The sequence below is a fragment of the Streptomyces misionensis genome, assembly GCF_900104815.1.
Classification (GTDB): Bacteria; Actinomycetota; Actinomycetes; order Streptomycetales; family Streptomycetaceae; genus Streptomyces; species Streptomyces misionensis.
The window spans coordinates 1,576,783-1,807,468 of the sequence record NZ_FNTD01000004.1 but is presented as its reverse complement, the minus strand read 5'-3'; the positions used below and the strand labels follow the sequence as shown (position 1 = coordinate 1,807,468).

The window sequence follows — 230,686 nt, the reverse complement described above, 5'->3', positions numbered from 1 at the left end:
AAGGACCTCGGGTTCGAACACGGCAGCGCCGGCAACTCCATCGACGGCACGGCCTCCCGGGACTTCGTCGCGGAGTTCGCCTTCATCACCGCGATGATCGGCGTGAACCTCTCCCGGATCGCCGAGGAGATCATCATCTGGAACACGAAGGAGTTCTCCTTCGTGACCCTGCACGACGCGTTCTCCACCGGCTCGTCGATCATGCCGCAGAAGAAGAACCCGGACATCGCGGAGCTGGCCCGGGGCAAGTCCGGCCGCCTCATCGGCAACCTGACCGGGCTCCTCGCCACCCTCAAGGCCCTGCCCCTCGCCTACAACCGCGACCTCCAGGAGGACAAGGAGCCGGTCTTCGACTCCTGCGACCAGCTGGAGGTGCTGCTGCCCGCCTTCACCGGCATGATGGCCACCCTCACGGTCCACCGCGAGCGGATGGCGGAACTGGCCCCGGCCGGCTTCTCCCTCGCCACCGACATCGCCGAGTGGCTGGTCCGCCAGGGCGTCCCCTTCCGGGTGGCGCACGAGGTCGCGGGAGAGTGCGTCAAGGCCGCCGAGGCCGAGGGCAAGGAGCTGGACGAGCTGACGGACGAGCAGTTCGCCAAGATCTCCGCCCACCTCACCCCCGAGGTCCGCACCGTCCTCAACGTCCCCGGCGCCCTCGCCTCCCGCAACGGCCGCGGCGGCACCGCCCCGAGCGCGGTGGCCGTCCAGCTGGCCGAGGTCAAGGCGGACGTGGCGGTCCAGCACGAGTGGGCGCGGGCGAAGACGGCCCGCTAGGTCCGTCCGACGGCACCGGGGCGTGCGTGGGCCGCTCGCCCCGGCACGCCCCGTGACCGCCGGCTGCCCGACCGGCGCGCCCCGCGGAGATCAGCCCGCGGCGAGGAACTCCAGGGTGTCGATCACGCGGTTCGAGAAGCCCCACTCGTTGTCGTACCACGCGACCACCTTGACGTGGCGGCCGTCGACGCGGGTGAGGGCCGAGTCGAAGATCGACGAGGCGGGATTGCCGGTGATGTCGGACGACACGAGCGGGTCGTCCGAGTACTCGAGGACGCCGGCGAGCGGCCCCTCCGCCGCGGCGTGGTACGCCGCCAGCACCTCGTCGCGTGTCACGTCGCGCGCGACGGTCGTGTTGAGTTCGACGATCGAGCCCACCGGCACCGGCACGCGGATCGAGTCACCCGACAGCTTGCCGTCGAGGTTCGGCAGCACCAGGCCGATCGCCTTGGCGGCGCCGGTCGTGGTCGGCACGATGTTCACGCCGGCGGCACGGGCGCGGCGGGCGTCGCGGTGCGGGCCGTCCTGGAGGTTCTGCTCCTGCGTGTAGGCGTGCACCGTCGTCATGAACCCGTGCTCGATACCGGCGAGTTCGTCGAGTACCGCGGCCAGCGGCGCGAGCGCGTTGGTGGTGCAGGAGGCGTTCGAGACGATCGTGTGCGCGGCCGGGTCGTAGGCGTCGGTGTTGACCCCGTAGGCGAGCGTGACGTCCGCGCCGTCCGACGGCGCGCTGACGAGCACCTTCTTCGCGCCCGCGGCGAGGTGGGCACGGGCGGCCGCGGCCGAGGTGAAGCGGCCGGTGGCCTCCAGGACGATGTCGACGCCGAGTTCGCCCCAGGGCAGCCGCGCCGGTTCCCGCTCGGCCAGCACCGTGATCCGGCGGCCGTCGACCACGAGGGCGTCCCCCTCGACGGTCACCGGGCGCCCGAGCCGGCCGGCCGTGCTGTCGTAGGCGAGCAGCCGGGCGAGCGTGGCGGGCTCCGTCAGGTCGTTGACGGCGACGATCTCCAGGGCGCTGTCGCGCTCCAGCAGCGCGCGCAGCACATTGCGTCCGATGCGGCCGAAACCGTTGATGGCGATGCGAGTCATGAGGAATGTCCCTTCCGTTCGCCACCAGGCTCGCCCGCGGCGCATGCCGCTGACAGTGGCGGGACCGCCATGGTTCACAAGGATCCCGCCACGGGCGCCGGGCGCCTCACTCGCCCCGGGTGAAGGTGCGCCGGTACTCGCTCGGCGTGGTGCCGAGGATGCGCTGGAAGTGCAGCCGCAGATTCGCGCCGGTGCCGAGCCCGACGTCGGCGGCGATCTGCTCGACGCTGCGCTGCGAGCGTTCGAGCAGTTCCCGGGCCAGGTCGACGCGCGCACGCATCACCCACTGCATCGGCGTGTAGCCGGTCTCCTCGACGAAGCGCCGGGAGAACGTGCGCGCCGAGACCCCGGCCTGCCGGGCCAGTACGCCGAGGGTGAGGGGCTCGTCGAGCCGGTGCAGCGCCCACTCGCGGGTGGCGGCGAACCGCTCGCCGAGCGGCTCGGGGACGCTGCGCGGCACGTACTGGGCCTGGCCGCCGCTGCGGTAGGGGGCGGCGACCAGACGCCGGGCCGCGTGGTTGGACGCGGCCACTCCGAGGTCGCCGCGCAGGATGTGCAGGCACAGGTCGATGCCGGAGGCCGCGCCGGCCGAGGTGAGCAGGCTGCCCTCGTCCACGAACAGCACGTTCTCGTCGACCTGGACGAGCGGATGCCTGGCCCGCAGGGCCCGCGTGTAGTGCCAGTGAGTGGTGGCCCGCCTGCCGTCGAGCAGGCCCGTGGCGGCGAGCGCGAAGGCACCCGTCGAGATGGCGGCGAGCCGGGCCCCCCGGGCGTGGGCGGCGATCAGCGCGTCGACGACGGCCCGCGGCGGGTCGTCGCGGTCCGGGAACCGGTAGCCGGGGACGAAGACGATGTCGGCCCACTCCAGCGCGTCGAGGCCGTGGGCGACGTCGTACGCGAGGCCGTCGCCGCCGGTCACGAGACCGGGTGCGGCCCCGCACACCCGCACCTCGTACGGCATGCTCGCGCGGGTCGTGAACACCTGCGCGGGGATGCCGACGTCGAGCGGTTTCGCGCCTTCGAGCACGAGGACGGCGACGCGATGCAGACGGGGGGCTGGCACGGGAAGAGGCTACGCCGGGCGGGCCACGGGGCAGGTGCCCGCCCCGGCGGGTCCACCCACGCGCCGGGCTCCGGGGCGGAGCCGGTCGCGGGTTACGTTGGTCGCAGCCGAACCGGAGCCGACCCAACGGAGCCCGCGATGCCCTTCGCCCGTCTCGCGACCGCCACCACCGCCACCTGTCACATCGGCCTGGGGCTGGCCGCCGTCGGCCGCCCGGGCTACATCAACCTGGGCCGGGACGAGGACCTCGGCGCGGACCGGAGCGTGGCGGCCCTGCGCGCCCGCACCCATGAACTCCTCGACGCCGCCTACGCCCAGGGCGTGCGCTACTTCGACGCGGCCCGCTCCTACGGCCGTTCGGAGGAGTTCCTCGCCGACTGGCTGAAGGCCCGCCCCGACGTCCGGGACGTCGTCGTCGGCAGCAAATGGGGCTACACCTACACCGCCGGCTGGTCCACCGACGCCGCGCGGCACGAGGTGAAGGACCACGGACTGGCGACGTACGAGCGCCAGCGCGCCGAGACCGACGCCCTGCTCGGCGACCGGCTCGACCTCTACCAGATCCACTCGCTCACCCCGGACAGCCCGGCCCTCACCGACAAGGAACTCCACGCCAGGCTCGCGGAGGCCGCCGCCGGCGGCCTGACCGTCGGCTTCTCCACCAGCGGCCCCGCCCAGGCCGACGCGATCCGCGCCGCCCTCGCGGTGACGGTCGACGGCGAGCCCCTCTTCCGTACCGTCCAGTCCACGTACAACGTCCTGGAGCACTCGGCGGGCTCCGCCCTCGCCGAGGCCCACGACGCCGGACTGACCGTGATCGTCAAGGAGGGCATGGCCAACGGCCGGCTCGCCGGCCCGAACGCGCCGGAGGCGCTGCGGGCGGTCGCCGCCGAGACGGGACTCGGCTGCGACGCCGTCGCCCTCGCCTGGATCCTGCGCCGGCCCTGGGTGGGCGTGGTCCTCTCCGGCGCCGCGACGGTCACCCAGCTCGCCTCCAATCTGCACGCCCCCGCCGTCGACCTGGACGCGGAGCAGATGACCCGCCTCGCCACGCTCACCGAGGACCCCGGCGCCTACTGGCAGCGGCGCGGGGAACTGCCCTGGCACTGACGCCCGCGCGCGTGCCGGGGCGCACCCGCGTCCCCCGGCAGCGGCGCGCCCGCGTGCGCAGGCCCTGAGCCACACCCGCGCCGACCAGCGATGATGAGTCACACATGCCCGGCATGAGACACGAATGTCTCACCTGGGCTATCCTTGTCTCATGGACCGTGACCATGTGCTGCGCAGCGCCGCCGCCCTGCTGACCCGCAAGTCCACCGCGACCATGGACGAGGTCGCCAAGGCCGCCGGGATCAGCCGGGCCACGCTGCACCGCCACTTCGCCGGGCGCGACGCGCTCGTACGGGCGCTGGAGGCGCTCGGCATCGCGGAGTGCGAGGCGGCGCTGGACCGGGCCCGTCCGGAGGACGGGGCCGCGGCCGACGCCGTGCGCAGACTGGTCCGCGAGATCCAGCCGGCCGCGGGACTGCTCGCCTTCCTGTACGGCGAGAGCCAGCTGTGGGAGGGCGACCGGCAGAACGACGGCTGGCAGCGGCTCGACGGCCGGATCGCCGCCCTGTTCCAGCGCGGGCAGCACAGCGGCGAGTTCCGCATCGACCTCACGCCCGCCTGGCTCACCGAGGCGCTGTACGGGCTGACCGCCTCCTGCGCCTGGGCCAGCCTGGACGGCCGTGTGGCCGCCCGCGACTTCCCGACCATGGTCGCCGAACTGCTGCTCGGCGGCGCCCTGCGAAGAGAGGAACCATGACCAGCACCCTGCGGCCGGCCGACGTGGCGCGGGCGGAGCGGCGACCGGGCCGGTGGCTCGCGCTCTGCGTCCTCGTCCTGGCCGTGCTGCTGGTGGCCGTCGACGCCACCGTCCTCGGCCTGGCCACCCCCTACATCAGCGAGGACCTCCATCCCTCCGGCACCCAGCTGCTGTGGATCGGTGACGTCTACTCCTTCGTCATCGCCGGTCTGCTGGTCTCCATGGGCAGCCTCGGCGACCGCATCGGCCGCAAGCGGATCCTGCTCTGCGGCGCCACCGCGTTCGGCGCGATCTCCGTGCTCAACGCCTATGCCACGACACCCGAGTCGATGATCGTGGCGCGGGCCCTGCTCGGTGTCGCGGGCGCGACCCTGATGCCGGCCACCCTCGCCCTGATCCGCAACCTCTTCCACGACCCGCGCGAGCGCAGCCTCGCCGTCGGCATCTGGGGCGCGACCGCCTCCGCCGGTACGGCCGTCGGCCCGATCGTGGGCGGTTTCCTGCTGGAGCACTTCTGGTGGGGCTCGGTCTTCCTGATCAACCTGCCGGTGATGGCCGTCCTCGTGCTGGTCGGTCTGCGCACCCTGCCCGAGTCCCGCAACCCGCACCCGGGCCCCTTTGACCTGCCCAGTGTCCTGCTGTCGCTCGTCGGCATGATCGGCGTCGTCTACGCCGTCAAGGAGGCCGCGACGCACGGCTTCTCCTGGCCGGCCCTCGGCATCGGCCTGCTGGGCGCGGGCGCCCTCGGCGGCTTCGTCCGCCGTCAGCTGACCATGCCGGTCCCGCTGCTGGACATGCGGCTGTTCCGGCACCGCGGCTTCAGCGGCGCGGTACTCGCCGACCTGCTGACCGTGCTCGGCATGTCCGGGCTGGTGTTCTTCCTCTCCCAGTACCTGCAACTCGTCCAGGGCAGGCACCCGTTCGAGGCGGGCCTCGCCGAACTTCCCGCCGCCGTCGGCGCGGTGGCGGCCGGACTGGTCGCGGGCAGCGCGGCCCGGCGCTTCTCGGTCCGCTCGGTGGTCTCGGGCGGTCTCGCCGCGGTCGGCCTGGCCCTGGCCGCTCTGACCTGCCTCGGCCAGTCCACCGGCTACCCGGTCCTCGGCGCCGCCCTGCTGGTCGTCGGCATCGGCGCGGGCCTGTCCTTCACGGTCACCGCCGACGTCATCCTCTCCAGCGTCCCCAAGGAGCAGGCCGGCGCCGCCTCGGCGGTCTCCGAAACCGCCTACGAACTGGGCGCCGCCCTCGGCATCGCCCTCCTCGGCTCCATCGTGACCGCCGTCTACAGCGGCTTCACGGGCCCGGCCGGCACCCCGTCCGGCGCCCATGAGTCGCTGGGCGCGGCGGTCGAGGCCGCGGCCCGCATGCCCGCCGGTGCGGCCGGTTCCCTCCTGGACGCGGCCCGCGACGCCTTCGTGCACGGCCTCCACCTGGCGTCCGGCGCCGGCGCGGCGGTCCTGCTGGGCACGGCGGCGGTGGCGTGGTTCCTGCTGAAGGGGCAGCGGCTGGAGAACACGGAGCAGACCGGGTACCCGCAGTACGCGGAGTAGGGAGTCCCGGCCGGGGTCCGCGCCCCGGCCGGCCGCTCAGCGCTTGTAGCCCAGCACCGTCATCATCCCGCTCTCCGAGTGGTACTGGTTGTGGCAGTGCAGCATCCACAGCCCCGGGTTGTCCGCGTCGAACTCCACCACCAGCTTGCGGTGCGGCAGCACCAGCGCGGTGTCCTTGCGCGCCCCCACCGCGTCCAGCCCGGTCATCGCGAACGTGTGCCCGTGCAGATGCATCGGGTGCCACATGTCCGTCGCGTTGATGAGGGTGAGCCGCACCCGCTCCCCGGCATGGATCTCGTGCCGCTGCCGCACGTCGTACGGCTTGTGGTCGAAGCCCCAGTCGAAGTTGTGCATGTTGCCGGTGATCCTGATGCGCATCTGGCGGTCGGGGTGCCGCTCCGGCAGGGCCACCGACTCGGCCGGCTCCAGCCGCCGCGCCGGCACGCACTCGCCGTCCAGCTCGTCCGGCCTGACATTCGGTGCGGGAAGGTTTTTCCCCTTGTCGGTGCGGAGCACGGCGAGCCCGCTGCCCTTCTTGCCCTCGGCGAGCGCGACCAGCGGGAAGCAGCCGTCCTTGGCGGTCACCAGCACGTCGTACCGCTCGGACATGCCGATGAGCAGCGCGTCGGTCTCCCTGTGCCGCACGGGGTAGCCGTCGGTGTGGGTGACGGTCATGGCATGGCCGCCGAGGCAGACCCGGAAGGCCGTCTCCGAGCCCGCGTTGACGAAGCGGATGCGGATGCGGTCGCCGGGGCGGCAGCGGAACACCGAGGGGTTGTGCGGCAGCCGCCCGTTGGCGAGGTAGTACGGGTAGTCGACGCTGCCGCCGTCGCCGTCGAGCATGCGGCTGTGGGAGTCGTGCAGCACCCGGTTGGGGCCCGTGGACCTGGCGGGCGGCGCCGCCTTCTTCCCGGCCGACTTGCTCGGGTGGGGGCTCGGGCTGCCGCTCGCGTGCGGGTGCTCGGGGCCCATGCCCATGCCGCCCATCGCGGAGCCGCCCGGCTTGAGCTGTTCGAGCACCCCGTCCGGGGTGGAGCCGTCCACCCCGTCCAGCCAGTCGTCCAGGACGACGATCCACTCCTTGTCGTAGGCGAGCGTCTCCTTGGGGTCGTCCACGACGAGCGGCGCGTACAGGGCGCGGTCGGGCTGCATCCCGACATGGGAGTGGAGCAGATAGGTGCCCGGGTGCTTCACGGTGAACCGGTAGCGGAAGTCGCGCCCCGAGGGGATGGCACGCTGCGTCAGGTCCGGTACGCCGTCCATGTCGCAGCGCAGCCGCACGCCGTGCGAGTGCAGGGTGGTGCTGACGGGCAGCCGGTTGGCGAGCGTCAGATCGAGCACGTCGCCGGCGCTGACCCGGACCAGCGGGCCCGGCACCGTGTCGTTGTAGGCCCAGGTCCGCACGGACCGCCCGCCCAGGTCGAGTTCCGCCTCGGCCGCCGTGAACCGGAGACTGTGCACACGGCCCGCCCCGCGCTTGCGCTCGGTGGCGAGGACCTCCGGGTCCGACGGGTTGACGTACCCCTTGGGTCCCGCCGGTACGAAGTTCCCCTCCATGCCCGCCCCGAGGGGGCCGGTGTCCGCGCGGTGGGGGCCGGAGCGGGTCTCGGAGCCGGAGCCGCAGGACGCCAGGAGGCTCGCACCGACGGCTGCGATCGGGACACGGAGGAGGGTTCGCCGCGAAGGTGTATCCATGCCTGAATCAGACATGTTCTCCGGGGGGTACGCGCGGGAGCGTAGGCCGAATGCCCCTGCGCCCGGGGAGATTCACACCGGCAGACGGACGAACGCCCGCCGCGTCCGCCCGTCCGGAGGTCTCAGGCGGCCTTCGCCTTGGTGGCGTACATGTCCACGTACTCCTGCCCGGACAGCCGCATGACCTCGGCCATCACGGAGTCCGTCACGGCGCGCAGCACATAGCGGTCGCGGTCCATGCCGTCGTAGCGGGAGAACTCCATCGGCGCGCCGAAGCGCACGGTCACCTTGCCGGGGCGCGGGATGCCGTTGCCGCCCGGCTGGAGCTTGTCGGTGCCGATCATGGCGAACGGCACCACGGGGGCGCCGGTCATCAGGGTCAGGCGGGCGATGCCCGTGCGGCCCCGGTAGAGGCGGCCGTCGGGGGAGCGGGTGCCCTCGGGGTAGATGCCGAAGATCTTCCCCTCCTCCAGGATCCGCCGTCCGGTCATCAGCGCGGCCACACCGCCGTTCGCGCCGTCGCGGTCCACCGGGATCATGCCGACGCCGGTGAAGAACCACGCCATCAGCCGGCCCTTGACGCCCTTGCCGGTGACGTACTCGTCCTTGCCGATGAAGAACACCTGACGCTTGGTGACCAGCGGCAGCACGATCGAGTCGATGAAGGTGAGGTGATTTCCGGCCAGAATCACCGGGCCGTCCCCCGGAATGTGCTCCACGCCCTCCACCTGGGGGCGGAACATCAGGCGCATGATCGGTCCGAGCACTGCCTTGATGAGGCGGAAGCGGGACAACGGGTCCTCCGATGCCGAGGGAGCGATATGAGTCTGTGCAGGTGAGGACATTACTCGCGGGTCCGGCGCGAACGCACATCGGGTACCGCCGGTTCACCGAGGTCTTACGAAGAGTTGACGTGGGTTTACCTGCGGTGACGCGTGGCAGACGGCGGGTAACGCCCTTGTGCCGATGTGACGGACGTCGCTCGGCCGGACGCGCCGCGCGACGGTCCGTCACCCCGGGACGCCCACGGTCCACTCGCCGGCGTCCCCGTGTTCGACCCGAAGCCGCCCTCCTGTCATGTTCCCGCCCCTACGATCGCTCGAACCGACGAGCGACACGACAGCGGGCGCAGCAGGCGCAGCAGACGGCAGGAGGCCGCCGATGGGGATCGACCGGACGAACGAGCAGCCGCGGCACGAGGGCACGGGACGGCGGGCGCTGCTCGGCGCCGCGGTGCTGGGCGCGAGCGGGGCGGTCCTCGGACTGCCCGGGGCCGCGCGGGCGGCCGAGGCGCGGGCGGCGAAGCCCGCCGGCCGCGGACTGAAGGGCCTGCCGGTGCCGACGATCATCGGGCACCGGGGCGCCAGCGGCTACCGCCCCGAGCACACCTTCGGCTCCTACGAACTCGCCCTCGACTTCGGCGCCGACATCGTGGAGGCCGGCGACCTGTGTCCCACCAAGGACGGCCACCTCGTCTGCCGGCACGAGCCGGAGATCGGCGGTACCACCGATGTCGCGGACCATCCCGAGTTCGCCGGCCGCAAGACCACCAAGGTGCTCGACGGCGTGCCCACCACCGGCTGGTTCACCGAGGACTTCACCCTCGCCGAGCTGAAGACGCTCCGCGCGGTCGAGCGCATCCCGGCCAACCGGCCGCACAACACCCTCTACAACGGGCGCTGGGAGATCCCCACCTTCGAGGAGGTCCTCGCCTGGCAGGACGAGCAGACCCGCAAGCGCGGCAAGCAGGTGTGGATCTACCCCGAGACCAAGCACCCCACCTACTTCCGCAAGCTGGGCCTCGGCCTGGAGGAGCGGGTGGCCAAGCTGCTGCGCAAGCACGGCAAGGACGGCCGCAACTCCCCGGTGGTCCTCCAGTCGTTCGAGCCCACCAGCATCGAGCGGCTCAACCGGCTGGTCGACAACCCGCTCGTGGTGCTGCTGTCCACGGCCGACAGCCGCCCCTGGGACTTCGTGGAGACGGGCGACCCGCGCACCGTCGCCGACCTGATCACCCCCAAGGGCCTGCGGGAGATCGCCGGTTACGCCCAGGGCATCGGCCCCACCCTCGACCTGGTGATCCCGAGGAAGGCGGACGGCACCCTCGCCGAGCCCTCCGGCCTGGTCGCCGACGCCCACCGCGTCGGGCTGATCCTGCACCCCTACACCATGCGCAACGAGAATCCCTTCCTGCCGGCCGAGTTCCGCAAGGGCGGCGCGGCCGACGGCTACGGCGACGCCTTCGGCGCCTTCAAGGCGTACTTCGAGACCGGCATCGACGGCGTCTTCACCGACAACGCCGACACCGGGATCCTCGCCCGCGCCGACTTCCTGAGCTGACCGGACACCGGCTCCCCCGCCGCCGACGGCGGGGGAGTCGGCTATCTCACAGGGCGACCGCGCACGACGGAGATTGCCTCGCGCCGAGGGCGGGGATAGGAGTGTGGGGGACGACAGGTGATCAGGTGAGCGGGAGGCATGCGCACATGGGCATGAGCGTGACCATCTCGGTGGCGACCGAACAGGACGCGGAGCAGATCTTCCGCCTCCAGTACCTCTGCTTCCAGAGCGAAGCGGCGCTCTACGGCAACTACCGCATCGACCCGCTCGTCGAGACCCTCGACGCCGTCCGCGAGGAGATCGCCTCGGACTGCGTCTTCGTCGCCCGGCTCGGCGACGAGGTGATCGGCGCCGTACGCGGCAAGGTGACCGAGGACGGCGCCGCCGCCATCGCCCGGCTCTGCGTCCACCCCCGCCTCCAGGGGCACGGCATCGGCGCCCGGCTGCTGCGCGCCGCCGAGGCCGCCCTCGCCGGGGAACGCGGCGCCACCCTCTTCCGGCTCCAGACCGGCCACCGCAGCGAGGGCAACCTCCGCCTCTACCGCCGGGTCGGCTACGAGGCGGTGGGCCGCGCCAAGGGCACGGACGGAGTGGACCTGATCATCCTGGAGAAGCCCGCGGCCGCCTACGCGACCACGGCGTGAACCGGCCTGAGCCGCGCTCCGGCGCGGCTCAGGCGGTGGCCCCGGGCCGCGCCTTGCGCAGCCAGTACATCGCGGACAGCGGAAGCAGCACGGGGATGAAGACGTAGCCCATCCCGTAGTCGGACCAGACCGTGGCGTCGGGGAACGCCGAGCCGTCGACCACGGTCCACGTGCCCACCAGGAGCACGCCCGCCAGTTCCACGCCGCAGCACACCAGCGCCGCCCGCCGGGCGACCTCCCCGCCGCGCACCAGCGTGTACGTGATGAACGCGTACACCAGCCCGGCCACCGCGGACAACGAGTACGCCAGCGGCGCCCGTTGGAAGTCCGTCGAGATCTGGTAGGCGGAACGCGACAGCGCGCCGACCACCATCACGCCGTAGAACCACACGAGCAGCATCCCCGGCCCGCTGATCAGCCGGGCCGGCTTCTCCTCGACGGTCGTCATCTCAGCTTCCCCAGATGTCATAGAGGCGGACCTGCAGTACGGCGAGCACCACACCGCCCGCCGCGGCCGTCACCGAACCCCAGCGGGTCCGCTCGGCCAGCGACATGAACCCCGCGGCCGGGACGCACGCGAACGCGCCCAGCAGATACGCCACGAAGATCGCGGTGCCCTGCTCCGGCTTCTCGCCCCGCGCCAGCTGCACGATCCCGATCACCAGCTGCACCGCGGCCAGCACCGACACCGCGGCCATGCCGATGAGGTGCCAGTCCTTGGTGGGCTGGTCACGGTAGGCGGCCCAGCCGCACCAGGCGGCGAGCAGCAGCGCGGCGACCCCGGTCACCAGCGTCAGGACAGTGAGCATGCGGTGACCTTATTACGGCGGAAACGGGCGATCGCCGCCGACCCCGCCGTACACCGTAGGGTCGAGCGCATGACGATCCACGCACACGCCCTCCTGTTCGACAACGACGGCACCCTCGTCTCCTCGTACGACTCCGTCGTGCGCTGCTGGACCAGGTGGGCCGGCGAGTACGGGGTCACCGCCGAGCGGCTGCGGGGCGTGGAGCTGCACGGCCGTACCGCCGCGGAGATCATCGCCGACCTGCTCCCGGCCGACCTGGTGCCCGGGGCCGTCGCCCGGGTCGAGCAGCTGGAGGTGGAGGACGTGGCCGGGGTGCGGCCGCTGCCCGGCACCCTGGAGTTCCTGGACTCCCTGCCCGCCGACCGCTGGGCCGTCGTCACCTCCGCCACCCGCCGGCTCGCCGAGGCCCGGCTCCAGGCCGCGGGCATCACGCCGAAGTCGCTGGTCAGTGCCGAGGACGTCACCCACGGCAAGCCCGATCCCGAGCCCTATCTGCTGGCCGCGCGGCAGCTCGGCGTGGACCCCGCCCACTGCGTCGTCTTCGAGGACGCCCCCGCCGGGCTGCGCGCGGCCCGCGCGGCCGGCATGGCCACCGTGGCGTTGGCCACAACCCACCGGGCCGGGGAACTCGACGCCGACCTGGTGGTGGACGACCTCGCGGCCTTGTCCGCACTGGTCCGCGACGCCCGGGTGGAGATATCCGTACGCGGCTGAGCCCGCCCCGGGCTGTCCGCCGCTGTCCAGCATCCGGACAGCGGCGGCCGGCCGACGGCCCACGTCTGCTTTACTGGGCCGCATGACCACGACGAACAGCCGCATCCCTGCGACCGAGGCGACCATGACGCCCGGTGCTGTTTGTACGTGTCCGTGTCGAATGTGCGCCTTCTAGAGGGCCCCCGCACCATCCGAGCCTCGCGCCCCGAAGCGAGAGCCGCGGCCCGTCCCGCGCCCGCACCCGGGCACGTGTGACCCGAGGCCGCCCGCGCACACGGCGTTCTCCACCGCCACCCGAGAACCGTGCCGCGTCCCCGACCGAACGCACGCAACGCACCCGTGCCCGGGCACACCCGCGCCCGCGCACTCGACAGTGACGGAAATCCAGTGATCACCACATCGGGCCTGACCAAGGTCTACCGCTCCCGCGGCCGCGAGGTCACCGCCCTCGACGGCGTCGATCTCCACGTCCGCGAAGGCGAGGTCTACGGCGTCATCGGGCAGTCCGGCGCCGGCAAGTCCTCCCTCATCCGCTGCGTCAACCTGCTGGAGCGCCCCACCTCCGGCACCGTGACCGTCGCCGGGCAGGACCTCACCGCCCTGGCCGGCCGCGGACCGCGCGCCGGCAAGGAGCTGCGCCAGGCGCGCAGCCGGATCGGCATGGTCTTCCAGCACTTCAACCTGCTGTCCTCGCGGACCGTGCAGGACAACGTCGAGCTGCCGCTGGAGATCCTGGGCAAGTCCGGGAAGGAACGTTCCGCCAAGGCGCTCGAACTGCTCGACCTGGTGGGCCTCGCCGACAAGGCCAAGGCCTACCCCGCCCAGCTCTCCGGCGGCCAGAAGCAGCGCGTCGGCATCGCCCGCGCCCTGGCCGGCGACCCCAAGGTGCTGCTGTCCGACGAGGCCACCAGCGCCCTCGACCCGGAGACCACCCGCTCCATCCTCCAGCTGCTGCGCGACCTCAACCGGCAGCTCGGCCTCACCGTCCTGCTCATCACCCACGAGATGGACGTGGTCAAGGCCGTCTGCGACTCCGCCGCCCTGATGGAGAAGGGCCGGATCGTGGAGTCCGGCACGGTCAGCGAGCTGCTGGCCACCCCCGGATCCGAACTGGCCGCCGCGCTGTTCCCGGTCAGCGGCGAGCGCACCGGCGCCGACCGCACGGTCCTCGACGTCACCTTCCACGGCGAGGCCGCCACCCAGCCGGTCATCTCCCAGCTGTCGCGCACCTACAACATCGACATCTCGATCCTCGGCGCCGCCATCGACACCGTCGGCGGCCTCCAGATCGGCCGGATGCGCCTCGAACTGCCCGGTCGCTACGAGGACAACGTGGTGCCCATCGGGTTCCTGCGCGAACAGGGACTGCAGATCGACGTCGTGGGCCAGGAGGCCGTACTGGTGAAGGAAGGTGCCAAGTGACCTGGTCCGAGATGCAGCCCCTGCTGTCGCAGGCCTGTTCCGAGACGTTCGACATGGTGCTCTGGTCCACCCTGATCGCCGTCGTCGCCGGCCTCCCGCTCGGCCTGCTGCTCGTCCTCACGGACCGCGGGGGCCTGCTGCAGAACATCGTCGCCAACAAGGTGATCGGCCAGATCGTGAACATCGGCCGCTCGCTGCCGTTCATCATCCTGATGGTCGCCCTGATGAGCTTCACCCGCTGGGTCACCGGCACCACGATCGGCACGGCCGCCGCGGTCGTACCGCTCGCCATCGGCGGCATCCCGTTCTTCGCCCGCCTGGTCGAGACGGCCGTCCGCGAGGTCGACCAGGGGCTCGTGGAGGCCGTGCAGTCCATGGGCGGCAACACCTGGACCATCGTCCGCAAGGTGCTCGTCCCCGAGTCCCTGCCCTCCCTGATCGCCAGCACCACCACCACGGTCATCGCCCTCATCGGCTACTCCGCGATGGCCGGCACGGTCGGCGGCGGCGGCCTCGGCGACCTCGCCGTCCGCTACGGCTACCAGCGGTTCGAGACCGAGCTGATGTGGATCACCGTCGCGATCCTCGCCGTCGCCATCTCCGTCATCCAGTTCGCCGGCGACTTCGCCGCCCGCGCCCTGCACAGCCGCGGCGGCCGCTCGGGCCCCGCGCCCAAGCTGCGGCTGCTGAAGGCCAAGGAGCCGGACGCGGCCGGGGTCGGCAAGGCCGCGTAGGCCCGCCCCGCCGCGCCGCACACAGACTCCCCGTCACCCTCACGGGGTCGCACCACCATAAGGAAAGGCACTTTTCGTGCGTAACACCGCCAAGTTCACCACCGCCGTCCTCGCCGCCGGAGCCCTCACGCTGGGGCTGACCGCCTGCGGCTCGGGCAAGTCCTCCGCCTCCCACGACTACAGCGGCCCGCTGGTCGTCGCCGCCACCCCGGTCCCGCACGCCGAAGTCCTTGACTTCGTCGAGAAGAACCTGGCGAAGAAGGCCGGACTCGACCTCCAGGTCAAGGAGTTCACCGACTACATCACGCCGAACACGGCGACCCAGGACGGCTCGGTGGGTGCCAACTACTTCCAGACCAAGCCGTACCTGGACGACTTCAACAAGAAGCGCGGCACCGACCTCGTGTCCGTCGCCGGCGTGCACCTGGAACCGCTCGGCCTCTACTCCCACAAGGCCAAGAAGGCGGCCGACCTCAAGAACGGCGCGACCGTCGCCGTCCCCAACGACGCCGACAACGAGTCCCGCGCCCTGAAGCTGCTCGCCACCGGCGGGCTCATCACCCTCAAGTCCGGCGTCTCCCAGGCCACCCCCCAGGACATCGCCGACAACCCCAAGCACCTCCAGTTCAAGGAGGTCGAGGCGGCCCAGACCCCGCGCTCCCTGGACGACGTGGACGCGGCGGTCGTCAACGGCAACTACGCCATCTCCGCGGGCCTCAAGCCCGCCAAGGACGCCATCATCCTGGAGTCCGCGAAGAACAACCCGTACGTCAACCTCCTCGTCGTGAAGAAGGGCAACGAGAACGACCCGCGGGTCAAGAAGCTCGCCAAGCTCCTCACCTCGCCCGAGGTCAAGAAGTTCATCGAGGACAAGTACCAGGGCTCGGTCATCCCGTCCTTCTGATCCGGCCCGGCAGGACGCACACCGCTTCGCGACCCACGGGGTCCACTCCCTCACCGGGTGTGGACCCCGTCGTGCGGTTCAGTGGTTTCATGCTGCATGCTGGGCAGTTCAGCAGGCCCGTGTGACGGCCCTGATGGTCTTACGAGTTTCCGAAGGTTACGGAGCGGCGCATGACGAGCACCTTCCCCAACATCTCCATCAGCACGGAGCGGTTGGTGCTGCGCCCCTTCGAGGAGACCGACGCCGAGGCCTTCGCCGAGATGATGAACGACGAACTGGTCACCGCCTGGACCTCCGTGCCCCAGCCCTACACCGCGGCCGACGCGCACGCCTGGATCACCCGGCGCGCCCCGGCCGAACGCGCCGAGGGCCGCGGCATCGTCTTCGCCGTCGACGAGTTCCTCACCCAGCGCCTGGTCGGCACCGTCCGGCTCAGCCACACCGACTGGCGGGTGCGCTCCGCCGAGATGTCGTACATCGTCGCCCCCTGGGCCCGCGGCGAGGGCTACGCCTCGGAGGCCGCCCTCGCCACCGCCCAGTGGTTCTTCCGCGACCAGGACTTCGAACGCCTGGAGCTGCGCACCGCCGCCGACAACACCGCCTCCCAGCAGGTCGCCCAGAAGATCGGCTGCATCAGCGAGGGAGTGCTGCGCGGCGCCTGGATAGCCCGCGCCCGCGACGACCGGGGCGAGTGGCGGGACGTGCGCACCGACCTCATCGTCTGGAGCCTGCTGCCCGAGGACCTCGACGGCGTGGGCGAGCAACTCGCCGACACCGGCGGCTTCACCGCCTTCCCCGACTGGAACTGAACCGCACGCGCTCTCGCGCCACGGTTTCACCGGGTACCCTCACGGAGCCCGCCCATGGGCCCTGTACCCCTGACGACCTGCGAAAACCTGGAGATGGACGACGATGGCCGACCGGGTCACGGTGATCGGCTGGGACGGCTCGCCGCTGACCGAGGCGGCACGTTCCGCCCTCGGCGCCGCCACCCTCGTGGCGGGCGCGGCCCACCACCTGGCACTGCCCGAGATCCCGCCCGCCGCCGAACGCATCCGCCTCGGCAGCGTCGCGCTCGCCGCCCGCCGCATCGCCGCCCACCGCGGCACCGCCGTCGTGCTCGCCGACGGCGACCCCGGCTTCTTCGGCGTGGTGCGCACCCTGCGCGCCCCCGAGTTCGGCCTGGAGGTGGAGGTCGTCCCCGCCGTCTCCTCCGTCGCCGCCGCCTTCGCCCGGGCCGGCATGCCCTGGGACGACGCCCAGGTGGTCGTCGCCCACCCGCGCACCCTGCGCCGGGCCGTGAACGTCTGCCGCGCGCACACCAAGGTGGCCGTCCTCACCTCGCCGGGCGCCGGCCCCGCCGAACTCGGCCTCCTCCTGGAGGGCGTCCACCGCACCTTCGTCATCTGCGAGGAACTGGGCACCGAACGCGAACAGGTCTCCGTCGTCACCTCCGACAAGGCCGCCGACCACACCTGGCGCGACCCCAACGTGGTCATCGTCATCGGTGGTCCGGTGGGCGCCGCGGAGGGCGGCGGCTGGATCGCCGGCCGCGACCCGGGCACCGGCCCGCGCGGCTGGGTCCAGCCCGACGAGGCGTACGGCGACGGCACACCGCTCGGCGAGGGCGAGACCGAACTGCTGCGCGCCGCCCAACTCGCCCGCCTCGGGCCCCGCGTCGGCGACCTCGTCTGGGACATCGGCTGCGGCTCCGGCGCGTTCGCCACCGAGGCCGCGCGGGCCGGCGCCGCCGTCATCGCCGTCGACCACGACCCGGCCGCCTGCGCCCGCACGGCCGACGCCGCGCGCCGCTACGGCGTCCAGCTCCAGGTGGTGCCGGGCAGCGCGCCCCACATCCTGGAGAACCTGCCGGAACCGGACGTCGTCCGGATCGGCGGCGGGGGAGCGGCCGTGGTCTCCGCGGTCGCCGACCGGCGCCCGCAGCGCATCGTCACCCACGCGGCCACCCGCGACGCCGCCGAACTCGTCGGCCGCGACCTCACCGAGCACGGCTACCGCGTCGAGTGCGCCCTGCTCCAGTCCGTCGAACTCGACACGCGGGCCTGGCGGGAGACCGAGCGGAACGTGGTCTTCCTGCTCACCGGCGCACTGCCGTCGCGCGAAGCGCCTCGTTGAGGGGCGGCGGCCGGGCCTGCCCGACCGCAACCCGTGATCGGGTTGTCGTACCGCGCGCGGTAGGCTGGCCGATCGTTGTACCGCACCGGCGCCCCGGAACTTCGTTCCCCAATGTCCGGAACGCACGCCCGTTTTGGGGTGGGTGTGGTATGGCGAACCCGTGGACGCGCAACGTGGCGCAGTCCACAGCGGCCTGTCGCGGATCATGCTGTCGCGACGGCGTCACGACCGGGACAATGCCACTGAATGGCTTTGTCGCCTTTTCCGGCGGGTCGTTCGTGCCGCTGGGCACGGACGCTCGTTCTTCACTACGGGGCGGTCGGTGTGCCGTTCCGGGTGAGCTGGTCGTAGGAGCACTAACCGATTGGGCGAGGGGTACGCATGACCGACACCGGCCAGGTCCCGGGCGAGGGACAGCCGGAGAGCGCAGGCATGGTGGAGCAGCCGGGCGTCACCGCGCACGGCGCGTACACCTATCTCTCCGAGGCACCCGCCGAGGACGAAGACCTGCTGCTGCCGGGAGCCCAGGGCGCGTGGGGCAACGAAGTGCCGCCGCCCGCCCCGGAGCCGGTGGTCGAGGCCCTCCACGAGCCGGACCCGCACGAGGCCGCCGGCCGCGACACCGGTTCCGTGGACCTCGGCGGCGTCCGCCTGCCCTCGGCCCAGGACGCCTCGGCGCCCCGCCGCCCGCTGCACCTCGGCCCGCCCATCCCCAACAACTCCGCCGGACCGGTCCGCTCCCTGGCCGACCGGGGCCCGGAGTACCTCGACGCCCAGCCCCTGCGCGAGATGGGCCCGCAGAGCGCGGCGCCCTGGGGCGCCGGGACCGGCCAGATGCCGGGCGCCCAGACGGCCGGCCAGGCACCGGCCGCGGCGGCTCCCGGCCCCGTGGCGGCCGCTGCGGGCACCGCCGCGGAGGCGGTCGTCGCTGCCGGGGCGCCGGGTGCCGAGGACACCGCGGTGGCCGCGCCGGGTGCGGCCGAGGCCGCGCCGGTCGCCGAGGCCCCCGGTGCGCCGGTCGCCGGTGCCGAAACGGTTGACCCGGCGGCCGTGCCGGCGCAGGGCGAGCCCGCCGCCCAGGTGGTGCAGGGCCACGACGGTCCGCAGCCCGCCGACGGCCACGACGGTGTGTACGTGGCACCGGCTCCTCAGGCCGGAGAGGCCCCGCTCACGGAGCCGACCGCGCAGGACCTGTCCGCGCCCGCCGGGGCCGCGCACGAGCCGGAGGCCCAGGCCCCCGAGGCGGCCGTCGCGGCTCCCGTCGACGGCACCCCCGGCCCGGCCGACGCGCAGGCCCCCGCAGCCGTGGCGGCCCAGCCCGTCGCCGCGCCGTCGGAGACGGCGCCCGCCACCGAGACCGCGCAGCCTGCCGCCGGTGAGCCCGTCGCCACCGAGGCCGCGCAGCCCATCGCCGCCGAGACCGTGCAGCCCGTTGCCGACGAGGCCGCCGCCCAGCCCGTCGCCGTGGAGCCCGTTGCCGCCGAGGCCGTGGAGCCTGCCGAGCCCGTCGCCCCCGTGGTCGAGCAGGCCGCCCCGCAGGCCCCCGCAGCGGTGGCCGCCCAGCCTGGCGCCGTTCCGGCCGCCACCGTGCCCGCCGCCGAGGTCGCCCAGCCCGCGCAGGCCGTCGTCGAGCCTGGTCCGGCCCCCGTCGAGGCCGCCCAGGCGCCGGAGGTCGTCGCCGAGTCCGCTCCCGCCGAGCCCGTGCAGGCCCCCGCCGAGGCGGCCCGGCCGGTGGAAGCCGCCGCCGAGCCGGTCCCCGCCGAGGCCCTGGCCACGGAGCCCGTTCAGGCACCGGCGGAGGCCGCCGCTCAGCCCGCCGAGCTCCCTGCTCCCCTGGCCGAGCAGGCCGCCCCGCAGGCCCCCGCCGCGGCGACCCCCGAGGCCCCCGCCGCCGCGGCCCCCGAGGCGATCGCCGTCGCCGAGGTCGCCGAGCCCGTCGCCCCCGTGGCCGAGCAGGCCGTCCCGCAGGCCCCCACTGCCGCGACCCCCGAGGCCGTCGCCGCCGCCCAGCCGGTTGCCGCCGAGGCCGCCGCCCAGCCTGCCGAGGCCGTGGCCGCCGAGCCCGCGGCCGTCCAGGCTCCCGCGCCCGTCGCCGAGGTGCCGGGAGAAGCCCAGTCGGCCGAGCAGCCCGCCGCGGCGACCGCGCCGGACCCGCACCAGGTGCAGGGCCCGCAGACGGTCGCACCCGTGGCCGGGCCCGCCGAGACCGAGGCGCACCCCCAGCCGGTACCGCCGCAGCCCCAGCCGACCGCCCAGGACACCGTCGGCCAGGCCGCTCACGCCGCCGAGCCCGCCCGGGCGGGCAACCCGGCCGCGGCCGCCCCCGGCGCCGGGACCCCGGTCGAGGCCCCGGCACCGGTCGCCGCCGGGGACCCGCAGACCCCCGTGGCCGCGGACCCGCAGACCGCCGAAGTCACCGAGCCTCAGGCCACTGAACCCCAGGCCGCCGCACCCGAGGACGCCCCGGCGCCCGCCCCGCAGCAGGACGCCGTACCCGCGGACCTCCCCGAGCAGCCCGCTCCCGCCGAGGGCGGGACGCCCGGCGACGTGCCCCCGCACCCCGAGCCGCCGCTCGGGCGGTTCGTGCCCGTGGACGGCCAGGTGCCCAGCGCCCCGCACCTCGCGCCGACCCCGCCCGCCCCCCTCGTCGTACCCGCCCAGGGTGCTCCCGCGCCGCAGGCCACCGTGCCCGCGCCCCGCGAGGCCGAGGCCGTGCCGCAGGAGGGCCCGGAGACCGGCGCCGCCGACCCGGCACCGGCGCCCCGGTCCACCGGTCCGGCCGCCCCCGGCTACGACGACGCCGAGCGCGAGGCCGTCCTGAAGGTGATGCGCGAACGCCGCGACATCCGCAACGGCTTCCGCGACGACCCCATCCCGCACGAGGTGCTGCTGCGCGTCTTGGAGGCCGCCCACACGGCGCCCTCCGTGGGCCACTCCCAGCCCTGGGACTTCGTCGTCATCCGGTCCGCCGAGACCCGCCGCACCATGCACGAACTGGCCATGCGCCAGCGCGAGGCGTACGCCAAGTCGCTGCCCAAGGGCCGGGCCAAGCAGTTCAAGGAACTGAAGATCGAGGCCATCCTCGACACCCCGGTGAACATCGTCGTCACCGCCGACCCGACCCGCGGCGGCCGGCACACGCTCGGCCGTCACACCCAGCCCCAGATGGCGCCGTACTCCGCCGCACTCGCCGTCGAGAACCTCTGGCTGGCCGCCCGCGCCGAAGGTCTCGGCGTCGGCTGGGTCAGCTTCTTCGACGAGCGCGAGATGGTGCGCGCCCTCGGCCTGCCCGAGCACCTGGAGGTCATCGCCTACCTGTGCGTCGGGTACGTCGACGAATTCCCGGACGAGCCCGAGCTGATGCAGGCCGGCTGGTCCAAGCGACGCCCCCTGTCCTGGGTGGTGCACGAAGAGACATACGGCCGCCGCGCCCTCCCCGGAGAGGAACCCCACGACCTGCTTGCCGAGACCGTCGCACAGATCCGCCCGCTCGACGCCAAGGCGCTGGGCGAGGCATGGGAGCGCCAGAAGCGCATGACCAAGCCGGCCGGCGCGCTCGGCATGCTGGAGATCATCTCCGCGCAGCTGTCGGGGCTGTCCCGGCAGTGCCCGCCGCCGATCCCGGAGCCCGCCGCCGTCGCCATCTTCGCGGGCGACCACGGTGTCCACGCCCAGGGCGTCACCCCCTGGCCCCAGGAGGTCACCGGCCAGATGGTGGCCAACTTCCTGGGCGGGGGAGCCGTCTGCAACGCCTTCGCCGCCCAGGTCGGCGCCGAGGTGTGTGTCGTGGACGTCGGCGTCGCCGCCGACCTGCCCGCCACCCCCGGCCTGCTGCCCCGCAAGATCCGCGGCGGCACCTCCGACATGACCGCCGGGCCCGCCATGACCCGCGAGGAGGCCAAGGCCGCCATCGAGGTCGGCATCGAGACCGCCCGCGACCTGGTCGCGGCCGGCAACAAGGGCCTCCTCACCGGCGAGATGGGCATCGCCAACACCACCGCGTCCGCCGCGCTGATCTCCGTCTTCACCGGCGCCGACCCGGCCGAGGTCACCGGCCGCGGCACCGGCATCAACGACGAGACGCTGGCCCGCAAGACCGAGGTGGTCCGCCGCGCCCTGGAACTCCACCAGCCCGACCCGGCCGACCCGATCGGCGTCCTCGCGGCCGTCGGCGGCTTCGAGCACGCGGCGATGGTGGGCCTGCTGCTCGGCGGCGCGTCCCTGCGGACGCCGGTCATCCTGGACGGCGTCAGCGCGGGCGCCGCGGCCCTGGTGGCCCGCGCCATCGCCCCGGAGGTCCTCGCGGCCTGCATCGCCGGCCACCGCAGCGCCGAACCCGGCCACGTGGCCGCCCTCAACAAGCTCGGCCTGCGCCCCCTGGTGGACCTCGACCTCCGCCTCGGCGAGGGCACGGGCGCCCTGCTCGCCCTCCCGCTGGTACAGAGCGCGGCCAGGGCGATGCACGAGGTGGCCACGTTCGACTCGGCGGGCGTCACGGAGAAGTAGCCGACGAGGGGGCCCGGCTCCCCGGCCACGGGTGCGGTGCCGGCACCGCACCCGTGGCCGTTCCGTCCCAGTCCCCGGGCACCCGCTCCGTCCCCCGCCGACGCCACCGTAAAATCCGCACGTCAGGGCCACTACAACGCCCCCGGAGGAGCCCGCCATGGCCGAACACCCCGCCTACCCCGTAGGCCTCCGCCTCTCCGGCCGCCGCGTGGTCGTCCTCGGCGGCGGCCAGGTCGCCCAGCGCCGCCTGCCCGCCCTGCTCGCGGCCGGCGCGGACATCGTCCTCGTGTCCCCCGAGGCCACCCCCTCGGTCGAGGCGATGGCGGACGCGGGCGAGATCACCTGGCGCCGGCGCCGGTACGAGGACGGCGACCTCGCCGACGTCTGGTACGCCCTCATCGCCACCGGCGACCACGAGGCCAACGCCGCCGCCTCCGCCGAGGCGGAACGCCGGCGCGTGTGGTGCGTCCGCTCCGACGACGCCGACCAGGCCACCGCCTGGACCCCCGCCACCGGCACCAGCGCCGGCGTCACGGTCGCCGTCCTCACCACGGACGCCCGCGGCCGCGACCCCCGGCACACCGCCGCCATCCGGGACGCGGTCGTCGAGGGCCTGCGCGACGGCACCCTCGTCGCCCCCCACCACCGCACCCGCACCGCCGGCGTCGCCCTGGTCGGCGGCGGCCCCGGCGACCCCGACCTGATCACGGTCCGCGGCCGCCGGCTGCTCGCCGAGGCCGACGTCGTCATCGCCGACCGGCTCGGCCCGCGCGATCTGCTCGCCGAACTCCCGCCGCACGTCGAGGTGATCGACGCGGCGAAGATCCCGTACGGCCGCTACATGGCCCAGGAGGCCATCAACAACGCGCTGATCGAGCACGCCAAGCAGGGCAAGTCCGTGGTACGGCTCAAGGGCGGCGACCCGTTCGTCTTCGGCCGGGGCATGGAGGAGGTCCAGGCGCTCGCCGAGGCGGGCATCCCCTGCACCGTCGTGCCCGGCATCTCCAGCTCCATCTCCGTGCCGGGCGCGGCCGGCATCCCGGTCACCCACCGGGGCGTCGCCCACGAGTTCACGGTCGTCAGCGGCCATGTCGCCCCCGACGACGAGCGATCCCTGGTCGACTGGCCCTCGCTCGCCCGGCTCACCGGCACCCTGGTGGTCCTCATGGGCGTCGACAAGATCGGGAAGATCGCCGAGACGCTGATCGCGCACGGCAGGCCGCCACAGACCCCGGTCGCCCTGGTGCAGGAGGGCACGACCGCCGCGCAGCGCCGCGTCGACGCCACCCTCGCCACGGTCGCCGAGGCCGTGCGCACCGAGGACGTGAAGCCCCCGGCGGTCATCGTCATCGGCGAGGTCGTCACGGTCGGTCCGGAGCCCACCCCCTGACCGAAACCCGCCCGATCGCGGGTTACCTCGGGTAATGCACCCGTATCCAGCCGTTGGCACCACTCCAGGACAAGGCAGTACCACCCTGTGGCCGATCTCATCACCATCGAGGATCCCGACGACCCGCGCCTGTCGGACTACACGGGCCTGACCGACGTCGAGCTGCGCCGCAGGCGCGAGCCCGCCGAGGGCCTGTTCATCGCCGAGGGCGAGAAGGTCATCCGCAGGGCCAAGGAGGCCGGCTACGAGATGCGCTCCATGCTGCTCTCGGCCAAGTGGATCGACGTCATGCGCGACGTCATCGACGAACTCCCGGCCCCCGTCTACGCGGTGAGCCCCGAACTCGCCGAGCGGGTCACCGGCTACCACGTGCACCGCGGCGCCCTCGCCTCCATGCAGCGCAAGCCGCTGCCGACGGCCGCCGAACTGCTGCGCACCGCCCGCCGCGTGGCGGTCATGGAGTCGGTCAACGACCACACCAACATCGGCGCCATCTTCCGCTCGGCCGCCGCCCTCGGCATGGACGCGGTCCTGCTCTCGCCCGACTGCGCCGACCCGCTGTACCGGCGCAGCGTCAAGGTCTCGATGGGCGCGGTGTTCTCGGTGCCGTACGCCCGTCTCGACCACTGGCCGAAGGGCCTGGAGCAGGTCCGCGAGTCCGGCTTCACCCTGCTCGCCCTCACCCCGGACGAGAAGGCCCGCAGCCTGGACGAGGCCGCCCCGCACCGGATGGACAGGGTGGCGCTGATGCTGGGCGCCGAGGGCGACGGACTGTCCGCCCGGGCGCTGGCCGCCGCCGACGAACGGGTCCGCATCCCGATGTCGCACGGCGTCGACTCGCTCAACGTGGGCGCGGCGGCCGCGGTCGCCTTCTACGCCGTGGCGACGGGCCGTCCGCAGTCCTGAAACCCCTCGGCCGAGGGCCGGTCACCCGGCGGCGCCGGGTCCCGCCACGTGGCCGTGCCCGGATGCCGGCGCCTCCCCGGCTGCCCGCGGCGGCTCGACGCGCGCGTGCCGTACCGGCTCCCCGCCCAGCGCGCCCCCGAACCCGCCGCCCAGGCCGCGGGCCGGTCCCTGGCAGCCCTGCGCCAGCGCGATGCCCAGCGCCACCAGCAGGGTCACCACCACGAACACGAACAGCCGCTGACGCAGCAGCCGCGGGTTGGCGGGCCGCAGCCTGGTCTTCGTGGTACGCGGGGCCGGCCGGCGCGCGCCGTTGCGGGTGCCGGGACGGCTCCCCCCGCCCGAGCGCGGGCCGCCGCGCTGTTCCGGGGCGGGCCGCGCCCCACCCGGGCGCGAGGGCACGGCCCCGCCGCGCGGGCCGCTCCCGCCCCGCGAGGGCACGCCGCCCCGGGGCGCGGCACCGCGCGGCGGCGGAGTGCCGGGAGCGGCACGGCGCTGGGCGCGCTGCGGGTCGGGATAGGTGTCGACGAGCCGCCCGGTGGGCCGGTCCGCCTCCGCCGCGCGCGGGGAGGGCGGCCGCACCTCGCCCAGCCCCTGCGCCTCGCGGGCCGCGATCTCCTTGAGCCGCAGCGACAGTTGCAGGGTGCTGGGCCGGTCCTCCGGGTCCTTCGCGAGGCAGGCCCGGATCAGCGGGGCGAGCGCGTCCGGCACGCCGTGCAGCTGCGGTTCCTCGTGCACCACCCGGTACAGCATCACCTCGGAACTGCCGTGCCCGAAGGGCGAGTCGCCGGTCGAGGAGTAGGCGAGGGTGGCGCCCAGCGAGAAGACGTCCGTGGCCGGGGTGACCGCGGCGCCGCGCACCTGCTCGGGCGCGAGGAAGCCGGGGGAGCCCACGGCGGTGCCCACATGGGTGAGCGTGGAGGCGCCGGTGGACCAGGCGATGCCGAAGTCGATGATCCGCGGCCCCTTGGGGGACAGCAGGATGTTGGAGGGCTTCAGGTCCCGGTGGACGACCCCCGCCTCGTGCACCGCGACCAGCCCCTCGGACAGGGCCGCGCCGATCGCCGCCGCGTCGGCCGCGCTGAGCGGGCCCTCGTCGGCGACCTTGTCGTGCAGCGAGGGGCCGGGCACGTACTGGGTGGCGAACCAGGGCCGCTCGGCCTCCAGGTCGGCGGCCACCAGACGGGCCGTGCAACCGCCCCGGATGCGACGGGCCGCCGAGACCTCGCGCGCGAAACGCGAGCGGAACTCCTGGTCCTCGGCGAGATCGGGCCGGATCACCTTCAGGGCGACCCGCTGCCCCTTCTTGTCGGAGCCGAGGTAGACCACGCCCATCCCGCCCGCGCCGAGCCGTCGGTGAAGCCTGAACGAGCCGACGACGCGCGGGTCCTCGCGCCTCAGGCGCATCATCGCCATGTTCATCCCCGCTGCCCGGTCCCTCTGACGTGGCACAGCTTACGTTTCCCGGGCCGCCCGCGCGCAGAGGCCGCGCCCTCTCGCCCCGACGGATTGTGCGCGCCGCCCGGACCAGGTGAGACACGGTCAGGAAGCCGTGCTGGGCGGGCACTTTGGGCCGACGGCACCGTCAACCCGATTGCCCCGCAGGGGGGTTGACCCCGCCGCGACCAGGCGTCCCCGTGCTCGGACGCCGCCGCCGGACCCGCCGCGCACCCCCCGCCGCAGCCGTCGCCGACGGGTTCCCGAAGCGCACCCGGCGCCCGCGCCGACACCGGTCCGAGTGATCGAACTCACTCATTCCGGGCCGCCGGACGCGTCCGACATGCCCGACACGGTGGACGACCCCTCAGGGAAGACCCCGAGACCCGGGACCTGCTCTCCACCCACGGGAGTACGCCCCGGCCGGGGCCTCATCCTCCCGGAGGCCCGGCAATCGGTACGAGGGCATGACGCCCGCCGCGTCCCCCGCGCCTAGATTTGAGGTCAAGCGGCGGGTGCAGCGCTCGTCCCCCGAGGTCGGACACCCGCCGCTGTTCGGACGATCGAGACGGTCAGGAGAGGGACCATGGCCCACACGGCACCGCGGCGCGCCACGTACGCGGCCCGCCGCACGGGCCGTCGCCACCCGCTGGTGGCGACGCTCATGGCCCTTCCCCTGGCGGCCCTGCTCCTGCTGGTCTTCGACGGCTGGGAGACGGTGGCCACACAGGCGTCGTCCGTGGGTGCGATGCTGGGGCGCTGAGCGGCGACCCCAGGCCCGGAAGAGCGGTCCGGGCGGGGACATCCATCCATGAAACCCCGTGGGGACGGGGGTGCGGCGGACGGCACACATGCCGGCGCAGCTGGGGAGCTGCGCCGGCATCGCCGTTTCCGGGCCCGGCGGCCCGGCACCGGGGAGCGCCGTGGCCCGCCCGGCCCCCGCCGCCGTCGTACCGTCACCCCACCCGAGCAGCGAGGTTCCGTGAACATCCTGTCCGCGCTCACGGCGCACGTCCGCGCCGACGGCACCCCCGTCACCCTCGCCGACCGCCCCGACGCCACCGTCGTCCGGGTGGCCGGCACCGTCGCCAAGGCCCACGCCCCGGGCACCGACCCCGGCCACCTCGCCCGGCGCCTGGAGACGGCGGCGCGGCTCCCCGGCATCCTGCTGCCCCCGCTCACCCCCGCCCCCGCCCGTCTGCACGACCGCCTCGTCACCCGCTGGCCCTACGGCACCCCCGTGGACCCGGACGATCCCGGCGCCGCCCCCTGGGAGGCCACCGCCACCCTCCTCGCCCGCCTGCACGGCACCGCCCCGCCCCCGCTCCCGCCGATGCGCGGTCCCGCCAAGGCCGCCCGCGCCGTCGCCCGGCTGCGCGCCGCCCTGCGCACCGGGTCCCACGACGCCGCCCGCCCCGTCCTCGACGCCTGGGGCACCCTCCCCGCGTGGGCCCGCGACGAGGCCCCGATGCCCGGCCCGCCCGCCCTGTGCCACGGCGATCTCCATCTCGGCCAACTGGTCCGGCACCCCGCCCCCGACGGACCGTGGCGGCTGATCGACGTGGACGACCTGGGGCTCGGCGTCCCCGCCTGGGACCTGGCCCGCCCCGCCGCCTGGTACGCCTGCGGGCTCCTGCCGCCCGACGCCTGGACCCGCTTCCTGGCCGCCTACCGGGCGGCCCGCGGCCCGGCCGTGCCCGCCGACGGCGACCCCTGGCCCGCCCTGGAGGTCCCCGCCCGCGCCCTCACCGTGCAGACGGCCGCCCTGGCGATCACCAAGGCGCTGGTGGCAGACCGCCCGCTGGACGAGGCCGAACGGGCCCTCGTCGACGCTTGCGCGCGCATGACGGCCGTGCCGTACACCACTTGACCCGCGGACTTCGGCACAGGTGCAACCACGCGCCGGGAAACGGAGTCTGTCCTGGGGAAACACCAAGCAGGACCGACCGGCGAGGAGTTGAGCCGACGATGCATTGTCCGAAGTGCCACGCGCCCATGCAGACGTACAACCGCAGCGGCGTCCAGATCGAGCAGTGCAGCGGGTGCCGCGGCATCTTCCTCGACTACGGCGAGCTGGAGGCCCTGACCCAGCTGGAGTCCCAGTGGTCCAAGCCGATGCCGCCGGCCCCGCCCGCCGCCCAGCCGTACCCGGCCCCGTCCGCCCCCGCCTGGGGCGCCCCGTACGGCGGCCACCACCACGAGCACGGGCACCACGGGCACCACGATCACCACCGCCGGAGCTTCACCCACATGCTGTTCTCCAGCTAGGGCGTCATGCGGAAGCCCCCGGCCACGAGGTGACCGGGGGCTTCTTGACGTGTGGACGATACTGGGATTGAACCAGTGACCTCTTCCGTGTCAGGGAAGCGCTCTCCCGCTGAGCTAATCGTCCGCGGACTGTGATCCGGGGATCACCGTCAGTGCGCGATACTGGGATTGAACCAGTGACCTCTTCCGTGTCAGGGAAGCGCTCTCCCGCTGAGCTAATCGCGCGGGGTCCGGACCCATCGGGTCCGCGGATCTTCGAACGAGTCGAAGATCCAGTGGACGATACTGGGATTGAACCAGTGACCTCTTCCGTGTCAGGGAAGCGCTCTCCCGCTGAGCTAATCGTCCTTGGAGGTGGAGACGGGATTTGAACCCGTGTAGACGGCTTTGCAGGCCGTTGCCTCGCCTCTCGGCCACTCCACCAGGAGTGTAGGGGGTCGGGAAGACCCCTACTTCCTTCGAGCGGACGACGAGGCTCGAACTCGCGACCTCAACCTTGGCAAGGTTGCGCTCTACCAACTGAGCTACGTCCGCCTGTCGTTTCGGTCCGCTTCCGCGTCCCGGCGACGTGTTGAACTCTAGCGGATTCCCGGGCCAGTACAAAAACGCGTTTGCGCAGCGTGCTGCGGTGCACCCGGCGGAGGCGGTGGTCGGGGCCCCCTCCGGGACATCCCCGGGTCACCCGTCGGACACCCGACCTAGACTCGGCCACGTGCTCCACCACCCTTCCGGACTGCCCCCGCTGGCCCGCTTCGGCGACCGCCTCGCCACCGGCCTCCTCGACGTCACCAGTGATCCCGCCGCCCTGGACTCCAGCGGTTTCTGGGCCGTGTGCGCGGACTTCGAGGGCCGTCTGACCTGCGCACGCTTCGCGGACGTGCGCCGGGCGCCGGTGCCCGCCCCGGTGCCCGGCGGCTGGCGGGGGCCCGCGGTGGGGGACTGGGTCTCCTCCCTGGACCGCGCCGCGTACACCGCGGGCGTGCGCACCATCCGCGCGTACATAGCGGCCGGCGAGGTGTACCAGGCCAACCTCTGCCGGGTGCTCAGCGCGCCCGTCCCCCCGGACGCCGACGTGGACGCCCTGACCGCCCTGCTGGCCCGCGGCAACCCGGCGCCGTACGCCGGCACCATCCGGCTGCCCGGGCACGGCGTGGAGATCGCCACCGCCTCCCCCGAGCTGTTCCTGCGCCGGGACGGGCGGACCGTGGAGTCCGGCCCCATCAAGGGCACCGGCCGCACCGAGGCGGACCTCCTGGAGAAGGACTACGCCGAGAACGTGATGATCGTGGACCTGGTCCGCAACGACATCGGGCGCGTCTGCGCCACCGGCAGCGTCACCGTCCCCGACCTGTGCGCGGTGGAGAAGCACCCCGGACTCGTCCACCTCGTCTCCACCGTCCGCGGCGAGCTGCGCCCCGGCGCCGGCTGGCCCGAGCTGTTCGCCGCCGCCTTCCCGCCCGGTTCCGTGACCGGTGCGCCCAAGTCCAGCGCGCTGCGGATCATCGAGGAACTGGAACCGGTCCCGCGCGGCCCCTACTGCGGCGGCATCGGCTGGGTGGACGCCGACCGGGGCACCGGCGAGCTGGCCGTCGGCATCCGCACTTTCTGGCTCGACCGGGCCGAGGGCGTGCTGCGCTTCGGCGCCGGCGCCGGCATCACCTGGGGGTCGGACCCCGAGGGGGAGTGGCGGGAGACCGAGCTGAAGGCGTCCCGGCTGCTCACGGTAGCGTCGGGGGCGTACGAGGAGAGTGGAGAGGCGTGCGCATGAAGATCTGGCTGGACGGCGGGCTGCGGGACACGGAATCCGCCCGGGTCTCCGTCTTCGACCACGGGCTGACGGTCGGCGACGGCATCTTCGAGACCGTGAAGGCGGCCCACGGCCGGACGTTCGCCCTCACCCGGCACCTGGACCGGCTGACCCGCTCGGCCCGGGGCCTCGGCCTGCCCGACCCCGACCACGACGAGATCCGCGAGGCCTGCGCCGCCGTCCTGGCCGCCAACCCGATGCCGCTCGGCCGGCTGCGGATCACCTACACCGGCGGCCACGGCCCGCTCGGCTCCGACCGCGGCGAACACGGCCCGACCCTCGTGGTGGCCCTCGGCGAGACCAGCCGCCGCCCCGACACCACCGCCGTGATCACCGTCCCCTGGACCCGCAACGAGCGCGGCGCGCTCACCGGCCTGAAGACCACCTCGTACGCCGAGAACGTCGTCGCCCTCGCCCGCGCCCACGAACACGGCGCCTCCGAGGCCCTGTTCGGCAACACCGTGGGCATGCTCTGCGAGGGCACCGGGTCCAACGTCTTCGTCGTCCTCGACGGCGAGATCCACACCCCGCCGATCGCCTCCGGCTGCCTGCCCGGCATCACGCGCGCCCTGGCCGTCGAGTGGACCGGCGCCAAGGAGACCGACCTCCCGCTGGACGTCCTGACCCGCGCCGACGAGATCTTCCTGACCTCGACCCTGCGCGACATCCAGGCCGTGCACCGCGTCGACGACCGCGAACTCCCGGGCGCTCCGGGCCCGGTGACCGCCAAGGCGATGCGCGTCTTCGACGAGCGGTCCGGGGACGACCTCGACCCGTGAGCCCCGCGATCCTTCGGTAGGGCTGACTCGGCCGTCCGCCGTGGGTAGAACACCTGTGATGACCACGACCCTGCGGCCGGCCGAGCCGCTCCAGCAGCACCCCGACGGCACCCGCTCACGCCGCTACCAGGTGTGCGTGAACAGCCGCCCCATCGGCGAGATCCGTCTCGGCACCTCGCCCTCCCTCGGGGCCTCGACGGCCCGCATCAAGGACCTGACGATCGCCGAGCCCGACCGGCGCCGCGGCCGGGGCACGGTCGCCGCGCTCGCCGCGGAGGAGGTGGCGCGCGGCTGGGGCTGCCGGCAGATCGAGACCGTCGTCCCGGCACCGGGGGACATCGCGCTGCGCCTGTTCGCCGCCCTCGGCTACACGCTGCGCAACCGCGGCATGGAGAAACGCCTGGGCGCCCCGCCCGCGCTGCCGCCGGGCAGTCGCCCGCGGCCCATGACCGAGGCCGAGTTCGCGTCCTGGCGGGCCCGCGAGAGCGAGCGCCACATCCGTATGTGGACCGAGCGGGGCGTCCCCGAGGAGACCGCCCGCGCCAAGGCCCGCGACGACCACGCCCGGCTGCTGCCGCACGGACTCGCGACCGAGGGCATGCTCTTCAGCGTCCTGGAGCACGAGGGCACCAGGGCCGGCACCCTGTGGCTCGCCCTGGGGGAGGCCAGGGCGTGCGTGTACGACGTCGAGGCCGACGCCGCCCTGCGGGGCCGGGGGCACGGCCGCACCCTCATGCTCCTCGCGGAGCGCCAGGCCCTGGAGTCCGGCCACCGGCTGCTCGGCCTCGACGTCTTCGCGGGCAACACTCCGGCCGAGCGGCTGTACGAGTCCCTCGGCTACGAGACGACCAGCCACTCCCTGTCGAAGCCGCTGGTGTAGCCCGGCCGTACCCGGCGGGGCCCGGTGCCCGGCCGGGCCCAGACGTTGCGGGCCCTGCCGGGACTCAGGCGTCCTCTCCGGCGAGGAGGCCGTCCGCGATCTCCTCGATCCGTTCGCGCAGCCCCTCCTGGCTCTTGCCGCCGTCCAGCCGGTGACCGCCGATGACGTAGGTGGGGGTGCCGGTGACGCCGATCGCCTTGCCCTCGGCCTGGTCGGCGTCCACGATCAGGATGTGCCGGCCGTCGATCAGCGCGGTGTCCAACTCCTCGGCGTCCAGACCGAGTTCACGGGCCACCTGGACCAGGAAGGGCTCTCCCTCGCGGTCCAGCTTCTCGACCCCCTCCAGGACGGCCTCCACATACGGCCAGCCCTTGCCCTGTGCCTGCGCCTCCTCGGCGGCCTGGGCGGCCGCGAAGGCGTGCTTGTGCCGCTCCAGCGGGAAGTGCCGCAGGCGCACGTCGAGCCGGTCGCCGTAGCGGGCGCGCAGGGCGCGCACGTCGTCCAGGGCGGTGCGGCAGTCCGGGCACTGGAGTTCGCACCAGACGTCGAGGACGACGGGACCGGTGCGCACGGGGGAGGAGTCGCTCATGCGCCCAGTCTCCCAGGCCGCGCGCGACCGCCCCAATCCGACCATGGGACCGCAGGAGGAGACGACCCGGAGATCTCCCTGATCTCCGGCCGGAGCATGGCCCCGCGCGGGCCGGGCGGTGCAGGATGGAAGGGACGAAGCGCCGCACCTCGGTCGGACCGGGGCGCCCCGCGCGTGCCTTTTCCCTCGACCGAGCCCGCCAGGAGGACCGGATGATTGCCGAGACCGTCTGCTCCGCCGTGTCCGCGGCCGGCCTGGGCATAGCGGTGGTCACCGCGTACCGCAGGCGCTTCCTGTCGGCGGCCCGTATCGCGGCCTACTCGCTGGTGCCGGTCGGCCTGGTGATGACGGGCGTCGTCGGCTGGCTCGCCGACACCGCCTTCAGCCCCACCGCGTGGGCGGGCTTCGGGGTGCTGGGCGCGGCCTGGCTGCTGTTCACCGGCACCCGCGCGGTGGAGCGCCGCAGGACCGGCGCCACCGGCGGGGAGCGCCGGGCGGCACCCGAGGCCCGGCCGGGCGCGGTGGCGCCCACGTCCTCCGCACCGGCCCTGCGCGGCGACCGGCGCCCGGCCGCCGCCCCGCGCTCCTCGTCCGCCGGTGACGACTTCAGCGACATCGAGGCCATCCTCAAGAAGCACGGCATATGACAGTCACATGACTGGCCGGTGCGACACAGTGGATCCCCGGACGTGCGGAAACGTTCACCAGCCGAAGCGAGCCGGACGAGAGATCACGGTATTCGGCGAACTCCCGCAAGATCGCGAGTGTTGATCGCCGAGGGGCTCCCCGGTGCGCCATCATCGGCCGCGAGATGGTGGACACGACACAGAGCGAGGCCGCGCCGCCGAAGGACGAGCCGCGCGGGTGCCTCTTCGCCCTTTCCCAGCCACCGCTGATGATCTTCCTAGCGGTGATCGGGTGTCTGATCCTCATGGCTGCGCTGCACGACCTGCTGTTGCTGTGAGCCGTACACGTCCGTCCCGGCGCCACCCGCCGGGACCGACGTCGCCCGCCCCGGCCTCCCGGCAGGCAGACCGACACCTCCGGGACGCGTCACGGCACACCGGTGAATCGCATCGGCCGCCCTGCCCGCATACCGGCTGCTCCTCCTCGCCGGACCGGGCCGGCTCCCGGCGACCCGAGCCACCCGTGGACGCCTCGTCCCGGGCCCTCGCACGACCATCGCGGCTCGCTCCGCCGCCGGCCCCCGCCGCAACGCCCTGCGCCGCCCAGCGACCCCTCAGCGCTCGCGGGAGGCGGCATATGTCCGTCCTCCCCGTACCGCCCCGGCCGCCACTCCCGCCGTGATCGCCGACGGGCGGACGACTCGCGCGGCGCCCCGGCGCCGTCGCGGTTCAGCCCGTCGCTTCCGTCGCCTCCTTCCGGCGGGCCCGGTACGCGGCCACATGGAGGCGGTTGCCGCAGGTGCGGCTGTCGCAGTAGCGGCGGGAGCGGTTGCGGGAGAGGTCGACGAAGGCACGCCGGCAGTCCGGGGCCTCGCAGCGCCGCAGCCGCTCCTCCTCCCCGGCGACCACGAAGAAGGCCAGCGCCATCCCGCAGTCGGCGGCGAGGTGGTCGGCCACGGAGGCACCCGGGGCGAAGTAGTGCACATGCCAGTCGTAGCCGTCGTGGTCGGTCAGTCGCGGGGTGGTGCCCGCCGCCGCCACCAGCTCGTTGATCAGCCCGGCGGCCGACCGCGCGTCCGCCGCCTCGAAGATCGCCGCGAACCGCGCCCGGATCTCCCGCACGCCCGACAGATCGGCCTGCGACAGCACCCCGACGTCGCTGATCTCGTGCTTCCGGATGAAGTCCGCGAGGGCCGGCACATCCGGCAGCGCGTCCGCCGCCGTCTCGTCCTCCGGCGCGGTGTTCACCAGGTCCACCACGGTGTCGAGCGCGCACCGGGTGTCATGGGTGATCAGCACGTTTCGCTCCCTGGCCTGGGGGTCGGGCGGGCGCCCGCCGATGCTGGCCGATGGTAGCGACAGCGCGCCCGGCGCACCGGCGCTGTCCGGCCCCGACGCCCCGTAAGAACGGCTTCGGGGGCCGCTGGGTTCCCGGACCGGGGTGAGCGCCTGCGACACGCGCCGGCGGACCGACGCCGCTTCCGTGAGCGCTCACGGTGACGGCGCCGGCCCGTGCCGTATGCGGTTGTGTGGCCCGAGCCGTCTCCCCGAGTGGACGGCGCCGGGCTGCTCGGAAGGGCCGCGGGCTAGCTTTCCGCCAGGATGTGCGAGAGCTCCTGATCCAGATCGAAGTGCCGGTGCTCCGTGCCGGGCGGCACGGCGGCGTCGGTCCGCTTCAGGAAGGACTCCAGGGCCCGCGCCGGGGCCTCCAGCAGCGCCTCCCCCTCCGGGGAGCTCAGGGCGATGCAGACAACGCCCTGGCCATGGCTGCGGGACGGCCAGACGCGGACGTCGCCGGTACCGGTGGGCCGGTGCAGCCCTTCGGCGAGGAGGTCGCGGGCGAACACCCACTCGACGGTTTCCTCGGCTCCGGTGTGGAAGGTGGCGTGCACGGCGTAGGGGTCGGCCGTGTCGTACCGCAGGCCTGCGGGGACAGGCAGGGAGGACTCGCTCGACACAACGAGGCGCAGGTGCAGCTCGCAGCTGACCGTGGTGTTCATAAGCGCCAGGGCCTTTCGCTCAGTGTGCGCTCGGGGATTCGCACGTCGGCGAAATCGACATGCCACCTACGGTGCCGTTGTAAACCCCTCTGAGGGTTTTGCGTGTGTTTACGACACTCTTCCGGCCGAGAACTCGTACCGGATCTACGCCCATTCCGGTGATCTGAATCACTCGGGTAGCTTTGTCTGCATGAATACGGGGAGTGACGAGTCGGGGCTGGGCTCCCGTGCGCCGGAATTCGTGCGGTCCCGCCGGCTCCTGCACCGCGGCTGGCAGGTGGGCGTCTTCGTCGTCGGCCTCGCCGTGGTGGCCGCCGGTGTGCTCATGCTGGCCCTGCCCGGACCCGGCTGGGTGGTGATCTTCGCGGGCATGGCGATCTGGGCCACCGAGTTCGTCTGGGCCCAGCTCGTGCTGCGCTGGACCAAACGCAAGGTCACCGAGGCGGCCCAGCGTGCCCTGCAGCCCGAGGTGCGCCGCCGCAACATCACGCTGACCGTGATCGCCGTGGTGATCGCCGGGGTGCTGGGCGCGATCTACCTGTGGCGGTACGGCCCCGTCCTGCCCTGGAAGATCGAGCGCCGGTGAGCCGCGCCTCCCGCCCGTCCGCGTACCGCCGCGGACCGTGGTCGGGGGCACCCCCTGACATGGGGTAATGTTCTTCCTGCGCCCGGGCGATTAGCTCAGTGGGAGAGCGCTTCGTTCACACCGAAGAGGTCACTGGTTCGAACCCAGTATCGCCCACCCGGACCGACGGCCCATCCGCGAACAGCGGATGGGCCGTCGGCGTATCGAAGGGCAACCGGCGGAAAACGCACGGGTTTTCCGGAAAAACCGCCCGGCTTTCCCGTCCGGCGCGGCGGGCCCGGAGAATTTCCCGGCCCGCAACCGCCCGCATTCGAACAGAAACTGAGCCGGAATCAGCACCCTGGTCGCGGGTGCGGGCAGACTCCGCACATGGACTGGAACCACTACCGCTTTCACAGCCTGTGGCCCCTGCCCGCGCCGCCGGCCGCCGTCTACGCCGCACTGGAGCGGCCCGAGGACTACCCCCGCTGGTGGCCCCAGGTGCGCTCGGTGACCCGGCTCGACGACTCCACCGGCATCCTCACCATCCGCTCGGCACTGCCGTACGCCATGACCTTCACCGCCCGCGCGACCCGGCGCGACCCGGCCGCCGGGATCCTGGAGATCGCCATGAGCGGCGACATCGAGGGCTGGGCGCGCTGGACCGTCACCGCCGCGGGCCCCGGCACGCTCGCCCGCTACGACCAGGAGGTCGACGTGCGCAAGCCCCTGCTGCGGCGGCTCGCCGTGCCCGGCCGCGCCGTCTTCCGCGTCAACCACCGTCTGATGATGCGGGCCGGACACCGCGGCCTGCTGCGCCGTCTGCGGGCGGTTTGAAGGATCGGCGTCCGGGCCTGTATTGTTCAGTGCGTTCCCGGGCGATTAGCTCAGTGGGAGAGCGCTTCGTTCACACCGAAGAGGTCACTGGTTCGAACCCAGTATCGCCCACCGGGAGAGAGCCGGTCCGCAGCAGCGGACCGGCTCTTCCGCTGTCCGGACGCCCCGGGGCGCCCCGGGGCGAGCGGCCTAGGCGGCCGCGGGCAGCCCCGGCCGTACCGGCCACTCCGTGCTGACCGTCTCCTCCGAGCCGCTGCGGGCGAACCAGGCCTGAAGGCCCCGGGCCTGCGCCGCGTGCCAGTCGGCCTGGAGAGCGTGCAGCTCGGCGGGGGAGAGGCGTTCGAGCCGGGTCGCGAAACGGCGGCCCAGCGCCCGGACGACCTCCAGCGCCGCCAGCGCGTCCGCCGCCGCGTCGTGCGCGCCCTCCAGCGTCACGCCGTAGTGCTCGCACAGATCGGTCAGCGTGCGCCGCCCCTTGCGGTAGCGGTCCAGGTGCTTGTCCAGCACGCGCGGGTCCAGCACCCGCAGCGGCACCGACGGGAACCACTGCTCCAGCGAGGACGCCCGGTGCCGGCGCAACTCCCGGTCCAGCAGCGTCAGATCGAACGGCGCGTTCATCACCACCAGCGGGCGGCCCCGCGCCGCGTGCTCCGCCAGCAGCTCGGCTATCTCCAGCATCACCGGGGCCGGCCAGCGGCCGTTGCGCTGGAGGTGCTCCTGCGTCAGCCCGTGCACCGCCGTCGCCTCGGCCGGCACCGGCACCCCCGGATCGACCAGCCAGCGCGACACCCGCGGCACCGTCCCCGGGGCGTCCTGGACCAGGACGGCGGCCGACACGATCCGGTCGGTCTCGACGTCCACGCCCGTTGTCTCCGTGTCGAAGGCGGCCAGCGGCCCCTCGTACCAGTACGTCATACCAGCCCAACTCCTCGTCCAGCCGCGGCAGCTGACCTCCCGTCTTCTGCCCATTTGGTGATACCCGGGCCGTTTGCGCCGTACGCCGCGAGGAGACAACAGGAGTACGGGTCTTTGCAGTTCAGCGGCCCGCACCGGGAAAAGTCCTGGCTTGGAAGGCTGTTGGTACATGGCCACTCTGCAGCCCGAGCGGGGCGGGCTGCTGCCCGAACGCACGCACCCCCTCCGCGGCACGCTCGCCACCACCGCCTGCATGGAGACACTGCAGGTCGGCTATCTGCACGCGGTCGCCGCCGCGGCCGGCTGCTCGCTGTCCCAGCCCTTCCCGGACAACGGCATCGACTGGCACGTCAGCCACAGCGCGCCCGGCCACACCGTCGACGACGAGGTCACCATCAAGGTGCAGCTGAAGGCGACGTACCAGATCGCCCCCCACCCGCCGGGCCGCACCTTCTCCTTCACCCTCGACAACGACCACCTGCGCAAGCTCGCCCGCACCCCCGTCTCGGTGCACAAGATCCTCGTCGTGATGCTGGTCCCGCGCTCCCAGGACGACTGGCTGCGTGCCGGCCACGACCGGCTCGACCTCAGGCACTGCTGCTACTGGGTCAACCTGGCCGGCCACCCCATCACCGGCCGGCACCGGACCACCGTGCGCATACCGACCACACGCATCTTCGACGACCGGGCGCTGTGCGAGATCATGACCCGTGTCGGGACGGGAGGCAGACCATGAGGAACCGTCCCCCCGAGGAACCGGTGCCGCTGCGACCGCACCCCGACGCCTGCCCCGGCGACGGCCCGCCGCGCCCCGCCGACGTCGACCCGGCGGTGCTCGGCGCCCTCCTGCGCCGGCACGGCTGGCAGCGGCGCGGCGGGGCCGCCGGACGCTACGGCCGCTGGACCCCGCCCGGCCCGGGCGCCGCCACCAGCCTCCTGGTCCCCGAGAGCCGCGCCTTCCCCGACAGCGACGACCTGCTCGGCGAGGCCCTGGACGCCCTCGCCCGCAGCGACACCCCCGCCGCCCGCGAGGTGCTGATCTCCCTCGCCCGGCCCAGCGACGAGATCCGCTGGTGGCGCGACGTACCGAACGGACCGGCCGGCGCCGCGCCCTGGGGCCGCGACGAGCAACTGCGCGGCGCCGCACGGCAGATGCTGCTCGCCGCCGCGCTCGCCACCCGCGCCCGGGCCGGGTACCACGGCGCCCGGCACCGCCGCGCGGCCGCGGAACTCCTCCAGGACGTCCTCGTCGGCCCCGCCGCCGAGGGCCGCCCGCTGACCGCCTTCGTGCCGGTGCCCGCGGGCCGTCCCCTCGCCGTCCGCCTCCACCAGGCCCTGTACGCCGCCCGCGAGGCCATCGACTACCGCCGCGCCACCGGCGGCATGGACGCCTTCGACGGCGCCGTCGAGGCCGGCGTCAGCCGCGAGCTGACCGAGGCGCTCACCGCGCTGGTGCGCGGCACCGAGGGGGCCAGGATCGCCGTCGCCTGGGCGCCCGCCGCCGGCGTCCCCGAGGGCTGCGCCCCGGCCGCCGAACCCGTCGAGTTCTCGCCCGGCGACCTGCCCGTCCTGCGCGAGGCCGCCGCCCGCTATCTGCGCGAGGAAGCCTCCGTGCCCGTGCGGATCACCGGCGCCGTCGTGCGCATGCGCCGCTCGGGCCCCGGCGGCGAGGGCACCGTACGGCTGCGCGTCCTCGCCGGCGCCGAGGTGACGCATGTGCGGGTCACCCTCGACGAGGAGGACTACCGCATCGCCGGCCATGCCCATCTCGTCGGCCTCCCGGTGCGGGTGCACGGCCGGCTGGAGCGGCGCGGCGGCTTCCGCAGGCTCACCGGCGTCTCCGGCGTCGTCCCCGTCCAGGTGGACGAGGCCGAACGCGACCGGCTGCTGAAATCCCTCCAGGAGAACCTGGACTTCTTCGAGGAGGCCTGCGGGGAGGCGTGAGCGGACGGCGACCGAAGGTGACCGTTTCGCGGTCGGTGCCCTCGGGTCGGTACGATCGCCTGTGCGCGCGCTCCTGGTATGGCGCCGCACCCACCTTCAGTCAGGAGAGACCGGTGTCAGACGTCCGTGTGATCATCCAACGCGATTCCGAGCGGGAAGAACGCGTGGTGACGACGGGCACTACGGCCGCCGACCTCTTCGCGGGCGAGCGCTCGATCATCGCCGCGCGCGTGGGCGGCGAGCTGAAGGACCTCGCGTACGCACTCGTCGACGGCGACGAGGTCGAGGGCGTGGAGATCACGTCCGAGGACGGCCTCAACATCCTGCGCCACTCCACCGCGCACGTCATGGCGCAGGCCGTGCAGGAGCTGTTCCCGGAGGCCAAGCTGGGCATCGGCCCGCCGGTCAAGGACGGCTTCTACTACGACTTCGACGTCGAGAAGCCGTTCACGCCCGAGGATCTCAAGGCCATCGAGAAGAAGATGCAGGAGATCCAGAAGCGCGGGCAGAAGTTCGCCCGCCGCGTGGTCACCGACGAGGCCGCCCGCGAGGAACTGGCCGACGAGCCGTACAAGCTGGAGCTGATCGGCCTCAAGGGCTCCGCGTCGCACGACGACGGCGCGGACGTCGAGGTCGGCGCCGGCGAGCTGACGATCTACGACAACCTGGACGCCAAGACCGGCGAGCTGTGCTGGAAGGACCTCTGCCGCGGTCCCCACCTGCCCTCCACCCGGCTCATCCCGGCGTTCAAGCTGATGCGCAACGCGGCCGCCTACTGGCGCGGCAGCGAGAAGAACCCGATGCTCCAGCGCATCTACGGCACCGCCTGGCCGTCCAAGGACGAGCTGAAGGCGTACCTGGAGTTCCTCGCCGAGGCCGAGAAGCGCGACCACCGCAAGCTCGGTGCCGAGCTGGACCTCTTCTCCATCCCCGAGCAGATCGGCTCCGGCCTCGCCGTCTTCCACCCCAAGGGCGGCATCATCCGCCGGGTCATGGAGGACTACTCGCGCCGCCGCCACGAGGAGGAGGGCTACGAGTTCGTCTACACCCCGCACGCGACGAAGGGGAAGCTCTTCGAGACCTCGGGCCACCTGGACTGGTACGCCGACGGCATGTACCCGCCCATGCAGCTCGACGAGGGCGTGGACTACTACCTCAAGCCCATGAACTGCCCGATGCACAACCTGATCTTCGACGCGCGCGGCCGCTCGTACCGCGAACTGCCGCTGCGTCTGTTCGAGTTCGGGACCGTGTACCGGTACGAGAAGTCGGGCGTCGTGCACGGCCTGACCCGTGCCCGCGGCTTCACGCAGGACGACGCGCACATCTACTGCACCCGTGAGCAGATGTCCGAGGAGCTGGACAAGACGCTCACCTTCGTCCTGGGCCTGCTGCGGGACTACGGCCTGACCGACTTCTACCTGGAGCTGTCCACCAAGGACCCGGAGAAGTTCGTCGGCTCCGACGAGGTCTGGGAGGAGGCGACCGAGACCCTGCGCCAGGTCGCCGAGAAGCAGGGGCTGCCCCTCGTCCCCGACCCGGGCGGCGCGGCCTTCTACGGCCCGAAGATCTCGGTGCAGGCCAAGGACGCCATCGGCCGTACCTGGCAGATGTCGACCATCCAGCTCGACTTCAACCTGCCCGAGCGGTTCAACCTGGAGTTCACCGGCCCCGACGGCTCCAAGCAGCGCCCGGTCATGATCCACCGCGCGCTGTTCGGCTCCATCGAGCGCTTCTTCGCGGTCCTCCTGGAGCACTACGCGGGCGCCTTCCCGGCGTGGCTGGCGCCGGTGCAGGCGCTCGGCATCCCGATCGGCGACGCCCACGTCGAGTACCTGGAGAAGTTCGCCGCGGCCGCCCGCAAGCAGGGGCTGCGCGTCGAGGTGGACGCCTCCTCGGACCGCATGCAGAAGAAGATCAGGAACGCGCAGAAGCAGAAGGTGCCGTTCATGGTCATCGCGGGCGACGAGGACATGTCGAACGGCTCGGTGTCCTTCCGCTACCGCGACGGCTCGCAGGAGAACGGCATCCCGGTCGACGAGGCCATCGCCAAGATCGCCAAGGTCGTGGCGGAGCGCGCCCAGGTCTGATCCCCGGCCGGCACGGGCCCCCGGCGGACTTCGGTCGCCGGGGGCCCTGGCCTGTACCGGGGCCGCACGCCATATGCTGCCTAGCATGACGAGTGAGCCGGAGCAGCAGATCGGGGTCGGCACGCAGGACGCGTTCCAGCGTCTGTGGACGCCCCATCGGATGGCGTACATCCAGGGTGAGAACAAGCCGAGCGGCTCGGGGGCCGACGACGGCTGTCCCTTCTGCTCGATACCGGCGAAGTCGGACGAGGACGGGCTGATCGTCCGCCGCGGCGAACACGTCTACGCGGTCCTCAACCTCTACCCGTACAACGGCGGCCATCTGATGACCGTGCCCTACCGGCACGTGGCCGACTACACGGAGCTGACCGGGCCGGAGACCGCCGAGCTGGCCGAGCTGACCAAGCAGGCGATGACCGCGCTGCGCACCGCCTCCGGCGCGCACGGCTTCAACATCGGTATGAACCAGGGCACGGTGGCGGGCGCCGGCATCGCCGCCCACCTGCACCAGCACATCGTGCCCCGCTGGGGCGGCGACACCAACTTCATGCCGGTGGTCGGGCACACCAAGGTGCTCCCGCAGCTGCTGGCCGACACCCGCGCGATGCTGGCGCGGGCCTGGCCGTCGGCGTAGACCGGGCCGCGTGCCGATGCGCCGAGGGCGCCCCCTCGCCGAAGGGGGCGCCCTCGCCGTGTCCGGGGGTGTGCGTCACGCGTCGTACAGGTCCGCCTTCTTCGGCGTGGGGTCCTGGATCGCGCCGCTGAGCGCCGACGACCGGCTGCCGAACTTCTCCGTGTCCACGCCGTGCTCCGCGAGGACCTTGATCGCGGCCGAGTGCACCACCCGCAGCACCGGGGTGGCCGCGCGCAGCGCGTCGTCGGCCATGAAGCGGTGCCGCCACGGCTGGTCGGCCCACGCGTGCCGCAGACCGAACGGCTCCGGCAGGCCCAGGGAGCCGCCCAGCCAGTTGAGCAGCGGCGGGTACCAGGTCAGCGGGGCGCGCACGGCGAGACGTACGACCTCGTCGGTGGTCATCAGCGGCAGGCTGACCTTGCGGGTCTCCCACGGCTTGAAGGTCTTGCTGACCTCCTTGGTGGGCGCCTCCGGCTTGCTCCAGAACAGTCCGTTCACCGGGCCGAGCGCATGTCCGGTGACCTCGATGCGCAGCGTCTCGTGCAGCACGGTCACCGTGATCATCATGGTGATCACCAGCTGGCCGTCCCAGAGCGTCCACTGCACGCCCAGGTAGTGCCGGTCGCCCTTGCCGAACTGCTGCTTGTTGCAGATCTCCTGTATCGCGTGCGGCTTGACCTGGAAGGCCTCCACGTCGGTGCCCTCGGGCCGCGACACCGCCCCGGCCTTCTCGGCGATCGGGGTGACGATCCAGTGCTTGACCGACGGCTTGGGGAAGCCTCCGGTGTTCAGCGGACCGCGCTCCAGCAGGGTCAGCTGGTCGTGGATCGCGCGGATCACGTCCCAGCTGCGGAAGGGGTGGATCTCGCGGCCGGGGTCGGCGGGCACCAGGTCCTCGGCGAGCTGCCAGGAGCCCCAGCGGGTGCCCATGCCGAGTATGCCCTTGGGGCCGGCGTAGAAGACCGAGTTGGACTGCTGCTCGGCGGTGAGCCGGGCCAGGGACTCGCGCAGGGCGTCGGCCGCGGTCTGGTTCGGGCCGCGCGGCACGGCCTCGGGGACCTTGATGCCGACGCTGCTGCCCGACAGCAGGCCGTCCCAGCGGGCCCGCAGGTCCTTGGCGGTGCGCTCGCAGATCTGCTTGGCCACGTACCAGCCGATCACCGGGAGCACCACGGCCGCCCGCGCGTACCACGCCCAGAAGCCGCTGAACGGCGTCCGGATCAGGAACAGCACGGCCAGCACGGCCACGCCGAGCAGCAGCACGGTGGCCAGGGTGCCGGCCCGCTTGTCGTCCCGCTTGGCGACGAACGCCCGCAGCTGGAAGACGAGCAGCCAGGCGATCAGCCCCGGCAGGAAGAGCAGGCCGCACAGCACCGTCACGGCGGTCAGCCGGTTGTCGCGCTCACGGCGGATGTTGTTGGCCGCCAGGCAGTGTTCCACCACGAACTGGGGCTCGGACCCGAAGGACTGGATGAGCGGCTTACGGCCCGGACCGAGCATGCGGTCCACGACGGCCCGCGAGAACGCCTCGCCCAGATTCGGTTCGAACAGCCGTATCCTGCCCGGCTTCACGGTGGACTGGTGCCACTCGTTGTCCGCTTCCTTGATCTTCACGACCTTGTCGTCCCGGTAGGCCGCGGAGGCCAGGGCGGCCGTCGCCGCCTGCTGGCCGTCGCCCGAGACGGGCACCTGGGGCCCGTCCCACTCCGTTCCAAACGACATTCCCGCCCCCATCGCCGCCGGTGTCGCTCTGCGGCCTTCCCGACTTCCCTGCCCCGCACACCTGTTGGGCCCGCACACGCGCCGAAAACCGGTCGGCCCGCGCACGAGGTGCCCAGGTGGCCAGGGTATCCGCCACCACCGACGAGCGAAGGGCGGACGGTCGAAGCCGCCCGCCCGGAAAAGGGACCTAACCCTCGTCCCCGCCCTGCTCGCGAATACGTTCGGCGATCTGCGGCGGCATCGGCTCGTGCCGCGCGTACGCCCGGTCGAAGCGGGCCGTGCCGTGCGAGAGCGAGCGCAGGTCGACGGCGTACCGGCCGATCTCGAACTCGGGGACCTCGGCGCGGATCAGGGTGCGTCCGGAACCCACCTGCTCGGTGCCGAGGAGCCGGCCGCGCCGGCCCGACAGATCGCTCATCACGGCGCCCACGTAGTCGTCGCCGACCAGCACGCTCACCTCGGCGACCGGCTCCAGCAGGTGGATTTTCGCGTCGGCGGCGGCCTCGCGCAGGGCGAGCGCGCCCGCCGTCTGGAACGCGGCGTCGGAGGAGTCCACCGAGTGCGCCTTGCCGTCGAGCAGCGTGACCCGCACGTCCACGAGCGGATGCCCGGCGACGACGCCCTTGGCGGCCTGGGCCCGCACGCCCTTCTCCACGGACGGGATGAACTGGCGCGGCACCGCGCCGCCGACCACCTTGTCCACGAACTCGATGCCCGAGCCGCCCGGCAGCGGCTCCACCTCGATCTCGCAGATGGCGTACTGACCGTGCCCACCGGACTGCTTGACGTGCCGGCCGCGCCCGGCCGCCTTGGTCGCGAACGTCTCCCGCAGCGAGACCTTGTGCGGGACGACGTCGACCTGGACGCCGTAGCGGCTGCGCAGCCGTTCCAGCGCGACGTCCGCGTGCGCCTCGCCCAGGCACCACAGCACCACCTGGTGGGTGTCCTGGTTCTGCTCCAGGCGCATCGTGGGGTCCTCGGCGACCAGCCGGGACAGGCCCTGCGACAGTTTGTCCTCGTCGGCCTTGCTGTGCGCCCGGATGGCGACCGGGAGCAGCGGGTCGGGCATCTGCCAGGGCTCCATCAGGAGCGGGTCGTCCTTCGCGGAGAGCGTGTCGCCGGTCTCGGCGCGGGTCAGCTTGGCCACGCACACCAGGTCGCCGGCGACCGCGTGGGTGACCGGCCGCTGCTGTTTGCCGAAGGCCATGGACAGCGCGCCGATCTTCTCGTCCACGTCGTGGTCCTCGTGGCCCCGGTCGGTCAGACCGTGCCCCGAGACGTGCACCGTCTGGTCGGGGCGCAGCGTGCCGGAGAACACGCGGACCAGGGAGATACGGCCGACGTAGGGGTCGGAGGCGGTCTTGACGACCTCGGCGGCCAGCGGTCCCTCCGTGTCGCAGGGCACGAGTTCGCGCGGGGCGCCGTCGGGGGTGGTCACGCCGGGCACCGGGTGCTCGAAGGGGGTGGGGAAGCCGCCGGTGATCAGGTCCAGCAGTTCCACCGTGCCCAGGCCCTGGCGGGCGCCCTCGGCGGCGGGGGCGGCGGCCAGCACCGGGAAGAAGCTGCCGCGCGCCACGGCCCGTTCCAGGTCCTGGATCAGGGTCTTGACCTCGACCTGCTCGCCGCCGAGGTAGCGGTCCATCAGGGTCTCGTCCTCGCTCTCGGCGATGATCCCCTCGATGAGCCGGTTGCGGGCCTCGTCCAGGTCCGGCAGCTGGTCCGGGCCGGGCTCGGACTCCTTGCGCTCGCCGGACGAGTAGTCGAACAGCTTGCGGGTGAGCAGCCCCACCAGCCCGGTCACCGGGGCGTGCCCGTCGGGGCCCGCGGGGCCGCGCAGCGGCAGGTACAGCGGCAGCACGGCGTCGGGGTCGTCGCCGCCGAAGGACTCCGCGCAGATCCGGGTCATCTCCTCGAAGTCGGCGCGGGCCGCCTCCAGGTGCGTGACCACGATGGCGCGGGGCATGCCGACGGCCGCGCACTCCTCCCACACCATGCGGGTCGAGCCGTCCACCCCGTCCGAGGCCGAGACGACGAAGAGGGCCGCGTCCGCGGCGCGCAGACCGGCCCGCAGCTCCCCGACGAAGTCCGCGTAGCCGGGGGTGTCGATGAGGTTGATCTTGATGCCGTCCCATTCGACCGGCACCAGGGACAGCTGCACCGAGCGCTGCTGCCGGTGCTCTATCTCGTCGTAGTCGGAGACGGTGCCGCCGTCCTCCACGCGGCCCGCCCGGTTCACCGCCCCCGCGGTCAGCGCGAGGGCCTCCACCAGCGTGGTCTTGCCCGCTCCGGAGTGGCCGACCAGCACCACATTCCGCACGGACGCGGGTTGGTCGGCCGTCAGAGCCCTGCCGGCGGCCCCGGGGTGTGTCTGAGTCTTGTCGCCCATGATCCTGCCTCCCGTACACGGTGAGGTCATCGGGGCGCGGACACGCGAACCGCGTGCTGTGGCGGCTTCGGCGACGCCCGCGGTTATTCGAGCTTTCCACTCCCGTCACCTCGCGTCCATACGACGGACCCGATCCCGCCGCGGGCGGCCGCGCGCACCGCTCGCGCGCACGGGCTGCGGGTGCCCGCCCGCCACCCGCACGCGCGCGTGGCTACGATGGGCCAGCCGGCGGCCATCACGGGCCGCGGCGCGACACCGACCGTCGGGAAGGCCATGCTGAACAAGTACGCGCGTGCATTCTTCACGCGTGTCCTCACACCGTTCGCCGCGTTTCTCATCCGGCGGGGGGTAAGCCCCGACACGGTCACGCTGATCGGCACCGCGGGTGTGGTGGCGGGCGCGCTGGTCTTCTACCCCCGGGGCGAGTTCTTCTGGGGCACGGTCGTGATCACCCTGTTCGTCTTCTCCGACCTGGTCGACGGCAACATGGCCCGGCAGCTGGGACGCTCCAGCCGCTGGGGGGCCTTCCTCGACTCCACCCTGGACCGGGTCGCCGACGGCGCGATCTTCGGCGGCTTCGCGCTCTGGTACGCGGGCCAGGGCGACAATGACGCGCTGTGCGCCGTGGCGATCTTCTGCCTGGCCAGCGGCCAGGTGGTGTCGTACACCAAGGCGCGCGGCGAGTCGATCGGACTCCCCGTCGCCGTCAACGGTCTGGTCGAGCGGGCCGAGCGCCTGGTGATCTCCCTGGTGGCGGCCGGTTTCGCGGGCCTGCACAAGTTCGGCGTGCCGGGCATCCAGTGGCTGCTGCCGATCGCCCTGTGGATCGTCGCCGCGGGCAGTCTGGTCACCCTGGTCCAGCGCGTCGTCACCGTGCGCCGCGAGTCCGCCGAGGCGGAGGCGGCGGCCCGGCAGGACAGCGGGGCGGCCCAGTGAGCACCGCGGACCGGCTGACGGACGCGCTGTACGGCGCGGGCTGGAGCACGGTCAAGAAGCTCCCGGAGCCGGTCGCGGCCCGCCTCGGGCGGACCATCGCCGACATCGCCTGGAAGCGGCGCGGCAAGGGCGTGGAGCGGCTGGAGGCGAACTACGCGCGGGTGGTGCCCGGCGCCGGTCCCGAGCGGCTGGCCGAGCTGTCCCGCGCCGGCATGCGCTCCTACCTGCGCTACTGGATGGAGTCCTTCCGGCTGCCCGCCTGGAGCGCCGAGCGGATCCGGACGGGCTTCGACCCCAAGGACGTCCACCACCTGACCGAGGGCCTCGACGCCGGCAAGGGCGTGATCCTCGCCCTGCCGCACCTGGCCAACTGGGACCTGGCCGGCGCCTGGGTCACCACGGCGCTGCGCACCCCGTTCACCACGGTCGCCGAGCGCCTCAAGCCCGAGACGCTCTACGACCGCTTCGTCGCCTACCGCGAGGGCCTCGGCATGGAGGTGCTGCCGCACAGCGGCGGCTCCGCCTTCGGCACCCTGGCCCGGCGGCTGCGCGACGGCGGCCTGGTCTGCCTGGTCGCCGACCGCGACCTGTCCGCCTCCGGCGTGGAGGTCGGCTTCTTCGGCGAGCGGGCCCGGATGCCCGCGGGCCCCGCGCTGCTCGCCCAGCACACCGGCGCCCTGCTGCTGCCGGTGACCCTCTGGTACGACGACTCGCCCGTCATGCGCGGGCGGGTGCATCCGGCGATCGAGGTGCCGGAGTCAGGCACCCGGGCCGAGAAGACGTCTGTCATGACACAGGCCCTGGCCGACGCCTTCGCCACCGGGATCGCCGAGCACCCGGAGGACTGGCACATGCTCCAACGGCTGTGGCTCGCCGACCTCGACCCCGCGAAGGGACCCTTGTGAGAATCGGGATCGTCTGCCCGTACTCCTGGGACGTGCCCGGAGGCGTCCAGTTCCACGTCCGCGACCTCGCCGAGTACTTCCTCCGCCTCGGCCACGAGGTCTCCGTGCTCGCCCCGGCCGACGACGACACCCCGCTGCCGCCGTACGTCGTCTCCGCCGGGCGGGCCGTCCCCGTGCCGTACAACGGCTCGGTGGCCCGGCTGAACTTCGGCTTCCTGTCGGCCGCGCGAGTGCGGCGCTGGCTGCACGAGGGCGCCTTCGACGTGGTCCACATCCACGAGCCGACCTCGCCCTCGCTGGGCCTGCTCACCTGCTGGGCCGCGCAGGGCCCGATCGTGGCCACGTTCCACACCTCCAACCCGCGCTCCCGGGCGATGATCGCCGCCTACTCGATCCTCCAGGCCGCGCTGGAGAAGATCAGCGCGCGGATCGCGGTCAGCGAGTACGCCCGCCGCACCCTGGTCGAGCACCTGGGCGGGGACGCGGTGGTCATCCCCAACGGCGTCGACGTCGACTTCTTCGCCAAGGCCGAGCCCAAGCCGCAGTGGCAGGGGGAGACGATCGGCTTCATCGGCCGCATCGACGAGCCCCGCAAGGGCCTGCCCGTCCTGATGAAGGCCCTGCCGAAGATCCTCGCCGCCCGGCCCGGCGCACGGCTGCTGGTCGCGGGCCGGGGCGACGAGGAGGCCGCCGTCGAGGGCCTGCCGCCCGAACTCCGCTCCCACGTGGAGTTCCTCGGCATGATCAGCGACGAGGACAAGGCCCGTCTGCTGCGCAGCGTCGACCTGTACCTCGCGCCCAACACCGGCGGCGAGAGCTTCGGCATCATCCTGGTCGAGGCCATGTCCGCGGGCGCCCCCGTGCTCGCCTCGGACCTCGACGCCTTCGTGCAGGTCCTCGACCAGGGCCGGGCGGGCGAGGTGTTCGCCAACGAGGACGCGGACGCGCTCGCCGACGCCGCCGTCCGGCTGCTGGCCGACCCGGACCGCCGGGCCGCGCTGCGCGCCCGCGGCAGCGCGCACGTGCGCCGCTTCGACTGGTCCACGGTCGGCGCGGACATCCTGTCCGTCTACGAGACGGTCACCGACGGCACGACCGCGGTCGCCGCGGACGAACGCACGACGGGCCTGCGAGCCCGCTTCGGCCTCGCCCGCGACTGACCCGGCGCCCGGCCGCGGGGACGGCTCCCGGCGGGGGCCGGGGCCGTCCGCGGGGACCGGCACGGCACATGCCGCCGGAGCCCGGTCGGCGGGCGGGGCGGCCGGGGACACGACGGCCTGCGGGGCCCGGCGCCGGGACCGATAGCCTTCCGGCGTGACCGCAACCCTCATCTGGATCCTCGTCGCCCTGCTCGCGATCGGCGTCTACCTGAGCTGGACCGCCGGACGGCTGGACCGGCTGCACGTACGGATGGACGCCGCCCGGGCCGCGCTCGACGCCCAGCTGCTGCGCCGGGCCTCGGTGGCCCAGGAACTCGCCACCTCGGGCGTGCTGGACCCGGCCGCCTCGATCGTGCTGTACGAGGCCGCGCACGCCGCCCGGCAGGCCGAGGAGGAGCAGCGGGAGGTCGCCGAGAGCGAGCTGAGCCAGGCCCTGCGCGCGGTCTTCGCGGAGCCGGCCCAGGTGGAGGCGGTGCGCGAGGCTCCCGGCGGCGAGGAGACCGCCCGTGAGCTGGCCGAGGCCGTGCGCCGGGTGCCGATGGCCCGCCGCTTCCACAACGACGCGGTGGGCGCCGCCCGCCGGCTGCGCGAACACCGCAAGGTCCGCTGGTTCCGGCTGGCCGGCCACGCGCCCTTCCCACTGGCCTTCGAAATGGACGACGAACCCCCCGCGGCCCTGGTGGAAAGGGTCGCCTGACGGCCGTATACCTGTCATTCACAGCGAAAAGGAGCCACCGGCTTTTCATTGGCCCTTGCTGTGGCCTGGTCCCCTCGCGTTTCCTCGGGTCAGCAGAAACCCTCTTCACATCAGCGAGGTCACCCGTGTCCACCACCGAGAACCAGGCTCCCGAGACCGGCACCGCCCGCGTGAAGCGCGGCATGGCCGAGCAGCTCAAGGGGGGCGTCATCATGGACGTCGTCACCCCGGAGCAGGCGAAGATCGCCGAGGACGCGGGCGCCGTCGCCGTCATGGCCCTGGAGCGGGTCCCCGCCGACATCCGCAAGGACGGCGGCGTGGCGCGCATGTCCGACCCGGACATGATCGAGGGCATCATCGACGCCGTCTCGATCCCGGTCATGGCCAAGTCCCGCATCGGCCACTTCGTCGAGGCCCAGGTCCTCCAGTCCCTCGGCGTGGACTACATCGACGAGTCCGAGGTGCTCACCCCGGCCGACGAGGTCAACCACTCCGACAAGTGGGCCTTCACCACCCCGTTCGTGTGCGGCGCCACCAACCTGGGCGAGGCCCTGCGCCGCATCGCCGAGGGCGCCGCGATGATCCGCTCCAAGGGCGAGGCCGGCACCGGCAACGTCGTGGAGGCCGTGCGCCACCTGCGCCAGATCAAGGGCGAGATCGCCAAGCTGCGCGGCTGCGACAACAACGAGCTGTACGCCGCCGCCAAGGAGCTGCGCGCCCCCTACGAGCTGGTCAAGGAGGTCGCCGAGCTGGGCAAGCTCCCCGTGGTGCTGTTCTCCGCCGGCGGCGTGGCCACCCCGGCCGACGCCGCGCTGATGCGCCAGCTCGGTGCCGAGGGCGTGTTCGTCGGCTCCGGCATCTTCAAGTCCGGCGACCCGGCCAAGCGCGCCGCCGCCATCGTCAAGGCGACCACCTTCTACGACGACCCGAAGATCATCGCGGACGCGTCCCGCAACCTCGGCGAGGCCATGGTCGGCATCAACTGCGACACCCTCCCCGAGACCGAGCGCTACGCGAACCGCGGCTGGTGAGCCCGGCCCTCAGGCACTGGTACAGGTACGACACCCCATGAACACTCCTGTCATTGGCGTCCTGGCCCTCCAGGGCGACGTACGGGAGCACCTCATCGCCCTGGCCGCGGCGGACGCCGTGGCCAGGCCGGTGCGGCGCCCCGAGGAACTCGCCGAGGTCGACGGCTTGGTGCTGCCCGGCGGCGAGTCCACCACCATCTCCAAGCTGGCCGTCCTCTTCGGTGTGATGGAGCCGCTGCGCGCCCGGGTGCGCGACGGCATGCCCGTCTACGGCACCTGCGCCGGCATGATCATGCTGGCCGACAAGATCCTCGACCCGCGCTCGGGCCAGGAGACCGTCGGCGGCATCGACATGATCGTGCGCCGCAACGCCTTCGGGCGGCAGAACGAGTCCTTCGAGGCCGCGGTCGACGTGCGGGGCGTCGCGGGCGATCCTGTGGAGGGCGTCTTCATCCGCGCCCCCTGGGTGGAGTCCGTGGGTGCCGACGCCGAGGTGCTCGCCGAGCACGACGGCCACATCGTCGCCGTCCGCCAGGGCAACGCGCTCGCCACGTCGTTCCACCCGGAACTGACCGGTGACCACCGGGTGCACGCCCTGTTCGTGGACATGGTGCGCGCCAATGCCGCCCCGGAGTCCTTGTAGGATCTCTGGCGTTCGTTCATAGATGGGTAACGCGAAGGAGACAGGCAGATGTCCGGCCACTCTAAATGGGCTACGACGAAGCACAAGAAGGCCGTGATCGACGCCAAGCGCGGCAAGCTCTTCGCGAAGCTGATCAAGAACATCGAGGTCGCGGCGCGGATGGGCGGCGTCGACCTCGACGGCAACCCGACGCTCTACGACGCCGTCCAGAAGGCCAAGAAGCAGTCGGTCCCGAACAAGAACATCGACTCCGCGATCAAGCGCGGCGGCGGTCTCGAGGCCGGCGGCGCCGACTACGAGACGATCATGTACGAGGGCTACGGCCCCAACGGTGTCGCGGTGCTCATCGAGTGCCTCACCGACAACCGCAACCGCGCCGCCTCCGACGTGCGTGTCGCCATGACCCGCAACGGCGGCTCCATGGCCGACCCCGGTTCGGTGTCGTACCTGTTCAACCGCAAGGGCGTCGTGATCGTCCCCAAGGGCGAGCTGACCGAGGACGACGTGCTCGGTGCCGTCCTGGACGCCGGTGCCGAGGAGGTCAACGACCTCGGCGAGTCCTTCGAGGTGCTCAGCGAGGCCACCGACCTGGTCGCGGTCCGCACCGCCCTCCAGGAGGCCGGCATCGACTACGACTCCGCCGAGGCCAACTTCGTCCCGACCATGCAGGTCGAGCTGGACGAGGAGGGCGCCAAGAAGATCTTCAAGCTGATCGACGCCCTGGAGGACAGCGACGACGTGCAGAACGTCTTCGCCAACTTCGACGTGAGCGACGAGATCATGGAGAAGGTCGACGCGTAAGGCGCGCGGCTGTCCGACCGGGCCGACGGGACACCCCGTCGGCCCGTCGCGTTGCCGGGCGTCGGTGCGCGGCGTTGTCAGTGCCACCCGATAGCCTGCACAAACAGGTGATCGAGCGGTCGGAGGGAGGCGCCCCGTGCGGGTGCTGGGGGTGGACCCGGGGCTGACCCGGTGCGGTGTCGGCGTGGTCGAGGGGGTCGCGGGCCGCCCGCTGACGATGGTCGGCGTCGGCGTCGTACGCACTCCGGCGGACGCCGAGCTGAGCCACCGGCTGCTCGCCGTCGAGCAGGGCATCGAGCAGTGGCTGGACGAACACCGGCCCGAGTTCGTCGCCGTGGAGCGCGTCTTCAGCCAGCACAACGTGCGCACCGTGATGGGCACCGCCCAGGCCAGCGCCGTCGCCATGCTGTGCGCCGCCCGCCGCGGCATCCCCGTCGCGCTGCACACCCCCAGCGAGGTCAAGGCCGCCGTCACCGGCTCGGGACGCGCCGACAAGGCGCAGGTCGGCGCCATGGTCACCCGGCTGCTGCGGCTCGCCGCGCCCCCCAAGCCGGCCGACGCCGCCGACGCCCTCGCCCTCGCCATCTGCCACATCTGGCGCGCCCCCGCCCAGAACCGGCTCCAGCGGGCCGTCGCCCTGCACACCGCCCACCCGACGAAAGGCCGTACGGCATGATCGCCTTCCTCAGCGGCACGGTCGCCGCGCTCGCCCCCGACTCCGCGGTGGTGGAGGTCGGCGGCGTCGGCATGGCCGTCCAGTGCACCCCGGACACACTGGCCGCGCTCCGCGTGGGACAGCCCGCCAAGCTGCACACCTCCCTGGTGGTGCGCGAGGATTCGCTGACCCTGTACGGCTTCGCCGATGACGACGCCCGCCAGGTCTTCGAACTGCTCCAGACCGCCAGCGGCGTCGGCCCCCGCCTCGCCCAGGCGATGCTCGCCGTGCACACCCCGGACGCGCTGCGCCGCGCCGTCGCCACCGGTGACGAGAAGGCCCTCACCGCGGTCCCCGGCATCGGCAAGAAGGGCGCCCAGAAGCTGCTCCTGGAGCTCAAGGACCGCCTCGGCGCGCCCGTCGGCACCGCCCCGGCCGTCGGTGCCCCCGTCACCCAGGGCTGGCGCGACCAGCTGCACGCGGCCCTCATCGGCCTCGGCTACGCCACCCGCGAGGCCGACGAGGCCGTGGCCGCCGTGGCACCCCAGGCCGAGGCGGAGGGCGGCACCCCGCAGGTCGGCCGGCTGCTGAAGGCCGCCCTGCAGACCCTGAACCGCGCCCGCTGACCCCCACCCCTTTGAGGCACACCACATGAACTGGGACGACACGGCCGACACTCCCGCCGAGCGGCTGGTGGACTCCGCCGCCGACCGCGAGGACCAGGCCGTCGAGGCCGCCCTGCGCCCCAAGGACCTCGGCGAGTTCATCGGCCAGGAGAAGGTCCGCGAACAGCTCGACCTGGTGCTGCGGGCGGCCCGCGCGCGCGGCGCCACCGCCGACCACGTACTGCTCTCCGGCGCCCCCGGCCTCGGCAAGACCACCCTGTCGATGATCATCGCGGCCGAGATGGGCGCCCCCATCCGCATCACCTCCGGCCCCGCCATCCAGCACGCCGGCGACCTCGCCGCGATCCTCTCCTCCCTCCAGGAGGGCGAGGTGCTCTTCCTGGACGAGATCCACCGCATGTCCCGGCCCGCCGAGGAGATGCTGTACATGGCGATGGAGGACTTCCGCGTCGACGTCATCGTCGGCAAGGGCCCCGGCGCCACCGCCATTCCCCTGGAGCTGCCCCCGTTCACGCTGGTCGGCGCCACCACCCGGGCCGGTCTGCTGCCGCCCCCGCTGCGCGACCGCTTCGGCTTCACCGCGCACATGGAGTTCTACGAGCCCCGCGAACTGGAGCGGGTCGTGCACCGCTCGGCACAGCTGCTGGACGTCGGCATAGAGCCCGACGGCGCCGCCGAGATCGCCGGCCGCTCCCGCGGCACGCCCCGCATCGCCAACCGCCTGCTGCGCCGCGTCCGCGACTACGCGCAGGTCAAGGCGGACGGTGTGATCACCCGTGAGATCGCCGCGGCCGCGCTCGCCGTCTACGAGGTCGACGGGCGCGGCCTGGACCGGCTGGACCGCGCCGTCCTGGAGGCCCTGCTGAAGCTGTTCGGCGGCGGCCCGGTGGGCCTGTCCACGCTCGCCGTCGCGGTGGGGGAGGAACGTGAGACCGTGGAAGAGGTGGCCGAACCGTTCCTGGTCCGCGAGGGCCTGCTGGCCCGCACCCCGCGCGGCCGGGTGGCCACCCCCGCCGCCTGGACGCACCTCGGGCTCACCCCGCCCCGTTCGGCCACGCCGGGAAACGGACAAGGGGACCTGTTCGGGGCGTGACGCCTCCGGCAGCGGACCCCCGGCGGGCCGGGCATTGGCACGGGCAGGAACCCAGGTGCCATGCTGAGCGTTGTTCCATGTGCGCGGACTCGCTTAGACTCCGCCGATGCCGCCTGTACGGGTGGCGCCGACCACACCCCCATCCCGATAAAAGGCCGCTCTCCGTCGCGGTCGCGCGAAGGAAATCCGTCCCGTGAATCCGTATACCCTTCTCCCGTTCATCGTGCTCATCGCGGCCATGTTCCTGATGACGCGCTCTGCCAAGAAGAAGCAGCAGCAGGCCGCGCAGATGCGCAACGAATTGCAGCCCGGCTCCGGTGTCCGCACGATCGGGGGAATGTACGCGACGGTCAAGGAGATCAACGAGGACACCGTCCTCCTCGACGCCGGCCCCGGTGTCGACCTCCTCTTCGCGAAGAACGCGATCGGCGCCGTCCTCAGCGACGACGAGTACAACCGCATCGTGCACGGCATCGAGCACGACCTGAAGTCCGACGCCGACATCGTCCCGGACGACGCCTCCTCCCTCACCGAGACCGACGAGACCGACGGATCTGCCGCCGCTGCCGCCGCCTCCGACGACAAGATCGACCTCGGTAAGAAGGACGCCGACGAGGGCGCCGCCGACGCGTCCGAGGCCGCCGAGGCCCGGACGGATGACCAGCCGAAGAAGACCGACGGCGACTCCGACGTGAAGTAGTCACGCCCCGGTGGTGCGCGAGGGTGCATAATCACGCCCCGCGCACCACCGGGCGCGTCTGTTTCCCGTACGGGGAGCCCGACACCATGTCATGGCCGCCGAGCGCCGACCGGACGCCGAGCGGCTCGAGAGGGAGTACGAGAAGGTGGCAGCACCTAAGAAGGGCCGGAGCGCGAGCGCCCAGAGCAAACCAGGGCGCTCGCTGGCCCTCATCCTGATCGCCATCGTGGCGCTCACCGGAGGGATGTTCGCCTCCGGGCACACCACTCCGCGTCTCGGCATCGACCTCGCCGGCGGTACGAGCATCACGCTCAAGGCGAAGGCCGACCAGGGGTCCGCGATCAACAAGGCCAACATGGACACCGCGGTCGACATCATGAACCGCCGTGTCAACGGTCTCGGCGTCTCCGAGGCGGAGGTGCAGACCCAGGGAAACGACAACATCATCGTCAATATCCCGCGGGGCACCAACTCCAAGGAGGCCCAGCAGCAGGTCGGCACCACCGCCAAGCTCTACTTCCGCCCCGTCCTGGCGAGTGAGCCCAGCGGTGCCGCGGCCAGCCCCTCGCCGAGCGGCTCCCCGACCGGCTCCCCGACCACGGGCTCCTCGCCCAAGCCGGGCTCCAGCCCCTCCGCGAGCGCCTCCTCCTCGCAGAAGGCCTCTTCCTCGTCGTCCTCGCCGTCGAGCACGTCCCCGACCTCCTCCGCGACCACGCAGGGCCGTGCGGTCACCGACGCGCTCAAGGCCGGCCCAAGCCCCTCGCCGAGCGCGACGCCCACCGGTGGTTCCTCCCCGAAGCCGACCCCCTCGGCCTCCGGCGGCACGGACATCGCCAAGCTCCAGGCCGCGTACACTGCCCTGGACTGCTCCAAGCCCGATCAGCGCGCCAAGGCTGGCAAGGACGCCAAGCCCGGCGAGTCCACCATTGCCTGCGGCACTGTTGGCAAGAACCCGTACAAATACCTGCTCGGCCCGGCCGGCGTGGACGGCACCGAGGTGAAGAAGGCCCAGGCCGTCTTCGACACCCAGGGCGCCTCCGGTTGGCAGGTCCAGATGACCTTCAACTCCACGGGCGCCAAGAAGTTCGCCGACATCACCGGCCAGCTGGCCAAGAACCAGGCCCCGCAGAACGAGTTCGGCATCGTCCTGGATGGCGAGGTCGTCTCCAGCCCGTACGTCAGTCTGGCCATCACCGGCGGTAGCGCATACATCTCCGGCCATTTCACGCAGCAGGAGGCGCAGAGCCTCGCCAACATGCTGTCGTACGGCGCGCTGCCACTCTCCTTCCAGGAGCAGTCCGTCACCACCGTGACCGCCGCGCTCGGCGGCCAGCAGCTGCACGCCGGTCTGCTCGCCGGCGCCATCGGCCTCGCGCTGGTCGTGCTCTACCTGGTGGTCTACTACCGCGGTCTGTCGCTGGTCGCCATGGCGTCCCTGGTGGTCTCCGCGATCCTCACCTACGTGATCATGTCGCTGCTCGGCCCGACCATCGGCTTCGCGCTGAACCTGCCGGCCGTCTGCGGTGCCATCGTCGCCATCGGCATCACCGCCGACTCGTTCATCGTGTACTTCGAACGCATCCGGGACGAGATCCGCGAGGGCCGCTCGCTGCGCCCCGCCGTCGAGCGGGCCTGGCCGCGCGCCCGGCGCACCGTCCTGGTCTCCGACTTCGTGTCGTTCCTCGCCGCCGCCGTCCTGTTCATCGTGACCGTCGGCAAGGTCCAGGGCTTCGCGTTCACGCTGGGTCTGACCACCCTGCTCGACGTGGTCGTGGTCTTCCTGTTCACCAAGCCGCTGATGACGCTGCTCGCCCGCCGCCCGTTCTTCGCGAACGGCCACAAGTGGTCCGGCCTCGACCCGAAGAGCCTCGGCGTCAAGCCGCCGCTGCGCCGCACCCGCCGTACCGCCGGTCCCGCCGCCGGCCCTGTCGACCCGAAGGAGGCGTGAGCGATGTCGAAACTCGGCAACATCGGCGCCAAGCTGCACCGCGGCGAGATCAGCTACGACTTCATCGGCAAGCGCAAGATCTGGTACGGCGTCTCCATCCTGATCACCATCACGGCCATCCTCGGCCTGGCGGTGCGCGGGCTGAACATGAGCATCGACTTCCAGGGCGGCGCGGTCTTCACCACGCCGACCAGCATGAGCACGACGGTGGCCCAAGCGGAGGAGTACGCCAAGGACGCCTCCGGCCACGAGGCCGTCGTACAGAAGCTCGGCAACGGCAGCCTGCGCATCCAGGTCGCCGGCCTCGACACGGCCAAGTCGGACGAGGTCAAGCAGACCCTGGCCAAGGACCTGAAGATCAACCCCGAGAAGCTCGCCGCCGACCTGGTCGGCCCGAGCTGGGGCCAGGAGATCGCCAACAAGGCCTGGGAGGGCCTGGCGATCTTCATGGTGCTCGTCGTGATCTACCTGGCCATCGCCTTCGAATGGCGCATGGCCGTCGCGGCCCTGGTCGCGCTGATCCACGACATCACCATCACGACCGGTATCTACGCCCTGGTCGGCTTCGAGGTCTCGCCCGGCACGATCATCGGTCTGCTGACCATCCTCGGTTACTCGCTCTACGACACGGTCGTCGTCTTCGACAGCCTCAAGGAGCAGACCAAGGACATCACCAAGCAGACCCGCTTCACCTACAGCGAGATCGCCAACCGGTCGATCAACGGCACCCTGGTCCGTTCCATCAACACCACGGTCGTCGCCCTGCTGCCGGTCGCCGGTCTGCTCTTCATCGGCGGCGGCTTCCTCGGCGCCGGCGACCTCAACGACATCTCGCTGTCGCTGTTCGTCGGCCTGGCGGCCGGTGCGTACTCCTCGATCTTCATCGCGACCCCGCTGGTCGCCGACCTCAAGGAGCGCGAGCCCGCGCTGCGGACGCTCACCAAGCGGGTCATGGCCAAGCGGGCCCAGGCCGCCGCGGAGGAGGGGCTCGCGGGTACCGCGGACGCCGACCCCGAGGACGCCGCGCCCGCCGTGGTCGGCCCGCGCAACCAGCCCACCCGCGGCCGCGGCCGTGGCCGACAGGCGGGGAAGCGCCGATGACCGACATCCAGGAGCTGCTGCTCAGCCGCATCCGCGACGTGGCCGACTACCCGGAGCCGGGCGTGATGTTCAAGGACATCACCCCGCTCCTGGCGGACCCGGCCGCCTTCACCGCCCTCACCGACGCGCTCGCCGGCGTCGCCGAGAGCACCGGCGCCACCAAGGTCGTCGGACTGGAGGCCCGGGGCTTCATCCTCGGCGCCCCCGTCTCGCTGCGCGCGGGCCTGGGCTTCATCCCGGTCCGCAAGGCCGGCAAGCTGCCCGGCGCCACCTTGCGCCAGGCGTACGACCTGGAGTACGGCTCCGCCGAGATCGAGGTGCACGCCGAGGACCTGACCTCCGGCGACCGCGTCCTGATCGTGGACGACGTGCTGGCCACCGGCGGCACCGCCGAGGCGGCGATCCACCTCATCCAGCGCGCCGGGGCCGAGGTCTGCGGCCTCGCCGTCCTGATGGAGCTGGGCTTCCTCGGCGCCCGCGCCCGCCTGGAGCCGACCCTCGCCGGAGCCCCGCTGGAGGCGCTCCTCACCGTGTGAGAGAAGCCGCCTGCTGAGAGGCAGGGGCCGAACACAAGAAGGAGGGCGCCCGAAGCACCCTGGGGCGCCCTCCTTGGTTTTCAGCAGAGCCCATCAATTAGCTCAGATGTTCATCAAATTCACGTTCGGCAAGGCGTCGCAGTGATGGGATCTTCCCGGTGCCACTGACCAGGGCACCGCAGAGGAGGATTCGATGAACATGTCACGCAAGATGACCACGGGGGTCGTCTCGCTTCTCTCCGTAGCCGCCCTCGGCGCCGGGGCGACGACTGCCGGCGCCGCTCCGGCCCACCCGCAGGCCAAGTCCCCCAGCTCTGCGGCGGCCAGCTGCAGCGATTGGAACAGGGCGGTTGCCGTGCCGTGGAAGTGGCAGACCCTTAAGGATGGGTGCGGTCACTTCGGGCGTCCGGGCCTGCGGATGGGCTATTCCTGGGCCGTCTTCAAGGGCACCAAGGTCTGCGTCAAGGCCAAGGGATTCGTCAACGGGAAGAAGAAGTGGTACGACCTGGGCTGTCGCAAGTCCGGCTCCTTCACCGTGCCGTGGGGGAACGTGCTCGCCGAGAAGGAGATCCAGGTGAAGGGCACGGCAACCTTCAACTGGAGGTGAAGCCGGGTCGGCGCGCTGCTGTGCGGGCTGGACAAGCAGGTTAAGTGAGGTCAGGGGCGCGAGCCGGGCTCGGGCCCCTGATCAGTAAGCAGGCTCCTCGGCACTCAGTCCTCAGGCTCGATACCATAGGTGTCCGGGCCTGACCAGCGGACCCGGAACGTGCACGAGGAGCCCTCTTGCCAGACGAGGCCCAGCCACTGACCGCCGCCAAGCCCGAGCCCGCCTCGGCGGCCGCGGCGAAACCCGCGCCCAACGTGTCGACCGCCAAGAACGACACCCGCGGGGCGGTCGAGCACGCCCCGTCCGCCCCCGTCGAGAAGTCCGCCGAGGCCGTGCGCCCCAAACCGGCTCCCACCGAGCGTCCGGCCCAGCCCCCCGTGGTGCGCCCGCCCTCCGTGCAGCCCGGCCGCACCGGCTCGTCCAACCGCGTCCGCGCCCGGCTGGCCCGCCTCGGCGTGCAGCGCGCCAACCCGTACAACCCGGTCCTGGAGCCGCTGCTGCGGATAGTGCGCAGCAACGATCCCAAGATCGAGAACTCCACCCTCCGCCAGATCGAGCGCGCCTACCAGGTCGCCGAGCGCTGGCACCGCGGCCAGAAGCGCAAGAGCGGCGACCCGTACATCACCCACCCGCTCGCGGTCACCACCATCCTCGCCGAGCTGGGCATGGACCCGGCCACGCTGATGGCCGGACTGCTGCACGACACCGTCGAGGACACCGAGTACGGCCTGGAGGACCTGCGCCGCGACTTCGGCGACGTGGTCGCCCTGCTCGTCGACGGCGTCACCAAGCTGGACAAGGTCAAGTTCGGCGAGGCCGCGCAGGCCGAGACGGTGCGCAAGATGGTCGTCGCCATGGCCAAGGACCCCCGCGTCCTGGTCATCAAGCTCGCCGACCGCCTGCACAACATGCGCACCATGCGCTACCTCAAGCGGGAGAAGCAGGAGAAGAAGGCGCGCGAGACCCTGGAGATCTACGCGCCGCTCGCCCACCGCCTGGGCATGAACACCATCAAGTGGGAGCTGGAGGACCTCGCCTTCGCGATCCTCTACCCCAAGATGTACGACGAGATCGTCCGGCTGGTGGCCGAACGGGCGCCCAAGCGCGACGAGTACCTGGCCATAGTGACCGATGAGGTCCAGTCCGACCTGCGCGCCGCCCGCATCAAGGCGACCGTCACCGGCCGCCCGAAGCACTACTACAGCGTCTACCAGAAGATGATCGTCCGCGGCCGTGACTTCGCGGAGATCTACGACCTGGTGGGCATCCGCGTCCTGGTCGACACCGTCCGCGACTGCTACGCCGCCCTCGGCACGGTGCACGCGCGATGGAACCCAGTCCCCGGCCGGTTCAAGGACTACATCGCGATGCCCAAGTTCAACATGTACCAGTCGCTGCACACCACGGTGATCGGTCCCAACGGCAAGCCCGTCGAACTCCAGATCCGCACCTTCGACATGCACCGCCGGGCCGAGTACGGCATCGCCGCGCACTGGAAGTACAAGCAGGAGGCCGTCGCCGGCGCCTCCAAGGTCCGCACCGACGCGCCCAAGACGTCCGCGAAGGACAAGGACGCCATCAACGACATGGCGTGGCTGCGGCAGTTGCTCGACTGGCAGAAGGAGACCGAGGACCCGGGCGAGTTCCTGGAGTCCCTGCGCTTCGACCTGTCCCGCAACGAGGTCTTCGTCTTCACGCCCAAGGGCGACGTCATAGCGCTCCCGGCCGGCGCCACCCCCGTCGACTTCGCCTACGCCGTGCACACCGAGGTCGGCCACCGCACCATAGGAGCGCGGGTCAACGGCAGGCTCGTACCGCTCGAATCCACCCTGGACAACGGCGACCTGGTGGAAGTGTTCACCTCCAAGGCGGCCGGCGCCGGACCCTCGCGCGACTGGCTCGGCTTCGTCAAGTCGCCGCGCGCCCGCAACAAGATCCGCGCCTGGTTCTCCAAGGAGCGCCGGGACGAGGCGATCGAGCAGGGCAAGGACGCCATCGTGCGGGCCATGCGCAAGCAGAACCTGCCGATCCAGCGCATCCTCAACGGCGACTCCCTGATCACCCTCGCCCACGAGATGCGCTACTCGGACATCTCCGCGCTCTACGCGGCGATAGGCGAGGGCCATGTCTCCGCGCAGAACATCGTGCAGAAGCTGGTGCAGGCCCTCGGCGGCGAGGAGGCGGCCACCGAGGAGATCGACGAGTCGGTCCCGCCGTCCCGCGGCCGCGGCCGCAAGCGCCGCTCCAGCGCCGATCCCGGCGTCGTGGTCAAGGGCGTCGAGGACGTGTGGGTGAAGCTGGCCCGCTGCTGCACGCCCGTACCCGGCGACCCGGTCATCGGCTTCGTCACCCGCGGCAGCGGCGTCTCCGTGCACCGCAACGACTGCGTCAACGTGGACTCGCTGTCCCGGGAGCCGGAGCGCATCCTCGACGTCGAGTGGGCGCCCACCCAGTCCTCGGTCTTCCTGGTCGCCATCCAGGTCGAGGCGCTGGACCGCTCCCGGCTGCTGTCGGACGTCACCCGCGTCCTGTCCGACCAGCACGTCAACATCCTGTCGGCCGCCGTGCAGACCTCCCGCGACCGGGTGGCCACCTCGCGCTTCACCTTCGAGATGGGCGACCCCAAGCACCTCGGCCACGTCCTGAAGGCCGTCCGGGGCGTGGAGGGCGTGTACGACGTCTACCGCGTGACCTCGGGCCGCAGCCGCTCGTAACCACCGCCCCCGGACAGGGAAAAGGGCCCCGTACGCGCGTACGGGGCCCTTTCACACCGGCAACGAGGGAACTCAGCCGCCGAACTCCTGGAGGCCCTTCAGAGCCTGGTCCAGCAGTGCCTGGCGGCCCTCCAGCTCCCTCTCCAGCTTGTCGGCCTTGGCGTTGTTGCCCTGGGCGCGGGCCTGCTCGATCTGCGCCCGCAGCTTGTCCACGGCGGCCTGGAGCTGACCGGTCAGACCCTCGGCGCGCGCCCGCGCCTCCGGGTTGGTCCGGCGCCACTCGGCCTCCTCGGCCTCCTGGAGCGCCCGCTCGACCGCGTGCATCCGGCCCTCGACCTTCGGCCGCGCGTCACGCGGGACGTGGCCGATGGCCTCCCAGCGCTCGTTGATCGAACGGAAGGCGGCCCGGGCGGCCTTGAGGTCGCCGATCGGCAGGAGCTTCTCGGCCTCCTCGGCCAGCTCCTCCTTCAGCTTGAGGTTCTCCGCCTGCTCCGCGTCCCGCTCGGCGAACACCGAGCTGCGCGCGGCGAAGAAGACGTCCTGCGCGCCGCGGAAGCGGTTCCACAGGTCGTCCTCGTGCTCGCGCTGGGCGCGGCCCGCGGCCTTCCACTCCGCCATCAGCTCGCGGTAACGGGCCGCCGTCGGACCCCAGTCCGTGGAACCGGACAGCGCCTCGGCCTCGGCGACCAGCCGCTCCTTGACCCGGCGGGCCTCCTCGCGCTGCGCGTCCAGCTGGGCGAAGTGCGCCTTGCGCCGCTTGGAGAACGCCGACCGGGCGTGCGAGAAGCGGTGCCACAGCTCGTCGTCGGACTTGCGGTCCAGCCGCGGCAGCCCCTTCCAGGTGTCCACCAGCGCCCGCAGCCGCTCACCCGCGGCCCGCCACTGGTCGGACTGCGCCAGCTGCTCGGCCTCGGCGACCAGGTCCTCCTTGGCCTTGCGGGCCTCGTCGGACTGCTTGGCCCGCTGGGCCTTGCGCTCCTCCCGGCGGGCCTCGACCGTCTCCACGAGCTTGTCCAGCCGGCGGCGCAGCGCCTCCAGGTCGCCGACCGCGTGGTGCGCGTCCACCTGCTCGCGCAGATGACCGATGGCGGCCTGGGCGTCCTTCGCCGACAGGTCGGTGGTGCGCACTCGCTTCTCGAGGAGGCCGATCTCGACAACCAGGCCCTCGTACTTGCGCTCGAAGTAGGCCAGCGCCTCCTCAGGGGAGCCGGCCGCCCAGGATCCGACGACCTGCTCGCCGTCGGCCGTACGCACGTACACGGTCCCCGTCTCGTCGACGCGGCCCCACGGGTCGCTGCTCACAGCGCCTCCTCCACATGATGCCTGCGGGGTGCCTCAGCGCCCCCGGGCATCGACCACAGTTTCGTCACGGCCAACATAGGCGACCAGCGGGTTCCCTGTCCGCATCCAGCGCGACCGAAATTCCGCCGGGAGCCCACGCCGTCCTCAGGACTTGGTGACGGTCGCCTTGTCGATCACCACGGTCGCGTTCGGGGCACCGTCGCCCTGGCCGGTGCTCTCGCCCGCGCCGGCGATCTTGTTCAGCACCTTCATGCCGGCCGCGTCGATCGTGCCGAACGGCGTGTACTGGGGCGGCAGCGGGCTGTCCTTGTACACCAGGAAGAACTGGCTGCCGCCGGTGTGCTTCTGACCGGTGTTGGCCATCGCCACCGTGCCCGCCGGGTACGTGTTCTTCTTCAGGCTGGCGTCCTTCAGGTTCTCGTCCGGCAGCGTGTAGCCGGGACCGCCCATGCCGGTGCCCTGCGGATCGCCGCACTGGAGCACGTAGATGCCCTGCGTGGTCAGCCGGTGGCACTTGGTGTGGTCGAAGTAGCCCTTGCCGGCGAGGAAGTCGAAGGAGTTGACCGTGTGCGGGGCCGCCGACGCCTTCAGCGCGATCGGGATGTCACCGCACGTCGTCGCCAGGTCCAGCGTGTACTTCGCCGACGTGTCGATCGACATCGCCGGCTCCTTCTTCCAGCTGAGCTTCTTCACCGAGCCGGCCGCCGGCTTGTGGCACGGGTCCGGCGCCTTGCTGGGCGAGGCGGACGCGCTCGGCGTGGTCTTGGCGCTCGCGTCGGTCTTCTTGTCGCCGTCCCCCAGCACATGGGTCGTGTACAGCGCCACGGCGCCGATCACGATCACGCCCAGTACCGACGCGATCGCGGAGTTGCGCACGCGGGCCTTGCGCCGCGCCTCGGTGCGCCGCTGCTGCTGCCGCAAGAACTTCTCCCGGGCGAGCTGACGCCGCCGCTGCTCCTGGCTGACCACCGGGTTCTCTCCTCATGCGTGTCGTGTGTCGAGCGGTACGCGTGCGTCCTCGTGGGCCGACCACTGCGTGTAGCCCCGTACCGTATATGGGTTCGCTGAGGAAACGGCAGCGCCGGTAGGCTCTGAGTGCGGCCGAAGCCGCCCAGTCGCCGACTGTCACCGACACAACGAAGGACGATCGTGCTCATTGCCGGGTTCCCCGCCGGGGCCTGGGGGACGAACTGCTACCTCGTCGCCCCCGCCGCCGGTGAGGAGTGCGTGATCATCGACCCGGGCCACCAGGCCACCGAAGGAGTCGAGGACGCGCTGAAGAAGCATCGGCTCAAGCCCGTCGCCGTCGTCCTCACCCATGGCCACATCGACCACGTGGCCTCGGTCGTCCCGGTGTGCGGCGCCCATGACGTGCCCGCCTGGATCCACCCCTCGGACCGGTACATGATGAGCGACCCCGAGAAGGCGCTCGGCCGCTCCATCGGGATGCCGCTGATGGGGGAGCTGACCGTGGGCGAGCCGGACGACGTCAGGGAGCTGGCCGACGGCGCGAAACTGGAGCTGGCCGGGCTGGAGTTCTCCGTCGCGCACGCGCCGGGCCATACCAAGGGGTCGGTGACCTTCCGGATGCCCGAGAGCGCCGACGTGCCGTCGGTGTTCTTCTCCGGGGATCTGCTGTTCGCCGGCTCCATCGGACGCACCGACCTGCCGGGCGGGTCCATGACGGACATGCTGGAGTCGCTGGGGCGTGTGTGCCTGCCGCTCGACGACTCCACCGTGGTCCTGTCCGGCCACGGCCCCCAGACGACCATCGGCCGCGAGCGCGCCACCAACCCCTATCTGCGGGAAGTGGCCGCCGGCCAGGGAGCCTCCCCGGCTCCCCGACGAGGAATGTGACGAGAGAGCTTCCGTGAGCACGTTCAAGGCCCCCAAGGGCACCTACGACCTGATCCCCCCGGACTCGGCCACGTACCTGGCGGTCCGCGAGGCGATCGCCGCCCCGCTGCGCAACTCCGGCTACGGCTACGTCGAGACCCCCGGTTTCGAGAGCGTCGAACTGTTCGCGCGCGGCGTCGGCGAGTCCACCGACATCGTGACCAAGGAGATGTACGCCTTCGAGACCAAGGGCGGCGACAAGCTCGCCCTGCGCCCCGAGGGCACGGCCTCCGTGCTGCGCGCGGCCCTGGAGGCCAACCTGCACAAGTCGGGCAACCTGCCCGTGAAGCTCTGGTATTCGGGCTCGTACTACCGCTACGAGCGCCCGCAGAAGGGCCGTTACCGCCACTTCTCCCAGGTCGGCGCCGAGGCGATCGGCGCGGAGGACCCGGCGCTCGACGCCGAGCTGATCATCCTGGCCGACCAGGCGTACCGCTCGCTGGGGCTGCGCGACTTCCGCATCCTGCTCAACAGCCTGGGCGACAAGGAGTGCCGGCCCGTGTACCGGGCCGCGCTCCAGGACTTCCTGCGCGGCCTGGACCTGGACGAGGACACGCGCCGGCGTGCCGAGATCAACCCGCTGCGCGTCCTGGACGACAAGCGCGAGTCGGTCCAGGTCCAGCTGACCGGCGCGCCGCTGCTGCGCGACTACCTGTGCGACGCCTGCAAGGCGTACCACGAGGAGGTGCGCGACCTGATCACGGCGGCGGGCGTCGCCTTCGAGGACGACCCGAAGCTGGTGCGCGGCCTGGACTACTACACCCGTACCACCTTCGAGTTCGTGCACGACGGCCTCGGCTCGCAGTCCGCGGTGGGCGGCGGCGGCCGGTACGACGGCCTGTCCGAGATGATCGGCGGCCCCGCGCTGCCCTCGGTCGGCTGGGCCCTCGGCGTGGACCGCACGGTCCTCGCGCTGGAGGCGGAGGGCATCCGGCTGGACCTGCCCGCCACCACCTCCGTCTACGCCGTCCCGCTCGGCGAGGAGGCCCGCCGCGTCCTGTTCGCCAAGATCACCGAGCTGCGCAAGGTCGGCATCGCGGCGGACCTCTCGTACGGCGGCAAGGGCCTCAAGGGCGCGATGAAGAACGCGAACCGCTCCGGCGCGCGGTACGCGCTGGTCGCCGGTGAGCGCGACCTCGCCGAGGGTGTCGTCCAGCTCAAGGACATGGAGTCCGGCGAGCAGACCGCGATCGGCGTCAACGAGATCGTCGCCGAACTGGAGTCCCGGCTCGGCTAGCAGGCGAAGCGGAGAAGGGCGCCGGGGAGTCGGAGTCCCCGGTGCCCTTCTAGTGCTGTGGCCGGGAAGGTTCGCCGGAAAGCTCGCGGCGTCCGGTGCGGTGCATCGCAAGGCGGAGCGTCGCCCGCGTACTGGATGTACTCGGGTGACGCGACAACGCGGCGAGGTGCCGTGCCGGGCGTCGCGAGCCGGTGAACCTTTCCGGTCACAGCACTAGCGGCTTCGGGCTCGCGGTGCGGCCCGCTCGCTGATGAACGGAACCGGCCAGATGCGTCAACCCGGCGGGTGCCGATTCGTCCTGTCAGGCGTTTCCGGTACGGGGGTCTTCGTGTGCCGTTGCCCGTCGCCGGGCCCGCGCCGGGGGCCGTGGCCCCACCGCCGTCGGCAGGCGTGGCCCGCGGGAGCCGTGCCGCAGTCCGCACGCCCGCGCCATCGGGTCCGAGCAGGCCGGACGCGCACCGCGCCGGATGCCGGGACCGGGGCCGCCGGCCCGGGTCGCGTCCCCGCGCGTACGGTGCGGACTTCCCCGGCGTGTGCCGGGCCGGCCCCGGACCCGCGGCCAGAACCGAACGGTCCGTGATCTCCGGGCGGAGCCGCATGTCCCCGTCGACCGGTGGACACACAGCGGGGTGCGGCACAATGGCCGGTGCCCGAAGATGGTCCAACTCTCAAGTGACGGAATCGGCGTGATGAGCAAGACGACAGTCAACGACGTCTCCGCGGTGTCCGGTCCCGACCGCCCCGCCGACGCGCCCCGCACGGTGGGCGGCAGCCGGGCCTTCGCCCTGCTGCTGGTGATCACCGGCGCGGCCGGGCTGCTGGCCGCCTGGGTGATCACGCTCGACAAGTTCAAGATCCTCGAAGCCAAGGTCGCGGGCAAGACGTTCACCCCCGGGTGCAGCGTCAACCCGGTGGTCTCCTGCGGCAGCGTGATGGAGAGCAAGCAGGCCGCCGCCTTCGGCTTCCCGAACCCGATGCTGGGCCTCGTCTGCTACGGCATCGTGATCTGCGTCGGCATGAGCCTGCTGACCCGGGTCCGCTTCCCGCGCTGGTACTGGCTGACGTTCAACTTCGGCACCCTCTTCGGCGTCTGCTTCGTCACCTGGCTCCAGTTCGAGTCCCTGTACCGGATCAACGCCCTGTGCCTGTGGTGCTCCCTGGCCTGGGTCGCCACGATCACCATGTTCTGGTACGTCACCTCGTCCAACGTCCGCAACGGGTTCCTGCCCGCCCCGCGCTGGCTGCGCTCCTTCCTCGGCGAGTTCACCTGGGTGCTGCCGGTCACCCACTGCGGCATCATCGCCATGCTGATCCTCACCCGCTGGGGCAGCCAGCTCTGGGCCTGAGCCCCCGTAACCGCCTGCCCGCCGCCCGCCCCGGACCGGGGCCGGGCGGCATTGTCGGTGGCGTGTCTTAGGGTTTCAGGGTGGAACCCGACCTCTTCACCGCCGCAGCAGAAGAACGCCAGGAGAAGGATCCGTCGGCCAGTCCCCTGGCGGTGCGCATGCGCCCGCGCACGCTCGACGAGGTCGTGGGCCAGCAGCACCTGCTCAAGCCCGGCTCGCCCCTGCGCCGCCTGGTCGGCGAGGGCTCCGGCGGCCCCGCCGGAGCCTCCTCGGTGATCCTGTGGGGCCCACCCGGCACCGGCAAGACCACCCTCGCCTACGTCGTCTCCAAGGCCACCAACAAGCGCTTCGTGGAACTGTCCGCGATCACCGCGGGCGTCAAGGAGGTGCGCGCGGTCATCGACGGCGCCCGCCGCGCCGCCGGCGGCTTCGGCACCGAGACCGTCCTGTTCCTGGACGAGATCCACCGCTTCAGCAAGGCCCAGCAGGACTCCCTGCTGCCCGCGGTCGAGAACCGCTGGGTGACCCTGATCGCGGCCACCACCGAGAACCCCTACTTCTCGGTGATCTCCCCGCTGCTGTCCCGCTCCCTGCTGCTCACCCTCGAACCCCTCACCGACGACGACATCCGCGGCCTGCTGCGCCGCGCCCTCGACGACGAACGCGGCCTCAAGGGCGCGGTCGCCCTCCCCGAGGACACCGAGGAACACCTGCTGCGCATCGCCGGGGGCGACGCCCGCCGCGCCCTGACCGCCCTGGAGGCCGCCGCCGGCGCCGCCCTCGACCAGGGCGAGGGCGAGATCTCCCTGGCGACCCTGGAGCAGACCGTCGACCGGGCGGCGGTGAAGTACGACCGCGACGGCGACCAGCACTACGACGTCGCCAGCGCCCTGATCAAGTCCATCCGCGGCTCCGACGTCGACGCCGCCCTGCACTACCTGGCCCGCATGATCGAGGCCGGCGAGGACCCCCGCTTCATCGCCCGCCGGCTGATGATCTCCGCCAGCGAGGACATCGGCCTGGCCGATCCCAACGCGCTGCCCATCGCGGTCGCCGCCGCCCAGGCCGTCGCCATGATCGGCTTCCCCGAGGCGGCCCTGACCCTCAGCCACGCCACCATCGCGCTCGCCCTCGCCCCCAAGTCCAACTCCGCGACGACGGCGATAGGCGCCGCCCTGGAGGACGTGCGCAAGGGCCTGGCGGGAGCGGTGCCGCCGCATCTGCGCGACGGCCACTACAAGGGCGCCGCCAAGCTGGGCCACGCCCAGGGGTACGTGTACCCGCACGACCTGCCCGAGGGCATCGCCCGGCAGCAGTACGCGCCGGACGCCCTGAAGGACCGCGAGTACTACACACCGGGCAGGCACGGCGCCGAGGCGCGGTACGCCGACGCAGTCGAGTGGACCCGCAAGCACCTCGGTCGCAGGCGGAGCTGAGCAGCCTGTAGACTGCTGCGGAGCGCCTAGTCCCGTGCCGTCAGAGCGGGACAGCAGGCCGGAGATCCCGTCCTTCGCGGACGGGCTCCAGGAGCGTCGCGCACCGTCGATCGGTGTCGCGGGCAGCCCACCACCACCCGGGGCCCGGGACGGTCGGTGGGCCACTCGCGTGCTGCACGTATGTGCCCAGACCAGGGAAGCGGCTGCCCGGCAGGTCCCTCGTGGACCGGCGGGTTTTCCCGGCTGCGGATGCGACCTCCCGAAACCCTGGCAAGCCGAACACTACGAAACGAGATAGAGACAGTGGCGAACCAGTCCCGCCCCAAGGTCAAGAAGTCGCGTGCCCTCGGCATCGCGCTGACCCCGAAGGCCGTCAAGTACTTCGAGGCCCGCCCCTACCCGCCGGGTGAGCACGGCCGCGGCCGCAAGCAGAACTCGGACTACAAGGTCCGTCTGCTGGAGAAGCAGCGCCTGCGCGCTCAGTACGACATCTCCGAGCGCCAGCTGGTGCGCGCCTACGAGCGTGCCTCCAAGGTCCAGGGCAAGACCGGTGAGGCCCTGATCGTGGAGCTGGAGCGCCGCCTCGACGCGCTGGTCCTGCGCTCGGGTCTCGCCCGCACGATCTACCAGGCCCGCCAGATGGTCGTCCACGGCCACATCCAGGTCAACGGCCAGAAGGTCGACAAGCCGTCCTTCCGTGTCCGTCCGGACGACGTCGTGCAGGTCCGCGACCGCTCCAAGGACAAGACGCTCTTCCAGATCGCCCGTGAGGGTGGCTTCGCCGCGGACGGCGAGACCCCGCGCTACCTCCAGGTGAACCTCAAGGCCCTGGCGTTCCGCCTGGACCGCGAGCCGAACCGCAAGGAGATCCCGGTGATCTGCGACGAGCAGCTCGTCGTCGAGTACTACGCCCGCTGATCCCGGCGCGCGCGTAGCACCACACCCGGACCCGCCGTCTCTCCGCCCCTTGGGGCGGGCGAGCCGGCGGGTCTCGCGTTTTCCGAGCCGGTCGCCCGCGCCCTACCGGCCGCCCTCCCGGCGTCTCGCGCCGACCGCGCTCCGCTCCGGCGCACGCCCCCCGTCCGTGCCCGCCCCGCCCCGCCCGCCCGCGCCGCGCGGCGGCGGCAGCGCGGCCGACGGCGCCGCGCCGCGGTGGCCGAGGGCCCGGGCCACGGCCGTCGCGCGGTCCAGACCGGCCCCGCGGCGCGCGCACTCCTCGTAACGGGTGTCGCCCAGCGCCCGGCGGGCGCTCTTCTCGCACTGGGCGTGCGGGGCGTTGTAGTGGTCCGAGCCGAAGAGCGGCAGGCCCACCGAGGGCCAGAGCCCGCTCGCCGCGCCCTGGAGGAGCGCTGCCTCGGCGGCGTCGCCCTCGGTCACCGTCACCAGCGCGAGGAGCTCGATCGCGAGGACCGTGCCGAGCAGGTCGTCGAAGGCATGGGCGTGGCGCAGGCACTCGGTCAGCAGCTCGCGGGCACGCTGCGGGGCGCCGTCCCGGCAGGCCGCGTACGCCAGCACGTACAGCGCGTACGACCGTGCCCAGCGCTCCCCGTGCTCCTCGCAGACCCGGCGTACCTCCTCGCACAGCCGCACCGCGTCCGGCAGATCGCCCTGGAAGGCGCGTGCCATCGCCAGCTCGACGTGGCCCATGAGCACGTTGCTGTTGAGTTCGCCGATCTCGCGGTAGCGGGTGAGCGCCGACCGCAGCAGCGTTTCTGCACGCGGCAGATCGTCCGTGACCAGCGCCAGACAGCCGGTGCGGTGCTCCGCGTACGCCACCGCCGCGAGATCGCCCGTCCGCTCGGCCCGCTCCCGGCAGGCGCCCAGCGCCTCCAGCGCCGCCGCGGCGTCGCCCTGGAGCACCGCCACGTAGCCGAGCACCCACAGCGCCTTCAGCAGCGAGCGCTCGTAGCCCGACTCCAGCGCCACGCTCCGCTCCAGCCAGCGCCGCCCCTCCGCCAGCCGCCCGCAGCCCACCCAGCAGAACCAGAGGGATCCCGCCAGGCACTGGCCCAGATGCGCCTCCGACGGCTCGGTCAGGCAGAACTCCAGCGCGGTGCGCAGATTGGGCAGCTCCACCGCGACCCGCGCGGCCACCTCACCCTGCCGGGGCGAGAACCACTCCAGCTCGCACCAGGCGGCCAGGCCCAGGTACCAGTCCCGGTGGCGCCGCCGCAGCCGGGCCGCGTCCCCGGCCGCCTCCAGCCAGCCCGCGCCGTAGGCGCGAACGCTGTCCAGCATCCGGTAGCGCGGGCCCGCCGGACCGTCCTCGCGGGCGATCACCGACTGGGCCAGCAGCTCCGACAGCACGTCCAGGACGTCGTCGGCGGCCAGTCCGTCCCCGCTGCACACGTATTCGACCGCCTCCAGGTCGAAGGTCCCCGCGAACGCCGAGAGCCGCGCCCACAGCAGCCGCTCGGCGGGCGTGCACAGCTCGTGGCTCCAGCCGATCGCCGTGCGCAGCGCCTGGTGCCGGGGCAGCGCGTCCCGGCCGCCGCCGGTCAGCAGCCTGAACCGGTCGCCGAGGCGCTCCAGCAGCTGTGCCGGGGACAGCGCCCGCAGCCGGCCGGCCGCCAGCTCCAGTGCCAGCGGGATGCCGTCCAGCCGCCGGCACAGCTCCCGCACCTCGGGGCCGTCGGCCACCGTGAGCCCCTGCTCCCGGGCCCGCCGCGTGAACAGCTCCACCGCCTCGTCCGGAGCGAGCGGCGCCAGCGGGAACAGCCGCTCGCCCGCCAGCCCCAGCGGACGCCGGCCCACCGCGAGCACCCGCAGCCCGGGCAGCCTGCGCAGCAGCTCCGCCACCAGCTCGGCCGTGGCCCCGGCCAAGTGCTCGAACCCGTCGACGACCAGCAGCGGCGGCAGCGCGGCCGAGTGCTCCAGCAGCGCCTCGCGGGGCGACCTGGTGGTGTGGTCGGTCAGTCCCAGTGCCTCCGCCACCGCGTACTCCACGAACTGCGCGTCGCGCACCGGCGCCAGCTCCACCCACCCGTGCGCGCCCTCGTGGTCCGCCACGAGCCGGGCGGCCAGCCGGGACTTGCCCACCCCGCCGGTACCGGTCACCGTCACCAGGCGGGCCGAGCGCAGCGCCGCGGCCAGGGAGTCCAGCTCCGCCGCCCGTCCGACGAATGCGGTCAGTTCGAGGGGTGGCTCGCCATCGGCGAAAGGTTCTGGGCACTGAGGACCTCGCATGGGACACGGAGGGTACTGAACCGTGTTCGTTCCGTACAATCGCTTCCCGTAACTCCACCGTTCCCGCCGGTAATCCGGTACGGAGCCGCCGCCCCGGCGCGATAGGCTCGGTGCACGACTTTTCCGATGCTCAGGCACGTTTCAGGGAGCGGGTGCGCACAGTGTCCGGTGGCGAGGTGGCCGGGATCCTGGTGGCCGTCTTCTGGGCGATCCTGGTCTCCTTCCTCGCGGTGGCCCTCGCGAGGCTGGCCCAGACGCTCAAGGCGACCACCAAGCTCGTGGCGGACGTGACCGACCAGGCCGTCCCGCTGCTCGCGGACGCCTCCCAGGCGGTGCGCTCCGCGCAGACCCAGATCGACCGGGTCGACGCGATCGCCTCGGACGTCCAGGAGGTCACCTCGAACGCGTCCGCGCTGTCCACCACCGTCGCCTCCACCTTCGGCGGCCCGCTGGTCAAGGTCGCGGCCTTCGGCTACGGCGTCCGCAGGGCGCTCGGCGGCCGCAAGGGGGACGTGCCCGAGAAGTCGCCCCGGCGTACCGTGATCGTGGGCCGCACGGTCCCTGCCGCACGACGCAAGCGCAACCCCCGCGGGAAGAGGGACTGACCGAGCGATGTTCCGTCGTACGTTCTGGTTCACGACCGGCGTCGCCGCCGGCGTCTGGGCCACCACCAAGGTCAACCGCAGGATCCGGCAGCTGACCCCGGAGAGCCTGGCCGCCACCGCGGCCAACAAGGCCCTGGAGACCGGGCAGCGCCTGAAGGACCGCGCGGTCGGCTTCGCCACCGACGTCCGCGACAACATGGCCCAGCGGGAGGCGGAGCTCCAGGAGGCCCTCGGCATCGAGGAAGCCCCCGGGCTCCCCGCGCCCCGGCGGCTCGCCGCCATCGAGAACAACCGCAGCAACCCGAAGTACATCGAAGCCCCGATGTACTCGTACAACCGGAATGAGGACCACTGATGGAGTCGGCCGAGATTCGCCGCCGCTGGCTGAGCTTCTTCGAGGAGCGCGGGCACACCGTCGTCCCTTCGGCGTCGCTCATCGCGGACGACCCGACTCTGCTCCTCGTCCCCGCCGGCATGGTGCCCTTCAAGCCCTACTTCCTGGGTGAGGTCAAGCCGCCGTTCGACCGCGCCACCAGCGTGCAGAAGTGCGTGCGCACGCCCGACATCGAAGAGGTCGGCAAGACCACGCGCCACGGCACGTTCTTCCAGATGTGCGGCAACTTCTCCTTCGGCGACTACTTCAAGGAAGGCGCCATCAAGTACGCCTGGGAGCTGCTCACCAGCTCCCTGGACAAGGGCGGTTACGGCCTCGACCCCGAGCGCCTGTGGATCACCGTCTACCAGGACGACGACGAGGCCGAGCAGATCTGGCACGAGGTCGTCGGCGTGCCCAAGGAGCGCATCCAGCGCCTGGGCAAGAAGGACAACTTCTGGTCCATGGGCGTCCCCGGCCCCTGCGGCCCCTGCTCCGAGATCAACTACGACCGCGGCCCTGAGTTCGGCGTCGAGGGCGGCCCGGCCGTCAACGACGAGCGGTACGTGGAGATCTGGAACCTCGTCTTCATGCAGTACGAGCGGGGCGAGGGCACCGGCAAGGACGACTTCGAGATCCTCGGCGACCTGCCCAGCAAGAACATCGACACCGGCCTCGGCCTGGAGCGCCTCGCCATGATTCTGCAGGGCGTGCAGAACATGTACGAGATCGACACCTCCATGGCCGTCATCAACAAGGCCACCGAGCTGACCGGCGTCCGCTACGGCGACTCCCACGACTCGGACGTCTCCCTGCGCGTGGTCACCGACCACATGCGCACCTCCGTCATGCTCATCGGCGACGGCGTCACCCCGGGCAACGAGGGCCGCGGCTACGTGCTGCGCCGCATCATGCGCCGCGCCATCCGCAACATGCGGCTGCTGGGTGCCACCGGTCCGGTCGTCAAGGACCTGATCGACACCGTGATCGGCATGATGGGCCAGCAGTACCCGGAGCTGATCACCGACCGCGAGCGCATCGAGAAGGTCGCCCTCGCCGAGGAGAACGCCTTCCTGAAGACGCTGAAGGCCGGCACCAACATCCTGGACACCGCCGTCACCGAGACCAAGCAGTCCGGCGGCACCGTCCTCTCCGGTGAGAAGGCCTTCCTGCTCCACGACACCTGGGGCTTCCCGATCGACCTCACCCTGGAGATGGCCGCCGAGCAGGGCCTCGCCGTGGACGAGGACGGCTTCCGGCGGCTGATGAAGGAGCAGCGCGAGCGCGCCAAGGCCGACGCCCAGGCCAAGAAGACCGGCCACGCCGACCTCGGTGCCTACCGCGAGATCGCCGACAGCGCCGGCGCCACCGACTTCATCGGCTACTCCGACACCGAGGGCGAGTCCACCGTCGTCGGCCTGCTGGTCGACGGCGTCTCCTCGCCGGCCGCCACCGAGGGCGACGAGGTCGAGGTCGTCCTCGACCGCACCCCCTTCTACGCCGAGGGCGGCGGTCAGATCGGCGACACCGGCCGGATCAAGGTCGACTCCGGTGCGGTGATCGAGATCCGCGACTGCCAGAAGCCGGTGCCGGGCGTCTACGTCCACAAGGGCGTGGTCCAGGTCGGCGAGGTCACCGTCGGCGCCAAGGCCCACGCCTCCATCGACGTGCGCCGCCGCAAGGCCATCGCCCGCGCCCACTCGGCCACCCACCTCACCCACCAGGCCCTGCGCGACGCCCTCGGCCCGACGGCCGCCCAGGCCGGTTCCGAGAACCAGCCCGGCCGCTTCCGCTTCGACTTCGGTTCGCCGTCCGCCGTGCCGACGGCCGTGATGACCGACGTCGAGCAGAAGATCAACGAGGTGCTGGCCCGCGACCTCGACGTGCACGCCGAGGTCATGGGCATCGACGAGGCCAAGAAGCAGGGCGCCATCGCCGAGTTCGGCGAGAAGTACGGCGAGCGGGTCCGCGTGGTGACCATCGGCGACTTCTCCAAGGAGCTGTGCGGCGGCACCCATGTGCACAACACCGCCCAGCTGGGCCTGGTCAAGCTGCTCGGCGAGTCCTCCATCGGCTCGGGTGTGCGCCGTATCGAGGCTCTGGTCGGCGTGGACGCCTACAACTTCCTCGCCCGCGAGCACACGGTCGTCAACCAGCTGACCGAGCTGCTCAAGGGCCGCTCCGAGGAGCTGCCGGAGAAGGTCGCCGCCATGCTCGGCAAGCTGAAGGACGCCGAGAAGGAGATCGAGAAGTTCCGCGCCGAGAAGGTGCTCCAGGCCGCCGGCGGGCTCGCCGACTCGGCCAAGGACGTGCGGGGCGTCGCCCTGGTCACGGGGCAGGTGCCGGACGGCACCACGCCGGACGACCTGCGCAAGCTGGTCCTCGACGTGCGCGGCCGCATCCAGGGCGGCCGGGCCGCCGTGGTCGCCCTGTTCACGGTCAACAACGGCAAGCCGCTGACCGTGATCGCCACCAACGAGGCCGCCCGCGAGCGCGGTCTGAAGGCCGGCGACCTGGTGCGCACCGCCGCCAAGACCCTCGGCGGCGGCGGTGGCGGCAAGCCGGACGTCGCCCAGGGCGGCGGCCAGAACCCGGCCGCCGTCGGCGAGGCCGCCGAGGCCGTCGAGCGTCTCGTGGCCGAGACCGCCAAGTGATAGCCCAGTAAGGAAACGGTCGGAAATGCGCAGAGGACGTCGGCTTTCGATCGACGTCGGGGACGCCCGGATCGGGGTCGCCTCGTGCGACCCCGACGGGATCCTCGCCACCCCGGTGGAGACGGTCCCCGGCCGTGACATCCCCGCCGCCCACCGCCGGTTGCGTCAACTGGTGGCGGAGTATGAGCCGATCGAGGTCGTCGTCGGTCTCCCTCGCTCCCTGAAGGGGGGCGAGGGCCCGGCCGCCGTCAAGGTCCGCGCCTTCGCCCAGGAGCTGGCCAAGGGCATCGAGCCGGTGCCGGTGCGCCTGGTGGACGAGCGGATGACGACGGTGACGGCCAGCCAGGGGCTGCGGGCGTCGGGCGTGAAGTCCAAGAAGGGCCGCGCCTTCATCGACCAGGCCGCCGCCGTGGTCATCCTCCAGCAGGCCCTGGAATCCGAACGGGTGTCAGGTAAAGCACCCGGTGAGGGCGTCGAAGTGGTCATCTGATCGCGATACGGTAACGTTCCGCGCGATGCGGCGGTGTTCGAACAGCCGCCGCACAGCAAGAGGCGGAGCGGAAGCCGGTCCACTGGCCGCGTGACCGCCGGCCTCGCGGCTCTAGGGGATCGATGACTGAGTATGGCCGGGGCCCAGGCTCCGAACCGTGGCATCCGCAGGACCCGTTGTACGGGGACGGCGGATGGGAAGGGCAGCAGGCGTACGCCGGTCATCAGGCTGCCTACGGAGGCCGGTCGCAGCAGCAGTACCCGCAGCAGCCGCAGCACGGCGACTGGCAGCAGATGCCCCAGCCCGGTTATGACGGTCAGCAGTACCCGTACTACGCCGACCAGGGCCAGACCCCGTACGACCCCCAGTACCCCGGCCAGCACCCCCAGCCCGGCCAGCACCCCCAGCCCGGCCACCAGGGCGGCTGGGACGCGACCGGCACCCACGGCCAGGTGCCCTACGCGGCCGACCCAGGCGACCCCTACGGGCAGCAGCCGGTGGCCTACGGCGCCGAGCAGCCCGACTTCTACGCCGCCGAGGACGCCTACCCGCCGCCGGAGCCGCCCGGCCGCAGGCGCCCCGAGGTCGAACCCGAGCCGGACCCCGCCGTGGACGGCGAGGAGGAGCACGCCTTCTTCGCGGGCGGCGACGACGAGGACGACGAGCCGCACGAGCGGGCCGGCCGCGCCGAGCGGCGCGCCGGCAAGGGCAGAAAGCCCGTCAAGAGCAAGAAGCGCCGCACCGGCTGCGCCTGCATGGTCGTCGTCCTGGTCTTCGGCGGCGGCCTCGGCGGGGTCGGCTACTACGGCTACAAGTTCTACCAGAACCGTTTCGCTCCGGCCCCGGACTACGCGGGCGACGGCACCGGCGAGACGGTGACCGTGGAGATCCCCAAGGGCGCCGGAGGCTGGGACATCGGGCGGCGCCTCAAGGAGGCCGGGGTCGTCAAGAGCGCCGAGGCCTTCGTGCACGCGCAGGGGACCACACCGGGCGGCGACTCGATCCAGGCCGGCGCCTATCTCCTGAAAAAGGAGATGTCCGCCGCCAGCGCCGTGCGGATGATGCTCGACCCGAAGAGCCAGAACAATGTGATGGTGCGGCCGGGCGAGCGAAATGCCGGTGTGTACCAGGACATCGACAAGAAACTCCAATTGGCCGCCGGAACGACCCAGAAGATCGCCGCGAAGGAGTACCGGACCTTCGGTCTGCCGTCCTGGGTCTCCAGCGACAGCAATATCAAGGACCCGCTGGAGGGCTTCCTCTTCCCGGGCAGCTACGCGGCCGCCAAGGGCATGAAACCCGATGCGATCCTCAAGCAGATGGTGGCCCAGGCCAAGGAGAGGTACGCCGCCTACGGCCTGGACGCCAAGGCGAGGTCGCTGGGCCTGCACAACGCGTTCGAGCTGGTCACGGTCGCGAGCCTGGTCCAGGCGGAGGGCAAGACCCACGACGACTTCCGCAAGATGGCGGAAGTGGTCTACAACCGCCTGAAGCCCACCAACACCGAGACGAACCAGCTGCTCCAGTTCGACTCGACGTACAACTACCTCAAGGGCACCAGCAACATCCACATCTCCGAGAAGGACATCAACAGCAACCAGAGCCCGTACAACACGTACACCCACAAGGGCCTGCCGCCCGGTCCCATCGGAAACCCCGGCGAGGACGCGCTCAAGGCGACGCTGAACCCGACTCACGACGGCTGGATCTATTTCGTGGCGACCGACGGTACGACCAATACCGAATTCGCCAAGACCTACGAAGAATTCAAGCAGCTCAAGGACAAGTTCAATGCCACCTCGGGCAACTGACGCCCGCCGGGCCGCCGTGCTCGGACAGCCCATCGCCCACTCGCTCTCCCCGGTGCTGCACCGGGCGGCCTACGCCGAGCTGGGGCTCACCGGCTGGTCGTACGACCGCTTCGAGGTCGACGAGGCCGCGCTGCCCGGCTTCCTCGAGAAGCTCGGGCCCGAGTGGGCGGGGCTGTCGCTGACCATGCCGCTGAAGCGGGCGGTCATCCCGCTGCTCGACGAGATCAGCGAGACGGCCGCCTCGGTGGACGCCGTCAACACGGTCGTGTTCACCGAGGACGGCCGCGCCCGCGGCGACAACACCGACATCCCGGGGATGGTGGCCGCGCTGCGCGAGCACGGCGTCGAGCAGGTGGACTCCGCCGCGATCCTCGGCGCGGGCGCCACCGCCTCCTCCGCGCTCGCCGCCCTGTCCCGGATCTGCACCGGCGAGGTCGTCGCCTATGTGCGCAGCGAGGCCCGGGCCGCCGAGATGCGCGAGTGGGGCCGCCGCCTCGACGTGGACGTGCGCACGGCGGACTGGTCGCAGGCGGCGCGGGCGCTGCGCGCCCCGCTGGTGATCGCCACCACCCCGGCCGGCACCACCGACGCCCTCGCCGCCGCGGTGCCCGAACGCCCCGCCACCCTCTTCGACGTGCTCTACGAGCCCTGGCCCACCGAGCTGGCGGCCCGCTGGTCCATGTACGGCGGCGCCGTGGTCGGCGGCCTGGACCTGCTGGTCCACCAGGCCGTCCTCCAGGTCGAGCGGATGACCGGCCGTGCCCCGGCCCCGCTGGAGGCCATGCGCCGGGCCGGGGAACAGGCGCTCGCCGCCCGCTGACCGGGCCGGAGTCGTCCGCCTGCTGGACCGGAAGCCGGACAGCCGTCCCGGACGTGGGAGGATCGGTGGTGGCGGACCGGCGTCGCGCATCCGGTCACGCCGTCACCGCACGCGAGGACACGCGTACGCAGGGCAGTACCGGGCGCGAACACTGAGGAGCACCGTTGAGCAGGCTGCGTTGGCTGACCGCGGGGGAGTCCCACGGTCCCGCACTTGTCGCGACGCTGGAGGGCCTTCCCGCCGGCGTGCCGATCACCACGGAGATGGTGGCGGACCACTTGGCGCGGCGGCGGCTCGGCTATGGCCGCGGTGCGCGGATGAAGTTCGAGCGGGACGAGGTCACCTTCCTGGGTGGCGTCCGGCACGGGCTGACCCTCGGCTCGCCGGTCGCGATCATGGTGGGCAACACCGAGTGGCCGAAGTGGGAGCAGGTCATGTCGGCCGACCCGGTGGACGCCGAGGTCCTCGACGGACTCGCCCGCAACGCGCCGCTGACCCGGCCCCGGCCCGGTCACGCCGACCTGGCGGGCATGCAGAAGTACGGCTTCGACGAGGCCCGGCCGATCCTGGAGCGCGCCTCGGCCCGGGAGACCGCGGCCCGGGTCGCGCTCGGCGCGGTCGCCCGCTCCTACCTGAAGGAGACGGCCGGCATCGAGATCGTCTCCCACGTGGTCGAGCTGTGCTCCGTGAAGGCCCCGCAGGGGGTGTACCCGACGCCGGCCGACGTGGCGAAGCTGGACGCGGACCCGCTGCGCTGCCTGGACGCGGACGCGTCCAAGGCGATGGTCGCGGAGGTCGACCAGGCCCACAAGGACGGCGACACCCTCGGTGGCGTGGTCGAGGTGCTGGCCTACGGCGTTCCGGTGGGCCTCGGCTCCCACGTGCACTGGGACCGCAAGCTGGACGCGCGGCTGGCCGGTGCCCTGATGGGCATCCAGGCGATCAAGGGCGTGGAGATCGGCGACGGCTTCGAGCTGGCGCGGGTGCCCGGTTCGAAGGCGCACGACGAGATCGTCGCCACCCCCGAGGGCATCCGGCGCGTCTCCGGCCGCGCGGGCGGCACCGAGGGCGGCCTGTCCACCGGTGAGCTGCTGCGGGTGCGGGCGGCGATGAAGCCGATCGCGACGGTGCCGCGCGCCCTGCGGACCGTGGACGTGGCCACCGGCGAGGCCGCCCAGGCCCACCACCAGCGCTCCGACGTCTCCGCCGTGCCGGCCGCGGGCATCGTCGCGGAGGCCATGGTGGCCCTCGTGCTCGCGGACGCGGTCGCCGAGAAGTTCGGCGGTGACTCGGTGGCCGAGACCCGGCGCAACGTCCGCTCGTACCTCGACAACCTCGCGATCCGATGACCGCCCCGCAGGTCGTCCTGGTCGGCCCGATGGGCGTGGGCAAGTCCACCGTCGGCCGGTTGCTCGCCGAGCGGCTGGGCAGCGGTTACCGGGACACCGACGACGACATCGTGGCCGCCGAGGGCCGGACCATCTCCGAGATCTTCGTGGACGAGGGCGAGGAGTTCTTCCGGGCGCTGGAGAAGGCGGCCGTGGCCGCCGCGCTCGCCGGGCACGAGGGCGTCCTCGCGCTCGGCGGCGGCGCGGTCCTGGACGCCGACACGCGCGCGCTGCTGGCCGGGCAGCGGGTGGTCTACCTCTCCATGGGGGTGGAGGAGGCGGTGCGGCGCACCGGCCTGAACGTGGCCCGTCCGCTGCTCGCGGTCAATCCGCGCAAGCAGTGGCGGGAGCTGATGGAGGCCCGGCGCCATCTGTACGAGGAGGTCGCCACCGCCGTCGTGGAGACGGACGGGCGCACCCCCGAAGAGGTCGCGCAAGCGGCGCTGGACGCACTGGAGTTGAAGAAGGCATGAGCGAGGCAGTCACCCGGATCCAGATCGCGGGCACCGCGGGCACCGACCCCTACGAGGTGCTGGTCGGCCGCCGGCTCCTGGGCGAACTGGCCGGGCTGATCGGTCCCAAGGCCAAGCGGGTCGCCGTGATCCACCCCGAGGCGCTGGCCGAGACCGGCGACGCGCTCCGCGCCGACCTGGCCGAGCAGGGTTACGAGGCCATCGCCATCCAGGTGCCCAACGCCGAGGAGGCCAAGACCGCCGAGGTGTCCGCCTACTGCTGGAAGGCGCTCGGCCAGTCCAACTTCACCCGCACCGACGTCATCGTCGGCGTGGGCGGCGGCGCCACCACGGACCTCGCCGGTTTCGTGGCCGCGACCTGGCTGCGCGGGGTGCGCTGGATCGCCGTACCGACCACCGTGCTCGCCATGGTGGACGCGGCGGTCGGCGGCAAGACCGGCATCAACACCGCCGAGGGCAAGAACCTGGTGGGCGCCTTCCACCCGCCGGCCGGTGTGCTGTGCGACCTGGCGGCGCTGGACTCCCTCCCGGTCAACGACTACGTCTCCGGGCTCGCCGAGATCATCAAGGCCGGCTTCATCGCCGACCCGGTGATCCTCGACCTGATCGAGGCCGACCCCGAGGCCGCCCGCACCCCGGCCGGCCCGCACACGGCCGAGCTGATCGAGCGTTCGATCCGGGTGAAGGCCGAGGTCGTCTCCTCGGACCTGAAGGAGTCCGGGCGCCGGGAGATCCTCAACTACGGCCACACCCTCGGCCACGCCATCGAGAAGAACGAGCGCTACAAGTGGCGGCACGGCGCCGCGGTCGCGGTCGGCATGCACTTCGCCGCCGAACTCGGCCGTCTCGCGGGCCGGTTGGACGACGCGACCGCCGACCGCCACCGCGCGATCCTGGAGTCCGTCGGTCTCCCGCTGCACTACCGCTACGACCAGTGGCCCAAGCTGGTGGAGAACATGAAGGTCGACAAGAAGTCCCGCGGCGACCTGTTGCGCTTCATCGTCCTGGACGGCCTGGCCAAGCCGACCGTCCTGGAGGGCCCCGACCCGGCCGTGCTGCTGGCCGCCTACGGAGAAGTGGGCGAGTAGCCCCCGACGCGGCCGGCCCCTGGTGTGACCGGCCCCCGCGCGGCCCGCTCCCGGCGGGCCGCGCCGCTTTCCGTGCCCCGTAGGGCACTTCGGGCCCTTCCCGGCCGTTTCACCGAACGACGGCCGGGGACGGTACCGTTCGGGAAGGAGCGGGGCCTCGCCCCCGCAGCCAACTGCCTGTACGAGACGGAGTGGCAACGGATGCAGCACGCAGTGGGTTCTCCGCTGCCGCCGCCCCACCAGCCGGGGCACCGGCCGCACACCAGCTGGCCGCCGGCCGCACACCATCCCGGCCCGCCCCAGGGACCGTCGTCCCCACCCCCGCCGCCCCCGGGCTTCCCCGGCCCGTCCGTGCCGCCCCCGCCGGGGCAGCCGCGCCCGCAGGCCCCCTCCGGCCCGTTCCCGCCCCCGGGACAGCCGCGGCCGCCCGCGCCCGCCGGTCCGCCGCCCGCCCCGGCCCGCTCGGGCCCGATGCCACCCGCGCCCCCGCGACAGGTGCCCGCGCCCCCGGCCCCCTCCGACGTCACCGGCCATGTGCATCTGCCGCCCGGCGGACCGGTCGGCGTGCCCACGGCGGCCCCGACCGCCACCGCGGTGCCCGATCCGACGACCACCACCCTGGCCGTCCTGCTGATCGGCCCGGCCGGCGCGGGCAAGACCAGCGTGGCCCGCTACTGGGCGGACCGCCGTCGCGTCCCCACGGCCCACATCAGCCTGGACGACGTCCGCGAATGGGTGCGCTCCGGCTTCGCCGACCCCCAGTCCGGCTGGAACGACCACTCCGAGGCCCAGTACCGGCTGGCCCGCCGCACCTGCGGCTTCGCCGCGCGCAACTTCCTGGCCAACGGCATCTCCTGCATCCTGGACGACGCCGTCTTCCCGGACCGCCCGGTCGTCGGCCTCGGCGGCTGGAAGCGCCATGTGGGTCCCGGCCTGCTGCCGGTCGTCCTGCTGCCCGGCCTGGACGTGGTCCTGGAGCGCAACGCCGAACGCACCGGCAACCGCCGCCTCACCGACGAGGAGGTGGCCCGCATCCACGGCCGCATGGCCGGCTGGTACGGCTCGGGCCTGCCGATCATCGACAACTCGCAGCTGGACGTCCCGGGAACGGCACGCGTCCTGGACGAGGTCCTGGCGAGGGCGATAGCCAGCCCCCCGAGCTGGTGACCACCGGGCCGCCCGCCCCGGCCCGCGGTGCACCGTCCCCGAGCCCCACTCGGCCCCCAAAAACGGCACAAACCGCATAAAACTCCTACGCTCATCTCATGTCAGAGGTGTACGCGAACCGCCGATCCCGACTGCGGGACCACTTCAACGCGGCCGGCACCGCGGCAGCGCTCGTCACCCGCCCCGCCAACGTGCGCTACCTCGCGGCCGCCGCCCCGCACGGCGCCGTCCTGCTCCTCGGCAGCCAAGAGGACCTCCTGGTCTGCTCGGGACCGCCCGAGGACCGCCCCTTCGAGGGCCGCCCCGACGACGCCCTGCGGGTGCACGTGCTGCCCGCGCACGGCGGCGCCGACCCCGCCGTGACCGCCGCGGGCCTCGCCCAGGGCCAGGGCGCCGACTCGCTCGCCGTCGAGGAGCACCATCTGACGGTCAGCAGGCACAGGGAAATCGCCGCCGTCGCCCCCGCCCTGCGCCTCGGCGACGTGGGCGGCGCCGTGGAACAGCTGCGGATCGTCAAGGACGAGGAGGAGATCTCCTGCCTGCGGATCGGCGCCGAGATCGCGGACCAGGCCCTCGGCGAGCTGCTGGAGTCCATCCTGGTGGGCCGCACCGAACGGCATCTCGCGCTGGAGCTGGAGCGCCGCCTGGTCGACCACGGCGCCGACGGGCCGGCCTTCCCCACCTCCGTGGCCACCGGCCCGCACTCCGGCCGCCGCGGCCACCGGCCCACCGACCGGCGGGTGGAGGAGGGCGACTTCCTCTCCGTCTGCCTGGGCGCGACCTACCGGGGCTACCGCTGCGAGATCGGCCGTACCTTCGTCATCGGCACCTCCCCGGCGGACTGGCAGATCCAGCTGTACGACCTGGTCTTCTCCGCCCAGCGGGCCGGCCGCGAGGCCCTCGCGCCCGGCGCCGCCTACCGTGATGTGGACCGCGCGGCACGCCATGTGCTGGACTCCGCGGGCTATGCGGAGGCCCTGCCACCGTTGACCGGTCACGGTGTCGGACTCGAAATCGACGAGGACCCGCAGTTGGCGCCCGCGGCCATGGGTAAACTGGACGCTTGCGTGCCGGTCACCGTCGAACCGGGGGTCCACCTCCCGGGCCGGGGCGGTGTCCGGATCGATGACACGCTCGTCGTACGCCCCGAGGCGGACGGCGGACCCGAGCTACTCACCATCACGACCAAGGAGCTGCTCGCGCTGTAGCGCGTGACCCGGGGTCGTACGTCAGTCCAGGAGATTCCGCAACCGTGGCTTCCACGAACGACCTCAAGAACGGCATGGTGCTCAAGCTCGAAGGCGGCCAGCTCTGGTCCGTCGTCGAGTTCCAGCACGTCAAGCCCGGCAAGGGCCCGGCCTTCGTGCGCACCAAGCTCAAGAACGTGCTGTCCGGCAAGGTCGTCGACAAGACCTTCAACGCCGGCGTCAAGGTCGAGACGGCCACTGTCGACAAGCGCGACATGCAGTTCTCGTACATGGACGGCGACTACTTCGTCTTCATGGACATGGAGACCTACGACCAGCTGATGGTCGACCGCAAGGCCGTCGGCGACGCCGCCAACTTCCTGATCGAGGGCTTCACCGCCACCGTGGCGCAGCACGAGGGCGAGGTGCTCTTCGTGGAGCTGCCGGCCGCCGTCGAGCTGACCGTCCAGGAGACCGAGCCGGGTGTCCAGGGCGACCGCTCCACCGGTGGCACCAAGCCCGCCACCCTGGAGACCGGCCACCAGATCCAGGTCCCGCTCTTCATCACCACCGGTGAGAAGATCAAGGTCGACACCCGTACGAGCGACTACCTCGGCCGGGTGAACAGCTAACCGTGGCTGCCCGCAACACGGCCCGCAAGCGCGCCTTCCAGATCCTCTTCGAGGGCGACCAGCGCGGCGCCGACGTCCTGACGGTCCTCGCCGACTGGGTCCGGCTGTCCCGGTCCGACACCCGGCAGCCGCCGGTCAGCGAGTACACGATGCAGCTGGTCGAGGGCTACGCCGAGCACGCGCGGCGCATCGACGAGCTGATCGCCCAGTACGCGGTCGGGTGGACGCTCGACCGGATGCCGGTCGTGGACCGCAACATCCTGCGGCTGGGCGCGTACGAGCTGATCTGGGTCGACGAGACACCGGACGCCGTCGTCCTGGACGAGATGGTGCAGCTGGCGAAGGAGTTCTCGACCGACGAGTCGCCCTCGTTCGTCAACGGTCTGCTGGGCCGGCTCAAGGAGCTGAAGCCTTCGCTGCGCCGGGCCTAGCCACCGGCTGCGCCCGCTCGGCCGAAGAGGCCACGACAGGGGCGTGGGCGACCGTGAGACGACGCCGCGGGTTCTCCGCGGCCTGTCGAGCGGTCGTCCGCGCCCCTGAGCCGTTCACGTGCCCGAGGGGCCGGGAGACGGCCGGAACCGTCGTGAAAAAAAGCCGCCGGGGTGGCCGGAACCATAGAGTTCCGGCCACCCCGGCGACACGTTTCTGCTGGCTGGTCTACGCCGTCACGCCTCTTCGTGCGTGGCGACCGCGCGGCGGGCGTCCGCGTCCAGCACGCCCCAGCTGATCAGCTGCTCGGTGAGGACCGAGGGGGACTGGTCGTAGATGACGGCGAGTGTGCGCAAGTCGTCCTGGCGGATGGAGAGGACCTTGCCGTTGTAGTCGCCGCGCTGGGACTGGATCGTCGCCGCGTAGCGCTGGAGGGGCCCCGCCTTCTCGGCCGGCACCGTGGCCAGCCGCTCCAGGTCGAGGACCAGCTTCGGCGGCGGCTCGGCGGCGCCGCCCGGCGTGGTGCCCGGCAGGAGCTCCTGCACCGGAACGCCATAGAAATCGGCCAGCTCGGCGAGGCGCTGCACGGTCACGGCACGGTCGCCGCGCTCGTACGAGCCCACCACCACGGCCTTCCAGCGACCCTGGGACTTCTCCTCGACACCGTGGAGGGAAAGGCCCTGCTGGGTGCGGATGGCCCGGAGCTTGGCCCCGAGCTGTTTGGCGTATTCGCTGGACATATAGCTCCCCGGACACTGTGTCGACGCGGCCGGCTGTCTTCCCGCCGCGCGTTTGGTAACTCACTGTGAGGTTACGCAGCGTGACTCTTCTGCGTCAAGCCGAATGGGCCACCCCGACGCTTCCGTGGTAGTGATGTCCGATTAGGCCAAGAGGGTGACAAGACCCCGGTCGATGACCTGGTACCGTGGATGGCGCAATTCCGACGTCCTTTAAGGTCCGTCCCGTGAGGCGGAGAAGGAGGTCCGTTTTTTATGGACACGCACGCCCATGAGCATGCGACCGATGCCCGGCCCGTCCTCGAGGGTCCGGACATCGCGCGGGTCATGACCCGCATCGCCCACGAGATCGTGGAGCGCGCCAAGGGCGCCGACGACGTGGTGCTCCTCGGCATTCCCACCCGCGGCGTCTTCCTCGCCCAGCGGCTGGCCGCCAAGCTCGCGCAGATCACCGACCGCACGATCCCGGTCGGCTCCCTCGACATCACCATGTACCGCGACGACCTGCGCATGCACCCGCCGCGTGCGCTGGCCCGCACCGAGATCCCCGGTGACGGCATCGACGGCAAGCTGGTCGTCCTCGTCGACGACGTGCTCTTCTCCGGCCGCACCATCCGCGCCGCCCTCGACGCCCTGAACGACATCGGGCGCCCGCGCGCGGTGCAGCTCGCGGTCCTGGTCGACCGCGGCCACCGGGAACTGCCGATCCGCGCCGACTACGTCGGCAAGAACCTCCCCACGTCGCTGCGGGAGACGGTCAAGGTCCAGCTCGCCGAGGAGGACGGTCGCGACACCGTGCTGCTCGGTGTGAAGCCGGCCGACCAGTAGCAAGTCGGGCGCACAAGGGTCGCTTCGGCGTACCCGCGGACGCCCCGGTTTGCCCCAATCCTCCTGAACTGCCTTACGGAGCCTGACAGATGCAGCGTCATCTCATCTCGGCCGCCGACCTCACCCGCGACGACGCCGTCCTGATCCTCGACACCGCCGAGGAGATGGCCCGGGTCGCCGACCGGCCGATCAAGAAGCTGCCGACCCTGCGCGGCCGCACCGTCGTCAACCTCTTCTTCGAGGACTCCACGCGCACCCGGATCTCCTTCGAGGCCGCCGAGAAGCGCCTGTCCGCGGACGTCATCAACTTCTCCGCCAAGGGGTCGAGCGTGTCCAAGGGCGAGTCCCTGAAGGACACCGCCCAGACCCTGGAGGCGATGGGCGTCGACGCCGTCGTCATCCGGCACGGCGCCTCCGGCGCGCCCTACCGCCTCGCCACCTCCGGCTGGATCGACGCCGCCGTGATCAACGCGGGCGACGGCACCCACCAGCACCCCACCCAGGCCCTGCTGGACGCCTTCACCATGCGCCGCCGCCTGGTCGGCCGGGACACCGGGCTCGGCCAGGACCTGGCCGGCAAGCGCGTCACCCTCGTCGGCGACGTCCTGCACAGCCGGGTCGCCCGCTCCAACGTCGACCTGCTGCACACCCTCGGCGCCGAGGTAACCCTGGTCGCCCCGCCCACCCTGCTCCCGGTCGGCGTCGAGTCCTGGCCCTGCGCGGTCTCCTACGACCTCGACAGCACGCTGCCCAAGAGCGACGCGGTGATGATGCTCCGGGTCCAGCGCGAGCGGATGAACGCCGCGTTCTTCCCCACCGAGCGCGAGTACTCCCGGCGCTACGGCCTCGACGGCGACCGCATGGCCAAGCTGCCCGAGCACGCCATCGTGATGCACCCCGGCCCGATGGTGCGCGGCATGGAGATCACCGCCGAGGTCGCCGACTCCGACCGCTGCACCGCCGTGGAGCAGGTCGCCAACGGCGTCTCCATCCGGATGGCCGTCCTGTACCTGCTGCTCGGCGGCAACGAGCCCGCCGCCGCCAACCGCACTGAGGAGAAGTAAGAACATGAGCAAGACCCTGATCCGCGGTGCGAAGGTGCTCGGCGGCGAGCCGCAGGACGTGCTGATCGACGGCGAGACCATCGCGGAGACCGGCACCGGCCTCGAAGCCGAGGGCGCCGAGGTGATCGAGGCCGGCGGCAAGGTGCTGCTGCCGGGCCTGGTCGACCTGCACACCCATCTGCGCGAGCCCGGCCGCGAGGACTCCGAGACCGTGCTCACCGGCACCCGCGCGGCCGCGAGCGGCGGCTACACCGCCGTGTTCGCCATGGCCAACACCTTCCCCGTCGCCGACACCGCCGGCGTGGTCGAGCAGGTGTGGCGGCTCGGCAAGGAGCACGGCTACTGCGACGTCCGGCCCATCGGCGCCGTCACCGTCGGCCTGGAGGGCAAGAAGCTCGCCGAGCTGGGCGCCATGCACGAGTCGGCCGCCGGGGTGACCGTCTTCTCCGACGACGGCAAGTGCGTGGACGACGCGGTCATCATGCGCCGCGCCCTGGAGTACGTGAAGGCGTTCGACGGCGTCGTCGCCCAGCACGCCCAGGAGCCGCGGCTGACCGAGGGCGCCCAGATGAACGAGGGCGTCGTCTCCGCCGAACTGGGCCTCGGCGGGTGGCCGGCCGTCGCCGAGGAGTCGATCATCGCCCGCGACGTCCTGCTCGCCGAGCACGTCGGCTCCCGCGTCCACATCTGCCACCTGTCGACCGCCGGCTCCGTCGAGATCGTCCGCTGGGCCAAGTCCCGCGGCATCCAGGTCACCGCCGAGGTCACCCCGCACCACCTGCTGCTCACCGACGAACTGGTGCGCACCTACAACCCCGTCTACAAGGTCAACCCGCCGCTGCGCACCGAGCGCGACGTGCTGGCCCTGCGCGAGGCGCTCGCCGACGGCACGATCGACATCGTCGCCACCGACCACGCCCCGCACCCGCACGAGGACAAGGACTGCGAGTGGGCCGCCGCCGCCATGGGCATGGTCGGCCTGGAGACCGCGCTGTCGGTGGTCCAGGAGACCATGGTCGACACGGGCCTGCTGGACTGGGCCGGCGTCGCCGACCGGATGTCCTTCCAGCCCGCGCGCATCGGACGGGCCCTCGGGCACGGCCGTCCCGTCTCGGCCGGTGAGCCTGCCAACCTCACCCTGGTCGACACCGCATACCGTGGCCGGGTGGACCCCGCGGGCTTCGCCTCGCGCAGCCGCAACACCCCCTACCAGGGACGCGAGCTGCCGGGCCGTGTGACGCACACGTGGCTGCGGGGCAAGGCCACGCTCGTCGACGGGAAGCTCACGTGACACCTGTAAACCTCCTGGCCGAGGCCCAGAGATCCGCCTCGGTCACCGACTGGCCGGCCCGCATCGGCTGGCTCGTCGGGCTCCTGCTCTTCATCGCGCTCGTCTACTGGCTGATGCGCGAGGGCTGGAAATGGCGCGGCACCCTCCAGAGCGACATCCCGGAGCTGCCCGCCGTGCCCGAGGAGTCCGGCCCGGTGAAACTGAGCATGAGCGGCCGCTACCACGGCTCCACCACCGCCGGGCAGTGGCTGGACCGCATCGTGGCCCACGGCCTGGGCACCCGCAGCCTGGCCCGGCTCACCCTCACCGACGCGGGCCTGGAGGTCGAGCGCCCCGGCGCGAACGACTTCTTCATCCCCGCCGCGGCCCTGCGCGAGGCCCGGCTCGACAAGGGCATCGCCGGCAAGGTCCTCACCGAGGGCGGACTGCTGGTGGTGACCTGGGCGCACGGCGGCAAACTGATCGACTCCGGCTTCCGCTCCGACCACGCGGCCGAGCACCCCGAATGGGTCGACACCTTGAACCACATGATCAACGACACGGAAGGCGCACGATGACGACCTCCACCAGGGGAGCCGCGAAGACTCCCGCCGTACTCGTCCTGGAGGACGGCCGCACGTTCCGCGGCCGCGCCTACGGGGCCGTGGGGGAGACCTTCGGCGAGGCCGTGTTCTCCACCGGCATGACCGGCTACCAGGAGACGCTGACCGACCCGTCGTACGACCGCCAGATCGTCGTCGCCACCGCCCCGCAGATCGGCAACACCGGCTGGAACGACGAGGACGACGAGTCGGCCCGCATCTGGGTCTCCGGCTACGTGGTCCGCGACCCCGCGCGCGTCCCGTCCAACTGGCGCTCCCGGCGTTCCCTGGACGACGAGTTGGAGCGCCAGGGCGTGGTCGGCATCTCCGGCATCGACACCCGCGCCCTCACCCGCCACCTGCGCGAACGCGGCTCCATGCGGGCCGGCATCTTCTCCGGCGAGTCGATCGCCGCCGACGCCGAGCTGCTGGCGCGGGTGCAGGCCCAGCCCCAGATGAAGGGCGCGAGCCTCTACGAGGAGGTCGCCACCAAGGAGGCGTACGTCGTCCCCGCGGTCGGCGACAAGAAGTTCACCGTCGCCGCGATCGACCTCGGCATCAAGGGCATGACCCCGCAGCGCATGGCCGAGCGCGGCATCGAGGTGCACGTGCTGCCCGCCACCGCCACCGCCGACGAGGTCTACGCCGTCGACCCGGACGGCGTGTTCTTCTCCAACGGCCCCGGCGACCCCGCCACCGCCGACGGCCCGGTCGCCCTGATGACCGCCGTCCTGGAGCGCGGGACCCCGCTGTTCGGCATCTGCTTCGGCAACCAGATCCTCGGCCGCGCCCTCGGCTTCGGCACCTACAAGCTGAAGTACGGCCACCGGGGCATCAACCAGCCGGTCCAGGACCGCACCACCGGCAAGGTCGAGGTCACCGCGCACAACCACGGCTTCGCCGTCGACGCGCCCCTCGACAAGGTCAGCGAGACCAAGTTCGGCCGGGCCGAGGTCTCGCACGTCTGCCTGAACGACAACGTCGTGGAGGGGCTCCAGCTGCTCGACCAGCCCGCCTTCTCCGTCCAGTACCACCCCGAAGCGGCGGCCGGTCCGCACGACGCCGCCTACCTGTTCGACCGCTTCGTTTCCCTGATGGAGGGCCAGCGTGCCTAAGCGCACCGATATCCAGTCCGTCCTGGTCATCGGCTCCGGCCCGATCGTCATCGGCCAGGCCGCCGAGTTCGACTACTCCGGCACCCAGGCGTGCCGCGTGCTCAAGGCCGAGGGCCTGCGCGTCATCCTCGTCAACTCCAACCCGGCGACGATCATGACCGACCCGGAGATCGCCGACGCCACCTACGTCGAGCCGATCACCCCGGAGTTCGTCGAGAAGATCATCGCCAAGGAGCGCCCCGACGCCCTGCTGCCCACCCTGGGCGGCCAGACGGCCCTGAACACCGCCATCTCGCTGCACGAGAACGGCGTTCTGGCCAAGTACGGCGTCGAGCTGATCGGCGCCAAGCCCGAGGCCATCCACAAGGGCGAGGACCGCGACTTGTTCAAGGAGGTCGTGGAGGAGGTCCGGCGCAAGATCGGGTACGGCGAGTCCGCCCGCTCGGTGATCTGCCACTCCATGGACGACGTCATGAAGGGCGTGGAGACGCTCGGCGGCTACCCGGTCGTCGTGCGCCCCTCCTTCACCATGGGCGGCGCAGGCTCCGGCTTCGCCCACAACGAGGAGGAACTGCGCCGCATCGCCGGGCAGGGCCTCACCCTCTCGCCGACCACCGAGGTGCTCCTGGAGGAGTCCATCCTCGGCTGGAAGGAGTACGAGCTGGAGCTGATGCGCGACAAGAACGACAACGTCGTGGTCGTCTGCTCCATCGAGAACTTCGACCCCATGGGCGTGCACACCGGTGACTCCATCACCGTGGCGCCCGCGATGACGCTCACCGACCGCGAGTACCAGATCCTGCGCGACATCGGCATCGCCGTGATCCGCGAGGTCGGCGTCGACACGGGCGGCTGCAACATCCAGTTCGCGGTCGACCCCGCGGACGGCCGGGTGATCGTCATCGAGATGAACCCGCGCGTGTCGCGTTCCTCGGCGCTCGCCTCCAAGGCGACCGGCTTCCCGATCGCGAAGATCGCCGCCAAGCTGGCCGTCGGCTACACCCTGGACGAGATCCCGAACGACATCACGCAGGAGACCCCGGCCTCCTTCGAGCCCACGCTCGACTACGTGGTCGTCAAGGCGCCGCGCTTCGCCTTCGAGAAGTTCCCGCAGGCCGACTCCACGCTGACCACCACCATGAAGTCGGTCGGCGAGGCCATGGCCATCGGCCGCAACTTCCCCGAGGCCTTCCAGAAGGCGCTGCGCTCGCTGGAGAAGAAGGGCAGCCAGTTCACCTTCGTCGGCGACCCCGGCGACAAGGAGACCCTGCTGCGCGAGGCCGTACGGCCCACCGACGGCCGGATCAACACCGTCATGCAGGCCATCCGGGCCGGCGCCACCCCGGAGGAGGTCTTCGAGTACACGAAGATCGACCCCTGGTTCGTGGACCAGCTCTTCCTCATCAAGGAGATCGCGGACGAGCTGGCCGAGGCCGCCGAACTGACCGGCGACCTGCTCGGCGAGGCCAAGCGGCACGGCTTCTCCGACCAGCAGATCGCCGAGATCCGCGGCCTGCGCGAGGACGTCGTCCGCGAGGTCCGGCACGCCTTCGGCATCCGCCCGGTCTACAAGACGGTCGACACCTGCGCCGCCGAGTTCGCCGCGAAGACGCCGTACTTCTACTCCGCCTACGACGAGGAGTCGGAGGTCGCCCCGCGCGAGAAGCCGGCCGTCATCATCCTGGGCTCCGGCCCCAACCGCATCGGCCAGGGCATCGAGTTCGACTACTCCTGCGTCCACGCCTCCTTCGCGCTGTCCGACGCCGGGTACGAGACCGTGATGGTCAACTGCAACCCGGAGACCGTCTCCACCGACTACGACACCTCCGACCGGCTGTACTTCGAGCCGCTCACCCTGGAGGACGTGCTGGAGGTCGTCCACGCCGAGCAGCAGGCCGGCCCGGTGGCGGGCGTGGTCGTCCAGCTCGGCGGCCAGACCCCGCTCGGCCTCGCGCAGGCCCTGAAGGACAACGGCGTGCCGGTCGTCGGCACCTCCCCGGAGGCCATCCACGCCGCCGAGGACCGCGGCGCCTTCGGCCGGGTCCTCGCCGAGGCGGGGCTGCCGGCCCCGAAGCACGGCACCGCCACCACCTTCGAGGGCGCCAAGGCCATCGCCGACGAGATCGGCTACCCGGTCCTGGTCCGGCCGTCGTACGTGCTCGGCGGGCGCGGCATGGAGATCGTCTACGACGAGACCCGCCTCGCCGCCTACATCGCCGAGTCCACCGAGATCAGCCCGTCCCGGCCGGTCCTGGTCGACCGTTTCCTCGACGACGCCATCGAGATCGACGTCGACGCGCTCTACGACGGCGAGGAGCTGTACCTCGGCGGCGTCATGGAGCACATCGAGGAGGCCGGCATCCACTCCGGCGACTCGGCGTGCGCGCTGCCCCCGATCACCCTCGGCGGCTTCGACATCAAGCGGCTGCGCGCCTCCACCGAGGCCATCGCCAAGGGCGTCGGCGTGCGCGGCCTGATCAACATCCAGTTCGCGATGGCCGGCGACATCCTCTACGTCCTGGAGGCCAACCCCCGCGCCTCCCGTACGGTCCCCTTCACCTCGAAGGCGACCGCGGTGCCGCTCGCCAAGGCCGCCGCCCGGATCTCGCTGGGCGCGACCATCGCCGAGCTGCGCGCCGAGGGGCTGCTGCCGAAGCGGGGCGACGGCGGCGAGATGCCGCTGGACGCGCCGATCTCCGTCAAGGAGGCCGTGATGCCGTGGTCGCGCTTCCGCGACATCCAGGGCCGCGGCGTGGACACCGTCCTCGGCCCGGAGATGCGCTCCACCGGCGAGGTCATGGGCATCGACTCCGTCTTCGGCACGGCGTACGCCAAGTCGCAGGCGGGCGCCTACGGCCCGCTGCCCACCAAGGGCCGCGCGTTCATCTCGGTCGCCAACCGCGACAAGCGCTCGATGATCTTCCCGGCCCGGGAGCTGGTCGCCCACGGCTTCGAGCTGCTGGCCACCTCCGGCACCGCCGAGGTCCTCAAGCGCAACGGCATCAACGCCACCGTGGTGCGCAAGCAGTCCGAGGGCACCGGCCCGAACGGCGAGCGGACGATCGTCCAGCTGATCCACGACGGCGAGGTCGACCTCATCGTCAACACCCCGTACGGCACCGGCGGCCGCCTCGACGGCTACGACATCCGCACGGCTGCCGTCGCCCGCTCCGTGCCGTGCCTGACGACCGTCCAGGCGCTCGCCGCGGCCGTCCAGGGCATCGACGCCCTCAACCACGGCGACGTGGGCGTCCGCTCGCTCCAGGAACACGCGGAACACCTGACCGCGGCCCGCGACTAGCAGCCCCGAGGGGGACACCGGAAACGGTGTCCCCCTCTTCATGAGGACCCCCGGTCCGCATGAGAACCCAGAGGACTCTCCCAGATGTACAACCTGTTCTTCCGTCTGGTCTTCACACGGATGGACCCCGAGAAGGCCCACCACCTCGCCTTCCGCTGGATCCGACTCGCCGCGCGCGTCCCGGTGCTGCGCACGTTCGTCGCGGCGGCCCTCGCGCCGCGCCACAAGGAGCTGCGCACCGAGGCCCTCGGCCTGCGGATGCACGGCCCCTTCGGACTCGCGGCCGGCTTCGACAAGAACGCCGTCGCGATCGACGGGATGGCGATGCTGGGCTTCGACCACGTCGAGATCGGCACGGTCACCGGCGAGCCGCAGCCCGGCAACCCCAGGAAGCGGCTGTTCCGGCTCGTGCAGGACCGCGCGCTGATCAACCGCATGGGCTTCAACAACGACGGCTCGCTGGCCGTGGCGGCCCGCCTGGCCACCCGCGAGCCGGTCTTCCGGACGGTCGTCGGCGTCAACATCGGCAAGACCAAGGTCGTCCCGGAGGCGGAGGCCGTCGCCGACTACGTGAAGTCCGCCGAGCGCCTGGCGCCGTACGCCGACTACCTGGTCGTCAACGTGTCCTCGCCGAACACCCCCGGCCTGCGCGACCTCCAGGCCGTCGACCACCTGCGCCCGCTGCTCACCGCGGTGCGCGAGGCCGCCGACCGCGCGGTCCCCGGCCGCCGCGTCCCGCTCCTGGTGAAGATCGCCCCGGACCTCGCCGACGAGGACGTCGACGCGGTCGCCGACCTGGCCGTGGAGCTGGGCCTGGACGGCATCATCGCCACCAACACCACCATCGCCCGCGAGGGCCTCGGCCTGACCTCCCCGGCCGCCCTGGTCAAGGAGACCGGCGGGCTGTCCGGCGCGCCGCTCAAGGCCCGCTCCCTGGAGGTCCTGCGCCGTCTGTACGCCCGTGTGGGCGACCGGATCACCCTGGTGGGCGTCGGCGGCATCGAGACCGCCGAGGACGCCTGGCAGCGCATCCTGGCCGGCGCCACGCTGGTCCAGGGCTACAGCGCCTTCATCTACCAGGGCCCCTTCTGGTGCCGCGCGATCCACAAGGGCCTCGCCGCCCGCCTGCGCACCAGCCCGTACGCCACCCTCGCCGACGCGGTCGGCGCCGACGTGAGGAAGTCCGCATGACCGCTCCGGAGCCCTTCGGCACCCGTCTGCGCCGCGCCATGGACGAGCGCGGCCCGCTGTGCGTCGGCATCGACCCGCACGCCTCCCTGCTCGCCGAGTGGGGCCTCGCCGACGACGTGGCCGGACTGGAGCGGTTCAGCCGCACGGTCGTGGAGGCCATGGCCGACCGGGTGGCCGTGCTGAAGCCGCAGAGCGCGTTCTTCGAGCGGTTCGGCTCGCGGGGGCTGGCCGTCCTGGAGAAGTCGGTCCAGGAGGCGCGCGCGGCCGGCGCCCTGGTGGTGATGGACGCCAAGCGCGGCGACATCGGCTCGACCATGGCCGCCTACGCCGAGGCCTTCCTGCACCCGGACGCCCCGCTGTTCTCCGACGCGCTGACCGTCTCGCCGTACCTGGGCTACGGCTCGCTGGACCCGGCCGTGGCGCTGGCCCGCGAGAGCGGCGCCGGGCTGTTCGTGCTGGCGCTGACCTCGAACCCGGAGGGCGGCGAGGTGCAGCACGCGCTGCGCGCGGACGGCCGCAGCGTCGCGGCGACCGTGCTGGCCCACCTGGCGGCCGACAACGCGGGCCAGGAGCCGCTGGGCTCCTTCGGCGCGGTGGTCGGTGCCACGCTCGGCGACCTCTCCGGGTACGACCTGGACATCAACGGCCCGCTGCTCGCGCCCGGCATCGGCGCCCAGGGCGCGACCCCGGCCGACCTCCCGGCGGTCTTCGGGACGGCGGTGCGCAACGTCGTGCCGAACGTCAGCCGGGGTGTGCTGCGTCACGGTCCCGACGTCGGGGCGCTGCGCGCGGCGGCCGGACGCTTCGCGGAGGAGATCCGGGCGGCCGTCGCCGGCGGCTGACACCCTCCGACAGGTGCTCGGGTGAGCGGACCAGCGGCGACTTGAGTGTGAAGACATCCTCAAAACGAGGGCAATATGTCTGAAATGTCCGGCCTGACGGAGGCTGACCAGGACTTTTCCGCTGTTCTCGCTGACTCTGGCGGACTTGCCCGCTAGTCTCCGAGCAGTGGGGGCACCTCCCACGCCCCTCATGGCAGTGGGGGGAGAGCGGGCAAGCGTGTTGCTCGTGGCTCCCCAGGTGTGGGGCGACTAGGTTCCTCACCGGTCCGTATCCGACAGTTCGACATCCGAGGTGACGTAGGCGTGGCTCTTCCGCCCCTTACCCCTGAACAGCGCGCAGCCGCGCTCGAAAAGGCCGCCGCGGCTCGCCGGGAGCGGGCCGAGGTCAAGAATCGACTCAAGCACTCCGGCGCCTCCCTGCACGAGGTCATCAAGCAGGGCCAGGAGAACGACGTCATCGGCAAGATGAAGGTCTCCGCGCTGCTCGAGTCCATGCCGGGCGTGGGCAAGGTCCGCGCCAAGCAGATCATGGAGCGTCTGGGCATCTCCGAGAGCCGCCGTGTGCGGGGTCTCGGTTCCAACCAGATCGCTTCCCTGGAGCGTGAGTTCGGCAGCACCGGCGCCTGAGTCCGGGCCCGCGCCGGACCAGGAGTCCCGGGCACCCCGGGATTGCTGGAATAATCGCTGCATGAGTGAACGTCCGCGGCTGACCGTGCTCTCCGGCCCCTCGGGGGTCGGCAAGAGCACGGTCGTCGCCCATATGCGCAAGGAACACCCCGAGGTCTGGCTCTCGGTGTCGGCGACCACCCGCACGCCGCGCCCCGGTGAGCAGCACGGAGTCCACTACTTCTTCGTCACCGACGACGAGATGGACAAGCTGATCGCCAACGGCGAGCTGCTGGAGTGGGCCGAGTTCGCCGGCAACCGCTACGGCACGCCCCGCGCGGCGGTGCTGGAGCGGCTGGAGAAGGGCGAGCCCGTGCTGCTGGAGATCGACCTCCAGGGCGCCCGCCAGGTCCGTGCGTCCATGTCGGAGGCCCGGCTGGTGTTCCTGGCTCCGCCCTCCTGGGAGGAGCTGGTGCGCAGGCTCACCGGCCGGGGCACCGAGCCGCCCGAGGTCATCGAACGCCGTCTCGAAGCGGCCAGGACCGAGCTGGCGGCCGAACCGGAGTTCGACGAGACCCTGGTCAACACCTCCGTCGAGGACGTGGCGCGTGAGCTGCTAGCCTTGATGGACGTTGTGTAATCGTGACGCTGATCACGATCTTTGATTCTTACCCATCCATCGGAAGGTAGAGCGTGTCCTCTTCCATCACCGCGCCCGAGGGCATCATCAACCCGCCGATCGACGAGCTTCTTGAGGCCACCGACTCGAAGTACAGCCTCGTGATCTACGCGGCCAAGCGTGCCCGCCAGATCAACGCGTACTACTCGCAGCTCGGCGAGGGTCTCCTTGAGTACGTCGGTCCGCTCGTCGACACCCACGTCCACGAGAAGCCGCTCTCGATCGCCCTGCGCGAGATCAACGCCGGTCTGCTGACCTCCGAGGCCATCGAGGGCCCCGCGCAGTAGTACGTTCAGACCGCGGATGCTTTGTCCACAGGCCCGGCAGTCATGCTGCCGGGCCTGTGGTGTGTCATGGGTGTTGCAGGTTTTCCGGACCGAGGAGACATGGTGGACAAGCCGAGGGTGGTACTGGGCGTCAGCGGTGGCATCGCCGCCTACAAGGCCTGTGAGCTGCTGAGGAGGTTCACGGAGTCGGGCCACGACGTGCGCGTCGTACCCACCGCCTCCGCGCTGCGCTTCGTCGGCGCCGCCACCTTCTCCGCCCTGTCCGGCAACCCGGTCGCCACCGAGGTCTGGGACGACGTGCACCAGGTCCCGCACGTGCGCATCGGCCAGCACGCCGACCTGGTCGTGGTCGCCCCCGCCACCGCCGACATGCTCGCCAAGGCCGCCCACGGCCTGGCCGACGACCTGCTGACCAACACCCTGCTGACGGCCCGCTGCCCCGTCGTCTTCGCGCCCGCGATGCACACCGAGATGTGGGAGCACCCCGCCACCCAGGAGAACGTGGCCACGCTGCGCCGCCGCGGCGCCGTCGTCATCGAGCCCGCCGTCGGCCGCCTCACCGGCGTCGACACCGGCAAGGGCCGGCTGCCCGACCCGGGGGAGATCTTCGAGGTCTGCCGCCGGGTGCTCGCCCGCGGCGTCCAGGAGCCCGACCTGCGCGGCCGCCATCTGGTGGTCTCCGCGGGCGGCACCCGCGAGCCGCTGGACCCGGTGCGCTTCCTCGGCAACCGCTCCTCCGGCAAGCAGGGCTACGCCCTCGCCCGCACCGCCGCCGCCCGCGGCGCCCGGGTGACCCTGGTCGCGGCCAACACCGGCCTGCCCGACCCGGCGGGCGTGGACGTCGTCCGGGTCGGCACCGCCGTCCAGCTGCGCGAGGCCGTGCTCAAGGCGGCGGCCGACGCGGACGCCGTCGTCATGGCCGCGGCCGTCGCCGACTTCCGCCCCGCGGCCTACGCCACCGGCAAGATCAAGAAAAAGGACGACAAGGAGCCGGACCCCGTCGTCCTGGTCCGCAACCCCGACGTCCTCGCCGAGGTCTCCGCCGAACGGGCCAGGGCCGGACAGGTGATCGTGGGCTTCGCCGCCGAGACCGACGACGTCCTCGCCAACGGCCGCGCCAAGCTCGCCCGCAAGGGCTGTGACCTGCTGGTCGTCAACGAGGTGGGGGAGCGCAAGACCTTCGGCTCCGAGGAGAACGAGGCCGTCGTCCTGGGCGCCGACGGCAGCGAGACGCCCGTGCCGTACGGCCCCAAGGAGGCCCTCGCCGACACCGTCTGGGACCTGGTCGTGGCCCGCCTGGACTGACGGCGGCGCGGCCGGCCGGGCGAATCCACCGGCGAATTCAGGTCATGCTCAAGTCGGGGACGGTTACCCTGGCCAAGGTCGCCGGGCATTGTGCAGAATGCCCGTGCCGCAGGTCACAGCGCTCCCGAGAGGCGAGACGGTGGCCCATAGGCCGAGCGCGACCGATAAACTGTTCAAGGTCGGAGCCGGGCGCAGCCCCGCGTCGACTGCAAATGATCAGCCAGCAGCCGCTGCAACCACAGGGAGCGTTGTGTCCCGTCGCCTGTTCACCTCGGAGTCCGTGACCGAGGGTCACCCCGACAAGATCGCTGACCAGATCAGCGACACCATTCTCGACGCGCTTCTGCGCGAGGACCCGTCCTCCCGGGTCGCCGTCGAGACGCTCATCACCACCGGCCTGGTGCACGTGGCCGGCGAGGTGACCACCAAGGCCTACGCGGACATCGCGACCCTGGTGCGCGGCAAGATCCTGGAGATCGGCTACGACTCCTCGAAGAAGGGCTTCGACGGCGCCTCCTGCGGCGTGTCGGTGTCCATCGGCGCGCAGTCCCCGGACATCGCGCAGGGCGTCGACACCGCGTACGAGTCGCGCGTCGAGGGTGACGAGGACGAGCTGGACAAGCAGGGCGCGGGCGACCAGGGCCTGATGTTCGGCTACGCCTCCGACGAGACGCCGACCCTGATGCCGCTGCCCGTCTTCCTGGCGCACCGCCTGTCCAAGCGCCTGTCGGACGTGCGCAAGAACGGCACCATCCCCTACCTGCGCCCCGACGGCAAGACGCAGGTCACCATCGAGTACGACGGCGACAAGGCCGTCCGTCTCGACACCGTGGTCGTCTCCTCGCAGCACGCCTCCGACATCGACCTGGAGTCGCTGCTGGCCCCCGACATCCGCGAGTTCGTCGTGGAGCCGGAGCTGAAGGCGCTCCTGGAGGACGGCATCAAGCTGGACACCGAGAACTACCGCCTCCTGGTCAACCCCACCGGCCGCTTCGAGATCGGCGGGCCGATGGGCGACGCCGGCCTGACCGGCCGCAAGATCATCATCGACACCTACGGCGGCATGGCCCGTCACGGTGGCGGCGCCTTCTCGGGCAAGGACCCGTCCAAGGTGGACCGCTCGGCCGCCTACGCCATGCGCTGGGTCGCGAAGAACGTCGTGGCGGCGGGCCTGGCCTCCCGCTGCGAGGTCCAGGTCGCCTACGCGATCGGCAAGGCCGAGCCCGTCGGTCTGTTCGTGGAGACCTTCGGCACCAACAAGGTCGAGACCGAGAAGATCGAGAAGGCCATCGACGAGGTCTTCGACCTCCGCCCGGCCGCGATCATCCGCGACCTCGACCTGCTCCGCCCGATCTACGCCCAGACGGCGGCCTACGGCCACTTCGGCCGGGAGCTGCCCGACTTCACCTGGGAGCGCACCGACCGCGTGGACGCCCTGCGCAAGGCCGCGGGAATCTGATCCGTTCCGTGCCACGAGGCCCGGCTTCCCCACGGGGGCCGGGCCTCGGCGCGTTCCGGCTCAGCCCGCGAGCCCCAGCCGGACCCGGCGCCGCGCACGGTCGACCTCCAGCACCCGGACCCGCAGCTCCTGCCCCTCCTCGAGGGTCCGGCCGGCGAGGAGATCGGCGTGCACGAGACCTTCCGCGAACTCGTCGACGCGGACGAAGACCCCGATGGGAACGATCTTGGTCACCGGGCCGGTCAGGACGTCGCCGACGCCCACGCCCAGCGTGTCCCAGGGGTCGTCCTGGAGGGCCTTGAGGGACAGCGCGACCTGGCCCCGGCGGGTCTCCGAGGCCAGTACCTGCGCGCGGATGCGCTGCCCCGGCGTCACCACGTCCGCCGGGTCGTCGAACCGGGCCCAGGTCAGCTGCGGGACGTTGATGAAGCCGGTTCCCTCGTGGACGGGATGCGCGGGCTCCCCGTCGATCCGCGCGAAGACCCCGAAGCGGTGCACCGAGGACACCGTCCCCGTGACGACGTCCCCGCGCGCCAGGCCCAGCAGGAAGCGGTACAGCGCCTCGTCCTCGCAGGCCCGCGCGGACAGCAGGACCTCGCCGCCGCGCCTGCCGCGCATCGTCACCTCCGCCCGGATCGGCTGTCCCACCGCGACCAGCTCCGCCGGGTGCCCGATCCGGCGCCAGGTCAGCTCGCCGCCGGGGACGCGCCCCGACGGGCGCCCCGGATCGCCGTCCAGCAGCACGAGCACGTCGTCCCCGTCGAACCCGGCCACGGTGCCGGTCACCACCTCCCCGGGGGCGGCGAGACGTTCTCTCAGGCAGTCCAACGGGTCCGGCGTCGCATCGGTCATGGCGGCGAGCCTAGAGGCGACAAGCCCCGGGACGACCCCGCCGGACGGTGATCGGCCGGGGCCTTGTCGGTCGGGTTTGGTAAGAATGCAAGCGTGAGCAGCGAGAACGGGGAGCCCCGCAAGAGCGGGGGAGGCGGGCCCGAGGGGGCGCCGCCGGAGCAGCTCGCGCTCATCCGGGAGAGCGTGCGCAAGGCCAAGGCGCCCCGGGCCAAGCCGCGGACCTGGCGGGGCGCCGCGCTCGCCGAGCGGCTGCCGGTGGCGCGGGTGCTGGTCGACAAGGGTGTGCTGCACCTCGACCGGTACTTCGACTACGCGGTCCCCGCCGAGCTGGACGACGAGGCGCAGCCCGGCGTCCGGGTCCGGGTGCGGTTCGGGGCCGGACGGCACCGGGTGCGCGAGGGCCGCCGGGAGGGCGGCGGCCTCATCGACGGCTTCCTCGTCGAACGGCGGGCCGAGTCCGACTACTCCGGGCCCCTCGCCGCGCTCGCCCAGGTGGTCTCCCCCGAGCCCGTCCTCGGCGAGGAGCTGCTCGGCCTCGCCCGCGCCGTCGCCGACCGGTACGCGGGCAGCCTCGCCGACGTGCTCCAGCTGGCCGTACCGCCGCGCAACGCCCGCGCCGAGCAGCGCCCCTCGCCCGACCCCCTGCCACCCCCCGGGGCCCCGGACACCGGCTCCTGGGCGCGGTACGAGCACGGGAGCGCCTTCCTCCAGGCCCTGGCCGCCGGCGGCGCCCCCCGCGCGGTGTGGCACGCGCTGCCCGGGCCCCTGTGGAGCGAGGAGCTGGCCCGGGCCGTCGCCGCCACGCTCGCCTCGGGCCGCGGCGCCCTCGTCGTCGTACCCGACGGCCGTGCCGCCGCCCGCGTCGACGCCGCGCTGACCACACTGCTCGGGCCGGGAAGGCACGCCCTGCTCACCGCCGACGCCGGGCCCGAGAAGCGGTACGCGCAGTGGCTCGCGGTACGGCGCGGGTCCGTACGGGCCGTCGTCGGAACCCGGGCGGCCATGTTCGCGCCCGTGCGCGACCTCGGGCTCGTCGCGATCTGGGACGACGGCGACGACAGCCACAGCGAGCCGCACGCCCCGCAGCCGCACGCCCGCGACGTCCTGCTGCTGCGCGCCACCCTCGACAAGTGCGCCTTCCTGCTCGGCGGCTTCTCCACCACGGTGGAGGCGGCCCAGCTGGTCGAGAGCGGCTGGGCGCGGCCCCTGGTCGCCGGGCGGGAGCAGGTACGGCGGTCCGCGCCGCTGGTGCGCACCGTCGGGGACGAGGACCTCGCCCGCGACGAGGCCGCCCGCGCCGCCCGGCTGCCCACCCTCGCCTGGCAGGCCGCCCGGGAGGGGCTGCGGCACGGGCCCGTTCTGGTCCAGGTGCCCCGCCGCGGGTACGCGCCGCGGATGGCCTGTGCCCAGTGCCGGGCCCCGGCCCGCTGCCGGTACTGCTCCGGACCGCTCCAGGGCCAGGACGCGGGCGTGCTGCGCTGCGGCTGGTGCGGCCGGGAGGAGGGCGCCTGGCACTGTCCCGAGTGCGGCGGCTTCCGGCTGCGCGCCCAGGTGGTGGGCGCCCGGCGCACCGCCGAGGAACTGGGCCGGGCCTTTCCCGCCGTGCCGGTGCGCACCTCGGGGCGGGAACACGTGCTGGACACCGTGCCGGGCACGCCCGCGCTGGTGGTGAGCACTCCGGGCGCCGAGCCGGTGGCCGAGGGCGGTTACGCGGCGGCGCTGCTGCTCGACGGCTGGGCCATGCTCGTACGACCCGATCTGCGGGCCGGCGAGGACGCGCTGCGCCGGTGGATCGCGGCGGGGGCGCTGGTCCGGCCGCAGGGCGAGGGCGGCACCGTGGTCGTGGTGGCGGAGCCGACCTTGCGGCCCGTGCAGGCGCTGGTGCGCTGGGACCCTGTGGGGCACGCGCTGCGGGAGCTGGCCGAGCGGGCCGAACTCGGTTTCCCGCCGGTGTCCCGGATGGCGGCCGTGTCCGGCCCGCCCGAGGCGGTCGCGGAGTTCCTGGCGGCGGTCGAACTGCCGCCCGACGCCGAGGTGTTGGGGCCGGTTCCGGTGCCGCCCACGCCGCCCGGCGGTGCGCGCAGGCCCGGCGCGGTGCCTCCCGGCGAACACTGGGAGCGGGCTCTGGTGCGCGTGCCCCCGGGCAGTGGCGCGGCGCTGGCCTCCGCCCTGAAGACCGCGCAGGCGGCGCGGATGGCCCGGGGGAGCGGGGAGACGGCGCGGGTGCGGGTGCGGATCGATCCGCCGGACATCGGGTGAGGGGCGCGGGCGCGCGGGCCGCTGCCCGCCGTGGGCCCTCCGCCCTCCGGGGCGTCCCTCCGGCCCTCCCAAAGGACCCGTGAGTCTCCTGGGAGGGCGACGCCGGGCGGGTCAGCCGTTGCGCGGACCGGGGAAGGCCGTCGGGCGGGCGTCCTCACGCAGGGTCGGGCTGCCCGCCGTCGGCTGGGTGGGCATGGAACGGGCGGCCGGCACCGTCGGCACCGTGGGCAGGCCGGCGTTCACGTTGAGCGTGCGGGTGCCGGACGGCTCCGGCGTCCGCTCGGTCTCGGTGGCCGTCTGCGCGGCGGCGCGGCGGGCGCCGTAACGGCGGTGCACCGCCTGCTTGGTGACGCCGAGCGCCGAGCCCACCGCGTCCCAGGAGAAGCCGAGCGAGCGGTCGAAGTCCACGGCGGCCGTGACCAGCGTCTCGACGCTGTCCCGCAGTTCCTGGGCGAGACGGACCGTGGGGGCGGGGGCGCGTCCGTAGACGACGAAGCCCGTGGACGGGCCGGTGCGGCGCGGGCGGTAGACGTTGCCCAACTGGGCGGTGAGCGTGCGCAGCGCGTCCACCTGCCGGCGGACCCGCTCGATGTCCCGCACCAGCAGGTGCAGGCTGGCCCGGGCCTGGGCGTCGTGGGTTGCGTGGTCGGCCATGAACAAGCCTCTCGAACCGGCGTTGAAAGGAATCGGGCGGCGAAGCGGCCCTATGTGGTCAACTCTTTCTTGACCAACGCCTGTGTGCTCCGCTGGTCACGGGGTGGGGGCGTGCAGGCATATGCGTACGCCGTTCGTCCGCCCGCGCGCCGCCCGGCGCTCAGCCGGCCCGGCAGCCGGGCGAGTTGCGCGCCGCCGTGCTCCGCGGAGTGCCGGTTCCCGGGCGGTCATAGACTGGTGCGCTGCCCGTACGATCCCCGCCCGAGAGGCCCGATCCCGCCCATGAAGCTCGTCTTCGCCGGTACCCCCGAGGTCGCCGTTCCCGCCCTGGACGCCCTGCTCGCCTCCGGGCGGCACGAGGTGGCCGCCGTCGTCACCAGGCCCGACGCACCCGCGGGGCGGGGCCGCAGGCTGGTCGCGTCGCCCGTGGCCGAGCGGGCGGAGGAGGCCGGCATCGAGGTGCTGAAGCCGGCCAGGCCGCGGGACCCCGAGTTCCTCGCCCGGCTGACGGAGATCGCCCCGGACTGCTGCCCGGTCGTCGCCTACGGCGCGCTGCTGCCCCGCGTCGCCCTGGACATCCCCGCGCACGGCTGGGTCAACCTGCACTTCTCGCTGCTGCCCGCCTGGCGCGGGGCCGCGCCCGTGCAGCACTCGATCATGGCGGGCGACGAGATCACCGGTGCGTCCACCTTCCTCATCGAGGAGGGCCTGGACTCCGGGCCGGTGTACGGCACGGTGACGGAGGAGATCCGGCCCACCGACACGAGCGGCGATCTGCTCACCCGGCTGGCCTTCGCCGGGGCCGGGCTGCTCGCGGCCACCATGGACGGCATCGAGGACGGCACCGTGAAGGCCGTGCCGCAGCCGGCCGACGGCATCACCCTCGCGCCGAAGATCACCGTCGAGGACGCCCAGGTGGACTGGGCGACGCCGGCGCTGCGCGTGGACCGGGTGGTGCGCGGCTGCACCCCGGCGCCCGGCGCCTGGACCACCTTCCGCGGCGAGCGGCTCAAGCTCGTCCAGGTCACGCCGGTGCCCGCCCGGACCGACCTCGCGCCCGGACGGCTCGCGGCCGGCAAGAACAGCGTGCACGTGGGCACCGGCTCCCACGCCGTCGAGCTGCTGTGGGTCCAGGCCCAGGGCAAGAAGCCGATGCGCGCGGCCGACTGGGCCCGTGGGGCGCGGATCACGGAGGGCGAGACCCTGGGCGGCTGACCGGGGCTGCGGCGGCGGGGCACGCGCCCGCCGCCTTCCACGGCGGCACCCGGGCCCTCGACGCGGCCACGGGGCCCTCGACGCGGGCCCGGGCCCTCGACGCGGGGCCCTCGACGCGGGCCCGGGCCCGAGCGCCCCGGCACCCGCGCACCCCCGCTCACCTCCGCCGACGTAGGCTGGGCGGCACACCCCCTTTCACCTCCGGAGCACCTTTTTCGTGAGCGAGCAGTCGCGGCGGGGCCGTAAGCCCGCCAAGCCCTATCGGCGTCCCAAGAAGGACCCCGTCCGCATCCTGGCCTTCGACGCGCTGCGGGCGGTGGACGAGCGGGACGCCTATGCCAACCTCGTGCTGCCGCCGTTGCTGCGGAAGGCGCGGGAGAAGGGCGACTTCGACGCGCGGGACGCCGCGCTCGCCACCGAGCTGGTGTACGGGACGCTGCGCCGGCAGGGCACGTACGACGCGGTGATCGCCGCGTGCGTGGACCGGCCGCTGCGCGAGGTGGACCCACCGGTGCTCGACGTGCTCAGCCTGGGCGCGCACCAGCTGCTGGGGACGCGGATCCCGAGCCACGCCGCCGTGTCCGCCACCGTGGAACTCGCCCGGGTCGTGCTCGGCGACGGGCGGGCCAAGTTCGTCAACGCGGTGCTGCGCAAGGTGGCGCAGGACGACCTCGACGGATGGATCGGGAAGGTCGCGCCGCCGTACGACGAGGACCCCGAGGACCACCTCGCCGTCGTGCACTCGCACCCCCGCTGGGTCGTCTCCGCGCTGTGGGACTCGCTGGGCGGCGGGCGCGCCGGCATCGAGGAGCTGCTCGCGGCCGACAACGAGCGGCCGCGGGTGACGCTCGTGGCGCGGCCGGGCCGGGCCGCCACCGAGGAACTGCTGCGCGAGGAGGCCGCCGAGCCCGGGCGCTGGTCGCCGTACGCCGTGCGGCTGGCCGAGGGCGGTGAGCCGGGCGCGGTCGAGGCGGTGCGCGAGGGGCGCGCCGGGGTGCAGGACGAGGGCAGCCAGCTGGTGGCGCTCGCGCTGGCCAACGCGCCCCTGGAAGGGCCGGACGCCAGGTGGCTCGACGGCTGTGCCGGACCCGGCGGGAAGGCCGCGCTGCTGGGGGCGCTCGCCGCCGAACGCGGTGCCGTGCTGCTCGCCTCGGAGAAGCAGCCGCACCGGGCCGGGCTGGTCGCCAAGGCGCTGGCCGGCAACCCGGGGCCGTACCAGGTGATCGCCGCGGACGGCACCCGGCCGCCGTGGCGGCCGGGCAGCTTCGACCGGGTGCTGGTGGACGTGCCGTGCACCGGGCTGGGCGCGCTGCGGCGGCGGCCCGAGGCCCGCTGGCGCAGGCGCCCCGAGGACCTGGACAATTTTGCTCCCCTCCAGCGGGCGCTGCTGCGCACCGCGCTCGACTCGGTGCGCGTCGGCGGCGTGGTCGGCTATGCCACCTGCTCCCCGCACCTCGCCGAGACCCGGGCGGTCGTCGCCGACGTGCTCAAGCAGTACCCGGACGCCGAACTGATCGACGCCCGGCCGCTGCTGCCGGGTGTCCCCGCGCTCGGCGAGGGCCCCGACATCCAGTTGTGGCCGCATCTGCACGGCACCGACGCGATGTATCTGGCACTGATCCGCAAGACGGCCGGCTGACGGTCCGCAGGCGGTCGCGCGGGCACCATTTCACCGCGTGCGCCGGGTTCGTCGCCCTCGGTTATCCACAGGGACGTCCGGAACATCAGACAAACGGCAGATCAGTGTGATGAACGGTCTCACCTGTGGACCGGCGCGAACATCAGTGCCCCGGACATGGCAGTCTTGGGGCATGGCCGTGCAGATCAACCCCAGCATCCTGTCCGCCGACTTCGCCCGCCTGGCGGAGGAGGCCAAGGCTGTCCAGGGCGCCGACTGGCTCCACGTCGACGTCATGGACAACCACTTCGTCCCCAACCTCACGCTCGGCGTGCCGGTGGTGGAGTCCCTGGCCCGTGCGACGGACACCCCGCTGGACTGCCACCTGATGATCGAGGACCCGGACCGCTGGGCCCCCCAGTACGTGGAGGCGGGCGCCTCGTCCGTCACCTTCCATGTGGAGGCGGCCGCCGCTCCGGTGCGTCTCGCCCGCGAGATCCGCGCCAAGGGCGCGCGCGCCTCCATGGCGCTCAAGCCCGCGACGCCCATCGAGCCGTACGAGGACCTGCTGCCGGAACTCGACATGCTGCTCATCATGACCGTCGAGCCGGGCTTCGGCGGCCAGGCCTTCCTCGACATCATGCTGCCGAAGATCCGTCGCACCCGTGAGCTGATCGGCAAGCACGGCCTCCAGCTCTGGTTGCAGGTCGACGGCGGTGTCTCGGCCACCACGATCGAGCGGTGCGCGGAGGCGGGCGCGGACGTGTTCGTCGCCGGCTCGGCGGTCTACGGGGCGAAGGACCCGGCGGACGCGGTGCGTGCCCTGCGCGCCCAGGCGGAGACGGCCACCGCCGGGGCGTCCTGGGCATGCGACCACTGAGCCACGGCTACGTGAACGGTTGAGAGAACGCCGCCCATCAGGGCGGATCAGTTGCGCCGAATCTGCAAGGATGAACGGCGAATCCAGAGTGTGAACAGCAGTGAGGAGATCGCCGTGTCGGGTATGTCGGCGGGCCGGTCAGCCATGCGGATGGGACCCGCTGAGCTGGTCCAGGCGGCGGCCATGGCCCGCCGCTTCTACCTCGAGGGCAAGTCCAAGATCCAGATCGCGGAGGAGTTCGGCGTCAGCCGCTTCAAGGTGGCCCGGGTCCTGGAGACCGCTCTCGAACGGGATCTCGTACGCATCGAGATCCGTGTGCCGGCCGAACTGGACGCCGAGCGCTCCGACGCGCTCCGCGCCCGCTACGGCCTGAGGCACGCCGTCGTGGTCGAGTCCCCGGCGGAGGCCGAGGAGACCCCCGACCCGGAGAACCTCGGCGAGGTCGCGGCCGACCTGCTCGGCGAGCTGGTCGACGAGGGGGACGTACTGGGGCTGGCCTGGGGCCGGTCCACCATCCACATGGCGGCCGCCCTCGACCGGCTGCCGCCGTGCACGGTGGTGCAGCTGACGGGTGTGTACGACGCCGGCACCTCGGAGCGCGGCTCGGTCGAGGCCGTGCGCCGTGCCGCCCAGGTCTCGGGCGGCGACGCCCACCCGATCTACGCGCCGATGCTGCTGCCGGACGCGGCCACCGCGGCGGCCCTGCGCAACCAGACCGGGATCGCCCGCGCCTACGAGTACTTCGACAAGGTCACGGTCGCCTGCGTCTCCATCGGTTCCTGGGAACCGGGCATCTCGACGGTGCACGACATGCTCAGCGACGAGGAGCGGGCGCACTACGCCTCGCTCGGCGTCGCGGCCGAGATGGCCGCGCACCTCTTCGACGCCGAGGGGCGCCGGATCGGGCGGGACCTGGGGGAGCGGTGCATCACCGTCAAGGCCGACCAGCTGCGCCGCATCCCGGAGGTCGTGGCGATCGCCGGCGGTCAGCGCAAGGCGGCGGCGATCGACGCGGTGCTGCGCTCCGGGCTGGTCACCAGCCTGGTCACGGACACCTCGGCCGCGGACTACCTGATGACCGCGGGCCCGACGCCGAAGGCCGCGCTCACCCGGCAGGACCCCGACGGGCAGTGAGCGGCGGTGAGCGAGGACGGAGGCGGACGAGACGGCCGCCGGCCGCCCTCGCCTCCGCCGCCTTCCGCGGGGCACGGGTCGTCCGGACCGGCCCGCCGTGAAAGCATCGTCCGCATGTCGTCGCGGTACGTTCCCCTGAAGTTCCGATGGTCCCGGGCGCCCGGCCGGGCCCCGTCCCGTGTGCTCGCGGGGCTGCTGGTCGTGCTCGCCGTGCTGCTCGCCGGATGTGCCGGAGGTACGGGCTCGGGCACGGGCAGCGGTACGGGGACGGGCGGGGGCCCGTCGTCCGCCGCCGTGGCCACTCCCGGGTGGGCCAGAGGCATGGCCACCGTGCCGGAGTCCCGGCTGCCCGCCGAGGCCCGGCGGACCCTGGCCCTGATCGACCGGGGCGGCCCCTATCCGTACTCCCGCGACGGGATCGTCTTCGGCAATTATGAGAGACACCTGCCGAAGCACCAGCGCGGCTACTACCACGAGTACACGGTGCCGACGCCCGGCTCGCACGACCGCGGGGCGCGCCGCATCATCACCGGACAGGGCGGGGAGTTCTACTACACCGGTGATCACTACAACTCGTTCCGGGCGGTGCTGAGATGACCCGGCAACTCACGGACCGCGCGGTCGTCGCCCTGGACCTCTCCCGGGTCACGGACAAGGCCGCCCTGATGGACGCGGTGGCGGCGGCCCTCGCCCTGCCCGACTGGTTCGGCCGCAACTGGGACGCGCTCCTGGACAGCCTATGCGACCCCTCCGTCTGGCCGACCGCGGCGGCCGACCGCGGACTGCTCCTCGTCGTCACGGGCTGGACACCGTACGCGGACGCCCGCCCCGACGAGTGGCGGGTGGCCCACGAGATCTTCACCGAGGCGAGCGAGGGCCCGGAGCAGGTGACGGTGGCGCTGGCGTTGGGGTGAGGGGGCGCGGGGGCCTGGCCCAACGGAACGTCAACTCTCAGCCGGGGGAACCCGGTCGCGTCACACCGCTGTGGCCGCCTCCGCCGCCGTGGCCCGGGCCGTCCGGACCTCCACCGTGCGGTGGCCCACCGCGCACACCAGTCGCAGGTCCGTGCGCTCCTCGCCGTCGAGGAGCGCGGCGTGCACCGCCGACAGGACGGGCACCGGGTCGACCACCGAGGACCGTCCCTCCGCTCCCTGCGGCGCGATGCGCAGGGACAGCAGGGGGCCCGATCGCGGGCGCAGCAGGCAGTGGGTGGCGGAGACGACGACCGCGGCGCTGCGCCGGCCGCCGGGGTGGTCCGCCAGGATCCGCAGGGTCCACTCGTCCGCCGGTTCCGTCGGCGCGCCGGGGTGGCCGCCCGCGCGGCGGTGCAGCAGACCGGCGCTCTGGGTGAACCGCCGGTGCGCGGCGCCCACTTCGGCGGCCAGATGGTGAGCGGGCGCGGGCGGCACGAGAGGGGCGGGATGGCGCAGCACCCGGAGCGTCCCGCCGCCGTCGGCTTCGACACGGACCGCGAAGGCGGCGGGCGCGAGCGGCGCGGGGGTCGGGTCGGGCAGCAGCCGGGGCAGGACGGGATGGGCGGGCGGGGCGAGGTCCAGCAGGCCGTACACGGTCTCCCGTAGCCGGTCGAGCGCCCGACCCTGCTCGGCGAACGCCGGTTCCGCGAGGGCACGGCTGCTGCCGGGGCGGTGATCGCGCAGTGCCGTCGCCACCAGGCTCGCCGCCTCCGCGCCGGGAAGGTGCGGGGCGAGGCGGGGGACGCCCGCGAGGAGGCCGGCCATCGGGCTGCCGGGCAGCAGTTCCCTGCCGCCGTCGTAGGCGCCGAGCAGAGGACGGTCCAGCGCCGCCGGGTACAGGGCCGCCGAGCCGTGGTCGGTGATCAGCACGTCCGCCGCGACGGCGACCGACGCCCACTCCTCGTGCGCCGCGGGCAGGACCAGCCCGGCCCGGCGGGCGGGTTCCAGGTACTCGGCCAGGTCGAGCGTGCCGCGGCGGGCACGTTCGTTGGGGTGGAGCACCAGGGCGAGCTGGTACTCGTCGTGGGGGAGCGCGGCGGCCAGTTCGGCGGGCAGCCCGGGGCGGCGGTTGATCAGGGACTCCGGGCCCCAGGTCGAGAACAGCACGACGAGGGTGCGGTCGCCCGTGCCGAGCGCGGCGCGGTAGCGGTCGCGGCGCTCCCGCGACTCCAGGAACCGTTCCAGGAGCGGATCGCCGACGACCGTCGCCCGGGCCGTCACCGCGGGGCCGGCCGGTGCCAGCCGTGCGATCTGCCCGGGGTGGGAGAACAGATAGCGGGCGGCGAGCGGGGCGCCGTCGGGCAGCAGCAGATGGGCGGGGTCGAGTCCGGATGCGGAGTCCTCGGTGCCCTCGCCGGGCACCGACTTGTTGAAGCCGGCGCCGTGCGGGAGCAGGACGCGCGGGCCGTGCAGGGCCTGGAGATCGCCTTTGGGACTGGCGGCGAGGATCAGCGCGAAGGTCCGGCCGACCGCCTCGGCCCAGGGCAGGACGCGCCCGCCCGCCCGCTCCAGGGCGCGCAGGGCGTCCGCGGAGAACTCGGAGCCGGGAACCAGGGTGAAACAGCGGCGGACACGGTCGTCACCCGCGAAGACGGGGAGCGTGTCGAGCAGCCGGTGCAACGCGTTCCGCGATCGCGCGGCGAACAGCACGGCGCGCCTGTCGTCGCCCATCGGCCCGCCCCCCGACTCTCCCCCTTTTGCCTGCCACGCCCTCGCCGCGCGCACGGACCGTGGAGCAGGTCCGCCGAGACTCGCCAGAACGGTCGGATGATCGTACCGGTCCGGTTTCGGTGGATCCTCCGAAGGTCCGTGGGGGAGCCTGGAGGTTTTGACCGGGGGTGATCGGGGGGACGGCATGGGAGAATGAAGTACGTGCTCTTTTCCCCTCGGCGCACCCGTCGGGGGGTCGCCTCTGAACGACTGGGATGTGCAGCACGTGCGTTTCCTCAATGACATCCGGCCCACGTACGACCTGACGTACGACGACGTGTTCATGGTGCCGAGCCGCTCCGCGGTGGGTTCGCGGCAGGGTGTGGACCTCAGCTCGCCGGACGGCACGGGAACCACCATCCCGCTCGTCGTCGCCAACATGACCGCCATCGCCGGGCGGCGCATGGCCGAGACGGTGGCCCGCCGCGGTGGCCTGGTGGTCATCCCGCAGGACATCCCGATCGACGTGGTCACCGAGGTCGTCTCCTGGGTCAAGGGCCGTCACCTGGTGCTGGACACCCCGATCGTGCTGGCCCCGCACCAGACCGTCGCGGACGCCCTCGCGCTGCTGCCCAAGCGGGCGCACAACGCCGGTGTGGTCGTGGACGAGAACCAGCGCCCCATCGGCGTCGTCACCGACGAGGACCTCTCCGGTGTGGACCGCTTCACCCAGCTCGAAGTGGTCATGTCCAAGGACCTGCTCCTGCTGGACGCGGACATCGACCCGCGCGAGGCCTTCACCACCCTCGACACGCACAACCGGCGCTACGCCCCGGCCGTCGACAAGGACGGCAGGCTGGCCGGCATCCTCACCCGCAAGGGCGCCCTGCGCGCCACGCTGTACACCCCGGCCGTGGACGCGAACGGCAGGCTGCGCATCGCCGCCGCCGTCGGCATCAACGGCGACGTGGCGGGCAAGGCCAAGCAACTGCTCGACGCGGGCGTGGACACCCTCGTCATCGACACCGCGCACGGCCACCAGGAGTCGATGATCAGCGCGATCAAGGTGGTGCGGGCCCTCGACCCGCAGGTGCCCATCGCCGCGGGCAACATCGTCTCCGCCGAGGGCGTCAGGGACCTGATCGAGGCGGGCGCGGACATCGTCAAGGTCGGTGTGGGCCCCGGCGCCATGTGCACCACCCGCATGATGACCGGCGTGGGCCGCCCGCAGTTCTCCGCGGTGCTGGAGTGCGCCGCCGAGGCGCGCAAGTACGGCAAGCACGTGTGGGCCGACGGCGGCGTCCGGCACCCGCGCGACGTGGCCATGGCCCTGGCCGCCGGTGCCTCCAACGTGATGGTGGGCTCCTGGTTCGCCGGTACCTACGAGTCCCCGGGCGACCTCCAGCACGACGCGAACGGCCGCCCCTACAAGGAGTCGTTCGGCATGGCCTCGGCACGCGCGGTGCGCAACCGCACGTCGGAGGAGTCGTCGTACGACCGCGCCCGCAAGGCGCTCTTCGAGGAGGGCATCTCCACCTCCCGGATGTTCCTCGACCCGGCCCGCCCGGGCGTCGAGGACCTGATCGACTCGATCATCGCGGGCGTCCGTTCCTCCTGCACCTACGCGGGCGCGGGCTCCCTGGAGGAGTTCGCCGAGCGGGCCGTCGTCGGCATCCAGAGCGCGGCCGGCTACGCCGAGGGCAAGCCGCTGCACGCCAGCTGGAGCTGATCCCCTCCGCACCCGGCGGCCCCCGTCGTTCCCCCTGGTGGGAGCGGCGGGGGCCGTCGGCATATCCCCTCTCGCCGCTCCTGTCCGACCCGGCCCGATGTGCGGCGGTTGCGCAACGTTTGGCATCCGGAGCGCAACGTTCCGCCGTGACGTACGGTGGAACGCAACGATCGTGCGGGTGTGCGCAAGGTTGCTGCATTACCTCCGCGAAGGCCCGCCTCGTAGTGTGCTGCGCTGTACCCGGCGTCAGCAGCTGTCTTCGGCGCCACCACGGCATCGGCGGCGGCTAGCGCGTCGACCGCATCGAACGAGGAGCCAGCGCGTGCTCGATCACGGCGCCCCGCCGCAGAACCAGACATCGGCAGCCCCCGCCGCCCCGGGCCTCGGCGCCCGCCTGATGCGCCGCAAGCCCGTGGAACTCCTGGTCGCCGAGGGTGGCAAGGGTGAGGGCGGGTCGTTGCGGCGCTCCCTCGGGCTGTGGCAGCTGACCATGATCAGCATCGGTGCCACGCTCGGCACCGGCATCTTCGTGGTCCTCGGCGAGGCCGTCCCGAAGGCCGGACCGGCCGTCACCCTGTCCTTCGTGATCGCCGGCCTCACCGCCCTGTTCTCGGCCCTGTCCTACGCCGAGCTGGCCGGCACCATCCCGGTCTCCGGCTCCTCCTACTCGTACGCATACGCAACGATGGGCGAGCTGATCGCCTGGGTCTGCGGCTGGTGCCTGCTCCTGGAGTACGGCGTCTCGGTCGCCGCCGTGGCCGTCGGCTGGGGCCAGTACCTGAACGAGCTGCTGCACGGCACCATCGGTGTCACCGTGCCGGCCGCCCTGTCCGCCCCGCCCGGCCACGGCGGCGTCTTCAACCTGCCCGCGCTGATCGTCGTCCTGCTCGCCATGGTCTTCCTGCTCGGCGGCGCCAAGGAGTCCGCGCGGGCCAACACCGTCATGGTGTGCGTGAAGATCGCCGCGCTGGTCCTCTTCTGCGCCATCGGCTTCATGGGCTTCAAGGCGCACAACTACACGCCCTTCATGCCGCTCGGGATGACGGGCGTCAGCATGGCCGGGGCCACGCTGTTCTTCTCGTACATCGGCTTCGACGCCGCCTCCACCGCCGGCGAGGAGGCGAAGAACGCCCAGCGCGACCTGCCCCGCGCGATCATGCTGTCGCTGGTCATCGTGACGGGCCTGTACGTGCTGGTCGCCGCCGTCGCGGTCGGCGCGCGGCCCTGGCGGTCGTTCAACGACTCCGAGGCCGCGCTCGCGCAGATCATGAAGGACGTCACCGGGCAGAGCTTCTGGGCCACCCTGCTGGCCTTCTGCGCCGTCATCGCCATCGCCAGCGTGGTGCTGACCGTGCTCTACGGCCAGACGCGCATCCTGTTCGCCATGTCCCGCGACGGTCTGATGCCCAAGGTCTTCGCCCGGGTCCACCCGAAGAGCGGCGCCCCCCGGGCGAACACCGTCATCGTCTCCCTGTTCTGCGGCATCCTGGCGGCCGCGATCCCGTTGGGACAGCTGGCCGACGCCACCAGCATCGGCACGCTGTTCGCCTTCGCCCTGGTCAACGTGGCGGTCGTGGTGCTGCGCTTCAGCCGGCCGAACATGCGGCGCGGCTTCCGGGTGCCGCTGTCGCCGCTGCTGCCCGCGCTGGGCTTCGTCTTCTGCGTGTGGATGATGGGCAGCCTGTCCGCCGTGACCTGGACGGTGTTCGGTGTCTGGCTGGTGGTCGGGCTCGTGTTCTACTTCGTATACGGCTTCCGCCGTTCCCGCCTCGCGACCGGTGCGGACCTCGCGGTGGCGGCAGAGAAGTGAACCCACCGAAGAAGTAAGTGAACCACCCCCTGTGCTGAACGATCTCGACGAACGCATCGTGCACGCCCTCGCCGAGGACGCCCGCCGCTCCTACGCGGACATCGGGCAACTGGTCGGACTCTCCGCGCCCGCGGTCAAACGCCGAGTGGACCGGCTGCGGGCCACCGGAGCCATCACCGGATTCACCGTACGGGTGGATCCGGCGGCGCTCGGCTGGGAGACCGAGGGATACATCGAGATCTACTGCCGGCGGAACACCTCGCCGGAGACGATCCAGCGGGGGCTGGAGCGGTACCAGGAGGTGGTGGCCGCGTCGACGGTCACCGGGGACGCGGACGCCATCGCCCAGGTGTTCGCGTCGGACATGCGGCACTTCGAGCGGGTGCTGGAGCGGATCGCCGGGGAGCCGTTCGTGGAGCGGACCAAGTCCGTGCTGGTGCTGTCGCCGCTGCTGCGCCGGTTCTCCTCCGGGGCGCCCGGCTAGAATCCGGGGCGGGCTATTCGGCCGTCTTCCGGGACAGCGCGTTGTTCCCGATGGAGTTGTGCACGCTGAACGTCACCGCGTCCGGCCGGTACCGGTCGTCCGACCATTCCACCGGGCGCCCCTCGCGGGTCGTCGTCACGCGGCGGACCCGCAGGAGGGGGCTGGTGCGGCGGACGCCCAGCAGCTCGGCGTCGCGCGCGCCGCAGGCGACCGCGTCGATGAGGTGCTCGCCGTGGGCGAAGACGAGGCCCGTGTCGTCGTACAGGCGCTGGGTGACCGATGGGCAGTCGGGCTCGATGGACTCGACCGCGGGGGAGATCCAGTCGGCGTACACCGTGCGTTCGAGCAGCACCGGTTCGCCGTCCAGACCGCGCACGCGCAGGACGTGCAACACGGGTGTTCCCAGAGGGAGTTGGAGGCGTACGGAGTCCTCGTGGGCGGCCGGGCGGTAGCCCTGGGAGACCACCCGGCCGGTGGCCTCGCGGCCCATCGCGCGGGCCCACTGGGCGAAGCTGCGCAGCTCCTCGAAGCTCTGACTGCGCCGGCTGGCGAGGACCACGCGCCGGGCGCCCTGGCGGGAGCCGATCAGGCCCTCGGCGGTGAGGGCGGCGACGGCCTGCCGGACGGTGCCGCGCGAGACGCCGTAGTGCGCGGCCAGCTCCGACTCCGAGGGCAGCCGGCTGCCGACCGTGTACTCCTCGCGGCCGATCGCGCGCCGCAGTTCGTCGGCGATCTCCTCGTGTCGCGCCGTCATGCTTCCCCTCCGCGTCGGCGGCTGTGCACAGCGTGACAGCCTAATCGACGTTCCAGCGTGCTCCGGGGGAGCTGCGACTGTGGAGGGAATCAGCGGCCGATGTTCCTCGCGCGTTCACCACCGGGACATCGAAGACGGGCGCACCGAGGCCGACTTGTTCGGACAAGTTCCCGCGCCGGGGTCGTTTCCTCCGAGCTGACCTGGGCCGACGGGGGGTCGCCATTGCGGTTCGGGGTGACCGTCCCGTAGGTTGTGCGGGCTCTCTACTGACTGGTAATACCGGTAGGTCTCCATGCGCTGGCCCCTCGGCCGTCCCACCACCGTCCGCACCCGGATCGTGGCGCTCGCGCTCGCCCCGGCCGTCGCCCTGATGGCCCTGTGGGGCTTCGCCATGGTGTCCGTCACCGCCGAACTGCGCGCCCTGATCCGGGTCCAGGGGGTCTACGACGACTTCGGCACCCCCGTCGACACGGCGGTCGGACAGATCCAGATCGAACGCCGGATGTCCGCCGCCTACCTGGGCGGCGGCACCGGCGCCACCAGCGCGGGCGAGCTGCTCGGCCAGCAGCGCCGCACCGACCGCGTGGTGGACGCCATGCGGCTGGCCGTCCGCGACGGCGACCGGGGCCGGCTGACCGCGCGCCAGCGGCAGGCGCTGGACGCCATGGTCACCGCCACCGGCAGGCTGGACGGGCTGCGCCGGCGCGTGCTCACCAGGCGGATCGGCTGGGACCAGGCCGTCGAGCAGTACAGCGCGCTCGTGACACCCGCCTTCGACGTGCAGTCCACGCTCACCGCGCTCCAGGCCGGACAGCTCGCCCGCGAGACCCAGACCGTCTTCGAGCTGGTCCGGGTGCGCGAGTTCGTCTCCCGGGAGGACGCGCTGGTCACCGGGGCGCGGGCGGCGGGCACCACCCTGACCGCCCGGCAGTACGGCGCGCTGACCCAGGCCGTGGAGGACCGGCGCGTCTTCCAGGAGACCTATGTGCCCGACCTGCCGTCCGACTCCCGGGCCCTGTTCGAGGACTTCCAGCGCGGAGACCTGTACCGCTCGCTGACCCGGGGCGAGGACGCGCTGCTGCGGGCCGGGGCCGGCGGGGCGTCCCGGGCGGTCGCGGCCGGTGACTGGCGCTCCACCATCGACCGGATCGTCAAGCGGTACCGGGACCTGTGCACCGAGGCGGGCGACAACTCCGCGGCACGCGGCCGGGCGTTCGCCTACCACGAGCTGACCAAGGCGGCCGTCGCCGGCGGCGCCGGACTGATCGCCGTGGCGCTTTCCCTGGGGCTCGCGGTGCGCGGCGCCCGGCGGATCTCGCGCCGCCTGGAGGCCCTGCGCGACGCCGCCGACGTCCTGACCACCCGCCAACTGCCGGACGTCATGCGCAGGCTGGGGGCCGGCGAAGAGGTCGACGCGGTCGCCGAGGCGCCGCCGCTCCCCGCCGGCGCCGTCCGCGACGACGAGATCGGGCAGGTCGGCTGGTCCTTCAACACCGCGCGGCTGGCCGCCGTCGAGGCCGCGGTGAAGCAGGCCACCCTGCGCCGGGGGCTGTTCGCGGTGCTGCTCAACATCGCGCGCCGCAACCAGGCCCTGGTGCACCGGCAGTTGAAGCTCGTGGACACGCTGGAGCGGCGCACCGAGGACCCCGACATCCTGCGCGAGCTGTTCCGCATCGACCACCTGACCACCCGCATGCGGCGGCACGCGGAGAGCCTGATCATCCTCTCCGGCGCCGCGCCCGGCCGCCGCTGGCGCCGGCCCGTGCCCGTCGCGCAGGTCGTCGCCTCCGCCGTCGGCGAGATCGAGGACTACACACGGGTGGTCGTGCCGCCGATGCCCAAGGCCGCGATCGCGGCCGACGCGGTCGCCGACGTCGTCCACCTGATCGCCGAACTCCTGGAGAACGCGACGGTGTTCTCGCCGCCGCACACCCAGGTCACGCTGCGCACCGGGCGCGCCGGGGGCGGCTTCGTGCTGGAGATCGACGACCGCGGACTCGGCCTCGACGCCGACGCGCTTGCCGAGGCGCGGCGCACCCTCACCGACCCCGACGCCTTCGACCCCACCCGCCACGACCGCCTCGGCCTCTACGTCGTCGGCCGTCTCGCCGCCCGCCACGGCATCGACGTCAGCCTCCGCGACTCGCCGTACGGCGGGACGACCGCGGTGGTGCTGCTGCCGGAGCAGGTCCTGGCGGACGCCGAACCGCCGGCGCGGGCGGAGCGGCACGAGCGGCGGCGCGACACCGTACCGGCCCCGCACTCGCCGGAGGAGACCACCGGAACACGGCCGCTGCCGACCAGGAAACGGACCGCGCCCGCACCGGACGACACCCCGCCCCCACTCCCCGCACGGGTGCGCGGCACCCGCCCGGCCGCTCCCGGCGCCCCCGCCCCCGCGCTGCCCACCCGCACCCGCCAGACCTCGATCGCCCCGCGGTTGCGCGACGAGCCGCGGCCCCCGGGGGACACGCCGCGGCGGGAGATCGACGCCGACGAGATGCGGGCGATCTTCGGGGCCTTCCAGCGCGGGCTCGACCAGGGCCGCAAGGGGCTGCCCACGCGGCCCGACGCGCCGGACGCACCCGTGACGACCACCCACGCCGACGAAGGGACGGACACCGACGATGCACGGTGACGACCAGACCCCCCGACAGTCCGCCGTGTCCGCCGGGACGCCCGGCACGGACCTCGGCTGGCTGCTGGACGACCTCGTGGCCCGCACCGACCACGTACGGCAGGCCGTGCTGCTCACCGCCGACGGCCTCCCGCTGAGCAGCTCGGCGGGCATGCCACCGCAGGACATCCAGCACCTGGCCGCCGTCTGCTCCGGCTTCCACGGCCTGGCGCGGTCGGCGGGGGAGCGGTTCGCGGCCGGCCAGGTGCGGCAGACCATGGTCATGCTCGACGACGCCTATCTGTTCATCACCCCGGCCGGCAGCGGCAGCCGGCTCGCCGTGCTCAGCGAGGCCGGCACCGACGTCGGCCAGCTCGCCCACGAGATGGCCCTGCTGGTCCGCCGTCTCGGCAGTCACCTGGACGCGGCCGCCCGTGCCACCCCATGATCCCGCCGTGAGCGACGAGCACTGGTACGAGGACGAGACCGGGTCGATGGTGCGCCCCTACACGGTGACCCGGGGCCGCACCCGGCCCTCGGACCGGCACGCCATCGACCTGATGTCCCGGGTCACCGCCCTGGACACGGACGCCGCCGAGGCCGGCGTCGACCACGCGGGCGCCGCCCTGCTGGAACTGGTCCGGCGCGGCCCGCGCCCGGTCGCGGAGCTGGCCGCGGACGCCGATCTGCCCCTGACCGTGGTCAGGGTGCTGCTCGGCGACCTCGCCGAGGCGGGCCTCGTCCGCATCGAAGCGCCCCACCGCGCCCCGGCCGGCGGTGCGGCGGCCGACCCCGTGCTGCTGCGGGAGATCGTGGACCGGCTGCGCGAACTCTAGTGTTTGTAACAGCCGTGTAGGGGACCGGTGAGGACCGGAACCCGGCACCGGTCGCGCGTGTCTCAAGGAGCAGCACGTCGCCCGTACCGCTTAAGGGGAATCATGCGCGTCCAGAAGTTCACGTTGCTCGCCGTCGCCGTCGCCGCCGGCCTGTCCCTCACCGCGTGCGGCGGCAGCGACAGCGGCTCCTCGGGCGGCGGCGACTCCTCCGCGTCGAGCGCCGCCTCGGGCGCCTCCGACACCCAGGGCTCCGGGACGCAGGGCTCCCCCTCCCAGGGTTCGGACGGCAACGGCGGCTCCACCGGCACCGGCCAGAACGGCGGCCGCACGAGCGGCGGCCAGACGGGCGGCGGCCACGCCGCCACGGGCACCGGCCGCGCGTCCGGCGCCGGCTGCACCACCGCCCACCTGGCGTTCAGCACCTCCGGCGCGATGGCCGAGGGAGAACTGATCGTCAACATGAAGAACACCGGCTCGGCCAACTGCACCCTGCACGGCTTCCCGGGCGTCGACCTGAAGGGCAAGGACGGCACCGTCAGCGCCTCCCGCAGCAAGCTCACCGCCCCGGTGGTCACCCTTCAGCCGGGCGCGGAGACCCGCTTCACCCTGCACTACCCGCCGAACAACTCCGGCGGCTCCGGCGTGACCTTCACCCAGCTCGTCGTCACCCCGCCGAACGAGACCCACTCCACCGTCCTCAAGGCCGGCGTCAACGTGCCCGTCACCGAGGGCGGCCCCGGCATCACCGTCGACCCGGTCGGCACCGGCAAGTAGCGCCGGTCCGCCCGCGCACGGGGCGCCAGCCGACGCCCCGGGCGGCCCACCGGCGGCCCGCGGATGTCCGATCCGTCCCCCGACCGGCCGCCGGTCCGCCGGGGCGCGCAACGAATCGCCGCCCCACCCTCCCCGCACGCAACGAACCGCGCACCCGCGCGCAACGGCTGCTCCTTGTCCGGCCGAGCGCGCCGACCGTACCGTCTACCTGACCCCGAACCCCCTCCGTGACCGGTGAGGTAGACGCATGCGCACCGCCCTGCTCCAGAGCTCCGGCCGCCCCGGCTCCGTCGCCGGGAACCTCGCGGTCCTGGACGAGGCCGCGGGCCGGGCCGCCGCCTCGCGCGCCGCGCTGCTGACCACCCCGGAGATGTTCCTCACCGGCTACGCGATCGGCGACGCCATCGGGCGTCTCGCCGAGGGCGCCGACGGCGAGTCCGCCGACGCCGTCGCGGAGATCGCCGCGCGGCACGGTGTCGCGATCGCCTACGGCTACCCGGAGCGCGCCGGCGACGCCGTCCACAACTCCGTCCAGCTGATCTCCGCCGACGGCTCCCGGCTCGCCAACTACCGCAAGACGCACCTGTTCGGCTGCTTCGAGCGCGAACACTTCACCCCGGGCGAGCGGCAGCTCGTCCAGGCCGAGCTGAACGGCCTCACCGTCGGCCTGCTGATCTGCTACGACGTCGAGTTCCCGGAGAACGTCCGCGCGCACGCGCTGGCCGGCACCGACCTGCTGCTGGTGCCGACCGCGCAGATGCACCCCTACCAGTTCGTCGCCGAGTCGATGATCCCGGTGCGCGCCTTCGAGAACCAGATGTACGTCGCGTACGTCAACCGGGTCGGCCTGGAAGGGGAGTTCGAGTTCGTCGGGCTGTCCGTCCTCGCCGGGCCCGACGGCGTCGCCCGCACCCGCGCGGGGCGAGCCGAGCAGCTGGTGTGCGCCGACGCCGACCCCGCCTTCCTGGCCGCCTCCCGCGCGGCCAACCCCTATCTGACGGACCGCCGCCCCGGCCTGTACGGGTCCCTCGTCTGACGTCCGCCAACCCCCCTCGGCTTTCCCAGAGTTCTTCGTGCAAGGAGTCCGTACCCCATGACGTCCACGGTGCCCAACGCGGTCGAGCACACCGACGCGCAGCAGCCGCCGATCACCATGTTCGGCCCGGACTTCCCCTACGCCTACGACGACTTCCTCGCCCACCCGGCGGGCCTCGGGCAGGTCCCCGCGACCGAGCACGGCACCGAGGTCGCGATCATCGGCGGCGGCCTGTCCGGCATCGTCGCCGCCTACGAGCTGATGAAGATGGGCCTCAGGCCCGTCGTCTACGAGGCCGACCAGCTCGGCGGCCGGCTGCGCACGGTGGGCTTCGACGGCTGCGACGCGGACCTCAACTGCGAGCTGGGCGCGATGCGGTTCCCGCCGTCCTCCACGGCCCTTCAGCACTACATCGACCTGGTCGGCCTGACGACCAGGCCGTTCCCCAACCCGCTGGCCGAGGCGACCCCGTCGACCGTCGTGGACCTCAAGGGCGAGACGCACTACGCCAGGACCATCGACGACCTGCCCCAGGTGTACCGGGACGTCGCCGACGCCTGGAACAAGTGCCTGGACGAGGGCGCCGACTTCTCCGACATGAACCGCGCCATGCGCGAGCGGGACGTCCCGCGCATCCGCGAGATCTGGGCGAAGCTGGTCGAGAAGCTGGACAACCAGACCTTCTACGGCTTCCTCTGCGACTCGGAGGCGTTCAGGTCCTTCCGGCACCGCGAGATCTTCGGCCAGGTCGGCTTCGGCACCGGCGGCTGGGACACCGACTTCCCCAACTCCATCCTGGAGATCCTGCGCGTCGTCTACACCGAGGCCGACGACCACCACCGGGGCATCGTCGGCGGCTCCCAGCAGCTGCCGCTGCGGCTGTGGGAGCGCGAGCCGGAGAAGATCGTCCACTGGCCGTACGGCACCTCGCTGCGGTCCCTGCACGCCGACGGCGAGCCGCGTCCGGCCGTGACCCGGCTGCACCGCACCGCGGGCAACCGGATCACCGTGACCGACGCGGGCGGTGACATCCGCACTTACCGGGCGGCGATCTTCACCGCGCAGTCCTGGATGCTGCTGTCCAAGATCGACTGTGACGACTCGCTGTTCCCGATCGACCACTGGACCGCGATCGAACGCACCCACTACATGGAGTCCAGCAAGCTCTTCGTCCCGGTCGACCGGCCGTTCTGGCTGGACAAGGACGAGGAGACGGGCCGGGACGTCATGTCGATGACGCTCACCGACCGCATGACACGCGGGACGTACCTGCTCGACGACGGTCCCGACAAGCCCGCCGTGATCTGCCTGTCGTACACCTGGTGCGACGACAGTCTGAAGTGGCTGCCGCTGTCCGCGAACGAGCGGATGGAGGTCATGCTGAAGTCGCTCGGCGAGATCTACCCGAACGTCGACATCAGGAAGCACATCATCGGCAACCCGGTGACCGTCTCCTGGGAGAACGAGCCCTACTTCATGGGCGCGTTCAAGGCCAATCTGCCGGGCCACTACCGCTACCAGCGGCGCCTGTTCACGCACTTCATGCAGGACCGGCTGCCCGCGGACAAGCGGGGCATCTTCCTGGCCGGCGACGACATCTCCTGGACGGCCGGCTGGGCCGAGGGGGCCGTGCAGACCGCGCTGAACGCGGTCTGGGGCGTCATGCACCACCTCGGCGGCGCGACCGACGCGACCAACCCCGGCCCGGGCGACGTCTACGACGAGATCGCCCCGGTCGAACTCCCGGAGGACTGACCGGGAGACACGGCCGAGGCGCGGGCGGCCGGCCTCAGACTCCGGCCGCCCGCGCCTTCTCGAAGACCTCGGCGGCGACGTCCGTCAGCTCCGCCGCGTCCCGCGCGGTGCCCTGGAGATCGATCAGGATCTCGTCCAGGCCGATCGCCGCGTGCTCCACCAGGTCCTGCACGATCTGGTCGACGCTGCCCTGGAACGGCCGCCGGTCGGCGCCCTCGTAGGGCTTCGGCAGGCGCGTGGTGTTCACCCGCAGCACCGTGCGGATCGGCTCCGTACGTCCCCGCTCCTCGGCCAGCTCCCGCAGCCGCCGCCAGTCCGCCGCGACCCGCTCGGCCCCGGTGCTCACCGGCAGCCAGCCGTCGGCCCGGTCCACCAGCCGCCGCCGGGCCCGCCCGCTGCCCGCGGCCAGCAGGATCGGGATCGGCCGGGCAGGCTTGGGCCCCACCACGGCCGGGGCGATCTTCGCCAGGGGGCCGTCGTGGGCCACCGGGTCCGGGCCCCACACCGCGCGGCACACGTCGATGATCTCGTCCAGCACCGCGCCGCGCTCCTCGAACGGCCGTACGCCCGCAGCGGCGTACTCGTCCAGGGACCAGCCGGTGCCGAGTCCCGCCAGCACCCGGCCGCCGCTCGCCGCGTCCAGCGAGGCCAGCGCCTTCGCCAGCTGGAAGGGCAGGTGCAGCGGCGCGATCAGCACACTGGTGCCCAGTTCGGCCCGCCGGGTGGCCGCCGCGGCCAGGGTGAGGGTGACCAGCGGCTCCGCCACCGAGCGGTACTGGTCGGGCCAGGGCAGGCCGTCGATGCCGTACAGCCCCTGGGTGGCGGGCTCGGGGAACAGGGCCCGTTCGAAGACCCACAGGCTGTCGTAGTCGAGGTCCTCGGCGGCGCGCGCCACCTCGGGGACGTCCTTGCCGATCGAGTACTGCCGCATCTGGGGAAGACCGAGTCCGAGCCGGGTCGCCATGCCGTTGCTCCTCCGCGTTCGGGTACGTCGCGGCCAACGTGCCATGGCACCGAGGGTGTTCCGGGGAGGGCGCGCCAGGGACGATTTCGGGCCACCGCGGCGGACGGGCGGGGGAGGGGGACCGGCGGGGGCCGTGGTGTGCGCCGGGCGCGGGTCAGCGGGGCCGCGGTGTGCGGTGGCCGAGCGGGGTCAGCAGCATCCGGCCGGCGAGCCCGACCACCGCGTCCAGCCGTTCGGTGAACTCCCCGGCGATGTCCGGGCGGTGGCGCAGCGCCCACAGCGCGCGGGCCGCCGCCCAGGCGGCCTCCCGGGCCCGTTCCAGGCTCCAGGACCCCACGAGATGGGTGAGCGGATCGGCGAGCTGGAGCAGATCGGGGCCCGGCATCAGCTCTTCGCGGACCCGTTCCTCCAGCACCACCAGGATCTCGCCCACGTGCTCGAACTCGTCCTCCAGATCGGCCGGTTCGCAGCCGACGGCCCGGCAGGCGTCCACCACGGCGAGGGGGAGGTCGTGCCCGACGTGTGCGTTGACACCGGCCAGCGCGAACTGGAGCGGCCGTACCCCGGGATGGCGGCGCAGCTGGAACAGCGGCCGCCAGCAGGCGGGCGGCCTCAGGTCCGCCGCGTCGGCGTCCACCGCGGTCAGGTACCGCTCGGCGAACCGCACGTCCAGCGCGGTGGCCGCGCGGGGATCGGGGAACTCCCCGCCGCGCAGGCGCCGGCCGATCTCCTCGGTGACGGTGAGGTAGACGCGGTTGAACACGGCGACCCCGTCCCGCTCGGGCAGGACGGCGTCGAGGGCACGCATCCGGGCGACGACCGCGTCGACGGTCGTGCCGGCCCGTGCCGCGGGGAAGGTGACCTGTTCCGGCTGCGTCATGGACGCAGCCTCCCAGCTCCGGCGCGCGGGCCGGGCCGACCGGCCCGCGCGGTCGCCGGAACGAGGGAACGCGGCCCGCTACGACTCGGTGCGCGGGGTCCCCGGGTCGTAGGTGGACGTGCCCTCGTCCAGGAGGGGTTCCTGCTTCTTCAGATGGGCCGGGGCGAAGGCGCGCAGGGCGTGGTAGCCGGTGATGACGACCACGGTGCCGAGGGCGATGCCGCTGAGCGAGAAGTTGCTCGTGAACTTCATGCTGACGTTGCCGACGCCGATGATGATGCCCGCGGCGGCCGGCACCAGGTTCAGCGGGTTGCGCAGGTCCACCTTGGCGTTGAGCCAGATCTGCGCGCCGAGCAGGCCGATCATGCCGTAGAGGATGACGGTGATGCCGCCGAGGACACCGCCCGGGATGGCGGCCACGATGGCGCCGAACTTCGGGCAGAGGCCGAACAGCAGGGCGAAACCGGCGGCGGCCCAGTAGGCGGCGGTGGAGTAGACGCGGGTCGCGGCCATCACGCCGATGTTCTCGGAGTACGTGGTGTTCGGCGGGCCGCCGACCGCCGTGGACAGCATGGAGGCGACGCCGTCGGCCGAGATCGCCGTCCCCAGCTTGTCGTCCAGCGGGTCGCCGGTCATCTCGCCGACCGCCTTGACGTGGCCCGCGTTCTCCGCGACCAGCGCGATCACCACCGGCAGCGCGACCAGGATCGCCGACCACTGGAAGGACGGCCCGTGGAAGTGCGGCAGCCCGATCCAGTCCGCCTTGGACACGCCCGAGAGGTCCAGGCGCCAGTGGTCGGTGAGCTTGCCGCCGCCGTCCACGGAGTGGATCTTGCCGAAGACCCGGTCGAAGACCCAGGAGATGCCGTAGCCGAAGATCAGGCCGAGGAAGATCGCGATCCGGGACCAGAAGCCGCGCAGGCACACCACGGCGAGTCCGGTGAAGAGCATCACGAGGATCGCCGTCCACTGGTCCTGCGGCCAGTAGGTGGACGCGGTCACCGGCGCCAGGTTGAAGCCGATCAGCATGACGACGGCGCCGGTGACGATCGGCGGCATGGCGGCGTGGATGATCCGGGCCCCGAACCGCTGCACCGCGAGCCCCACCAGGAACAGCACGACGCCGACGGCGAGGGTGGCGCCGGTCACCGTCGCGCTCGTACCGCCCTGCGCGCGGATGACGGCGGCCACCCCGACGAACGACAGGGAGCAGCCGAGGTAGCTGGGCACCCGGCCCCGGGTGGCCAGCAGGAAGATCACCGTGGCGATGCCGGACATCATGATCGCCAGGTTGGGGTCCAGGCCCATCAGCACGGGCGCCACGAAGGAGGCGCCGAACATCGCGACCACGTGCTGGGCGCCGAGGCCGACCGTCCGCGGCCAGGACAGCCGTTCGTCGGGCCGTACCACCGCTCCGGGCGCGGGCGTGCGCCCGTCACCGTGCAGTTTCCAGCGCACGCCGAGGTCCATGGTGGGGTTTCGCTTTCTTGCCGGGGGGAGTGTGTGACCGGGGGTAGCCGCAGGGCTATCCGCACCATTGTCGCTGGTCGCCGACCCACCCCGAGCACACGCCCGCCGTCCGGGCCCCGGCGAGGGCTTGCTGAGCGGTCGCTTAGTATGTCCGCCGTGCCCAGGGGTGCCACCCCGTTCGCCTCGCTCAGGAGCTCCACCCGTGACCGTCGAAGCCGCCCCCGCCCCCGCCGTCTCCTACGGCCGGCTGGTCCCCGTCACCGTCCATTTCGACGACCTCGACGCGCTCGGACTGCTGCACAACGCCCGCTACCCGCTGCTGGTCGAGCGCGCCTGGACCGAGCTGTGGCACGAGCACGGCATCCATTTCGACGGCGACTGGGTGGCGGCCGGGGACGCCTGCAACGCGGTGCGCGAGCTGCGCATCGGTTATGAGGCGCCGGTCACACGCCCCGGCCGCTACGCCGTGCACCTGTGGCTGGACCGGCTCGGCACCACCGGGCTGACCTACGGCTTCCGCTTCTGCTCGGCCGACGGCGCCGAGACCTACGCCCGGGGCGCCCGGGTGCTGGTCCGGCTGGACGCGGCGACCCTGCGCCCGGCGCCGTGGAGCGAGGGCTTCAGGGCCGTTGCCCGGGAGCTGCTGCGGCCCGCGGACTGACCTCCCGCGCGGGCCCGCGCTCGGCGCTGCGCAGCACTCCCGCGCACACCGCGAGCCCGCACGCCAGCGCCGTCACCACGCCGAACGAGACCACCAGGCTGGTCGCCTGGGCCACCCCGCCGATCAGGCTGGGCGCGACGAGCCCCGAGGTGTAGGTGATGGTCGCCACACCCGCGATGGCCTGGCTGGGGTTGGGTCCCGCGTGTCCGGCGGCGGCGAAGCACAGCGGCACGACCACCGCGATGCCGAGCCCCATCAGGGCGAAGCCGCCCATCGCCACCGCCGGCTGCCCGGCGACCACCACCAGCAGTCCGCCGAGCACCGCGAGGACGCCGCCGGCGCGGACCGTCCGCACCGCGCCGAACCGGTTCACCACCGCGTCTCCGGCGATCCTGGCCACGGCCATCGTGAGCATGAACCCGGTGGTGGACGCCGCCGCCAGCGCGGCCGAGCTGTCCAGCCGGTCGCGCAGGAACACCGCCGACCAGTCCAGGCTCGCCCCCTCCGCGAACACCGCGCAGAAGCCGATCATGCCGATCAGCAGCGCGGAGCGGGGCGGCAGCGCGAACCGCGGCGGCGGCTCCTCGTCCTCGGTGGGCTGTAGGTCCAGCACCCAGGAGCAGGCGAGCAGGCCGAGCACCGTGAGGACGGCCGAGGCCAGCAGGAAGTGGGTGCGCGCGTCCGCACCGAGGTGGGCGGCGAGCGTGCCGGCCGCCGAGCCGGTGAGCGCGCCCGCGCTCCACATGCCGTGCAGCCCCGACATGATCGATTTGCCGAGCCGCCGTTCGACCTCGACCCCGAGCGCGTTCATCGCCACGTCGGACATGCCCGCGCAGGCGCCGTAGGTGAACATCGCCAGGCACAGGGTGGGCAGGTTCGGCGCCAGGGACGGCAGGATCAGCGAGAGCGTCCACAGCGCGAGCAGCCCGCGCAGGGCCGTACGGCTGCCGAAGCGGTGGCTGATCCGGCCCGCCACCGGCATCGCGCACGAGGCGCCGAGCGCGGTGAAGGCCAGCGCGAAGCCCAGCCGGCCCGCGCTGAGCGAGGCGTGGTCCTGGACCCAGGGCACGCGGGTCGCGAAGGAGCCGGTCACGGCACCGTGTACGGCGAACACGGCCGCCACGGCGTACCGGGCGCGCCGCACCTCGCCCTTGTCACTCATGTCTGTGCTCCTCCCCGGAAGTCGTCGGGCGTAAATTATCAGGGACCCTGCCTGATAGATAGTTCTTATCGCGTCGCGCCTTGGCGTCCGGCCCGTGGAACCGATCTGGAACCGATCTGGGAGGATTCCCGCCATGCCCGCATCACCCAGCACCGCGAGGGCCATCAACGACCGGCTGGCCCTGGGGCTCTTGCAGGAGCGAGGCCCGCTGACGGCGGGGCAGCTGAAACAGCTGACGGGGCTGTCCCGGCCGACGGTCGCGGACCTCGTCGAGCGGCTCACCGCCGCCGGACTGATCAGGGTCGTCGGCGAGTCCGGCGCGGCCCGCCGGGGGCCCAACGCCCGGCTCTACGGCATCGTCGCCGACGGCGCCTTCCTGGCCGCGCTCGACGTGCGCACCGACGGGGTCGTCGTGCTGGTCGCCGACCTGGTGGGGCGGGTGCTCGCGGAGGCGTCCGTGCCGGTCGACCGGGGCGCGGGGACCGGGCCCGCCGTGGAGCGGGTGGTGGCCGCGGTGGAGCGGGCGGCCAAGGAGGCGGGGGCGGAGCGGCTGCACACCGTCGGCATCGGCGCGCCGGGCCTCATCGACCCGGCCACCGGCGACCTCCGCGACTCCGCGGGCCTGCCGGCCTGGCACCGCAGCCTGGCCGCCGCCCTCCAGGAACGGCTGCCCGGGGCCCGGATCACGGTGGAGAACGAGACCAACCTCGCCGCGCTGGCCGAGCAGCGCGAGGGCGCCGCCCGCGACCGGGACACCTTCGTCCTGCTCTGGCTCGGACACGGCACCGGCGCGGCGGTCGTCCTCGACGGCGTCCTGCGTCGCGGTGCCTCCGGGGGCACCGGCGAGATCGGCTTCCTGCCGGTCCCCGGCACGTCCGGCCTTCCCTCCGCCACCGACTGCGCGGGCGGCTTCCACGCCCTGGCGGGCGCCGCGGCCGTCCTGTCCCTGGCGGCCGCCCACGGCCTGCCGACACCGGCCGTGGTCGACGGCCCGGGCGCGGCGTGGGTGGTGCGCGGGGCGGTGGAGAGCGCGTCGGCCACGGGAGCGCCGGCCGCGGACGAGGAGGCCGCGCAGGGATGGCCGGGGGAGGCGTCGGCGGGGCGGATGGCGCAGGCGGGGGCGCGGACGGGGCGAGGGGCGCCGGTTCCCGCCGGGGGCCCGGTGCCGGGGCCGGGGACGGACTCCTCGGCGGCGGGGGGCGGGCCCGTGCCGGGGGAGGGCGTGGCCGGTCGGGCCTCCGGCGGAACGAAGCCGGAGGGTGCCCCGCCGGCCGGGACGGGTGGTGCCGGCGCGCGCTTTCTGGCCGCCCTGGCCGACGGCGTCGCCGTCGGTGCCGCCTCCGTCGTCGCCGTGCTGGATCCCGGGTGCGTGGTGCTCGGCGGGGAGGTCGGGCGGGCCGGGGGCGAGGTGCTCGCCGCTCTCGTGGCCGAGCGGCTCGGCCGGTTGTCGCCCCTGCCCACCGAGGTCCGCGCCGGCGGGCTCGGCGGCTCCGCCGTACTGCGCGGCGCGCTGCTGACGGCCCGCGACCGGGCCCAGGACGAACTGTGGAGCGGGGCGCCGTCCCGCCCGTGACGGCGCCCTCACCCGGACCGTCGCGCCAGGTACTCCTCGAACGTCCCCCTGCCCACGGCCCGTTCCGGCACCAGATGACCCCCCGCGCGAAAGGCCCGGTACGTCCTGCCGGCCAGCGGCACGTTCACCACCCCGCGGCGCCGGCCGGTCGCGCGGAGGAAGGAGCGGGCCAGGGAGTCCAGCGGGCGGACCTCGGGGCCGCCCAGGTCCGCGACCCTGCCCGCCGGCGCCGCGAGCGCCAACTCGGCCAGCCGGTCCGCCACTTCGGCCACCTCCACCGGCTGGTCGGCGACCCCGGCCGGCAGCGGCAGCACCGGTGACGTGGCCAGGGACGTGAAGAGCGACGCGAGCAGGTCGTGGAACCGGGTCGTGCGCAGGATGGTGAAGCCGAGCCCCGAGCGCTCGATCCGCCGCTCCACCGCGAACTTGGTCCGGTAGTAGCCGAACGGCACCTGGTCCACGCCGACGATGGAGATGTACACCAGGTGGCCGACCCCCGCCCGCCGCGCCGCCGCGATCAGCTGCTCGGCCGCCTCCTCGTCACCGCCCCGAGGGCTGCTCGCGCAGTGCACCACCGTCGGGACGCCCGTGAGCGCGGCGTCCAGCGCGGGTCCGCCCCGGCGCAGATCGACGTCGTACGGCCGGGCGTGCCGGCTGAGCGCCCGCACCTCGTGCCCGTCCGACCGCAGCCGCTCGGTGACGTGCCGTCCGAGCGTGCCGGTGCCCCCCGTGACCAGGATCGTGGTCATCCCCGTTCGTCCCTCCCGACCGGGCGCCCCCGGTCGGGGCGCCGTGTACCGGGGGAGACGGGACGCGGACGGGAAATGTGACACGCTCCGCGCCCTGACGTGACGGCCCGGCGGCGGGCAAGGGCCGTCGTCACCGCCGCCGGGCCCGCCCGCACCCTAAAAGGACTAGACCATTACGGTCAATGGGGAAGACACCACCAACCCGAGCCGCGAGCAGGGGACTTGAGGGGCCGCGCCGTCCCGCGCAAGCCCGGGAGCACGCACTGTGAGCGAGCCCACACGCTCCCCCTGTCGGGGCGGGCGCCGGGCGTGGCACACTGGCCGTGTACCAGAAGCAGCGCACTCCGGGGTCGGTGAAAGTCCGAACCGGCGGTTACAGTCCGCGACCCGGTCGCCTCCAGCGACCGGTTGACCAGGTGAAATTCCTGGACCGACGGTTAAAGTCCGGATGGGAGGCAGTGCGCGGCGGGCGGGCACGCGTCACGTGTGCGCGCCGCCGTCTCGGGTCTCGTCCGCATGCGGACGGGTCTTTTTCGGCGACGCCCCCGATGTGTGCTCATCCGTAGATTCTGTCGTCTTCGACAGGCCCCGGAGTCCGTGCCACGAGGCAGGAGGACCCGGGAAGTGTTCACCGGAATCGTCGAAGAGCTGGGTGAAGTCACCGCCGTCGAGAATCTCGGCGACGCCTCCCGTTTCCGGCTCCGCGGCCCCATCGTCACCGAGGGCGCCCGGCACGGCGACTCCATCGCCGTGAACGGAGTCTGCCTCACCGTCGTCGACCACGAGGGCGACGAGTTCACCGCCGACGTCATGGCCGAGACGCTGAACCGCTCCAGCCTGGGCGCGCTCGCCGTCGGCTCCCGCGTCAACCTCGAACGCCCCACCGCCGTCGGCGCCCGCCTCGGCGGCCACATCGTCCAGGGCCATGTCGACGGCACCGGGGAGGTGCTGGAGCGCAAGGTCTCCGAGAACTGGGAGATCGTCAAGATCTCGCTCCCCGCGGACCTCGCCCGCTACGTGGTCGAGAAGGGCTCCATCACCGTCGACGGCATCAGCCTCACCGTGGTGGACGCGGGCCCCGACCACTTCACCGTCAGCCTCATCCCCACCACCCTCGCTCTGACCACCCTCGGTGTGAAGCAGCCCGGCGACCCGGTCAACCTCGAGGTGGACGTCATCGCCAAGTACGTCGAGCGGCTGCTCGCGGCCGGACGGGAGGACGGCCGGTGAACTCGCTCAACTCCGAGGCGTTCACCCTGTTCGGACAGCACATCCTGTGGTCCGACATGATCGGCAACATCCTCGGCCTGATCGGCCTCGTCTTCGGCTGGCGCCGCTCCCTGTGGAGCTGGCCGGTGCAGTTCGTCTCCGGCCTCGTCCTCTTCGCCGCCTTCTACGGCCACCTGACCGGCAGCGCCGGCAAGCAGGCCGTCGTCATGGCGGTCGCCCTCTACGGCTTCTGGCAGTGGAACCGCGGCCGGGGCGGGGCCGGCGACGGCCACATCTCCCCCCGGTTCGCCACCTGGCGCGAGCGGGCCGCCCTCGTCGGCGCCGCCGCCGTCGGCACCGTCGCCGTCGCCCTGCTGTTCACCGCGTTCCCGAAGCTCTCCTGGGACCCCTGGCCGGACGCCTACATCTTCGTCGGCACCGTCGTCGCGATGTACGCCCAGGCCAAGGGCATGGTCGAGTTCTGGTTCGCCTGGCTGCTCGTCGACCTCGTCGGCGTCCCCCTCAACTTCGCCAACGGCTACGCCTTCTCCGGCTTCGTCTACGTCATCTACGGCGCGCTCGTCCTGTGGGGCATGCGCGACTGGTGGCTGCGCTCGCGCAAGAGCACGCGGCCCGTTCTGGAAGGAGCACCGGCATGAGCCCGGCCACCCCCCTGTACGACCCCTTCCCGGTGGAGGACTTCGCGCTCGACCCGGTCGAACAGGCCATCGCCGACATCGCCGCCGGCCGGCCCGTGGTCGTCGTAGACGACGAGGACCGGGAGAACGAGGGCGACCTCGTCGTCGCCGCCGAGAAGGTGACCCCCGAGATCGTCGCCTTCATGATGAGCGAGTGCCGGGGGCTGATCTGCGCCCCCATGGAGAGCGCCGAACTCGACCGGCTGCGGCTGCCGCAGATGGTCGAGGACAACACCGAGTCGATGAGGACCGCCTTCACCGTCTCCGTGGACGCCTCCGCCGCGCACGGCGTGACCACCGGCATCTCCGCCGCCGACCGCGCCACCACGCTGAGGCTGCTCGCGGGCGGCACCGCCGAGCCCGTCGACTTCGTCCGTCCCGGCCACGTCTTCCCGCTGCGCGCCCGCTCCGGCGGGGTCCTGGAGCGCAACGGCCACACCGAGGCCGCCGTCGACCTCGCCCGGCTCGCCGGGCTGCGCCCGGCCGGCGCCATCGTGGAGATCGCGGGCGAGGACGGCCGGATGCTGCGGCTGCCCGAGCTGCTCCCGTTCGCCCGCAAGCACGGCCTGACGATCATCTCCATCGAGGACCTGATCGCTCACCGCCGGGGCACCGAACCCACGGTCCGCCACGAGGCCGAGACCCTGCTGCCCACCCGGCACGGCACCTTCACGGCCCACGGCTACCGCTCCACCCTCGACGGCGTCGAACACGTCGCCCTCGTCCACGGCGACATCGGCACCGGCGAGGACGTCCTCGTCCGCGTCCACTCCGAATGCCTCACCGGGGACGTCTTCGGCTCCCTGCGCTGCGACTGCGGCCCCCAGCTGGACGCCTCCCTCGCGCGCATCCAGGAGGAGGGCCGCGGCGTGGTCGTCTACCTGCGCGGACACGAGGGCCGCGGCATCGGCCTGCTGTCCAAGCTGCGCGCCTACGAACTCCAGGAACAGGGCCGCGACACCCTCGACGCCAACCTGGAACTCGGCCTGCCCGCCGACGCCCGCGACTACGGCGCGGGCGCCCGGATCCTCGCCGACCTCGGCGTGCGCAGCGTCCGGCTGATGACCAACAACCCCGACAAGACCGAGGCGCTGGAGCGCCACGGCCTGAAGGTCACCGGCCGCGAGCCGATGCCCGTCCAGGCGGGCGAGCACAACCTGCGCTACCTGCGCACCAAGCGCGACCGCATGGGCCACGACCTGCCCTGGCTGGACGCCCCGGCCGTGCCGGCGCCCGCCCAGGCCGCCCCCGCGGCCACCTGCCCCAACCAGTAACAGGCCGGCGAGCCGGCGAGCAAGAACGCAACGAGGAGAGACGTGAGCGGCAAGGGTGCACCGGAGCTGTCCGTACGCAACGTGAGCGACCTCAGGGTCGCCGTCATCGCGGCGCAGTGGCACGAGAAGGTGATGGACGGCCTGGTGAACGGCGCCCTGCGCGCCCTGGGCGACCTGGGGATCGACGAGCCGACCCTGATCCGGGTGCCCGGCAGCTTCGAGCTGCCGGTCGCCGCCAAGGTGCTCGCCGGGCGGGGCTACGACGCGGTGGTCGCCCTCGGCGTCGTCATCCGCGGCGGCACCCCTCACTTCGACTACGTGTGCCAGGGCGTCACCGCGGGCCTCACCCAGGTCTCCGTCGAGACCGGCGTCCCCGTCGGCTTCGGCGTGCTCACCTGTGACACCGAGGAGCAGGCCCTGGACCGGGCCGGCATCGAGGGGTCCACCGAGGACAAGGGCCACGAGGCCGTGATCGCGGCGGTGTCCACCGCGGCCACGCTGCGTTCGGTATCCGAACCCTGGCACTGAGGCACCGGCCGGAGCGCGTAGGGTAAGGACCACCATGTCCAAGAAGACGTTCGAGGAGCTCTTCGCCGAGCTCCAGCACAAGGCCGCCCAGGGCGATCCCGCCACCTCCCGCACCGCAGAGCTGGTCGGCAAGGGGGTCCATGCCATCGGCAAGAAGGTCGTCGAAGAGGCCGCCGAGGTCTGGATGGCCGCCGAGTACGAGGGCAAGGAGGCGGCCGCCGAGGAGATCTCGCAGCTGCTGTACCACGTCCAGGTGATGATGGTCGCCCGCGGGATCTCCCTGGACGACGTCTACGCCCACCTCTGACCGACCCGCCGTACCCCGCCGCGGAGCCCCGCGGCGCCCCCCGGAAACCCCTTCACGCAAAGGAAGCCGACCTCATGCTGCGCATCGCCGTCCCCAACAAGGGTTCCCTGTCCGGCCCTGCGGCGGACATGCTGCATGAGGCCGGCTACCGGCAGCGCCGCGAGTCCAAGGAACTGCGGATCGTCGACCCGGGCAACGAGGTCGAGTTCTTCTACCTCCGCCCCCGCGACATCGCGATCTACGTCTCCTCCGGCCGCCTGGACATCGGCATCACCGGCCGTGACCTGCTGGTCGACTCCGGCGCCGACGCCGAGGAGATCCTGCCGCTGGGCTTCGCCCGCTCCACCTTCCGCTTCGCCGGCAAGCCCGGCACCGCGAGCGGCGTCGAGGACCTCAAGGGCCGCACCGTCGCCACCTCCTACGAGGGGATCGTCGCCCGGCACCTCGCCGACAGCGGCGTCGACGCCTCCGTGGTGCACCTCGACGGCGCCGTGGAGACCGCGATCGAGCTGGGCGTCGCCGAGGTCATCGCCGACGTCGTGGAGACCGGCACCAGCCTGCGCAACGCGGGCCTGGAGGTCTTCGGCGAGCCGATCATGAAGTCCGAGGCGATCGTGATCCGCCGTACCGGCGCGGACACCGAGGAACCCAAGGTGCAGCAGTTCCTGCGCCGCCTCCAGGGCGTCCTCGTGGCCCGCACGTACGTGATGATGGACTACGACTGCCGGGTCGAGCAGCTGGAGAAGGCCGTCGCCCTCACCCCCGGCCTGGAGTCCCCGACCGTCTCCCCGCTGCACAACGAGGGCTGGGTCGCGGTCCGCGCCATGGTCCCCGCCAAGGACGCGCAGCGGATCATGGACGACCTCTACGCCATCGGCGCCCGCGCCATCCTGACCACGGCCATCCACGCCTGCCGCCTTTGATGAGCACGCCGATGTCCGAGCTGCCCACCCTCCCTGTCACCTTCCGGCCGGGCCACACCCGGGCCATCCTGCTCACCGCCGGCGTGGTGATCTTCCTGACCATATCGGGGATCGCCGTGCTGCTGGAGGGGCTCGGCCCGGGGGAGCGGCTGAGCTTCGTGGTCACCGGGGCGCTGATCTTCTGGGTGCTGGCCAAGCTGGCCCGGGTGAAGGTCGTCGCCGACGAGCAGGGCGTCACCGTCGTCAACATCGCCGGCACGCGTCGTCTGGACTGGGCGGAGATCCTTCAGGTGAACCTCCGTCCGGGCGATCCCTGGGTGTTCCTCAACCTCAGCGACGGCACCAGCCTGCCCGCGCTCGGCATCCAGCCGGGCCTCGCCAAGCAGCGCGCGATCGCCGACGCCAGGGCGCTCCGGGCGCTCGCCGAGGCCCGCTCGGCCGCCCGCCTCGGGGAAGATCAGGGCTGACTCGGGGCCGCCCACCCTGCCCGCCCGGCCCCTGTCTTGATTAATCTGGTGGGCGGAGGCCGCGCCGAAGCGCCTCCGCCCCTGTGCGCCGCCCGGTGCCGGGGGTTCCTGCTACCCGAGGAGTGAATCCCTCCGGCGATGGACGGATCGTCCTGTAGTACCTGCGCCGCCCCCACCCGACATACCGGGAAGGCGGCGGCATCGTGACCACCCCCCTGCTGCTCCTCGCAGCCGCGTTCCTGCTCATTCTCGCCAACGGATTCTTCGTGGCGGCCGAGTTCGGCCTGGTGACCGTCGAACGCCCCGAGGCCGAGAAGGCCGCGGCCGACGGCGACAAGCGCGCGCGTACCGTCGTGGAGTCGCTGAAGCACCTGTCCTTCCAGCTCTCCGGCACCCAGCTCGGCATCACCATCACCTCCCTGGTCGTCGGCATGCTCGCCGAACCGGCCCTGGGACGGCTGCTGCGCGGCCCGTTCGCCGCCCTCGGCCTGCCCGGCGGCGCCGCCTCCGGCACCGCCGTGGTCGTCGGCATGCTGCTGGCCTCCGCGATCCAGATGGTGATCGGCGAACTCGTGCCCAAGAACTGGGCGGTGTCCCGCCCGCTCCAGGTCGCCCGCTTCGTCGCGGGTCCCCAGCACCACTTCTCCCGGTTGTTCCGGCCGGTGATCGCCGCGCTCAACACGGTCGCCAACCGGCTGGTCCGCGCCCTCGGCGTCGAACCCGCCGAGGAGCTGGCCTCCGCGCGCACCCCGGGCGAACTGGTCTCGCTCGCCCGGCACTCCGCACAGGCCGGCGCCCTGGAGCAGGACACGGCCGACCTGTTCGTGCGCACCCTGTCGCTGGGCGAGCTGACCGCACAGCACGTGATGACCCCCCGGGTGAAGGTCAGCGCGCTCCAGGACTCGGCCACCGCCGAGGACGTGGTCAACCTCACCCGGGCCACCGGACTGTCCCGCTTCCCCGTCTACCGGGAGAAGATCGACGAGGTCGTCGGCATGGCCCACCTCAAGGACGCGCTCGCCGTCCCGGCGCACGACCGGCTGCGCACCCCCGTCGGCCGGATCGCCCGTCCGGCGCTGCTGGTCCCCGAGACCCTGCCGGTGCAGCCCCTGCTGGCCCGGCTGCGCAGCGAGCAGCCCATCGCGGTCGTGGTGGACGAGTACGGCGGCACCGCCGGCGTGGTCACCCTGGAGGACATCGTCGAGGAACTGGTCGGCGAGGTCCGCGACGAGCACGACGCCAAGGACGTGCCCGAACTGGCCGTAGCCCCGCCCGAGGACGGCAGGCCCGCCTGGGACGTGGCCGGCAGCTGCCGGGTCGACATCCTCAAGCGGATAGGCCTGGACGTGCCCGAGGGGCCCTACGAGACCGTCGCCGGGCTGGTCGCCGACCTGCTCGGCCGGATCCCGGCCCCCGGCGACCGGGCCGAGCTGCCCGGCTGGCGGCTCGCGGTCCGCCAGGTCGGCCACTACCGCGCCGAGCGGGTCCGCCTGGTCAGGACGGCCCCGGCGGCGAACATCGCGGAGGCCGTCCGATGAGCGTGTTGCAGTTGTTCTTCGCCGCGCTGCTCGTGCTCGCCAACGGCTTCTTCGTCGGCGCCGAGTTCGCGCTCGTCTCCGTGCGCCGCAGCCAGATCGAACCGCTCGGCACCGCGCGGGCCCGCCAGGTGCTGTACGGCCTCCAGCGGCTGCCCCAGATGATGGCCGCCGCGCAGTTCGGCATCACCGTCTGCTCGCTGACCCTCGGCGCGGTCGCCGAGCCGACCGTGGCGCACCTGCTGGAGCCGCTCTTCGAGGCGGTCCACCTCCCCGACGGCGTGATCCATCCGCTCGGCTACGTCATCGCCCTGGCCGGGGTGGTCTTCTTCCACCTGGTCATCGGCGAGATGGTGCCGAAGAACCTGGCCATGGCGGCGCCCGAGAAGGCGGCGCTGTGGCTCAGCCCCGGACTGGTCTGGTTCGCCCGCGTGTGCAAGCCGATCACCGTGTCCCTGGGCGCCGTCGCCCAGGCCGTGCTGCGGCTGTTCCGGGTGGAGCCCAAGGACGAGGTCGAGGCGGTCGTCACCAGTGAGCAGCTCAACCGGCTCCTGGAGGACTCCGGCGAGGCGGGCCTCCTCGACCCGGAGGAGCGCGAACGCCTGGAGGACGCGCTGGAGCTGGGCTCCCGCCCGGTGACGGACGTCCTGCTGCCCCGCGAGTCCCTGGTCACGGTGACCCCGGCGGTCACCCCCGGAGAGATCGTCCGGCTGACCGCGCGCACCGGCTACTCCCGCTTCCCGGTCGCGGCGACCGAGAAGGGCGCGTTCATGGGGTACGTCCATGTGAAGGACGTCCTCGACCTGGAGGACTCCGAGCGCGCGGTGCCCCAGAACGTCTGGATCCCCATGACCACCCTGCGGGCCGAACTCCCCCTGGACGACGCCCTCACGGTCATGCGCCGCGCCGCCACGCACCTGGCCCAGGTGGCCGACGCGTCCGGCAAGGTCCTCGGTCTGGTGGCCCTGGAGGACGTCCTGGAGATGCTGGTGGGCGAGGTCCGCGACCCGGCCCACCGGGAGATCGCCGACATGCGGCTGACCGAGCCGCGGGTGAGCGGGGAGCCGGAACAGGCGCTCGCGACCTAGCGGCGGCGGTGCGGGGAGCCGGGCGGTCCGCCCGGCTCCCCGTGTCCCACCGGGCCGTACCTACCCCGCCGACGGATCCTGCGGCCCCCGGCCCGACAGCACCTCCCCGTACGCCTGCATCAGATCGGCCAGCCGCAGTGTCGCGAGGTCCTCCCGCGACAGCGCCCCCGGGTACGTCGACAACCGCAGATCCCGGTACGCGCAGCTCTTCTCGTACAGGGTGCGCAGGAACCGCCCGTTCCCCAGCTCGTCGATCCACCCCTGCTCCACCACGTGCCCGGCGATCGACCGCAGCTCCTCCAGCGCCTCCTCGTCCCACAGGTCACCGTTCTCCCCGGCCAGCACCTTCCCGATCTCGGTGAGTTCCGCCGGCCGGTAGGAGGGGAAGTCGACACGGGTGGTGAACCGGGACGACAACCCCGGGTTCGCGGCGAGCAGCCGGTCCATGCCCTCGGGGTACCCGGCGAGGATCACCACCAGGTGGTCCCGGTTGTCCTCCGCCCGCTTCAGCAGCACTTGCAGGGCCTCGTCCCCGTACGCGTCCCCCTTGCCGTACCCGGAGTTGGAGAGCGAGTACGCCTCGTCCACGAACAGCACCCCGCCGATCGCGGAGTCGATCAGCTCGTTGGCCTTCACGGCGGTCTGCCCGAGGTACTCGCCGACCAGATCGGCCCGCTGCGCCTCCACCAGGTGGTCCCCGCCGAGCAGGCCGAGGGCGTAGAAGACCCGGCCGAGGATGCGCGCCACCGTGGTCTTGCCGGTCCCGGACGGACCGGAGAAGACGAAGTGCCGTTTCGGCGGCTGCACCGGCAGTCCCTGCCCGGCCCGCAGCCGCGCCATGTTCAACTGCGCGGACAGTGCCTTCACCTGGCGCTTGACCGGTTCGAGCCCCACCATCCGCTCCAGCTCGGCGAGCGCCTGTTCGAGCAGGGCGGGATCGGTCGGTCCGGTGGGTATCGGCGAGCCGGTGCCCCCCGTCCGGTCGCGGACCGCGGGGGCGGCCACCGACGGCAGCGGCCCGGTCGGCAGCTCCGGCTCGGGCAGCCGCAGATCCCGCCCCTCGGCGCCGAACAGCGGGTCGAAGCCGTCCGGCCCGTCCACGGTGTCCGTGCCGGTCAGCGTGATCGCGGCGAGGTCGGCCGCGTCGTCGTACCCGTCCCCCTCGGCGATCGCCGCGAGCCGGGCGGAGGTGTCCATGAAGGCGGGGTCGACCCGGTGCACCGCGCGGTACAGGGGGAGCGCGGCGGCGGAGCGGCCGGTGCCCTCGTGCGCCCGCGCCAGCCAGTAGCGCAGCTCCTTGCGCTGCGGCTGTTCGCTGCGGCAGCGCATCAGCGCCGCCGACAGCAGCGGCTCGGCCTGGCCGTACATCTCCAGCCGGACCCGGGCCATGCCGCCGAACAGCCCGGCCTCGATGCCGAGCAGCGCGTCGTCCAGCAGCGGATCGGTGTGGCGGACCAGCTGGTCCCAGTCCTTGACCAGATAGGCGCGGCAGGCGTGCAGGAAGCGGACCTGCGGGTCGGTGTCGACCGGGGGCAGCCCGGCCAGCGCCCGGTCCAGCTCGGGCACGTGCCGGCCGTCCAGCCAGTGCGAGGCGTGGGCGAGCAGCAGATCACGCGGGTTCTCCAGCACCGGCTGCACCCACCAGCCCAGCCAGTACCAGGAGTTGAGCGATCTGCGGTGGCGGGCGCGCTGTTCCCCGAAGCGCTCGCGGTGCCGGAACATCCGCAGCAGCGCGGTGGTGGTGTCGACCCGGAGCGCGTGCAGCCCGAGCCAGCCGTCCGCCATGCCCGGGTCCATCCGCACCGCGGCCCGGAACTCCTCCTCCGCCTGCGGATAGGCACCCATCGTGTAGGCGTCGACCCCGCGCAGCCAGGCGAGGTCGGCCGGGGCCTCGGGGCCCTGCGTGCCGAAGTCCATCACGTCCCCCACAGACCGTGCCCCCGTGGTTCACCGCCGGACGGTCGCCCGGCGGCCGCCGCGGCCGAACCGCTGTGCCGCGGACCGGAGTTGCAGGTGCGCGAGGCAGCCGCCGAGGTCGCACCAAGGGCATCGTACCCGCGGTGTGTCCGCGGGCCGTAGGGTGCCGCAGGGGCCGTTCGGCGAGGTGGGAGCGGACGGGGCGGGGCAAGGCGGTGACCGAGGGTGACGGAATCGGTGCGCGAGGGCCCCGGAAATCGGTCCGCGGGCAGAACGAAGCCCCCGATCACGGGGGAACAACCGGGGGCTTCGCGTCTTCGGGCGGCTCCGAAAGGCCGCACATTGAGAACGTAAGTCCTGTACGGGCCCCGGGTCAAGCGAAGTTGGGGCACTTGGGCAAGTTGGCCGACAAGACTCTTCACAGCTTCACCACACAGCCGACGGCCCATCACTGAGGGTCACATCCTGGCCTGACCCCGGCCGTCGCCCGGGCCCCGGCGACACCTCGTACCCCTCGGCCGTCTGCCGCACCAGAAGACCGGCGTGGGGGCGCGAGGGGTCCGCGGCGAAGTGCGCGCGCTCCGCCGCGACCCAGCCGTCCCAGAACTCGCGCTGCTCCGCCCCGTCCCGCCGCCGCCCGCGCGCCCAGGACTCCTCGCGGGGCAGCTCCATCCACAGCAGTTCGGCCAGGTACGGCCGCAGCGCGCGGCGACCGGCGCCGACGCCCTCCAGCAGGACCACCGGCGCGGGCGGCAACGGGCGCGGCGGACCGAAGGCGCGCGCACGCCAGTCGTAGGGGGTGTAGGCGGCGGGTTCGCCCTGGGAGAGCGGGCGGATCACCTGGGTCAGCAGCCGGTCGGTCCACCCGAAGAGCTGCTCGTGGCTGGCGATGTCGTCGAGGTGGAGCACCGGGGCACCGCCCAGCGCGGCGGCCAGCCGCCCGGCGAAGGTCGACTTGCCGGAGCCGGCGTGCCCGTCGACGCCGACCAGCCGGACCGGTCCGAGGGACGGGGGGAGCCCGCGCAGCCGGGCGGCGAGGAGCTGAATGACGATTCCCGAGGTGTGGTGCGGTGTGGGGGGTTTTCCGGAAAGAGTGTAGTAGCGGCGCATGGCGACGGGTCCCGCGAGACCGCCGGAGCCAAAGAAGGTTACGGTTTGAACCATCGCTCGGGAGTCCTCACGGTCTTCGATAAACATTCTCGAATCCCCTGACCGATATGTCGAATTCGGCGTTCCGGGGGTCCCCCGCGCTGAGTAAGGTGCCTCCTGCGCAACCGCGAGAAGCGGTCAACGCGGACAGGGCAAGGGGACAAGGCAGGGGACATGGCCGCGGAGTTATTCGAAGGGCAGTATGTATGGCACCCGGCGGCCGACGACCGAGTCCTCGCCGGGGTTTGCGTCGATGTCCGCGCCGGGCGTTATCGGCATGCGTACGAGGCGCTCGCCGAGACCCGTTCCGACTTCGCCCTGCGTGCCCACCGCTCGCTGGTCCTCGCCTCCGAGGCGGCCGGCACCGACCTGGTGGAACGCTGGCTGGACGAGGAACCCTCGCCCGAGGCGGCCCTGATGTGGGCCCGCGTCGCCGTCCAGCGCGCCCTGCGCGCGGCCGACGCCCACGACGACCGCGCCGAGGCGCTGGAGCGCATAGCGCTCACCGCCTGCGACCGTGCCGCCGCCCTGGACCCGAACGACCCCACGCCCTGGGTGGCCAAGCTGGCCATGGCCCGGCTGCACCGGTTGCGCGACCCCGCCCCGCAGGGCCTGCTCACCGCGCCGCCCGGCCCCTGGCGGCTGTTCGCGCACGTCCTCTCCCTGGACCCCTGGCACCGCGAGGCCCACCACCGCTTCCTCTCCTTCTTCTTCACCCGCCACGGCGGCTCGGTCAACGCCGCCTGGGACGTGGCCGCCTTCCTCAGTCAGCGGGCACCCGCCGACTCCGCGCTGCGGCTGCTGCCCCTCGTCGCCCTGGTGGAGAGCTACAACCCGACCCAGCTGCTCGCCGACCGCGTCTGGGAGCAGCCCCAGTGGCGCGCCACCGCGCTCGCGATCTACCACAACTGGCTGCCCGCGGCGACCGGTTACCGCTTCACCCCGGTGCTCGACCTGGCCTACCTCGCACACGCGCTGGTCATGGGCCAGCGCGAGTTCGAGGCCCGGGCGGTCTTCACGGCGATGGGCCCGTACGCCTCGCGCATGCCCTGGAGTGCCTTCGGCGACCCCGCCGAGCAGCTCTCCCGGGCGCGCCGCGCCTGCGGTCTGCCCGTCCCGGGTCCCGCCTGACCTTTGCTCGTCCCCGTCCCCCCTCGTCGAGCGCCCGTCCGCGGTGGTCGAGAGGCATCGAGAGAAAGGCCGATCTGTGTCGGAACGGATGTCGACCCCGCGGGCCGCGGCCCGCGCGGGAAAGGACGCGGTCGTACTCGACGACGACGCGACCCTGCACGCGATGGGCTATCCGCGGAAACTCACGCGCCGGTTCAAGGCGTTCGACAATTTCGCGATCTCCTTCACCATCATCAATATCCTTTCGGGTATCTTCTCGTCCTTCGGATTCGGTATGAACGCGGGCGGGCCCCGCATTCTCGTATTCGGCTGGATCGGTGTCTCGCTCATGGTGCTGCTCATCGGCGCGGCCATGGGCGAGGTCGCCTCGGCCTATCCGACGAGCGGCGCCCTCTATTTCTCCGCCGGTAAACTCGCCAAGCGGCACAAAGGTGCCTGGTCCTGGTACACGGGCTGGCTGAATTTCGTGGGGCAGATCGGTGGCACGGCCGCGACCGGTTATGCGGCGGCCACCTTCATCCAGGCCTTCGTGCAGTTGCAGTGGCCCTCCTACCAGCCGACCGTCCACCAGACGGTGCTGATCACGGCCGTGATCATCGTGGTGCAGGGGCTCGCCAACACCTTCACGGTCCAGCTCGTCGCCGTCCTCAACCGCATTTCCGTGTGGTGGCTGCTGATCGGACTCGTCGTGATCGTGGGCGCACTCATAGTGATACCGGATCACCATCAGTCGGCGTCCTTCGTGACGCATTTCGAGAACAACACCGGCTTCACGAGCGGGCTTTACGGCGGCATGCTGGGCCTGCTGGTCACCAGCTGGACCTTCACCGGGTTCGACGGCAGCTTCCACATGTCCGAGGAAACGGTGCAAGCCACGGTCAACGCGCCCAAGGGGATCACCCGCGCCATCGGCTATTCGGCGATCACCGGCCTGGTCCTGATGCTGGCATTGGTCTACAGCATTAAGGACTACGCCAAGGAGGCCGCGACGGACGCGCCGCCCGTCCAGATCCTCATCGACGGCCTCGGCCTCGGCACCGCCAAGGCCATGCTGCTCATCGTCATCGGCGCCATGCTCTTCTGCGGCCTGGCCAACCTCACCAGCAACACCCGGCAGATCTTCGCCTTCTCCCGGGACGGCGCCATGCCCGGCTCCCGCTGGTGGCACTCGGTCTCGACGCGCACCCGCACGCCCGTCAAGGCCGTCTGGCTCGCGGTGGGCTGCTCGCTGGCCCTCGTGGTGCCCGGCTGGTGGTCGCACACCGCCTTCACCGCGATCGTCAGCGTCAACGTGGTCGGCCTCTTCCTCGCCTACGCCGTGCCGATCTTCCTGCGGCTGCGCCTGGGCGACGCCTTCCAGCCCGGCCCGTGGCACCTGGGTCGCTGGGGCAAGCCGATCGGCTGGCTGGCCGTGGTCTGGATCGCGCTCAGCAGCGTCCTGTTCATGCTGCCCCAGGCCTCGCCGATCACCGCCTCCTCCTTCAACTACGCGCCGATCGCGCTCGCGGTCGTCCTGCTCGTGGCCACCGTCTGGTGGTTCGCGACCGCCCGCCGCCGCTTCCAGGGGCCCATCAGCTACGGCCGCCCCGACGAGATCGCGGCCATGGACCTCATCTGAACCACCGCCACGAGGCCCCGGCCCCCGCACCGCCACGGTGCCCGGGGCCGGGGCCTCGGTGCTCCCATCACCGGTCCAGACCAATAATCATGGCGCGGCATCCGCCCAAGTGCTGGCAGGGGCCCTGCGGCTGTTCCATAGTTGGCGCACGACGTGCACATGATCCAGTCAGCACTCCGGACACCTGGGGGTAGTCGCGCCCATGAGCAGAGCCCAACAGCCGTCCCGCAGAACCGTTCTCGCCGCCGCGGTCGCCGCGGCGGTGGCCGGTGGCACCGCGCCCGCCGCGGCGGCCGGCCGGCCCGACCCGGCCGCCGACGCCGACGACCCCGGCCGGACGGGGGTCCGCCCGATCGACTACCACGCCTGGACCACGTACAGCGAGTGGCGCGGCGGCACCTCCCAGGGCACCCGGGCGGTCTCCGGACGCCGCCCCGGCGTGGTGCTCGCCGCCCCCGCGGGCAGCACCGACTACACCGACCCGCACACCGGCACCACCGCCACGTGGGAGTACGCCACCTGGACCTCGCCCCGCCACCGCCTCGCGGTGCCGGCCACCGAGGTCGTCTCCTCCTGGAACGCGCACACCCCCGAGGGCACCTGGATCCAGGTCGAGCTGTGCGGCACCTACTCGGACGGCTCCGACACCCCCTGGTACGTGATGGGCCGTTGGGCGGCCGGCGACCAGGACATCAAGCGGACCTCGGTGGACGGGCAGAGCGACGGCAAGAGCAGCATCTGGACCGACACGTTCGCCATCGACGACGCCTCGACCGGTCTGCGCCTGGACTCCTACCGGCTGCGCCTGACGCTGTACCGCAGGCCGGGCACCCGGCTCACCCCGACCGTCTGGCGGCTCGGCGCGATGGGCTCCGACATCCCCGACCGCTTCACGGTCCCGGCCTCCACGCCCGGCCTCGCCCAGGAACTGGTCGTACCGCGCTACTCGCAGGAGATCCACAAGGGGCAGTACCCGCAGTACGACAACGGCGGCGAGGCCTGGTGCAGCCCCACCTCGTCACAGATGATCGTCGAGTACTGGGGCGGCCGGCTCGCCCCCGAGCAGCTGTCCTGGGTCGACCCGTCCTACGCCGACCCGCAGGTGGACGCGGCCGCCCGCTACACGTACGACTACCAGTACCAGGGCTGCGGCAACTGGCCGTTCAACGCCGCCTACGCGGCCACCTTCGCGGACCTCCAGGGCGTGATCACCCGGCTCGCCTCGCTCACCGACCTGGAGACGCTGGTCGCGGCCGGCATCCCGGCCATAACGTCCCAGTCGTTCCTGAAGACCGAGCTGACCGGGGCGGGTTACGGCACCTCCGGCCACCTGATGACCGTGATCGGCTTCACCGCGGACGGCGACGTGATCGCCAACGACCCGGCCTCGCCGAGCGACGACGCCGTACGACGGGTCTACAAGCGGCGGGAATTCGAGAACATCTGGCTGAGGACCAAGCGGTACAACGCCTCCGGCGCCGTGGCGTCCGGCACCGGAGGCGTCTGCTACCTCTACTTCCCGGCCCATCCGAGCGCCCACCAGCGCAAGGCCCTGGCCGCGGTGGGTGTGCGCTGACCGTGTGACCAAGCTCATCGCCGCGAACGCCGTCGCGGGTGGCAAGGTGGACAAAAGGGTGGGGGGACCGCTCTGTACGTCCGACCTCTGTGAGTACCAGCATGACCGCACACTCGGCCACCGCCACCCGCGCCCGCACCGGCGGCCCCCAGGACCACGGCCCGAAGATCGTCGAGCATCTGACGGGCTGGGTCCTCGCCATGGTGATCGCGATGCTCGTGACCCAGCTGCACCTGCTCTGAACCCGGTACCGGTGCTCTGAACCCGGGTACTAGCTGATCGACTTGATCAGCTCGCCGTTCGCCGTGTCACCGCTGAGTTCCCAGAAGAAGGTTCCGCCCAGGCCCTGCTGGTTCTTGTAGGCCATCTTCGTGGCGATGGTCGCCGGGGTGTCGTAACTCCACCAGTCGCTGCCGCACTTGGCGTAGGCGGTGCCGCCCACGGTGCCGTTCGCCGGGCACTTGGTCTTGAGCACCTTGTAGTCCTCGATGCCCTGCTCGTACGTCCCCGCCGCCGGTCCGGTCGCCGTGCCGCCGGGCGCCGCCTGGGTGACGCCGGTCCAGCCGCGGCCGTAGAAGCCGATGCCCAGCAGCAGCTTCGAGGCCGGGACGCCGAGGCCCTTCAGCTTGGCGATGGTGGCCGAGGTGTCGAAGTCCGCCTTCGGGATGCCGCTGTAGGAGTTCAGCGGGGAGTGCGGAGCGGTCGGGCCCTTGGCGTCCCAGGCGCCGAAGTAGTCGTAGGTCATCGGGTTGTACCAGTCGACGTACTGCGCCGCGCCCGCGTAGTCGGCGGCGTCGATCTTGCCGCCGCTGGTGGCGTCCGCGCTGATGGCCGCGGTGACCAGCTTGCCGCCGAACTTGGCGCGCAGCGCCGCCATGACGTCCCGGAACGCCTCCCGTCCGCTGCTGTCACAGGTGTTGCCGCAGGCGTTCGGGTACTCCCAGTCGATGTCGATGCCGTCGAACAGGCCCGCCCACTTGGAGTTCTCCACCAGGTCGTAACAGGACTGGGCGAAGGCGGCCGGGTTCTTCGCGGCCTCCCCGAAGCCGCCGGACCAGGTCCAGCCGCCGAAGGACCACAGGATCTTCAGGTTCGGGTGCTTCTTCTTCAGCTTCAGCAGCTGGTTGAAGTTGCCGCGCAGCGGCTGGTCCCAGGTGTCGGCGGTGCCGTCCACGGACTCGCCCGCGGTGTAGGCCCGGTCGGTGGCCGCGTAGGAGTCGCCCATGGCGCACTTGCCGCCGGTGACGTTGCCGAAGGCGTAGTTGATGTGGGTGAGCTTGGCCGCCGAGCCGGACGTCTCGACGTTCTTGACGAAGTACTTGCGGTCGTAGGTGCCCCACTCGGTGAAGTAGCCGACGACCTTGGAGCCGGCCGTGGCCCGGGGGCTGGTGGGGGAGACCGCGGTGGCGGTGCCGGCGCCGGCCAGCAGCCCGGCGGTGAGGGCGGCGGCAGCGGCGGCCGAGAGGAACGTCCGGGGACGGAAACCGTGGGGGATGTGCATCGGGTGCCTCCTCGTGGGGGTGAGGGAACGCGCGCCGATTGGCATGAACGCGGTAAAGCGTTGGTCAGGAACAGTAGGAGGACTAGACCAGTGCGGTCAATGGTGCGAACCAATTCCGGGCCCCGGATTCCTTGACCTACCGGCCCTCGCGGGCCCCGGGACACCGGCCCGGAACGGCCCCGGCTGGAATCTTCGAGTGAGCGGTCGTTAACTGGTGACGGGAGTCCGCCGATCGGGCATACTCAGCGCACACGCCGCTGGTCAGCAGCTCCCGAGACCCGGGAGCCGTCACCCGTGGCCGCACCGGAACGACCAGGCGGAGCCGCCCCCACCCGCGGGCCGTGCCGCCGGTTCCCGACCAGGGAGGAGACCGACGCCATGTCCGACCGCGAACTACCGCAGCCGGTGGAGCGTCAGCTGCCGACGGACGAGGCGAGGGACCTGCTCGCACTCGTCCGCGAGATAGCCCGGCGCGAGATCGCGCCGAAGGCCGCCGAGGAGGAGGACGCCGGCCGCTTCCCGCGCGAGGTCTTCACCCTGCTCTCGGAATCGGGCCTGCTCGGCCTGCCGTACGACGCCGAGTACGGCGGAGGCGACCAGCCCTACGAGGTCTACCTCCAGGTCCTGGAGGAACTGGCCGCCGCCCGCCTCACCGTGGGCCTCGGCCTCAGCGTGCACACCCTCGCCTCCTACGCCCTGGCCACCTACGGCACCAAGCAGCAGCAGGTCGAGCACCTGCCCGCGATGCTCGGCGGCGGACTCCTCGGCGCGTACTGCCTGTCCGAACCCTCCTCGGGCTCCGACGCCGCCTCGCTGCGCACCAAGGCGGTCCGCGAGGGCGACGACTGGGTGATCGACGGCACCAAGGCCTGGATCACCCACGGCGGCGTCGCCGACTTCTACACCGTGATGGCCCGCACCGGCGAGGACGGCCCGCGCGGCATCACCGCCTTCCTGGTGCCCGGTGACGCGCCCGGTCTGAGCGCCGCCGCCCCCGAGAAGAAGATGGGCATGAAGGGCTCGCCCACCGCACAGGTCCACTTCGACGGCGTCCGCGTCGGCGACGAACGGCGCATCGGCGAGGAGGGCCAGGGCTTCACCATCGCCCTGGCCGCGCTCGACTCCGGGCGGCTCGGCATCGCCGCCTGCGCCGTCGGCGTCGCCCAGGCCGCGCTGGACGAGGCGGTCGCCTACGCCACCGAGCGCCGGCAGTTCGGCCGGCCCATCGCCGACTTCCAGGGCCTGCGCTTCATGATCGCCGACATGGCCACCCAGATCGAGGCCGGGCGCGCCCTGTACCTCGCGGCGGCCCGGCTGCGCGACGCCGGCAAGCCGTTCGCCAAGCAGGCCGCCATGGCCAAGCTGCACTGCACCGACACCGCCATGAAGGTCACTACGGACGCCGTGCAGATCCTCGGCGGGTACGGCTACACGGCCGACTTCCCGGCCGAGCGGCTGATGCGCGAGGCGAAGGTGCTCCAGATCGTCGAGGGCACCAACCAGATCCAGCGGATGGTCATCGCCCGCCATGTGGCGGGACCCGAGGCCCGCTGAACCGGCTCTCGCGCCCCGCCGGGCCGCCGGTCCGTACCGTTGCGGGCCCCGGCGGTCCGGTGGGGTGCGGCCCCGGCCGGTCCCGGCGCGCGGCGGCGCGCCATGGGCGTGGAGCGGTGCGGCGGAGGGCGCCCGGCGGCACCGCCGGGCGCGGGAGGAAGAGGTGGCGCGGACGCCCGGTGACCGGGTGGGGTGTCACAGCGGTGGTACGTGCCGACGGGCACACGGGTCACCGCCCGACTCGGGCGTCGGTCCGGGAAGGTCGGGGTGCGCGGGGCTCAGGCGGCCCGGCGGCGCATCTCCGGGACCCGCATTGGACGCGAGCCCGGGCCCCCGACGTGCGAGAAGGGCTGCGTCCGCCAGTCCAGCCCCTGGGGGAGCGTCAGCAGCAGGGCGGTGTCCTGCTCCTGCGGCGTGACGGACTCGTCCGCGGGGCGGGCGTCGGCGGCCGAACGGCCCGTGCCCGCACACACCGTGAGCCCGAACGGGTTCCACGGCGAGGCGCACAGCGCGTGCTCCGGCAGGACCTCCTCGTCCGCCAGCAGCGCGATCGGCTGCGCGCAGTCCGGGCAGATCACCCGGAACATCTCCAAGGTGTCGTAGGCGTCCAGCTCCTCGTCGAAGGCGTCGGGTTCGACGCCCTCCGGCTCGGGCTCGACCACCGGCTGCTGCCGCTTGGACGCGGATCGACCAGGGCGCTTGACACTCTGCATGGGATTCTCCCCCTAAGGCTGGGCCGTGAAAGGCGCGGCGGCCTCGACCACAGCAAGCACTTCCCGTCCGGTCTCGGCGGTAATCACGAGAACATCACGGAGCCTGTTCGAACCATGTGTCCTTCGTCACATGCCGCCCGCGAATGCCCACGGGGGCCCGTCGGCTGTCCGTGGAGATCGGCCGCCCTGTAGGTTTTGGCGCCATGGAGGAGCTGGACCGTCAGATCGTGCAGCTGCTCGTCAAGGACGGGCGGATGAGCTACACAGACCTGGGCAAGGCCACGGGCCTGTCCACGTCGGCCGTGCACCAGCGGGTGCGCCGGCTCGAACAGCGTGGCGTCATCCGCGGCTACGCCGCGGTGGTCGACCCGGAAGCGGTCGGGCTGTCGCTCACCGCGTTCATCTCGGTGAAACCGTTCGACCCCAGCGCCCCCGACGACATCGCGGACCGCCTGGCCGGCGTCCCCGAGATCGAGGCCTGCCACAGCGTCGCCGGCGACGAGAACTACATCCTGAAGGTCCGGGTGGCGACCCCGCACGAACTGGAGGAACTGCTGGCCCGCGTGCGGAGCCTGGCGGGGGTGTCGACGCGTACGACGGTGGTCCTCTCGACACCGTACGAGGCACGCCCGCCGCAGCTCTGAGCACGGCGTCCGGCCACCCGCCGGCACCGCCGCGCCGGACGCGCCCCGAACGGGCCCCAGGTGCGACGGCGCCCGGCGCAGGAGGGAAACTGTCGCTTATGAGTGACCGTACCCTCCTCCTCCGCCGCGGCGAGGTGCACAGTCCCGCCGACCCCTTCGCGACCGCCATGGTCGTGGAGGCGGGCCACGTCGCCTGGGTCGGCTCCGAGGGCGCCGCGGACGCCTTCGCCGACGGCGTGGACGAGGTCATCGACCTCGACGGCGCCCTGGTCACCCCGGCCTTCACCGACGCCCATGTGCACACCACCGCCACCGGCCTCGCGCTGACCGGCCTGGACCTGAGCGCCGCCCCCTCGCTGGACGCCGCGCTCGCCCTGGTCCGCGAGTTCGCCGCCGCCCGCCCCGCCGACCGTGTGCTGCTCGGCCACGGCTGGGACGCCGCCCGCTGGCCCGGCGGCCGCCCGCCGACCCGCGCGGAGCTGGACGAGGCCACCGGCGGCCGCCCCCTGTACCTCTCCCGCATCGACGTGCACTCGGCCGTCGTCACCACCGCCCTGCTCGACCTGGTCGGCGGCGAGCTGCCCCGGGAGGACGCCCCGCTCACCCGGGACGCCCACCACGCCGTACGCAAGGCCGCCTTCGCCGCCATCACCCCCGCCCAGCGGGCGGAGGCCCAGCGCACCGCCCTGGCGCACGCCGCCTCCCTCGGCATCGGCTCGGTGCACGAGTGCGGCGGCCCGCACATCTCCTCCGAGGACGACTTCACCGGCCTGCTGGGGCTCGCCCGCGAGCTGCCCGGGCCCCGGGTCATCGGCTACTGGGCCGAGCAGGACGTGGACAAGGCCCGCGAGCTGGGTGCGATCGGCGCCGCGGGCGACCTCTTCGCCGACGGCGCCCTGGGCTCGCACACCGCCTGCCTGCACGAGCCGTACGCCGACGCCGGGCACAGCGGCACCGCCTACCTGGACGCCGACGCCATCGCCGCCCATGTGGTCGCCTGCACCGAGGCGGGCCTCCAGGCGGGCTTCCACGCCATCGGCGACGCCGCCGTCTCGTCCGTGGTCGAGGGCGTGCGCGCCGCCGCCGAGAAGGTCGGCCTGGCCCGCGTCAGGGCCGCCCGGCACCGCGTCGAGCACGCCGAGATGCTCACCCCCGAGACCGTGGCCGGCTTCGCCGAGCTGGGCCTGATCGCCTCCGTGCAGCCCGCCTTCGACGCGCTCTGGGGCGGCGAGGACGGCATGTACGCCCGCCGGCTCGGCGCGGAGCGGGCCCGCACCCTGAACCCGTACGCCGCCCTGCTGCGCTCCGGCGTCCCGCTGGCGTTCGGCTCCGACAGCCCCGTCACCCCGCTCGACCCGTGGGGCACGGTCCGGGCCGCCGCCTTCCACCACACCCCCGAGCACCGGGTCTCCGTGCGCGCCGCCTTCACCGCGCACACCCGCGGCGGCTGGCGGGCGATCGGCCGCGACGACGCGGGCACGTTGGTCCCGGGCGCGCCCGCCGACTTCGCCGTCTGGCGCACCGGGGAACTGGTCGTACAGGCCCCCGACGACCGGGTGGCCCGCTGGTCGACCGACCCGCGCTCCGGCACCCCCGGCCTGCCCGACCTCACCCCCGGCGGTGAACTGCCGCGCTGCCTGCGCACCGTGGTGGGCGGCCGGACGGTCTTCGTACGGCCGGGCGAGTGATCTCCGGGAGCGGCGCGGCGGCCCCCGGCCGCCGCCGCTTCCGGGCGCGACCTGCGCATCCTCCGCACCGCTCCCGGACGCCTCGGCGTCAGCGCAGCTCAGCGGGCTGTTGACAGTCGGCAGCGAGGGGCCGGTAGGTTCGTCCGAGTCCACCACCGGACGCCCGACCGGGGAGCGTTCGCGCAACTCCTCGCCGCGCCGCTGGGTCAGGGACGGCGCCCCGCACCGGGGCACCGCCACTGGCAGCCAGGCTCAGCGCCCGCGCCGGCAGGAAGCGTTCCAACCGGTCGGCCAGGTGTGACCCGGGTGGGGCCCGGGCTCAGTAGACAACGGCTCTCGGTCGATCCGCAGCCAGCGGGTCCCAGGTCGGCCCGAAGGGCGCCGGGCCCCCACCCGCAGCACGACAGAGGGAACCCGTCCGCGTCAGGAACCATCCGAACAATCGGAACAGGAAAAGAACGTGGCCAGAACCCGGCGCGAAGATGCCGAAAAGCGCGTTCTTACCCCACTCTTGTGCAATCGACACCACCATAAGTACGAGCTGACACGTCTTCCCAGGCGGCGGCCACTATGGTGGACGCCTGCGTACGACCAGAAGGGGCAGCAGTGAACGACGGCGACGGGACCCTCGAGGCCAAGGCCCAGGGGAGGCAGTTCGGTCCGCTCGGCACGGCCTTGGTGATCATCCCGACCTACAACGAGGCGGAGAACATCAAGAAGATCGTCGGCCGGGTGCGGAAGGCCGTTCCCGAGGCGCACGTGCTGATCGCGGACGACAACAGCCCGGACGGCACCGGAAAGCTCGCCGACGAGCTGGCCGCCGAGGACGAGAACGTCCAGGTGATGCACCGCAAGGGCAAGGAGGGCCTGGGCGCCGCCTACCTCGCGGGCTTCCGCTGGGGCCTGGAGCACGGCTACGGCGTCCTGGTCGAGATGGACGCCGACGGCTCCCACCAGCCCGAGGAGCTGCCCCGGCTGCTCACCGCCCTGAAGAGCGCCGACCTGGTGCTCGGCTCCCGCTGGGTGCCCGGCGGCCGGGTGGTCAACTGGCCCAAGTCCCGCGAGTTCATCTCCCGCGGCGGCAGCCTCTACTCGCGCCTCGCCCTCGATCTGCCGCTGCGCGACATCACCGGCGGCTACCGCGCCTTCCGCGCCGAGACCCTCAAGGGCCTGGGCCTGGAGGAGGTCGCCTCGCAGGGCTACTGCTTCCAGGTCGACCTCGCCCGGCGCGCGGTCAAGGCCGGCTACCACGTGATCGAGGTGCCGATCACCTTCGTGGAGCGCGAGCTGGGCGACTCCAAGATGAGCAAGGACATCCTGGTCGAGGCGCTGTGGCGGGTCACCGCCTGGGGTGCCGGGGACCGGGTCGCCAAGCTCAAGGGCAAGGACAAGTAGCCTCCCGCCCCGCTCCCGCCGATCAGCCCCTTATCCGGCGCTGAGCCGCGTCCAGGCACACTGGGAGTATGACGACAGGCGCTCCGACCTCCCCGTACACCGCCCGGCCCCGGCGCTCCCGGCTGCGCAGGTATCTGCCCCTGGCGATCGCCGCGTGGCTGGTGCTGGAGATCTGGCTGCTGACCCTGGTCGCGGACGCGGCGGGCGGTCTGGCCGTGTTCCTGCTGCTGGTCGCGGGTGTCGTGGGCGGCTCCGTGGTGATCAAACGGGCGGGCCGCCGCGCCTTCCGGAACCTCAACGAGGCGCTGCAGCGCGGTGGCTCGCCCCAGCGCGGCGGTGGCAACGGGCTGACCATGCTCGCCGGCCTGCTGCTGATCATCCCGGGTCTGGTCTCCGACGTGGCCGGTCTGCTCCTGCTGCTCCCGCCGGTCCAGAAGGCCGTGAGCCGCTTCACGGAGAACACCCTGGAGAAGCGGCTGCGCGCCGCCGCCCCGGGCAGCCTGGGCGACGTCTTCCAGCAGGCCCGCATGCACCGGCCCGACGGCAAGGTGGTGCCGGGCGAGGTCATCCGCCAGGACGAGAACCGCGGGCCGGACGAGCAGCGCCCCCCGCTGACCCGGTAGGCGCTTGTCCTGCCCCCTGGAGGCCGGGCCCCGCTCCGGCGAGCCGACAGTGACACGGGAGAGCCGCGATGAAGGACGAGGAGCTGGCCCATCTGCGCCGTTGCGTGGAGCTGGCCGCTCAGGCGCTCGAAGCCGGTGACGAGCCGTTCGGCTCCGTGCTGGTCGGGGCGGACGGCACCGCCCTGTTCGAGGACCGCAACCGGGTCGGCGGCGGCGATCACACACGCCACCCCGAGTTCACCATCGCCCGGTGGGCCACCGAGCACCTGTCGCCCAGTCAGCGCGCGGCGGCCACCGTGTACACCTCGGGCGAGCACTGCCCGATGTGCTCGGCCGCCCACGGCTGGGTCGGCCTGGGCCGGATCGTCTTCGTCTGCTCCACGCGACAGCTGCAGGAATGGCTCACGGAACTGGGCGTTCCGCCCGCGCCGGTGCGCCTCCTGCCGATCCGTGACGTCCTCCCCGACGCGCAGGTCGAAGGACCGGTGCCCGAGCTGGTCGACGAGGTGCGCGCACTGCACCGGCGCTTCCGCGCGGGCACGCACGACCGGCGGTGACGTCCGCCCGCGCCGGTTCGCCCCGCGAATGCCCGGAGCGCCCCGGCCCGGGGCCCGGACACAGCAGACAGCGGGCGCCGTACGAGAACGTACGGCGCCCGCTGTCGCGTAGTGCGCTTACGGCTTGCCCGCTATGCCGACTTGCGGCTGTCCCGGGGGTGCACGGCGATGTTCATCGCCCCCGAACGCAGCACGGCCAGACGCTCCTCGAGGACCTCTTCGAGCTCCTCACGGGTGCGCCGCTCCATCAGCATGTCCCAATGGGTGCGCGCGGGCTTGGCCTTCTTCTCCTCCGGGCCGTCGCCGTCCACCAGAAGTGCCTGGGCCCCGCAGACCTTGCACTCCCACTCCGGCGGGATCTCCGCCTCGACCGAGAAGGGCATCTCGAAGCGGTGCCCCTTCTCACATGCGTACTCCACGGCCTGGCGCGGGGCCAGGTCGATGCCGCGGTCCGTCTCGTAGCTGGTCACCACGAGGCGCGTACCGCGAAGAGCTCGCTCACTCATGAATCGTGCCTCCCGGGCTTGTCGCCCACAGGACAGGTGTCGCTGTCGTCGTCATCCGTTCAACGTCCGGTCGGCGGTAAAGATTCCCGTTCCGGGTCATGCGTCGCCGTCGTAGCCGCCCCTTGTTCTACCCACAGGCGCCCGGTTTGTCACATCTGCTAGCAGATGTCACCCAGCGTTTCGGCATCTTTGACGCGCAGTAACGGTACGCCTGGCAGGCCAAACGCGTACACTACCGCCCTTTCGTGCCGAGCGCTAAATCAGCGCTAGATCCTCTCCGGCACCGGGTTGCCGGCCGCGGCGATCGCCCGCCGTACCGGGACCCGGGCCAGCAGCACGAAACCGATGACGAAGAACGCCACCAGGGAGATGATCGCCGAGCGGTAGCTGCCGGTGAGCTGGTAGGTCACACCGAACAGCAGCGGACCCAGCCAGCTCATTCCCCGGTCGCTCAGCTCGTACGCCGAGAAGTACTCGGCCTCCTTGCCCGGTGGCACCAGATGGGAGAACAGCGACCGGGACAGCGCCTGGCTGCCGCCCAGCACCAGACCGATCCCGGCGGCCAGCACGAAGAAGAAGACCGGTGCCCTCGCGGGCAGGAAGTAACCGGCGGCCAGTGTGACGGTCCACGCCACCAGCGAGCCGAGGATCGTGCGCTGGGCGCCGTACGTCCGTGCCAGCCGGCCCATCGTCAGCGCCCCCGCCACCGCCAGCACCTGGACCAGCAGCACCGCCACGATCAGCGTGGACTGCCCGAGCCCCAGCTCCTGGGAGCCGTAGACCGACGCCTGGGAGATCACCGTCTGGATGCCGTCGTTGTAGACCAGGTACGCCAGCAGGAAGGACAGCGTCAGCGGGTGCCGGCGCATGTCCCGCACCGTCGAGGCGAGCTGCCGCAGCCCCGTCGAGGGCGCGCCCGCCGCCCCCGCGCGCCGGTCGCGCAGCCTGCGCAGCGGGACCAGGGTGAAGGCGCCCCACCACAGGCCCGCCGAGGCCAGGCAGATGCGCACCGCCTGGGTCTGGGTCAGGCCGAAGGAGTCGTGCGCCGAGTACAGCACCAGGTTGGCGACGAGGACCGTGGAGCCCGCGCCGTAGCCGAAGGCCCAGCCCCGGGAGGAGACCGCGTCGCGCTCCTCGGGCGCGGCGATCTGCGGCAGATAGGAGTTGTAGAGCATCGCGCCGACGGCCGCCGCCGCGTTGGCCACGACCAGCAGCACCCCGCCCAGCAGGTACCGGTCGCCGTCCAGGAAGAACATCCCCGTGGTGGCCGCCGCCCCGGTGTACGCCGCCGCCGCGAGCAGCGGCTTCTTGCGGCCCGTGCGGTCCGCCGCGCCGCCCACCAGCGGCATCGCCACCACGGCCAGGATCACCGACAGGGACACCGAGTAGGCGAAGAACGACCCCGCCCGCACCGGTATGCCCAGCGGGTGCACATAGCCGTCGGCGTCCGCGGCGTGCTCGGCGACCGACGTCAGATAGGGGCCGATGAAAACGGTCAGGACGCTCGTCGAATAGACCGAGCACGCCCAGTCGTAGAAGTACCACCCTCGTTGCTGGCGCCGGAGGTCGGCGGTCTCGTCCGCCACCTCCGCGCGCACGGTGTCCGTGCCCACCCGTGCCCTCGCTTCCGCGCTCCCCTGCGAAGGCTCGGCCGGCCGCGTCCGGTCGGTCAGACCCAGACGCCGCGCTCTTCCATGACCTTGCGCAACGTGTCGATGTGATCGGTCATGATGCCATCCACACCCAGGTCCAGCAGCCGGTGCATGGATTCCGGATCGTTGATCGTCCAGACGTGGACCTGCAGGCCGAGCGCATGGGCGGTGCGCAGGAAGCGGTGGTCGACCACCGGGACGCCCGACTGGGCCACGGGCACCTGCGCGGCCACGGCGGAGCGGCGCACCGCGGCCGGCAGCCCCCAGGAGCGCAGCCGCAGGTTCAGCACCCCGCGGGTGCCGAAGGAGGTCGCCAGACGCGGCCCGGCCAGCCGCTGGGCGCGCATCACCCGCGCCTCCGAGAAGGAGCCCACGCAGACCCGGTCCCAGGCGTTCGTCCGCTCGATCAGCTCCAGCAGCGGCCGCAGCGCGGGCTCCGCCTTGACGTCGACGTTCCAGCGGGCCTCGGGGAAGGCGTCCAGCAACTCCTCGAAGAGCGGCACAGGTTCACGGCCGCCCACGCGCGCCTGCCGCACCCGCGCCCACGGCAGGTCGGCGATCCGGCCCGCGCCGTCGGTGACCCGGTCCAGGGTCGTGTCGTGGAAGGCGACGAGCCGGCCGTCCGCCGTGGCGTGCACATCGGTCTCGAGGTACCGGTAGCCCGACTCCACCGCGCGGCGGAACTGTGCCTCGGTGTTCTCCGCCCCGTCGGCGGCCCCGCCGCGGTGGGCGAAGGCGAGGGGGCCGGGGTGGTCGAGGTAGGGGTGGCGTATCGCGGTGGTCACGGACGCAGTATCGCTCGTTCGGGTGTACTCGCGGCAACGACCGTGCTGCCGCCCGCCGCCACCGGCAGGGCGAACAGCCGCAGGAACAGCTGGGCCAGCGGGCCGATGGAGACGGCGTACAGCACGGTGCCCACGCCGATGGTGCCGCCGAGCACGAACCCGGTGGCCACCACCGTCACTTCGACGGCCGTGCGCATCAGCCGGATCGAGCGTCCGGTGCGCTGGTGCAGCCCCGTCATCAGTCCGTCGCGCGGTCCCGCGCCGAAGCGGGCCGCGATGTAGAGGCCGGTCGCCGCGCCGTTGAGCACGATGCCGGCGAGCAGGAACAGGCCGCGCACCACGAGGGAGCGGGGGTCCGGCAGCAGCGCGAGGGTGCCGTCCAGGGCGAGGCCGACGGCGAAGACGTTGGAGACCGTGCCGAGGCCGGGGCGCTGGCGCAGCGGGATCCACAGCAGCAGCACGGCCGCCCCCACGGCGATCGAGATCTCGCCGATGCTCAGCCCGGTCAGCTTGGCGAGCCCCTGGTGCAGCACGTTCCAGGGTTCCAGGCCGAGGCCGGAGGCGACGAGCAGCGCGGAACTCGCGCCGTAGAGCGCGAGCCCCGCGTAGAGCTGGAGCAAGCGACGGCCTATATGCCCGTGAGCGGACACGACGTACCCCCCTGGATGGTGGCGGTGGACTGATGCATGTCACTCTGTGGCTTGAGGGGAAACGCCATCCATGGCCAATTCGGGGAAGGTGGACTGATCTTTATGGCGCAGTGGACCTCGGCGGTGGGTGCCGCGCAGCTCGCCCGGCTGCTCAACTCCCAGCAGGAGCGGCCGGCCGGCCCCGGCACGCGCCGCCCGCCCGCCTACCGGGCACTGGCCGACGGCATCCGGCTGCTGGTGCTCGAAGGCCGGGTCCCGGTCGCCGCCCGGCTGCCCGCCGAGCGTGAACTGGCCCTCGCCCTCTCCGTCAGCCGCACCACGGTCGCCGCCGCCTACGAGGCGCTGCGCGGCGAGGGCTTCCTGGAGTCCCGGCGCGGCGCGGGCAGCTGGACCGCCGTACCGGCGGGCAACCCGGTGCCCGCGCGCGGCCTGGAGCCGCTGCCCCCGGAGGCCCTGGGCTCGATGATCGACCTGGGCTGCGCCTCCCTGCCCGCGCCCGAACCCTGGCTCACCCGCGCGGTGCAGGGCGCCCTGGAGGAACTGCCGCCGTACGCGCACACGCACGGCGACTATCCGGCCGGGCTGCCCGCCCTGCGCGCGATGATCGCCGAGCGCTACACCGCGCGCGGCATCCCCACGATGCCGGAGCAGATCATGGTGACGACCGGCGCGATGGGCGCCATCGACGCGATCTGCCATCTCTTCGGGGGCCGCGGCGAGCGCATCGCCGTGGAGTCGCCCTCCTACGCCAACATCCTCCAGCTGATGCGGGAGGCGGGCGCCCGGCTGGTGCCGGTGGCGATGGGGGAGGGGCTGTCCGGCTGGGACATGGACCGCTGGCGGCAGGTGCTGCGGGAGGCCGCGCCGCGGCTCGCCTATGTGGTCGCCGACTTCCACAACCCCACCGGGGCGCTGGCCGACGAGGACCAGCGGCGCCGGCTGGTGGACGCGGCGCGCGCGGCGGGCACGGTGCTGGTCGCCGACGAGACGATGAGCGAGCTGTGGCTGGAGGAGGAACTGGGGGACGGGCGGATGCCGCGCCGGGTGTGCGCGTTCGACCCGGCCGGCTCCACGGTGATCACGGTCGGTTCGGCCAGCAAGGCGTTCTGGGCGGGGATGCGCATCGGGTGGGTGCGGGCGGCGCCGGACATCGTCCGCAGCCTGGTCGCCGCGCGGGCGTACGCCGACCTCGGGACCCCGGTGCTGGAGCAGCTGGCCGTCAACTGGCTCTTCAGCACCGGAGGTTGGGAGCAGGCGGTCGCCCTGCGGCGGGCGCAGGCCCGGGAGAACCGGGACGCGCTGGTGGCCGCGCTCCGGCGTGAGCTGCCGGACTGGGAGTTCTCCGTCCCGCGGGGCGGCCTGACCCTCTGGGTCCGCGCCGGCGGCCTCTCCGGCTCCCGCATCGCCGAGGCGGGCGAACGCACCGGGGTCCGGGTGCCCTCCGGCCCCCGCTTCGGCGTCGACGGCGCGTTCGAGGGCTATGTGCGGCTGCCGTTCACCGTCGGGGGAGCGGTGGCGCAGGAGGCGGCGGTACGGCTCGCCGCGGCGGCCCGTGTGGTGCAGACGGGGGGCGGCGGGGGCGCGGAGGCGCCGCGGACGTTCGTGGCGTAGCGCTGCCGGGCCGGGCGGTTCCCCGGGCGTGCGGGGGACCGGCCGGCCCGCGGCTCACTCCGCCGCCACCGGCTGCTCCGCCGTCGCCGGTTTCGTCAGGTCGATCGGCTCGCAGGCCCGTACGGCTTCCCGGCGGGGCGGGAGGAGGTCCAGTACGGCTCCCCGGTCCGCGTCGCTCGTCGCGTCGTCGTACGGGTCCGGCGTCCGCGGGACCTGGAGCCGGTGGACGGGGCCCTGCCCCAGCCGGGCGTATCCGCGCCCCGGCGGCACCTGGGCCGGTGGCGTCGTCGGGGGCGCGGCGCCGAGGACCGACTCCACCTGCCGCGCCGCCGCCGGTCCGAGGACGACCCGGGCCCGCGTGTGCTGCCGTACCGCGTCGCTCAGCGCGTCGGCGCCGTCGAAGTGCTCGGCGACCACGACGGTCACGTTCGCCGCGCGCCCGTGCCGCAGCGGCACCCGGAGCAGGGCCTGCGGGTCCTCGCGGCCGTCCACCTCCGCGAGGTGCGCGAAGACGCTCGGCCGGTCCAGCAGCACCCACAGCGGACGCCGGGTGTCGGCCGGCGGCGGGTCGCCCGCCTGCCGGGCCAGGTTGATCGCGACGAGCCGCCGCTCGGTCTCCTGCGCGGCCCACTCCAGGCTCGCCAGCGCCCCGGGCAGCGCGCACTCCACGGCCAGCACCCCGTCCCGGCCGGTCAGGCACGCGTACTCGCCGGTGCCGCCGCCGTCCACGATCAGGACGTCGCCGCAGCGCAGGGCCTGGAGGGCCAGGGAGCGCAGCAGGGTGGAGGTGCCGCTGCCGGGCTGGCCGACCGCCAGCAGATGCGGCTCGGTGGAGCGGGTGCCGGTGCGCCAGACGACCGGCGGCACGTCGAGCTGTTCCTCCCCGTAGGAGAGGGGCAGGGTGCGCTGCACCTCGCTCGGGTCGGTGAAGCCGAGCACCGTCTCGCCCGGCGCGGTCACGAAGCGCTGGGCCACGATGTCGGGCGGCAGCGGGGCGAGCGCGGTGACGGTCAGCTGGTTGCCCTCCTCGTCCCACCCGAAGCGGTACTCGCGCCCGCGCCCCGCCTTCGCGGTGAGCACCCGCTCGATCCGCGCGCGGGCCTCGGGCTCGCCGTCCGGGAAGCAGGCGGGGTAGCGCAGCACCAGGTGCGCGACGCGTCCGGCGTCGTCGAACTCGTGCGTGGGGACGGCCTTGTGCCACTCGCCGCCGTGCGCGTACAGCGGTGCGGGGTCCTCGGGGACGGAGAAGTAGGGGACCAGGGCCTCGTAGAGCGCCCGGAGCCGTTCGGTCTGGGACTCGTCGGGCCCCTCGGGGACGCGCGGGGTGCGGTCGCGGCCCTGCCAGCCCGCCGCCGCCATCACCGTGATGACGGCCAGCAGCGGCCCGTAGGGGGCCAGCACCACGACCAGGACCAGGCAGGCCACCAGGAACAGCAGGGGTCCGCGCCGGTCCTTCGGGGTGTCGGCCCATCTGCGCCGGCCGGCCGAGGCCAGCCGGCGCAGTCCGCGCGAGAGGGTGATCAGCGGATGGAGGACGTCGGTGGCGCTGTCGGCCGCCGTCCGGGCCAGCTCCCGGCTCCGGGCGAGCTGCGTCCGGGCGAGTTGCGCGCCGTCTTTGCTCAGAATGCGGGGGAGAGGGCGCCGGGCCACTGCTGTCTCCTGGTGGTGGGGGAGGGGGCTTCGGGTGCGGGGGTCAGAACTTGATGCCGCCCAGGAGGCCGGCCAGGCTCTCCCCGCCGGCCTTGATGCTGGGCGCGATGGCGGTGCTCGACAGGTAGAAGCCGAAGAGGGCGGAGACACACGCGTGCGAGCCCTTGAGGCCGTCCTTGCGGAAGAAGAGGAACACGATGGTGCCGAGCAGGACGACGCCTGACATGGAGAGGATCATTGGGGGCCTCCTGGTGTCGAGGGGGACAGTCACCATCAGTACTTCCAGGATCACAGCATGTATCTATACGATAAAGGGCGCAACCGGGTGAATATCGTGACTATTCGCCCGACCGGTCGAACCGGGAAGAGGCCGGTTGAGCAGGGCGCTTGCGTCCGGGCTCACCGGTAGTGATCTTTACTTCGGTCACAACGGGTCGTGCGAGGCACGAGCCAGTACCCTTGCGGTTCACCTGAACGGTTGTAATGAGAGGCGGTCCGGCGATGAGTGAAGCCCCCGACCCCGAGGTCGTGGAGCTGGCGACCAAGATCTTCGATCTGGCCCGGCAGGGGCGGACCGAGGCGCTCGTGGCGTACGTCGACGCGGGTGTTCCGGCCAACCTCACCAACGACCGCGGTGACTCCCTGGTCATGCTCGCCGCCTACCACGGCCACGCCGACGCGGTCCGCGCGCTGCTGGCCCGTGGCGCGGAGGCGAACCGGGTCAACGACCGGGGCCAGACCCCGCTCGCGGGCGCGGTCTTCAAGGGTGAGACGGAGGTCGTCAAGGCGCTGCTGGAAGGCGGAGCCGACCCTTCCGCGGGCACCCCCTCGGCGGTCGACACCGCCCGCATGTTCCACCGGGCGGACGTCCTCGAACTCTTCGGCGTCAACTGACGCCGGGCTTCTGACCAGCTACGACACGGAAAACGGGGGAGGCGGTACAGGGCCGCCGGAAATACGGTCGCGGCAGCACACACCGCGGGTCATCATGACGTCGTGATTCACGGACGCGATGGCTGGGCAGGTGTTGCCGCACCGCGCGGACCGTGATGCGGTCCGCATGGGCCACCGACGAGAGGCAGAGAGAAATGGTCTACAGCAAGCAAGAGACGGCGGGCGCTCCGACGTTGTGTCACGCGGCCAGGTAATGCATGCTCCCCGGTTGCGTCGACGCTTGATGTGAGGCTGTTTCCCATGTTCGATCCGGTCATAGCGCCCAGCGGCACGCTGCTCGGCCTGCTCCAGCGGGGCCGCGGCGACGGCACGCTGCACGCGCTCACCGCCCCCCGGGCGGAGGCGCTCACGGCCCTGAACCACTGTGTCCTGCGCGATCCCCGCCACGACTGGCAGGTGGAGAACCGCTCCCTCTACTACGCCCGGCTCTTCCTCGACCTCAACGGCGAACTGGACGCCGTCGAGGCACACCTCTTCGACCCCGAGGACCACCTGGACACCGAGGAGTCCCGCACCGGCCTCGCGCTGGCCGTGCTCGGACACCTCGCCTCCTACGGCCGCCGGGACGCGCTCGACCTGCTGCGCCGCTACGCAGCCCAGGGCGCCAACTGGGCCTGGGCACTGGACGAGCTGGCGCTGCGCGACGACGACGCGGGCCTGCGCGCCCTCGCCGCCCCCGTGCTCGCCCGCTTCCCCGCCGGCCCCGAGGGCGAGGCCGAGCTGGCCACCGCCGTGCGCGACGCCTTCGAGCCCCGGCCCTGGCGGCTGTGGGCGGAGGACTCGCGCGACTGGATCGGCGCGCGGGTGCGGGCCGCCCACGAGGCCGGCTGCTTCGACCGCTGGCAGCGGCAGATGCGGCCGACCGGGCCCCGCCCCGGCTGGAGCGTGCGCGCCGTCTTCGAGTGGGCCCAGCAGGGCCTGGAGCGCGGCGCCGCCCTCCATGTGCCCGCCGCCCGCTGTCTGACCGCGGTGGCCGGCCCCGAGGACCGGCCGGAGATCGTCGAGGCGGCCCGTACCGGCACCGACGGCGCCCGCTGCACCGCCCTGCGCTATCTCGCCGACGGCAACGATCCCGAGGTGCTCGGCCTGATCGAGGGCGCGGTCGCCGACGGGACCGCGGTCGTCGTGGAAGCCGCCGTCGACGCCTTCGAACGGATGCGCGGCGTCGCCGCCGTGGACCGGGCACGCGGCTGGGTCCAGCGGCCCGACGCGCTCGGCGCCGCCGCCGGACGCGTGCTCGCCTGCCGGGGCGGCGTCCAGGACGGCCCGCTCGTCCTCGACGCCCTGCGCGAGGCCGTGCGGGGCGAGGGCCCCGACGCGCCCACCCTGTGGACCCTGGTCGACGGCGCCGGACGCCTCGGCATCGCCTGCGCGGCACCGGTGCTGCGCCACGTCTACCGCGAGACCGCCTCCTCCCATCTGCGGGGCCGGGCCGCCCGCGCGCTCGCCGCCACCGACCCCTCCTTCGCCACCGGCTTCGCCGTCGAATGCCTCTGGGACTGCGAGGAGACCACCCGCGAGCTCGCCGCCCGGCACGCCGAGACCGGCGACAACCGGGTCGTGGAGCGCCTGCGCCGCCTCGCCGCCGACCCGGCCGAGGAGGACGAGGTGCAGACGGCGGTGCGCAGCCGCTTCGGGCCCGACCTCGCCGCGGGCTGAGGGGCACCCGCCGGGGCGGGGCGCCGACGCGCCGGACGAGTCCCCCGTGACCGGCCGGCCGGTCACCGGAGCGCCCGCCGTGTGAACGCCGGACGACCCGCGGGCCAGGCGGTCATGGACGCCGTCTGGCCCGTGCGGGCGCGGAGCACAACGCTCACGGGACGTTCCCCGCGCGGAAAGATCGACGTTGACGTGGCCACGTCCGGCGCGGCGACAACACCCGTATGCGTGTCGTCATCGTGACCGAATCCTTTCCCCCCGATGTGAACGGCGTGGCCCACTGCGCGCTCCAGACCGCCCGGCACCTCGTAGATCGCGGTCACCACCCGCTCGTCGTCGCCCCCGCCCCCGCCCCGGGCAGCGGCCCCGACACGGACGCCCCGTGTCCCGTCGTCCGGATCCCCTCCCTCCCGCTCCCCGGCTACCCCCAGGTGCGCGTCGCCCTGCCCAGCCGGCGCCTGGCCGCGGCCCTCGTCACCCACCGCCCCGACGTGGTCCACCTCGCCAGCCCCTTCGTCCTCGGCGTGCGGGGCATGGCCGCCGCCGCCCGGCTCGGCCTGCCCGCCGTCGCCGTCTACCAGACCGACCTCGCCGGTTACGCCCGCACCTACATGGGCGCCGGAGAGGCCGCCGCCTGGCGCCGCATCCGCTCCGTGCACGCCGCCGCCGACCGCACCCTGGCCCCCTCCAGCGCCGCTCTGCGCGACCTGGCGGAGCACGGCGTGCCCCGGGTGCGGCTGTGGCCGCGGGGCGTGGACACCGTACGTTTTCGGCCAGATCGCCGGGACGAGGCGCTGCGCCGTGAACTCGCCCCGAACGGCGAGCTGCTCGTCGGCTACGTCGGCCGGCTCGCCCCCGAGAAGCACGTCGAACTGCTCGCCGGCGTCTGCGGCCTGGACGGCGTCCGGCTCGTCGTCGTCGGCGACGGACCCAGCCACGACCAGCTGGCCGAGGCCCTGCCCGGCGCCGTCTTCCTCGGCAGGCGCACCGGTGACGACCTCGCCCGGATCTTCGCCTCGCTGGACCTGTTCGCGCACACCGGGCCCTTCGAGACCTTCTGCCAGACCGTGCAGGAGGCCATGGCCAGCGGCGTCCCGGTGGTCGCGCCGGCCACCGGCGGCCCCCTCGACCTGGTCGACCACGGCCGGACCGGACTGCTCGTGCCGCCCCGCGACGCCGACGCCGTCCGAGGCGCCGTCCGCGCCCTGGCCGCCGACCCCGCGCGCCGCGCCGCGTTCGGCGCCGCCGCCCGCGCCCTGGTCGAGGGCCGCACCTGGGCCGCCGTCGGGGACCGGCTGATCGGCCACTACGGCGACGTCCTCGCCGCGCGCCGGACGGCGGTGGCCGCATGACCGCCCGGCCGCTGCGCATCGTCCGGCTCGCCAACTTCGTCGCGCCCGCCTCCGGGGGCCTGCGCACCGCCCTGCGCGAGCTCGGCAAGGGCTTCCGGGCGGCGGGCCACGAACCGGTGCTGATCGTGCCCGGCGCCCGGCACACCGACACCGACACCGAACAGGGCCGGGTCATCACCCTGCCCGGCCCGCTGCTCCCCGGCACCGGCGGCTACCGCGTGCTGACCGACCGGCGGCGGGTGGCCGCCCTCCTGGAGGACCTGGCGCCGGACCGCCTGGAGGTCTCCGACCGGACCACCCTGCGCTGGACCGGCCGCTGGGCCCGCCGGGCGCGGGTGCCCGCCGTGATGGTCTCCCACGAGACCACCGACGGGGTGCTGCGCACCTGGGGCCTGTCCGAGAACCTCTCCCGGCGGGCCGCCGACGCCCTCAACACCCGTACCGCGCACGTCTATTCGCGGGTGGTGTGCACCACCGAGTACGCCGAGCGCGAGTTCGTCCGCATCGGCGCGCGCAACGTCGTACGCGCCCCCCTGGGCGTCGACCTGGTGGAACGCCACCCCGCGCTGCGCGACCCCGGACTGCGCACCCGGCACGCGCGCGACGGCGAGGCACTGCTGGTGCTGTGCTCCCGGCTGTCGGTGGAGAAGCGCCCCGGCACCGCCCTGGACGCCCTGGAGACGCTGGTACGGCGCGGCCGCCCGGCGGTGCTGGTGGTCGCGGGGGACGGGCCGCTGCGGCCCCGGCTGGAGCAGCGCGCCCGGGAACGGGGGCTGCCGGTGACCTTCCTCGGGCACCTCTTCGACCGGTCCGCGCTCGGCGCCCTCCAGGCCACCGCCGACCTCGCCCTCGCGCCGGGGCCCGCCGAGACCTTCGGGCTCGCCGCCCTGGAGGCCATGGCCTGCGGCACGCCCGTGGTGGCCAGCACCTCCTCCGCGCTGCCCGAGGTCATCGGGTCGGCCGGGGCGAGCGCCGCCGACCGCGGCGAGGCGTTCGCCGACGCCGTCGAGCTGCTCCTGGAGCGCCCCGAGCCCGAGCGGCGCGAGGCGGCCCGGGCGCGGGCGGAGTGCTTCGGCTGGGACACGGCCGTGCGGGCGTTCCTCGCCGCCCATGACGCGCGGCCGCCGCACCCGGCGGGCCCCCGGCGCGCGGTGCCGGAGGGCGTGGCATGAGGCCCGTCCGCTTCGTCGCCCTCGGGGACTCGCTCACCGAGGGCGTGGGCGACCCCGTCGGCGCGGGCCGGCGGGGCTGGGCCGCGCTGCTCGCGGCCTCGCTCGGCCCGGACACCGAGTTCACCAACCTCGCGACCGGCGGGGCGCAGACCCGGGACGTGCTGGAAGGACAGACCCCGACCGCCCTCGCCCTGCGCCCGGACCTGGTCGCGGTGGTCGTCGGCGTCAACGACACCCTGCGCCACACCTTCGACATCCACGCGGTGACCGCCCGCCTCGACCGGGTCTACGCGGCCTGCGCCGGCCAGGGCGCCACCCTGCTCACCGCGTGCCTGCCCGACCCCGGCGCGATGCTCGGCCTGCCCGGTGCCCTGGCCCGTCCGCTGGCCCGCCGGCAGCGCGCGGTCAACGCGGTCGTGCACGCCCTGTCCGAGCGGTACGGCGCCGTCCATCTGCACGCGGCGGACCACGCCTGGATCGCCGACCGGGCCCTGTGGAGCGCCGACCGGCTGCACCCCGGGGAGCGCGGGCACCGGCAGCTCGCCGTCCGCTTCCACGCCCTGCTCACCGAGGCGGGCCGGGCGACCGGCCGACCCCCTTCGCCCGAACCGGAGTTCCCCGCGCCGACCCGGGGCGCGAGCCTGCGCTGGCTCGCCACCGCGGGCACCGCCTGGGTGGCCCGGCGCTGCCGCGACCTGCTGCCCCAGCTGCTGCGCCTGGCCGCCGGGGAACTGCGTCACCGCGCCCGGGGCACCACGGCCCGCCTCGACCTGGAGTCGGCGGCCGCGGTGTCCGCGGCGCTGGCGGCCTTGCCGGAACGGGAGCGGGGGGCGGCCCGGGCGGGGGCGGGTGCGGGGTGAGCGGAGCGGGGGTTCCGGGCGGGGGCGGGTCGAGGGAAGCGGGGCCGTCGCTCGGAGGCGGGCTCCGGCCGGCGTGCGGGCGGGGCCGGCTGATCGCTCACCACCGTCGCACCGGCACGAACCGCACCGGCGTCCCCGGCACCGCCTGGGCCGCTGCCGCGAGGTCGGTCGGCCGGACCACCGCGATCACCGGGTAGCCACCGGTGGTCGGATGGTCGGCCAGGAAGACCACCGGGCGGCCGTCCGGCGGTACCTGCACGGCGCCCAGCACCATGCCCTCGCTGGGGAGTTCGGCGTCCCGGGCCCGCTCCAGGGCCGGGCCCTCGGTGCGCAGGCCGATGCGGTTGCTCGCCGGGGACACCCGGTAGGCGCGCGTGGCCAGATCGCGCAGCGCCCGCGCGGTGAACCAGTCCGCGCGCGGCCCCGGCGTCACCCGCAGCACCAGCTCGGCGGGCGGGCCCGGCTGCGGCGCCCCGTCCACGCGCGCGGGCGGCCCGGCCGGCCGGCCCAGCGGCAGCACCGTGCCCTCGGCGAGCGGGGCCGGGCCCAGACCCGACAGCAGATCGGTGGCGCGGCTGCCGAGCACCGGCTCCACGGCGATGCCGCCGCGCACGGCGACGTAGCAGCGCACCCCGGCCACCGCCGCGCCCACCTCCAGGAGCGCACCGGCCGGGACCACGACGGGCGCGCCCCAGGGCGCCGGCCGGCCGCCCACCGTCACCGGGCAGGGCGCCCCGCCGACCGCCACGGTCACCGTGGAACGGGCGCGCAGGGCACAGCCGTCGACCGTCGTCTCCAGCACGGCCGCGTCCGGCGGGTTCCCGGTCAGCCGGTTGACGAGCGCCGCCGCCCCGGGGTCCAGCGCCCCGGAGCGGGGCACCCCGAGGTGCGCGTACCCCGGCCGCCCGAGGTCCTGCACGGTGGTGAGCGCCCCGGGTCGTACGACGACGAGAGCACGGTCGGTCATGACTCCTCCACCAATCCGGCGTCCGGCCCGCCGCTCACCGGTCCGCCACCGGGACGAACCGCACGCGTGTGCCCGGGGAGAGCAGCGCGGCGGGGTCGCGGGTGTGGTCCCACAGGAGGGCGTCGGTGGTGCCGATCAGTTGCCAGCCGCCGGGCGAGGTGCGCGGGTACACCCCGGTGTACGGTCCCGCGAGCGCGACCGCGCCGGCCGGGACCGCCGTGCGCGGTGTGGCCCGGCGCGGGACGTCGTAGCGGGCCGGGAGCCCGGTGAGGTAGCCGAAGCCGGGTGCGAATCCGCAGAAGGCGACCGTGAACTCGGTGCCCGCGTGGATGCGGGCCACCTCCCGCTCGGACACCTGCCAGTGCGCGGCGACGGCCGCGAGGTCGGGGCCGTCGTAGCGGACCGGGAGTTCCACCGGCGGCAGCGCCCGCTCCGGGGGCGGCGCCTCGGTGGGCGAGGTCAGTTCGGACACCCAGCGCTCCGGGTCGGGCAGCCCGTCGAGCAGGACCGTGCGCGCGGCCGGCACGATCTCCCGGACGGCCAGCGTGCCCGCCGCGCGGCGCCGCAGCAGCGCCGCGTGCAGCGACCGCACCTCCTCGGCCGAGCCCACCTCCAGCAGCAGCGCGTCCTCCCCGACGGGCAGCGCCCTCATGCGAAGGCCTCCACCCGCACGCCCGCCGCCACCAGGCGCGCCCGCACCCGCCGGGCCAGCTCGACCGCGCCGGGCGTGTCGCCGTGCAGGCACAGCGAGCGGGCGTGCACCTGGATGCGCGCGCCGGAGTGCGAGGTGACCACGCCGGAGCGCGCGAGCCCGACCGAGCGCTCGACGACCGCCTCCGGGTCGCTCACCACCGCGCCGTCCCGGCCGCGCGGCACCAGCGTGCCCTCGTCGGTGTACGCGCGGTCCGCGAACGCCTCCGGCACCGCCGCGAGGCCCGCCTTCCGGGCCAGTTCCAGCAGCCGGGAGCCGGGCAGGCCGAGCACCGGCAGCGTGGCGTCCGCGAGCAGCACGCCGTCGATCACCGCGCCGGCCTGCTCCTCGTCGTGCACCACCCGGTTGTAGAGCGCGCCGTGCGGCTTGACGTACGCCACCCGGGCCCCGGCCGCCCGGGCGAACACCTCCAACGCCCCTATCTGGTAGGCAACTTCGGCCGCCAGTTCGGCGGGCGGCACCTCCATCGCGCGCCGTCCGAACCCGGCGAGGTCCCGGTAGGAGACCTGGGCGCCGATCGTCACCCCGCGTTCGGCGGCCAGGTCGCAGACGCGGCGCATGGTGGCCGCGTCCCCGGCGTGGAAGCCGCAGGCCACGTTGGCGCTGGTGACGACGGACAGCAGCTGTTCGTCCTCGGTGAGCCGCCAGCGGCCGAAGCCCTCGCCGAGGTCGGCGTTCAGATCGATCGCGGTCATGGTCGTTCCCGTGTCCTTCGGTTCGTCGGGTCGTTTTCGGCGCGGCGCGGTCAGTCGATGCCGACCAGCCGGTACTGCTCGTCGCGCGCGTCGGTCAGGAACATCTGGCCCGGCGCGTGCGTGATGGCGAACGGCGGCCGGGAGGCCATCACGGCCGCCTGGGGGGTCACCCCGCAGGCCCAGAACACCGGGATCTCGTCCTCCTCGACGGTCACCGGGTCGCCGAAGTCCGGCCGGCCGAGGTCGGCGATGCCGAGGCCCGCCGGGTCCCCGCAGTGCACCGGTCCGCCGTGCACGGCCGGCAGCAGGCTGCTCTCCTTGATCGCCGCGCCCAGCCGGCCCGGCGGCACCGGGCGCATGGACACCACCATCGGCCCGCTCAGCCGGCCCGCCGGGCGGCACGGCCGGTCGGTGATGTACATCGGCACGTTGCGGCCCTGCTCGACATGGCGGATCGGCACGCCCGCCCGGACCAGTCCCCACTCGAAGGTGAAGCTGCACCCGATCAGGAACGCCACCAGGTCGTCCCGCCAGTACGCGCGCACGTCGGTGGGCTCGTCGACCAGTTCGCCGTCCTGCCACACCCGGTAGCGCGGCAGATCGGTGCGCAGGTCCGCGCCCTCGGCGAGCACCGTCACCGGGGAACCGGCGTCGGTGACGTCCAGCACCGGACAGGGCTTGGGGTTGCGCTGGCAGAACAGCAGCATGTCGTAGGCCCAGTCGGCGGGCACCGCGATCAGGTTGGCCTGGGTGTGGCCGGCCGCGACCCCGGCCGTGGGGCCGGCGAGGCCCGCGCGGAACCGGGCGCGCGCGGTGCGCGGGCTCCAGTCGGGCGACCGTCGTTCGGCCGTGGTGACGGGACGGTCCTCGGTGCTCTGCATTCCTGTCATGCCAGTTCCTTCCCGCGCGTCTCGGGCAGTCCGAGCAGCGCCAGTGCCGCGAGCCCGTAGCCGACCGCGCCGAAGACCAGCGCACCGCCCACGCCCCAGCCGTCGGCCAGGAAGCCCACCAGGGTCGGGAAGACCGCGCCCACCGCGCGGCCCGTGTTGTACGTGAAGCCCTGTCCGGTGCCGCGCACCGCCGTCGGGTACAGCTCGCTCAGGTAGGAGCCGAAGCCGCTGAAGATCGCCGACATGCAGAAGCCGAGCGGGAAACCGAGCACCAGGAGCAGCGTGCCGGCGCCCTGCGGGATGTGCGCGTACGCCAGCACGCACACCGCCGACAGCAGCGCGAACAGCCAGATGGTGGCGCGCCGGCCGAGCCGGTCGGTGAGGTGACCACCGGTCAGGTAGCCGAGGAACGCGCCGGAGATCAGCAGGGCGAGGTAGCCGCCGGTGCCGACCACGGACAGGCCGCGTTCCGTCTTGAGGTACGTCGGCACCCAGGTGGCCAGCGTGTAGTAGCCGCCCTGGACGCCCGTGGACAGCAGGCAGGCCAGGAGCGTGGTGCGCAGCAGGCCCGGGGCGCCGTTGCGGCCCGGCCGGAAGATCGCGGTGAACGAGCCGCGCCGCGGGTCCTGTTCGCGGGCCGCCAGCGCCACCGGGGCGTCGTGCACGCTGCGCCGCAGCCACAGCACCAGCAGCGCGGGCAGCGCGCCGGTCCAGAACATGACCCGCCAGGCCAGGTCGTCGCCCGCGAGGGAGAAGACCAGCGTGTAGGCGACGGCGGCCAGCGCCCAGCCGACGGCCCAGGAGCTCTGGACCGCGCCGAGCGTACGGCCCCGGTGGCGGGCGGAGGCGTACTCGGCCACCAGGATGGCCCCGACCGCCCATTCGCCGCCGAAGCCGAGGCCCTGGAGCGCCCGGAAGACCAGCAGCGTCTCGTAGCTGGGCGCGAAGCCGCAGGCCACCGTGAACACGGCGTAGGTGAGCACCGTGAGCACCAGGGCCCGGACCCGGCCCACCCGGTCGGCGAGCACGCCCGCCAAGGCGCCGCCGACGGCCGAGACCACCAGGGTGACGGTGGTGAACAGACCGGTCTGGCCGCTGTCCAGGCCGAAGTACGCGGAGAGCGCCACCATGCTCAGCGGCAGCGTGAAGTAGTCGTAGGAGTCCAGGGCATAGCCGCCGAACGCGCCGGCGAACGCGCGTCGCCCGTGCGGGCCGAGGTCGCGGAACCAGCCGAACGCGTCGTCCTGCTCGGTGTGTTGGGCCGGAGGAGCGGTGGCCGGCGGCGGTGGGGTCGTGCTCATGGGCACCTCGCAGAAGGGGACGGAGGGTGCGGAAAGCGAGCCGTGCCGAGCACCGTAGGGGATCGTTCAACGATCCTTCAATACCTATGTTGTCTCGTTCCGTCGGCTGCGGTTGAATTCCGGGCATGGCAGAGCAGCTTGCGGGACTGGCCGACGACCGTGCCCTCCTGGGCCGCACCAGCACGGCGGAGAGGGTTTCGGACATCCTCAGGAGCCGTGTCGCGGACGGGTACTTCCCGCCCGGCACCCGGCTGTCCGAGGACAGCATCGGCGGGGCGCTCGGCGTCTCCCGCAACACCCTGCGCGAGGCGTTCCGGCTGCTCACCCACGAACGCCTGCTGGTGCACGAGCTCAACCGGGGCGTGTTCGTGCGGGTGCTGACCGTCGAGGACGTCGAGGACATCTACCGCACCCGCTCCCTCGTGGAGTGCGCCGTGGTGCGCGGCCTCGGCGAGCCGCCGTACCCCGTGCGGGGGATGGCCGACGCGGTCGCCGAGGGCGAGACGGCGGCCGCCGAGGATGACTGGAAAACGGTGGGTACGGCCAACATCCACTTCCACCAGGAACTGGTCGCCCTCGCCCGCAGCGAACGCACCGCCGAGCTGATGCGCAGCGTCTTCGCCGAGCTGCGCCTCGCCTTCCACCTGGTGGACGAGCCGCGGCGGCTGCACGAGCCCTACCTGTCCCGGAACCGCCAGATCCTGCGCGCGCTCCAGGCCGGGGACCGGCGCGCGGCGGAGACCCTGCTGGAGACGTACCTGGCCGACTCCCTGGAGCGGGTGGTGGAGGTCTACCGCCGCCGGGTCGGCGAGGAAGGCGCCCCCTGAGGAACGCCGGGCACACCTCGGCCGGCGGCTCGGCGGGCTCCCGTTTCGGTGGATGTCAGACAGAGGACCTAGTCTGTGCACCGTGACTTCCCCCGCACCGACGGAACCCGCTCCGCCCCAGCTCAGCGCCGCCCCGCGCCCCGCGCCGGGCCCGGCCGCCGACGAGGGGCTGGCGCGTCGGCTGCGCGCACTCGCCTGCACCGCGCCGCTGCACGACCTCGACGCGCGCAAGGGCAGCCTCGCCGGCGAGTACTCGGTGTACGGCATGGCCGAGGTGGCGCTCGCCGCCATCGACCTGGTCACGCTCAACATGGACTTCGACACCGGCGCCGACCACGAGCAGATCGTCGCCCGGCTGATCCCGCGCATCGCCGCCCAGGCCCCCCGGCGGCCCGCCGCCGAGCACGAGCGGGTGGCCCGCTGGGTGCTGGAGAACCTGATCAACGTCGGCAGCGTGGACCGCGGCTTCCGCGCCGTCTACGGCACCTTCGCCGCGGACGGCACCTACGTCCGCCGCGACTACGACTTCAAGCTGATCGAGGAGGTGCCCGGCCCCGGCGGCACGGTGTACCTGCGCACCACCGACGAGGCGGTCAACGTCCTGGTCGGCGCCCTCGACACCGACGTCACCAGCGCCCAGATCGCGGCCGAGGTCAAGCTGGAGGTGCTGATCAACCGGGGCAGGCTCGCCGACGCCCAGCTCGCCGCCGAGCAGGCCCGCTACCGCACGGTGCAGTACTCCGAGACCCTGCGCCGAGCCCTGGAGGCCACCCGGCGCAACGTCCGCGCGGTCGACTGGCTCAACGCCGTCCCCGACATGATCGCCGAGGCCCTGGACCACGTGGCCGACCGCTACCGCCACGAGAACGCGATCCTCACCAACATCCGCAAGGCCCGCGACGAGACCGAGGAGCCCGAGCACAAGCGGCGCGCCGCCGAACTGGTCGACATCGTCAAGGACTGCATCCGCCGGCACACCCAGCTCCAGTCGCGCCTGCTGGAGGCGGGCCCGCTGTTCCGCGCCGAGCAGGACCGGCAGGCCTTCGCCACCCCCGCGACCACCTCCGGGATCGACCTGTACGGCCACCTCGTCGCCCCCGTGCTGCCGCTGCCCGTCGCGGAGGCGACCCGGGTCACGGACGCCTTCTTCGCGCACGGCACCGGCCTGCGCACCCCGGTGGCGGTGCGCGTCGCCGACCTCGTGGACATACTCCTGACGCCGCCCGTGGAGCGCGAGCACCTGGGCGCGGAGATGCCCGAGCCCGACCTGATCGCGACCCCGGACGACAGCCGGTTCAGCGAGGAGCAGCTGGCCGCCGCCATGGAGCTGCTGGACCTGCCCGCCGACGCCCCGCGCCGGCTGTCCGGACTGCTGGCCGAGGCCCGGCGATCCGGGGACCCCGATCTGGCCTACCTGGTCGCCCTGCTGGCGGTCCACGCGGCCAGCCCCGCCGTCGGCACCGCCTACCGGCAGGGCGAGGAGAAATTGCTGTTCGCCGTGGACGACGGCACCGAACTGGACGACCCGGAGTTCGGCGGCGCCGACCTGATCGTCGGCATGGCGCTGCTGGACGCGGCGGGCATGGCGGCGGACCGGGCAGCATGAGCAAGTCAGAAAGCGACAAGGAGTCAAAGCCGTGAGCGAGCACGTCGAGTGGAGTGACACCGAGGCCCCGGCCCCGCCGGCCACCTCCGCCGTCACCCCCGCCGACGCCGCCGACGCGGCGCGGCTCGTGGCCTACGGGCTCCAGCCCAAGCTGCAGCCCGCCCGCGACCAGGACTACACCGAGCTGCTGCGCCGCTACCGCGAGGACCCGGCGTTCGCCCGGCTCGCCGACGCCGTCGCCACCGGCCTGGGCCTGGTCGTCCTGGAGGTGTCCCCGCGCGCGGGCATGGCCGTGACCGCCGCCGAGGACTCCGTGTTCGCCGTCCGCATGGGCGACTACGCGCGTCGCACCACCGCCGACTCCGGCGACCGCTTCCTGCACGGACTCGCCCATCTCGCCGTCGCCGCCCTCGCCTTCCCGCGCCCCGAGGACCTCGCCGACGACGGCTACATCGGCCGGGTCACGGTCAACGGCGTGGACGCGTTCGTCCGCCAGGCCTGCCGCCGCATCGAGGAGCGCGCCGAGGAACAGGGCGAGAACACCGACCCCGCGACCGACGCGCCCGGCCTGGAGGCCGCCTGGCGGATCTGGGCCAGGCGCAGCGCCACCGGCGCCACCAAGGACGCCCGCCGGCCCGCCTCCTCCACCACCGGCATCGTCGCCAAGGCCCTCGCCTTCCTCACCGACTCCGGCTTCCTCCAGCGCACCGGCGACGACAGCGGCGGCACCTACCGCACCACCGCCCGCTACCAGCTCCAGGTCCGCGACATGGCCGGCACCGCCGCCATGGCCGAACTGCTGGACCTGGGCGTGGTCCCGGTGACCGACGGCAGCGCCAGCCTGCTGCCCGCCGAGGACACCGACGACCTGGAACTGGTGGCCGACGCGGGCCTGCCCTTCCACTCCTGACGCGCGAAGCGCCCTCGAACGACCGCACCTGAACCAGACTTACGAGAGTCCGCCATGTACGAGCTGTCCCGGGTCCGCCTCTATTCCATCGGACCCGCCGGTGCGCGCTACGCCGACACCGTGCTTGACCTGCGGGGCGTCGGCGAGCCCGTGCCCGATCCGGCGCCCACCCAGGCGGAGTTCTTCGAGGAGGAGCCGTCCGGGCCGCCGCGCCGGCCCGCGCCCGCGGGCGTGCTCTTCCTGGAGAACGGCGGCGGCAAGTCCGTGCTGCTCAAGCTGATCTTCTCGGTGATGCTGCCCGGCCACCGCAACACCCTCGGCGGCGCCAGTTCCGGCGTACTGCGCAAGTTCCTGCTCGCCGACGACTGCGGCCACGTGGCCCTGGAGTGGCAGCACGTGCTGACCGGCGAGTGCGTCGTGGTCGGCAAGGTCAGCGAGTGGCGCGGCCGCCAGGTCTCCAACGACCCGCGCAAGTTCGCCGAGGCCTGGTACTCCTTCCGGCCCGGTCCCGGACTCAGCCTGGACAACCTCCCGGTCGCCGAGTCCACCGCCGTACGGCCGCCCGTGGAGGGCGCCTCGGGCGCCCAGGGCCGCCGCCGCACCATGAAGGGTTTCCGCGACGCCCTGATGGAGGCGGGCAAGGCCTACCCGCACCTGGAGGTGCACTGGGAGGAGATCCACGAGCGCTGGACCGACCACCTCGGCGAACTCGGTCTCGACCCCGAACTCTTCCGCTACCAGCGGGAGATGAACGCCGACGAGGGCGAGGCGGCCGGTCTCTTCGCGGTCAAGAAGGACTCCGACTTCACCGACCTGCTGCTGCGCGCGGTCACCGACACCCGGGACACCGACGGCCTCGCCGACCTCGTCAGCGGCTTCGGCAACAAGCTCGGCCGGCGCGCCGAACTGATCGCCGAACGGGACTTCACGGCCGGCTCCGTCGACCTGCTCGGCCGGATCGTGGACGCCGCCGACGCCCGCGCCCGCGCCCGCGACATCCACGCCGGAGCAGAGCGCCGCACCCGCACCCTCGCCCGGCGGCTGTCCGCGCGCGCCGTCCAGGAACGGATCCGGGCCACCGACCTCGCCCAGCGGGTCACCGCCGCCGCGTACGCCGTCACCCACTCCGAGGGCGCCCGCGAGCGCAGCTCCCTGATCGCCGCCGAACTCGCCTACCGGCACGCCTCGTTGGCCCTCGCCGCCGCCGAGAAGGCCGCCGCCGCGCAGAAGCGCGAGCTGGCCGACGCGCGCACCCTGCACTCCGCCTGGCAGGCCGCCGAGGCCGTGCTGCGCCACCGCGCCGCCGCCGACCGCGTCGCCCGCGTCTCCGCCGCCATCCAGGAGGCCGAACGGGACGCGGCCCCCGCCCTGGCCGCCCGCGCCAAGGCCGCCGTGGACCTCGTACGCGCCCTGCACGCGGCCGCCGAGAACGCCGAGAACCTGGCCAACGAGGGCGAGGAGCGCTCCGCCGCCCTCCAGGAGGCCGGCGACTCGGCCTACCGCGACTCCACCGCCGCCGCCACCGAGGCCCAGCGCGCCCGCAGCGAGGCCGGGCACCTGCGCCAGCGGCTCGCCGAGGTCGAGCAGGAGACCGCCGAGGCGGTCCGGGCCGGCTGGCTGGACGACAGCGCCCCGGACGCCGACCCGGCCCGCGCCGCGCTCGCCGCCGCCGACGCCGAGAAGAGCGCCGTCGCCGCCTGGGACACCGCCCGCGAGGCCGCCCGCAAGGCCGCCGAGCAGGCCCGTGAGGCCGCCGCCGCGGAATCCCGCGCCGAGCTGACCGCGGCCCGCGCCGCCGACGCCGCGACCGCCGCCGAGCGCGCCCACGAGGCCGAGCGGCGCCTCGCCGAATCCCTGGCCGCGGAGGAACGCCTCGCCGAACTGCTGGGCCTGCCCGGCACGGCGGCCCGCGCCGGTCTGCCCGCCCAGCGCACCGAGGAGGCCGACGCCGGCCCCCGCGCGGACCGGGACGACGCCCCCGGCGGCCCGCTGACCGCCGCCGAACTCGACCGCTACGCCGACGAGTTGAGCGAACTGCTGACCGACGCCGTCGGCACCGCCGAACGCCAGCTCTTCGAGCTGCGCACGGCCGCCGCCGACGACGCCCGCATCCTCGGCGCCCTGGGCGACGGCGGACTGCTGCCGCCCGGACCCGATGTGCTGGCCACCGTCGAGTTCCTCGGCGAGCACGGCATCCCCGCACTGCCCGGCTGGCGCTATCTCGCGCAGGCCGTGGACCCCGCCGACCACGCGCGGGTGCTCGCCGCCCGCCCGGAACTGGTCGACGGCGTGATCATCACCGACCCCGACACCCACGCCCGGGCCCGCGAGGCACTGAGCGACGCCGCCCTGCTGCCCCGCTCCGCCGTGGCCGTCGGCACCGCCGCCGCGCTGCTCGCCCCGACCCCCGCCGAGGGCACCGAGCCCACCGGCGTGTTCCTGGTGCCGCCGAACCCGGCCATGCACGACGAGCACGCCGCCGACGAGGAACGCCAGGCCCTGCGCGCCCGCGCCACCGCGCGCGACGAGGAGATCCGGGTGCTCGCCGCCCGGCTCGGCAAGGACCGCGAACTCGCCGCCCGGCTCGCCTCCTGGCGCACCGGCTGCCCCGCGGGCCGCCTCGCCGAACTGGCCCGCGCCGCCGAGGAGGCCCGCGCCTTCGCCGAGGAGTCCGAGGCCGAGCTGGCCGAGGCCCGCACCGCGCGCGCCGAGGCCGAGGAGGCCGCCGCCGAGGCCGCCCGGCTCCGCGACGAACGGCAGGAGGCCGCCCAGAAGGCCCGCCGTGCCGCGGACGCCCTCGCCGGACTCGCCTTCCGGCTGCGCGAACGCGCCGGCTGGCAGGCCCGGCTGCGCGAACTCGCCGACGAGGCCGCCGAGTCCGAGGCCCGCGCCCAGACCTGTCTGGAACGCGCCCGCGCCGCCGACGAGGACCGGCGCGCCGCCCAGCGCGCCGCCGACGACGCCCGCCGCACCGCCCGCGCCCTGCGCGCCGAACGCTCCGAGATCGCCGGCGCCCCCGACGACGTACCGGCCCTGGACGAGGACGCCCCCAAGGCGTCCCTGCCCGCCCTGCGCGAGGCCTACCGCGCCGCCTCCCAGGTGTACGAGAAGGTCGGTGTCGGCGCCGACCTGCGCGCCGAGCAGGCCCGCGCGGAGAGCGACGAGAGTGCCGCCCGCGCCGAACTGGACCGGCTCAGCAACAAGGTCCGCACCCGTGCCGAGCAGCTGCTCGAATCGCCCGACGGCTCCGACGGGCCGTCCCGGCAGGCCGCCGCCGCCCGCGCCGAGGAGTTGGTGCAGCTCCTGGAGACCCGCATGTCCACGGCGAGCGAGCAGCTCGGCCGGCTGCGCGGCGAGGCCGAGCGGCACGCACCCGAGGACGGCGAGGCGCACACCCGGCTGCCCGAGGACCAGGAGCCGCGCGACGCCGAGCACGCCCAGGCGCTGCTGCGCACCGCCACCGGTGAACTGGCCGCCCGCACCGCCGCGTTGGCCGAGGCGCGGGACGCCCACGCCGAACTGCTGGCGGCCCACCGCGCCGCCGAGGACGCGGCCGGCGGCTTCGACGAGATCGCCGCGATGCTCCGCGACCTGCTGCGCGAGCAGGCCGGCGACGAGGAGCAGGAGGCCCCCGAGCCGTACCCGGGCAGCCTGGAGGAGGCCCGGCAGTCCGCCGCCGAGGCCCGCCGCTCGCTGCGCGGCTGCGCCGCCGACCTGTCCGCCGCCGAGGCCGCCGTGCGCGAGGCGAGCGACGTCCTGGTCCGGCACGCCAACTCCACCCGCTACGAGCAGGTCCGCACCCCCGCCCGGCAGCAGATCCGCGAGCTGCCCGCCGCCGCGCTGCCCGAGCACGCGCAGAAGTGGGCGGACGCCTTCGCGCCCCGGCTGCGCGTGCTCACCGACGAACTGGCCCAGCTGGAACGCAACCGCGACTCGATCGTGGACCGGCTGCGCGGCCTCGTGGAGTCGGCGCTGGCCACCCTGCGCTCCGCCCAGCGCCTGTCCCGGCTGCCCGAGGGCCTCGGCGAGTGGTCGGGTCAGGAGTTCCTGCGCATCCGCTTCGAGGAGCCCGACCAGGCCACGCTGACCGAGCGGCTCGGCGAGGTCATCGACGACGCCACCCGCGCGGCCGTCAAGAAGAACTCCGATCTGCGCCGCGACGGCATGTCCCTGCTGCTGCGCGGTGTCGCGGCTGCGCTCCAGCCCAAGGGCGTGGCCGTCGAGATCCTCAAGCCGGACGCGGTGCTGCGCGCCGAGCGGGTCCCCGTCGGCCAGATGGGCGACGTCTTCTCCGGCGGCCAGCTGCTCACCGCGGCCATCGCCCTCTACTGCACGATGGCCGCGCTGCGCTCCAACGACCGGGGCCGCGACAAGCACCGGCACGCGGGCACGCTGTTCCTGGACAACCCGATCGGCCGCGCCAACGCGACCTACCTGCTGGAACTCCAGCGCGCCGTCTCCGACGCCCTCGGTGTCCAGCTCCTGTACACCACGGGCCTGTTCGACACCACGGCGCTCGCCGAGTTCCCCCTGGTGATCCGGCTGCGCAATGACGCGGACCTCAGGGCGGGCCTGAAGTACATCAGCGTGGAGGAGCACCTGCGCCCCGGCCTGCCGCAGCAGCCGCAGGCGGGCGAGGCGGTGCACAGCGAGATCACGGCGACCCGGATGTACAAGAAGCCGGCGTGAGCACCGGGCGCCCGGGAGAACGGCCCGGGCGCCCGCTGTCGCGCGGGGCACGAGGGGCTGTGCGAACGCACCGGCCCACGATGCGCGGACCCGTCAGAAGCCGTACCCCATACGGCGGGACAGCTCGGTGCCCGCCGCCACGGTCCGCTCGGCCACCTCGGTCAGCCGGTCAGGCCCGAGCCGGTACACCGGTCCCGAGACGCTGATCGCCGCGATCACCTCGCCGTCGTGCGAGCGGACCGGCGCGGCCACCGCGGCCAGGCCCAGCTCCAGCTCCTCCAGCGTCACCCCGTAGCCCTGCTCCACCACGGCCTGCAACTCCGCCCGCAGCGCCGAGGCACCGGTGACGGTGCGCTCGGTGAACCGGTGCAACGGCCGCGCCAGCAGGCCCTCGCGCAGGGTGGGCGGCATGTGCGCGAGCAGCACCTTGCCGCTGGAGGTGGCGTGCAGCGGGGTGCGCCGGCCCAGCCAGTTCTGCGCGGTCACCGCCGCGGTGCCGCGGGCCTGCATGATGTTGACGGCCGCGTCGTCGTCCAGCACCGCGATGTTCACCGTCTCGCCCAGTTCGTCGGCGACCTCGCGGCAGACCGGGACGCCCTCCTGGGAGATGTCCAGCCGCACCGCCGCCGCCCCCGCGAGACGCAGGACGCCGGCTCCCAGGTAGTACTTGCCGCGGTCCTTCGCCTGCGCCACCAGGCCACGGTTCTCCAGGACGCCCAGCAGCCGGAAGGCCGTGGACTTGTGCACGTCCAGCTCCTCGGCGATCTCGGTGACCCCCGCCTCGCCGTGCCGGGCGAGGATCTCCAGGACGCTCACGGCGCGGTCCACCGACTGCACCGCGCCGGCCGCTCCCCGGCCGCCCGTCCTCTCCGGGGTCCCCGAGCGCGCCGTGCTCTGGTCGCCGGGGCCGGACTCGTTGCGTGTACGGGGCATGGCCGAGCTGTCACCACCTGCCGGCCCGCTTCGGGCCGCATCTGCGGGAAGCCCTGACGCGACGGTCGTGCCGCCCGGATTCTGTTGCGCATGGCGCTCATGGATGCGTCATACGAAACGTCATGCTACCGAAGCGTGCCTCCCGCGGTCTGGCCGCACTCACCGAGTCCGTGCGGGGACGGCTCAGGGATGCGACAGCCGCTCCCTGCCACCCCGTCGCCGTATCCGCTCCTGCTCCCGCAGCGCCGCCCGCTCCTGACGCCGGCGGGCACGCCGCTCCCGGCGCAGTGCCCGGGCGGTGCTGCTCGGCTCGGAGATCACGCCGTACCGCTGGTTCCACACCTGGCGGGTCACCCACACGTCGACCACGGCCCAGGTGGCCACCACGGTGCTCGCCACGCTGCTGATCACCATGGGGAACGCCAGCCAGGACCCGGCCATGGTGCTCAGGAAGGCCACCATCGCCTGTATCAGCGTCAGCGAGATGACGAGCAGCGCCCGCACCGCCGCCGTACGCACCGGGTCGGGCAGCGGATGCCGCCGTGCGGGCTCCTCCACCCACAACGGCCGGTACTCCCGCTGCGCCTCGCGCCGCTCCGCAGTGCCCTTCACGCTGTCACTCCCCACCGCCGGCAGACCGCTCGCCCCGAAGTCCGAAGACCCGACTCCCCACTAGCTGCCCGGCTTGCGCTGATTTACGCCGCACGAGGTACGGGACAGGGCCTTCCCGGCCCATTCCGCCCCCAACTCCCGTAGAGAAGGACGAACACGACCGACCGAAGATTCCCGTCTGGGAAAAATTCCAGCCAACGCCTTTCCCCGCCCTGGTGCCCGGCCCCGGCGCACCCGGCCGGATCGAGGTGGCAATCTCCCGCAATGCCCGGACAACTCGCCCTCCGCCGCCGCGACGACGGAAGTTCACCTTCCAGACAAGCCTTCGAGCCGGCTGTGCGTCGGTAGTAGGCTCGCGCCGTTTGTTGACGCACATGCGCACCCCCGGCCGGGGGTCGAGCTGGGGGAGGCCATGCGCTTTCGCGGGAAGTCGATCCGCCGGAAGATCGTGGCGCTGCTTCTCGTGCCGCTGCTGTCCCTGACCGCCATCTGGGGCTTCGCCACCGTGGTCACGGGCCGGGACGTGGCCCAGCTCTTCCGGTGCTCCGATGTCATGCAGAACATCGGCTACCCCACCGAGGACACCGTCCGCGTCCTGCAGCAGGAACGCCGGCAGACCCTCGTCTACCTCGCCGACCCGCGAGCCTCCGACTCCCTGTCGGCGCTCCAGCGCACCCGCACCGCCACCGACGGCGCGATCGCGAAGATCCGCCAGAACGCGCGGAAACGGTACCTCCGCCACGGCCTCGGCACCCAGGGCAGCGAACACCTCACCGCCGTACTGGACGCCTTCACCGGGCTGGACTCGCTGCGGCACAGCGTCGAGGACGGCACCACCAGCCGCGCCCAGGCCTACGAGCTGTACAACCGGCTGATCGACCCCTGCTACGCGCTGCTCGGCGGCCTCGACGGCATCGACGACGTCGAGATGGACAAACAGGCGCACGCCCTGGTCAACGTCACCCGAGCCCGCGAACTGCTCTCCCGGGAGGACGCCCTGCTCGGCTCCTCCCTCGTCGTCGGCCGCCTCACTCGCGAGGAGACCCGCGAGATCTCCGACCTCGTCGCCCAGCGCACCCTGCTGTACGACATCAGCCTGCCGCTGCTGCCCGCCGCCGAACGCGAGCGCTACGAACAGTTCTGGACGAACGCCGGCACCGCCCCGCTGCGGGTGGCCGAACAGACCGTCATCGACAACGGCTCCGGCACCCCCGGCGAGGTCACAGCCCAGAGCTGGGACGCCGCCGCGGGCAGTGTCCTGGACGACCTCGGCAGCCTGGACGACCAGGCGGGCGACCGCTTCCAGGACCGTGCGCACCCCGTCGCGATGCGGGTCATCGCCCAGGCCGCGATCGCGGGCCTGCTCGGCCTGCTCGCCCTCCTGTTCTCCCTCTTCCTGTCCGTGCGGATCGGCCGCGGCCTCATCCGGGACCTGCGCCGGCTGCGCCTGGAGGCGCACGAGGCGTCCGGCGTCCGGCTGCCCGGCGTGATGCGCCGCCTGTCGGCGGGCGAACGGATCGACGTCGAGACCGAGGTGCCGCGCCTGGAGTACGATAAGAACGAGATAGGCGAGGTCGGCCAGGCCCTCAACACCCTCCAGCGCGCCGCCGTCGAGGCCGCCGTCAAGCAGTCCGAACTGCGCGCCGGCGTCTCCGAGGTCTTCGTCAACCTCGCCCGCCGCAGCCAGGTGCTGCTGCACAAGCAGCTCACCCTCCTCGACACCATGGAGCGCCGGACCGAGGACACCGACGAACTCGCCGACCTCTTCCGCCTCGACCACCTCACCACCCGTATGCGCCGGCACGCCGAGGGCCTGGTGATCCTCTCCGGTGCCGCGCCCTCCCGGCAGTGGCGCCGCCCCGTGCAGCTGATGGACGTGGTCCGCGCCGCCGTCGCCGAGGTCGAGGACTACGAGCGCGTCGAGGTCCGCCGGCTGCCCAGGGTCGCCGTGACCGGCCCGGCCGTCGCCGACCTCACCCACCTCGTGGCCGAACTGCTGGAGAACGCCACGGTGTTCTCGCCCCCGCACACCGCCGTCCAGGTCATCGGCGAACGGGTCGCCAACGGCTTCACCCTGGAGATCCACGACCGGGGACTCGGCATGACGGCCGAGGCACTGCTCGACGCCAACCTCCGCCTCGCCGAGACCCCCGAGTTCGAACTCTCCGACACCGACCGGCTCGGCCTGTTCGTGGTCAGCCGGCTCGCCCAGCGGCAGAACGTCCGCGTCTCGCTGCAACCCTCGCCCTACGGCGGCACCACCGCCATCGTCTTCATCCCCGACGCACTGCTCAGCGACGAGGTACCGGACACCAACGGCATCGGCTTCCGCCTCGACCGGGCCACGAAGAACTCCGGGCGCCCGACCGGGAGTTCCCGGGCCGCGGCACAACTGCCCGGCCTGCCCACCACGGTGCTCGACGGCCCCGTGGAACTGGAGTCGCCCGTCGACCTCGACGACCTGGACGACTTCCCCGGCGCCCTGCCCGACGAGGACAGCGAGCGCGGCGGACTGTTCCGCCCCCGCCGCGCCATCGGCCGGGGCGACGACCCGGCCGAGGACCCGTCGGCCGACCGGCCGGCGGGGGAGGGGGACGGCGCGCCCGGACCGCGCCCGCTGCCCCGGCGCCAGCCGCCCAAGCTGGTCAGCTCGCACGGCAAGCCGGTCGTCGGCCAGCGCCCCCGCCGCCCCGAGCCGGGCCGCCGGGGCCCCGCGGACCCGGAGCGGGACGCCCCGGACCCGGACCACACGGACGAGAACGCGCCCCGGCCCGAGCGCGGCGGGCCCGCGCCGCTGCCCCGCCGCACCACGGCCGCCCGGCGCCGGACCGAACCCGACAACCTCCCGGGCGCCGGGGAGGCCGCCCCGACCAGCGGCTCCACCGAGGCCCCGGGCGCCCCGGCGCTGCCCCGGCGGACCGGGACCGCCGCCGGCGGACCGGCCCGCGCCGCCCTCCCCGGTGGTACGGACGCGGGCGAGGGAGCACTGCCCCGGCGCGTCCGGCAGGCCAGCCTCGCCCACCAGCTCAGGCAGGACCCCGAACGGCGCTCCGAGCGCGCACAGGCGCCCGCCGACCGCGACGCCGACGAGGTCCGCAGCCGTATGGCCTCGCTCCAGCGCGGCTGGCAGCGCGGCCGCGAGGAGAACGCCACGGGCGACACCGCCCGCGATGGCACAGCACAAGGAACCACTAAGGGGGACGGTCGATGACCGCACCGAAGGCGACCGACCACACGGCGACGGGCAACAGGGAGCTGAACTGGCTCCTGGACGACCTCGTCGACCGCGTCGCCAGCATCCGCAAGGCCGTCATCCTCTCCGGGGACGGACTGCCCACCGGCGTGTCCAAGGACCTGACCAGGGAGGACGGCGAGCACCTGGCCGCCGTCGCATCCGGCTTCCACAGCCTCGCCAAGGGCGTGGGCCGCCACTTCGACGCGGGCGGCGTCCGGCAGACCGTGGTCGAACTGGACGACGCCTTCCTGTTCGTCACCGCCGCCGGGGACGGCAGCTGCCTCGCGGTCCTGTCCGACGCCGACTCCGACGTCGGACAGGTCGCCTACGAGATGACGCTACTGGTCAAGCGGGTCGGCGATCATCTGGGCACCGCCCCGCGCACGGACCTGCCCGCGGGCGGGTAGTGGGATGACATGAGCGGAGACGGTCAGGTGACAAGCCACTGGTTCGACGACGAAGCCGGACCGGTCGTCCGTCCGTACGCCATGACGCGCGGCCGCACCACCAGTGCGGCCCAGCACCGCCTCGACCTGATCGCGGTGGTCGTCACGGAGCCCGACGCGGGGGACGCGGACAAGGACCCGACGCTCTCTCCCGAGCACGTGGACATCGTGGAGCTGTGCCGCACCGCCCCGCAGTCGGTCGCCGAGCTGGCCGCGGAACTCGACCTGCCCATCGGCGTGGTCCGGGTCCTCGTCGGCGACCTCGTGCACGCGGAACTCGTCCATGTCACCCGGCCGGTGCCCCCGGCCGAGCTGCCGGACGAGAGTATCCTGCGCGACGTGATCAACGGCCTGCGGGCGCTGTGACCGGCACGGAAGCGGAGTACTGACGTGACAGGCTGGCAGTTCTGGGTCGACCGAGGCGGCACCTTCACCGACATCGTCGCGCGTCGCCCGGACGGCCGGCTGCTCACCCACAAGGTGCTCTCCGACCACTCCGGCCGCCCGCACACCGGGCCCGGCCCGGGCGGCGGCCACCCCGCCACCGACGCGGCCGTCGCCGGCATCCGCGCCCTCCTCGGCGACTCCCGGGAACCCGTCGAGGCCGTCCGGATGGGCACCACGGTCGCCACCAACGCCCTCCTGGAACGCACCGGCGAACCCACCCTCCTGGTCATCACCCGGGGCTTCGGCGACGCCCTGCGCATCGCCTACCAGAACCGGCCGGCCATCTTCGCCCGCCGCATCGACCTGCCCGAACTGCTCTACGAACGGGTGATCGAGGCCGACGAACGCATCGCCGCCGACGGCACGGTGCTGCGCGCCCCCGACCTGGACGCGCTCGCCCCGCGACTGCGCGCGGCCTACGACGACGGCATCCGCGCCGTCGCCGTCGTCTGCCTGCACAGCCACCTCCACCCCGCCCACGAACGCGCCATCGGCGAACTCGCCGCCCGCACCGGCTTCCCGCAGATCTCGCTGTCCAGCGAGGTCAGCCCGCTGATGAAGCTCGTCCCACGCGGCGACACCGCGGTGGCCGACGCCTACCTCTCGCCCGTGCTGCACCGCTACGTCCGCCACGTGGCCGACGAACTCCACGGGGTGCGGCTGATGTTCATGCAGTCCAACGGCGGGCTCACCGAGGCGGGACAGTTCCGCGGCAAGGACGCGGTGCTGTCCGGGCCGGCCGGCGGCATCGTCGGCATGGCCCGGATGTCGCAGCGGGCGGGCTTCGACCGGGTCATCGGCTTCGACATGGGCGGCACCTCCACCGACGTCTCGCACTTCGCCGGCGCCTACGAACGGGTCTTCGACACCCGCGTCGCGGGCGTCCGGCTGCGCGCCCCCATGCTCGACATCCACACCGTGGCCGCGGGCGGCGGCTCCGTGCTCCACTTCGACGGCTCCCGCTACCGCGTCGGCCCCGACTCGGCCGGCGCCGACCCCGGCCCCGCCTGCTACCGGGCGGGGGGCCCGCTCACCGTCACCGACGCCAACGTGATGCTCGGACGCATCCAACCCGCCCATTTCCCGGCCGTGTTCGGGCCCGGCGGCGACCAGCCGCTGGACGTGGCACTCGTCCGCGACCGGTTCACCGCGCTCGCCCACGAGATCCACGAGGCCACCGGCGACCGGCGGACCCCGGAACAGGTGGCGGAGGGCTATCTGCGGATCGCCGTCGCCGACATCGCCAACGCCGTCAAGCGGATCTCCGTCCAGAAGGGCCACGACATCACCCGGTACGCCCTGACCACCTTCGGGGGCGCGGGCGGCCAGCACGCGTGCCGGGTCGCCGAGTCGCTCGGCATCCGCACCGTCCTCGTACCCCCCATGGCCGGGGTCCTCTCCGCGCTCGGCATCGGCCTCGCCGACACCACCGCCATGCGCGAACAGTCCGTCGAGGCCCCGCTGGAGCCCGCCGCCATGCCCGGCATCCGCGCGACCGCCGCCGACCTGGAGGCGGCCGCCCGCGCCGAACTCGTCGCCGAGGACGTCCCCGAGGACCGCGTCCGGGTCACCCACCGCGCCCAGCTCCGCTACGACGGCACCGACACCACCCTCACCGTCGAACTGGCCGAGCCCGACGCCATGCGGCACGCCTTCGAGGACCGGCATCGCGCCACCTACTCCTTCACCCTCGACCGCCCGATCGTCGTGGAAGCCCTCTCCGTCGAGGCCACCGGCATCACCGCGCCCCCCGATCTGTCCGCCCTCGCCCCGTACGAGGGACGGCCCGCCGCACCCGGGACCGTCCGCCTGCACACCGGCGGCTCCTGGCGCGACGTACCCCTGCACCGCCGCGCGGCCCTTCCCCCCGGCGAGCAGCTCACCGGCCCGGCGGTCGTCACCGAGGCCGGCGCGACGACCGTCGTGGACGACGGCTGGCGGGCCGTGGTGCGCGACGACGGGCATCTGGTCCTGGAACGCACGGCGGTCACGCACAGTTCCCACGCCGGCACGGAAGCCGACCCGGTGCTCCTGGAGGTCTTCAACAACCTCTTCATGTCGATCGCCGAACAGATGGGCGCCCGCCTGGAGTCCACCGCCCAGTCCGTCAACATCAAGGAACGGCTGGACTTCTCCTGCGCCCTGTTCGACCCGGACGGCAACCTGGTGGCCAACGCCCCGCACATCCCGGTGCACCTGGGCTCCATGGGCACCAGCGTCAAGGAGGTCATCCGCCGTCGCGGCACCGCGATGCGACCGGGCGACACCTACGCCGTCAACGACCCGTACCACGGCGGCACACACCTGCCGGACGTCACCGTGATCACCCCGGTCTTCGACACCGGCACCCCCCGGGGCCCGGAGCACCGGCCCCGCCTCCTCTTCCACGTCGCCTCGCGCGGCCACCACGCGGAGATCGGCGGCATCGCCCCCGGCTCCATGCCCGCCCACAGCCGCACCATCGAGGAGGAGGGCGTCCTCTTCGACAACTGGCTGCTCGCCGAGGGCGGCCGCTTCCGCGAGGAGGAGACCCGCCGCCTGCTCACCGAGGCCCCCCACCCCTCCCGCAACCCCCGCACCAACCTCGCCGACCTGCGGGCGCAGATCGCCGCCAACCAGAAGGGCGTCGACGAGGTCCGCCGCATGATCGGCGAGTTCGGCCTCGACGTCGTCCAGGCCTATATGCGGCACGTCCAGGACAACGCCGAGGAGGCCGTCCGCCGCGTCATCGACGCCCTGGACGACGGGGCGTACGCCTATGAGACCGACTCCGGCGCCGTCATCCGCGTCCGGGTGCGCGTCGACCGGGCCGAGCGCCGCGCCACCATCGACTTCACCGGCACCTCGGCACAGCTCGCCACCAACTTCAACGCCCCCTTCGCCGTCGTCAACGCGGCCGTCCTGTACGTGTTCCGCACCCTGGTCGCCGACGACATCCCGCTCAACGACGGCTGTCTGCGCCCCCTGGACATCATCGTGCCGCCCGGCTGCCTGCTCGCGCCCGAGCCGCCGGCGGCCGTGGTCGCCGGGAACGTGGAGACCTCACAGGCCATCACGGGCGCCCTGTACGCCGCGCTCGGCGTCCAGGCCGAGGGCTCCGGCACGATGAACAACGTCACCTTCGGCAACGAACACCACCAGTACTACGAGACCGTCGCCTCCGGCTCGGGCGCGGGCGACGGCTTCCCCGGCGCCGACGTCGTCCAGACCCACATGACCAACTCCCGGCTCACCGACCCCGAGATCCTGGAGTGGCGGCTGCCCGTCCGCCTCGAAGAGTTCGCCGTCCGGCACGGCAGCGGCGGCGCCGGAACCTGGCGCGGCGGGGACGGCGCCGTACGCCGCATCCGGTTCCTCGAGCCCATGACCGTCTCCACCCTCTCCCAGCACCGTCGCGTGCCTCCGTACGGCATGGCGGGCGGCGCACCCGGGGCGCTCGGCGCCAACCGGGTGGAGCGGGCCGACGGCACGGTCACCGACCTCGGCGGCAGCGGCTCCACGGACGTCCGCCCCGGCGACGTACTCGTCATCGAAACCCCCGGTGGCGGCGGCTACGGCCGGCCGTCGCCCGATCCCCAGCAAGCAGGAGAAGCGAACGATGGTGTTCGGCCGTTCTGAGCACGGCAAGCCCCCGGTGGAGCCGGTCACGCTCAAGATCCTCGTGGCCGGCGGCTTCGGCGTCGGCAAGACCACCCTGGTCGGCGCGATCAGCGAGATCAGGCCGCTGCGCACCGAGGAGACGCTCACCGAGGCCGGGCGCCCGGTCGACGACGTCAGCGGGGTGGAGGGCAAGCACACCACCACCGTCGCCATGGACTTCGGCCGCATCACCCTGCGCGAGGGCCTGGTGCTCTACCTCTTCGGCACGCCCGGGCAGGAGCGGTTCTGGTTCATGTGGGACGAGCTGTCCGAGGGCGCGCTGGGCGCCGTCGTCCTCGCCGACACCCGCCGGCTGGAGGACTGCTTCGCCGCCGTCGACTACTTCGAACGGCGCTCCATCCCCTTCCTGGTCGCCGTCAACTGCTTCGACGGCGCCGCCCGTTACCCCGCCGACGCGGTCCGCCAGGCACTCGACCTGGACCCCCAGGTGCCGGTGCTGCTCTGCGACGCCCGCGAGCGGGAGTCGGCCAAGGACGTCATCATCGGCCTCGTCGAACACGCCATGCGCCGCCCCTCCGCCCCCCAACTGACCACGTGACGACCCGGCCACCCGTTCATGAGGGCGACCCGGGCGGGACGGCCCGCCGGCAGGCCGACGGGCGGGTGCGACTGGGCGGCCGGAGGGCCGTCCGGGGTCGACCGGGGCGGGCGGGGCACCGGGCTCACGGCGCGCTCGGCCGTGCCCCGGGTGATCTCGGCGGGGCGGTCTCCGACGGCTGAGCCCCCGGCCGGCCGTGGCGGCTCCGGCGGTGCGGTTCACCACGGGGGCCGGACGGCCGTGCCGTGCGACCGCGGGCTCGCCCCGCCGGGCGGCTCCGCCCGGGGCGTCCGGCCCCCGGCCGGCGTCCTGGCCACCACCCACGCGCGGCCCGTGCGCGCCCTGCCCGTCAGCCCGCCAACCGACCGCCGCGCCGCCCCCGTTCACCACCGCTGCTCGACCGCCGTCCGCTCGCCCGGCGTCGGAGTCGTCGGCCCGCCGCCCCGACGGACCTCGTGGCCCGGTGTCTCCGCGCGCCCCAGCACCCAGCTCGCCCCGTCCAGCGCCTTGGCCGCCTGCTTCAGCGGTGCCAGCCGTGCCGCGGCCTCGCGGTGGTCGCGCACGCCGCCCGGCCCGCAGACCACGGTCGCCAGCGACAGCGTGACCGGCCGCCCGCCCGCGGACCAGGGCGCGTCCAGCACGGCCGCGGCCAGCGGGGCGAGCGCCTCCTCGTCCGCCAGCACCAGGAAGTCGTCCCCGCCGATGTGACCCACCCGCGCCTGCCCGGCGACGGCCTGCGTCAGCGCCCGCCCCACCGACCGGATCAGCTCGTCGCCCGCGGCGAACCCGGCGCCGTCGTTGACCCGCTTGAAGTGGTCGATGTCCAGCCAGCTCAGCGCGAACGGCCGCCCCTGTGCGATGCGCCGGTCCACCTCGCCCGTGATCGCGTCCGAACCGGGCAGCCGGGTCAGCGGATTGAGCCCAGCCGCCTCCTCCACCCGGCTCTCCGCCAGCGCCCGCACCAGGTCCGCGAGCCGTACGACGCCCACGCACCGCTCGTGCGCGTCGACCACCGCCACATCGTCGCTGGTCCGGTCCCGGCCGCCGATCGCCACCACGTCCAGCACCTCCCAGGCGGTGGCGTCCGCCCCCACCGTGCGCGGCACGTCCGCCAGCCGGGCGGCCGGCCGGTCGGCGTACAGGGCGTGCCCGTAACGCCCGGACATCGACAGCAGGAAGCGCGAGCGGTGCAGCGAGCGGACGGGCCTGCCCGCCTGGTCCACCAGCAGCACCCCGGAGACGTCCGGGGAACCGGTGAGCAGGGCCCGCACCTGCCCGGCCGACGCCGTCACCGGCAGCACGGCGGCCGGGCGCACGAACTCCCGTACCGACGGCCCGGTCCGGGGCACGGCCGGGGCGCCGGGGGAGCGGGGCGGCACGTACACGTCCGCCGCGGGGATCCGGGCCGGCGGCGCGAACAGCTCGCCCTGCGCCAGCTGGGCCCCCGCCGACACCGCCGCCGCGTACTGCGCCTCGGTCTCCACCCCCTCCACGGCGACCAGCGCGCCCAGTTCCTCGCACAGGGTCCGCATCGCCCGCACCGCGGCCGGCCGGGCCAGCAGCGAGGCGTCGAGCTTGACCAGGTCGGGGTCGAGGTCGGTGAGCAGCCGCAGCGGCACATCACCGTCCCCGACGCCGTCCGCGCTGATCCGGAAGCCCTGCTCCCGCAGCGCGCCCACCGCCTCCAGCAACGCCCGCTGCGGCACGTGCGTGTACGGCGGTACGACGTCCAGCGTCACCTCCCAGGGCAGCCGCCCGGCCGCCCGCACGGCGTCGTGCAGCGGGGTGAGGCCGCCGAGGTCGGCGAGCGTGGCCGCGAACACATTGACGTGCAGCGGCAGCAACGTCTCCCTGCGCAGGGCCGCGCGGAGCGCCAACACCGCGAGGGAGCCGTCCAGTTCGGGGTCGCGGCGGGCCTCGGCCAGGACGTCGCCGGTCTCCGGGCGGGCGAGCGTCTCCAGTGCGGCGACCGCGCCCGTCCTCAGGTTGACCACCGGCTGGAAGGCGAAGCGGAGAGTGTCCGTCCAGGAGTGCACGGGAGCATGATGGCGCCGCCCGTGCATGCCCAGGGGGAGTTCATCGGACGTTCACACAGGATTTCCGGGCGGTCACACAGCGTGGCGACCCCGGGCCGACCGGAAAAGGGCAGGACCGCACCGCACAGCTTCCGGAAGACGTCCCTCCCGTGATCGGATACAGTCCGCGCGTGTCCGAAAACAAGCAACCAACTGTCAACTCCGCGCCTGGCTCGCACTGTTCGGCCTGCGGAGTGCCCTATGGAGAGGGCGTCACCGGCTGGCCGCGCACCTGCCCGTCCTGCGGCACCGTCGCCTACCGCAACCCGCTGCCCGTGGCCATCGCGCTCCAGCCCGTCTACGACACCCAGGGCACCGCCCTGGTCGTCATCACCCGCGCCATCGCCCCGGCCCGCGGCGGCCTGGCCCTGCCCGGTGGCTACGTCGACGACCGCGAGGACTGGAAACAGGCCGTCGTCCGCGAGCTCAAGGAGGAGACCGGCATCGACGCGGCCGCCCGTGACGTGCGGCTCGTGGACGCCATGAGCTCGCCCGACGGGCATCTGCTGCTGTTCGGCCTGCTGCCCGAGCGCCCGGCCGACGTCCTGCCGCCCTCCGCCCCCACCGCCGAGACGGCGGACCGGCAACTGCTGCGCAGGCCCGAGGAACTGGCCTTCCCCCTGCACAGCGCCGCGGTGCGAGCCTTCTTCGAGGGCCGCTACATCTGACACCCACGGCCCGGCCGGCGCCCGCCCGGCCCGGCGAGGCTCGGGCACCCGTCGGGCCCGGTCGGTCGGTGCCGGTGCCCGGGCAGGCCGAGCCTCGGCGCCTGCTTGGCCTGGGCGGGCTCGCCCCGGCTCCGCGCCCCGCCGACCCCGCCTGCTTCCTCGCGCCCGCCCGGCTGCGCGAGGCCCCGTCCGAGACACCCGCGTTCGTTCGGCTCGGCCGGACTCCGCGCCCACAGGCCCGTTCAGCCGACGTCCGCCGCCGACCGAGCCGAGTCCGCATACCCGTCCCGGTCGGCCGGGCTCACCCGAGCCCCCGCCTCACCGAACTCCCGGCCCCGCCCAGCTCACCCGAGCCCCCGCACCCGCACCGGCCAGGACGGAGTGCTCGACCCGTCCTCTCCCTCCCGTGTGACCAGCACGCGCCCGCCCTGCCTGCGGGCGACGTACCGTTCGAGGTCCGGCTCCTCCCAGCCGTCGCCCGCGTCCGGCACCACCAGTCCGCCCCCGGTGCGGCCGGGTGCCGGTGCCCACGCCTCCAGCTCCGGGCCCTCGTCACCGCGCACGGGCAGCACCGCGCCCGCCCGCGCGAACACCGGTATCCGCCCCGGCGGCGCCGCCACGATCACCTGTGCCGGACCCTCGTAGGCCCGCTCCGTCGCCGTGTCGTACCAGCGACCCCGCGGCAACCGCACCGTCCGCCGGTCGGCGCCGGGTTCGAGAACGGGTGCCACCAGCAGGCCGTCGCCCAGCAGGAAGGCGTCCTCGCAGTCCCGCAGCGCCCGGTCCTCCGGCGCCCCCCACCACACCGGCCGCACATAGGGCGCGCCGGTCCGCCGGGCCAGATGGGCCAGCGTCACGAAGTACGGCAGCAGCCGCCGGCGCTCCCGCAGCGCCGCCCGCGCGTGCTCCAGCACCTCGGGCCCGAACTCCCACGGCTCCCGGCGCCCCGCGCGCAGCCCGGCGTGGGTGCGGAACAGCGGCAGGTACGCGCCGAGCTGGAACCAGCGCAGATACAGCTCCGGCGAGGGGCTGCCGTCGAACCCGCCGATGGCGGGACCCGAGTACGGCACCCCGCACAGACCGAGCCCCAGCACCAGCGACAGCGACGCCCGCAGCCCCGGCCAGCCCGTCGCCACAGCACCGGACCACGTGCCGCCGTAACGCTGCATCCCCGCCCAGCCGGACCGCGAGAACAGGAACGGCCGTTCCTCGGGCGCCAGTTCGCGCAGTCCCTCGTAGCCCGCCCGCGCCATGCACAGCCCGTACACGTTGTGCGCCTCGCGGTGGTCACCGCCGCGCCCCTCCAGCGCGTGCCGGGCCGAACGCGGCAGCGTCGGCTCACCGAAGGCGTGGAAGGACACCGGCTCGTTCATGTCGTGCCAGAACCCGGCGAACCCCTGAGCCAGCCGCTCCTCGTACAGCCCGCCCCACCACGCGCGCACCCGCGGGTCCGTGAAGTCCGGGTACACCGACTCGCCGGCCCACACCACGCCCCGCACCGGCCGCCCCGACGCGTCCCGCACGAACGCGTCCACCGCGGCCCCGCTGTCGTGCACCGCGTTCCCCGCGACCGCCTTCACCGCCGGGTCGACGACCGACACCAGCCGGATCCCGTCCCGGCGCAGTTCCTCGGCGAGCACCGGCAGCTTCGGGAACCGCTCCCGGTCGACGGTGAACACCTGGTGGTCGTCGTAGTGGTCGATGTCCAGATGGACGGCGTCCAACGGCAGCTCCCGCTCCTGGTAGCCCGCCACGATCCGGCGCAACTCCTGCTCGCTGCCGAACCCCCACCGCGCGTGGTGGTGGCCGAGCGCCCAGGACGGCGGCAGCGCGGGCGCCCCCGTCAGCGCGGCCCAGGTGTGCAGCACGCGCGACGGCGCCCCCACCATCACCCAGCAGCGCAGCGGACCGCCGTCCATCCGCAGCTCGCAGTGGCCCGCCCGGTCGTGCCCGGACCCCGCGCCCTCCTCGCCCTCGCGCAGCACCACCGTGCCGTCCCAGGTGGTGTCGTGGAAGACCAGGTGCGTCCCCGCGTCCGCCACCACCAGCTGCACCGGCATCGTCAGGTGCAACGGATCGTCGCCGGGGCCGAACGCGTCGCCGGGATCGGTGTTCCACAGCCGGTACGAGCCGTCCCGCAGCCGCGGTCCCGACGCGCGCCCGCCGAGCCCGAAGAACCGGGCGTCCGCCGCCACCTCCGACCGCTGCAGCCACCGCCCGGGGCCCCCGCCGACCGGCTCCCACCAGCGCGGCGGCAGTTCCCGCCGCAGCACCACCCCGCCCGGCGTGCACACGTCCACCGCGCCGTGCCGGGAGACCACGACGGTCACCCGCTCGGCCACCACCCGCCAGCCGCCGTCCGTGTCCGGTTCCAGCACCGCCCGCGGATCCGGCTCGGGACAACTCCCCGCCAGCGCGTACGAGGGCTGCGGTTCCGCCCCGTCCCAGCCCCAGAACACCGCCCCGTTCACCGCCACCGTGATCCGCAGCTCCGAGCGGCTGAACCGGATCACCCCGCCACCGGGGCCCGGCCGCGCACCCTCCACCCGCCCCGGGACCCGCGCTCGCTCCGCCCCCCGCCGGGGCAGCCCGGCGGCGTCGATCCGCCGTCTGCGCCACGCCGCCCGCACCCCCCGCGCCGCCCGCCCCGAACCGATCACACGCACCGAACGCACCAGGTCACGACCGTCCATGCTGCTCACCCTGCCACCGAGCGCCCCGGCCGCGCGTGCCGTTCAATTTCCGTTCACCTCAGCCGGGGTGCCTTTCACCACTCGGATGATATGAAGCACCCCTGGTGCGGAAGTCGATCACATGGCATCGTCCCTGTCAGCCGCGTCACGCGCACACCCCAGCCGTGCGCGGACCGACGCACACGACGCGCACAGTCCGGGAGCCGCCCCAATGTCGACCGCGAACCCCCAGCCGCTCTGGCAGCCCGATCCCGAGCGGATCGCCGAGGCACGGATCACCACCTTCCAGTCCTGGGCCGCGGCCCGGCACGGGGCGCCGGCCGACGGCGGCTACGCCGCCCTGCACCGCTGGTCCGTGGACCACCTGGGCACCTTCTGGAAAGCCGTCACCGACTTCTTCGACGTGCGCTTCTCGACCCCGTACACGCAGGTCCTCGGCGACCGCGCCATGCCCGGCGCCCAGTGGTTCCCCGGCGCCACCCTCAACTACGCCGAACACGCCCTGCGCGCCGCCGCCGACCGCGCCGACCAGCCCGCCCTGGTGCACGTGGACGAGACCCACGAACCACGGCCCGTCACCTGGTCCGAACTGCGCCGCCAGGTCGGCTCCCTCGCCGCCGAACTGCGCGCCCTCGGCGTGCGCCCCGGCGACCGGGTCAGCGGCTACCTCCCCAACATCCCCCAGGCCGTCGTCGCCCTCCTCGCGACCGCCGCCGTCGGCGCCGTCTGGACCTCCTGCGCCCCCGACTTCGGCGCGCGCAGCGTCCTCGACCGTTTCCAGCAGGTCGAACCCGTCGTCCTGTTCACCGTCGACGGCTACCGCTACGGCGGCAAGGAGCACGACCGCCGCGAGACCGTCGCCGAACTCCGCCGCGAACTGCCCACCCTGCGGGCCGTCGTGCACATCCCGCTGCTCGGCACCGAGGCCCCCGACGGCACCCTCGAATGGTCCGTCCTGACCGCGGGCGACACCGAACCCGTCTTCGAGCAGGTTCCCTTCGACCACCCGCTGTGGGTGCTCTACTCCTCCGGCACGACCGGACTGCCCAAGGCCATCGTCCAGTCCCAGGGCGGCATCCTGGTCGAACACCTCAAGCAGCTGGGCCTGCACTGCGACCTCGGCCCGGAGGACCGCTTCTTCTGGTACACCTCGACCGGCTGGATGATGTGGAACTTCCTCGTCTCCGGCCTGCTCACCGGAACGACGATCGTCCTGTACGACGGCAGCCCCGGCTACCCCGACACCGGCGCCCAGTGGAAGGTCGCCGAACGCACCGGCGCCACCCTCTACGGCACCTCCGCCGCCTACGTCATGGCCTGCCGCAAGGCCGGCGTCCACCCGGCCCGCGACTACGACCTCTCCCGCGTCAAGTGCGTCGCCACCACCGGCTCCCCGCTCCCGCCGGACGGCTTCCGCTGGCTGCACGACGAGGTCCGCGACGACCTCTGGATCGCCTCCGTCAGCGGCGGCACCGACGTCTGCTCCTGCTTCGCGGGCGCCGTACCGACGCTGCCCGTGTACACCGGCGAACTCCAGGCCCCCGGCCTCGGCACCGACCTCCAGGCCTGGGACCCCAGCGGCCACCCCGTCGTGGACGAGGTGGGCGAACTCGTCGTCACCCAGCCCATGCCCTCCATGCCGGTCCGCTTCTGGAACGACCCCGACGGCAGCCGCTACCACGACAGCTACTTCGACACCTACCCCGGCGTCTGGCGCCACGGCGACTGGATCACCCTCACCTCACGCGGCACCGTGATCATCCACGGCCGCTCCGACTCCACCCTCAACCGGCAGGGCGTCCGCATGGGCTCCGCCGACATCTACGAGGTCGTCGAGCGCCTGCCCGAGATCAAGGAATCCCTCGTCATCGGCATCGAACAGCCCGACGGCGGCTACTGGATGCCCCTGTTCGTCCACCTCGCCCCGGGCGCCGCCCTGGACGACGCCCTCGTCGACCGGATCAAGCGGGCCATCCGCGAACACCTCTCGCCCCGCCACATCCCCGACGAGATCATCGAGGTACCCGGCGTCCCGCACACCCTCACCGGCAAGCGCATCGAGGTCCCCGTCAAGCGCCTCCTCCAGGGCACCCCGCTGGAGAAGGCGGTCAACCCCGGCTCCATCGACGACCTCGCCCTGCTCGCCTTCTACGAGGAACTGGCCCGCAAGCGCGCCTGACCCCGTCGCCCCTCGTGCGCGCGGCAGCGTCCGCGCCGCGCGCACGACCAGGAAAACAGCAGGTCAGCGTCGCGCACCCTCCATTGTCAGTGCCGCCGATTACGGTGAGTGAGCACTGATACGACCGCGCGCAATGGGGGAAACATGGCGCACACCGACCACGAGAGCACGCGCAGCGTCCTGCGCCGCGAGATCGCCGGCACCATCGGCCTGCTCGCCGACGAACACGACTTCCGCGCCATGCGGCGCTACCGCAGCTTCACCTTCGACGACCACGCGACCTACCTCCGGCAGGTCGAAGCCGTCCTCCGGGACCGCGCCGCGGACGGCGGCCACACCACACTCGCCCTGTTCGACCCCGAGGACTACGCCGCCTACTGCGCCGAGACCGGCCTGGACCCCGACCTCCCCGCCACCCGCACCCGCTTCACCGCCGAACTCGCCGCCACCGGCCCCACCATCGCCTACGACGGCAGCCCGCTCGCCACCCTCGTCCCCGCCCTCGTGGACGAAGCCGTCCGCCGGGCCACCTGGGAGTACGCCACCACCCTGCTCACCCGCCTCGGCCCCTGCCCCACCTGCGGCGAGGACATCGGCCGCGCCGCCTTCACCCGGGCCTCCGACCTCCTGGTCCGCATCCTCGACACCGCGCCACCCGGCGACCGGCACCTCGTCTGCACCGTCACCGGACCCCCGGACACCCTGGTCTCGGTCCTCCACGGCGACCTGGACACCCACGGCGCCACCCGGCTCGACGAGGCCGAGGCCCTGGAGTTCACCAGCGTCCTCGCCCTGGGCCTCGCCACCCGCAGCCCCGGCGGACTGGTCCTGCGCACCAGCGCCCCAGGCACCCCCGACCGCGTCCACGGCTGGCGGCTGCGCGCCGGCGCCCTCGAACCGCTCACCGCGGCCGAGGTGTTCGACGCCTACTGCACCGACGCCGAGACCGGCGACCTCATCGCCCCGGAACCCGGCGTCGACTACTGCGCTCCCCCCGACCTCGGCGAGGAGCGTGGGGCCGGCGACCACCGCCACTGACCCGGCACCGCATACGGCAGGCGCACGACAGGGGCGTCCCACCCGAAGGCGGGACGCCCCTGCACACCCGGCACCCGGCTCACCCGCCGGCACCGGTACCACCACCGGCCCGGCTACTCGCCGGACAGCACGCCCCGAGCCGCGACACGCGCCTCCTCGGCACTGTCCGCCGCACGCGCCGCCGCCGCGGCCCGCTCGCACTGCGCCAGCGTGTACTTCGCCAGCGCCGCACGGACGTACGGAATCGACGCCGCCCCCATGGACAAGGAGGTGACACCCAGCCCGGTCAGCACACAGGCCAGCAGCGGATCGGACGCCGCCTCACCGCACACACCGCAGCTCTTGCCCTCGGCACGGGCCGCCTCCGCGGACAGCGCCACCAGGTCCAGCAGCGCCGGCTGCCACGGGTCCTGCAACCGCGACACCGCGCCCACCTGCCGGTCCGCCGCGAACGTGTACTGCGCGAGGTCATTGGTCCCCAGCGAAAGGAACTCGACCTCCTGGAGGATCGAACGCGCCCGCAGCGCGGCCGACGGGATCTCCACCATGGCCCCGAACTTCGCCGCCAGCCCCGCCTCCCGGCAGGCGTCCGCGAACGCCTTCGCGTCGGCGCGGTCCGCCACCATCGGCGCCATCACCTCGAGGTGGACGGGCAGCCCCTCCGCGGCCTTCGCCAGCGCGGTCAACTGGGTGCGCAGCACCTCGGGGTGGTCCAGCAGCGTCCGCAGACCCCGCACGCCCAGGGCGGGGTTCGGCTCGTCCGCGGGGGTCAGGAACGCCAGGGGCTTGTCCGCGCCCGCGTCCAGCACGCGCACGACGACCCGGCCCTCGGGGAACGCCTCCAGCACCTGCCGGTAGGCCGCGATCTGCTTCTCCTCGGACGGAGCGCGCTCACTGTCGTCCAGGAACAGGAACTCGGTACGGAACAGACCGACGCCCTCGGCCCCGGCCGCCACGGCCGCCGGCACGTCCGCGGGCCCGCCCACATTGGCCAGCAGCGGCACCTGGTGACCGTCCGCCGTCGCCCCCGGCCCCGTCGAGGCGGCCAGCGCGGCCTTGCGCTCCGCGGCCTCCGCCGCCAGCCGCTCCCGGCTCTCCTCGCTCGGGTTCACGAAGACGTCACCGGTGCTGCCGTCCACCGCGACCACCGTGCCCTCGGCCAGCTCCACCGCACCGGGCAGCGCCACCACGGCCGGCACGCCGAGCGCCCGGGCCAGGATCGCGCTGTGACTGGTCGGCCCGCCCTCCTCGGTCACGAAGCCGAGCACCAGGGAAGGGTCGAGCAGCGCCGTGTCGGCGGGCGCCAGGTCCCGCGCCACCAGGACATAGGGGTGGTCGCTGTCCGGCACACCCGGCATGGGAACGCCCAGCAGCCGGGCGACGATACGGTTCCGCACGTCATCGAGGTCCGCCACCCGCCCGGCGAGGTACTCCCCGGCCCCGGCCAGCAGCTCCCGGTACGCCGCGAACGCGTCGTACACCGCGCGCTCGGCGGTGCTGCCGACGGCGATCCGCCGCTCCACATCCGCCATCAGCTCGGGGTCCTGGGCCATCATGGCCTGTGCTTCGAGCACGGCCTGGGCCTCGCCCCCCGCCAGGTTGCCGCGCGCCGTCAGGTCGGCGGCCACCGCGTCCACCGCCTGTCGGGCGCGGCCCTGCTCCCGGCCCGCCTCCTGTGCGGGGATCTGCTTGGCCGGCGGCTCCAGCACCGCCGTGCCCATGTGCCGGACCTCGCCGATCGCCACGCCATGGCTCACACCGACGCCTCGCAGCGTTGTCTCCATCTCACCCGTCTCCGGATAGTGCGGCGGCCCCCCGCCGCGGTGGTCGTCCTGTTCCGCCGTCCTTCTGACGGCGACTGCCGTCAGCTCCAGGAGAAGAGGCAGTCGCCGGCCTTCACGTCACCGCTGTCGCGGAGGTCGGAGAGGGCGTCGGCCGTGGCCTCCAGCGCGACGACGGGGCAGACCGGGGACTTGCCGGCCTCCTCGACGGCCGCGGGGTTCCAGCGCACGACGGCCTGGCCGCGGGTCACGGTGTCGCCCTTGCCGACGAGCAGCTCGAAGCCCTCGCCGTTGAGCTGCACCGTGTCGATACCGAGGTGGGTGAGCACGCCGTGCCCTTGGTCGTCGACGACGACGAAGGCGTGCGGGTGCAGGGAAACGATCACACCCGTCACGGGCGACACGGCCTCGGAGGGCTCCCGCGCGGGATCGATCGCGGTACCGGGCCCGACCATCGCCCCGGCGAAGACCGGGTCCGGCACTGCGGCCAGCCCGATGGCGCGTCCGGCGAGAGGGGACGTCACGGTGGTCATGGGAGCCTCCCAGAAGTGGAGCTGCTCGCGAGCCTGAGCAGCAGGGTATGTCATGTGAAGTGGCGGTTCCGGATGAAAGCTACCAGCTAGTGGTCTAGACCACCAACCTACTGGATTTGCACCCCCTTCGGGGCCGCGTGTACAGTCGTACTCCTGCTCGGGACGGAGCGGCGCGAAAGTGTCATCGCCTGACAGAAACCAAACTCGTCGGATCCTAACTCTGGATCTCCTTCTGCATGCCCGCAGGAGGGTGGTCAGAGAGACGGAAAAAGCCTGATAGAGTTTGAAACGCCGAAAGGGAAGCGCCCGGAGGAAAGCCCGAGAGGGTGAGTACAAAGGAAGCGACCGTTCCTTGAGAACTCAACAGCGTGCCAAAAGTCAACGCCAGATATGTTGATACCCCGTCCATCGGATCACCGATGGTCGAGGTTCCTTTGAAAAAACACAGCGAGGACGCTGTGAACGATCGGACTATTCCTCCGATCGTTCCGCTCCCGTGTGTGTCTCACCGGATTACCGGTAAACATTCACGGAGAGTTTGATCCTGGCTCAGGACGAACGCTGGCGGCGTGCTTAACACATGCAAGTCGAACGATGAAGCCCTTCGGGGTAGATTAGTGGCGAACGGGTGAGTAACACGTGGGCAATCTGCCCTGCACTCTGGGACAAGCCCTGGAAACGGGGTCTAATACCGGATATGACCATCTTGGGCATCCTTGATGGTGTAAAGCTCCGGCGGTGCAGGATGAGCCCGCGGCCTATCAGCTTGTTGGTGAGGTAATGGCTCACCAAGGCGACGACGGGTAGCCGGCCTGAGAGGGCGACCGGCCACACTGGGACTGAGACACGGCCCAGACTCCTACGGGAGGCAGCAGTGGGGAATATTGCACAATGGGCGAAAGCCTGATGCAGCGACGCCGCGTGAGGGATGACGGCCTTCGGGTTGTAAACCTCTTTCAGCAGGGAAGAAGCGAAAGTGACGGTACCTGCAGAAGAAGCGCCGGCTAACTACGTGCCAGCAGCCGCGGTAATACGTAGGGCGCAAGCGTTGTCCGGAATTATTGGGCGTAAAGAGCTCGTAGGCGGCTTGTCACGTCGGTTGTGAAAGCCCGGGGCTTAACCCCGGGTCTGCAGTCGATACGGGCAGGCTAGAGTTCGGTAGGGGAGATCGGAATTCCTGGTGTAGCGGTGAAATGCGCAGATATCAGGAGGAACACCGGTGGCGAAGGCGGATCTCTGGGCCGATACTGACGCTGAGGAGCGAAAGCGTGGGGAGCGAACAGGATTAGATACCCTGGTAGTCCACGCCGTAAACGGTGGGCACTAGGTGTGGGCAACATTCCACGTTGTCCGTGCCGCAGCTAACGCATTAAGTGCCCCGCCTGGGGAGTACGGCCGCAAGGCTAAAACTCAAAGGAATTGACGGGGGCCCGCACAAGCGGCGGAGCATGTGGCTTAATTCGACGCAACGCGAAGAACCTTACCAAGGCTTGACATACACCGGAAAGCATTAGAGATAGTGCCCCCCTTGTGGTCGGTGTACAGGTGGTGCATGGCTGTCGTCAGCTCGTGTCGTGAGATGTTGGGTTAAGTCCCGCAACGAGCGCAACCCTTGTCCCGTGTTGCCAGCAGGCCCTTGTGGTGCTGGGGACTCACGGGAGACCGCCGGGGTCAACTCGGAGGAAGGTGGGGACGACGTCAAGTCATCATGCCCCTTATGTCTTGGGCTGCACACGTGCTACAATGGCCGGTACAATGAGCTGCGATACCGTGAGGTGGAGCGAATCTCAAAAAGCCGGTCTCAGTTCGGATTGGGGTCTGCAACTCGACCCCATGAAGTCGGAGTCGCTAGTAATCGCAGATCAGCATTGCTGCGGTGAATACGTTCCCGGGCCTTGTACACACCGCCCGTCACGTCACGAAAGTCGGTAACACCCGAAGCCGGTGGCCCAACCCCTTGTGGGAGGGAGCTGTCGAAGGTGGGACTGGCGATTGGGACGAAGTCGTAACAAGGTAGCCGTACCGGAAGGTGCGGCTGGATCACCTCCTTTCTAAGGAGCACTTCTTACCGGGCTTGCCTGGTCAGAGGCCAGTACATCAGCGAATGTCTGATGCTGGTTGCTCATGGGTGGAACGTTGACTACTCGGCCGGTATATCGGGTCGGAGGCTGCTAGTACTGCTCTTCGGAGCGTGGAACGCATGATCTTCGGACGGGTTCTGGTCGGGCACGCTGTTGGGTGTCTGAGGGAATGAACTTCTCCTCAGTCGCCGGCCCCAGTGCACTCGGACCTTTGGGTTCGGGGTGATGGGTGGCTGGTCGTTGTTTGAGAACTGCACAGTGGACGCGAGCATCTGTGGCCAAGTTTTTAAGGGCGCACGGTGGATGCCTTGGCACCAGGAACCGATGAAGGACGTGGGAGGCCGCGATAGTCCCCGGGGAGTCGTCAACCAGGCTTTGATCCGGGGGTTTCCGAATGGGGAAACCCGGCAGTCGTCATGGGCTGTCACCCGCTGCTGAACACATAGGCAGTGTGGAGGGAACGAGGGGAAGTGAAACATCTCAGTACCCTCAGGAAGAGAAAACAACCGTGATTCCGGGAGTAGTGGCGAGCGAAACCGGATGAGGCCAAACCGTATGCGTGTGAGACCCGGCAGGGGTTGCGTGTGCGGGGTTGTGGGATCTCTCTTCTACGGTCTGCCGGCCGTAGGGCGAGTCAGAAACCGTTGATGTAGACGAAGGACATGCGAAAGGTCCGGCGTAGAGGGTAAGACCCCCGTAGTCGAAATGTCAGCGACTTGCTTGAGAGACACCCAAGTAGCACGGGGCCCGAGAAATCCCGTGTGAATCTGGCGGGACCACCCGCTAAGCCTAAATATTCCCTGGTGACCGATAGCGGATAGTACCGTGAGGGAATGGTGAAAAGTACCCCGGGAGGGGAGTGAAATAGTACCTGAAACCGTGTGCCTACAAGCCGTGGGAGCGTCGGGTAGGAACTTGTTCCTGCCTCGTGACTGCGTGCCTTTTGAAGAATGAGCCTGCGAGTTTGCGGTGTGTTGCGAGGTTAACCCGTGTGGGGAAGCCGTAGCGAAAGCGAGTCCGAATAGGGCGATTCAGTAGCACGCTCAAGACCCGAAGCGGAGTGATCTAGCCATGGGCAGGTTGAAGCGGAGGTAAGACTTCGTGGAGGACCGAACCCACCAGGGTTGAAAACCTGGGGGATGACCTGTGGTTAGGGGTGAAAGGCCAATCAAACTCCGTGATAGCTGGTTCTCCCCGAAATGCATTTAGGTGCAGCGTCGTGTGTTTCTTGCCGGAGGTAGAGCACTGGATAGGCGATGGGCCCTACCGGGTTACTGACCTTAGCCAAACTCCGAATGCCGGTAAGTGAGAGCGCGGCAGTGAGACTGTGGGGGATAAGCTCCATGGTCGAGAGGGAAACAGCCCAGAGCATCGACTAAGGCCCCTAAGCGTACGCTAAGTGGGAAAGGATGTGGAGTCGCACAGACAACCAGGAGGTTGGCTTAGAAGCAGCCACCCTTGAAAGAGTGCGTAATAGCTCACTGGTCTAGTGATTCCGCGCCGACAATGTAGCGGGGCTCAAGCGTACCGCCGAAGTCGTGTCATTGCAGCATATAGCCCTAACGGGTGTTGTGATGGGTAGGGGAGCGTCGTCTGCCGGGTGAAGCAGCACCGGAAGGTAGTTGTGGACGGTTGACGAGTGAGAATGCAGGCATGAGTAGCGATTCACACGTGAGAAACGTGTGCGCCGATTGACTAAGGGTTCCTGGGTCAAGCTGATCTGCCCAGGGTAAGTCGGGACCTAAGGCGAGGCCGACAGGCGTAGTCGATGGATAACCGGTTGATATTCCGGTACCCGCTGTGAAGCGTCAAACATCGAGCATCGTGATGCTAAGGCCGTGAAGCCGCCCTGGAGCCTTCGGGCAAAGGGGAGTGGTGGAGCCGCTGAACCAAGCGGTTAGTAGGTGAGTGATGGGGTGACGCAGGAAGGTAGTCCATCCCGGGCGGTGGTTGTCCCGGGGTAAGGGTGTAGCCCGAGTGGTAGGTAAATCCGCCGCTCATGCAGGGTGAGACCTGATGCCGAGCCGATTGTGGTGAAGTGGATGATCCTATGCTGTCGAGAAAAGCCTCTAGCGAGTTTCATGGCGGCCCGTACCCTAAACCGACTCAGGTGGTCAGGTAGAGAATACCGAGGCGTTCGGGTGAACTATGGTTAAGGAACTCGGCAAAATGCCCCCGTAACTTCGGGAGAAGGGGGGCCACACCTGGTGATGATCTTTACGGTCTGAGCTGGGGGTGGCCGCAGAGACCAGCGAGAAGCGACTGTTTACTAAAAACACAGGTCCGTGCGAAGCCGTAAGGCGATGTATACGGACTGACGCCTGCCCGGTGCTGGAACGTTAAGGGGACCGGTTAGCTTCACTTCGGTGGGGCGAAGCTGAGAACTTAAGCGCCAGTAAACGGCGGTGGTAACTATAACCATCCTAAGGTAGCGAAATTCCTTGTCGGGTAAGTTCCGACCTGCACGAATGGCGTAACGACTTCTCGACTGTCTCAACCATAGGCCCGGTGAAATTGCACTACGAGTAAAGATGCTCGTTTCGCGCAGCAGGACGGAAAGACCCCGGGACCTTTACTACAGTTTGATATTGGTGTTCGGTTCGGCTTGTGTAGGATAGCTGGGAGACTTTGAAGCGGCCACGCCAGTGGTTGTGGAGTCGTCGTTGAAATACCAGTCTGGTCGTGCTGGATGTCTAACCTGGGTCCGTGATCCGGATCAGGGACAGTGTCTGATGGGTAGTTTAACTGGGGCGGTTGCCTCCTAAAGAGTAACGGAGGCGCCCAAAGGTTCCCTCAGCCTGGTTGGCAATCAGGTGTTGAGTGTAAGTGCACAAGGGAGCTTGACTGTGAGACCGACGGGTCGAGCAGGGACGAAAGTCGGGACTAGTGATCCGGCGGTGGCTTGTGGAAGCGCCGTCGCTCAACGGATAAAAGGTACCCCGGGGATAACAGGCTGATCTTCCCCAAGAGTCCATATCGACGGGATGGTTTGGCACCTCGATGTCGGCTCGTCGCATCCTGGGGCTGGAGTCGGTCCCAAGGGTTGGGCTGTTCGCCCATTAAAGCGGTACGCGAGCTGGGTTTAGAACGTCGTGAGACAGTTCGGTCCCTATCCGCTGTGCGCGTAGGAGTCTTGAGAAGGGCTGTCCCTAGTACGAGAGGACCGGGACGGACGAACCTCTGGTGTGCCAGTTGTTCTGCCAAGGGCATGGCTGGTTGGCTACGTTCGGGAGGGATAACCGCTGAAAGCATCTAAGCGGGAAGCCTGCTTCGAGATGAGGACTCCCACCCACTTGATGGGGTAAGGCTCCCAGTAGACGACTGGGTTGATAGGCCGGATCTGGAAGCCAGGTAACTGGTGGAGGTGACCGGTACTAATAGGCCGAGGGCTTGTCCTCAGTTGCTCGCGTCCACTGTGTTGGTTCTGAAACCACGAACAACCATTGTGCTGGTTGTCAGTTTCATAGTGTTTCGGTGGTTATAGCGTGAGGGAAACGCCCGGTTACATTTCGAACCCGGAAGCTAAGCCTCACAGCGCCGATGGTACTGCAGGGGGGACCCTGTGGGAGAGTAGGACGCCGCCGAACTCCTTTTGAAGCTCCGGCTCTTGGGCACCAGCCCGAGAGCCGGAGCTTTTTTGCGTTGGGGTAAAGTCAGGGAGCATCGTTGGCTCATTCCCCACAGGAGGCCCCCGGGTGGAGGTCCAGGAGACCCGTGTCCAGACAGACCGGGTCCTCACCATCCCCAACATCCTCAGCATGGCGCGGCTCGTCGGCGTACCCCTGTTCCTGTGGTTGATCCTCAGGCCGGAGTTCGGCGGCCCCAAGAGCGACGGATGGGCCCTCCTCGTGCTGGCGCTCAGCGGAGTCAGCGACTACCTGGACGGCAAACTCGCCCGGCGCTGGAACCAGATCAGCAGCCTGGGCCGGCTCCTCGACCCGGCCGCCGACCGGCTCTACGTGCTGTCCACGCTGGTCGGCCTCACCTGGCGGGAAATCCTCCCGCTCTGGCTGACCGCGCTGCTGCTCGCCCGGGAACTGATGCTCCTGGTGATGGTGGGGATCCTCCGCCGGCACGGGTATCCGCCGCCGCAGGTCAACTTCCTCGGGAAGGCCGCCACGTTCAACCTCATGTACGCCTTCCCGCTCCTGCTCCTCAGTGACGGAAGTGGTTGGATCGCGTCACTGGCCGCTGTTTTCGGATGGGCGTTCGCCGGATGGGGTACAACCCTCTATTGGTGGGCAGGAGTGCTCTATGTGGTCCAAGTCCGCCGATTGGTACGTGCGGACACCAAGGCCGATTGAGCTCGGCGATTGTCCTGACGTAACGCCTCGATGGCCCGCTGTGGAAAAGTGCGGGACAATCTGGACGGGTGAAGTCGGCTAGACCGTCGTCTCTTCAAGGAGGACGCTTCCGACATGAAGGCCGTCGTGATGGCCGGGGGCGAAGGCACACGCCTGCGCCCCATGACCTCAAGCATGCCCAAGCCGCTCCTGCCCGTGGCGAACCGCCCGATCATGGAGCACGTGCTACGGCTGCTCAAAAGGCACGGGCTCACCGAGACCGTGGTCACCGTGCAGTTCCTTGCCTCGCTCGTCAAGAACTACTTCGGTGACGGCGAAGAGCTCGGGATGGAGCTCACCTACGCCAATGAGGAGAAGCCACTCGGTACCGCCGGAAGCGTCAAGAACGCCGAAGAGGCATTGAAGGACGATGCCTTCCTCGTCATCTCCGGTGACGCCCTGACCGACTTCGACCTCACCGAACTGATCAATTTCCACAAGGAGAAGGGCGCGCTCGTCACGGTCTGCCTGACCCGCGTGCCCAACCCCCTCGAATTCGGCATCACCATCGTCGACGAGGAGGGCAAGGTCGAACGCTTCCTGGAGAAGCCGACCTGGGGCCAGGTCTTCTCCGACACGGTCAACACGGGCATCTACGTGATGGAGCCCGAAGTCTTCGACTACGTAGAACCCGATGTTCCGGTCGACTGGTCCGGCGACGTCTTCCCCCAGCTGATGAAGGAGGGCAAGCCGATCTACGGCTACGTCGCCGAGGGCTACTGGGAGGACGTCGGCACGCACGAGAGCTACGTCAAGGCCCAGGCCGACGTACTCGAAGGCAAGGTCAACGTCGACATCGACGGCTTCGAGATCTCCCCGGGCGTATGGGTGGCCGAGGGCGCCGAGGTGCACCCCGACGCCGTACTGCGCGGTCCGCTGTACATCGGCGACTACGCGAAGGTCGAGTCCGGCGCCGAGATCCGCGAGCACACCGTGGTCGGCTCGAACGTCGTCGTCAAGAGCGGCGCCTTCCTGCACAAGGCCGTCGTCCACGACAACGTGTACGTCGGCCAGCACAGCAACCTCCGCGGCTGCGTCGTCGGCAAGAACACCGACATCATGCGGGCCGCCCGGATCGAGGACGGCGCCGTCATCGGGGACGAGTGCCTGATCGGCGAAGAATCGATCGTGCAGGGCAACGTCCGCGTCTACCCGTTCAAGACCATCGAGGCCGGCGCGTTCGTCAACACCTCGGTGATCTGGGAGTCCCGGGGCCAGGCGCACCTCTTCGGCGCCCGCGGGGTGTCCGGCATCCTGAACGTGGAGATCACGCCCGAGCTGGCCGTACGCCTCGCCGGCGCCTACGCGACCACGCTCAAGAAGGGCTCCACGGTCACCACCGCCCGAGATCACTCCCGAGGCGCCCGGGCGCTCAAGCGGGCGGTCATCTCCGCGCTCCAGGCCAGCGCCATCGACGTACGCGACCTGGAGAACGTGCCGCTGCCGGTGGCCCGGCAGCAGACCGCGCGGGGCAGCGCCGGCGGCCTCATGATCCGCACCACGCCCGGTGTCCCGGACTCCGTCGACATCATGTTCTTCGACGGACAGGGCGCCGACCTGTCCCAGGCCGGGCAGCGGAAACTGGACCGGGTCTTCGCGCGCCAGGAGTACCGGCGGGCGTTCCCCGGCGAGATCGGCGACCTGTACTTCCCGTCCAGCGTCTTCGACTCGTACACCGGCTCCCTGCTGCGCAACGTCGACACCACCGGGATCGCCGAGTCCGGACTGAAGGTCGTCGTGGACGCGTCCAACGGCAGCGCGGGCCTGGTGCTGCCCAGCCTGCTGGGCAAGCTCGGGGTGGACTCCCTGACCATCAACCCGGGTCTCGACGAGTCAAGGCCCACCGAGACGGCCGAGATGCGGCGCAGCGGCCTGGTGCGGCTCGGTGAGATCGTCGCCTCCTCGGGCGCCGCGTTCGGTGTGCGCTTCGACCCCGTCGGTGAACGGCTGTCCCTCGTGGACGAGAAGGGCCGGATCATCGAGGACGACCGGGCACTGCTGGTGATGCTGGACCTGGTGGCCGCGGAGCGGCGCAGCGGCCGGGTCGCACTGCCCGTCACCACGACCCGGATCGCCGAGCAGGTGGCCGCCTACCACGGCACCCAGGTCGAGTGGACGACCACGTCGCCGGACGACCTCACGCGCGTCGGCGGCGAGGAGGGCACCATCTTCGGCGGCGACGGCAAGGGCGGGTTCATCGTCCCCGAGTTCGGCAGCGTGTTCGACGGCACGGCGGCCTTCGTGCGGCTGATCGGGCTCGTGGCGCGCACCCAGCTCACCCTGAGCCAGATCGACGCGCGGATCCCGCGGGCGCACGTCCTCAAGCGGGACCTGGCCACACCGTGGGCCGTCAAGGGTCTGGTGATGCGCCGGGTGGTCGAGGCGGCCGGAGACCGCTCGGTGGACACCACCGACGGGGTGCGGGTCGTGGAGACGGACGGGCGCTGGGTGATGGTGCTGCCCGACCCGGCCGAGGCCGTCACCCATCTGTGGGCCGAGGGCCCCGACGACGCCTCCGCGCAGGCCCTCCTGGACGAGTGGTCGGCCGTCGTGGACAGCGCCGGGCGGTGACGCCCGCAAGGGCCTGAGAAGGCTCTGACCTGGCCCTGGCGGCGTGCCGTGCGGCGGACGGGGCCGCAAAGGGTGCCGCACGCGTGCGTGCCGGACATGTGTCCCCAAGGGGGCCTGTCCGGCACGCCGGTGGGGCCATTCGGAGGTATCGCGCGCGACGTGCGACGATGTGCGGCATGCCGCAGCAACCCCCCGTTCGGAGCAGCCCCGCGCGGCCGCGCCGCCCGGACGCCTCCATGTCGTTGATCACCAACGTCATGGACCACAGCCTCGACGACGGGTACGCCGAGGCCGCCGCCCGGAAGAAGTCCCAGGGCGAGGGCGGCCTGCCGAAGACCCTGAGGGCGAAGCTGGGCCTCGCGGGCGGTCTGGTGCTCGCGGCCCTGGTCGTGACCGTAGGGGCGGCGCAGGCGCGCGTGGCGGCGCCCGTGGTGGCCAAGGAACGCCAGGAGCTGATCGACCGCGTCGACAAGGAGACCGCGGACGCGGACAGGCTCCAGGGCAGCGTCGACAAACTCCGTGACGACGTCAGCGCGCGCCAGCGGGCGGCGCTGAGGGCGAGCGGGGGCAGCGCCGAGGCGGACCTGGTGGGCATGCTGTCCGGCGCCACCGAGGTGCACGGTCCGGGCGTCAAGCTGGTCGTGAACGACGCCAAGGAGGCCAGCTCCGGTGGCGACGGCTCCAACCCCAGGGAGACGGCGGGGTTCTCCGACACCGGCCGGGTGCGCGACCGTGATCTCCAGCGCGTCGTCAACGGGCTGTGGCAGTCCGGCGCCGAGGCCGTCTCCATCAACGGGCAGCGGCTGACCGCCCTGTCGGCGATCCGGGCCGCCGGAGACGCGATACTGGTCGACAACCGGCCGCTGGTGCCGCCGTACACCGTGCTCGCGGTGGGGGACGGGCCCAGGCTGAGCAATGACTTCCAGAACAGTGCGGACGGCCTGTACCTGCATGCCCTGGAGCAGAACTACGGCATCCGCGCCACCATCTCCACCCAGCCCGACGTCCGGTTGCCCGCGGCGCCGAGCGTGATCGTACGCACGGCGAGGCCGGACACCGCTGACGGCGGCAAGACCGACAACACCGAGAAGACGAAGAAGGGCACATCGTGATCGCCGTACTGGGCCTCGTCGTGGGAGTCGTGGCCGGCCTGTTGGTCCGGCCCGAGGTTCCGGCGGTCGTGGAGCCTTATCTGCCGATCGCCGTCGTCGCGGCACTGGACGCCGTCTTCGGTGGTCTGCGGGCCATGCTGGACGGCATCTTCGACGACAAGGTCTTCGTGGTGTCCTTCCTGTCGAACGTGGTCGTGGCGGCCCTGATCGTGTTCCTCGGCGACAAGTTGGGCGTGGGTGCGCAGCTGTCCACGGGTGTCGTGGTCGTCCTCGGCATCCGGATCTTCTCCAACGCCGCGGCGATCCGGCGGCATGTCTTCCGGGCGTGAGGCGATGAGCGACCAGTACGACCGCGAGGACGAGAACGGCCGCGGGCGGCACGGCGGCCACGAGGAACCCGACCGCCCCGGCGGGCAGGGCGAGCGGCCGGAGAACCGGCTGCGCAAGGAACTGCCGGCCGAGGTGCCCGCCCCGCCGCCCGGCGCCGGACGGGCACCGGGCCCGCGCCCGCAGGAGCCGCTGACCGGCCGTCAGCGGCTGGTCAAGGGAGTGTGGCCGCCGCGCCTCACCCGGCCCCAACTCATAGTGGCGCTCCTGCTGTTCGGTCTCGGCTTCGGCCTGGCCGTCCAGGTGGCGTCGAACAGCGACACCGACAGCGCGCTGCGCGGCGCACGTCAAGAAGATCTTGTTCGCATCCTGGATGAACTGGATTCGCGTACTCAGCGTCTTGAAGACGAGAGGCAGGGACTCGAGAAGCAGCGTCAGGAGCTCCAGAGCAGCTCCGACCAGGCCGCGGAGGCGCGCCGGCAGACCGCCGAGAAGGAGAGGCAACTCGGCATCCTGGCGGGCACCGTGGCGGCTCAGGGTCCCGGCATCACCATGACGATCGAGGACACGAAGGGGACGGTCCAGTCCGACATGCTGCTCGACACCATCCAGGAGCTGCGCGCGGCCGGTGCGGAGGCGATCCAGGTCAACGGCGTCCGTGTGGTGGCGAACACCTACTTCGCGGACGCGGGCAGGAGCGTGAGCGTGGACGGGAACAAGATCAACGCCCCTTATCGTTTCAAGGTCATCGGCAAGCCGCAGGACCTCGAGCCGGCGCTGAACATCCCGGGAGGCGTGGTGCAGACTCTGGAGAAGGAGCAGGCCACGGTCTCCGTCGCACAGTCGGGCAAGATCGTCGTGGACGCCTTGCGACAGGCGAAGCAGCCTGACTACGCTCGGTCGTCCTCCCAGTGAACCGCTGGTGCATGGGGGCCTTCCGGCAGGGGCATGAGGTTGCGGGGGGTCGGCGCACCGACGAGGTGGCGCGTGGTGGAAACTGTCTGGTGGGCACGGACGTTGTGTGGGTGTCCGGGTCGGCCGGTGTCGGCAATCAGGGTTCGTCCTGCCCCACGGGCGGGTCTGTTTCGGTCAAGGGGAATCGCCCGTGAAGTTGTTTGCGAAGTGGTTCGGCAAGAGCGCGCGAGAGGGTGGCGACAACGCGACCGCTCGTCATCGCGCACAGCCTGACGCACAGGGTCAGCGGCCGCTGTTCCGGGACCAGGTGGCTGGTCCGGGTGGTGACATTTCGGGAGGCCAGGGCGCGCCGTCAGTTGACCCTGCCCAGTCCCGCGGCATAGGTTTCGGGCAACCGTCAACCTCAAGTACGGGTGGAGACTTTGGTCCCGGCCCGTACGCGTCCAACGCCTCGGCGGGACAGCCGCGGCAGGAGGATCCGTCCATGTCGGCCCTGGTGTGTACGAGGTGCGGTAACCGCAACGCGGAGAACGCCCGCTTCTGTTCCAACTGCGGTGCGCCGCTGCGTCCTGGAGCCGTGCCCGAGCGCGCCTCCGAGACGACGTCCACGATCTCGATCTCCGGCCTCGAGGCGTACGACGCGGAGGCGACCGGCCAGACGCCGATGCCGATGCTGTCGCCGGAGGCGCAGGCCGCGGTGGAGGCGCTGCCGGCGGGCTCGGCCCTGCTGGTGGTGCGCCGCGGCCCGAACTCGGGCAGCCGCTTCCTGCTGGACGGCGACCTGACGACGGCCGGCCGTCACCCGCAGAGCGACATCTTCCTGGACGACGTGACGGTCTCGCGTCGCCATGTGGAGTTCCGCCGCTCCCCGGACGGCTCGTTCACCGTCGCCGACGTGGGCAGCCTCAACGGCACCTACGTCAACCGCGAGCCGATCGACCAGGTCGCCCTGCAGAGCGGTGACGAGGTGCAGATCGGCAAGTACCGGCTGGTGTTCTACGCGAGCCGGCAGGGCATCTGACCCGCCCCCGGACACGCTCCGGGGGTAACCCAGGGAAGGTCCATGCTTCAAACGCCGAGCGGCGGTGCCGGAAGCGGTACCGCCGCCAGGGACAGTGGGCTGATGAGCATCGGCACGGTGCTGAACGTGCTGCGCGAGGAGTTCCCCGAAGTCACCATCTCCAAGATTCGTTTCCTGGAGGCGGAGGGGCTCATCGAGCCGCAGCGGACCCCTTCGGGGTACCGCAAGTTCAGCGCCGGTGACGTCGAGCGCCTCGGACACGTCCTGAGAATGCAGCGGGACCACTATCTGCCGCTCAAGGTGATCCGTGAGCACCTGGACGCCATGGAGCGGGGCGAGGCCGTCCCGCTGCCCGTGGTCGGGCGCCAGCGCGGCGGGGAGGACGCCCTGGAGGTGCTGGAGGGGCCCACGGTGGCCAGGGTCGGCCGGGCGGAGTTGCTGGCGGCCGCGGACATCGGCGAGGCCGAGCTGGCGGAGTGGGAGTCGTACGGGCTCCTGGTGCCGCTCGCGGACGGGTCGTACGACGCGGAGGCCGTCACCGTGGCCACCCTCGTCGCGGAGCTGGGGCGCTTCGGGATCGAGCCCCGCCATCTGCGGGTGATGAAGGCGGCCGCCGACCGGGAGGCCGGGCTGGTCGACCAGGTGGTGGCCCCGCTCAAGCGCCACCGCAATCCGCAGACCAGAGCGCTCGCCGAGGCCCGCACGAAGGAGCTGGCGGCGCTCACCATGAAGTTGCACGCGTCCTTGGTGAAGACCGCCCTCGGGGTGCGTCTGCCCTGATCCGGGGACGTCGGACGGGGCCGGATCGGGCTGCTGTGCCCGGCCCGACTACCCAAACGTCCCGGGCACGGCCTAGGGTTGCTGTGTGAACGAGCTCGATGTCGTAGGTGTCCGGGTCGAAATGCCCTCCAACCAACCGATCGTGCTCCTGCGCGAAGTGGGGGGCGACCGTTACCTCCCCATCTGGATCGGGCCGGGGGAGGCGACGGCGATCGCCTTCGCCCAGCAGGGCATGGCCCCGGCCAGGCCGCTGACCCATGACCTGTTCAAGGACGTGCTGGAGGCCCTCGGTCAGGAGCTGACCGAGGTACGCATCACCGACCTGCGGGAAGGCGTCTTCTACGCGGAGCTGGTCTTCGCCAGCGGAGTCGAGGTCAGCGCCCGGCCCTCCGATGCCATAGCGCTGGCCCTGCGCACCGGGACGCCGATCTACGGCAGTGACACGGTGCTGGACGACGCGGGCATCGCCATTCCGGACGAGCAGGAGGACGAGGTGGAGAAGTTCCGCGAGTTCCTCGACCAGATCTCGCCCGAGGACTTCGGCACCAGCAACCAGTGAGGGCTCCCGGCGCCGGGCGTCCGGGTGATCCGGCGGCCGGTCCGGGGCCCGGCGCGGCCCGCTGCCGGGCAATTGCCACCGGCGATTGAGAGCGTCCTACGGGTTCCCGCGAGGGCATTCGGCTAGCCTTTCCCCGCGGTGGGACACGGGAAACCACTCCTTGGGTGATTATCACTCGGCGTGCCGAGTGTGGCGATCGTTGACGCACCCCTGGTGACTGCCTACCGTCGAGAAGGCAGGTCAAGGACGGAGGTCGGCGTGAGAACCAGCGGCGACGGTACGGCTGGGGGTGCTCCCGTGCGCGGTTTCGGGGAGAGCGGTCCGTACCCGGTTCACAGCAGCGCGGTGGATCACGCTCCGCAGCGGCCGACGGCGGTGCCGGACGGCGGAGGGGCGGCGTCCATGACGTCCGAAGAGATCGGCTACCGGGGGCCCACGGCCTGTGCGGCGGCCGGCATCACCTATCGACAGCTCGACTACTGGGCGCGCACCGGCCTGGTCGAGCCGAGTGTGCGGCCCGCGTACGGGTCGGGCACCCAGCGTCTGTACAGCTTCCGGGACGTCGTGGTCCTGAAGATCGTCAAGCGGTTCCTGGACACCGGGGTCTCGCTGCAGAACATCCGCTCGGCGGTGCAGCACCTCAGGGAGCGCGGTTTCCGGGACCTGGAGCGGATGACGCTGATGAGCGACGGCGCCACCGTCTACGAGTGCGGCTCGCCGGACGAGGTGCACGCCCTGCTCCAGGGCGGCCAGGGCATCTTCGGGATCGCGGTCGGCGTGGTGTGGCGGGACGTGGAGAGCGCCCTGTCCCAGCTGCACGGCGAGCGGATCGACACCGGCGAGACCCTCGTCGGGCACAACCCGGCGGACGAGCTGGCGCGGCGCCGCAACCGGGCGGTCTGACCGGCCCCTTCCGGCACATGGGCATTGTCAGTGCCGTGGTGCAGCATCGGAGATGTGAGAAACGCGCCCACGATCCTGCATCTCGACATGGATGCCTTCTACGCCTCGGTGGAGCAGGCGTCCAAGCCGAGCCTGCGCGGGAAGGCGGTCGTGGTGGGCGGGCTCGGACCGCGCGGAGTGGTCGCCACCGCCTCCTACGAGGCACGGGTCTTCGGGGTGCACTCGGCGATGCCGATGGCGCAGGCGCGCCGGCTGGCGCCCCACGCCGCGTATCTGGTGCCGCGTTTCCCGCTCTACCGCGCGGTCAGCGACCAGGTGATGGCGCTGCTGCGGGAGCTGTCGCCGCTGGTGGAACCGCTGAGCCTGGACGAGGCGTTCGTGGACCTGGCGGCCGGGGGGACGGCGTGGGACGCGGAGTCGGCGCGGCGAACCGGCGTCCGACTGCGCGAGGACATCCGCGCCGCCACCGGGCTCGCCGGGTCGGTGGGGCTCGCCGCCTCCAAGATGCTCGCGAAGATCGCCTCCGAGGAGGCCAAGCCGGACGGGCTGGTGCTCATCGAGCCGGGCACCGAGCGGGCGCTGCTGGGACCGATGCCGGTGCGCACCCTGCCGGGGGTGGGGCCGGCCACCGGCGACCATCTGCGGCGGGCCGGGATCACCACGGTGGAGGAGCTGGCCGAGGCGGGCGAGGCCGAGCTCGTACGGCTGCTCGGCAAGGCGCACGGACAGGCGCTGTACGCCATGGCCCTGGCCCGGGACGAGAGGCCGGTGGTGGCCGAGCGGGAGGCCAAGTCGGTGTCGGTCGAGGACACGTACGACGTGGACATCCACGACCGGCCGCGGATCGGGTTCGAGGTGCGGCGGCTCGCCGACCGCTGTGTGCGGAGGCTGCGCGAGGCGGGGCTGTCCGGGCGGACGATCGTCCTGAAGGTGCGGCGGTACGACTTCTCGACGCTGACCCGCTCCGAGACGCTGCGAGGTCCCACGGACGACCCGGAGGTCGTCCGGGAGGCCGCCGGGCGGCTGCTGGACTCCGTGGACACCACCGGCGGGGTGCGACTGCTCGGGGTGGGCGTCACCGGGCTCGCCGACTACACCCAGGAGGACCTGTTCGCGCAGGCGGCCAAGCCGTCGCGGGAGGCGTCGCCCGAGGAGCCGGTGGCCGAGTCGGCGGCGGCGCCCGAGTCCGCCGCCCCGCACTGGCGGGCCGGCCAGGACGTACGGCACGACGAGTTCGGCCATGGGTGGGTGCAGGGCAGCGGCGTGGGCCGGGTGACGGTGCGGTTCGAGACCCCCCAGTCGGAACCCGGCCGGGTGCGGACGTTCCTCGTCACCGACCCCGCGCTGCGGCCGGCCGACCCCTTGCCCCTGGTGCCGGTGCCCGCCGGGCGGGGGCAGCCGGAGTCACGTCTCCTCTGAGCCCGCCAGTTTGCCGAAGTCGTGGTCCGGGGCCGCCGTCGGCGGGGGCACGTCCAGGCCGTAGTGGTGGTAGAGCTGGAGTTCCTGTTCGGGGGAGAGATGGCGGCCCACGCCGAAGTCGGGGGCGTCCTTGATCAGGGAACGGTCGAAGGGGACGTGCAGGGTGCCGTCGACGAGTTCACTGGGTTCCAGGGGGACGAAGGCGTCCCGGGAGAAGAGGCCGGTGCGTATGGCCGCCCACTCGGGCACGCCGGTCGCATCGTCCAGATACACCTCGTCGATCGTGCCGATCTTCGTACCGGTGCGGTCGAAGGCCTTGCGGCCGATCAGGTTGCGCGGATCGATGTCGGTCTGCACGGTCCCTCTCCCTCCACGTGGTCGCAACTCATCCGTAAGCACTACGAAAGAGCACTTTCACCGCGGCGGCCACTTGAGGAACCGGCCGTTGACCTCGCTGGTAGGCTGATTGCGGCTGCTGACCCCGTGCGGGAGAGTCCTCCGATCACCTCGGAGGCGCCGAAGGAGCAAATCCTCCCCGGAATCTCTCAGGCTCACGTACCGCACGGACGAGGTCACTCTGGAAAGCAGAGCGGGTGTCGACGGCTTCCGCTCTCACCGACGGTGAAAGCCGGCGTCGCGAGGCGTCCGGTGAAGCTCTCAGGTCGAGATGACAGAGGGGGAGGCCGTCGGGGCACCCGCGCCGTGGTGCCCTTCGAAGGTCGCGTCAGACCAGGAGGCCTCCGCAATGACCGCCCATCGCATTCCGCTCTCCGAGCTCGAAGCGGGCATCCCCTTCGAACAGCGCCACATCGGCCCCGACCAGGAGGCGCGGGCCAAGATGCTCGCGCAGGTCGGCTACGGCTCCCTGGACGAGCTGACCGCCGCCGCGGTCCCGGATGTGATCAAGAACGCCGACGCGCTCGACCTGCCGGGCGCCCGCACCGAGGCCGAGGTGCTGGCCGAACTGCGCTCGCTCGCCGACCGCAACCAGGTCCTCGGCTCCATGATCGGCCTGGGTTACCACGGCACCTTCACCCCGCCGGTCATCCTGCGCAACGTCATGGAGAACCCGTCCTGGTACACGGCCTACACGCCCTACCAGCCGGAGATCTCCCAGGGCCGTCTGGAGGCCCTGCTGAACTTCCAGACCATGGTCGCCGACCTGACCGGCCTGCCCACCTCGGGCGCCTCCCTGCTGGACGAGGGCACGGCCGCCGCCGAGGCCATGGCGCTGTCCCGCCGCATGGGCAAGAACAAGAAGGGCCTGTTCCTGGTCGACGCGGACGCCCTGCCGCAGACCGTCGCCGTGATCCGGACCCGCGCCGAGCCGACCGGTGTCGAGGTCGTCGTCGCCGACCTCAGCGAGGGCATCCCGGCCGACATCGCCGCCCGGGACATCAACGGCGTGCTGGTCCAGTACCCGGGCGCCTCCGGTGCCGTACGCGACATCAAGCCGCTGATCGAGCAGGCCCACGAGCTGGGCGCCCTGGTCACCGTCGCCGCCGATCTGCTCGCCCTGACCCTGCTGACCTCTCCGGGCGAGCTGGGCGCGGACATCGCCGTCGGCACCACCCAGCGCTTCGGCGTCCCGATGGGCTTCGGCGGGCCGCACGCGGGCTACATGGCGGTGCACGAGAAGTTCGCCCGCAGCCTGCCCGGCCGCCTGGTCGGCGTGTCCGTCGACGCCGACGGCAACAAGGCCTACCGGCTGGCCCTGCAGACCCGCGAGCAGCACATCCGCCGCGAGAAGGCCACCAGCAACATCTGTACCGCGCAGGTGCTGCTCGCCGTCATGGCCGGCATGTACGCCGTCTACCACGGTCCCGAGGGCCTGCGGACGATCGCCCGGCGCACCCACCGGTACGCCGCGATCCTCGCCGAGGGCCTGCGGGCCGGCGGCGTGGACCTGGTGCACGGCGCGTTCTTCGACACCGTCACCGCGCGAGTGCCCGGCAAGGCCGCCGAGATCGTCGCCGCCGCCCGGGACAACGGCGTCAACCTGCGTCTGGTCGACGCCGACCACGTCTCCATGGCCTGCGACGAGACCACCACGCGGGCGCACCTGGCCACCGTCTGGTCCGCCTTCGGTGTCCAGGCCGACATCGAGGCGCTGGACGCGAGCGCGCCGGACGCGCTGCCGGAGGCGCTGCTGCGCGGCGACGACTACCTCACCCACCCGGTCTTCCACCAGCACCGCTCCGAGACCGCGATGCTGCGCTACCTGCGCAAGCTGGCCGACCGCGACTACGCGCTCGACCGCGGCATGATCCCGCTGGGCTCCTGCACCATGAAGCTCAACGCGACCACCGAGATGGAGCCGGTCACCTGGCCGGAGTTCGGCGCGCTGCACCCCTTCGCGCCCGCCGAGCAGGCCGAGGGCTACCTCACGCTCATCCGCGAGCTGGAGGACCGCCTGGCCGAGGTCACCGGCTACGACAAGGTCTCCCTCCAGCCGAACGCCGGCTCCCAGGGCGAGCTGGCCGGTCTGCTGGCGGTCCGCGGCTACCACCGCGCCAACGGCGACGAGGGCCGCACGGTCTGCCTCATCCCGTCCTCCGCGCACGGCACGAACGCCGCCAGCGCCGCGATGGCCGGCATGAAGGTCGTCGTCGTCAAGACCGCCGAGGACGGCGAGATCGACGTCGAGGACCTGCGGGCCAAGATCGAGCAGTACCGCGACGAGCTGGCGGTGCTGATGATCACCTACCCGTCCACGCACGGTGTGTTCGAGGAGCACGTCGCCGACATCTGCGCCCGGGTGCACGAGGCCGGCGGCCAGGTGTACGTCGACGGCGCCAACCTCAACGCGCTGGTAGGCCTCGCCAAGCCGGGCCACTTCGGCGGCGACGTCTCGCACCTCAACCTGCACAAGACCTTCTGCATCCCGCACGGCGGCGGCGGTCCCGGCGTCGGCCCGGTGGCGGTCCGCTCGCACCTGGCGCCGTACCTGCCCAACCACCCGTTGCAGCCGGCGGCGGGCCCCGAGACGGGCGTGGGCCCGGTCTCGGCGGCGCCGTGGGGCTCGGCGGGCATCCTGCCGATCTCCTGGGCGTACGTCCGCCTGATGGGCGGCGAGGGCCTCAAGCGGGCCACCCAGGTGGCCGTGCTGTCCGCCAACTACATCGCCAAGCGCCTGGAGCCGCACTACCCGGTGCTCTACACCGGCCCCGGCGGCCTGGTCGCGCACGAGTGCATCATCGACCTGCGCCCGCTGACCAAGGCGACCGGTGTGAGCGTGGACGACGTGGCCAAGCGCCTGATCGACTACGGCTTCCACGCGCCGACCATGTCGTTCCCGGTGGCCGGCACGCTGATGATCGAGCCCACCGAGTCCGAGGACATCACCGAGCTGGACCGGTTCTGCGACGCGATGATCGCGATTCGCGCGGAGATCGACAAGGTCGGCTCCGGCGTCTGGCCGGCGGAGGACAACCCGCTGCACAACGCGCCGCACACCGCGGCCGCGCTGGGCGGCGATTGGACGCACGCCTACAGCCGCGAGGAGGCCGTCTTCCCGGCGGGTGTGTCGGTGGCCGACAAGTACTGGCCGCCGGTGCGCCGCATCGACCAGGCCTTCGGGGACCGCAACCTGGTCTGCTCCTGCCCGCCGCTGGACGCGTACGAGGACTGACCGGTCCGCGGCGAACCGCGCGCCCCGAGGGCCCCGTCCGGATGTCCGGGCGGGGCCCTCGCCCTATGCGGTCGCCAGTGCCACTTCGGTCGCCTTGACCAGGGCCACCACGTCGGAGCCGACGAACAGGCCGAGGTCGGCGGCCGCCTCCTTGGTGACGGCCGCGGTCAGCTCGCCGCCGGGGACGGCGACGCGCACGGTGGCCATGACGGCGCCGGTGGTCAGACGGGTGATGGCGCCCGGGAGCTGGTTGCGGATCGACAGGCCCGCCACGCGGTGCGTGGCGAGGGACACCTCGGTCGACTTCACCAGGGCGCGCACCGGCGTACCGGGCGCGAGGGCCAGGTCCTCGGCGGCGTCCCGGGTGATCGCCGCGGTCAGGTCCTGCCCGCCGTCCAGGCGGACCTCGACGATGGCCATCGCCTCGCCGGGGTGGACCGCCGTGACGGTGCCGGGGAGCTGGTTGCGGATGCTCAGGGTCATGGTCACCCACCGTAGGCGCCCGAGGGATCAGGCCGGGTACGCGTGGGTCTGCGTCGCCTCGACTGTCGCCCAGACCGGTGCACCGGGCCGCAGCTCCAGCTCGGCGGCGGCCATCGTGGTGAGGTCGGCGGCGAGGGCGAGTTCACCGGTGAGGTCGGCGCGGATCCGGTCGCCGTGGGTCTCCAGTCCGGCCACCTCGCAGCGCCAGGAACTGCGGGCGGCGGTGCCGGTGGGCCGCTCCTTGTGGAGGGTCACGGCGGACGGCGGGAAGGCGACGAAGGCCGGGCCGGACAGTTGCTCGGTGGTGGTGATCTCCGGCCCGGCGTCCAGTCGTACGGTGTGGCCCCCGGCCTCGCCCCGGTAGAGGTTCAGGCCGACGAGCCGGGCGATGTAGTCCGTGCGCGGGCGGCGGGCGATGTCGGCGGGGGTGCCCTCCTGGACGACCCGGCCGTGTTCCACGACCACCAGCCGGTCGGCGAGCACCATGGCGTCCAGCGGGTCGTGCGTGACGAGGACGGCGACCGCCTCGAACTCGGCCAGATGCTGTCGCAGCCGGGCCCTGACCTCCAGCCGGGTGCGGGCGTCGAGGGCGGCCAGCGGCTCGTCCAGCAGGAGCAGCCGGGGCCGGGTGGCGAGCGCGCGGGCGAGGGCCACGCGCTGGGCCTGGCCGCCGGAGAGCCGGCGCGGCTTGGCGCCCGCGTGGTCGGCGAGCCCCATGCGCTCCAGCCAGGCCGCGGCCACCGCACGCGCCTCCGCCTTGCCCAGGCCCTGGCAGCGCGGCCCGAACGCCACGTTGTCCAGCGCGGACAGGTGCGGGAAGAGCAGGTAGTCCTGGAAGACCACGCCGACCGGGCGGGACTCCGGCGGGACCCGTTCCAACGGGGCGCCGTCGAGCCGCAGATGGCCCTCGGTCAGGGGCACCAGGCCGGCCAGCACGCGCAGCGCCGTGGTCTTGCCCGCGCCGTTGGGCCCCAGCAGCGCGACCACGTCCCCGGGCGCCGCCGTCAGCGCCATGTCGAGGCGGAAGGAGCCGCGGTCCACGACAAGCCGCGCGTCGAGCCCCTGCCGGTCGGTCCGCGGCAGCCGCGGGGCGGCGACGTCGGTCATCGGTTCGCGATCCTTCGCCACGGGTCTCATGGGCGTCGTGCGCCGTCCTGCCGGCATGGTCACACCCCTGTCAGCCATCGGTCGCGCAGTCCCGCCAGCACCGCGATGGAGACGGCCAGCAGCACCAGGCTCAGGGCGATCGCGGCCTCGGGGTCGTTCTGCAGGGCGAGGTAGACGGAGAGGGGCATGGTCTGGGTGCGGCCGGGGAAGTTGCCCGCGAAGGTGATCGTGGCGCCGAACTCGCCGAGGGCGCGCGCCCAGGCCAGCACCGCGCCCGCCGCGATGCCGGGCGCGATCAGCGGCAGCGTGACCCGGCGGAACGCGGTGAACCGGGAGGCCCCAAGGGTGGTCGCGGCCTCCTCGAAGCGCGGGTCCGCGGCGCGCAGGGTGCCCTCGACGCTGATGACGAGGAACGGCATGGCGACGAACGCCTCCGCGATGACGACGCCCGCGGTGGTGAACGGCAGCGTGATCCCGAACCAGGAGTCCAGCCACTGGCCGACGACGCCGTTGCGGCCCAGGGCGAGCAGCAGGGCCACACCGCCGACGACCGGCGGCAGCACCAGCGGCAGGGTCACCAGGGCCCGCACGAGGCCGCGTCCCGGGAAGTCGGTGCGGGCCAGCAGCCAGGCCAGCGGCACGCCGAGGACCAGGCTGACGGCGGTCGCCGCGGTGGCGCTGACCAGCGACAGCTGGAGCGCCTGCCACACCTCGGCACTGGTCAGCCGGTCCGGCAGGCTGCGCCAGGGCGCGCGCACCAGGAGCGCGAGCAGCGGCACCAGCAGGAACGCCAGGGCCAGTACGCCGGGGAGCAGCAGGGGCAGCGGCGCGCCGCGGCGGCCCGCGGCGGTGCGCCGGGCGCTCGTGCCCCCGGTGGCGGTACGGCGGCGCCGCGGCCGGTCCGTGCGGAGGCCGGTCGCGGCGCCGGGTTCGAGGGGAGGGGTCACGGCTTGAGGAACCCGGCCCCGCCCAGCACCTTCTGGCCCTCGGCGGAGCGCACGAGGGCGATGAACGCCTTGGCGGCCCCGGCGTTCTCCGAGTTCTTCAGCAGGGCGATCGGGTAGTCGTTGACGGCTTCGGCGGACTCGGGGAACTCCACGCCCTCCACCTTGTCACCCGCGGTGTGCACATCGGTCTTGTACACCACCGCCGCGTCGGCCTCCTTGAGTTCCACCTTGTTCAGGGCGCTCTTGACGTCCTGCTCGTAGGAGACCGGGGTGAGCGTGAGGTGGGCGGCGTCCAGGGCCTTCTGCGCGGCGGCGCCGCACGGCACCGTCTTGTCGCACAGGACGACCTTGAGGCCGGGCCTGGCGAGGTCCTTGAGGGAGGCGACCTTGCCGGGGTTGCCGGGCAGGGTGGCGATCTCCAGCTGGTTGCGGACGAAGGTGGCCGGGGTGCCGGCCGCGTCCCCGGCGTCGGTGACGGTCGCCATGGTCTTGGGGCTGGCGGCGGCGAAGACGTCGGCGGGGGCGCCGCTGGTGATGCTCGCGGCGAGGGTGTCGCTGCCGCCGAAGTTGAACCTGACCTTGGTGCCGGGATGCCGCCGCTCGAACTCCTTGCCCAGGGTGGTGAAGCTCTCCTGGAGCGAGGCGGCGGCGAAGACGGTGACCGTGCCGGACGGCTTCGAGGAGGCCGGACCGGACGTGTCCGAGGCGGCGCCCGACGAGTGGGTCGAAGAGGAACAGGCGCTGAGGGCCAGCAGGGCGGCGGCTCCCGTGCCGGCCGGCCGCAGCACTCGCCGGGTCCGGCGCATGGAACGGGTCATCACGGATCTACTCCCTGGATCGACGGAACGACGGTCGCGCCCTGACAGGCCGCTGTGTTCGGCCTTGCCGTGATGATACTGCCGCATCTGCCAGGTGTAAGTCCCTTGTTGCTTCGCATGAGCCATGATCCTTATCGGAGTGGCTTGCATGTGCGTTTGTATGGCACCCGGCGGCGGGTACCGTCCAGCCGGAGGTGGTCGCAGGTGACCCTCGCCCGGCTCGCCCTGACCGGTGATCTCGTGAGACCCGCCCGGCTGACCGTGCCGGACCTGCTGTCCTGGCCGCAGCACCGGGTGGCCGTCAGCTTCGAGTGCGCGACCAGCGGCATGCGGCACCACCGGTTCACCGGGCCGCGGCTGTACGACGTCCTGGCCGACGCGGGGCCCGGCTTCGACCCGGGGCGCCGCAAGGACCGGCTGCGCTTCCTGATCGCCGTCACCGGCACCGACGGCCACCACGCGCTGCTGTCCTGGGCCGAGATCGACCCGGACTTCGCCGACGCCCCGGTCCTGCTCGGGGTGAGCATCGACGACACTCCGCTGGACGCCGCCGGCCCCCAGCTGGTGCTGCCCCAGGACCGCTGCGGTGCCCGGCACATCAGCGGGATCACGGCGATCCGGGTGGACGGGGGGTACGGAAGCGCCGGGCCGGCCCCGGCCGCCGCCGCGCGGGCCCCGGCACGGTGAGGAACGGCGGTGGTCAGGCGCGGTCGATGTGCACGTTGGTCGACTTCACCCGGGCCGTGGCCTCCATGCCGACCTCCAGGCCGAGTTCCTCGACGGCCTCGCGGGTGAGCAGGGACACCAGCCGGTGCGGGCCCGCCTGGATCTCCACCTGGGCGGCCACGTCACCGAGCTTGATCGCGGTGACGATGCCGGGGAAGGCGTTGCGCACGGAGGTGTAGGAGGGCTCCTCCTCGCCGCCGCCCTTGGCCAGTTCGACGGAGAACGCGGCCAGGTCCCGGCCGTCGATGAGCCGCCTTCCCGCCTCGTCGCGATGGGTGGCCACCCGGCCCGCGTCGGCCCAGCGGCGGGCGGTGTCCGGGCTGACGCCGAGCAGCCGCGCCGCCTGGCCGATGGTGTAGTCCTGCATGGCGATCACCATAGGGCCGGGCTCAGCCCGTGTGCACACGCGGCCGGCGGGCCCGGTCCGGCTCGGCCTCGCGCAGCACCTCGCGGGTGACCGGGGCGACCTCGCCCTGCCCGAAGAGGAAGAAGCGCAGGAAGTTGGCGAACGGGCTGCCCTCGGTCCACTCGAAGTAGATGTGCGGAGTGCAGCCGGTGACGTCGCGGACGTGCAGCAGCAGCGCCGCCAGGGCGTTGGGGATGGAGGCCGACTCCAGGGTCAGCACCCGGTACCGCTCGTGCAGCACCTCGCCGCGCACGGTCAGGCTTGCCTCGAATTCGGACGGGTCGGTGACCGTGACCTCGACGAAGACGAAGTCCTCCTGCTCCGGCATGTCGTTGTCGGCGCGGATCTGCTCGATCTTGTCCCGGTACTCGGCCTTGTCGCGATGGCCGGGCTCATTGGCGATGAACCGCATCTTCCGGCTGGCCATGTCCCGGATGAAACGTTCAGCCAGCGGGTCGAGCGTCACGCTGGTCACCCGCAGCTCGAAGGCGCGGGCCAGCCGGGACAGCAGCGAGACCAGGATGATGCCGACGATGAAGCAGGCACCGATCTTCACACCGTCCGGCCGCTCGATCACGTTGACCACCGTGGTGTACAGGAACACCACCGAGATCACCGCGAAGCCGATCGTCCACCGGCGCTGCCGCGCCTTGCGGGCGGCGATGGTCACCGCGATCGCCGCGGAGCTGATCAGCACCAGCACGCCGGTGGCGTAGGCACCGCCCTGTTTGTCGACATTGGCGTCGAAGATCCAGGTCACCAGGAACGCGATCAGCGTGAAGACGATGACCATCGGGCGCACCGCCCGCGCCCAGTGCGGGGCCATGCCGTACCGGGGCAGATAGCGCGGCATCAGGTTGAGCAGCCCCGCCATGGCGGACGCGCCGGCGAACCACAGGATGGCGATGGTCGAGACGTCGTAGACCGTGCCGAAGGCGCCGCCGAGGTACTGGTGCGCGAGGTAGGCGAGGGCACGGCCGTTGGCCTGGCCGCCCGGCTTGAACTCCTTCTCCGGGATCAGCAGGGTGGTGATGAAGCTACTGGTGATCAGGAACGCGCTCATGATGACGGCGGCGGTGGTCAGCAGCTTCTTGGCGTCCCGGATCCGGCCGGTCGGGTGTTCCTCGGTGTCGCCCGGGTCGCCCTTGACGTGCGGCATGACGGCCACACCGGTCTCGAAGCCGGACAGGCCGAGGGCGAGTTTCGGGAAGACGATCAGCGCGACGCCGATCATCACGAAGACATTGCCGTGTTGCGTGGTCAGGGCGTTGGTCCAGTCGGTGACCACGTGCTCGGCGGTGAGGACGTGCCACAGGCCCACGATCACGACGACCAGGTTGAGCGCGAGGTAGACGCCCACCAGGGTGACCGCGACGCCGATCGCCTCCAGGAAGCCCTTGAGGAACACCGCGCCGAGCAGCGCCACCAGCAGCAGGGTGATCAGCATCTGCCGGCCGTGCAGGGCGTTGGTCAGATGCGGGTTCTCCACCAGGTGGGTGGAGGCGTCGGCGGCGGACAGCGTGATGGTGATCAGGAAGTCCGTGGCCGCGAACCCCAGCAGGGTGAGCACGAACAGCTTGCCCTTCCAGAAGGACAGCAGCCGCTCCAGCATGGCGATGGAGCCCTCGCCGTGCGGACTCTCCTCCGCCACCCGGCGGTAGACCGGCAGGGCGCCGGCCAGGGTCACCAGCACCAGCACGATGGTCGCCAGCGGCGAGACCAGACCGGCCGCCAGGGCCGCGATGCCCGGCTGGTAGCCGAGGGTGGAGAAGTAGTCGACACCGGTCAGGCACATCACCCGCCACCAGCGCTGGCCCTTGTGCGGGGGCTCGGGCTGGGCGTGCGGTCCGGTGTGGCCACCGCTCTTGCCCATGTCGGACAGGCCCTCCAGCATCCAGGCGCGCAGGCGGCCGGTACTCGGAGGGCGCTCGGTCGTGGCCATTCGGTGTGCTCCTGAGGTGGGGCTCAGCTCTTTTCGGCCATCCCACGGACGGCGGCACCAGCGTAAGCAGAGAGTGACGCCATGGCCCCCGGATCCAGGGCCGGTGGGCGTCAATCTTGCGTTAAGAATGGCCCGGTGACGTCGCAGGCGCATCAAGAAGGAGCGGAGCCGGGGAGGGTCGAGGGGCGCCTCCGGGGGTGGGGGAGCGGACACCGAGTGTCATCGCGGGGGAGGGGGACCGGTCGTCCGGGAACGCTCGTGAGGGGACCTCATTCCAGACCGGACGCCTTGAACACGGCCAGCGCGGTCTCCCGGTCCACGCGGTGGGCGAGCCGGTGCAGGGCGGTGGTGCCGCAGCGCAGGGTGCCGGAGGCCTCGGCCTGCCGGGCGCCCTCGGCGAGCCGGTACCACAGGCCGGGGTTGCGGATCAGCACCTCGGGGTCGATCTCCATCCGGTTCCCCAGGGCGTCGCGCAGCATCAGACGCTGGGTGACGCCGTCCACCGGGTACACCACCGCGAGCAGATCGGTGCGGATCCGGCGGGTGCGCAGCAGGCGCCTGCCGGCCAGCCAGCCGTCACCGGCGGTGATCCTCGCCGGGTAGAGGACGAGGCCCAGCAGGGCGGCCAGCGCGCCCCACAGCAGACCGCGCCACCAGGTGAGGGAGCCGGCGGCGGCGTCGATGCAGAGCAGCAGCACGAACAGGGCGACGGCACAGCGCACCGCGGTGCGCACCTCACCGGCCCAGCCGCGGTCGTACGCGATCGGTCCGGCGGGTGGGGTAGGGCTCGTCACCCGGGGCCGGGTGTCGTCGCTGTGCTTCATGACTCAGACGGTAGACACCCTCGGGCCGGACGGCACAACGCCTTGACGGCGCGCTGACGGCCGGACCGGGTTTCTTGACGGGACGTGAACGGGGCGGGCGGAGGTTGGGGCGTGTCGCGGACCACGAGGGCGCGCACCGGCGCCCCGGGTCCCGTGGCGCCGAGGATCTCCCCCGGTACCGCGGCCGGCCGGGCATGCGTCGGGGCCGGCCGCACCGGGTGGGTGCGGCCGGCCCCTGCCGTCCTCGGAGCGGTGCCCCGTTCAGGCGGCCGTCATCACCTCGCCCGCGCCGAGCGGGCGGTGCGGGGCGATGACGCGGCCGTCGGGCAGCAGCTCACCGGTGTCCTCGAAGAGCAGGACGCCGTTGCACAGCAGACTCCAGCCCTGTTCCGGGTGGTGCGCCACGAGGCGGGCGGACTCCCGGTCGGCGGACTCGGCCGGCGGGCACGGTGGCTGGTGCTTGCACATGGGTGGGATCTCTCGCTCTGTGGTGGTCATGGCCGTCCCCCCGTAAGTAGTCGGTCGGAACCCAGTGTTGCCCTCGGGGCGTGGTTCCGCAGGGATTTCGAGGCAGCGCTTCCCACAGGTTGAGGACGCATCACCCGGGCGGGCGGTTCAACCCAACTGCACTGTCAATTCGGGTGGTTCGTGGTGGCCGAAGCGGACTAGTCCGTCGGTGGCGCCGGGTGCGGACGCCACCGTACCCCGCCGCCTCGGGGCCGCGGGGTACGGGTGGGACGGGGTTCAGGCGGCGGGTGAGCCGAGCAGCGGGAGGCGGCTGGCGCGCAGGGCCAGTACCGGGAGCAGATCGGCGACCCGGTGCGGCAGATGGGCCGCTATGCCGGGCGGCGCCGGGGCGAGCGGTACCAGCAGATCGGTGTCGGCGGGACCCCCTTCCGTGCCGTCGCCGGTGATGTCGCCGTGCAGCCACAGGGTGAGCATGTAGAGGCCGGGTATCGACAACAGTCTTGGCTGGTAAGGAAGTTGAAGATTCCCCGCCTGCTGGAGCGCGAGTTCGGTGGAGGCGACGTAGGGGCCCTCGAAGAAGTGCGAGAAGGTCCAGCCGTCGGGGGTGAGCATCGTCTCGGCCGCGGCCACCGCACGGTCGCCGCAGCGGATCAGGAAGCGCCAGCCGGTCAGCCGGGTGGTGGCCGGACCCGGCGCGGTGAGTCCCTCCAACACATGGACGGGCAAAGGGAGTTCGGGCTCCGTCGGACCCTGCGCGGCACGCAGGGAGGGAGTGCGCGCCTCGCGGACCGCGGTGGGCGAACCGAGGGCGGCGAGGACGGAACGCAGGGCGGGCGCGGGGGCAGGAGGAACGTGCAGCGGCATGGTGGGTCGCCTCTCATTCGACAGGCGCGGCGGCGCGAGGGAGGTGGGGCGGACGGCGCTGTCTGCTCACGGAAGGCCGGAGAGGTGGGGGCCGGGTCGGTGAAGAACGAGGGTGCGGCTCGCCCTGCCGTCCGTCAACCGGCGCGGCAGGAATGCGGCAGGACCAGGACCGAGGGCGCCACCCTCCCGCCTTGTGGACGAAGTTTATACGACGTGTGTTCAACCGGAGTTTCAGCTATCGGATTCCGGCGGAGCCCGCAAGGCGAAATCAGGCCGTCGATATGCGGAATTCCTCCCGATTTCCGGACCGGTCACACACCGTTGACCTCGGCGTACGCTCCGGTAGCGGACGGCCGAAAGGCGTCGGCGTTTTTCACCGGGACGTCCGGGGCACCCGGAGGTGCAGCTGCGGCATGCCCCGTGAATGTGCCGCGGGGAACATACCGACAGCGTAGCGGGGGTCCGGGCGGCGTGTGACGTTATCGATCGCTTTCACTGGGCATTACTCCACCTGACCCGCCAGCCCCGGCGGCCGGAACGCCGGCCCGCCCATCCGAGGAGGAAAATTCGATGGGGGAGAAGGTCGTGGCAGGGCAGTTCGACCTGTCCGATCGCCAGCGCTACCGCGAAAAGCTCCAGAAGTGCCTGACGGG

Annotated in this window: 199 protein-coding genes, 7 tRNA genes, 3 rRNA genes, 2 pseudogenes and 2 riboswitches (2 of these 213 running past the window's edge); of the genes and pseudogenes, 149 read left to right on the top strand and 62 right to left on the bottom strand. The window is 72.5% G+C overall.

From position 1 onward, the window contains the following. Positions 1-774, top strand: partial view of an argininosuccinate lyase gene (gene argH, locus BLW85_RS09725; RefSeq protein ID WP_074991842.1) — the 3' portion only. 660 nt of this gene lie to the left of the window's left edge; only the last 774 of its 1,434 coding nucleotides appear in the window; its start codon lies off the left edge, out of view; it ends in the stop codon at positions 772-774. Between the two features lie 90 nt (positions 775-864). Here the strand turns inward: argH and gap are convergent, their stop codons facing one another. Next, a complete protein-coding gene (gene gap / locus BLW85_RS09720) occupies positions 865-1,863 on the bottom strand; it encodes a type I glyceraldehyde-3-phosphate dehydrogenase (RefSeq protein ID WP_074991841.1) in 999 nt (332 codons plus the stop codon). A 106-nt stretch (positions 1,864-1,969) separates the two neighbouring features. Next, positions 1,970-2,926: a GlxA family transcriptional regulator gene (locus tag BLW85_RS09715; protein ID WP_074991840.1), complete on the bottom strand. Its 957-nt coding sequence runs from the start codon at positions 2,924-2,926 to the stop codon at positions 1,970-1,972. Between the two features lie 138 nt (positions 2,927-3,064). Between BLW85_RS09715 and BLW85_RS09710 the strand changes: the two genes are divergently transcribed. The 3 genes from BLW85_RS09710 to BLW85_RS09700 all read left to right on the top strand — a co-directional run bounded on the left by BLW85_RS09710 (position 3,065) and on the right by BLW85_RS09700 (position 6,280). Beyond that, complete coding sequence (locus tag BLW85_RS09710) at positions 3,065-4,036, top strand: aldo/keto reductase (RefSeq protein WP_074991839.1); 972 nt, start codon at positions 3,065-3,067, stop codon at positions 4,034-4,036. Between the two features lie 151 nt (positions 4,037-4,187). Beyond that, positions 4,188-4,733, top strand: a complete 546-nt coding sequence (locus BLW85_RS09705; RefSeq protein ID WP_244174850.1) for a TetR/AcrR family transcriptional regulator — start codon at positions 4,188-4,190, stop codon at positions 4,731-4,733. Next, positions 4,730-6,280: an MFS transporter gene (locus BLW85_RS09700; protein WP_070030127.1), complete on the top strand. Its 1,551-nt coding sequence runs from the start codon at positions 4,730-4,732 to the stop codon at positions 6,278-6,280. Before BLW85_RS09705 ends, BLW85_RS09700 begins: the two co-directional genes overlap by 4 nt. A 36-nt stretch (positions 6,281-6,316) precedes the next feature. Here BLW85_RS09700 and BLW85_RS09695 read toward each other — a convergent pair whose 3' ends face one another. Continuing rightward, positions 6,317-7,975 (bottom strand): multicopper oxidase family protein, encoded by a 1,659-nt coding sequence (locus BLW85_RS09695; RefSeq protein WP_074991837.1) that lies wholly within the window; start codon positions 7,973-7,975, stop codon positions 6,317-6,319. 122 nt (positions 7,976-8,097) lie between these two features. After that, complete coding sequence (locus BLW85_RS09690; protein WP_071828522.1) at positions 8,098-8,820, bottom strand: lysophospholipid acyltransferase family protein; 723 nt, start codon at positions 8,818-8,820, stop codon at positions 8,098-8,100. 316 nt (positions 8,821-9,136) lie between these two features. On the opposite strand from BLW85_RS09690, the gene BLW85_RS09685 reads away from it, so the two are divergent. Both BLW85_RS09685 and BLW85_RS09680 read left to right on the top strand, forming a co-directional pair. Then, a complete protein-coding gene (locus tag BLW85_RS09685; protein ID WP_074991836.1) occupies positions 9,137-10,315 on the top strand; it encodes a glycerophosphodiester phosphodiesterase in 1,179 nt (392 codons plus the stop codon). A gap of 146 nt (positions 10,316-10,461) precedes the next feature. Next, positions 10,462-10,959 carry a GNAT family N-acetyltransferase gene (locus BLW85_RS09680; protein ID WP_070030120.1) on the top strand — a complete coding sequence of 166 codons (498 nt, stop codon included), beginning with the start codon at positions 10,462-10,464 and terminating at the stop codon, positions 10,957-10,959. A 28-nt stretch (positions 10,960-10,987) separates the two neighbouring features. On the opposite strand, the gene BLW85_RS09675 is transcribed toward BLW85_RS09680, so the two are convergent. Both BLW85_RS09675 and BLW85_RS09670 read right to left on the bottom strand, forming a co-directional pair. Then, complete coding sequence (locus BLW85_RS09675) at positions 10,988-11,407, bottom strand: hypothetical protein (RefSeq protein ID WP_070030118.1); 420 nt, start codon at positions 11,405-11,407, stop codon at positions 10,988-10,990. A 1-nt stretch (position 11,408) separates the two neighbouring features. Next, positions 11,409-11,768, bottom strand: a complete 360-nt coding sequence (locus BLW85_RS09670; protein ID WP_070030117.1) for a hypothetical protein — start codon at positions 11,766-11,768, stop codon at positions 11,409-11,411. Between the two features lie 69 nt (positions 11,769-11,837). On the opposite strand from BLW85_RS09670, the gene BLW85_RS09665 reads away from it, so the two are divergent. From BLW85_RS09665 to BLW85_RS09625, 9 genes are all read left to right on the top strand, one after another. Next, positions 11,838-12,482, top strand: a complete 645-nt coding sequence (locus tag BLW85_RS09665; RefSeq protein WP_070030116.1) for an HAD-IA family hydrolase — start codon at positions 11,838-11,840, stop codon at positions 12,480-12,482. Positions 12,483-12,869: 387 nt separating this feature from the next. Further along, complete coding sequence (locus BLW85_RS09660; RefSeq protein ID WP_074991835.1) at positions 12,870-13,904, top strand: methionine ABC transporter ATP-binding protein; 1,035 nt, start codon at positions 12,870-12,872, stop codon at positions 13,902-13,904. After that, on the top strand, positions 13,901-14,638 hold the full coding sequence (locus tag BLW85_RS09655) for a methionine ABC transporter permease (protein WP_070030113.1): 738 nt from the start codon (positions 13,901-13,903) through the stop codon (positions 14,636-14,638). The genes BLW85_RS09660 and BLW85_RS09655 overlap by 4 nt, the downstream gene beginning before the upstream one ends. Before the next feature lie 76 nt (positions 14,639-14,714). Further along, positions 14,715-15,542, top strand: coding sequence for a MetQ/NlpA family ABC transporter substrate-binding protein (locus BLW85_RS09650; RefSeq protein ID WP_070030111.1), 828 nt, complete (start codon positions 14,715-14,717; stop codon positions 15,540-15,542). A 170-nt stretch (positions 15,543-15,712) separates the two neighbouring features. Beyond that, positions 15,713-16,351, top strand: a complete 639-nt coding sequence (locus BLW85_RS09645; protein ID WP_070030109.1) for a GNAT family N-acetyltransferase — start codon at positions 15,713-15,715, stop codon at positions 16,349-16,351. A 103-nt stretch (positions 16,352-16,454) separates the two neighbouring features. After that, complete coding sequence (gene cbiE, locus BLW85_RS09640) at positions 16,455-17,678, top strand: precorrin-6y C5,15-methyltransferase (decarboxylating) subunit CbiE (protein WP_074991834.1); 1,224 nt, start codon at positions 16,455-16,457, stop codon at positions 17,676-17,678. 381 nt (positions 17,679-18,059) lie between these two features. Beyond that, complete coding sequence (gene cobT, locus BLW85_RS09635; protein ID WP_074991833.1) at positions 18,060-22,184, top strand: nicotinate-nucleotide--dimethylbenzimidazole phosphoribosyltransferase; 4,125 nt, start codon at positions 18,060-18,062, stop codon at positions 22,182-22,184. Between the two features lie 157 nt (positions 22,185-22,341). Next, positions 22,342-23,574 (top strand): uroporphyrinogen-III C-methyltransferase, encoded by a 1,233-nt coding sequence (gene cobA / locus BLW85_RS09630; protein WP_074991832.1) that lies wholly within the window; start codon positions 22,342-22,344, stop codon positions 23,572-23,574. Positions 23,575-23,661: 87 nt separating this feature from the next. Then, positions 23,662-24,480, top strand: a complete 819-nt coding sequence (locus BLW85_RS09625; RefSeq protein ID WP_070030103.1) for a TrmH family RNA methyltransferase — start codon at positions 23,662-23,664, stop codon at positions 24,478-24,480. A gap of 21 nt (positions 24,481-24,501) precedes the next feature. Here the strand turns inward: BLW85_RS09625 and BLW85_RS09620 are convergent, their stop codons facing one another. Next, positions 24,502-25,899 (bottom strand): serine/threonine-protein kinase, encoded by a 1,398-nt coding sequence (locus BLW85_RS09620; protein WP_071828521.1) that lies wholly within the window; start codon positions 25,897-25,899, stop codon positions 24,502-24,504. Between the two features lie 601 nt (positions 25,900-26,500). Here BLW85_RS09620 and BLW85_RS39340 point away from each other — a divergent pair. From BLW85_RS39340 to BLW85_RS09610, 3 genes are all read left to right on the top strand, one after another. Further along, positions 26,501-26,677 carry a hypothetical protein gene (locus BLW85_RS39340; protein WP_167381395.1) on the top strand — a complete coding sequence of 59 codons (177 nt, stop codon included), beginning with the start codon at positions 26,501-26,503 and terminating at the stop codon, positions 26,675-26,677. Between the two features lie 219 nt (positions 26,678-26,896). Beyond that, positions 26,897-27,784 (top strand): phosphotransferase family protein, encoded by an 888-nt coding sequence (locus BLW85_RS09615; RefSeq protein WP_074991831.1) that lies wholly within the window; start codon positions 26,897-26,899, stop codon positions 27,782-27,784. Positions 27,785-27,882: 98 nt separating this feature from the next. Beyond that, positions 27,883-28,182: a TFIIB-type zinc ribbon-containing protein gene (locus tag BLW85_RS09610; protein WP_070030101.1), complete on the top strand. Its 300-nt coding sequence runs from the start codon at positions 27,883-27,885 to the stop codon at positions 28,180-28,182. Between the two features lie 52 nt (positions 28,183-28,234). On the opposite strand, the gene BLW85_RS09605 is transcribed toward BLW85_RS09610, so the two are convergent. The 5 genes from BLW85_RS09605 to BLW85_RS09585 form a co-directional block, all read right to left on the bottom strand. Then, positions 28,235-28,306 (bottom strand) — tRNA-Val (locus BLW85_RS09605). A gap of 29 nt (positions 28,307-28,335) precedes the next feature. Next, positions 28,336-28,407, bottom strand: a tRNA-Val gene (locus BLW85_RS09600). Positions 28,408-28,458: 51 nt separating this feature from the next. Next, a tRNA-Val gene (locus tag BLW85_RS09595) sits at positions 28,459-28,530 on the bottom strand. A 1-nt stretch (position 28,531) separates the two neighbouring features. Next, positions 28,532-28,605: transfer RNA gene (locus BLW85_RS09590), tRNA-Cys, on the bottom strand. 38 nt (positions 28,606-28,643) lie between these two features. After that, positions 28,644-28,716 (bottom strand) — tRNA-Gly (locus BLW85_RS09585). Between the two features lie 178 nt (positions 28,717-28,894). On the opposite strand from BLW85_RS09585, the gene BLW85_RS09580 reads away from it, so the two are divergent. From BLW85_RS09580 to BLW85_RS09570, 3 genes are read left to right on the top strand one after another with little or no spacing between them, the layout of a single operon-like run. Beyond that, positions 28,895-29,950, top strand: a complete 1,056-nt coding sequence (locus BLW85_RS09580; RefSeq protein ID WP_074991830.1) for a chorismate-binding protein — start codon at positions 28,895-28,897, stop codon at positions 29,948-29,950. After that, a complete protein-coding gene (locus BLW85_RS09575) occupies positions 29,947-30,768 on the top strand; it encodes an aminotransferase class IV (protein ID WP_070030275.1) in 822 nt (273 codons plus the stop codon). Before BLW85_RS09580 ends, BLW85_RS09575 begins: the two co-directional genes overlap by 4 nt. 58 nt (positions 30,769-30,826) lie before the next feature. After that, positions 30,827-31,648, top strand: a complete 822-nt coding sequence (locus BLW85_RS09570; RefSeq protein WP_074991829.1) for a GNAT family N-acetyltransferase — start codon at positions 30,827-30,829, stop codon at positions 31,646-31,648. A gap of 64 nt (positions 31,649-31,712) precedes the next feature. On the opposite strand, the gene BLW85_RS09565 is transcribed toward BLW85_RS09570, so the two are convergent. Next, entirely contained in the window at positions 31,713-32,237 is a 525-nt protein-coding gene (locus BLW85_RS09565) for a DsbA family protein (protein WP_070030098.1), read from the bottom strand. Positions 32,238-32,449: 212 nt separating this feature from the next. On the opposite strand from BLW85_RS09565, the gene BLW85_RS09560 reads away from it, so the two are divergent. Together BLW85_RS09560 and BLW85_RS39335 are read left to right on the top strand one after the other, a co-directional pair. After that, positions 32,450-32,884: a hypothetical protein gene (locus BLW85_RS09560; protein ID WP_070030097.1), complete on the top strand. Its 435-nt coding sequence runs from the start codon at positions 32,450-32,452 to the stop codon at positions 32,882-32,884. A gap of 164 nt (positions 32,885-33,048) precedes the next feature. Then, complete coding sequence (locus BLW85_RS39335; protein ID WP_167381394.1) at positions 33,049-33,201, top strand: hypothetical protein; 153 nt, start codon at positions 33,049-33,051, stop codon at positions 33,199-33,201. Positions 33,202-33,592: 391 nt separating this feature from the next. Here the strand turns inward: BLW85_RS39335 and BLW85_RS09555 are convergent, their stop codons facing one another. Both BLW85_RS09555 and BLW85_RS09550 read right to left on the bottom strand, forming a co-directional pair. Beyond that, on the bottom strand, positions 33,593-34,162 hold the full coding sequence (locus BLW85_RS09555; RefSeq protein WP_070030096.1) for a CGNR zinc finger domain-containing protein: 570 nt from the start codon (positions 34,160-34,162) through the stop codon (positions 33,593-33,595). A 287-nt stretch (positions 34,163-34,449) separates the two neighbouring features. Then, positions 34,450-34,863, bottom strand: a complete 414-nt coding sequence (locus BLW85_RS09550) for an SsgA family sporulation/cell division regulator (protein WP_004002642.1) — start codon at positions 34,861-34,863, stop codon at positions 34,450-34,452. A gap of 190 nt (positions 34,864-35,053) precedes the next feature. On the opposite strand from BLW85_RS09550, the gene BLW85_RS09545 reads away from it, so the two are divergent. The 4 genes from BLW85_RS09545 (at position 35,054) to BLW85_RS09530 (ending at position 36,376) form a co-directional block, all read left to right on the top strand. Continuing rightward, positions 35,054-35,449 (top strand): TIGR02611 family protein, encoded by a 396-nt coding sequence (locus BLW85_RS09545; protein WP_079172309.1) that lies wholly within the window; start codon positions 35,054-35,056, stop codon positions 35,447-35,449. Between the two features lie 84 nt (positions 35,450-35,533). Beyond that, positions 35,534-35,605 (top strand) — tRNA-Val (locus BLW85_RS09540). A 213-nt stretch (positions 35,606-35,818) separates the two neighbouring features. Continuing rightward, the gene (locus tag BLW85_RS09535) at positions 35,819-36,265 is read left to right on the top strand and encodes an SRPBCC family protein (protein ID WP_074991828.1); all 447 of its coding nucleotides are present in this window, start codon (positions 35,819-35,821) and stop codon (positions 36,263-36,265) included. Positions 36,266-36,304: 39 nt separating this feature from the next. Next, positions 36,305-36,376, top strand: a tRNA-Val gene (locus BLW85_RS09530). Between the two features lie 78 nt (positions 36,377-36,454). On the opposite strand, the gene BLW85_RS09525 is transcribed toward BLW85_RS09530, so the two are convergent. Then, positions 36,455-37,180: a 3'-5' exonuclease gene (locus BLW85_RS09525; RefSeq protein WP_074991827.1), complete on the bottom strand. Its 726-nt coding sequence runs from the start codon at positions 37,178-37,180 to the stop codon at positions 36,455-36,457. 169 nt (positions 37,181-37,349) lie between these two features. Between BLW85_RS09525 and BLW85_RS09520 the strand changes: the two genes are divergently transcribed. From BLW85_RS09520 to BLW85_RS09505, 4 genes are all read left to right on the top strand, one after another. After that, positions 37,350-37,916 carry a DUF4365 domain-containing protein gene (locus tag BLW85_RS09520; RefSeq protein WP_070030093.1) on the top strand — a complete coding sequence of 189 codons (567 nt, stop codon included), beginning with the start codon at positions 37,350-37,352 and terminating at the stop codon, positions 37,914-37,916. Next, the gene (locus BLW85_RS09515) at positions 37,913-39,124 is read left to right on the top strand and encodes a hypothetical protein (RefSeq protein WP_070030092.1); all 1,212 of its coding nucleotides are present in this window, start codon (positions 37,913-37,915) and stop codon (positions 39,122-39,124) included. Before BLW85_RS09520 ends, BLW85_RS09515 begins: the two co-directional genes overlap by 4 nt. Positions 39,125-39,237: 113 nt before the next feature. Next, on the top strand, positions 39,238-41,214 hold the full coding sequence (thrS, locus tag BLW85_RS09510) for a threonine--tRNA ligase (RefSeq protein WP_070030091.1): 1,977 nt from the start codon (positions 39,238-39,240) through the stop codon (positions 41,212-41,214). A 73-nt stretch (positions 41,215-41,287) separates the two neighbouring features. Beyond that, positions 41,288-41,848 (top strand): HIT family protein, encoded by a 561-nt coding sequence (locus tag BLW85_RS09505; RefSeq protein ID WP_074991826.1) that lies wholly within the window; start codon positions 41,288-41,290, stop codon positions 41,846-41,848. Between the two features lie 75 nt (positions 41,849-41,923). Here BLW85_RS09505 and BLW85_RS09500 read toward each other — a convergent pair whose 3' ends face one another. Then, positions 41,924-43,570, bottom strand: a complete 1,647-nt coding sequence (locus tag BLW85_RS09500; protein ID WP_107409094.1) for a UbiA family prenyltransferase — start codon at positions 43,568-43,570, stop codon at positions 41,924-41,926. A gap of 187 nt (positions 43,571-43,757) precedes the next feature. Beyond that, entirely contained in the window at positions 43,758-45,956 is a 2,199-nt protein-coding gene (locus BLW85_RS09495) for an elongation factor G-like protein EF-G2 (RefSeq protein WP_074991825.1), read from the bottom strand. A 216-nt stretch (positions 45,957-46,172) separates the two neighbouring features. On the opposite strand from BLW85_RS09495, the gene pgsA reads away from it, so the two are divergent. The 16 genes from pgsA to relA all read left to right on the top strand — a co-directional run bounded on the left by pgsA (position 46,173) and on the right by relA (position 62,109). After that, the gene (gene pgsA, locus BLW85_RS09490) at positions 46,173-46,892 is read left to right on the top strand and encodes a phosphatidylinositol phosphate synthase (protein ID WP_074991824.1); all 720 of its coding nucleotides are present in this window, start codon (positions 46,173-46,175) and stop codon (positions 46,890-46,892) included. After that, positions 46,889-47,797: a phosphatidylinositol mannoside acyltransferase gene (locus BLW85_RS09485; protein WP_074991823.1), complete on the top strand. Its 909-nt coding sequence runs from the start codon at positions 46,889-46,891 to the stop codon at positions 47,795-47,797. The genes pgsA and BLW85_RS09485 overlap by 4 nt, the downstream gene beginning before the upstream one ends. Beyond that, complete coding sequence (locus BLW85_RS09480; protein ID WP_070030085.1) at positions 47,794-48,957, top strand: glycosyltransferase family 4 protein; 1,164 nt, start codon at positions 47,794-47,796, stop codon at positions 48,955-48,957. Before BLW85_RS09485 ends, BLW85_RS09480 begins: the two co-directional genes overlap by 4 nt. 154 nt (positions 48,958-49,111) lie before the next feature. Then, the gene (locus BLW85_RS09475; protein WP_070030084.1) at positions 49,112-49,654 is read left to right on the top strand and encodes a LemA family protein; all 543 of its coding nucleotides are present in this window, start codon (positions 49,112-49,114) and stop codon (positions 49,652-49,654) included. Between the two features lie 125 nt (positions 49,655-49,779). Then, positions 49,780-50,685 (top strand): pyridoxal 5'-phosphate synthase lyase subunit PdxS, encoded by a 906-nt coding sequence (pdxS, locus tag BLW85_RS09470; protein WP_037651067.1) that lies wholly within the window; start codon positions 49,780-49,782, stop codon positions 50,683-50,685. 37 nt (positions 50,686-50,722) lie between these two features. Further along, entirely contained in the window at positions 50,723-51,328 is a 606-nt protein-coding gene (gene pdxT, locus BLW85_RS09465; protein ID WP_070030083.1) for a pyridoxal 5'-phosphate synthase glutaminase subunit PdxT, read from the top strand. 48 nt (positions 51,329-51,376) lie between these two features. Then, positions 51,377-52,129, top strand: coding sequence for a YebC/PmpR family DNA-binding transcriptional regulator (locus BLW85_RS09460; RefSeq protein ID WP_070030082.1), 753 nt, complete (start codon positions 51,377-51,379; stop codon positions 52,127-52,129). A gap of 136 nt (positions 52,130-52,265) precedes the next feature. Further along, positions 52,266-52,805, top strand: coding sequence for a crossover junction endodeoxyribonuclease RuvC (ruvC, locus tag BLW85_RS09455; RefSeq protein ID WP_070030081.1), 540 nt, complete (start codon positions 52,266-52,268; stop codon positions 52,803-52,805). Further along, positions 52,802-53,410, top strand: a complete 609-nt coding sequence (gene ruvA / locus BLW85_RS09450; RefSeq protein WP_070030080.1) for a Holliday junction branch migration protein RuvA — start codon at positions 52,802-52,804, stop codon at positions 53,408-53,410. The genes ruvC and ruvA overlap by 4 nt, the downstream gene beginning before the upstream one ends. 25 nt (positions 53,411-53,435) lie before the next feature. Beyond that, the gene (ruvB, locus tag BLW85_RS09445; protein WP_070030079.1) at positions 53,436-54,503 is read left to right on the top strand and encodes a Holliday junction branch migration DNA helicase RuvB; all 1,068 of its coding nucleotides are present in this window, start codon (positions 53,436-53,438) and stop codon (positions 54,501-54,503) included. A 193-nt stretch (positions 54,504-54,696) separates the two neighbouring features. After that, positions 54,697-55,203 carry a preprotein translocase subunit YajC gene (gene yajC / locus BLW85_RS09440; protein WP_070030078.1) on the top strand — a complete coding sequence of 169 codons (507 nt, stop codon included), beginning with the start codon at positions 54,697-54,699 and terminating at the stop codon, positions 55,201-55,203. 145 nt (positions 55,204-55,348) lie between these two features. After that, positions 55,349-57,151, top strand: coding sequence for a protein translocase subunit SecD (gene secD, locus BLW85_RS09430; RefSeq protein WP_208624826.1), 1,803 nt, complete (start codon positions 55,349-55,351; stop codon positions 57,149-57,151). Positions 57,152-57,154: 3 nt separating this feature from the next. After that, the gene (gene secF, locus BLW85_RS09425) at positions 57,155-58,252 is read left to right on the top strand and encodes a protein translocase subunit SecF (protein ID WP_074991821.1); all 1,098 of its coding nucleotides are present in this window, start codon (positions 57,155-57,157) and stop codon (positions 58,250-58,252) included. Beyond that, complete coding sequence (locus tag BLW85_RS09420) at positions 58,249-58,788, top strand: adenine phosphoribosyltransferase (protein WP_074991820.1); 540 nt, start codon at positions 58,249-58,251, stop codon at positions 58,786-58,788. Before secF ends, BLW85_RS09420 begins: the two co-directional genes overlap by 4 nt. Before the next feature lie 193 nt (positions 58,789-58,981). Then, positions 58,982-59,395 carry a hypothetical protein gene (locus BLW85_RS38810; protein ID WP_143060434.1) on the top strand — a complete coding sequence of 138 codons (414 nt, stop codon included), beginning with the start codon at positions 58,982-58,984 and terminating at the stop codon, positions 59,393-59,395. Positions 59,396-59,571: 176 nt separating this feature from the next. After that, positions 59,572-62,109, top strand: coding sequence for a GTP pyrophosphokinase (relA, locus tag BLW85_RS09410; protein WP_074991818.1), 2,538 nt, complete (start codon positions 59,572-59,574; stop codon positions 62,107-62,109). Positions 62,110-62,181: 72 nt separating this feature from the next. Here relA and BLW85_RS09405 read toward each other — a convergent pair whose 3' ends face one another. Together BLW85_RS09405 and BLW85_RS09400 are read right to left on the bottom strand one after the other, a co-directional pair. After that, positions 62,182-63,411: a DUF349 domain-containing protein gene (locus BLW85_RS09405; RefSeq protein WP_070030074.1), complete on the bottom strand. Its 1,230-nt coding sequence runs from the start codon at positions 63,409-63,411 to the stop codon at positions 62,182-62,184. A gap of 144 nt (positions 63,412-63,555) precedes the next feature. Continuing rightward, positions 63,556-64,380, bottom strand: a complete 825-nt coding sequence (locus BLW85_RS09400) for a peptidylprolyl isomerase (protein ID WP_074991817.1) — start codon at positions 64,378-64,380, stop codon at positions 63,556-63,558. Positions 64,381-64,560: 180 nt separating this feature from the next. Here BLW85_RS09400 and BLW85_RS09395 point away from each other — a divergent pair, with 180 nt between their 5' ends. The 5 genes from BLW85_RS09395 to rpsD all read left to right on the top strand — a co-directional run bounded on the left by BLW85_RS09395 (position 64,561) and on the right by rpsD (position 70,244). Further along, positions 64,561-65,268: an MBL fold metallo-hydrolase gene (locus tag BLW85_RS09395; protein WP_070030072.1), complete on the top strand. Its 708-nt coding sequence runs from the start codon at positions 64,561-64,563 to the stop codon at positions 65,266-65,268. A gap of 13 nt (positions 65,269-65,281) precedes the next feature. After that, positions 65,282-66,544 (top strand): histidine--tRNA ligase, encoded by a 1,263-nt coding sequence (gene hisS, locus BLW85_RS09390; RefSeq protein WP_074991816.1) that lies wholly within the window; start codon positions 65,282-65,284, stop codon positions 66,542-66,544. Between the two features lie 689 nt (positions 66,545-67,233). Continuing rightward, positions 67,234-67,890: a vitamin K epoxide reductase family protein gene (locus BLW85_RS09385; protein WP_070030070.1), complete on the top strand. Its 657-nt coding sequence runs from the start codon at positions 67,234-67,236 to the stop codon at positions 67,888-67,890. 80 nt (positions 67,891-67,970) lie between these two features. Continuing rightward, positions 67,971-69,326 carry a replication-associated recombination protein A gene (locus BLW85_RS09380; RefSeq protein WP_070030069.1) on the top strand — a complete coding sequence of 452 codons (1,356 nt, stop codon included), beginning with the start codon at positions 67,971-67,973 and terminating at the stop codon, positions 69,324-69,326. A 303-nt stretch (positions 69,327-69,629) separates the two neighbouring features. Then, positions 69,630-70,244 (top strand): 30S ribosomal protein S4, encoded by a 615-nt coding sequence (gene rpsD / locus BLW85_RS09375; RefSeq protein WP_070030068.1) that lies wholly within the window; start codon positions 69,630-69,632, stop codon positions 70,242-70,244. A 102-nt stretch (positions 70,245-70,346) separates the two neighbouring features. Here rpsD and BLW85_RS09370 read toward each other — a convergent pair whose 3' ends face one another. Then, a complete protein-coding gene (locus BLW85_RS09370) occupies positions 70,347-72,512 on the bottom strand; it encodes an ATP-binding protein (RefSeq protein WP_244174849.1) in 2,166 nt (721 codons plus the stop codon). A gap of 161 nt (positions 72,513-72,673) precedes the next feature. On the opposite strand from BLW85_RS09370, the gene BLW85_RS09365 reads away from it, so the two are divergent. The 13 genes from BLW85_RS09365 to nusB all read left to right on the top strand — a co-directional run bounded on the left by BLW85_RS09365 (position 72,674) and on the right by nusB (position 85,631). Further along, a complete protein-coding gene (locus tag BLW85_RS09365) occupies positions 72,674-73,117 on the top strand; it encodes a DUF948 domain-containing protein (protein ID WP_070030067.1) in 444 nt (147 codons plus the stop codon). Between the two features lie 7 nt (positions 73,118-73,124). Further along, positions 73,125-73,472, top strand: coding sequence for a hypothetical protein (locus tag BLW85_RS09360; RefSeq protein WP_074991815.1), 348 nt, complete (start codon positions 73,125-73,127; stop codon positions 73,470-73,472). Next, entirely contained in the window at positions 73,472-76,144 is a 2,673-nt protein-coding gene (gene alaS, locus BLW85_RS09355; protein ID WP_070030065.1) for an alanine--tRNA ligase, read from the top strand. The genes BLW85_RS09360 and alaS overlap by 1 nt, the downstream gene beginning before the upstream one ends. Positions 76,145-76,169: 25 nt before the next feature. Beyond that, complete coding sequence (gene ruvX / locus BLW85_RS09350) at positions 76,170-76,634, top strand: Holliday junction resolvase RuvX (RefSeq protein WP_070030064.1); 465 nt, start codon at positions 76,170-76,172, stop codon at positions 76,632-76,634. A 122-nt stretch (positions 76,635-76,756) separates the two neighbouring features. Beyond that, positions 76,757-78,445 (top strand): endolytic transglycosylase MltG, encoded by a 1,689-nt coding sequence (gene mltG / locus BLW85_RS09345; RefSeq protein WP_074991814.1) that lies wholly within the window; start codon positions 76,757-76,759, stop codon positions 78,443-78,445. Beyond that, positions 78,426-79,265, top strand: a complete 840-nt coding sequence (locus tag BLW85_RS09340; RefSeq protein WP_070030062.1) for a shikimate dehydrogenase — start codon at positions 78,426-78,428, stop codon at positions 79,263-79,265. The genes mltG and BLW85_RS09340 overlap by 20 nt, the downstream gene beginning before the upstream one ends. Before the next feature lie 164 nt (positions 79,266-79,429). Next, positions 79,430-80,614, top strand: coding sequence for a chorismate synthase (gene aroC / locus BLW85_RS09335; protein WP_070030061.1), 1,185 nt, complete (start codon positions 79,430-79,432; stop codon positions 80,612-80,614). Continuing rightward, entirely contained in the window at positions 80,611-81,126 is a 516-nt protein-coding gene (locus BLW85_RS09330; RefSeq protein WP_070030060.1) for a shikimate kinase, read from the top strand. Before aroC ends, BLW85_RS09330 begins: the two co-directional genes overlap by 4 nt. Next, positions 81,123-82,214, top strand: a complete 1,092-nt coding sequence (aroB, locus tag BLW85_RS09325; RefSeq protein WP_070030059.1) for a 3-dehydroquinate synthase — start codon at positions 81,123-81,125, stop codon at positions 82,212-82,214. The genes BLW85_RS09330 and aroB overlap by 4 nt, the downstream gene beginning before the upstream one ends. A gap of 201 nt (positions 82,215-82,415) precedes the next feature. Next, positions 82,416-83,381, top strand: coding sequence for a Pro-rich N-terminal domain-containing protein (locus BLW85_RS09320; protein WP_074991813.1), 966 nt, complete (start codon positions 82,416-82,418; stop codon positions 83,379-83,381). A gap of 98 nt (positions 83,382-83,479) precedes the next feature. Continuing rightward, positions 83,480-84,589, top strand: coding sequence for an aminopeptidase P family protein (locus BLW85_RS09315; protein ID WP_074991812.1), 1,110 nt, complete (start codon positions 83,480-83,482; stop codon positions 84,587-84,589). 44 nt (positions 84,590-84,633) lie between these two features. Continuing rightward, positions 84,634-85,200 (top strand): elongation factor P, encoded by a 567-nt coding sequence (gene efp, locus BLW85_RS09310; RefSeq protein WP_070030057.1) that lies wholly within the window; start codon positions 84,634-84,636, stop codon positions 85,198-85,200. A gap of 2 nt (positions 85,201-85,202) precedes the next feature. Next, positions 85,203-85,631: a transcription antitermination factor NusB gene (gene nusB / locus BLW85_RS09305; RefSeq protein ID WP_046423695.1), complete on the top strand. Its 429-nt coding sequence runs from the start codon at positions 85,203-85,205 to the stop codon at positions 85,629-85,631. A gap of 234 nt (positions 85,632-85,865) precedes the next feature. Here nusB and bldD read toward each other — a convergent pair whose 3' ends face one another. After that, on the bottom strand, positions 85,866-86,369 hold the full coding sequence (gene bldD, locus BLW85_RS09300; protein WP_014671524.1) for a transcriptional regulator BldD: 504 nt from the start codon (positions 86,367-86,369) through the stop codon (positions 85,866-85,868). Between the two features lie 252 nt (positions 86,370-86,621). On the opposite strand from bldD, the gene pyrR reads away from it, so the two are divergent. The 13 genes from pyrR to metK all read left to right on the top strand — a co-directional run bounded on the left by pyrR (position 86,622) and on the right by metK (position 100,915). After that, positions 86,622-87,194 (top strand): bifunctional pyr operon transcriptional regulator/uracil phosphoribosyltransferase PyrR, encoded by a 573-nt coding sequence (pyrR, locus tag BLW85_RS09295; protein WP_070030056.1) that lies wholly within the window; start codon positions 86,622-86,624, stop codon positions 87,192-87,194. A gap of 89 nt (positions 87,195-87,283) precedes the next feature. Further along, complete coding sequence (locus BLW85_RS09290; protein WP_070030055.1) at positions 87,284-88,258, top strand: aspartate carbamoyltransferase catalytic subunit; 975 nt, start codon at positions 87,284-87,286, stop codon at positions 88,256-88,258. A 4-nt stretch (positions 88,259-88,262) separates the two neighbouring features. Next, positions 88,263-89,549: a dihydroorotase gene (locus BLW85_RS09285; protein ID WP_070030054.1), complete on the top strand. Its 1,287-nt coding sequence runs from the start codon at positions 88,263-88,265 to the stop codon at positions 89,547-89,549. After that, positions 89,546-90,106 (top strand): PH-like domain-containing protein, encoded by a 561-nt coding sequence (locus BLW85_RS09280; RefSeq protein WP_074991811.1) that lies wholly within the window; start codon positions 89,546-89,548, stop codon positions 90,104-90,106. The genes BLW85_RS09285 and BLW85_RS09280 overlap by 4 nt, the downstream gene beginning before the upstream one ends. Then, on the top strand, positions 90,103-91,245 hold the full coding sequence (gene carA / locus BLW85_RS09275) for a glutamine-hydrolyzing carbamoyl-phosphate synthase small subunit (RefSeq protein ID WP_070030052.1): 1,143 nt from the start codon (positions 90,103-90,105) through the stop codon (positions 91,243-91,245). Before BLW85_RS09280 ends, carA begins: the two co-directional genes overlap by 4 nt. Further along, the gene (gene carB, locus BLW85_RS09270; protein ID WP_074991810.1) at positions 91,238-94,546 is read left to right on the top strand and encodes a carbamoyl-phosphate synthase large subunit; all 3,309 of its coding nucleotides are present in this window, start codon (positions 91,238-91,240) and stop codon (positions 94,544-94,546) included. The genes carA and carB overlap by 8 nt, the downstream gene beginning before the upstream one ends. Before the next feature lie 84 nt (positions 94,547-94,630). After that, positions 94,631-95,737, top strand: a complete 1,107-nt coding sequence (locus tag BLW85_RS09265) for a quinone-dependent dihydroorotate dehydrogenase (RefSeq protein ID WP_074991809.1) — start codon at positions 94,631-94,633, stop codon at positions 95,735-95,737. After that, complete coding sequence (gene pyrF / locus BLW85_RS09260; RefSeq protein ID WP_074991808.1) at positions 95,734-96,579, top strand: orotidine-5'-phosphate decarboxylase; 846 nt, start codon at positions 95,734-95,736, stop codon at positions 96,577-96,579. Before BLW85_RS09265 ends, pyrF begins: the two co-directional genes overlap by 4 nt. 303 nt (positions 96,580-96,882) lie before the next feature. After that, positions 96,883-97,206 (top strand): integration host factor, encoded by a 324-nt coding sequence (locus tag BLW85_RS09255; protein WP_037651003.1) that lies wholly within the window; start codon positions 96,883-96,885, stop codon positions 97,204-97,206. Positions 97,207-97,267: 61 nt separating this feature from the next. Continuing rightward, positions 97,268-97,825 (top strand): guanylate kinase, encoded by a 558-nt coding sequence (gene gmk, locus BLW85_RS09250; protein WP_070030048.1) that lies wholly within the window; start codon positions 97,268-97,270, stop codon positions 97,823-97,825. Positions 97,826-97,878: 53 nt separating this feature from the next. Continuing rightward, positions 97,879-98,151: a DNA-directed RNA polymerase subunit omega gene (gene rpoZ, locus BLW85_RS09245; protein WP_005319902.1), complete on the top strand. Its 273-nt coding sequence runs from the start codon at positions 97,879-97,881 to the stop codon at positions 98,149-98,151. Positions 98,152-98,253: 102 nt separating this feature from the next. After that, positions 98,254-99,456, top strand: coding sequence for a bifunctional phosphopantothenoylcysteine decarboxylase/phosphopantothenate--cysteine ligase CoaBC (gene coaBC, locus BLW85_RS09240; protein WP_074996029.1), 1,203 nt, complete (start codon positions 98,254-98,256; stop codon positions 99,454-99,456). Positions 99,457-99,706: 250 nt separating this feature from the next. Continuing rightward, positions 99,707-100,915 carry a methionine adenosyltransferase gene (gene metK / locus BLW85_RS09235; RefSeq protein ID WP_070030047.1) on the top strand — a complete coding sequence of 403 codons (1,209 nt, stop codon included), beginning with the start codon at positions 99,707-99,709 and terminating at the stop codon, positions 100,913-100,915. A gap of 60 nt (positions 100,916-100,975) precedes the next feature. Here the strand turns inward: metK and BLW85_RS09230 are convergent, their stop codons facing one another. Continuing rightward, positions 100,976-101,767 (bottom strand): S1 RNA-binding domain-containing protein, encoded by a 792-nt coding sequence (locus BLW85_RS09230; protein ID WP_244174848.1) that lies wholly within the window; start codon positions 101,765-101,767, stop codon positions 100,976-100,978. A 93-nt stretch (positions 101,768-101,860) separates the two neighbouring features. Here BLW85_RS09230 and BLW85_RS09225 point away from each other — a divergent pair, with 93 nt between their 5' ends. Next, complete coding sequence (locus tag BLW85_RS09225; RefSeq protein ID WP_074991806.1) at positions 101,861-104,026, top strand: primosomal protein N'; 2,166 nt, start codon at positions 101,861-101,863, stop codon at positions 104,024-104,026. Positions 104,027-104,137: 111 nt separating this feature from the next. Here the strand turns inward: BLW85_RS09225 and BLW85_RS09220 are convergent, their stop codons facing one another. Further along, positions 104,138-104,680, bottom strand: a complete 543-nt coding sequence (locus BLW85_RS09220) for a hypothetical protein (RefSeq protein WP_070030044.1) — start codon at positions 104,678-104,680, stop codon at positions 104,138-104,140. Positions 104,681-104,962: 282 nt separating this feature from the next. On the opposite strand from BLW85_RS09220, the gene fmt reads away from it, so the two are divergent. The 6 genes from fmt to BLW85_RS09190 all read left to right on the top strand — a co-directional run bounded on the left by fmt (position 104,963) and on the right by BLW85_RS09190 (position 110,441). Next, positions 104,963-105,895 carry a methionyl-tRNA formyltransferase gene (fmt, locus tag BLW85_RS09215; RefSeq protein WP_070030043.1) on the top strand — a complete coding sequence of 311 codons (933 nt, stop codon included), beginning with the start codon at positions 104,963-104,965 and terminating at the stop codon, positions 105,893-105,895. A 217-nt stretch (positions 105,896-106,112) separates the two neighbouring features. Beyond that, complete coding sequence (locus BLW85_RS09210; protein ID WP_074991805.1) at positions 106,113-107,534, top strand: RsmB/NOP family class I SAM-dependent RNA methyltransferase; 1,422 nt, start codon at positions 106,113-106,115, stop codon at positions 107,532-107,534. A 172-nt stretch (positions 107,535-107,706) separates the two neighbouring features. Continuing rightward, complete coding sequence (gene rpe / locus BLW85_RS09205) at positions 107,707-108,393, top strand: ribulose-phosphate 3-epimerase (protein WP_070030041.1); 687 nt, start codon at positions 107,707-107,709, stop codon at positions 108,391-108,393. Between the two features lie 90 nt (positions 108,394-108,483). Next, complete coding sequence (locus tag BLW85_RS09200; RefSeq protein WP_074991804.1) at positions 108,484-109,527, top strand: sugar-binding transcriptional regulator; 1,044 nt, start codon at positions 108,484-108,486, stop codon at positions 109,525-109,527. A gap of 114 nt (positions 109,528-109,641) precedes the next feature. Then, complete coding sequence (locus BLW85_RS09195) at positions 109,642-110,124, top strand: guanyl-specific ribonuclease (RefSeq protein WP_079172308.1); 483 nt, start codon at positions 109,642-109,644, stop codon at positions 110,122-110,124. After that, positions 110,121-110,441, top strand: a complete 321-nt coding sequence (locus tag BLW85_RS09190; RefSeq protein WP_074991803.1) for a barstar family protein — start codon at positions 110,121-110,123, stop codon at positions 110,439-110,441. Before BLW85_RS09195 ends, BLW85_RS09190 begins: the two co-directional genes overlap by 4 nt. Before the next feature lie 60 nt (positions 110,442-110,501). Here the strand turns inward: BLW85_RS09190 and BLW85_RS09185 are convergent, their stop codons facing one another. After that, entirely contained in the window at positions 110,502-112,172 is a 1,671-nt protein-coding gene (locus tag BLW85_RS09185; protein ID WP_074991802.1) for a translation initiation factor 2, read from the bottom strand. Positions 112,173-112,437: 265 nt separating this feature from the next. Here BLW85_RS09185 and BLW85_RS09180 point away from each other — a divergent pair, with 265 nt between their 5' ends. From BLW85_RS09180 to BLW85_RS09170, 3 genes are all read left to right on the top strand, one after another. Next, the gene (locus BLW85_RS09180; protein ID WP_074996028.1) at positions 112,438-113,880 is read left to right on the top strand and encodes a GuaB1 family IMP dehydrogenase-related protein; all 1,443 of its coding nucleotides are present in this window, start codon (positions 112,438-112,440) and stop codon (positions 113,878-113,880) included. A 322-nt stretch (positions 113,881-114,202) separates the two neighbouring features. After that, positions 114,203-115,690, top strand: coding sequence for an amino acid permease (locus BLW85_RS09175; protein WP_074991801.1), 1,488 nt, complete (start codon positions 114,203-114,205; stop codon positions 115,688-115,690). A 31-nt stretch (positions 115,691-115,721) separates the two neighbouring features. Further along, positions 115,722-116,174 carry an Lrp/AsnC family transcriptional regulator gene (locus BLW85_RS09170; protein WP_023552128.1) on the top strand — a complete coding sequence of 151 codons (453 nt, stop codon included), beginning with the start codon at positions 115,722-115,724 and terminating at the stop codon, positions 116,172-116,174. A gap of 13 nt (positions 116,175-116,187) precedes the next feature. On the opposite strand, the gene BLW85_RS09165 is transcribed toward BLW85_RS09170, so the two are convergent. Further along, a complete protein-coding gene (locus tag BLW85_RS09165; RefSeq protein ID WP_070030036.1) occupies positions 116,188-116,928 on the bottom strand; it encodes a GntR family transcriptional regulator in 741 nt (246 codons plus the stop codon). A 292-nt stretch (positions 116,929-117,220) separates the two neighbouring features. Between BLW85_RS09165 and BLW85_RS09160 the strand changes: the two genes are divergently transcribed. From BLW85_RS09160 to BLW85_RS09135, 6 genes are all read left to right on the top strand, one after another. Beyond that, a complete protein-coding gene (locus BLW85_RS09160) occupies positions 117,221-119,566 on the top strand; it encodes a sensor histidine kinase (RefSeq protein ID WP_074991800.1) in 2,346 nt (781 codons plus the stop codon). After that, the gene (locus tag BLW85_RS09155; RefSeq protein WP_079172307.1) at positions 119,556-119,993 is read left to right on the top strand and encodes a roadblock/LC7 domain-containing protein; all 438 of its coding nucleotides are present in this window, start codon (positions 119,556-119,558) and stop codon (positions 119,991-119,993) included. Before BLW85_RS09160 ends, BLW85_RS09155 begins: the two co-directional genes overlap by 11 nt. A gap of 7 nt (positions 119,994-120,000) precedes the next feature. Next, the gene (locus tag BLW85_RS09150; protein WP_239697624.1) at positions 120,001-120,381 is read left to right on the top strand and encodes a DUF742 domain-containing protein; all 381 of its coding nucleotides are present in this window, start codon (positions 120,001-120,003) and stop codon (positions 120,379-120,381) included. A 102-nt stretch (positions 120,382-120,483) separates the two neighbouring features. Next, positions 120,484-121,155, top strand: a complete 672-nt coding sequence (locus BLW85_RS09145) for a DUF4232 domain-containing protein (protein WP_070030034.1) — start codon at positions 120,484-120,486, stop codon at positions 121,153-121,155. Between the two features lie 247 nt (positions 121,156-121,402). Beyond that, complete coding sequence (locus tag BLW85_RS09140) at positions 121,403-122,191, top strand: carbon-nitrogen hydrolase family protein (RefSeq protein WP_074991799.1); 789 nt, start codon at positions 121,403-121,405, stop codon at positions 122,189-122,191. Positions 122,192-122,248: 57 nt separating this feature from the next. Then, positions 122,249-123,946, top strand: coding sequence for a flavin monoamine oxidase family protein (locus BLW85_RS09135; protein ID WP_074991798.1), 1,698 nt, complete (start codon positions 122,249-122,251; stop codon positions 123,944-123,946). Positions 123,947-123,980: 34 nt separating this feature from the next. Here BLW85_RS09135 and BLW85_RS09130 read toward each other — a convergent pair whose 3' ends face one another. The 3 genes from BLW85_RS09130 to BLW85_RS09120 form a co-directional block, all read right to left on the bottom strand. Then, on the bottom strand, positions 123,981-124,910 hold the full coding sequence (locus BLW85_RS09130) for a TIGR03619 family F420-dependent LLM class oxidoreductase (RefSeq protein WP_074991797.1): 930 nt from the start codon (positions 124,908-124,910) through the stop codon (positions 123,981-123,983). A gap of 154 nt (positions 124,911-125,064) precedes the next feature. Then, positions 125,065-125,790: a DUF5995 family protein gene (locus BLW85_RS09125; RefSeq protein WP_074991796.1), complete on the bottom strand. Its 726-nt coding sequence runs from the start codon at positions 125,788-125,790 to the stop codon at positions 125,065-125,067. A 78-nt stretch (positions 125,791-125,868) separates the two neighbouring features. Further along, on the bottom strand, positions 125,869-127,260 hold the full coding sequence (locus BLW85_RS09120; protein ID WP_074991795.1) for a uracil-xanthine permease family protein: 1,392 nt from the start codon (positions 127,258-127,260) through the stop codon (positions 125,869-125,871). A 202-nt stretch (positions 127,261-127,462) separates the two neighbouring features. Here BLW85_RS09120 and BLW85_RS09115 point away from each other — a divergent pair, with 202 nt between their 5' ends. Then, positions 127,463-127,921: an acyl-CoA thioesterase gene (locus BLW85_RS09115; protein ID WP_074991794.1), complete on the top strand. Its 459-nt coding sequence runs from the start codon at positions 127,463-127,465 to the stop codon at positions 127,919-127,921. On the opposite strand, the gene BLW85_RS09110 is transcribed toward BLW85_RS09115, so the two are convergent. Further along, a complete protein-coding gene (locus BLW85_RS09110) occupies positions 127,881-129,083 on the bottom strand; it encodes an MFS transporter (protein ID WP_074991793.1) in 1,203 nt (400 codons plus the stop codon). The genes BLW85_RS09115 and BLW85_RS09110 overlap by 41 nt on opposite strands. A 133-nt stretch (positions 129,084-129,216) precedes the next feature. Between BLW85_RS09110 and BLW85_RS09105 the strand changes: the two genes are divergently transcribed. Continuing rightward, positions 129,217-130,656 (top strand): ROK family transcriptional regulator, encoded by a 1,440-nt coding sequence (locus BLW85_RS09105; protein ID WP_074991792.1) that lies wholly within the window; start codon positions 129,217-129,219, stop codon positions 130,654-130,656. Positions 130,657-130,664: 8 nt separating this feature from the next. Here the strand turns inward: BLW85_RS09105 and BLW85_RS09100 are convergent, their stop codons facing one another. Then, a complete protein-coding gene (locus tag BLW85_RS09100; protein ID WP_074991791.1) occupies positions 130,665-131,405 on the bottom strand; it encodes an SDR family oxidoreductase in 741 nt (246 codons plus the stop codon). A gap of 335 nt (positions 131,406-131,740) precedes the next feature. After that, positions 131,741-131,871, top strand: a riboswitch (FMN riboswitch). Positions 131,872-132,029: 158 nt separating this feature from the next. On the opposite strand from BLW85_RS09100, the gene BLW85_RS09095 reads away from it, so the two are divergent. The 9 genes from BLW85_RS09095 (at position 132,030) to BLW85_RS09055 (ending at position 139,434) form a co-directional block, all read left to right on the top strand. Beyond that, on the top strand, positions 132,030-132,635 hold the full coding sequence (locus BLW85_RS09095) for a riboflavin synthase (RefSeq protein WP_070030024.1): 606 nt from the start codon (positions 132,030-132,032) through the stop codon (positions 132,633-132,635). Further along, a complete protein-coding gene (locus tag BLW85_RS09090) occupies positions 132,632-133,273 on the top strand; it encodes a nicotinamide mononucleotide transporter family protein (protein WP_074991790.1) in 642 nt (213 codons plus the stop codon). Before BLW85_RS09095 ends, BLW85_RS09090 begins: the two co-directional genes overlap by 4 nt. Next, positions 133,270-134,586, top strand: coding sequence for a bifunctional 3,4-dihydroxy-2-butanone-4-phosphate synthase/GTP cyclohydrolase II (locus tag BLW85_RS09085; RefSeq protein WP_074991789.1), 1,317 nt, complete (start codon positions 133,270-133,272; stop codon positions 134,584-134,586). The genes BLW85_RS09090 and BLW85_RS09085 overlap by 4 nt, the downstream gene beginning before the upstream one ends. A 42-nt stretch (positions 134,587-134,628) precedes the next feature. Continuing rightward, positions 134,629-135,114 (top strand): 6,7-dimethyl-8-ribityllumazine synthase, encoded by a 486-nt coding sequence (ribH, locus tag BLW85_RS09080; RefSeq protein ID WP_070030021.1) that lies wholly within the window; start codon positions 134,629-134,631, stop codon positions 135,112-135,114. Positions 135,115-135,148: 34 nt separating this feature from the next. Beyond that, a complete protein-coding gene (locus BLW85_RS09075; RefSeq protein ID WP_070030020.1) occupies positions 135,149-135,421 on the top strand; it encodes a phosphoribosyl-ATP diphosphatase in 273 nt (90 codons plus the stop codon). A 74-nt stretch (positions 135,422-135,495) separates the two neighbouring features. Further along, a complete protein-coding gene (gene hisG / locus BLW85_RS09070; protein WP_070030019.1) occupies positions 135,496-136,344 on the top strand; it encodes an ATP phosphoribosyltransferase in 849 nt (282 codons plus the stop codon). 11 nt (positions 136,345-136,355) lie between these two features. After that, positions 136,356-136,811 (top strand): PH domain-containing protein, encoded by a 456-nt coding sequence (locus BLW85_RS09065; RefSeq protein ID WP_070030018.1) that lies wholly within the window; start codon positions 136,356-136,358, stop codon positions 136,809-136,811. Between the two features lie 203 nt (positions 136,812-137,014). Further along, positions 137,015-138,349, top strand: a complete 1,335-nt coding sequence (locus tag BLW85_RS09060; RefSeq protein WP_070030017.1) for a hemolysin family protein — start codon at positions 137,015-137,017, stop codon at positions 138,347-138,349. Then, positions 138,346-139,434 carry a hemolysin family protein gene (locus BLW85_RS09055; RefSeq protein ID WP_074991788.1) on the top strand — a complete coding sequence of 363 codons (1,089 nt, stop codon included), beginning with the start codon at positions 138,346-138,348 and terminating at the stop codon, positions 139,432-139,434. Before BLW85_RS09060 ends, BLW85_RS09055 begins: the two co-directional genes overlap by 4 nt. Positions 139,435-139,494: 60 nt before the next feature. Here the strand turns inward: BLW85_RS09055 and BLW85_RS09050 are convergent, their stop codons facing one another. Both BLW85_RS09050 and BLW85_RS09045 read right to left on the bottom strand, forming a co-directional pair. Then, positions 139,495-141,351: an AAA family ATPase gene (locus BLW85_RS09050; RefSeq protein ID WP_070030015.1), complete on the bottom strand. Its 1,857-nt coding sequence runs from the start codon at positions 141,349-141,351 to the stop codon at positions 139,495-139,497. 426 nt (positions 141,352-141,777) lie between these two features. Then, the gene (locus BLW85_RS09045; protein ID WP_425275360.1) at positions 141,778-142,461 is read right to left on the bottom strand and encodes a uridine kinase family protein; all 684 of its coding nucleotides are present in this window, start codon (positions 142,459-142,461) and stop codon (positions 141,778-141,780) included. A 213-nt stretch (positions 142,462-142,674) separates the two neighbouring features. Here BLW85_RS09045 and BLW85_RS09040 point away from each other — a divergent pair, with 213 nt between their 5' ends. The 4 genes from BLW85_RS09040 to BLW85_RS38375 all read left to right on the top strand — a co-directional run bounded on the left by BLW85_RS09040 (position 142,675) and on the right by BLW85_RS38375 (position 147,067). Next, complete coding sequence (locus BLW85_RS09040; protein ID WP_070030014.1) at positions 142,675-143,631, top strand: tetratricopeptide repeat protein; 957 nt, start codon at positions 142,675-142,677, stop codon at positions 143,629-143,631. An 88-nt stretch (positions 143,632-143,719) separates the two neighbouring features. Then, positions 143,720-145,249, top strand: a complete 1,530-nt coding sequence (locus BLW85_RS09035) for an amino acid permease (RefSeq protein WP_239697622.1) — start codon at positions 143,720-143,722, stop codon at positions 145,247-145,249. A 202-nt stretch (positions 145,250-145,451) separates the two neighbouring features. Then, the gene (locus BLW85_RS09030) at positions 145,452-146,825 is read left to right on the top strand and encodes a peptidase C39 family protein (RefSeq protein WP_070030012.1); all 1,374 of its coding nucleotides are present in this window, start codon (positions 145,452-145,454) and stop codon (positions 146,823-146,825) included. Between the two features lie 101 nt (positions 146,826-146,926). Continuing rightward, a complete protein-coding gene (locus BLW85_RS38375) occupies positions 146,927-147,067 on the top strand; it encodes an SCO1431 family membrane protein (RefSeq protein ID WP_107409091.1) in 141 nt (46 codons plus the stop codon). Positions 147,068-147,096: 29 nt separating this feature from the next. On the opposite strand, the gene BLW85_RS09025 is transcribed toward BLW85_RS38375, so the two are convergent. Next, the gene (locus BLW85_RS09025; protein WP_074991787.1) at positions 147,097-148,326 is read right to left on the bottom strand and encodes a glycoside hydrolase family 18 protein; all 1,230 of its coding nucleotides are present in this window, start codon (positions 148,324-148,326) and stop codon (positions 147,097-147,099) included. 378 nt (positions 148,327-148,704) lie between these two features. Between BLW85_RS09025 and BLW85_RS09020 the strand changes: the two genes are divergently transcribed. Continuing rightward, positions 148,705-149,880 (top strand): acyl-CoA dehydrogenase family protein, encoded by a 1,176-nt coding sequence (locus BLW85_RS09020; RefSeq protein ID WP_074991786.1) that lies wholly within the window; start codon positions 148,705-148,707, stop codon positions 149,878-149,880. A gap of 278 nt (positions 149,881-150,158) precedes the next feature. Here BLW85_RS09020 and BLW85_RS09015 read toward each other — a convergent pair whose 3' ends face one another. Next, positions 150,159-150,593, bottom strand: a complete 435-nt coding sequence (locus BLW85_RS09015; protein WP_070030009.1) for a uroporphyrinogen-III synthase — start codon at positions 150,591-150,593, stop codon at positions 150,159-150,161. Between the two features lie 203 nt (positions 150,594-150,796). On the opposite strand from BLW85_RS09015, the gene BLW85_RS09010 reads away from it, so the two are divergent. From BLW85_RS09010 to BLW85_RS08990, 5 genes are all read left to right on the top strand, one after another. Further along, positions 150,797-151,237, top strand: coding sequence for an Lrp/AsnC family transcriptional regulator (locus BLW85_RS09010; RefSeq protein WP_070030008.1), 441 nt, complete (start codon positions 150,797-150,799; stop codon positions 151,235-151,237). Between the two features lie 98 nt (positions 151,238-151,335). Next, positions 151,336-152,925, top strand: a complete 1,590-nt coding sequence (locus BLW85_RS09005) for an amidohydrolase (protein ID WP_070030007.1) — start codon at positions 151,336-151,338, stop codon at positions 152,923-152,925. 606 nt (positions 152,926-153,531) lie between these two features. Then, positions 153,532-154,320, top strand: a complete 789-nt coding sequence (locus tag BLW85_RS09000; RefSeq protein WP_070030006.1) for a polyprenol monophosphomannose synthase — start codon at positions 153,532-153,534, stop codon at positions 154,318-154,320. A gap of 68 nt (positions 154,321-154,388) precedes the next feature. Further along, positions 154,389-154,943: an FxsA family membrane protein gene (gene fxsA / locus BLW85_RS08995; RefSeq protein WP_070030005.1), complete on the top strand. Its 555-nt coding sequence runs from the start codon at positions 154,389-154,391 to the stop codon at positions 154,941-154,943. Positions 154,944-155,011: 68 nt separating this feature from the next. Then, positions 155,012-155,500: a nucleoside deaminase gene (locus tag BLW85_RS08990; RefSeq protein ID WP_074991785.1), complete on the top strand. Its 489-nt coding sequence runs from the start codon at positions 155,012-155,014 to the stop codon at positions 155,498-155,500. Positions 155,501-155,631: 131 nt separating this feature from the next. On the opposite strand, the gene BLW85_RS08985 is transcribed toward BLW85_RS08990, so the two are convergent. The 4 genes from BLW85_RS08985 to yczE form a co-directional block, all read right to left on the bottom strand. After that, positions 155,632-156,006: an RNA polymerase-binding protein RbpA gene (locus tag BLW85_RS08985; RefSeq protein WP_003977404.1), complete on the bottom strand. Its 375-nt coding sequence runs from the start codon at positions 156,004-156,006 to the stop codon at positions 155,632-155,634. A gap of 266 nt (positions 156,007-156,272) precedes the next feature. Then, positions 156,273-157,619, bottom strand: coding sequence for an MFS transporter (locus tag BLW85_RS08980; protein WP_070030003.1), 1,347 nt, complete (start codon positions 157,617-157,619; stop codon positions 156,273-156,275). A gap of 56 nt (positions 157,620-157,675) precedes the next feature. After that, complete coding sequence (locus BLW85_RS08975) at positions 157,676-158,443, bottom strand: glycerophosphodiester phosphodiesterase family protein (RefSeq protein ID WP_070030002.1); 768 nt, start codon at positions 158,441-158,443, stop codon at positions 157,676-157,678. Continuing rightward, positions 158,440-159,063, bottom strand: a complete 624-nt coding sequence (gene yczE / locus BLW85_RS08970; RefSeq protein WP_239697621.1) for a membrane protein YczE — start codon at positions 159,061-159,063, stop codon at positions 158,440-158,442. Before yczE ends, BLW85_RS08975 begins: the two co-directional genes overlap by 4 nt. Positions 159,064-159,195: 132 nt before the next feature. Between yczE and BLW85_RS08965 the strand changes: the two genes are divergently transcribed. Continuing rightward, complete coding sequence (locus BLW85_RS08965) at positions 159,196-160,704, top strand: SCO1417 family PLP biosynthesis transcription factor (RefSeq protein ID WP_070030000.1); 1,509 nt, start codon at positions 159,196-159,198, stop codon at positions 160,702-160,704. A 54-nt stretch (positions 160,705-160,758) separates the two neighbouring features. Here the strand turns inward: BLW85_RS08965 and BLW85_RS08960 are convergent, their stop codons facing one another. Next, positions 160,759-162,354, bottom strand: a complete 1,596-nt coding sequence (locus tag BLW85_RS08960; RefSeq protein WP_074991784.1) for an ABC transporter ATP-binding protein — start codon at positions 162,352-162,354, stop codon at positions 160,759-160,761. Positions 162,355-162,397: 43 nt separating this feature from the next. Beyond that, complete coding sequence (locus tag BLW85_RS08955; protein WP_070029998.1) at positions 162,398-162,592, bottom strand: hypothetical protein; 195 nt, start codon at positions 162,590-162,592, stop codon at positions 162,398-162,400. Between the two features lie 263 nt (positions 162,593-162,855). Between BLW85_RS08955 and BLW85_RS08950 the strand changes: the two genes are divergently transcribed. The 5 genes from BLW85_RS08950 to BLW85_RS08930 all read left to right on the top strand — a co-directional run bounded on the left by BLW85_RS08950 (position 162,856) and on the right by BLW85_RS08930 (position 168,351). Continuing rightward, a complete protein-coding gene (locus BLW85_RS08950) occupies positions 162,856-163,248 on the top strand; it encodes an ankyrin repeat domain-containing protein (protein ID WP_070029997.1) in 393 nt (130 codons plus the stop codon). Between the two features lie 300 nt (positions 163,249-163,548). After that, positions 163,549-164,967 (top strand): hypothetical protein, encoded by a 1,419-nt coding sequence (locus tag BLW85_RS08945; RefSeq protein ID WP_070029996.1) that lies wholly within the window; start codon positions 163,549-163,551, stop codon positions 164,965-164,967. A 224-nt stretch (positions 164,968-165,191) separates the two neighbouring features. Next, positions 165,192-166,319: a glycosyltransferase family 4 protein gene (locus BLW85_RS08940; protein WP_070029995.1), complete on the top strand. Its 1,128-nt coding sequence runs from the start codon at positions 165,192-165,194 to the stop codon at positions 166,317-166,319. Continuing rightward, the gene (locus BLW85_RS08935) at positions 166,316-167,491 is read left to right on the top strand and encodes a glycosyltransferase (RefSeq protein ID WP_074991783.1); all 1,176 of its coding nucleotides are present in this window, start codon (positions 166,316-166,318) and stop codon (positions 167,489-167,491) included. Before BLW85_RS08940 ends, BLW85_RS08935 begins: the two co-directional genes overlap by 4 nt. Further along, complete coding sequence (locus BLW85_RS08930; RefSeq protein ID WP_074991782.1) at positions 167,488-168,351, top strand: SGNH/GDSL hydrolase family protein; 864 nt, start codon at positions 167,488-167,490, stop codon at positions 168,349-168,351. Before BLW85_RS08935 ends, BLW85_RS08930 begins: the two co-directional genes overlap by 4 nt. Before the next feature lie 97 nt (positions 168,352-168,448). Here BLW85_RS08930 and BLW85_RS08925 read toward each other — a convergent pair whose 3' ends face one another. The 5 genes from BLW85_RS08925 to BLW85_RS08905 are packed head-to-tail and all read right to left on the bottom strand — an operon-like array spanning position 168,449 to position 172,916. After that, the gene (locus tag BLW85_RS08925; protein WP_074991781.1) at positions 168,449-169,318 is read right to left on the bottom strand and encodes a 5-oxoprolinase subunit C family protein; all 870 of its coding nucleotides are present in this window, start codon (positions 169,316-169,318) and stop codon (positions 168,449-168,451) included. Between the two features lie 34 nt (positions 169,319-169,352). Continuing rightward, positions 169,353-169,970 carry a 5-oxoprolinase subunit B family protein gene (locus BLW85_RS08920; protein ID WP_070029991.1) on the bottom strand — a complete coding sequence of 206 codons (618 nt, stop codon included), beginning with the start codon at positions 169,968-169,970 and terminating at the stop codon, positions 169,353-169,355. Continuing rightward, positions 169,967-170,725 (bottom strand): LamB/YcsF family protein, encoded by a 759-nt coding sequence (locus BLW85_RS08915; RefSeq protein WP_074991780.1) that lies wholly within the window; start codon positions 170,723-170,725, stop codon positions 169,967-169,969. The genes BLW85_RS08920 and BLW85_RS08915 overlap by 4 nt, the downstream gene beginning before the upstream one ends. Positions 170,726-170,775: 50 nt before the next feature. Beyond that, a complete protein-coding gene (locus BLW85_RS08910; protein ID WP_074991779.1) occupies positions 170,776-171,606 on the bottom strand; it encodes a putative hydro-lyase in 831 nt (276 codons plus the stop codon). 5 nt (positions 171,607-171,611) lie between these two features. After that, entirely contained in the window at positions 171,612-172,916 is a 1,305-nt protein-coding gene (locus BLW85_RS08905; RefSeq protein WP_074991778.1) for an MFS transporter, read from the bottom strand. A 125-nt stretch (positions 172,917-173,041) separates the two neighbouring features. Here BLW85_RS08905 and BLW85_RS08900 point away from each other — a divergent pair, with 125 nt between their 5' ends. From BLW85_RS08900 to BLW85_RS08885, 4 genes are all read left to right on the top strand, one after another. Next, positions 173,042-173,743 (top strand): GntR family transcriptional regulator, encoded by a 702-nt coding sequence (locus BLW85_RS08900; RefSeq protein ID WP_074991777.1) that lies wholly within the window; start codon positions 173,042-173,044, stop codon positions 173,741-173,743. 82 nt (positions 173,744-173,825) lie between these two features. Next, the gene (locus tag BLW85_RS08895) at positions 173,826-175,349 is read left to right on the top strand and encodes a hypothetical protein (protein ID WP_074991776.1); all 1,524 of its coding nucleotides are present in this window, start codon (positions 173,826-173,828) and stop codon (positions 175,347-175,349) included. A 31-nt stretch (positions 175,350-175,380) separates the two neighbouring features. Then, positions 175,381-176,259 (top strand): hypothetical protein, encoded by an 879-nt coding sequence (locus tag BLW85_RS08890; RefSeq protein WP_070029985.1) that lies wholly within the window; start codon positions 175,381-175,383, stop codon positions 176,257-176,259. 54 nt (positions 176,260-176,313) lie between these two features. Next, positions 176,314-180,948, top strand: coding sequence for a hypothetical protein (locus BLW85_RS08885; protein ID WP_074991775.1), 4,635 nt, complete (start codon positions 176,314-176,316; stop codon positions 180,946-180,948). A 93-nt stretch (positions 180,949-181,041) separates the two neighbouring features. Here BLW85_RS08885 and BLW85_RS08880 read toward each other — a convergent pair whose 3' ends face one another. After that, positions 181,042-181,881 carry an IclR family transcriptional regulator gene (locus tag BLW85_RS08880; protein ID WP_244174847.1) on the bottom strand — a complete coding sequence of 280 codons (840 nt, stop codon included), beginning with the start codon at positions 181,879-181,881 and terminating at the stop codon, positions 181,042-181,044. Between the two features lie 183 nt (positions 181,882-182,064). Further along, positions 182,065-182,517, bottom strand: coding sequence for a hypothetical protein (locus BLW85_RS08875; RefSeq protein ID WP_071828515.1), 453 nt, complete (start codon positions 182,515-182,517; stop codon positions 182,065-182,067). Between the two features lie 388 nt (positions 182,518-182,905). Between BLW85_RS08875 and BLW85_RS08870 the strand changes: the two genes are divergently transcribed. Genes BLW85_RS08870 through BLW85_RS08850 form a run of 5 tightly spaced genes read left to right on the top strand, consistent with a single transcriptional unit; the run spans position 182,906 to position 190,819 of the window. Further along, positions 182,906-185,704: a sensor histidine kinase gene (locus tag BLW85_RS08870; protein WP_074991774.1), complete on the top strand. Its 2,799-nt coding sequence runs from the start codon at positions 182,906-182,908 to the stop codon at positions 185,702-185,704. Continuing rightward, on the top strand, positions 185,701-186,135 hold the full coding sequence (locus tag BLW85_RS08865) for a roadblock/LC7 domain-containing protein (RefSeq protein ID WP_070029982.1): 435 nt from the start codon (positions 185,701-185,703) through the stop codon (positions 186,133-186,135). Before BLW85_RS08870 ends, BLW85_RS08865 begins: the two co-directional genes overlap by 4 nt. A 9-nt stretch (positions 186,136-186,144) precedes the next feature. Next, positions 186,145-186,540, top strand: coding sequence for a DUF742 domain-containing protein (locus tag BLW85_RS08860; protein ID WP_074991773.1), 396 nt, complete (start codon positions 186,145-186,147; stop codon positions 186,538-186,540). Between the two features lie 24 nt (positions 186,541-186,564). Then, positions 186,565-190,239 (top strand): hydantoinase B/oxoprolinase family protein, encoded by a 3,675-nt coding sequence (locus tag BLW85_RS08855; RefSeq protein ID WP_074991772.1) that lies wholly within the window; start codon positions 186,565-186,567, stop codon positions 190,237-190,239. Then, positions 190,220-190,819, top strand: a complete 600-nt coding sequence (locus BLW85_RS08850; RefSeq protein ID WP_070029979.1) for a GTP-binding protein — start codon at positions 190,220-190,222, stop codon at positions 190,817-190,819. The genes BLW85_RS08855 and BLW85_RS08850 overlap by 20 nt, the downstream gene beginning before the upstream one ends. A 383-nt stretch (positions 190,820-191,202) precedes the next feature. Here BLW85_RS08850 and BLW85_RS08845 read toward each other — a convergent pair whose 3' ends face one another. Beyond that, positions 191,203-192,855, bottom strand: coding sequence for a GGDEF domain-containing protein (locus BLW85_RS08845; RefSeq protein WP_107409281.1), 1,653 nt, complete (start codon positions 192,853-192,855; stop codon positions 191,203-191,205). Positions 192,856-193,025: 170 nt separating this feature from the next. On the opposite strand from BLW85_RS08845, the gene BLW85_RS08840 reads away from it, so the two are divergent. After that, complete coding sequence (locus BLW85_RS08840) at positions 193,026-193,562, top strand: NUDIX domain-containing protein (RefSeq protein WP_070030264.1); 537 nt, start codon at positions 193,026-193,028, stop codon at positions 193,560-193,562. Between the two features lie 344 nt (positions 193,563-193,906). On the opposite strand, the gene BLW85_RS08835 is transcribed toward BLW85_RS08840, so the two are convergent. After that, the gene (locus BLW85_RS08835) at positions 193,907-196,255 is read right to left on the bottom strand and encodes a TIM-barrel domain-containing protein (RefSeq protein ID WP_074991770.1); all 2,349 of its coding nucleotides are present in this window, start codon (positions 196,253-196,255) and stop codon (positions 193,907-193,909) included. Between the two features lie 211 nt (positions 196,256-196,466). On the opposite strand from BLW85_RS08835, the gene BLW85_RS08830 reads away from it, so the two are divergent. Then, the gene (locus tag BLW85_RS08830) at positions 196,467-198,434 is read left to right on the top strand and encodes an acetoacetate--CoA ligase (RefSeq protein WP_074991769.1); all 1,968 of its coding nucleotides are present in this window, start codon (positions 196,467-196,469) and stop codon (positions 198,432-198,434) included. Between the two features lie 144 nt (positions 198,435-198,578). Then, positions 198,579-199,472 carry a hypothetical protein gene (locus BLW85_RS08825; RefSeq protein WP_074991768.1) on the top strand — a complete coding sequence of 298 codons (894 nt, stop codon included), beginning with the start codon at positions 198,579-198,581 and terminating at the stop codon, positions 199,470-199,472. Positions 199,473-199,585: 113 nt separating this feature from the next. Here BLW85_RS08825 and ptsP read toward each other — a convergent pair whose 3' ends face one another. Both ptsP and BLW85_RS08815 read right to left on the bottom strand, forming a co-directional pair. Next, entirely contained in the window at positions 199,586-201,256 is a 1,671-nt protein-coding gene (gene ptsP / locus BLW85_RS08820) for a phosphoenolpyruvate--protein phosphotransferase (protein WP_074991767.1), read from the bottom strand. Between the two features lie 80 nt (positions 201,257-201,336). After that, a complete protein-coding gene (locus BLW85_RS08815) occupies positions 201,337-201,786 on the bottom strand; it encodes a PTS sugar transporter subunit IIA (protein WP_070029974.1) in 450 nt (149 codons plus the stop codon). Positions 201,787-202,312: 526 nt separating this feature from the next. Between BLW85_RS08815 and BLW85_RS08805 the strand changes: the two genes are divergently transcribed. The 13 genes and pseudogenes from BLW85_RS08805 (at position 202,313) to BLW85_RS08745 (ending at position 217,881) form a co-directional block, all read left to right on the top strand. Continuing rightward, a 16S ribosomal RNA gene (locus BLW85_RS08805) occupies positions 202,313-203,837 on the top strand. 306 nt (positions 203,838-204,143) lie between these two features. Further along, a 23S ribosomal RNA gene (locus BLW85_RS08800) occupies positions 204,144-207,265 on the top strand. 72 nt (positions 207,266-207,337) lie between these two features. After that, positions 207,338-207,454: ribosomal RNA gene (rrf, locus tag BLW85_RS08795) — 5S ribosomal RNA — on the top strand. Together the 16S, 23S and 5S rRNA genes form the textbook arrangement of a ribosomal RNA operon. Before the next feature lie 108 nt (positions 207,455-207,562). Next, positions 207,563-208,171, top strand: a complete 609-nt coding sequence (gene clsA, locus BLW85_RS08790; protein WP_070028368.1) for a cardiolipin synthase ClsA — start codon at positions 207,563-207,565, stop codon at positions 208,169-208,171. 114 nt (positions 208,172-208,285) lie between these two features. Then, complete coding sequence (locus BLW85_RS08785; protein WP_070028366.1) at positions 208,286-210,781, top strand: mannose-1-phosphate guanyltransferase; 2,496 nt, start codon at positions 208,286-208,288, stop codon at positions 210,779-210,781. 167 nt (positions 210,782-210,948) lie between these two features. Beyond that, positions 210,949-211,893, top strand: coding sequence for a DUF881 domain-containing protein (locus BLW85_RS08780; protein WP_107409090.1), 945 nt, complete (start codon positions 210,949-210,951; stop codon positions 211,891-211,893). Beyond that, positions 211,890-212,222: a small basic family protein gene (locus BLW85_RS08775; protein WP_003988855.1), complete on the top strand. Its 333-nt coding sequence runs from the start codon at positions 211,890-211,892 to the stop codon at positions 212,220-212,222. Before BLW85_RS08780 ends, BLW85_RS08775 begins: the two co-directional genes overlap by 4 nt. 4 nt (positions 212,223-212,226) lie before the next feature. Then, positions 212,227-213,135, top strand: coding sequence for a DUF881 domain-containing protein (locus BLW85_RS08770; protein WP_074991764.1), 909 nt, complete (start codon positions 212,227-212,229; stop codon positions 213,133-213,135). 190 nt (positions 213,136-213,325) lie between these two features. Beyond that, on the top strand, positions 213,326-214,156 hold the full coding sequence (locus BLW85_RS08765; RefSeq protein ID WP_205009842.1) for an FHA domain-containing protein: 831 nt from the start codon (positions 213,326-213,328) through the stop codon (positions 214,154-214,156). A 42-nt stretch (positions 214,157-214,198) separates the two neighbouring features. Beyond that, entirely contained in the window at positions 214,199-214,936 is a 738-nt protein-coding gene (gene ftsR, locus BLW85_RS08760; RefSeq protein ID WP_070028359.1) for a transcriptional regulator FtsR, read from the top strand. Positions 214,937-215,021: 85 nt separating this feature from the next. Further along, a complete protein-coding gene (locus tag BLW85_RS08755; RefSeq protein WP_070028357.1) occupies positions 215,022-215,495 on the top strand; it encodes a bifunctional nuclease family protein in 474 nt (157 codons plus the stop codon). A 258-nt stretch (positions 215,496-215,753) separates the two neighbouring features. Continuing rightward, on the top strand, positions 215,754-216,398 hold the full coding sequence (locus BLW85_RS08750; RefSeq protein WP_071828714.1) for a MerR family transcriptional regulator: 645 nt from the start codon (positions 215,754-215,756) through the stop codon (positions 216,396-216,398). A 54-nt stretch (positions 216,399-216,452) separates the two neighbouring features. Beyond that, a pseudogene (locus BLW85_RS08745) lies at positions 216,453-217,881 on the top strand (DNA polymerase IV). A gap of 134 nt (positions 217,882-218,015) precedes the next feature. Here BLW85_RS08745 and BLW85_RS40875 read toward each other — a convergent pair. Further along, a pseudogene (locus BLW85_RS40875) lies at positions 218,016-218,174 on the bottom strand (PRC-barrel domain-containing protein); the annotation flags it as partial. Positions 218,175-218,293: 119 nt separating this feature from the next. Continuing rightward, a riboswitch (glycine riboswitch) is annotated at positions 218,294-218,388 on the top strand. Between the two features lie 174 nt (positions 218,389-218,562). On the opposite strand from BLW85_RS40875, the gene gcvP reads away from it, so the two are divergent. Further along, entirely contained in the window at positions 218,563-221,448 is a 2,886-nt protein-coding gene (gene gcvP, locus BLW85_RS08735; RefSeq protein ID WP_074991762.1) for an aminomethyl-transferring glycine dehydrogenase, read from the top strand. Positions 221,449-221,511: 63 nt separating this feature from the next. Here the strand turns inward: gcvP and BLW85_RS08730 are convergent, their stop codons facing one another. From BLW85_RS08730 to modA, 4 genes are read right to left on the bottom strand one after another with little or no spacing between them, the layout of a single operon-like run. Then, positions 221,512-221,931, bottom strand: coding sequence for a TOBE domain-containing protein (locus BLW85_RS08730; RefSeq protein WP_074991761.1), 420 nt, complete (start codon positions 221,929-221,931; stop codon positions 221,512-221,514). Positions 221,932-221,958: 27 nt separating this feature from the next. Beyond that, the gene (locus BLW85_RS08725; protein WP_070028346.1) at positions 221,959-223,038 is read right to left on the bottom strand and encodes an ABC transporter ATP-binding protein; all 1,080 of its coding nucleotides are present in this window, start codon (positions 223,036-223,038) and stop codon (positions 221,959-221,961) included. A gap of 59 nt (positions 223,039-223,097) precedes the next feature. Continuing rightward, positions 223,098-223,985, bottom strand: coding sequence for a molybdate ABC transporter permease subunit (gene modB, locus BLW85_RS08720; RefSeq protein WP_074991760.1), 888 nt, complete (start codon positions 223,983-223,985; stop codon positions 223,098-223,100). After that, entirely contained in the window at positions 223,982-224,803 is an 822-nt protein-coding gene (gene modA / locus BLW85_RS08715; RefSeq protein WP_070028343.1) for a molybdate ABC transporter substrate-binding protein, read from the bottom strand. The genes modB and modA overlap by 4 nt, the downstream gene beginning before the upstream one ends. Before the next feature lie 204 nt (positions 224,804-225,007). Here modA and BLW85_RS08710 point away from each other — a divergent pair, with 204 nt between their 5' ends. Beyond that, the gene (locus BLW85_RS08710; protein WP_074991759.1) at positions 225,008-225,490 is read left to right on the top strand and encodes a molybdopterin-dependent oxidoreductase; all 483 of its coding nucleotides are present in this window, start codon (positions 225,008-225,010) and stop codon (positions 225,488-225,490) included. 13 nt (positions 225,491-225,503) lie between these two features. Here BLW85_RS08710 and BLW85_RS08705 read toward each other — a convergent pair whose 3' ends face one another. From BLW85_RS08705 to BLW85_RS08685, 5 genes are all read right to left on the bottom strand, one after another. Continuing rightward, on the bottom strand, positions 225,504-225,896 hold the full coding sequence (locus BLW85_RS08705; protein ID WP_074996024.1) for a TOBE domain-containing protein: 393 nt from the start codon (positions 225,894-225,896) through the stop codon (positions 225,504-225,506). A gap of 22 nt (positions 225,897-225,918) precedes the next feature. Next, positions 225,919-227,877 (bottom strand): APC family permease, encoded by a 1,959-nt coding sequence (locus BLW85_RS08700; protein WP_070028340.1) that lies wholly within the window; start codon positions 227,875-227,877, stop codon positions 225,919-225,921. A 269-nt stretch (positions 227,878-228,146) separates the two neighbouring features. Further along, positions 228,147-228,701, bottom strand: coding sequence for a hypothetical protein (locus BLW85_RS08695; RefSeq protein ID WP_074991758.1), 555 nt, complete (start codon positions 228,699-228,701; stop codon positions 228,147-228,149). A 261-nt stretch (positions 228,702-228,962) separates the two neighbouring features. Next, positions 228,963-229,169: a DUF5999 family protein gene (locus BLW85_RS08690; RefSeq protein ID WP_070028338.1), complete on the bottom strand. Its 207-nt coding sequence runs from the start codon at positions 229,167-229,169 to the stop codon at positions 228,963-228,965. 276 nt (positions 229,170-229,445) lie between these two features. Then, complete coding sequence (locus tag BLW85_RS08685; RefSeq protein ID WP_070028337.1) at positions 229,446-230,033, bottom strand: hypothetical protein; 588 nt, start codon at positions 230,031-230,033, stop codon at positions 229,446-229,448. A gap of 570 nt (positions 230,034-230,603) precedes the next feature. Between BLW85_RS08685 and BLW85_RS08680 the strand changes: the two genes are divergently transcribed. Beyond that, positions 230,604-230,686 carry the start of a glutamate-cysteine ligase family protein gene (locus tag BLW85_RS08680; RefSeq protein WP_074991757.1) on the top strand. 1,435 nt of this gene lie beyond the right edge of the window, so the window shows 83 of its 1,518 coding nt (coding positions 1-83); the start codon lies at positions 230,604-230,606; its stop codon lies beyond the right edge, outside the window.

Excerpts from the sequence above, each read along its gene's own strand:
- gap (WP_074991841.1), bottom strand. The coding sequence starts at position 1,863 with ATGACTCGCATCGCCATCAACGGTTTCGGCCGCATCGGACGCAATGTG.
- BLW85_RS09710 (WP_074991839.1), top strand. The coding sequence starts at position 3,065 with ATGCCCTTCGCCCGTCTCGCGACCGCCACCACCGCCACCTGTCACATC.
- BLW85_RS09705 (WP_244174850.1), top strand. The coding sequence starts at position 4,188 with ATGGACCGTGACCATGTGCTGCGCAGCGCCGCCGCCCTGCTGACCCGC.
- BLW85_RS09700 (WP_070030127.1), top strand. The coding sequence starts at position 4,730 with ATGACCAGCACCCTGCGGCCGGCCGACGTGGCGCGGGCGGAGCGGCGA.
- BLW85_RS09695 (WP_074991837.1), bottom strand. The coding sequence starts at position 7,975 with ATGGATACACCTTCGCGGCGAACCCTCCTCCGTGTCCCGATCGCAGCC.
- BLW85_RS09690 (WP_071828522.1), bottom strand. The coding sequence starts at position 8,820 with ATGTCCTCACCTGCACAGACTCATATCGCTCCCTCGGCATCGGAGGAC.
- BLW85_RS09685 (WP_074991836.1), top strand. The coding sequence starts at position 9,137 with ATGGGGATCGACCGGACGAACGAGCAGCCGCGGCACGAGGGCACGGGA.
- BLW85_RS09680 (WP_070030120.1), top strand. The coding sequence starts at position 10,462 with ATGGGCATGAGCGTGACCATCTCGGTGGCGACCGAACAGGACGCGGAG.
- BLW85_RS09675 (WP_070030118.1), bottom strand. The coding sequence starts at position 11,407 with ATGACGACCGTCGAGGAGAAGCCGGCCCGGCTGATCAGCGGGCCGGGG.
- BLW85_RS09670 (WP_070030117.1), bottom strand. The coding sequence starts at position 11,768 with ATGCTCACTGTCCTGACGCTGGTGACCGGGGTCGCCGCGCTGCTGCTC.
- BLW85_RS09665 (WP_070030116.1), top strand. The coding sequence starts at position 11,838 with ATGACGATCCACGCACACGCCCTCCTGTTCGACAACGACGGCACCCTC.
- BLW85_RS09645 (WP_070030109.1), top strand. The coding sequence starts at position 15,713 with ATGACGAGCACCTTCCCCAACATCTCCATCAGCACGGAGCGGTTGGTG.
- cbiE (WP_074991834.1), top strand. The coding sequence starts at position 16,455 with ATGGCCGACCGGGTCACGGTGATCGGCTGGGACGGCTCGCCGCTGACC.
- cobT (WP_074991833.1), top strand. The coding sequence starts at position 18,060 with ATGACCGACACCGGCCAGGTCCCGGGCGAGGGACAGCCGGAGAGCGCA.
- cobA (WP_074991832.1), top strand. The coding sequence starts at position 22,342 with ATGGCCGAACACCCCGCCTACCCCGTAGGCCTCCGCCTCTCCGGCCGC.
- BLW85_RS09620 (WP_071828521.1), bottom strand. The coding sequence starts at position 25,899 with ATGAACATGGCGATGATGCGCCTGAGGCGCGAGGACCCGCGCGTCGTC.
- BLW85_RS39340 (WP_167381395.1), top strand. The coding sequence starts at position 26,501 with ATGGCCCACACGGCACCGCGGCGCGCCACGTACGCGGCCCGCCGCACG.
- BLW85_RS09610 (WP_070030101.1), top strand. The coding sequence starts at position 27,883 with ATGCATTGTCCGAAGTGCCACGCGCCCATGCAGACGTACAACCGCAGC.
- BLW85_RS09575 (WP_070030275.1), top strand. The coding sequence starts at position 29,947 with ATGAAGATCTGGCTGGACGGCGGGCTGCGGGACACGGAATCCGCCCGG.
- BLW85_RS09570 (WP_074991829.1), top strand. The coding sequence starts at position 30,827 with ATGACCACGACCCTGCGGCCGGCCGAGCCGCTCCAGCAGCACCCCGAC.
- BLW85_RS09565 (WP_070030098.1), bottom strand. The coding sequence starts at position 32,237 with ATGAGCGACTCCTCCCCCGTGCGCACCGGTCCCGTCGTCCTCGACGTC.
- BLW85_RS09560 (WP_070030097.1), top strand. The coding sequence starts at position 32,450 with ATGATTGCCGAGACCGTCTGCTCCGCCGTGTCCGCGGCCGGCCTGGGC.
- BLW85_RS39335 (WP_167381394.1), top strand. The coding sequence starts at position 33,049 with ATGGTGGACACGACACAGAGCGAGGCCGCGCCGCCGAAGGACGAGCCG.
- BLW85_RS09550 (WP_004002642.1), bottom strand. The coding sequence starts at position 34,863 with ATGAACACCACGGTCAGCTGCGAGCTGCACCTGCGCCTCGTTGTGTCG.
- BLW85_RS09545 (WP_079172309.1), top strand. The coding sequence starts at position 35,054 with ATGAATACGGGGAGTGACGAGTCGGGGCTGGGCTCCCGTGCGCCGGAA.
- BLW85_RS09535 (WP_074991828.1), top strand. The coding sequence starts at position 35,819 with ATGGACTGGAACCACTACCGCTTTCACAGCCTGTGGCCCCTGCCCGCG.
- BLW85_RS09525 (WP_074991827.1), bottom strand. The coding sequence starts at position 37,180 with ATGACGTACTGGTACGAGGGGCCGCTGGCCGCCTTCGACACGGAGACA.
- BLW85_RS09520 (WP_070030093.1), top strand. The coding sequence starts at position 37,350 with ATGGCCACTCTGCAGCCCGAGCGGGGCGGGCTGCTGCCCGAACGCACG.
- BLW85_RS09515 (WP_070030092.1), top strand. The coding sequence starts at position 37,913 with ATGAGGAACCGTCCCCCCGAGGAACCGGTGCCGCTGCGACCGCACCCC.
- BLW85_RS09505 (WP_074991826.1), top strand. The coding sequence starts at position 41,288 with ATGCTGCCTAGCATGACGAGTGAGCCGGAGCAGCAGATCGGGGTCGGC.
- BLW85_RS09500 (WP_107409094.1), bottom strand. The coding sequence starts at position 43,570 with ATGTCGTTTGGAACGGAGTGGGACGGGCCCCAGGTGCCCGTCTCGGGC.
- BLW85_RS09495 (WP_074991825.1), bottom strand. The coding sequence starts at position 45,956 with ATGGGCGACAAGACTCAGACACACCCCGGGGCCGCCGGCAGGGCTCTG.
- pgsA (WP_074991824.1), top strand. The coding sequence starts at position 46,173 with ATGGGCCAGCCGGCGGCCATCACGGGCCGCGGCGCGACACCGACCGTC.
- pdxT (WP_070030083.1), top strand. The coding sequence starts at position 50,723 with ATGAACACTCCTGTCATTGGCGTCCTGGCCCTCCAGGGCGACGTACGG.
- BLW85_RS09460 (WP_070030082.1), top strand. The coding sequence starts at position 51,377 with ATGTCCGGCCACTCTAAATGGGCTACGACGAAGCACAAGAAGGCCGTG.
- ruvA (WP_070030080.1), top strand. The coding sequence starts at position 52,802 with ATGATCGCCTTCCTCAGCGGCACGGTCGCCGCGCTCGCCCCCGACTCC.
- ruvB (WP_070030079.1), top strand. The coding sequence starts at position 53,436 with ATGAACTGGGACGACACGGCCGACACTCCCGCCGAGCGGCTGGTGGAC.
- secF (WP_074991821.1), top strand. The coding sequence starts at position 57,155 with ATGTCGAAACTCGGCAACATCGGCGCCAAGCTGCACCGCGGCGAGATC.
- BLW85_RS09420 (WP_074991820.1), top strand. The coding sequence starts at position 58,249 with ATGACCGACATCCAGGAGCTGCTGCTCAGCCGCATCCGCGACGTGGCC.
- BLW85_RS38810 (WP_143060434.1), top strand. The coding sequence starts at position 58,982 with ATGAACATGTCACGCAAGATGACCACGGGGGTCGTCTCGCTTCTCTCC.
- BLW85_RS09385 (WP_070030070.1), top strand. The coding sequence starts at position 67,234 with ATGAGCAAGACGACAGTCAACGACGTCTCCGCGGTGTCCGGTCCCGAC.
- BLW85_RS09370 (WP_244174849.1), bottom strand. The coding sequence starts at position 72,512 with ATGCGAGGTCCTCAGTGCCCAGAACCTTTCGCCGATGGCGAGCCACCC.
- BLW85_RS09360 (WP_074991815.1), top strand. The coding sequence starts at position 73,125 with ATGTTCCGTCGTACGTTCTGGTTCACGACCGGCGTCGCCGCCGGCGTC.
- alaS (WP_070030065.1), top strand. The coding sequence starts at position 73,472 with ATGGAGTCGGCCGAGATTCGCCGCCGCTGGCTGAGCTTCTTCGAGGAG.
- ruvX (WP_070030064.1), top strand. The coding sequence starts at position 76,170 with ATGCGCAGAGGACGTCGGCTTTCGATCGACGTCGGGGACGCCCGGATC.
- mltG (WP_074991814.1), top strand. The coding sequence starts at position 76,757 with ATGACTGAGTATGGCCGGGGCCCAGGCTCCGAACCGTGGCATCCGCAG.
- BLW85_RS09340 (WP_070030062.1), top strand. The coding sequence starts at position 78,426 with ATGCCACCTCGGGCAACTGACGCCCGCCGGGCCGCCGTGCTCGGACAG.
- BLW85_RS09330 (WP_070030060.1), top strand. The coding sequence starts at position 80,611 with ATGACCGCCCCGCAGGTCGTCCTGGTCGGCCCGATGGGCGTGGGCAAG.
- aroB (WP_070030059.1), top strand. The coding sequence starts at position 81,123 with ATGAGCGAGGCAGTCACCCGGATCCAGATCGCGGGCACCGCGGGCACC.
- BLW85_RS09320 (WP_074991813.1), top strand. The coding sequence starts at position 82,416 with ATGCAGCACGCAGTGGGTTCTCCGCTGCCGCCGCCCCACCAGCCGGGG.
- BLW85_RS09315 (WP_074991812.1), top strand. The coding sequence starts at position 83,480 with ATGTCAGAGGTGTACGCGAACCGCCGATCCCGACTGCGGGACCACTTC.
- bldD (WP_014671524.1), bottom strand. The coding sequence starts at position 86,369 with ATGTCCAGCGAATACGCCAAACAGCTCGGGGCCAAGCTCCGGGCCATC.
- pyrR (WP_070030056.1), top strand. The coding sequence starts at position 86,622 with ATGGACACGCACGCCCATGAGCATGCGACCGATGCCCGGCCCGTCCTC.
- BLW85_RS09290 (WP_070030055.1), top strand. The coding sequence starts at position 87,284 with ATGCAGCGTCATCTCATCTCGGCCGCCGACCTCACCCGCGACGACGCC.
- BLW85_RS09285 (WP_070030054.1), top strand. The coding sequence starts at position 88,263 with ATGAGCAAGACCCTGATCCGCGGTGCGAAGGTGCTCGGCGGCGAGCCG.
- carA (WP_070030052.1), top strand. The coding sequence starts at position 90,103 with ATGACGACCTCCACCAGGGGAGCCGCGAAGACTCCCGCCGTACTCGTC.
- BLW85_RS09265 (WP_074991809.1), top strand. The coding sequence starts at position 94,631 with ATGTACAACCTGTTCTTCCGTCTGGTCTTCACACGGATGGACCCCGAG.
- pyrF (WP_074991808.1), top strand. The coding sequence starts at position 95,734 with ATGACCGCTCCGGAGCCCTTCGGCACCCGTCTGCGCCGCGCCATGGAC.
- gmk (WP_070030048.1), top strand. The coding sequence starts at position 97,268 with ATGAGTGAACGTCCGCGGCTGACCGTGCTCTCCGGCCCCTCGGGGGTC.
- BLW85_RS09230 (WP_244174848.1), bottom strand. The coding sequence starts at position 101,767 with ATGACCGATGCGACGCCGGACCCGTTGGACTGCCTGAGAGAACGTCTC.
- BLW85_RS09220 (WP_070030044.1), bottom strand. The coding sequence starts at position 104,680 with ATGGCCGACCACGCAACCCACGACGCCCAGGCCCGGGCCAGCCTGCAC.
- fmt (WP_070030043.1), top strand. The coding sequence starts at position 104,963 with ATGAAGCTCGTCTTCGCCGGTACCCCCGAGGTCGCCGTTCCCGCCCTG.
- rpe (WP_070030041.1), top strand. The coding sequence starts at position 107,707 with ATGGCCGTGCAGATCAACCCCAGCATCCTGTCCGCCGACTTCGCCCGC.
- BLW85_RS09195 (WP_079172308.1), top strand. The coding sequence starts at position 109,642 with ATGTCGTCGCGGTACGTTCCCCTGAAGTTCCGATGGTCCCGGGCGCCC.
- BLW85_RS09190 (WP_074991803.1), top strand. The coding sequence starts at position 110,121 with ATGACCCGGCAACTCACGGACCGCGCGGTCGTCGCCCTGGACCTCTCC.
- BLW85_RS09185 (WP_074991802.1), bottom strand. The coding sequence starts at position 112,172 with ATGGGCGACGACAGGCGCGCCGTGCTGTTCGCCGCGCGATCGCGGAAC.
- BLW85_RS09165 (WP_070030036.1), bottom strand. The coding sequence starts at position 116,928 with ATGACGGCGCGACACGAGGAGATCGCCGACGAACTGCGGCGCGCGATC.
- BLW85_RS09160 (WP_074991800.1), top strand. The coding sequence starts at position 117,221 with ATGCGCTGGCCCCTCGGCCGTCCCACCACCGTCCGCACCCGGATCGTG.
- BLW85_RS09155 (WP_079172307.1), top strand. The coding sequence starts at position 119,556 with ATGCACGGTGACGACCAGACCCCCCGACAGTCCGCCGTGTCCGCCGGG.
- BLW85_RS09145 (WP_070030034.1), top strand. The coding sequence starts at position 120,484 with ATGCGCGTCCAGAAGTTCACGTTGCTCGCCGTCGCCGTCGCCGCCGGC.
- BLW85_RS09140 (WP_074991799.1), top strand. The coding sequence starts at position 121,403 with ATGCGCACCGCCCTGCTCCAGAGCTCCGGCCGCCCCGGCTCCGTCGCC.
- BLW85_RS09135 (WP_074991798.1), top strand. The coding sequence starts at position 122,249 with ATGACGTCCACGGTGCCCAACGCGGTCGAGCACACCGACGCGCAGCAG.
- BLW85_RS09130 (WP_074991797.1), bottom strand. The coding sequence starts at position 124,910 with ATGGCGACCCGGCTCGGACTCGGTCTTCCCCAGATGCGGCAGTACTCG.
- BLW85_RS09125 (WP_074991796.1), bottom strand. The coding sequence starts at position 125,790 with ATGACGCAGCCGGAACAGGTCACCTTCCCCGCGGCACGGGCCGGCACG.
- BLW85_RS09120 (WP_074991795.1), bottom strand. The coding sequence starts at position 127,260 with ATGGACCTCGGCGTGCGCTGGAAACTGCACGGTGACGGGCGCACGCCC.
- BLW85_RS09110 (WP_074991793.1), bottom strand. The coding sequence starts at position 129,083 with ATGAGTGACAAGGGCGAGGTGCGGCGCGCCCGGTACGCCGTGGCGGCC.
- BLW85_RS09105 (WP_074991792.1), top strand. The coding sequence starts at position 129,217 with ATGCCCGCATCACCCAGCACCGCGAGGGCCATCAACGACCGGCTGGCC.
- BLW85_RS09100 (WP_074991791.1), bottom strand. The coding sequence starts at position 131,405 with ATGACCACGATCCTGGTCACGGGGGGCACCGGCACGCTCGGACGGCAC.
- BLW85_RS09085 (WP_074991789.1), top strand. The coding sequence starts at position 133,270 with ATGAGCCCGGCCACCCCCCTGTACGACCCCTTCCCGGTGGAGGACTTC.
- BLW85_RS09075 (WP_070030020.1), top strand. The coding sequence starts at position 135,149 with ATGTCCAAGAAGACGTTCGAGGAGCTCTTCGCCGAGCTCCAGCACAAG.
- hisG (WP_070030019.1), top strand. The coding sequence starts at position 135,496 with ATGCTGCGCATCGCCGTCCCCAACAAGGGTTCCCTGTCCGGCCCTGCG.
- BLW85_RS09065 (WP_070030018.1), top strand. The coding sequence starts at position 136,356 with ATGTCCGAGCTGCCCACCCTCCCTGTCACCTTCCGGCCGGGCCACACC.
- BLW85_RS09055 (WP_074991788.1), top strand. The coding sequence starts at position 138,346 with ATGAGCGTGTTGCAGTTGTTCTTCGCCGCGCTGCTCGTGCTCGCCAAC.
- BLW85_RS09050 (WP_070030015.1), bottom strand. The coding sequence starts at position 141,351 with ATGGACTTCGGCACGCAGGGCCCCGAGGCCCCGGCCGACCTCGCCTGG.
- BLW85_RS09045 (WP_425275360.1), bottom strand. The coding sequence starts at position 142,461 with ATGCGCCGCTACTACACTCTTTCCGGAAAACCCCCCACACCGCACCAC.
- BLW85_RS09040 (WP_070030014.1), top strand. The coding sequence starts at position 142,675 with ATGGCCGCGGAGTTATTCGAAGGGCAGTATGTATGGCACCCGGCGGCC.
- BLW85_RS09035 (WP_239697622.1), top strand. The coding sequence starts at position 143,720 with ATGTCGACCCCGCGGGCCGCGGCCCGCGCGGGAAAGGACGCGGTCGTA.
- BLW85_RS09030 (WP_070030012.1), top strand. The coding sequence starts at position 145,452 with ATGAGCAGAGCCCAACAGCCGTCCCGCAGAACCGTTCTCGCCGCCGCG.
- BLW85_RS38375 (WP_107409091.1), top strand. The coding sequence starts at position 146,927 with ATGACCGCACACTCGGCCACCGCCACCCGCGCCCGCACCGGCGGCCCC.
- BLW85_RS09025 (WP_074991787.1), bottom strand. The coding sequence starts at position 148,326 with ATGCACATCCCCCACGGTTTCCGTCCCCGGACGTTCCTCTCGGCCGCC.
- BLW85_RS09020 (WP_074991786.1), top strand. The coding sequence starts at position 148,705 with ATGTCCGACCGCGAACTACCGCAGCCGGTGGAGCGTCAGCTGCCGACG.
- BLW85_RS09015 (WP_070030009.1), bottom strand. The coding sequence starts at position 150,593 with ATGCAGAGTGTCAAGCGCCCTGGTCGATCCGCGTCCAAGCGGCAGCAG.
- BLW85_RS09010 (WP_070030008.1), top strand. The coding sequence starts at position 150,797 with ATGGAGGAGCTGGACCGTCAGATCGTGCAGCTGCTCGTCAAGGACGGG.
- BLW85_RS09005 (WP_070030007.1), top strand. The coding sequence starts at position 151,336 with ATGAGTGACCGTACCCTCCTCCTCCGCCGCGGCGAGGTGCACAGTCCC.
- fxsA (WP_070030005.1), top strand. The coding sequence starts at position 154,389 with ATGACGACAGGCGCTCCGACCTCCCCGTACACCGCCCGGCCCCGGCGC.
- BLW85_RS08990 (WP_074991785.1), top strand. The coding sequence starts at position 155,012 with ATGAAGGACGAGGAGCTGGCCCATCTGCGCCGTTGCGTGGAGCTGGCC.
- BLW85_RS08985 (WP_003977404.1), bottom strand. The coding sequence starts at position 156,006 with ATGAGTGAGCGAGCTCTTCGCGGTACGCGCCTCGTGGTGACCAGCTAC.
- BLW85_RS08965 (WP_070030000.1), top strand. The coding sequence starts at position 159,196 with ATGGCGCAGTGGACCTCGGCGGTGGGTGCCGCGCAGCTCGCCCGGCTG.
- BLW85_RS08955 (WP_070029998.1), bottom strand. The coding sequence starts at position 162,592 with ATGATCCTCTCCATGTCAGGCGTCGTCCTGCTCGGCACCATCGTGTTC.
- BLW85_RS08950 (WP_070029997.1), top strand. The coding sequence starts at position 162,856 with ATGAGTGAAGCCCCCGACCCCGAGGTCGTGGAGCTGGCGACCAAGATC.
- BLW85_RS08945 (WP_070029996.1), top strand. The coding sequence starts at position 163,549 with ATGTTCGATCCGGTCATAGCGCCCAGCGGCACGCTGCTCGGCCTGCTC.
- BLW85_RS08940 (WP_070029995.1), top strand. The coding sequence starts at position 165,192 with ATGCGTGTCGTCATCGTGACCGAATCCTTTCCCCCCGATGTGAACGGC.
- BLW85_RS08935 (WP_074991783.1), top strand. The coding sequence starts at position 166,316 with ATGACCGCCCGGCCGCTGCGCATCGTCCGGCTCGCCAACTTCGTCGCG.
- BLW85_RS08930 (WP_074991782.1), top strand. The coding sequence starts at position 167,488 with ATGAGGCCCGTCCGCTTCGTCGCCCTCGGGGACTCGCTCACCGAGGGC.
- BLW85_RS08925 (WP_074991781.1), bottom strand. The coding sequence starts at position 169,318 with ATGACCGACCGTGCTCTCGTCGTCGTACGACCCGGGGCGCTCACCACC.
- BLW85_RS08920 (WP_070029991.1), bottom strand. The coding sequence starts at position 169,970 with ATGAGGGCGCTGCCCGTCGGGGAGGACGCGCTGCTGCTGGAGGTGGGC.
- BLW85_RS08915 (WP_074991780.1), bottom strand. The coding sequence starts at position 170,725 with ATGACCGCGATCGATCTGAACGCCGACCTCGGCGAGGGCTTCGGCCGC.
- BLW85_RS08910 (WP_074991779.1), bottom strand. The coding sequence starts at position 171,606 with ATGCAGAGCACCGAGGACCGTCCCGTCACCACGGCCGAACGACGGTCG.
- BLW85_RS08905 (WP_074991778.1), bottom strand. The coding sequence starts at position 172,916 with ATGAGCACGACCCCACCGCCGCCGGCCACCGCTCCTCCGGCCCAACAC.
- BLW85_RS08900 (WP_074991777.1), top strand. The coding sequence starts at position 173,042 with ATGGCAGAGCAGCTTGCGGGACTGGCCGACGACCGTGCCCTCCTGGGC.
- BLW85_RS08885 (WP_074991775.1), top strand. The coding sequence starts at position 176,314 with ATGTACGAGCTGTCCCGGGTCCGCCTCTATTCCATCGGACCCGCCGGT.
- BLW85_RS08880 (WP_244174847.1), bottom strand. The coding sequence starts at position 181,881 with ATGCCCCGTACACGCAACGAGTCCGGCCCCGGCGACCAGAGCACGGCG.
- BLW85_RS08870 (WP_074991774.1), top strand. The coding sequence starts at position 182,906 with ATGCGCTTTCGCGGGAAGTCGATCCGCCGGAAGATCGTGGCGCTGCTT.
- BLW85_RS08865 (WP_070029982.1), top strand. The coding sequence starts at position 185,701 with ATGACCGCACCGAAGGCGACCGACCACACGGCGACGGGCAACAGGGAG.
- BLW85_RS08860 (WP_074991773.1), top strand. The coding sequence starts at position 186,145 with ATGAGCGGAGACGGTCAGGTGACAAGCCACTGGTTCGACGACGAAGCC.
- BLW85_RS08850 (WP_070029979.1), top strand. The coding sequence starts at position 190,220 with ATGGTGTTCGGCCGTTCTGAGCACGGCAAGCCCCCGGTGGAGCCGGTC.
- BLW85_RS08835 (WP_074991770.1), bottom strand. The coding sequence starts at position 196,255 with ATGGACGGTCGTGACCTGGTGCGTTCGGTGCGTGTGATCGGTTCGGGG.
- BLW85_RS08830 (WP_074991769.1), top strand. The coding sequence starts at position 196,467 with ATGTCGACCGCGAACCCCCAGCCGCTCTGGCAGCCCGATCCCGAGCGG.
- BLW85_RS08825 (WP_074991768.1), top strand. The coding sequence starts at position 198,579 with ATGGCGCACACCGACCACGAGAGCACGCGCAGCGTCCTGCGCCGCGAG.
- ptsP (WP_074991767.1), bottom strand. The coding sequence starts at position 201,256 with ATGGAGACAACGCTGCGAGGCGTCGGTGTGAGCCATGGCGTGGCGATC.
- BLW85_RS08815 (WP_070029974.1), bottom strand. The coding sequence starts at position 201,786 with ATGACCACCGTGACGTCCCCTCTCGCCGGACGCGCCATCGGGCTGGCC.
- BLW85_RS08785 (WP_070028366.1), top strand. The coding sequence starts at position 208,286 with ATGAAGGCCGTCGTGATGGCCGGGGGCGAAGGCACACGCCTGCGCCCC.
- BLW85_RS08780 (WP_107409090.1), top strand. The coding sequence starts at position 210,949 with ATGTGCGGCATGCCGCAGCAACCCCCCGTTCGGAGCAGCCCCGCGCGG.
- BLW85_RS08770 (WP_074991764.1), top strand. The coding sequence starts at position 212,227 with ATGAGCGACCAGTACGACCGCGAGGACGAGAACGGCCGCGGGCGGCAC.
- ftsR (WP_070028359.1), top strand. The coding sequence starts at position 214,199 with ATGCTTCAAACGCCGAGCGGCGGTGCCGGAAGCGGTACCGCCGCCAGG.
- gcvP (WP_074991762.1), top strand. The coding sequence starts at position 218,563 with ATGACCGCCCATCGCATTCCGCTCTCCGAGCTCGAAGCGGGCATCCCC.
- BLW85_RS08730 (WP_074991761.1), bottom strand. The coding sequence starts at position 221,931 with ATGACCCTGAGCATCCGCAACCAGCTCCCCGGCACCGTCACGGCGGTC.
- BLW85_RS08725 (WP_070028346.1), bottom strand. The coding sequence starts at position 223,038 with ATGACCGACGTCGCCGCCCCGCGGCTGCCGCGGACCGACCGGCAGGGG.
- modA (WP_070028343.1), bottom strand. The coding sequence starts at position 224,803 with ATGACCCGTTCCATGCGCCGGACCCGGCGAGTGCTGCGGCCGGCCGGC.
- BLW85_RS08705 (WP_074996024.1), bottom strand. The coding sequence starts at position 225,896 with ATGCAGGACTACACCATCGGCCAGGCGGCGCGGCTGCTCGGCGTCAGC.
- BLW85_RS08700 (WP_070028340.1), bottom strand. The coding sequence starts at position 227,877 with ATGGCCACGACCGAGCGCCCTCCGAGTACCGGCCGCCTGCGCGCCTGG.
- BLW85_RS08695 (WP_074991758.1), bottom strand. The coding sequence starts at position 228,701 with ATGAAGCACAGCGACGACACCCGGCCCCGGGTGACGAGCCCTACCCCA.
- BLW85_RS08690 (WP_070028338.1), bottom strand. The coding sequence starts at position 229,169 with ATGTGCAAGCACCAGCCACCGTGCCCGCCGGCCGAGTCCGCCGACCGG.
- BLW85_RS08685 (WP_070028337.1), bottom strand. The coding sequence starts at position 230,033 with ATGCCGCTGCACGTTCCTCCTGCCCCCGCGCCCGCCCTGCGTTCCGTC.